The organism is Paenibacillus sp. J31R109 (assembly GCF_059692055.1).
Genome location: NZ_JCAUAR010000003.1, coordinates 57,672 through 288,357, shown reverse-complemented (window position 1 = coordinate 288,357; position 230,686 = coordinate 57,672). Strand labels below are relative to the sequence as shown.

Below are 230,686 nucleotides of genomic sequence, written 5' to 3'. Positions count from 1 at the left end.
AGCAGATGGCAGCAAATTTGGATGATTACGCTTCCCAGCATCCTGCCCACTGTCATCATCATGTTCCTGCTTAACATAAGCGGGTTCCTCTCGGTTGGGTTTGATCAGATCTACAATTTAATGACGCCTACGACTTCTGATGTAGCGGAGATTCTGGATACGTATGTCCTAAGACGTTTGCTAAGTATGGATTTTTCTCTAGGAACGGCAGCTGGCATATTTAAATCAGTCATTGGATTGATACTGGTTCTATCGGCGAATCGGATTGTGAAATCGGTCGACAAAGAACAAGGATTATGGTGAAGGAGGGATTCCTATGAGACAGAGCAAAAGTGAATGGTTGTTTGAAATCGTGAATATTGGGCTTCTTATCTTGTTGGGATTCATGACCCTCTATCCTTTCTTATATGTCATGACCATTTCGCTCAGCACACCTGCCGATGCGGCCAAGCAAGGATTGCACTTGCTTCCGTTAGCACCTTCCTTTGAAGCGTATCGCAAAGTGTTTCAGCACCCTGAGCTATTCGGCGCTTATTGGAATACGATCGTCCGGACAGGACTCGGTGTAGCGGTTGTCCTGCTTTTTTCCTCAACCGTTGCTTACCCGTTATCGAGAAAATCGTTCCCGCATCGGAAATTTATTACGTTCCTCTTCGTGTTCAGCATGCTATTCAGTGGAGGCTTAATACCTACCTACCTCTTAGTCAAGGATTTGCACATGGTAGATACAATATGGGCCTTAGTGCTGCCTGGGGCAGTGAATGCCTTCCGAATTATCATTTTGCGCAATTTTTTCGACGGTGTCCCGACAGAAGTTATCGAGTCAGCTAAAATGGACGGTGCCAACGAACGAGTGGTTTTCCTCCGCATTATGTTACCACTGTCCCTCCCCGTACTTGCTGTCATCTCCTTGTGGGCGGCAGTAGGCCATTGGAATGCTTGGTTTGATGCGTTGATCTATATTAACGATCCTGCTAAGCAAGTGCTCCAGCTGTTTTTACGAAGGACAGTATTGGAGAACGCTAGCTTGACACCTGGAGATGGCATGCTGGATCTGACGGAGTATACCCCAGAAACGCTGAAGGCTGCGACAATTATGCTGGTGTCCTTGCCGATTCTGTTCGTCTATCCTTTCGTTCAACGTTTCTTTGTCAAAGGGATCCATCTGGGATCTGTTAAAGGGTGAGGAAGTTTATGCAGTCGAAGGACTTCATAATAGAACCAAGAAGCAGTTAAAAGACAATTAGGGAGGCAAAGAACAAGCATGAATCGGAAATCAATAGACCTTCGCAAGCTGAGCATGATCGGGATGACTGCCATATTGGCGACTTCGACCCTGCTCGCAGCATGCTCCAAACAGGAGAAGGAAACAGCAAGTAACACCACTCCAACAACCGCAACAAAAGCACCTATGGAAATTAAGTGGATGCCGCTCCCAAGCAATACGCTGGAGAATTCTTATGCGCAGCAGTATATCGAGAAAAAGTTTAATGTCATCATTAAGCCATACCTGCTTCCCAATGCGGGTTATGTAGACAAACAACGTATTATGTTGTCGAGTAAAGACATTCCTGACGTCTTCTATGTTGCAGAAACGCAAGACTTAAGCAAGTATGCTTCGCAAGGGCTGCTGGCTGAAGTGCCTAAGGAATTAATTCAGAAGTATGCCCCAGATACGACTAAAATGTTGAATGATTTCGCACCGCAGAGCTGGTATTACTCCAATTACAAAGCCAAAAATTATGGACTCCCGACGGTGTATTATACCGGCAAATATAACGCAAAGCAGGTATGGCGTGAAGATCTCTTGAAGAAGGCGGGGGTTACTAAAATCCCAGAAACGTTGGAAGAGATCGAAGCGGCCTTTGCTAAATTGAAACAAATCGGCGTTTATGGGATGACGACAACCGGAAATAGTTACTACAATCAATTCCATATGATATTCGGTGCGTTCGGCATTCTCCCGCCGCAGTGGATGGTTAAGGATGGGAAAGTTGTGAACTCGGCTATTCTGCCAGAGGCGAAGCAGGCGCTCACGCTACTTGCGGATTGGTTCAAGAAAGGCTATATTGACCCCGAATTTGTTACAGGCAAAGACCTCGATGTCAAATTTATTAACGGCAAGGTAGCTTCGTATGACAGTGCTAGCGCTACGTCCATCGATAAAACCAACCCGAACAGTTATATAAGCAAAGTCTTGAAAATCGATCCAAATGCAAGTGTTGTGTTGGGACCCCTTCCCAAAGGTCCAGGAGGGCAGCATGGTTGGGCATGGGGAACAGCGGGCCATATTTGGGCATTCGGCAAGCAGCTACAGGATCAACCAGAGAAAATGGCAAAGATTTTGGAAATTCTCAACACCATTCAAAACGACCCTGAGACCCATGTCGCTTTAACTTGGGGAGAGAAGGGGAAACATTATGATTTGGCAGACCAAGCGAAAGGGGATGCGGGTGGATTCAAGCGATTGCCGCCATTCGATGATGTAGCCAAGTTGGAAACGGAAGGACTCCGCGATGCGGGCATGACAACCGCATTCGCGGATCAAGGAAATCCTGCTTTATACGAGAAATATCTCGATCCGAAGTTAACGGAGTTGAGAAAACTGTATGACAGTCCGGTAAGTGACATTTTCGGCAAACCTGACGTGCTGCCATCCTCTGGCAAATATTGGGGAGATCTAACTAAGCTGAAGGTCGATACGTATACGGCCATCGTGTTTGGAAATAAACCAGTATCGGCCTTTGATGACTTTGTGAAGCAGTGGAACAGCATGGGCGGAACCGAATTGGAGAATGAAGCGAATGAGTTGTATCAATCAATGAAGAAATAATACTCACATCAGGTGCAGACAAACAGGCGGAATAAGAGTTGGTACTAGGCCTTATTCTGCCTATTCTTTAGTTAGCGGATTCATTTCGAAATGACAACTACTAATAAAGGAGTTTGGTGACTGATGCGTATGGGGTATGGGAAGAAATTAAATATGCGTTCTCTCGTATTGTTGACCGTTATGTCGATGCTGCTTGTTATAATTGCACCCATTGGATTAGGTAATGTAGAGGCAACGAGTTCAACGAATAGGCCAGTTGTGATACACAACACGTGGAATGTAACTCCCGGGCAAGTAGTCGGTATATACGGTGGACATTTCCTGGCGGGTAACGGAACGGTACATGTGAAAGCGCTACCGTTAAGCGGAGCAACGGTCGTAGCTTCCTCGCTTGCTACTGTAGAACTATCAATTGTTAATGTTCAGGATGAATTGATTCAGGCTGTATTTCCTGAAAGCGCTTCTCCTGATGCGTATGCCGTGTGGGTGGAGACAGAGGCAGGTATCAGTGATCCTTTCTGGTTCAACCGGGCAGAGCTCTTCTGGATGTCTGATACGATAGCGTATACAGGACAGTCTGTTCGTTTATTTGGACGCAATTTGCTGAATCCATCCACGGATGATGAAGAGGACGAGGACGAACAAGCGGATAACCGTGGTCATGGGAACGGAAATGGACACGGACACGGGAATGGTAATGGCCATGGCAACGGTAATGGTAATGGTAATGGGCATGGTCATGGAAGTTCGAGTAGTGTAGCAGTCGTTCTTGTTAACGTGTCTACAGGAGAACGTATATCAGCGGCAGTTCAAGCTGTAGATACATATACCATGGATTTCATCGTTCCTAAGGCTGCGCAAGGCGAGACTTATCAGATCGAAGCATGGAACGGGGCGGGGGCTAAGGAAGATACCAGAGTGCTGTTGGATAATGAGCAACGCTTAACTGTAATTGACAAGAACGCGCATGCTGCTGCATTAGAGTCTGACCTTGGGTTGTCAGTTTCTTGGCTTACAGAAATTCCCCATAATCAGCGCTTTAACGTGCGTGCTTTTGGAGCTGCGGGTAATGGTGTAACCGATGATACATATGGGATCCAGGCAGCTGTCGATGCTGCGGATGCCGCCGGTGGAGGCATTGTCTATTTCCCGAAGGGAACCTATTCGTTCTCCTCTGTTTGGATTCACGATCGTACGATTCTGAAGGGAGCAGGGAAAGAAAAGACCAAGCTTGTGTACAATGGAGGCATTGTACCGGATTATCCGCGATCGATCCTCCCACGTGAGTCTTTCACGGTAAGAAACTATGGGGAAGCCAATAAGCTGCTGTTCAGTGACGCTACGTATGTCGGGGTTGCAGACATGTCGATCGAGAGCACTGTCGTTCGTCCTCAAGAGGATGCGAGACGTAGAATTCATGGCTATGTTGTACCGATAGCATTTCTAGGCGTAAACACGAGCGACCAGCAGTATGCTGGGCAATCTGCACCAGCCGACTCACTTGGAAATTTCGTGATGAATGTCCATATCCAAATAGCGGATGGTTCCGGCGCTGCGATGTATAGCAGTGGAACCAGTATTATTGAGAACTCAGAAATGCTGGTAACGCATGGCGGACTAGAGGCTGCGAACAACAAGTTAGTCCGATTTAGAAATAACGAAGTAAGTAATTCCATGCGTCCGGCGACCTACATTTCATCCGGGAACGCGTGGTATGAGAATAATAAGCTCACAGGTGTCGATTACGAAACCGTATGGCCGACGATTGGGTTCCGATTTAACGAAGCAGCTGGTACAATTGAACATCGGTATGCCGACTTCCCAATGACAGCTAGTTATGTAGCAGGCAATCACACACAAGGCGTGTTCGGTTCAGCGACTGGAAATGAAGGTGAAGGGTTTCTATGGCAAGGGCAAAGCCGTCTGATCTACAGTAAAGTATCTTCTGCTGGAGAGCAGTCGCTAACGGATATAACCGCTGCGTTTACTTCTGCCTATATCGGCAAAAGCGTTACCTTAGTAGGAGGAACAGGCCTTGGACAGGTTCGGACCATCACAGCTTACAATGGAAATACACTGGAACTGGATAAGCCATGGGATATTCAGCCGGATGCGACAACCGCTTATACGGTAGACATTGCGCCTGCCCGACATAACATTCTAATTAACAATGTGTTGGATGGGCAAACGAATAAAGGCGGCATCATGTTTTATACGAAGAGTTACGATAATATTATCGATGGGAATACCCTTACTCACACCGGGGGCATTTGGTTAGCAGCTAATCATAGTACAGATCGGAAACGGGCTGACTACTCGTACTTCTCAGTCGTTAAAAACAATACATTGAGCGGGAGCTCAAAGCCTGGGCACGGTCAAGGTAATACGTTGGCCATTGGTCCGGGGACTGACGGGGGTATTAAGGCTAGTCCACTCGCGGCTGTACCCTCAACCGGGATATTCGGGTATGAAATACGGAATAACGATTTAACTTCGATTGGCACGAACTTCCCTTATCAGGGGAATTTCCAGAAAGCCTATGTAACTTCAAGTGGCATTCTAGTATCTAGCCCAGGTGATATATCCTATCCGATGGCCAAAGGTGTCATCGTTGAGGGTAACAAAGTAAGAGAGGCTTACGCGGGAGTTCACCTCGCGAACAGCTCGTTCGATACGGTGCTCGCAGATAATGATTTCGAAGGTAACGGTGTGGATTATGATGATACGGGTAGTATTCATACAGTCTTACTGAATCAAGGTCAGATCGTTCCTTATCTACCATAATAAATGTAAACACCTCATCTCCTGTCTTGGAGATGGGGTGTTTTTTGAGTAATAATTCAGCTATAAAGCAGGTTAAACCAACACCAGAGGGAGGTAGTTAGTCGAATTAATCGACTAATGCAAGGTGAAAGAATGATTTGAATGTTGATTATTGAAGTGGAATTGACCTCTAAGTAAGATGGGAGTAAACCGATGATACCTGGTCTCAAGTAAGCCTGTAACATTGGGAAAAGAGGAGTTAAGCATGAGAGAGAAACGCTTTGTTCTACGGGAGCATCTACACCACCCAGCGTACAACTGGCCGCTTACGCCTATTCAATTTCCTGTGCAATTCGAACCTGGAGAAGCGGTGCTTTCACAATTAAGGGTTTATAACACTTCGGAGGAAGGGAGTAAGGAAGTCACATTCCAACTAACGGACCTTGTTTTCCATGATGGAGGGGGGATTGCGGCTACACTCCACCTTATCTCTGATCTACCCTCTGGTACGACAAAGGAATTTATGCTTGAAGCTGGAGAACAATCCAGCGCATGGAATGGCGAAGGTATAGAAGTAGGACCTGGTTTCCAGATACATACAGACGAAGATGCCATGAAGATTAGTGGCTCAAAGCTTAGCATGGTTGTGTATACCGCGGGGGCGAACAAGGAGAAGGCATTTGGTGAGGTGGAACCACTCTCCCTATTTCAAATCACACCTTCCAAACATACACAAGGGAGTGGATTTGGAATTGAGAACGAGATTGGCATTGGAACTGGTTATTTGACTACAAGCCGCTCTGTGCACATCCAAAATAGGAGAGTTCGGTGTGTGACATCAGGGCCACTTTTATTAGATATAGAAATTCAATGCGATCTGTCCGATGGAGGAGAATACAAGCTGCTTCTTCGCCTATATGACGACTTACCCTATGTTGAAGTGAAAGAGTTTATGCAAGGCCTCTCTGAGCAGGGGATAGCGCATCTAGACATCCAATGGAAACAGATGAACTTCCGAACCAGGTATACGGTCAACCGAAAGGAGGAGCAGGCTGCTGCATACGCCATGCACGATGGCGAGTTGCCTTTTATGCTTTTGCCTTATCGAAATTGGAATTCTTGGTGGCATGAGAAATCCGTTGCCTTCCGGTCAGAACAATTAACCGCTGGTATTTTCGTCCGAGATGCTGAGGAGTGGGATGATGGGGAATATGCCCTGTGGGGTTCATTGCCCAAGTTGGGTATTCGGTTTTATTCGAAAGATGACGATGAATCTAACACCCTAACATGGCGATTCCCGTTCGTCAATGGTACACGCTCAACGACCATCGTATTGATGGCTGAGGAAGAGGGGAGTTCCTCGGTTTCCTCGGATCACATAGAACACATGAGGCTGTGGCTTTCGCTGTTGAATCTCAACAAGGTGAAAGACTGGGTACTTGATTGGGAGGAACCGCAATCCGCATATCCACGTTTTTTTCGACCGCATGATGGGTTCGATGCATCTCCTGCATGTATGCAGATGATGGTCGATTCAGACTCCCGAAATATGAATCATATCGGTCAGATTAATCCAGTGGATGGCAGAGAGTTTTTCCGCTGGGTCCCGTTGCTGGACCTAAGCGCAGAGAACATGTCAGAAGAGCAATGGAGACGAATGAGAGCGGCAAGTGCTTTTATGGCATATGTGCATATGGATGAGCATGTGATACCGATTCGGCGTATGCTTGGCGGACATCCTAATTTTTTGGCCGATGTTGCGGCCGTCCCCGGTATGATGAGCGCCCTGTTTCCAGGACATCCGGACGCCCGTAGGTGGAGGGACTATTTTGAACGAGCTATGGCGCTTAATCTGAAGTACCATACAAGGCCAGACGTTCTGAACATGGAAGCTACAGGAGGACGTTGGACGGAGAATTTAGGCGTATATGTGTGGGCATCCCTCAAACCGATGATCAGAACCGCATTTCTTATGGAGCAAAAAGGTGACAATCCGCTGCTGTATCCTAATCTGGTGAAGCTAGCCGACTGGTTGCTGAACAGTCTTAGCGCCCCGGTAGATGGCAAAAGGACCTTTCCACCGCAAGGGGCTCACTCCGATTATGCCAGCTTGGACGGCATACCGCATGCGTTACGGGATTTGGGAGTGATGCTTGAGCGATACCACCCTCATCTAGCGGAACAGCTTATGCAGGTGACAAGTGATGTTGCCGTTGCACCGGAAACGAGGGAAGAGGATGGGGTTTGGCGACAGCTACTCGAGGATCGCAACTTTGGCACGCAATGTATTGGACCTCGCTTGGAATCGACTAAGTTTACCGGCTATGGCTATGTGCTTCGTGCTGAGGTAGATACCCTGAATGAAATTTCCGTGCATCTCCAGCAATTAGATCAAGGACCTAATTACCGCTGGGGTCGGGCTTCCGAAGGAGGGAACGGTGTTTTGTACTACTATGCGGCTGGCCGACGATATAGTTGGAACGGGCCCGAAGATGTAGGCGACGTGAACCGGGGGGATGTGGAGGCTTGTACGAATTTTGCCGTGATTAAGGATCGGGTATTCCAAGGGATTGGGCAGTGCGAAGTGACCGAACCTTTACATGATCTGGGCGTTGGTCAATATGCGCGGATCATATCGAATCCCGATGAGGGACGCGATTATCGTTCTCGGAGCGTGCTGCTCTCGGGCAGTGACTATCTGGTCATTTATGATGAGGTGTCGGATATGAGGGTTAAAGGGCGATTCTCCTGGTTCGTGAACACAAGGGATACTTTTCCGACGATCGTACAGCTCCAACCTGGTGCTGCGTATATTGAAAGTGTCGTGCATCAGCCAGCAGATGTATCGGGGGGCTATGATGCTCCGGCAGCTTCGTCCAAAGGACGATATTATGATGGGCATGGGAGCTTCCTTACGCTCGTGAGTCATCTGCCTGACACTCAGCTGGAGGTGCAGTCTGAAGCATACGGGGCGAAGGTGACTCTGGAAAATCGGATTGATTATGTGTTCCGACATTCAGCCAAGATTCGTTGGCGGCGTGATAAGCTCGGCTTTGTCGGGAGAGCGGGTATGATCCGGATTCACAAGGATGAACAGACCACGGAATCTGCGATTTTCGATGGACAGAGCATTCGAACAGGAGCCTTTACAGTGACGATGAAGCCGATAGGTGAGGATCAGGGGTTGCCTTCAACGGGGTTCTCCTGTGTTGAGAGAAATGGGATCTTATCTGGAAAATGGCATACCTCCGATGCCTGCCTCGCCATCATAGAGGTACCCCAGAAATTGTCGCGAGAGGGGCGTGCCCTGTACATGGATAGTTTGAAAATAACGCCAGTATCCAGTTCCGATAATCGGATTGAAATCCGATTAGAAGCGGGTATACATCAATGGGAATGGACGGATCGGTTACCGATCCCAGGCAGAACTAGGATCACCAGAGCGGTTGTTGCAGTAGGTACAGTTGATCTACAATGGACTCCTGCGGCTAGCGCCCTTGCCTACCGAGTGAAAGTACGCGAATTAATAGAAGAAACGCCCAATGAAAGGATCGTTGTTACGGATCAAGCTATCGTACGAATCCCCGGCATAATTCCGGGCAAGAAGTACGCCGTTCAAGTGCAGGCCTACAATGAAGATCAGTCGGGTTCTTGGAGTGAGCAATATCCTGTGCATGGTTCAGATCAGCCATCGGAGCCTCCTAGAGGGTTAAGGATAAGCCGATTAGAGCAAGGATACCGTGTGTCATGGGGAGAAGTGATTGGTGCGGCCAAGTATTGCTTATATCGCAGAAGCAGTGAGAATGATGTCTTACATCTGGTTTATGCAGATGCGGATACGGTCTACTGTGATCTGAATGCGGATTCAGTAACAGACTATGAATACAGTGTCTCTGCAGTAAATGGCAATGGAGAAGGTGCTTTGTCATGGAGCAGAGATACGCGATTAGGGGGTATCACAGACTGGGATCCACGACCTGAAGAGAGCTTCAGAAGAGATCCCCGGAACCATGAGTACGGTTATTCTGGCTACGATGCGAGAAAGCAGGATGCTTTATCCCCACTGAGCCCTTATTGTTAATGGAACGAAAAGGCTGTTCCCAGTTTGATCGGGCAGCCTCATAAACATTTGGGCAGTTTTGCTCAAACAAGGAATTATCGAACTATTTTTTATGGGGATTGATGGTGCGACCAATCTAAGTCGTTTATACAAAAGTAGCTAATAGTTGGTTGAATCTATCACGCTCCTCCAAAAAAGGGCAATGGCCGCTGTATTGGAAGGGAACTAATTGTGAATTGTTAATGAGTTTATTTGTTTCCTGAGCTTGGGTAAACGGAACGATTTTATCATGAATGCCATGAGTAATTAATGTGGGTACATGGATTTGCCCAAGATCGTTGTAAACATTCTCGTCTCTTAGCGTGACCATAATGGCGGAAGTCGACCAATTCGCAGCTTGTAAACCCATTAGAAAGAACCATTCGGATTTCGGTTCAGAAAGGTACTGAAAGAAAAAATTCTCCGTTTGGCTTTGCAGCATTTTCGGACGATCATTATTTGTTTCTTCGATAATTTTATCCGTAAACTCTTTTGGAACGCTTGATGGAGAAGCCGCGTCGATCAGAACGAGTTTAGATACGCTGTATCCTTTGTATCGAGCCATATAACGAATCGAGATCGCGCCTCCGGTAGAGTGACCTGCCAGTGTTATGTTTTTTAGCTGTAATGTTTCGATGACCACACGAATATCATCAGCTAATCTGTCGAAACCGTAACCGTCGAAGGGTTTATCCGAATTGCCGTAACCTCTCCAGTCCATTCCGATACAACGATATCCGAGCTTTGGAAGGAAATTGAACTGATACTCGAACTGGTGATGGTTTAGCGGCCATCCATGAATAAAAAGTATCGTTTTATTTCCCTTTGGATTGATATCCTCAATAAATACTTTCACGCCCGGTTCCACAGTAACGAAGTATCCCAAGTGTATCGCCTCAATTTTTATAGAAAATAACTTCCCAACTAAGATATTCGCCATAGGCAAGGTGAATACCTAATATCGGCGTCTAATGAGGAACATCAATTAGGTATTTTCCGATATTCATGATCTGCATTATTCAACATCACCTGTTTTCTCATTTCGGTATATCGGGATTTTTGTATAGCCAGTACCGATGACAGTTATTTATGCCAACCCCGTGAGAAGTCGCAGTAAGTAAACGGTAAAGCCGGCAATTCTTTGTGAGTGCGTTGAAACTTGTATGCAAATGAAACTGAACTAATCCAATGGCGTGTGAGCGCTTGTTTTACATTGCTTTTAGCTAAGAGAGTTTCATCAGTCGTAATTGGAACCTATCAGTCTTCCTTGTTAAACGATGAGAGCACAGCTATTTTGGATTACTCGCATGATCGTTAATCTGTAATATTTATGGTAAAAAATCCTGAAGTCTAAGCTTTCAGGATTTTTTGTTTTAGAAAGTTTAGACGTCTTCTGTGGCTTTTTGCGTTATGGGGTAAAGTTCTTGTTGTCAAATTTCAATGACAAGAACTTTACCCCATTTGCAATTTTTACAAGAACTTGATCTCATTCCCGAATTGCCGCCAGTAACTATGTCTTATAGGCCGCGGGCATACGAACGAGCAGGATAGTTGAATCGCTATGTGGAATAGTGATGATATTGGAGGAGTGCTATTCACTACGTTGAAGCAGTATAGGGGATGAGTTTTATACTTTTGAAAAGGGGAAGGCTTTAAATGGAATATATCCCAGATGAATACTGGTTTCTTTTTGATCATTCACCAGGCGGTGTCTCCATTGCAATGGATCCGCTTTGTACAACCATTATGCATAATAAAAAAGCTGCGCGAATGCTGCGCATACAATCAGGTGGGTTTTTTTCCCATTCTTCGACTGAACCTCCCAAGGCAAAAGTATACCGCAACGGGATTGAGCTTGAAGCTCAAGAAATGCCTATGCAAAGAACGGGATGCTTAAAAGAAGAGGTCGAAAATGAAGTGTTGGAATTTGTCTGGGAAGATGGTTATAAATCCATTTCCGTGTGGAATACCAAGGCTATTTATAATGAAGAAGGAGTAGTGTTAGGCGTGCTAGCGACTTCTGAAGATATTTCGCACTTCGTACTGAAAGAGCGAGAAGTCCGCATGAATAAAGAACATCTTGAGAAGATCGTCAGTGAAAAAATCGAGGAACATACCCGGCTTCGCAATGAAGTTGAACGACTAGACCGATTAAGTATAGTTGCACAAATGGCCGCTAGTATTACTCACGAGGTAAGGAATCCAATTACAACAGTGAGAGGTTTTTTACAGCTCATTATGAAACAAAATAATTTTTTCAACTTTCAAAAATATTATGAACTAATTATCAGTGAGTTAGATCGTGCAAATGAAATTATCGGAAATTTTTTATCCCTGTCAAGGAAGAACAATTACATTGATCGAGAAGAGCGTGATTTAATGACGATCTTTCATGCTGTAATGCCATTATTAGAAGCAGATGCATTGATGATGGGCAAGAAGATCGTGTTTATTGAGAAGCTAGTTCCCCTCCTTTGGGTAAATACGAAAGAAATTCAGCAAGTGATCATTAATCTCGTTAGGAACGGCCTTGAGGCTTCAGGAGTCGGTTCTTGTGTGACTGTTGAATTGTTCGAAGATCAAGATCATGTAGGGTTTATCGTTAAGGATGAGGGCGGAGGTATTCCTGCGAAAATTCTTGAACAACTTGGGACTCCGTTTCTGACAACCAAAGCAAGTGGCACCGGTCTAGGGTTATCGATCTGTTGGGATATCGCGAGAAGGCATGAAGCTGAGCTCAAAGTGGTGACGGATCATGTAGGATCCACCTTTATATTCTCTTTTAACAAAGCAACGAATAGAGGTATCACTCTCGATTAATAGGATAGTACCCCCAAACGAGTACCGATTAAGGTAACCTCTTTCCCAGAGGAAAGCTTATGTCGGTACTCTTTCTATGTAATCTAAGTAATGTACATAGCAATTCTAAGAATTCACCATACAGTTGATAGCGCTTTCGGAATAGAATTAAAGGCATTGACAGGAAGGGGGACATGATGAATAAGAAGGAGTGGTTGTGGAGTTGTTACGTTAAGCATCTGACATTACGCTAATCATATCTATGAATGGAAGGCGGTTGAATTATGAAAATAAAAAAAGCCATGTCGTTTATGCTTTCTTTGATTCTAAGTGTATCGCTTGTTTCACCGATGAGTCTCCTGTTTCCATCGATCACGCATGCAGACAGCTTCACAGTGCTCCATGCGCTGGATTTTAACAACTATACGCATACGCAAAACGCGGCAACGATCCCAGCGACGACAGGCCCTGCGTTCACTACTTCTACGAATATCAATACGACAGCTGGCGAGTATATCGATACGGTTACCGTTCCAGGCAGGCAGGATAAAAGCTTGCTGATCAATACCAAAGGGACGAACGGCCTTTATATTGCCAAATACAGCATTACGATCACCGGCAAAGCTGTATTCGAGACCAGTGTTCGCTTTAATAATACGAAGCAGGATCGCATCATTTTTGAAACGAAAAATGCTTCAACCAATAAATTTGCGGCTTTTTATAAATTTACGAAGAGCGGCAAAATCGAGATTAACAGCAAAGCCACAACGATGACGTACCTGCCAAATACGTGGTACAAGTTGAAAGTTGTGGTGAATAATGCGAGCGGCACAGCTGACTTTTATATCAATGATGAGCTGAAAGTATCGAACGAACGTTTACCTTCCGCAGCGGCTGATAATGGGCCAAACGTTGTGAATCAGATGAAAATCTTCCAGACAGGCACAGCGGGAAATACAGAAGATGTCCAGATGTATCTGGACGATATTAAGGTGACCCAAATCAATTCGCTGGGAACGCCGAGCACCGCAGGGCAATTTGTCCAAGGATGGGAAGCGATCACGTATGCGGGCGCCCCTGTCTTTGAAGAGGATTTTACGGAAATTGAGCATGGTTTACCTTCACTAAAAATAACTGGGGCGAAAGGTTCTTTAGGTACTTATGCGAAAGACTTTCCAGTTGAGCCAGGTGAGAAGTACACGTTTAGTACACTGTGGCGAGGAGAGGACTTTAGTAACTCTTACATCAGAGCTGTATTTACGGCTATGAAAGACGGACAAAAGCTGCAGGTAAACGGATTTGATGTCGAGGAGCAAACGTCAACGATTACAGCAGTTCGGAACGATTTTGCCCCGAGAACGCTTTATAGGTATACGGCACCTGCCGGTGCTGATGCCGTACACATTCAGCTTGTACTCAATGGCATAGGCACAGCATGGTTCAATGCACCGAATTTGGATAAGGATAAAAAGGTGCAAGAGGAATTAGGCAAGTATAGCTCCAGCGATGTTACCCATCCGATTCTGCACCCGGAAAACCTGTATCCGTCCCCTTCGGCGTATAGTAACATTGCGAACGAGAGTGCTGCCACGCTCGGGCAAAAAGTTGATCCGTTCCTGGCCAAAAGCGATGAGGAACTGAAATCGGATGCAAGTTTAGACGCACTTACCCGTACAGGTGTAAACACGAGAGGCAGCTATGAAGCAATGGCGCGTCGATTGGCTGTTCTGTATACGCAGACAGGCGATGAGACGCTGGCAAGGAAAGCAATTATCATGTTGACGGAATCTGCGAAAGCATATCCGGAAGTCCCGCATGACATTGTGGGGAATGCGTTCTTTTTCCCAGCTGACACGGTTCCTTTAGATGCTCTATATGCCTACGACTTGATGTATCATTCTACGCAATGGACGGCTCTTCAAGCGAATGGGGCACTCTACGCAGGGGAGGATCTTCGTGAAGCGGTTGAAGGCTGGTACCGCCAGTCCGTCATGGACTTGTATAATATGCATAATCAAGGAGTAGGGCGTTTTGATAATATCGCTCCCTATGGCATTGTGACTGTGTTTGGTGTCGCTTCCGTCTTGAACGATCCACATATGATTCGTCTGTTTATGCCGTGGTTTGACTCGCTGCTATCCAATACGGAGCTTTATACAGATGGATTCTGGGGTGAAGCGACAGTCTCTTACCATCAGCAAGTGTTTAATCTGTTTATGAAGGCGTTCACGCAATTGCAAGAAAACTTCCGGGATCCTGTAGGTTATGTCGATACGAAGTATCATCTGGCATTTACACCGTCCTTCAATTTGGGATCGCGGTATCCCTTATATTTGAAAGGACTTGCCATTCCGGATAAACTGAGATACCCGAATGGCGCAATTTTAGCGATTAATGACACCCATTCTCCAGGTGCACACCCTGTGTTATTGGCGGAGATTCAGCAGAAATATTTGAACAACATTGAGTCCAATCATTATGGCTTGTTCTCCCTAACGCAAGGAGATGTACAGGATACGACCTTTGCCAGTCTTTCCTTCCCACAAACGACAGATGGCGGGCCTTATTTGACGGGAGGCCATCAGCACGCAGCTTATTTAAATATGACGCTGTATGGCAGCGGCATGGAGGTCCTTCCTGATCCAGGCTATCCTGTTCGAAATGGCTATGCTTATGCCTATCAGGAAATGACAGGCCCGATGCATAATATTCCATGGGCATGGTCCAAAACAGGCAAGTATACGGAACAAAGTTACGAAAGTTCGCGTGGCGCAATGCTGGCTTATGATTCAGGCGATAAAAGCAATAAAGCTATTCAGTTAATTGAAGCTTCCGAGCTTGGTCCAGTTTCAGATCTTGTAGATGTGAAGCGCCGTTTGCTGATGATGGTGAACTTAGAAGGAAATCGTTCATATACGTTGGATTTAAGCCGTCTTAAAGGTGGAGATGCTCATCAAATCTTCTTGCGAGCTTCGGAAGATGAGGATACAGAAATGACGACATCCTTGCAATTGACCCAGCAGCCTGATGTTGATGTGAGCAGCTACATGACCAGAATTAGTCACAGCGAAGGCTTGAGCGATGCTCGAGCTTTGATGAAAGTTCCACAAACTGCGGACGGCAATACGGATTTTCAGTTTACATGGAGAGGGAAGGAAACTGGCACTTCGCTGCGAGCGTTTATGAATGGCGTAAGCGGGGACGAACTTATTTTCTCCCAAATCCCGACAATGCGCAGATCTGAACTGAAAAATGAAAAGAAAGATGCATTCCCAGGCTGGCACTTTCAGCGAAGACAGCTGGTGACACCAGAGGAAACGACCAAATTCGGATCCGTCTATGAGACATGGCGAGCGGAGCAACAGCCTCTCATTCAAAACGTAGTCTGGGAAGAAACGAACGACCCCATGACACAGCTGGCAAAAGTAGAATCCGAGAACTATATCGACCTGATCTATATTAGCGACGATACGCAAGTTCGTGAGCTGCAGGGCGTACAGTTCGCAGGTCGTACCGCAATGATCCGCAAAGATAAAGCGAGCGGTTCGTACATACAGGGTTATGTATATGGCGAAGGCAGCATCGTTGCACCTGGCTTTACGTTGCAAGGTAAAGCTGATCTGCAACTGGAAGTAACAGGGACGACAAGTACCTACGATGGTCCTCTAGGGGACGGCACGATGGCGACGCCTGCGCCAAATAATGCTTTGAATGTCAGTGGTCAAGTGCCACTTGATCATTCACTAGACGGCATGTGGCTGCAAACAGAGCTAGGTGATCACTCCGGCTTCGGGATGAAGATTACGGGAACGCAAGATCATCAAATTCAAGTTAGAGATTATCCACCGTTTCAAATCGTTCCGGGAGGATCTGTTGGCGAATTTTATCCATTCGTTGATGTATTTATCCCAGGTACCGTTCAGGCTCGTATTAGTCAGCCATCTTTTCGTTTGATTGCACCAACGAGCTTGGCGAGCACCAAGCCCGCTGAGGCTGTATTGTCCCATGACAATGGCTATGACACAGGTCTTCAGGAGGGTGACTACCACGTCAATATGAATCTATGGTATGGGAATAACGCGACCATGTATAAGCTTTTTGAGAATCATATGCTGATTGATACCCAGTACCTATCTGACCAGTCCCCAAAGGCTCAATCAACGGTGACGTCGATAACGTATAAGCCAAATGGCACATACCGCTATTATGCGGAGCTTTCTAACGCTTTTGGTATAACCATCACGCCGGAACTGACGGTTCAAGTCACGCATGCTGTTCCTGCGAAGCCTGTATTGGCGCATAATAACTGGGATGGTGACGGTCATTTTGAAGTGAGTATGAACATGTGGTGGGGCAGTAACGGGCAAACGTATCGTTTGTACGAGAATGGTGTTCTTATTGATACGCAAGAGTTACATCGTAAAACGCCAGCTGCGCAATCCACGATGACCATGATCACAGATCGACCAAAGGGAACTTATACGTATCGTGGTGAGCTCGTTAATTATGCGGGAGCGGTATCAAGTGAGACATTGACGGTACAGGTAACAAAGTAAAACTAGTCATGATGAGGAACGATTACTGAGTAAGCTAAGTAATCGTTTTTTTTATTTTTTGTAAAACCTTAATACTTTCCATAGCGATGCTTATTTGGCTCCATACAAGTGGCAACGCTTCCATACTACAATGTAAATAACAACATCACAGATAAAGGAGGAACGCAAATGGCATCATCGACAGAAACATGGAGGCAAACACATACGGTAAATTTGAAACAAACCCAAAGTAAGAGCAAATACATGAAGGCCATCTGGGAAGCCAGATATTTGTTCCTTTTATTACTGCCAATGCTGCTCTATTATGTTGTATTCCATTATGTTCCGATGTACGGCTTGCTGCTGGCATTCAAGGAATTGAATTTTAAAGAAGGGATCATGGGCAGCCCTTGGGTGGGATGGAAGCACTTCGAAACGATGTTCAACTTACCCGATTTCACCAGAGCTTTCAAGAACACCTTAGTCATTGCCTTCGGGAGGCTGGTATTCGAGTTTCCAGTTCCGATTATTTTAGCCATCATCATCAATGAAGTGCGTCACAAGGCGATGAAGAAATTTTATCAAACGGTATACACATTTCCACACTTTCTTTCATGGGTCATCATCTCGGGCATTATGCTTAATTTTCTGGGCAATGACGGGATTTTCAATCAGCTGCTGCAAGGTCTCGGATTTGAGAAGTTAAGTCTACTGCTTGATGCGGATAAATTCAAAGGATTGCTGTACAGCACGAACATCTGGAAAGAGATGGGCTGGGGAACCATTATTTATTTGGCAGCGATTGCCGGTATTAACCCCGAATTGTACGAAGCAGCTTCAATGGACGGAGCGAATCGGTTTCAAAAAATTACCGCCATTACGTTGCCAGCGATGAGAGGCACGATTCTCGTACTGCTCATCTTAGCACTCGGCAATATCATGGGCGGCGCTGGTTTCGATCAGATTTTCAATATGGAAAATCCGGCTGTACGAGATGCTTCGGAAATTTTGGATACATACATTTACCGTGCTGCATTTACGCAAGGAGCGGGATTTGGCTTAACGACGGCAGCTGGCTTGTTTAAATCGGTTATCAATTGTCTCATGCTGCTGGCCGCCCATTACATCGTCAAATCCAGAGGGCATGGAGGACTATTCTGATGAAACAAAAATTCACACCTGTTGATACAGGCATTCACGTTTTCCTGTTGCTCGCTGCCGTACTAATGGTGCTTCCGTTCTACACGGTTGTCCTTCAATCCTTTGCAACGCCTGCAGCGATAGCAAAACAACCGATTTACCTCGTGCCGACTGTGATTGACTTTGCAGCGTACAAAACAATCTTTGAAGGCAAGGAAGTTTGGAGCTCGCTTGGTAATTCATTTTTCGTCACGCTGGTTGGAACTGCCATCAACATGCTGCTTACGACGTGCGGAGCATATGCGCTAACGAAGAAGCATTTGCCTGGACGCGCATTCTTCGTCGGTCTCATCATCTTCCAATTTCTATTTCACGGAGGACTCGTGCCCACTTATTTAACCGTGAAAAACATTCATTTGCTGAACAGCATCTGGTCCATGATTTTGCCAGTGGCCGTCAATACCTTTTATTTAATCATCATGATGAATTACTTCCGAAGTGTGCCTGAAGCGCTGGAAGAATCCGCTAAGATTGACGGAGCTAATGATATTCAAATTTTGTTCCGCATCATCTTGCCGATTTCCATGCCGACGATCGCTGCGATCACTTTATTTTATGCGGTTGACCGTTGGAATGAATGGTGGAACGCGATGTTGTACATTCAAGACGCAGCGAAGTTTCCAATGCAATTGTATTTGCGTGAATTGCTATCGGATTTAAGTAAGTTAATGTCTGCGGATGCAGCTGCAGATTTCATTAACAAAGATGTGTTCACAAATGGTGTCAAAATGGCGCTCGTTGTCGTCACCGCACTTCCGGTGCTGCTCGTGTATCCGTGGCTGCAACGTTACTTTACGGCTGGCGTTACGCTGGGGTCCGTCAAAGAATAATTGATTTTAAGTGCTTGTTCTTAAAATAAAACTAGGTATGATTACATTGTGGGGGGATTTTCAAATGAAACACTTAACAACCTTGAAGAAGCGCACAGTAGTTGCCGTATTACTAACACTAACGATTGCTTCACTAGCCGCTTGCGGATCCAAGCAAGAGCCTGCTTCGACATCACCTAGCAGCGCAGCACCAGGAGCTGCTGCGAGCACGGCACCGGCTAAACCGACCGAAGTCTCCGTGGCCCTCTGGGATATTGGTAAAGCGCTCGCTCAACCAGATACAGATGATTTGCTGCAATATGTTCAAAAAGAGACGAACATGATCTTCAAACCGCTGAACGTGACAGCCAATGACTACAAAGAAAAGTTCCAATTATGGGCCGCTTCTGGTGAGCTGCCTGACATGTTCATGACGGATTCCCGCCTGACGCCGACGGTGGAACAATGGGTGACACAAGGTCTCATTCGTCCGCTTCCGGATCTCAGCAAGTATCCGAACTTAAATAAAATCGCACAAATGCCGGATTCTCAAGCATTGAAAATTAACGGTAAATTCTATTTCCTTCCACGTATCTCCAAGTTGTCTACGGATGAGTGGGCATTGGAACGCGGATTTGTTGTACGCAAAGATTGGCTTGAAAAGCTGAATATGAAAGAGCCGAAAACGTTTGATGAGTATAACGAGATGTTTAAAGCTTTTGCAACGAAAGATTTGGATGGCAACGGGAAGAACGACACCATTGGGTTGACGCATAACTTCCTTGATGTCCTCAATACGACACTAAGACTAGGTTCCTCTGTGCCTAATCTAGGTGGCTGGATGCAGGAAGACGGCAAGTGGATCCCATCTTTTACATCGAAAGGCATGTCTGATTTCCTAACGAAATATAAAAAGCTTTATGCAGATGGAGGTTTGGACAAAGACTTTGCACTGCTGAAGGCAGGAGATGGAACGTCCAAGTTCGCGCAAGGGAACGTTGGAGCTTTGAATATTCAAATTAGTGATGGCTCACTAAAAAAGATCAAGGACGAGTGGGACAAATTTAATCCGAATAAATCATTTGAAGATTCGATTACAATTCTACCTAGTTGGCAGTCGCCAGATGGCAATACGTATCGCCCAGGCGGTTCCATCGCTTACTCTGATCTCTATTTCAATGCTAAGCTAGATGATAAAAAGATGGATGCGATCTTGAAGTTCTTAGATTTTAACTTGTCTGATAAAGGAAAAGATGCTTTCTCGTACGGTGTAGAAGGCAAGGATTATAAAAAGGATGGAGGTAAAATTGTAGCCCTCCGTCAAAAACCAGCTTATCCAAGCAGCGGTTTCTTCTCCTTCGTAGAGGGAATCGGACATAGCATGAACACAGCTCGCGATGCCAAGTACAATGCCATTCCGAAGAAACTGGTCGATATGGCGTATGACAAATACGATTGGCTTCTAAAGAATACGAAAGCGCAGCAAATCAACTACAATGTCGAGTTTATTAGTTCACCTGCCAAGAATCAGCTGCAAGCACTCAACACGAAAATGTACGACAATGTCGTCAAAGCTGTTCTTTCCAAAGAAGATCCTATGATTACTTGGGATAAATTCCTTAAAGAAAATCAAGCGCAAATTGATTCAGCCATCAAGGAAGTCAATGACATTGTAGTGAAACAAGGCATTAAGTAACAGGAATAAACGTAGAAAGTCTGGCAATCAGACTTTCTACGTTTTATTATCATTAGTAGAACTTCACGGAAGGGAGAGCTGTGATGCTGGGATTTTTGAAAAATCGAGCGATAAAGGTACAGCTGCTTGTTGTATTCGCGATCACATTTTTGCTAATGTCCGTCGTTCAGTATGTGAATTACTGGAAGACGACTAACGTTATTTATCAGAAGAACAGCGAATACGCCACGGAGTTGATGAACAACGTAGAAACGACTTTATATGCCAATGTCGAATCGGTGAATCGCATTATGACAGCTCTATCCTTTAATAATACGGTGCAAAATTTTTTCTTGGAGACAGATCCTGTTAAAAACTTCGAATTACATCTGGAATTAACTGGATTTTTGGATAAAATGAAAGAACTGAAGCAAGGGATCGCGGAGTTTATTCTAGTTGGCGATAATGGAAGAGCGTTCAATGTGGGATACGCAGAGCGTCTTGGTGATATTAAAGCGATTATGCAGGATATTTCACGGAATAAAGAGCAGGCGGCCATGTTCAGGATTATTGGTTTACGTTCCGTGTATTTAAACGATAAACGAGGCAATTATGTCGTGGCTAGTTCGCTAGTCCGATCGATTAAACCAGGAAGCTCTTACGGACAGGATGTCGGCTATTTGTTAATGATGATGGATGTGAAAGCGATTAGTCCACAAATTGAAGATTTCTCGCAAAAAACGTCGGGTAACTTTTATGTCCTTGATTCTGCAGGTTCTGTGGTCACAAGCAATGATAAGTCCAGTTTAGGATCAACTTGGAAGAAGGATACTGGAGGAGATACGATTACGAGGGAAAAGCATATTCCTGATATCGGCTTTACCATGGTCAGCGAAACGCCCAAGAAGGAGCTTTATAAAGGGTTGCAGCAGGCAAGAATGACGACGCTTTGGTTATTTTTAGCCATGATACTCATTGTTTATATCTTATATAAAGTCATTGCGAACAATTTTGTGCAGCCAATACGTGCTTTTGGCGATTTTATTAATCAAATCCGAGGTAAAAACGTCCATCTTCTCACCGAACGTGTGCAGCTGGATGGCTATGCGGAAATAGGGAGTATGGCCGGGAAGTTTAACCAGCTGCTCGATGAAATTCGCGATTTGACACAAAAGCTGCTCCTCTCTCACTCGCAGGTGTATGAGCTGGAGCTGTTGAAAAAGCAAGCCGAAATCGGCTTCCTGAACAGCCAAATCAATCCGCATTTTTTGTATAACACGCTCGAATGCATACAGGGCATTGCAGTTGTAAGAGGCGCGCCGGAGATTGGCACGATGACGTCTAATTTAAGCCGCATTTTCCGATATAGCATCAAAGCAGCCGATGAGGTTACGTTGCAGGAAGAAATGCAAATTGTTAAGCATTATGTCTCCATCCAAAAAATTCGTTTTGATGAACGATTTGATGTGCATTATGATTTTACAGATGAAATGCTCGCGTTGCATGTGAAGAAAATGATATTGCAACCGATTGTTGAAAATGCGATTTTCCATGGGATTGAACTGAAAATGGAAAAAGGCCATCTCTGGATTCGTGGTGATCTTGATGAGCATGCAAACCTGCGCATTACGGTACAGGATAATGGGATTGGTATGAGCAGCGAACAACTTCACGATTTGCAACAGCGATTGGATATAGAGCTTTCGAACGAATCTCAGTTATCGATGGATGGAAATCGGTATCGCGTGGGTCTATCCAATGTGAATCAGCGTATTAAACTCGCTTATGGCAGTTCATACGGTATCACAGTTAAAAGCACGGAAGGCGTAGGAACGGAAATCGTGCTGAAGCTGCCTGGCAGAAAGGATGAGGACAGATGATTCGTGCATTGCTAGTCGATGATGAGAAGTGGATTCTAGAGAGCATAAAAGCCAAGGTCGATTGGCAACGTCATGGTTTAACCTTAGTAGGGGAAGCTTATAATGGCATTGTTGGGCTTGAACAGATACGTCTATTAAAACCGGACATCGTGATTACGGATATTCGCATGCCTGGCATGAGCGGAATTGAACTTATGGAATCCGCCAAGCAAGACGGGCTCAGTACCGAATTTATTGTCATTAGTGGATATTCGGAATTCGAATATGCACAAAAAGCGATCAACTTAGGGGCGGAAGGGTATATTCTGAAGTCGATTGAAGCGGAAGAGATGAATCAGATCTTGAGTAAGGTTGTGCAGAAATGCAACTTGGCTAGACTGAATGATATCGCCTATTTATTCACGCTGATTCAAATACAGTCGCCAAAGAGTGATAGGGAAATCGTAAGGCTGCTTGATAAATTGGGTCTGCAATGGGAGGATACCGGCATTGCGGTGCTCGTGTTTCGCGGGATAGATGATCTACCGCTTTCACAAATCGTGCGCCATGTACCATTGAAAATTGGTAAAAACATGCACGCTGTTTTACTTTGTCAAAGCGAGCTTGAGGCCATGGTGCGTTTGGTCAAGCAAACCGAATTTTCCAGCTTAGTTGGGATAGGTCAAGGGCTGTTGGCTGCTAAGCCAGATCAATTGCAGGCAGCTATTCAAACTGCGGCGGAAGCGTCCTGTCAGCTTTTCATGCATGGGAATCGTAACGAGGTTATCATGTATGATCCGGCAGGCAAGCTAACGAAAGATGTTACAACCAGACTTTATTCAGCTATTCGTAGTACTAACAGAGAACCAATCACAAGTCTTTTCGCTGAGCTTGAGTCGATGGCCACAAATGAGCAACTGACGATTCGCGACGCACTTCATATCTATCATGCGATGGTATCGATGACCTATGAGAGTTCAGTGGAAGAAGATTTTATGCATACCTATGAGCAGCTCCTAGAAAGGTTCAAGAGTTTTTCGAACATGCTGCATGAACTTAAATCCTTTATCCCTGAAGCTTCTCGGACAAGAGATTCCATGGCTGACAAAATTTCTAGTGTAACGTTTAAAAAAATTATGAATTTTGTGGAGGAACAGTTTCAAGAAAATGTTTCGATCCAGAGCATTGCCGAGCAATTCGAGCTTCATCCCAACTATGTGAGTCAACTATTTCAACGTGAATTAAAAATGACCTTTACTAATTACTTATTCAATATCCGTATTGAGAACGCTTGTTCGTTATTGAGGGGGACAAATCGATCCATTAATGAAGTCGCGGAGCAGGTCGGATATAATGACTATTTTTATTTTGCTAAAATCTTTAAGAAACGCTTTGGCGTGACTCCGACGCAATATCGCATGTCCAATGATAGGCTGGTTATCGCAGATTAACAATTCGTTATATAGGGGAGGAAACACAATGCAACGTACAGACACAAAGCTATGGTATACGCAGCCTGCTAAAGCTTGGGTTCAAGCTTTGCCTGTAGGCAATGGAAGACTTGGCGGCATGGTGTTTGGAAATTGGGCTGATGAACGCATTCAGCTGAATGAAGATTCCGTATGGTTTGGAGGTCCTAAGTCTGACCGCAACAATCCAGAGGCTGCTGAGCATCTGGAGCAAATTCGCAGCTTGTTGTTCGCCGGTAAGCCGCAAGAGGCCGAGCGATTAGCGAGATTAACGATGACATCGATTCCTCAGCATTTCGGTACCTATCAGACGCTGGGCGATTTATATATCCATATCGAAGGACTCGAAGGGGAAGTGCGGGCGTACAAGCGAGAGCTTGATTTAGAAACAGGCATCGCTTCAGTTGAATATGTGTGTGGGGATACGACATACCGTAGAGAAGTGTTTGCCAGTGTCCCAGATCAAGCGTTGATCATACGGATAACAGCATCAGAGAAGGGGCGAATCTCGCTGAGTGCAGGACTGAACCGGCGCCCATTTGAAGGTAATCTGGAGCGCACTTCAGATGACGAGCTTATCATGAGCGGCAGGCTTGGGGCTGATGGCGTTGCGTATGCTACGGTTGTAAAAGCAGTAGCGGAAGGCAGCAGTGTTCAAACGATCGGCGCCTATGTCACAGTGAAGAACGCAGATGCCATTACGTTGATCGTTACCGCACAGTCGAGCTTTCGTTGTGACAACCCAGATTTGGTAAGCAGAGGGCAGGCTGAAGCTGTGGGAGGGAAACCGTATACCGAGCTCCGAGAAAGCCATGTGAATGATCATCACAAGCTATTTAGCCGGACGCTGCTTGAGCTTGGCGGTTCACAGGAAGCTGAGCTGGTGGGGCTTCCAACGGATGAGCGGCTCACGCGCATGCAGAAGGGCGAGACGGACCTCGGATTGGAAGCGTTATTTTTTCAATATGGGCGTTACTTGCTAATGGCAAGTTCTAGACCTGGCAGCCTGCCTGCGAATTTGCAAGGCATCTGGAATGAGAGCCATACGCCGCCTTGGGAATCGGACTATCATCTCAATATCAACCTGCAGATGAATTACTGGCCAGCAGAGGTGTGCAACCTAGCGGAGTGTCATGAGCCGTTGTTCGACTTTATGGAACGACTGCAAGTGAACGGCCGTCAGACGGCCAAAAAGGTTTACGGCGCAGGTGGCTTTGTTGCCCATCACGCAACGGACCTGTGGGCAGATACTGCGATTCAAGGCACGTACATTCCAGCCGTTATGTGGCCGATGGGCGGTGCGTGGCTCGTTCTGCATGCATGGGAGCACTACTGCTATAGCAAAGATGAAGTGTTCCTTCGCGAAAGGGCGTACCCATTAATGAAGGAAGCTGTGGAATTTTTCTTTGATTTCCTCATTGAAGATCATGATGGACAATTCGTAACTGCACCATCGCTTTCCCCGGAGAACACGTACGAGCTTCCAAACGGGAACAGAGGCAGACTTTGCATTGGTCCTTCCATGGATTCACAAATTCTGCACGAACTGCTTACGGCGTGCTTAGCTGCTGGGGAACGGTTAGGGCTGGCGGATGATTTTCAAAGGAAGGCAACTGCAACGTTAATGAAACTTCCTAAACCACAGATTGGACGAGAAGGTCAATTGCTGGAATGGACTGTCGAGTATGGGGAACCAGAACCTGGACATCGCCATATCTCTCACTTGTTTGCGCTTCATCCCGGTCAGCAGATCACGCCAGACGGCACACCGCTGCTTGCGGCTGCTGCTCGTCGAACGCTCGAAATGCGATTAAGCCATGGCGGCGGCCATACGGGCTGGAGCCGGGCATGGATTATGAACTTTTGGGCGCGTCTGGAGGACGGCGAAGCGGCTTACGAGAATTTGGTTGCGCTGCTTGGTCATGCGGTGCATCCGAATCTGTTCGGTGACCATCCTCCGTTCCAAATCGATGCTAACTTTGGCGGTACTGCGGCTATAGCTGAGATGCTTCTGCAATCGCACGGTGGGGTAATCTGCCTACTACCGGCACTACCGAAGGCATGGCCGAGCGGTTGTGTAAAGGGATTGCGTGCACGCGGCGGATTCGAGGTTGAGATAGTCTGGTCTGATGGCCTTTTGAGAGAGGCGAAAATTCGTTCCTCGATCGGAGGTGTGTGTACGATTCGATACAAAACCGCTTTTGTCGTTACCGAAGCAGGCAGCAGCACGTGTTGGACTGGTGAGAACAAAGAAGCTTCTAGTTCTCTTTTGCTTGTGACAGAAGCTGGTAAGGAGTATGAAGTGAACTTAATTTAAGCCTAGGTCTGCTACGATAAAAGTAGAGATCCAAAGTGGAAATTCGATCTAACAATTTAAAGCGGTAGTTAAATTTACCTTGCTTCGTGTTCATATCCTCAAAAAATTCGACAATACCGGAGAAGATTTGGAGGATTTGATTTCTATTGGGACGATCGGACTAATCAAAGCGATCGAATCTTTCTCACCGAATAAGGGCACGAAGCTGGCGACGTTTACGGCACGATGTATTGAGAATGAGATTCTGATGCACTTGCGCTCCTTGAAGAAAACGCGGAAAGATGTGTCCTTGCATGATTCGATTCAACCAGTTCCACTCAGAACACTACTGAGAACATTGTGAAGGGAAGTAATAATTATTAAATTCGACGATCTATCACGAGTAATATTGAAAGATAAAATCGAAAGCTGCCTAGTGTATAAAGATGATTCTATGGTCTTTGAATACTATAGAAACCGTAAAATGAAGGACAAACAGCATAAGGTATACTCTATCACGAAGAGTATCTTATCCGCATTATATGGGATAGCGATTCAAAAAGGATTTATTAAGAATGAAAATGTGCCAATAGCAGACTTTTTTGAAGATATCGAGGATGCGAAAAAAGAAATTACGATTAAACATCTACTAATGATGTCATCTGGATTGAGATGGCAAGGGAATAAAGTAATGATACCGGCGAAAAATTGGGTGAGATTTACGCTAGATCAACCGCTTGTGTCCGAACCTGGAATGGTAATGACATATAGCTGTGGCAGCTCTCAAGTATTAAGTGCAATCCTGCAACGAGCAACTGGTATGGATACGGTTGCATTTGCGAAAAAGTATTTATTTACCCCATTAGCCATTCATAATTTCAATTGGCATCATGATGCACAAGGTGTGGCAATTGGCGGCTTTGGCCTAACAATAAAGACTGAAGATATGTTGAAAATTGGAATGTTGTATTTAAACAACGGAGAATGGAATTCCAAAGCTCTCATCCCCGTTGATTGGATTCGTGAATCAACAGCAATTCACATGAGAAACCTCGAGGGACCGTCGTATGGTTTTCACTGGTGGATACTAAATGATGATAGCGGTGAATCAGGTAAAACATATTTTGCAAGAGGAATGGGCGGTCAGTACATCATTGTAAATAAGAATAAGCGAATCGTTACTGTTTTTACAAGCAACACAAATAGTGATCGTACAAGTCCAATGGAATATTTTCAAAATTTTATATTAAATTGATTGGTACATAATGTCTACATAACAGGTTACAGTTCAGTAAAGGAGTAGGGGGACCTGCTTCTTTTTTTATATGATTAAAAACCTAAATATCCCCTCATATAGCCCAAAGATTTCCCTATATTCACATTAGATTCAATTAGCTAAAATAGTTAAAGGTGAACACATTATTTATTTGGGGTATAATGTAAAATTTGGAGAGGGGGAGTTATGTGTTTCGAAAAATGCGGAACTCACTTCAATGGAAGCTAATCGTGATGATAACTCTAATCCTATTATTTGTGATTACGGCTATAGGAAGTATTAGTTATTACAAAAGCTTGAAAGCAATTAACTCAGATGTGGTCCGATTTAGTAACCAAATTTTAATTCAGGCCAAATATAATTTGAGTCGCTATATTGATGACAATGAACAATTTTTCCAGACGCTCGGAAGCAGCAGTGAGTATCATGATTGGTTGAGTGTTAGTGCAGGAAGAGATTACTATATTTATCAATATTATAAAAATATGTCTTCCAAAATCATCGAACCATTTGTTGAGTATCACCCAGAAACGCTAGCCATTGTTTTTTATAGTGACCGTGGATACCAGAGTGTGTTCCGCAATCCCAACGAACTGGATTATGTCCTTAATCCAAACTATTCCATGAAGGATATGCCATGGTTTAAGGAAATACCTTTTTCTGGGAAAATGTCTAGATTTGTTTCTTTTAATTCAAGCTATTCCGATCGGATCGGATTACCTACGAAGCTGCCCGTCTTAACCTATGTGCAGAAATACAGTTTTGCCGGTGAAACCGGGTATCTACAAGTCGATATTTCGCTGATGCCTACGCAAGCTATATTAGATGCGATTGAGTTGGGAGCGAATGGGGAGACTTTAATTGTCGATGAAGCTGGCATTATTCTAACTGCACCTCGAGTGGAGCGTGTTGGTACGCATATTAAACAAGACCTTCAAAATCTGCTGAATGATCATACATCTGGTTCCTTTTACCGTGAAGAAACGAAGCAAATGATTGTATATCAGGACATTCCGCGCACCAATTGGAAAGTTATTGCAATGGTCCCTTATAGTGATTTGGCTAGCAGTATATCAAGTATCCGAAATTGGACGGCATTGATGATCATCATCGGTATTGTTGCCGCCAGCATATTAGTATTTCTGGTAGCGGCTTCTATTACAAAACGGTTAAAGGAACTTCGAAGGACCATAGGGATGACGCAGATGGGGAGACTCGATATTCGGATTGAGGTGAAAGGTACGGATGAAGTAGCAGAGGTAGGTGCTGCTTACAATAATTTGCTTGATCGAATAGACACATACATTTACCAACTAGCGGAATCTAAGACTGTACAGCAGCATGCCATCTTATCGGCACTTCAATCTCAAATTAATTCCCACTTTCTTTATAATGCACTTGAATCTATTAATTCAATGGCGAATTTGGCAAGACACCAAGGTATTCAGGACACTACAATTGCACTTTCAAACATGCTGCGTTATACGTCTAACTACCATGAAGTTCTCGTTTTTTTGGAAAATGAGATGGAGCATCTGTCCGATTATATTCATATTATGACGATCCTTTACCGTAATGAGATTCAATTTCACCTCGACATTGACGATAACGTAAGGAAAACAAGCTGCCTGAAAGCGATCGTCCAGCCATTTGTGGAAAACAGTATTAAGCATGGCTACGAGACAACGGCTGAGCCTATGGAGGTCAGAATTGCGGCCCGAATGGAAGGTGAAAAGCATGTGCGAATTGACATATGGGATAACGGACTTGGTTTCACTGAGGACAAGCTGAAAGAGCTGCAAACGTTGCTAACTTACGAACGTCCGGTTCAGGAGTTCATGCAACTGTCCCGTGTTGGCGTGCTTAATGTGCATTATCGGCTCAAAACTTTTTACAAAGAATCTCTTTCTGGTGTTACAATCAACCATTCAGATACGGGAGGAGCACACATTTCAATTATATTCCCTTATAAAATCAAAGAGGTGACTGCTCTATGATCCGTGTATTGTTAGTTGATGATGCTCCACTCATACGTGAAAGTTTAACGCAATCCGTCGAGGAATTTAAAGATACTATCGTTGTCGCAGGCTGTGCGGCGAATGGGCAAAAAGCATTGGAATGGTTGGAAACCCATTATGCCGATTTGTGCATAACGGATATTCGAATGCCTGTTATGGATGGACTAACTTTGATTGAACATATTAATAAACGTTTTCCTTGGATGATGACTTTGGTGGTATCCAGCTATGATGATTTTGAATATGCCAAGCAAAGCATTCAACTGCAAGCACTTGATTACATTCTAAAGCCCGTCAACCGAGAACTGCTAAATAAAGCGTTAGGGAGGGTTGAGGAACGAATGAATCAGGAGCAAAGTCGTGATGCGGATTCATTTCTACTCAAGAAGCTCCCTCAACATCGGGTTTGGATGGAGCGCTGGCTAGAACAGATCCGCACACTGCAAACGGAAACCATGCCCCTGTTAATTGTAGAGACGATGGAACTACTGGAAAGCTGGGTGGATGGCAAATATCATTTGCTAAATGCGCTATCTAACGCTTGGCTTCAAACGCTTATTGAGGAACTCACGGAAGACAAGATTCATTTGGAGCTGGATGAGGGCGAGGATTTGGGCCTAGGGGATAAAAAACTGTCGTTAGCATCCATAAGGAGCTATTTCCGACTATGCGCTGTGCGCAGGCTGGAAGAGGGAGCTTATCACATCGTAGAGGCGATGCGGGGTGTGAGGGATCATCAAAAGGTGCGGAAGGTGGAGCAGATCAAGACATACATCCAGCAGCATTTTGCTGAAAATATAAATCTGCAGGAGCTTGCACAGGTCATTGACGTGAACAAGTCTTATATGTGTACTTTGTTTAAGCACGAAACCGGCATAACGGTACTGAACTATATCATTGCGCAAAGGATGGCGTACGCCAGAAATCAATTGCTGAGTACGGATTTGAAGGTGTACGAAATTGCAAGTAAAACCGGCTATGAAGATGTTGTCTATTTTTCGCAAATATTTAAAAAAATGTACGGTCTTAGCCCGCTCGATTATAAAAAGAGAATGAAGTCTTGATCAGGTTAATCAGCTTCTAATTCACGCGTTGTTACACAAAGTAGCCCTTGATCCTTTCAGTAAAGAGATCACGGGCTTTATTTATTTGTATGCCTTAAAACGAAATATCCTCTAATAAAATATAAATATTCACTGCTACAAGCCTCTGGTTGTTACGTTCTATAATAATGGTAACAGAGAAACAGCCATTCGTAGACGAAGGAGAGTGAGGGATGGATGAACCAAGCAGGCTTATCGCAATCATCCGTAATAAAGACAGTAGATACGATTAAGAAGATTAAAAAGGAGCCCTTAACGCGGTATATAGTTAAGAATTGGCCGTTGTATGTCATGCTCATACCTGTATTCCTATATTTCATTACATTTAAGTATGTGCCTTTGCTGGGGAGTGTCATTGTTTTTCAGAATTACAATATTTTTAATGGTTTTTTTGATAGTGAATGGGTGGGATTACGTTGGTTTCACATCTTGTTCGAACAACCTCATTTCTTTCGGATATTCAGGAATACATTAATTATTTCCTTTTATCAAATTGTGTTTGCATTCCCAGCGCCGATCATTCTGGCTCTTCTATTAAATGAGATTCGAAGATCATCTTTTAAGCGGACTGTGCAGACTGTTGTGTATCTTCCTCATTTTCTATCTTGGGCGTTGGTGTACGGACTAGCCTATATGATGCTTTCTCAACAAACAGGGATGGTTAATCAACTGCTTTCCTATTTCGACGTGGGTCCCTTTAGCTTTCTACAGTCGGCATCATATTTCCGATCAGTCGTTGTAGGAGCGGGGGTGTGGAAGGAAATGGGATGGAGCACGATCATCTTCTTGGCTGCACTTACAGGAATATCCCCTTCCTTGTACGAAGCTTCCAAAATTGATGGAGCCAGCCGCTGGAAGCAACTCTGGCATGTGACCTTGCCTGGCATGCTGCCAACCGTTGTCATCCTACTGCTGCTCAAAATTGGGAATGTACTTGATGTCGGATTTGAACAAATATACATTTTTTTGAACCCCATCTCGTTTTCCGTAGGGGAAGTTTTGGACACGTATTCTTATCGCATCGGTATTCTAAATGGACAATTCAGCATTACAACAGCCATCGGACTATTCAAGTCCATCATCGGGTTTGTGTTGCTTATCAGTGTAAATAAGGTTAGTAACAAACTAACAGGCGAAGGTTTATTTTAACAAATGATGCCAAGTTTGCTAATGTAAAGATCTCAGGAGGTAGTCAATTGCCTATCAAATTATCACGTAGCGAGCGGTTATTCGATATATGCAACATCGTGCTGCTCAGCATAGTCAGTCTTATCACACTCATTCCACTTTTACATGTTGTTGCAGGCTCGTTCAGCTCTGCGCAGGCCATCCTTCACAATCGCGTTACGATCTGGCCAGTAGAACCGACGCTAGAGCATTTCAATCTTGTTATTCAGACGCCGAGCTTTTGGCACGCTGCCTGGATGACAGTTAAAGTAGTTGTTATCGGCACAGCGGTTAATATGTTTCTTACGATACTGGGTTCATATCCCCTATCTAAGAAAACGATACGCGGGCGCAAATGGATCTTGATGTTCATTGTGTTTACGATGGTGTTTCAGGCTCCAATGATACCTACTTATTTGATTGTAAAGTCTTTAGGACTTTTGAATACGTTCTGGGCGCTTGTTCTTCCGGGTGCTATCTCAGCTTTTAATATGATTCTCTGCATGACCTTCTTCCGGTCAATTCCCGATGAGCTGTTTGAAGCAGCAAAGGTTGACGGGATGGGCGAGTTCCGAATTGTTTGGAAAATCGTAGTTCCTTTATCCAAGCCGATCATGGTCACTCTTCTCTTGTTTTATGCTGTTGGACATTGGAATGCCTACATGGGGCCACTATTGTACATTAATGACCGTAATATGCAAACGCTTCAGATGTATCTATATTCTCTGATATCGATGGGGAACAGCAACGATATTGCTGCTGCGGCTTCCTCGGAAGCAAGTATTACCTTGGTTCCGGCAGCTATTGAAATGGCCACCATCGTATTGGCGACAGCCCCCATTGTGCTCATGTACCCATTTTTGCAAAACTACTTTATCAAAGGTGCCACATTAGGTTCAGTCAAAGAATAAGCCATCTATCGTTATGAAAGGCATAAAGCCTACATATATAGCTTCATTGTTAAATAATAAGGAGGTTTATTAAAATGAAATTCATTCAAAAAGGGGTTCCAATCGTATCGGCAGCAGCGATTATTATTGCTTTGACGGGCTGTGCTTCGAATACTTCAGAACCGCAAACAACGCAATCTGCTGAAGCAACCACAACGAAGCCAGCAAAGATTCGGGTTTTCACATCCGATTTCTCCCAGCCCGTTCCTGGTGGCAAGGCCATGGATGATCCTACACTTAAGTATGCAGCGCAAAAAACAAATACAGATTTGGATATTGTATTCCTTCCCCATGGTCAGTACGATCAACAGCTGCAAACCAAGTACGCTTCAGGCGATGTAGCCGATGTAGTTATGGGCTGGGGTGTTGGCGGGGATCTCTATGATAACAATCAATTGATACCGCTCAATGAGTATATTGATAAATATGGTCAAAATCTTAAAAAAACAATCCCACAAGCATCTTGGGACGCTGTTACTCGGAATGGGAAAATATATGCTATTCCTGAGTCGGCCAACGGCAATGTGACGGAAAACCGCGTGTTATTTGTCCGCAAGGACTGGATGGATAAAGTAGGCATCAAAGAGGCGCCGAAAACGCCTGAGGAGCTTCTCACGATGCTTCGTGCCTTCCGGGACAAGGATCCCAACGGCAATGGTAAGAAAGATGAAATTCCTTTTTCAGGAAGAGAAGCATTGTCTTGGGTGGAAAATATATTGGGCATGTATGGCCAAAATCAATATACCGCTAAATTTGAAAACAATGAATTTATACCAGGTTATCTTACTAGTAATATGAAACAAGGTCTGGGTTTTCTCCGCCAGATGATGGACGAGAAGCTCATAGACAGCGAATTCATGACAAACAAAAGAAATATTTGGGAACAGAAAATTCAGCAAGGTCTAGTAGGTGTATGGAATCATGACCCAGCTCTGGCATGGGATTGGCAGGATCGTTTGAACAAGTCACTGCCTGGGCAAGGGGCTAACGTTATCGCGATCCCGACACCGAAAGCGCCTGGCGTTGAGAACGTAGGATTTAAACGAGGTGCGAACAATAAGGTATATTTAGTTACCAAGAATGCTAAGGATCCGGCAGCAGTTGTTAAGTTCTTCGACTGGTTGGTTACGCAAGAGGGGCAGGAGTTTGTTAACTTTGGGATACCGGGAGATACCGTTACCAAAACCGGTGGACAAATCGTATACGACAAGCAAAAGGATACGGACAATAAGACAGCTAGCTGGCGGCCTCTTGTTTTAAACCTTGTTGGATTCAATGAAGAAATTCTTAGAGTCAAGCTTGGTAACGATGAAGCATTGGCTAAGCAAAAAGCGGCTTTCGAGGTTGCACGAAATGAATCTATTCCCGACTTAGCAGAAGGAATGCCGACAATTAAATCAAATCAACCTGAAATTCAGGATTTTGGATCATTTAGCTCACCCCTATTTTTAGAAACGGCAGCAAAAATTATTTTAGGTGAAAAGCCCGTTGATTCGTTCGATGATTATGTGAAAAAATATAGATCACTTGGCGGCACAGAAGTCATCCGTCAAGCAACAGAATGGTATAACACTAAAAAGAAATAATTGCTTTGGTTAGGTAAACAGTAAAGAGAGTGTAAGAGATTTAAAGTCTCTTGCACTCCTGTTTTTGAAATTGTTGAGAAGGGAATAGAAGCCTGTGATTTCCAATATTTCTAAAACATTGTGGTCTCGGATTCTGATTGTTTGTTTAATTGTTTTAAACATAAATGGTGTTTACGCAGTCAGTCCTAATGTTGCATCGGCATCAGATACGCTGATAACAAGCGAGGCAGATGCTTACGTAGATGCAGGGAGTGGCAATATGGCCACACAGACTCAGAACTTTAATTTTAATGAATTGCGATTAAAGGAGGATACTAATAATCAAACAAGCACTCCGTATACGAGAAGGGCATATATTCGTTTTGATTTGAGTAGTGTTCCGGCACCATCTGCTATTACACAGGCTAAACTGAGGGTATACGTAAATGCTGGTTCTGCCGTTGGTGTTAATGTTTACGGTATATCTAATGACACGTGGATTGAAAGCGCTATCAATTGGGTGAATAAGCCTGACACGGGGAACTTACTTAATCAAATGACGCTCGGAAACCTAGAAGGATATTACGAGCTGGACGTAACGGATTATATTAAGGCTGAAAAGAGTGCAGATGGTAAAGCATCCCTTGCGTTTATGGCGACAGCGAACGTTAGCCGTACTATTTATTCTAAGGAGGCATCCAATACAGCTCAAAGGCCTGTACTCGTCGTAACGTCAGACAGTACGGCCCCTGTCTATCAGAATTCCGTTGTGGATGCCACCTATCGGAACGTAACCTTGTCCTTTAATGAGCCATTATTTAATAATCGGACGGGTTCCATTAAAGATGCTGTGTATGTATCATCGGGTGGTAATTCGTATCTTCCATTAGGTAGCGGAGATACCGCAAATCTGAACGGTAACTTGTTGGAAGTCAGTTTACTAGAACCACTAAATGGATTTGCAAATAAAATGAAGGTGCAGGCAAATTCCTTGCATGATGCTGCAGGTAATGTCATATCCACAGAAATTGTAACTGGTGCTCTTAGAGGACTACCAAACGGAATTGAGCCTGTTCTTATACAAACCTTATTAGGGGGTAGCGGGAAAGTCGTCAACTTGGTATTCGATCGGGAGATCAGTCGTACCGATACTTTGGATCATTTAAAGTCACATATACAGATTTCGACGGATGGAGGTTCGACGTATCACAGCCTTCTAGAAGCGGATCAAGTCAACGTTGCTGGTAACCAGTTGGAGATCTCTTTAATTGAAGCACTTACCGGAAGCAGCAATCGGATAAAAGTAGCAGCCGGAACACTTCAATCCATTGATTCGGGAGCTTTAACGAGCTTAGATACGATTTCCGATGTACTAAAAGGTTTGGAATCTCGTCGATCATTGGCCATTCAAGCTGATGCGAGAGTGGATAGTGGGGCAAGCAATTTAACCACGAACTACGGCTCCGAGAGCTCTATGATTCTTAAAGAAGGGGGAGCCACCTTCAATCGACGTATTTTCATTAAATTCAATGCATTTGATGTCGGGATTATTAATACAGCCAAGTTGCGTTTGTATTTCACGGATGCTGGTACAGCTCCTGAATCATTGAAGATTTATGCGGTCAACAATGACAATTGGTCGGAGAACAGTATCACATATGCCTCTCAGCCTGCGTATTCAGCCATGATTAATTCCACAAATGTAGGAGTCACTAATGGCTGGTATGAGTGGGATGTGACCACCTATTTGCAAGAGCAAAGTCTAACGGATGGCATGGCTTCCTTTATGCTAATGGGGACCTCATCGATCAATCGTTACGTATCAAGCAAAGAAAGCGGTGCTCTTGCCCCACAGCTCATCATCGATTATGACACGGCTGCACCCGTCATTTCGGAGAGCCAAGTGAGTAATGAAAACAAAACAATAACGTTAAACTTCGATGAAAATATTTACAATCATACGGCAACGAATGCGGACCTGAAAGCTAGGATCCTCCTATCGCAAAACAACGAAGCGTACGCCGCATTGAGTGGGCAGGATACGGTTTCTGTAAACGGGAATAAACTAGTCATTTCCTTACAGGACAGATTGAATTCAGCGGGGGCCCAGATTTCAATACTTGGCAGTACTTTACAAGATGGTTTAAATAATGTAGCTACAGAAGTTGTAGAGACAGGAACATTAACCTACGATGTTGATGCACCTTTACTAACAAACACGGTTCAACTCGATCCGACGAATACAATAGTGACGGTGAATGCGAACGAACCCTTATTCAGCAATATGCCTGACAACACAGCGCTCAAAGCAACCGTTCAACTTTCTAGTGACGGGATTGACTTTCACGCAATTGGGGGTGGCGACACGGTTACTGTCACTGGTGGATCCCTGATTGTTACTATGGCGTCCTCTTTGATTGGCAATACGAACAGGGTGAAGGTTTCATCTAGTGCTTTGAAGGATGTATCTGGGAATATCGCAGCGGGTGAATACATTTCATCTCCTATTCATGCTGACGCTTCCAGCCCACAGCTACAATCCTATTATGTGACTAATTTTAATAAAAAAGTGACGATTGTATTTGATGAAGGCATCTTAAACAACATGCCGAGTGAGGCTGCATTGAAAGCTTCCGTGGAGATCTCCAGGAATGGAGGGGGGGATTACGTTTCGTTAGACGAGCAGGATAAAGTTACACTAAGCGGACGTACGCTTACTGTTCAATTGTCCGATGCATTGACAGGAGGTACTAATCGCTTCCGTCTCGCAGCAGGGACGGTGAAAGATCCAGCCAATAATGCAACTGCGGATATCATTCAGACTGGTGATATCGGTGCGTTAGCCATCGTTTACCCTTATGCACCTCCCAATGAAGAATCGCTTTATTATGCCATGATCGATTCGAAAGACATCACATTCAGCAATGCAGCCGCAGCTCTAGGCTCTACAGCAGAAGCAACAACGTCAGGTGCTTTAGCTACGCTTACGATGGCGATTGCTTCGGGAGACAGGAACCCGGATTATATCGACAGATATGTCAGCTCCATTCGAAAAATGCTTACAACCAAATTGAATATGCCTAACCTGATGGGAGGTCTCGATTCAAGATCACAGTCTCAGATGGTGTACGCGGTTGCCATGATGTGGAATGATTCGGAAATTATGAATCAATTCACTACAGATGAGAAATCCAAGCTAATCACATTTTTAAAAGCTGGGTTAATCAGTACGGCGTACACGCTAAGCGATTTTGACCAGTACGATAATACGAGACCTGGGGACAGGATTGGCGTAAACGGAGATACGAATGTATGGAATGGAGGTAATACGAATCACTCTGAACCTAATATGACTATCTTTTATGCGGCCTCCATGGCATTAGGATTGGAGAATGTTAAACCAATCCTACAGTCGTTCGATCTTCAGACATTTATTAATGAGCTGGACAGTCAGGGACTGACTGCAATTAAGGAGTGTTTCGCAGCAACAACTACGTTTGGTTCGTTATCTGCTAAAGCGACAATGATGCAAAACATTTTGAAAAGCAATAAGTGGTCCTTCAAAGGAGTAACTTTGGAAGAATATCTGTCTAATCCTATGAAGCTCTATGAGGCGACTCAAAGCTACATGTGGTCACTTGTAGCCGAAGATGGCGACTATATTGGTTCTGCTGGTATGGCACAGGAATTCAACTCCACGGATGCTGCTGGAAACCGCCAAAGTGCAACTTATGTTGTATTGGGGATTGATCCTTCCTTATTAAATAGAATATTGCTTGATTACTATGGTTTCTGGCATGCTCCTGGTAACGAAGCAATGGCCGAGGAAATTGAAGGTTGGCAAAAGGTGGGGGTTTCCGATTATTACGCTAAAGTAATTAACGGGTACTACACACAGTCGTGGATGGGGACTCATGTTGAATATTTAACAACGTTCAGGTATTTCCTGGATACAATGGTTTCCTTGGGCTTGTTAAATCCATCTATTTTTAACGATACCTTCAATTATGAGTCAGGTGACCTCGTTTCTGATCAATGGCTTCGTTACGGTGGTAACTGGCGTGTAGTGAATGATTCGATCATACCTTTTAATACGAAAGTGCCGTTAACTAGTGCAGCTGGAGCTACAGCCGTTGATCCTCATGAAAAAATATTGAAGCAGACGGATATGGCCGGAACGTCATTGATCTATTCGGAGAAATCGTTCCAAGACGTAAGCTATATGGCATGGGTCAAGGCACAGCAATTTGGTGAATTTGGTTTGTTAGGAAGAGTAGAGGATGCCGATCATTATTATCTGTTGTCTTATGATGGCAGCAAAATTGCCATAAAGAAAAACAATGGCGGTGTCATGACAACGCTTCAGGAAGCAGCTTATTCATTGTCACAGGGAGATTCTTATCGGTTCCGCGGAGTGTTCACTGGCAACCAAATTGATTTTTATATCAATGGTCAAAAGCTATTAAGCACAACAGATGCAAGCCAAGCCATTGTAAAAGGTTCAGTTGGCTTATTCACAAAGCATGCGGAAGTGAAGTTTGATGGAGTTTTGGTACAGAACTCTATACCACCCGTTACGCATATCAATGAATCCAAGGTTGGAAATGGCCAGGTGCAACTCTGGTTTGAAGATGTAGAAGGCGCGATGGTATACCGTGTGAAATACGGGACGCAGCCTGGTATTTATACGAACACGGTAATCACATCCAAGCATTCGCCTGTTATCACGGGGCTTACCAACAATGTCCCTTATTATTTTGTGGTAACGGCAGAAACTTCTGTCGGCGAGAGTGCGAATTCCAACGAGATGATGGTAACGCCAAGAGTTCCCACGGCAACGGTTCCAGTGTTGAACAGTTTAGTGGCTGAAGGAAATAGCGTATTCGTTAATTTCACAATGGATGCAATCAATACTTCTTATGTCATCAGAATCGGTACCGCTACTGGAAAATATACGCGAAATATTGCAGGGGTCCCCGGTTCGGGGTATGCGATTACGCTGCCTGCTTCTCAAATTCCCTACTACATTGTCGTTACTGGAGAGAACGAATTTGGGGAAAGCAGCCCTTCGAATGAACAGCGTGTGGTAGGTAATGGTGATCAATTGTTTAGTGATGACTATAACGATGGGGAATTCTCTTCCGATTGGATATTATCCAACGGGAATTATAGCTTCACTGAAACGGATGGCAACAAGCGGGTTATGGCAGAAGGAAACAATCCGGACCGGATGTGGATGAATCAAGGTTCCGAATGGATGGATTACAAAGTGTCCGCCCAAATTGAATTACCGCCGCAGAATGTAACAGCAACGCTTATGGAAGCTTATCTTCTGGGAAGAACAACCAATGCTAATAATTATTATCTGGTAGGGTATAAGAAAGATTGGACCGCGGGTCAGGAGATGGCTGTAATCAGGAAAAAAGAAAATGGCATCCTTACAGTTATTAAAGAACAGGCTTTTTCGCTTTCTGCTGGTGAGCATTTGTTTGAAGCGGAGTTCGTTGGAGACATCATTCGTTTGCGCATAGACGGCGCACAAGCTGTTGAGGCGCAAGACGCGGGTCTTGCAAAAGGCACGGCAGGGATACTTGCTTCAAATGCTCATGTTCAATTTGATGATTTTAAGATTGAGCTATTGAATGGATTAATGCCTCCTGAAGTTACGTTAGCTGATCCAACGGAAAACGAGATTAAGGTTTTGTTCGATCCGGTTGATGGGGCAGTCGCATACCGAATTAAGTATGGTGAGGAGCCTGGAACGTACACCGGGCAAATTACTGTAACTTCTATTACACCTAATGGCGTCGTGATCCCAGGTTTGTTAACCGGGAAAACCTATTATGTAACGGTAAGTGCAGTTAGCTCTTTGTTTGAGAGCACTAATGCAACTCCTGTATCGATTACAACGCTAGGTACAGAGTCTGAATCCGGTGAGAATCCAGCTTCAGGTAGTGAAGGTGCTGATCGAGGCAGCTTAATAAAAGAAACTGATAATGTAACGATAGAGCAAAATAGGATAGAGGTACAACCGCAGGTACAAGGCACCATTGCAAAAGCTATATTAACCCCAGATACGATTGAAACTGCCTTACGAGCTTCCACGATTGGTGAGGACGGGGTAAAGTCTGTCATCATTCAAATACAGCATGTGGAAGGCGTCAATGCATATGTTCAACAGCTTCCATCACAGCAATTTCAGGCGGAGGGTCTTCGTTTTAAGCTGATAATTCATACAGAGATAGCTGATTTGACGGTTCCGAACAATATGTTTAAACAAGCTGACCTTGCTGGTGTAGACAACATTGCGCTTACTTTAAAAGTCGCTGACAAGAATTTGCTACCTGATATAAATCGCATTAAAATGGGTGACAAAAAGCTTATTGATGTAAATATTGAGCTAGATGGTAAGGTGTTTGATTGGACAAATAAAAGGGGGAATGTCCAAATCTCTATGGATTACTCCCCTACTGCCGAGGAATTGCGGAATCCAGAACATATCGTGGTTTGGTATTTGAACAACCATGGAGATATGGTGAAGGTACCATCCGGCAGATATAACTTGTCTACAGGCAAAGTGTCATTCACAACCAGTCATTCAAGTACGTTTGCTGTAGGTTATGAAATGAAAACTTTTACAGACCTATCTGATTTCAATTGGGCAAAAAAACAGATCGAAATTCTGGCTTCTAAGGGTATTATTAACGGTATATCGGAAACGGATTTTGCTCCAAAATCCCTTATTACACGGGCCGACTTCATGTCGCTGCTCGTTCGGACTCTAGACTTAGATGCTGATGTCACTACAGGTTTCGCAGATGTCCAGATGACGGATTACTATTATGAGGCGATTGGTATTGCGAAATCGCTCGGTATTGCTCAAGGATCAGGAGAGAACATATTTAATCCATCTGCACCGATTACACGCCAAGATATGGTCGTTTTAACGACAAGAGCACTTCAAATCGCGGGTTATGAGTTGGGCGCGGGAAACACAGCGGATATGAACATGTATACGGACGAGTCGGATATCGCGGGTTATGCTGCTTCAAGTGTATCGCTGCTTGTGGGTAATGGCTTGATTGAAGGGGATGAGTCGAAGAAACTCCATCCTCACACCAATACGCTCCGAGCGGAGGCTGCTATACTGCTCTATCGGATTTATAACCAAATTCACTAAGTTGTATCGGGGCTTCTGAGGGATGTTCGGAGGGGGCCCTTTCTCTAGAGAGAAATATAGCTGGCTAATTACTACCTATTATGATTAACATAGAGATTACTAACATCGTGAATAGTTGTATTTAACCACTTGAGGTAAGGTGCCCCCATGAATTCAGAACAAATTCGATATATTCTACAAGTAGCCACAGATCAATCAATACGAAAAGCAGCAAATAAGTTACATATAACTGCCTCAGCCATTAGTCAATCCATTCAATCCTTAGAAAACGAACTAGGAATAACCATATTCCAACGCACTAGCAAAGGAACAATTCCAACACTTGAAGGCGAAATCATACTATCAAAACTTTTGGATATAAAAGCTAAATATATCGAATTATACGAAGAAATTAATCGCGCAAAAAATGGAAATAATTTGAAATTGAGGATATCGTATTCTAATACATTTGGACATATCATTAAACAAGCGTTAGTTTCTTTCAAAAAGGAATTTAAAGATATCCAAATAGAGCTCCTAGAAAAATTGCCTCAGCAGATTTGTGAAGAAATTACAACCAATAGCATCGATCTTGCTTTTATTCCTGAAGAAAAAGAATTAATGAATCGGAATCTTGATATTGAAACGCTATATAAAAGCCATTTTTGCATTTGCGTTGGAAGAGAGTCTCGTTTTCGATTTAAAGAATATTTAACATGGAAGGATTTAAAAAACGAATCCATCATTGTTCTCGACTCTAGCTCTCATAAAGAAATGATCAAAAGAGCAAATTTAGATGGGAATTCAATTTATGTAACGGTGACCGTTACTGAACCAATGGGTGAGTTTATAATGAAATCGAATGCCTTTACAATTATGGACAATTTCACAGTAAAGGGCCATGATCACATTATTAATGGAAATCTAATTCAAATTCCATATAAAAATCCAGATTTTTTATATAGAGATATTTGGGCCGTTCATTGCAATACGAATCTAACCAGCTATACCAAGGCATTCTCAAAACATTTACTTGCTCAATTTGAGAAAGAGTAAGCACTTCGTGGGACAGCCCCTTCATTAATTCACTAACAGAATTCATGGGGCACCATACCTCAAGTGGATAAATAAAACTGTACACAGTGTTAATAATATCTGGGTTGAACCTACTCATTTAAATAATATAATTACAAGATGATGGAGAAGTCTGCTCTATCATCCATTTATTATATAAAAATTTAGTTTCATGCAAAAAGCTTGACCGCTTCTCGAAACGGTACAATCGGCCTGTTAAGCATCTATGCTCATAAATGTGATCTTGACAACATGAGAGAAATGAGGAATACAGCTTGGATGAGAATATCCATGATTACGAGAAAGCTAGCCTGAGTTTGGAGTTTGAAAGTAGACAAAAGTATCTCGACGAACTGAGGCAGCAACTGGAAGTTTTGAAGGATCCTACAAACACAATCAGTTCTGATGAGCTGATCGAACAATCGAGAGAATGGTACCGTATCGGTCATACCATCAAAGGAACCGCCCCGATTCTGGGAATGGTTCGCATGGGAAGAGTAGCTGCCCAATTCGCCGAATGCTGGGAATGGAGCTACGAAACGAATTACTTATCAGGAAACGACATTCAAAGTCAGGTTCAGGATTGCTACGTAGCCAGTCGCTCCCTTTTACATGAGCTTGAAATGGAATTTGAAGTCAACTGCAAGGAACTTCTGTTGGAACAAAAGCAAGCACCGCTCAAGGAGGTCCTCCCCTCTCAACTCTTAGGCAGCAGATTGCTGGTTGTAGATGATGACCGTGTGTTACGGTCTTATTTGGCTCGCAAGCTTAGGCTTGAGGGTTATATCGTAGATGAGGCCTCGAATGTGGAAACTGCAATCAAGCTGCTGAAAGAGAATGACTATCAGTTAATTACGCTTGATCTTATGATGCATCCGAAGAGCGGATATGAAATATTCGAGGTGCTGAAAGAAGATCCAATGATTAAATGGCTTCCCATGCTTGTGTTGTCCGGCCGCAATGATATGAAAGATGTCGTCCGATGCTTTCGAATGGGGGCTGACGATTTCGTCACCAAACCATTTCGCTATGAAGATCTGAGCGCGCGGATTCAACGGATGCTACTGCGTCACATGGAGTTTGCGCTCATGGCGTTTAACGATCCGTTGACCGGAATTCATAATCGACGGTATTTCGACCTGCAGCTTCAAGTGGAAGTAAACCGTGCACAGAGATACAATGAGCCGTTGACGCTGGTCATCATTGACATTGATTTCTTTAAAGCCATTAACGATAAACATGGTCATCCAGCTGGCGATCTCGTGCTGCAGAAATTCAGTCACTTGCTGCAAAGCTGCCTGAGGAACACCGATATACTGGCACGGCTTGGTGGTGAAGAGTTTGGTGTCATTTTGCCGGGGATTACCGATCTCGAAGCGGAACAAATCATGAACCGCATCTTGCAACAAGTTCGCAATGAGCCGATTGCCCAACACGATTTTTTTGACTATTTTATTACTTTTTCGGCAGGCATCTCGTCCTGGAATTCAAGCAAGTCTGTTCAGAACTGGTTTCAAGTCGTGGATTATACAATGTATAAAGCAAAATGCAACGGGCGGAACCGTGTTGTTCGAACGTCCTACGGGATGACGAGGGAAAATCCGGCTGACTTGGAACTTCCATCCGAAAAGTCCATAACAATATTGATTGCTGACGATGACCGTTTGCTCCGTACGATGCTTGCCGATCAATTCAGGAAGAGGCCCTACAAACTGATTGAAGCGCAAGACGGAGAAACTGCTTATCGGATCTTAGTCGAGGATCAGCCAGATATTTGTATCTTGGACTGCATTATGCCGGGGATGAGCGGATTTGAAGTGCTTGATAGATTGAGAACAGAAGGCACACGTGCAGCAAAAACCCAAATCATACTCCTATCCGGAAGAAGCAGCGAAGAGGATGTACATAAGGGGCTGAAACTTGGTGCAGATGCGTATATGTTTAAACCATTCTCCTTAATTGATGTGGAAATGAAAGTGAGCAAGATGTTGTTCGCTGCACGAAGTCATTAATTGCTTTTCTTTGCGACGACTAATAGTCCGATTAATTTGTCTAAGCTATTCCGCTTGCACTAGGCTACCTAGGTTATTAATCTTGACTTGAACGAGGTAGTGAACTTTTAATTCAGGATAATAATCGCTGCGCCACTTTGCAAGATTCTCGAATGGAATTTTGCTGCGGAAATGATTGCCCAGCCCCATCGGATCGGCACCTGTTTGAATCAGCTTGTTCGTGACACGCTCCAAATCTTTCAAGAATAACTTTTCGAGATCGGACTCATGTTCGCTTTTAGGCTTCTCGATTCTCGATTCCGATAGGCTTGTCTGCAAGCTGAGCTTGCCTACCAATTCCGGACCGTTCTCCGTCACCCGGCTACTCCAGTGCATATGGGCGGATAGAATGTTGAGGCTCGCACTTTCCAGCACTTCGACGTCCGCGCCGTAAAAGCGGTTGGTGATCACGTTTACGACCAGCGTCTCTTTATCGCTCAGCCGGCCGATCATTTTCCCTTTCTTTAGTATGGCGGATCCATCGAACTCGAGCACCGTCTCACGGCCCGGTTTAATAATCGGGAGCAAGACGTCCTGTGTATAGGATCGTGTCGAGGAGAAGGACTCCATTAAGCTGGCCTTCGCCGTTTTGGGCGTCCATCCGGCGCGTTTGTTCGCGAACTTGTAGAAAGTCGTGATGTCGCTCGTAATAGCCTTCTTCGTATTGCTCAACAATTCTTCCATGTCGCTGTCTGTTACGGCAAGTAATGTCTTTGGAGGGAATGCCGTAGCTCGGATCGCATTAGTCAATGCGTCTTGCAGTCCTTCAAGGGCGAGCTCTTGGCTGACGACTATTAGCTGTATGCTAAGTAAATCGATGTAATTCTCGATATCAGTACGAATGTTGTCAATGCCTTCGCTGATCGTAGAGGCTTCCCGAGAGACGACTTTGACGTTCAGCTTCTGTTCTGCTGGAATGGGGATCTGCAGCGAAACTTTATACTTCTTCTCCTGCCCTTTGGAAACACCCATTATTACGGGTACGGTACGCTGATTGATATCATGGTAATCCCAGCATCCTGTTGTAATTAGGCAGCATCCGAGCCAGATGGCGAGGAGACATATCCCTGTTCGCACTCGCTTACACACGTGGTTTTCCTCCGATCTTTACCCGATTGCGGTAATAAAAGCTGACCATCGCAAGGATGAATAGTAAGCAGAAACGCAATGGCCCTCCCGAGAGCAATAACCGTTCTAAATCTTCCAAACTGGGAACGTAATACGCGAAGACTATCGCAAACGCTCCCACGAATACTGGATTTGTAATCAGTCTTGGGACGAAGGAAGAATGATGGGCAAGCTGTCTTGTTACCCATAGCAGACCGCTAATATTAATCAACGTGCTGAACATGGTGGCCATGATGTAGAACAGGGACATCCGGTCGAAGAAAAACCAATTTACTCGAACCGTGTCCAACAGCACGATCATGGGAAATCGGAGATTGTCCGCGACTTCTTGGCCGAATGCACTGATCGGAAGATAGACGTTCAACAGATATAAGAAGAGCGAAACGACCCATGCCCCCCATAGCCAGCGCTTTTCGGATTCGGCATAAGGCCCGAAGAAGCCGATCAGGCCGAAGACATTTACGAAAATTGAGAATGCCGGCAGAATACCCGGTTCATTCATGAACTCCAATGTTGGCTTGATCGGAAAAATCATGTCTAGATTCGCGTACTTTATGGTGGAAAAGATGGTTAAGGACAAAAGGGGGAGCCCGAAGCTGCCAATCACGAGTGATAGCCGCAGCAGCGAATCGCGCTCGGCGTAAGAAATACTAAGCGCGGTTGCGATCAACAGCACTAACAACACCCATAATGGAGTCTGAGGCAAATACAGGATGCTGAGAATTTGGGCATGTCCGCGGATCATGATTCCGATGGCAAACATATTGCTGAATATGAAAGGCCAAACCAAGCCTAAGCGAAACCATGATCCGGACTGTTGGAGCTTGGTAAGCAGATTGGTCTTATCGGCGCGAAAGCCTCCGATGAACAGACGCAGCATCAAACCTTGAACCAGCCATCCGATGATGATGACGAACCAATGGCCGCTGGGTTGGGATTGAATGATGCTTTTTGGGAACACGAATATTAACAATCCGAACTGTAGCACAAGAAAGAAGGTCGCGACACTGATTCCTCGGATCATTCTGTTCACTCCTTTTTCCTAATAGGCTCGAATGGAATCATTGGATGCCGCATTAGCATAGCCGAGCTGACGAGCGAGAGTAATATATAGAATCCACATACGATGCCGAGCGGACCGAACAACGAAGCAAAGAAGAGCATGATATAACGCCATAACCGGATGACGAGAGTAAAGTGATACCCAATGACGGTAAAATTGGCGATGGTAGAAGCTGCGATGATGATAATCAACAGACTGCTGACGAGATTCGCTTCGACGACAGCCTGTCCGAGAATAATGCCGCCGACCATGGTCATCGCAGGACCGATGCTCTTTGGAAGCCGAACGAGCGCTTCGAACAACATCTCGATAATGAAAAGCAGAATGAGCGCTTCCGTCAAGGAGGGGTAAGGAACGCCGACTCGGCTCAACGCGATGGAATAGATGAGCTCGATTTTCATAACGTCCGGATTCACCGAAATGAGAGCAACATAAGACGCTGGCGCGCAGATGGCGATGAGTACGCCTAGAATACGGAACGTAACGATCATAAACGCGGTAGTGGGCGTATATTCGCGGTCGGTATCCGCGATGAACAGGTCAGGTAGCTCTACGGGAATGACGATGGCTTCCGGATAGCCATCGACAAGCAGTACAATTCGGCCTTTTTTCAGGAAAAAAGCGACCTCGTGCGGCGACTCCGTCTTGACGAACGATGGGAGGGGACTCCATTTTGGCGTACTGCGTAGCCAGCTGGAGACTTGCTGAAGTGAAGCGAACGGCTTGTTCGCGTGCGCTTGCAGCGCTTTCTCGATATCGGTTACTAACGCCGGATCCGCCACGTTTGTCAATGAAAGCACGAGAATTCTTCTCTTCTCGCGTGAACCGATGTCGACATTCACCTGCTTTAAATCCGGGGAACGAAGCTCGCTCCGGATCAGCCCGATATTGGTCGTCAGGTTTTCGATGAAACCGGTTTGCGATGAGATGAGGATATTCTGATTGTTCGTCGTGCCGACCGGGCGATACAGCTGCTTCACTTCGGACTGCACCCAGGCTGCACCTGTTCCTTCAGGCTGCAGAATCAGGGTCTTGCCTTCAAGAAGGCCTTGGACAAGATCCCCTCGCGGTGCTTCTGCGCCAAGCTCTCCGAGCAGATCCTCCCAATTCGATGCGTGTTCTCGTCCGGCTTCCGACAGGCGTCGAGCTGTTGCTGCAACATCTACCAGACTGGTTAAAGCGATTATTTCTAACGAGATCCCGCGTATCTGAAGGGGCTGAATGTGGAAGTCTAATGCGTGCCCCAGTTGCTCAACGATCTGTTTTCGCTGCGTCTTGCTGTGCTCTACAAGCATTTCCATCACCTGAGCTTTAGTATTGGCAATCGTAACCAGAATTATGTAAAAAACAGGCACAAGAATACGGATGTCGAAGGAGAAGCGACCTTCGTTAATTTCTGTGATTTACGTTGATGTGTACTTAGCTGGTCGGAGGGAAATTGAATATCATAATTAAAGCATAAATTCGGAGTGGTATTGAGTACGTCGTTAAGTCTTTCGTCTTTTGTTATTGGAGACAAAAGACCTTTTTGCGTTTCGTCCTAATGGGAATGGATCCACTGAAGATACTCACGAAAGGAATCATATACATAAGATGTTGAGAGATTTTGAGAGAGGTAGAGTGACCCGAAAAACGTCCTAGAAAACCCACTTCCATTCCCGGTTTGCAGCACTTCGCTGAGGGCTAACACCACAAGATCGATGAATGCTGGCGAATTGGGCACCAGTCGATAGTTCAGGTGAAGCATTTCAAAACTTTATTTGTCACTATAATTTTCAAGTGAACAAAGCCAGCAAACTATGTGTTTGCTGGCTTTGTTCACTTGAAAACCAATTTGTCACCAAACATCGGTTTCTTTATAATAGTTTACTCTATTAGTCAAATTGAGCTCGTACATGTTTTGAAAATGCCTTGGTGTAGCTGGATAGATTCGTATTGCAATGAACGGCCCAAATATCTCTATATAATAAATCTGGATTTTTATATGGAATTAGGATTAAAGTTCCATTAAGAATGTAATCATGGCCCTTTAAAGTAAAATTGTCAAAAATTGTAAAGGCATTCGATTTTATCATAAATTCACCAATTGGTTCAGTAACGGTTACCGTTACATAAATTGGATTCTGATCTAGATTTGCTCTTTTGAACATTTCTTTATGAGAGCTAGAGTCGAGAAGAATGATGGATTCGTTTCTTAAATCCTTCCATGTTAAATATTCTTTAAATCGAAAACGAGACTCTTTTCCAACGCAAATGCACAAATAGCTTGTATATAGCTTTTCAATGTCAAGATTACGATTCATTAATTCTTGTTGTTCACCAATAAAGGCAAGATCGATGCAATTGGTTGTAATTTCTTCGCAAATCTGTTGAGGCAATTTTTCTAGGAGCTCTATTTGGATATCTTTAAATTCCTTTTTGAAAGAAACTAACGCTTGTTTAATGATATGTCCAAATGTATTAGAATACGATATCCTCAATTTCAAATTATTCCCATTTTTTGCGAGATTAATTTCTTCGTATAATTCTAAATATTTTGTTTTCATTTCTATAAGTTTTGACAGTACGATTTCGCCTTCAAGTGTTGGAATTGTTCCCTTGCTAGTTCGTTGGAATATGGTTATACCTAGTTCATTTTCTAATGCTTGAATGGATTGACTAATCGCTGAGGCAGTTATATGTAATTTATCTGCTGCTTTTCGTATTGATTTTTCTGAGGCTACTTGTAGAATATATCGGATTTGTTCTGAATTCATAGGGGCACCTTACCTCAAGTGGTTAAATACAACTATACACGGTGTTAACTATCTCTAGATTGATCATACTCATTTTAATAATATAATGTTCAAATACTGGAGAAATCGTTAAGAGCGTTCCCCTTAACTACTAGACTCTCTTACACAGCTCATTCAGCAGGTTCAAGAATTATCCATATTATATATGGAAAAGTCAAATGTGTATATGGAGTAACTCTATATTCAAGAGCAGAGCCCGCATCACATTGAATTTACCGCATTCTCGAACATAAATGGAGAGCTGACGGATGGAAAGCTAGACGATTAAAGGATTGAAATCGAGATAATGTAAACCAACGCCGCCAATCAACAATCCTCTCTCAAAGCTCCCCCTACATGTTGCTCCCTCAATCAACTAGAATAGTGCCATTCGGCCTGATACTAGCAGTGGTATATGAAGTCCATAAAAGGACCTCGATAGGATCCAAATCACATCCATGGTTCATTAATCAGATAACTCTTTACGATTCGACGTTACATGAGTGCTCCTTGTAGTATATTTCGGATCTGTTTAGAATTTATTCGGTTATCTTACATGAAATGGTTAAATGAAACTATACACAGTGTTAATAAAATCTAGTTTGATCATACTCTTTTCCATAATATAAAATTCATGATATTGGAGAAGTAGAAGTGACTGCAACTAATATCGATTTAAGACTAGATTACAAGACTTGAGAGTTGGAGAGTGACGAAGAATGACCCAGAATAAGCCACCCATAAAAAAAAGGCAGTTGTTCATTCCTGTTTTGAATCGCTTTGCTGGAAACAAATACCACAAGTTCGATGAAAGTTGGCGAAGTGGGCACCAGTCGACAGTTCCGGCGACCATCGAAATGCAAGACCCGGTCATTCTGAAACAACTGGAGATGATCGATCTGACACTGGAAGAAGTGCGTTGTATACAGTCTGTTCAGCCGCTCGTGCGTCTGTACATCGAGGATATTGTGGACGGTTTTTACCAAACGATCACAGGCGTAGAATCACTCCAAGCAATCATTACAAGCAATAGTACGGTCGAACGGCTTAGACAAACGCTAAAGTCGCATCTGATCGAGATGTTCAGCGGGCGAATTGACGAGGAGTATTTGCAAAAGCGGATGCGCGTCGCCGACGTGCATAGCCGGATTGGACTCGAGCCCAAATGGTACATGGGCGCGTTTCAGAATTTGCAGAACACACTGATGCTCCTTGTAAACCGCAATGTCGAAGATCGCGATGAAAGCCTGCGCATCAGCAAAGCGATTACGAAAATTCTCAATTTTGAGCAACAAATTGTGCTGGAGGCGTATGAAAAGGAAAACGTCAGGCAGCGGGAACTGCAGTACGAACAGGTCAAAGAGGAATTAAAGCGGAAAATCACCACTGTCAGCGAAGAGATTGCGGCAGTGTCAGAGCAGACTAACACTTCGGTGCAAAATCTGATTGCAGCGGCGGACGAAGTGAACGATTCTGTCGAGCGCAGTGCTGGGGCGTCCCGTGAGACGCAGTCGCTCGCCACGGAAGGGCAAAACCAGCTGACCGCGCTGGAGGCGAGCATTACGGCAATCTATCAACGCTCGGCGACAGCTGAAGCGCTGGTTGTACAACTCACTTCGTCGGTTACTCAGATCGGTCGAGTCGTCAACATTGTGCAGGAGATTGCCAGCCAGACGAATTTGCTGGCGCTGAATTCGGCGATCGAAGCGGCCCGGGCGGGTGAGCACGGCAAAGGCTTCGCGGTGGTTTCCGACGAAGTGCGCAAGCTGTCGAACCAAACGAAGCAATCTGTCGATCAGATTAAGGCATATATTGGGGAAACGGGTGATTTTGCGGCTAAAGTTGCCGCCGAAATCCATCAGGCGAACAAGATTATCGAGTTGAGCAAATCTGAGGCGGAGGCAACGGAAGCCGCGTTTGAGCGAATTGTACACTCGATGAACAGCAGCCTGCATGATGTGGAGAGTTCGTTAGCCGGAATGCGGCAGCTTGTCGTTTCAATTGAGGAGATCGGCCAGGCGACCGATAAAGTTGTCATCTCCGCTGATCAGCTCCAGCAAGCCGCGCGTTTTGCCTAAAGTAAGCTTCATAATTAGTTCATTTAAAGGCTTGAGGAATCAAGTCTTTTTTGCTTCGTGTTTACAACGTCAAGTGGTTAAATAAAACTATACACAGCGTTAATAATCTCTAGATTGATCATACTCATTTAATCATATATCGTTCATGATACTGGAGAAAAATTAGAGATATAAATATAAATCAATAACTAACATGAGGAGTTGGACATTCTTATGAAGATTACAACTTGGCTTAAGGCAACAAGTGGTGTTTTTATTTTATTGTCGGTTTTGAATGGGGCGAGTATTTATCTGCTTGATAGCAGTGTGGCGCATGAGCGATCCGCTGTGAAACAACAAGCTGTATTCAAACAATTAGGGATCGATTTAGCCAATGCCTCGGACTATTTAACAAACGAAGCAAGAGCTTATGTGCAGTTTGGAGATAAAGTTCATTATGACAACTATTGGAGAGAAGTTAACGAAACCAGAACTAGAGATCGCGTCTTGGTTGAATTGACTAAATTGGACGCACCGAAAGAAGAACTGGATCTCATTGCAAATGCAAAACAAAATTCAGATATCCTTGTCACAACGGAAGAAGCAGCATTGAAAGCTGTGGAGAGCAAGGATTTTACGAAAGCCCGGCAGCTCATGTTTGACAGCAACTAAGACTCAAACAAAAAAGTCATTTTGGAATCACTACAACAGTTTCAGCTAATGATGAATACGAGAGAGGAAAGTGAAGCAACTACTGCAAAAAATAAGGCAAGCTTAATGCTTACGGTAACGATACTCTTTCTCGTTATTACATTTGCACTCCTACTTGCAATGATCATTATGATTTTTGTGAAATTAAAACATCTTCAGCTCGTCAATGAAAAAATAGCCGAACTTGCAAAGAGCGGTGGCGATCTCACGGGAAGACTGCATTATACAAGCAAGGATGAGATTGGAGAAATTTCTAATTCTTTAAATGCGATGATGGAAGCGCTGCAATCGATTATTAGAGATGTTCGAGATACTTCCCGGAGTGTATTAAGCTCGTCAAGCAAGTTGGTTATAAATACAAAAGAAACCGCAAGTGCAACAGAGGAAATTACGAAACGTGGAGCAGTTATTGAGCAAGGTGCAATAACTTCTGTGCAAAATACGCTTGATGCATACCGTGCAATTGAAGAAATGTCCAAGGGTGTGCTGCGGGTTGCTGAATCTGCAGAGGATCTTTCTGAAGCAGCATTTAATACGGAGCAAGACGCTCAACATGGGGTAGGTTACATTCAGCAAGTCAATTCTCAGATGGCTCAAATCGGACACTCTGTTAGTGATACGGTAACTATTGTGGAACAGTTAAAAGAAAGATCAGCTCATATTGAAAATATCGTTTCCACGATATCTGGTATATCAAAGCAAACAAATTTGCTTTCACTGAATGCATCAATTGAATCGGCAAGAGCAGGTGAACATGGCAGAGGGTTTTCTGTTGTCGCAAATGAAATTCGTAAACTAGCCGAGCATTCCTCCGCGTCGGCAAAGCAAATAACGATACTTTTAGTAGGGATTAAAAATGATTCGCTTGAAACAGAACGAGCGATGCAACAAGTGACAGAAGAGGTGCTAAACGGTCAAAAAAGGATAGAAGACACGATAGTATCATTTGAAAGTATTTTGAAATCAAGCCAGCGAGTGGCAGAGCAAGTCCAAGAAATCTCTGCTGTTAGCGAGCAAATGGCGGCTGGCTCAGAAGAAATTGCTGCTTCCGTTGCTGATATGGCATCTGTTGCTGAAGAATCACTTAAAGGAGTGAAAAGTGTTAACGATATGACGGTAAAGCAAAATAGCTTAGTTAAAGAAGTTTCAACCTTTACCGAATTACTCAGCAAAGATTCCCGAAATTTAGAAAACCTTGTTATGAAATTTAAAGTATAGCGGAAAGGAGGGCATCGTCAAATGATATTAAAACGAGATAGAATCTCTGTAGAAGAGGTACAAGGACTAATTGAAAAAGAAAGGGTAAAATTTGATAAGTACATACTATGGGGTGATCCAGTAGAGGGGGAAATGTTTGTTCACCTTCCAACTGGGGGAGTGCACATTGTAAAGGTTGCAGATTGTAATGAACAGTTGGTCTTTTGTATTTACAGCAATGAAGATAGAGAGTTCATATATGAAGAATGCTTTCCCTTATTAAGTACAGGTAATCTCATTGAGCTGCTATCATTCGATTTGACTTTCGAATGTAGGACAAGAGGGGATAACAAATGGCGTGCCTTTCTGGATCATGAACATTTTGAAAGTGAAAAAGGCCAAGATTTAGTTGCCTTTTTGTGGTCACTATTAAGGAAAAGACTCAATGGAGAGGTTGTGGGCGGTAGCTGCTATTAAGTCATTTCCGAACAGAGAGTACCTAGTGCATGATCGGCGGGTTGTGAGGTTTCGGGAGGGGCGGTTGCTTTATTAGATTAGTATTGAAAATACAGCTAATTAATACAGGCTTTACGAGAAATCGTAGGGCTATTTATTTTATCAAAATAAAGAATAGTTGCAGACAAAATTTGTCCCAAAACTTAAATCTTGTCATAATAGCGTCAATTAGATCACATAAGTTCGTTGTTGAGACTGAGATATTAATAATATGATTACTTATGCCCAACATGAATTAGCTAGTGGTTCTTCTCTAACATGTGCTTGTCGGAGGAAGGGGGTCAGTTCAGAACAAAAGCAGGGGAATATGTTCTAAAATTGATAGCGTTTTTCATGAGATGCATTGAAAAACTGGAGGTTAAAATTATGGTAATTAAGAGTAAAATTTCTTTGATATCATCATTTTTGGTCACTCTAATGGTTCTATCTACTTTGTTTTTTGTTGAAAGTAAAGAAGCTAATGCGGCAACTGTAACCAGTAATGCTTCGGATGATGCAACCATGTGGGGAACAAGTTTAATTGGACCTACAGCAACAACGATGGCAGTGAATTTTTCGCAAGACAAAAGATCGTACATGAAATTCAATGTCAGTAACTCGGGAACCATTACAACAGCTGTACTTAATGTGAAGTGTATCGTTGGTGGAGTAGCGAATATAGGCGCATATGCTGGAACAGGAAATGATACTTGGAATCAGACGACACTTGCTTGGAATTTCCAGCCTGCTCTAGGTGCCTTGTTATCATCGAAAAATATGACTTTTGTGGCAGGAATGACGTATTCCTTCGATGTTAAACCACTTGTGAATGGCAATGGAACGTATTCCATCATCTTAAAGGGTATTTCCGGAAATGAAGTTACTTTTTCCACAAAAGAAGGAACAACCACACCGAACATTGTTACGACTACGACTACAACTCCACCCCCAAGTGGACCAGACCTTACGGGTTATACACTATTTAGAGATTACTCGTTTGGAACATCACGTAACGTCAACAGTATCACATCTCTTTCCAATTCATTTAACGCTTATGGTGTAGCAGGAACAACGGTCATTAATAATGAATGGCAGCGTTATCAACCTATTAATAGCACAAATCATAATTTAACATCTACAACTTTGGAGTTAACAGCAACACCAAACTTAGGCGGCGTCTATGATGGAGGAATAAGCAGCGGCCAAATCACGACGAAGGAGACCTTCTATCCTTACGATGGGAAAACCTATATTTTTCAGCTAAGAGCTAAGATACCTAAAAAAGTGGGAGCTTGGCCTGCTTTCTGGCTGTATTCTCCTGGTGGTGCTGGATCTACGACTTCTGAAATAGATATCGTTGAATTCTTTGATACACCTACACAGAATACGTATGACTGGACAGGATTTGATCATGGTGATGGTGTATTTTCTGATTATTACAGTATCATGACGAATCAATGGGTCTGGCATCCTGGAACGGATTTTTCAGATGACTACCATCTATATACGCTCATTTGGAAGGAAGGCAATATTCAGAAGTGGGTAGATGGAACCTTAGTTAAAGGAACGCTATTTAGATGGGATGGCCCAGCACCTCAGGTTCTCATTAACCTAGCCATGGGTGGAAATACGAATAATAATCCAGTTGCCTCTTCGTTCCCAGCAGCTTTCTCCTTAGATTACTTCCGCGTATATGTGAAAAATAATTAAATAGACAGTAAGAAAACCCTCCCTCTGTTCAAACGGATGGAGGGTTTAAATTAACACTTTCCTATGACATGTATATCCAATAGAATGAAATTAAAAAGAGGTTAGCGGAATGCTTCGAAAAAAAACATTGCAATTCAAATTCATTCTTGGTTTTTTTATCGTTACGGCTCCATTGATCTTTTTTCTGTTTTACAATAATTTTTATTCGATGAATGTCGTTCGAAATGAAGTGTCGCAGTCTTACTATGATCTTCTAGAATCCAAAGTTACCTTGCTGGATCAAACATTGGAAGATACGAGCAATTATATTTTACGTCTAGGCACTAGTGATTTTTCCTATACCAATTTGATTCCGCTTACATTGTATCCTATGGATAGCGGCGAATATTTCATGGCCAAACAATGGTTTTTACGAAAATTCAAGGATGATCTTAGTATTTATAAAGGAATCGATACGTTCTTTGTCTATTCAAAGAAAAATAATGATATGATCACGCAACAGAATACCTATGAAGATGTGCAAAAATTCGAAGGCGTGTTACATTCGTTTTTTCAAGACAATAAGCAAATTGATTTTCTCAACTGGCAGATCATGTCTTGGGAACATAAAAACTATTTGGTACGCGTCATCGAAATTAGTCCAAAGGAAATTAATCGAGAGCTTTATGTTGGTGCAGTGGTTGATATCGAAAGTTTTTTGCGACCGCTTCAATTGCCTAACCGTGGACGAACTTGGAAAGAACTTCTACTTATGTCCAATGACGGGGCGCCGCTGCTGCCAACATCCTTATCGATGGAAAATGTCAATGAGATTGTTAAAAAAATGAATCATGCTGACTCCAAATATGTGTCGTTTTCAAATGCTGCGAGTGGGACCAAGTATTTGCTTGTTGGCTTCCCTTTTCAGTACGCGACAATGAGTCTCTCGGTCATCATTCCTGAAAAAGTTTTGCTTCAAAAGCTGCTTTATTTTCAACGTCTGCTCTTTTTGATTCCCTTAGGATTGCTCATTGTACTCGTTTTTTATCTATTATTTGTAAAGCAAGTTGTTTTGCTGCCAATGAATATTCTCATTAAAGGGATGCGCCGAATTACCCGTGGGGACCTGGATGTTAGATTAGAAGATAATTCGACCACAGAATTTTCCTTTTTAATCGAAACATTCAACAAAATGTCCTCCCAAATTCATACGTTGAAAATTAATGTATACGAAGAAATGCTTAAAGCGCAAAAAGCTGAATTCAATCATCTACAGACTCAAATTAACCCGCATTTTTATTTGAATTCCTTAAATATCATTTTCAGCTTATCCTTGCTAGAAAAAAATAACTTAGTTCAAGAAATGACCAAACATTTGGCTAATTATTTTCGCTTTATTACTCGGGCGCATCGGGATACGATTTTACTTTCCGAAGAGCTTGGACATATCGAGCATTATTTAGAAATTCAAAAACTGCGTTTTCCCAATAAATTGTTGTTTGATATATCCATGCCAGAGGCGTATTCGCAGCATAGCGTGCTTCCCTTAATGATTCAACCTTTTGTGGAGAATGCCATTATTCACGGGATGGATAAAGGAAAGGCCATCTTTCATATTGAAATAAAGGTACAGCCATCGGTATGCTCACCAGACCGTTATGAGGTACTCATTATCGATAACGGAAAGGGAATTCCAGCGGATAAGTTGCACATGTTTCAAACGGGTCAATATACGGAGGGATTTGGTTCAGGCCATAACCATCTTGGTATTTGGAATGTTCACCATCGTCTACGAATAAAGTACGGCTCACAAGTGAAAATTTTGTTCGATAATGGTGTTGAGAAGGGAACCATCATCCGCTTAATCATACCTATTCAACTGGTCGCAGCAGATCAAGGAGGCATATTGGATGCATAATTTGCTTATTGTCGATGATGAAGTGTATGCCGTAGAGGCACTTTTGAAAGGGATTCCTTGGTCAGAGCTGGGGTATAGTGGCATTTATTGTGCGTACGATGCCGACGAGGCTATGGAAATTATGCGTACGGTTAACATAGATATTATGCTTAGCGATATTGAGATGCCCGGGAGTAACGGACTTGAATTGGTTGATTGGGTGAAAGAACACTACCCTCTAATCGTGACTGTCTTTTTGACAGGACACGCGGATTTCGCTTATGCACAGCAGGCTGTTCGTTTAGGAAGTTTCGAATATTTACTGAAGCCCATTGATATGGTTCAATTGCAGCAAGTGATGCTTAAAGCGCTAGACAGGCTTAAGGAAGTGAAGAAGGTAGATCAATTTGATGAAACCTACCAAACGTATGTGAAGCTGTGGGAAAAGCAGAAGCCGCTGCTGACGGAGCGGTTTTGGCAAGACATTCTATCTCAACGTGTCATTCCGAATGCGGAGAACCTGAAAGAATTACTGCCATCCTATAATCTCTCATTTGATCCGGATACGCTGATTTTGCCAATTTTACTTAGTGTAGAACTTTGGAATAAAGAGTTTAGCTTGCGTGATGAAGAAATTATGGAGTATGCGCTTCGCAACGCCGCGGCGGAAATGTTCTTTCAATCCATGCCTGGGGATGTTATTCAAGATCGAAACGGCATTCATCTCATTTTGATCCATTTGACAGCGCATACAGACCTGCAATTGAACAAATTACACTCGATTTGTTATAAGTATATTGAAGCATGCGCACAATTATTTTATTGCAGCCTGTCTTGTTACGTGGGGAAGCCTGTTCATATCAAGGAGTTAAGTGAGAATTATCATGCATTACTTGATTTGGAAGCATGCAATATTACGAATATGAAGGTTGTTCAATTTCAACAAGGGCAGCCAGCGAATCCTTCGGATCAGAAAAAATCATCTGTTGTGATTGATTGGGTTGACTGGGCAGTATTATTTGAACTTGGTAAAAAAGAAGAGCTCTTGAACCGAATGGAAGCCGTCTTGACAGGGCTTCAAGATCAGACGATCACTTCCGAAACGATAGACGTTTTGTATCATTCGGTGCTGCAAATGGTTTATCAGGTATCACATAAAAGAAATTGGTCCGTAAAGGAGTTCATTGGTTCCAAAAAGTGGGTTGGGGAAGCATCAGCTACACGTTCAATCGTTCAATTTAAGTTGTGGGCATCACGTATTATCACAGCTGGAGTCGATTATATTCATTGCCAAGAGCTGGATAATTCCTCCTTAATCGAAAAAATCAAACAATATGTGCATGCCAACTTAAAGGATGCGACCAGAGAAAGCATTGCCTCCTATGTTTACTTGAATTCTGCCTATTTATCACGGCTGTTCAAAAAAGAAACAGGGCAAACTTTGATGGATTTTATCCTCTATGCCAAAATGACGAGAGTCAAAACCATGCTGACCGAATCGAATCTTAAGATAAGTGAAATTTGCGAAGCAATGGGTTATGATAACTTATCTCATTTTGCCAAAATGTTCAAGAAACAAGTAGGGATTAGCCCGCAAGAATTTCGCAAACATTACCAAAATATAGGTTGACTCCGTAGAAAAACCCTTGAATGAATGTCTTAATTCATCCAAGGGTTTTTCTATGTTACATGAAGATTACTTATAGATATTGATTGTCATAAAACCGTCAGGGAGGTCATGTTACTTCGTAGGAACCTTGATTTCTCACCTTTATAATAAGGGTAACAGAGATGTTCGACAATGGAGGGAGGTGATTACGATGTTTCAAAAATCGAGAAAAGGATCCTTGTTGAGAAATATCTTTAAAGAACGATACCTACTTCTCATGTTGTTACCGGGGACCATCTACTTAATTTTCAACAATTACATTCCAATGTTCGGAACGGTTGTTGCGTTCAAAAGCATTAATTATGCGTTGGGTTTTTGGAAAAGTCCATGGGTAGGTTTCGACAATTTTAAATTTTTGTTTAATTCAAGTGATGCATGGGTGATCACCCGAAACACTATTCTTTACAATCTTGTATTTATTGCATCAACCTTACTGTTTTCGGTTGCCTTCGCAATTTTATTGAATGAATTAAAAAATCGTTACTTTGCTAATCTGTACCAAAGTGTGATGTTTCTTCCGTATTTTTTATCGGCTGTCATTGTTGGTTACTTGGGTTTCTCATTTCTGAGTGAGGAGTTTGGGTTTCTAAATAGGAATATTTTAGCTCCTTTGGGTATTGACCCGATTTCCTGGTACAGTGAGCCTAAATATTGGCCCTATATTTTACCCATTGTCCATATTTGGAAAAACATTGGTTACTCAACCGTTATCTATCTTGCGGCAATCGCAGGTATTGATAAAGAGTATTATGAAGCTGCAATTACGGATGGCGCTACGAAATGGCAGCTAACGAAGAATATCACACTTCCCGCCATCAAGCCGATGATGATCATTCTAACCCTGCTAGCGATTGGTCACATCTTAAATGCGGATTTCGGATTATTTTATCAATTGCCTTTGGATGCAGGGGCCTTATACTCGACGACAAATGTCATTGACACCTACGTATATCGCGCATTGCTCCGCTTAGGGGATACAGGGATGTCATCAGCTGCAGGATTATACCAAGCTGTAGTCGGTTTTGTACTAGTTTTAAGCGTGAATTATCTGGTTCGTAAAATAGATAAACAAAACGCACTCTTTTAGTAAAGGGGAAAGGAGATGATGAGCTTGGATACATCTGTGGCTACGGAAAAGCGTGTACATGATGAAACTGGCATAAAAAGGAAATATAAAGATCCGCTTGCGATTACTAACAAAACAAACATCATGCTGAACTTCTTTTTCCTGTTCTACAGTTGCTTAAGTCTCATGCCGGTCTTACTCGTTGTATCTGTTTCGTTCTCGGATGAAAAATGGGTAGCGCTGGAAGGTTACAAGTTAATTCCCCACAAATTCAGCTTAGCTGCTTATCAATATCTCTGGTTTGATATACAGAATATAATAACCGCTTATGGGATCTCCATTCTCGTAACCGTTGTAGGTACAATTACTGGTTTATTAATCACGGCACTCTTTGCTTATCCATTATCAAGAAATGACTTTCGTTATCGTGGATTGTTCTCCTTCATCATTTTCTTTACCATGATTTTTGACGGTGGTCTTGTTCCCTGGTATTTGGTGTTTGCCAATATTCTTCATATGAAAGATACGATATTTGCTTTGATTATCCCCGGATTATTGATGAATGCCTTCTTCGTCATCGTCATGCGAACATTTTTCCAAACGACGATCCATCCCTCGATTATTGAATCTGCAAGTATAGATGGGGCAAGTGAAGGTAGGATTTTTGCGCAAATTGTGTTGCCGTTATCTCTTCCTGTTCTTGCGACGATTGGATTGTTCTACTCCCTTGGTTATTGGAATGGTTGGTATAACAGCCTAATCTTTATTAACAATGACAAAATCATCAATCTCCAGTACATGATGTATAAGGTCTTAATCAATCTACAGTTTTTAATATCGAATGCGCAGGTCGCCTCTGGTATCAGTTCATCCGAAATCGCCAAGGTGCCGAATGAAACGGTTCGAATGGCCATGTGTATTATTGGAACGGGCCCGATGATATTCGCGTACCCTTTCTTTCAAAAGTATTTTGTAAAAGGTTTGACCGTTGGTGCTGTAAAAGGCTAATTCCAGTTAAACGCTGGTTAGTATATAGTAGACATATACTTAGGAGGTCAAGTATGAAAAATACGAGAAAAACAGTCCAATTATCCATGGCAACCTTTCTTTCGTTATCCGTAGTCATGACAGGATGCAGTACTAAGAAAGAAGAAGTAATTGCAAGCGCAACACCTGTCGCGAGTGAAAAAGTAGAAACGGTCCAGCCGTCCAAGAAGCCTGAGTTGGCTCCGTACACGATCAAGATGGTCGTTCCAGGTTCAGGTGCACCTAAAGATCTAGCGCTGGTGAACCAAGAAGTAAGTAAATACTTGAAGGATAAGATCAATGCTTCCTTTGAGTTATCCGTGATCGATTGGGGTAGCTGGCAGGATAAAGTCAATTTAAAATTTGCGTCAAGTGAACCCTTTGATTTATTACAAACCATGAACTGGGATAATTTTGGTACGAAAATTCAGCAAGGTAATATTATTGACTTGACGGCACTCATTGAAAAAAATGCACCGGATCTCAAAAGAGTAATTAATCCAGTCTTGTTGGATGGATCGAAGGTGAATGGCAAACAGTACGGTTTACCGATTAATAAAGAGATAGCTAGTCAAGCAGGGGTCATGCTGCGCAAAGATTTGGTGGATAAATACCAAATTGACCTTACTAAAATTAAAAAAGTGGAAGACCTAGAGCCGATTTATCAAATGATTAAAGATAAAGAACCTGGTGTGACTCCCCTATATTTGAATAAAGATACAAGTATCGATTGGGTACTGAACCCGTTGAATTATGAGGATTTAGGCGATAGCAGTCCTGGTTCAGTGGTGAGAGGAGCCAAAGATTACAAAGTTGTTAATTCATTTGAAACCCAAAAAGCAAGGGATCAAATGGATTTAGCCCGCAAGTGGTATTTGGCCGGTTACGTTAATAAAGATGCTGCAACCATTGGGGATACGACAGGGGCTTTAAAGGCTGGAAAGGCATTCTCGTATGTCCAACAGCTTAAGCCTGGTAAAGATGCTGAGGATAGTTTGGCTTCCGGTGTTCAATGGGTACAAGTAGAATTAACCAAGCCGATCGTTAGAACTTCCGATACGACGGGATCCATGACATCGATCTCCAGAACTTCAAAGGATCCAGATCGCGCGATGATGTTCCTGAATTTACTTTATACAGACAAATATTTAGTTAATTTGCTCGCTTTCGGAATCGAAGGAAAACATTTTGTTAAAAAGAGCGACAATATTATTGACTTCCCTGCTGGCTTAGACGGTACAACATCAGGTTATGTTTTGAATGGCGCTTGGATGTTCGGTAACCAATTTAATGATTATCTGTGGGCAAATGAAAACCCGAAAAAGTGGGATAATTTCAAAAAGTTCAATGAATCGGCCGAAACAGCAAGTGTACTTGGATTTATTTTTAACCCAGAACCTGTGAAAAATGAGATTGCCGCCTTTAATAATGCGAAAAAAGAGTTTGAACCTGGTTTATTCTCAGGAACCGTTGATCCCAAAGAATATTTACCAAAATATATCAGTAAATTAAAAGCAATAGGTGTAGATAAAATTATTGCCGAAAAGCAAAAGCAACTGGACGAGTGGGTTAAAACGAAGAAGTAAGATAGAAATCACATGAATAGTTAGAGGTGAGCTCATATGTTTGAGAAGGTATTAAGTTCCGAACAAATCGAACAGTTTAAGGAGCTTGGCTGGGTGAAGGTCAGCGGAGCCTTCCCGCGAGAAACTGCGCTAGCTTGCCAACAGTTCCTATGGGGAAAGCTCCGCGAGAGAGGGGTTCATCAAGAGGATCCTTCAACTTGGGATAAACCCATGATTTATATCCAGGAAGCATATCGCAGTCCTGAGTTTGACCAGTGCAATACGGCACGGATGGCGGATGCGATTGAGGATTTGATTGGATGGGATCGATGGCAAGATCGCGGTGTGTATGGGATCGATGAGGTTCAATCGACGTGGGGCTGGTGGCCGGTCAACTTTGCACTTGGGGCTGACAGAGAGTGGGATGTGCCTACAGATGGTTGGCATTGGGATGGTATTCATTTCCGCCATTATGTCGATAGCCCCGAGCAAGGACTCCTATGTCTATGTATTTTCTCAGAAATAGGTCCTCATGGTGGCGGTACGTTAGTGCTGGAAGGCTCACATAAGCTGGTAGCACGGTTTCTTTCTAGGTATCCAGAGGGGATGGAATCGCAAGCTGCGATTGATAGCTTAAATAGGCAACATCCGTACTTGTCGGAATTAACGGGGCTAACGAAGTCAGCGGATGAAAGTGCGGGCAGCCGAATTGATAAATTTATGAACACGAGGCATACAGATGCTGATGGTATCGAATTGCGGGTTGTTGAGACGACAGCATCCGCAGGAGATATCATTCTATGTCATCCTTTTCTTTACCACACAGCATCTCAGAATCACAGTGGAATGCCACGCTTCATGTGCAATAAGACTACGCCGTTAAAAGAGCGTATGAATCTGACCCGAAGTCAGGAAGTCGATTATTCGCCTTTAGAAATGAGTATTCGGAATTCATTGGGTCTTTGAATCCAAGAGGTACGTGAATAATAGGTAATAGAGGTTTAAGATCGGGACTCCATAGTGTGGGGTTCTGTTTTTTTACGTCTGAACGCAAAAAAACCGCCTGATCTGAAAGTAAGATTCAAGCGGTGCTGGAATAATGGGATCATCACTCTTTATATTTTCCTGGAGTGACGCCTTCGTACTTTTTAAAACTGCGTATCAACGCATTACTGTTTAAATACCCTACTTTGACAGCTGCGTCGGAGATATTGAGTTTTTCGTCCCTTAATAATACTTTCGCTTTTTCCAATCTTACTTTATTGATATAATCCGGCAAGGTTTCTCCGGTTTGTTCTTTGAAAAGCTTGGACATATAGCTTGGAGAAATCCCCAGATGTTCTGAAATCATTGCTACATTTAAGGTAACTTCTACATAGTGGCTGTTTACAAACTCGATGATATTCCTGCTCAATTCGTAGTAACGATTACCGGTTTTTGACTGTATACGTTTACATACGGATGCGAGTGTAGCTGTAATTTCCGTCTGTAGTTCCACTAAGGTTTCACATTCAAATAATTTTTCCACTGGCTCATCAGCAGAAATTTCTTTTACTGTTTTTACAACTGTACTTGCAAGATCAAACATAAAATACCTTGTCATTTCAGCAGTGGGGGTGCTGTCAATAAAGTTAGAGTGAATAATGTCGTCAAGTAATTGCTTTCCTTTTTCAAACTCTCCAGATTTGATGCAATTCACTAACTTTTGCTCTTTTTCAAGCGGATAGACATAATCTCTGACATTATATTTCAGACTTTGGAAGGGGATGATCTTTCCGTTACCGGCAATTAACTTGTATTCTAGGGCTTGGGCGGCTTCCTGATAGGCTTCTTGCATGCCATGGATACCCGAGTGAGCATCACTGATGGAAACTGTAAGGGTCATATTGTAATATTTCCCGAAAAACTTTTGCAGTTCTTCTGTAAGGTTGACCATTTCTTGCACATGATCTTCCGCTTCAAGATCCTGCAGGTTCACTAGGAATACTATTTTCTCATCAATCTCGGTGGTGAAATTCTGATACCTTTGTCCCAACAGCTCCTCAAAAACATTGGTGATGACAAAGCAGGGGAGCTTAGACTTTGCTTCAAAATCATCTCCAATTCCTAAGGAAATAAGCTTTCCTCTATCTTCTATGGATAGGAGCACGACGATAAAATCGCTGGATCTAAACTGCATATCAAGCGCGTAAAAGGCATTGTGATGGACAGATATATTCCCAAACTTCCCTTTTAGAAGCTTTTGCAGAAAATCCGCTCGCACTACACTACTTTGCTGCTTCAGTTTCAGGTTAATATGTTCCTTTTCTTGAAGAGCATCTTGGATGGCCTCATAAATAAACTGATATTCATTACTGGATCTGTCATAGGAATTCTTAATTTTCCCATGTTGGACAATACGGATCAGATTACGAACTGGATTATAATTACGCCATGTAAGTAAAACCGATACGGCTCCTCCAAAAATTAAACATAGAATAATACTTGCAATCATTAATTTTTCTGTAAACTCACTTTTTTCCATCACAATCTCACGCCGAACAATGGAAACATACTTTAGGTTGGATACATCAGATTTCGTATAGGAAATGATGAACGAATCCTTTCCTTGTCCTTTTACTAGCATATTATCGCTACGCGTAAGCTCATCCACCTGCAAGATATCCGATAAATGAAAAGAAGCAGTCGATGCAAGAAGGTTATTATCATTGTCTAAAATAAAGATACTTCCATACTGAGCCGATTGTAAATTTTGAATCATTTCAGTAAATCGTTCTCTTTTTAACTGGATAACGATTGTGGCAAGAGGTTCCCCCGAATTTGATATTGGGATTGAACGCATGTAAGCCAGCGCTCCTGAATTCTCATTTGTGCTTGTCTTATTGTCTTTTGAGATATACCTACCGCTGTATGCATGTTGAAGAGTATCTATCCATTGTTCATACCTTAGCCCATCCTTGACAAGAAAAGAGTACATATAATTACTCCTTGAAGCTGCTGACGAAGATATCACAGCATCCAAGTTTTTAAAGTAGACATAAAAATCATCGATGTAGCCATTCGTTATATTCATCCTTTTGAAATCTTTTACGATCTGAGCAACCTCATACTGTTTGTTATTCCAGTTCGTTTCCTGCGAAGTAGCTAGCATTTGAATATCCGGGTTAAAGGCAATGTCAAAACTTAAGCGCTCCGCATCCTTTAAAATATTGTCCATATTGAGCTGGACTTGCTTCAGCATAGCCAGATTTGCCCTGCTTGTTTCTTGCTCAATCGTTCTTACAGTAACAAAATAAACGATTCCAGTGAAAATGATAGGAATTAACAGAATCAATATATAAGATAAAATTTGGGTGTAAATGATACTATTTCTAGTGTTCAAGACACGCTTTATGTTCATGAAATCCCCCTCATTATCTTGACTAGTGAGTTCAGGTATCCAAATTCCGCAAGTTCCTAAATAGTATACTACTATACAATAGGAATGAAATTCCATAATTTTCCCAAAAAGCTTTACAAGACCATCAACGGCGTACAACTTGGAGCGAGCCAGCGAACCTTCTGGATCCATCAATTTGGCACCGTTTTTTGTTTTTTGATGATGATTTTTCCATATTTAATATTGATTTTGGGGATATTCAATATGCTTTTTGTTGGATGGAGATTGATTTACGTTTGTTAGAAATACTACACTTACCCTAGCAAATGTAATTGTTGTGAAGTTTGCATGTAGGCAGTCAGGTTACAATTACGTGTAGCAAAAATATGAAATTTGAGGGGAGAAAAAATTGTGAAAAGTAAAAAGATTTTTAACAAGATGACTACGGGTTCCCTCTTAATCGCACTTTTGACATCTACGGTGATGTCAGGATGTATAGGAGAGGAAAAAAAAGCTGAGCAAACGAATTCGACTCCGACGGGGACTGCAATAAAATTACCTTTTGAGAAGCCGGTAAAATTCCGTGTCTGGGATCCCCTGATGAGCACTGCGCTTCCGATCATGAAGAACTATGCCGAGTCAGAGCTAAATAAAGAGTTGCAGAAGAGACTGAATGTCACGATTGAGTATATTCATCCTACAGAAGGTTCGGCGAAAGAGCAGTTTAACCTGATGCTTACATCCGGCGACATACCCGATTTTATTGTGGGCACCTTTGGGGATTATCCCGGTGGAAGGGAAAAAGCCTTTGAGGATGGCATACTGGTTGACTTAAAGAATGAAATCCCCAAGTATGCACCAGATCTGGCTAAAATCTATGAAACCTATCCCGATCTGTTAATGGATGTAGAGACAGAGGGAGGAAAACAGTTCGGTGCCCCATTCCTCAAAGGTGATCAAAGTATCTTCACCTTCTTTGGAGGTTTTCTTCGTAGAGATTGGTTGACTGAACTGGGAATGCCTGTGCCAGAAACCATCGATGAATTCTATACGGTAATGAAAACTTTCAAAGAAAAGAAGGGGGCAACGGCACCTTTTACCGGAACTGTCGGAAATATTAAAGGAACCTACTTTACCGGAGCATGGGGGATTAATCAAGATCACTTCATTGAAAATGGTAAGGTCGTATACGGAGCGATTGATCCCAGATTTAAGGAATATACCAAGACGATGGTGAAATGGTATAAGGATGGCATACTTGACCCCGAATTGGCTACGAATAATGGAAAAACGATTGATGCCAAAATTACCGCAAATCAAGCTGGCGCAACTCTTGGAAATACCGGTTCAGGCCTCGGGAAATATTTGCCGCTGATGAAGAGCAAGGATCCCAAATTTGACTTGGTCGCTGTGCCATATCTCGTTCGTAACAAGGGTGACTACAATCCCTTTATGCCCAAGGATGGACCTACCGTTAATAATGGGACATGGAATATTACCAGTGCAGCTAAGAATATTCCAGAAGCACTGGCATTCCTGAATTATGGTTACACGAAGGAAGGCTCTATGCTCTATAACTTCGGTATTGAAGGTGTAAGCTATAAGATGGAGAACGGTTATCCAAAATATACGGATCTAGTGACGAATAATCCTAACGGACAGCCCTTTGCAACGATGGGGCAGATGTATACCCGTGCTCTGAAGGATGGCCCTTTCGTACAAGACAAGAGGTATTTTGAGCAGTATATGGTCTTACCGCAGCAACAAGAGTCGCTGAAAGTCTGGACCAAATATGCGGACCAAGTCACCAAAGCCAACAAGAACTATAGAGGAAACTTGACGCCGGAGGAAGTTTCTCAGATCACTAGCAAGCAAAATGAAATTAACACGTATAAGGATGAAATGTTCCTGAAGTGGCTCATGGGCAAAGAGGATGTAGATGCCACCTGGGACAAATATGTGGAGCAAATCAAAAAATTAGGTATTGAAGATATCAACAAGGTTAGACAGAATGCCTATGATCGTTTTATTAAGAAATTCCCGCAGGCATTAAATCCGCAATCGTTTAATATCAGCGACATCTTTAAATAGTACGAGTGAAAAGGGGGGAAATCCCCCCCATTTCACCATATAGGGAGGTTCCACTCGTGCCAGAGGTAAAGATACAGCCGCAACCTTTGATATACAATAAACCAAGCCTCATTCAGGCCATAAAAAAAGATTATAAGAAAAATAAATGGTTGATCCTGATGGCCTTGCCTGTAGTAGCCTGGTATATCTTGTTCCACTATGTTCCCATGTACGGTGTTATCATCGCATTTAAACAATTCAGCCCCGTAAAAGGAATCTGGGGCAGTACCTGGGTAGGACTAAAACATTTTCATGATTTCTTCAACAGTTTCTCCGCATGGAGAGTCATCCAAAATACGTTAATGATTAATTTCTATCAGCTTATCTTTGGTTTTCCTGCACCCATTATTCTGGCGCTATTGCTGAATGAAGTTAAAGGTAAGTATTTTAAAAAGACGATCCAAACCGTTACTTATCTACCGCACTTTGTTTCCACGGTGGTTATCTGTGGTATGATTATCGACTTCTTTGCAAAAAGCGGTCTGATCAATGATATCATTGCCTTTTTTGGTGGATCTCGCACGATGTTTCTTGTGGAAGCAGGATGGTTCCGTACCATCTATGTAAGCACTGGTATTTGGCAAGGCGTAGGTTGGGGGTCGATTATCTATCTCGCTGCCTTGTCCGCTATTGACACGGAGCTATATGAGGCGGTAACCATCGACGGAGCAGGGAGATGGAGACAGTTTATTCATATCACGCTGCCGGGAATTGCTCCCACAATCGTGATCCTATTAATCATGAATTTTGGCCATATGATGAGTGAAGGATATGAAAAAATCATCTTGCTTTATAATCCGAGTACGTATGAAACAGCAGATATCATTTCATCCTATGTGTACCGGCGCGGATTGGTAGAGGCCAATTATAGCTTCAGTGCAGCAGTGGGGCTATTTAACTCTTTGGTGAACCTGATTTTAATCGTAACAGCAAACTATGTTAGCCGGAAGGTTAATGAAACCAGCCTGTGGTAAGGAGTGGAAGATATGGTTGTCAAAAAGACAGTCGGGGATTACATTTTCGATTCGATGACTGTTATTGTATTAATCGCACTGGCTGTGATCACAGCCTATCCGTTTGTTTATGTTGCTTTTGCATCCTTAAGCAGTGCAGATGAGCTTACAGCCCATAGCGGCTTGCTCCTAAAGCCATTAGAGTTTAGCGTCGATGCTTATAAAGCTGTGTTAAATAATCCCATGATTTATTCCGGGTATATGAATACGTTATTTATTGTCGTGGTGGGAACGACCTACAATATTATCATGACATCTATGGGAGCTTTTGTTCTGTCTAGGAAAAATTTCTTCTGGAGAAAGCCAATTACGATCTTGATTGTCATTACCATGTTTTTCGGTGGCGGACTGATTCCCAGTTTCTTGTTAGTCAAGGATCTCGGTTTAATGAATTCCATATGGGCTTTGATCATTCCTGGAGCAATCGGAACCTGGAATCTGATTATTATGAGAACGGCGTTTCAGGGAATTCCGGACAGCTTGGTAGAATCAGCCTATATCGATGGTGCACATGATTTTACCATATTATTTAGAATCATTATCCCACTGGCATTGCCAACCATCGCCGTTATGGTGCTGTATTATGGGGTAGGTCACTGGAATGCATGGTTTGGCGCCATGATCTACTTAAGAAATAGAGAATTATGGCCGTTGCAGTTGGTGTTGAGAGAAATCCTGATTTCCAACAGTACGGATGATATGATGGCCGGAGCCGTAGCTCAGGACAGAGCAGCAATTGGAGAAACGATAAAATATGCAACCATCATGGTCGCTACACTTCCGATCTTGGCGGCATATCCATTCTTGCAGAAGTATTTTGTTAAGGGCGTAATGGTTGGAGCACTTAAGGGTTAAACCTAACAATAATTTATTACAAAAATTTTTTAATATCTTACATTTTAATGTTTGAGACGAAAAGTATAATTACATACATGAGGCAATCAAGAAAGCGAAAATGAAAGCGGTTTAAAATGGCGATTAACTAACAATTTAGCCATTCTCCCCGTTCCTAATGATTCCAAGGAGGACTGCAGATGGTCAATAAAAAGTTCAGGTTTTTGTTCATTTGGCTCACAGTGCTGCTGATGCTACCGCTGCCGCAATGGAGTAATCCCGTTGCGGCAAGTCAGGTGTCGTCTGAACCAATTACGAATTCAGTGTCAAATTTCTACAATGTTATCATGCAGGCGGGAGCCGACCCTTGGGTTTACAAGCATAAGGACGGATATTACTACAACGTCTTTGTTAACGCAAGCGGCATCATGATCCGTAGATCGAAGACGATCACTGGCATTGATGCGGGCGAGAGGAGCTTAGCCTGGACACCAGTTCAGGGTACGAACTACAGTTCCAATGTGTGGGCGCCAGAAATGCACTATCTCAAAGATACGGATGGTAATTACAAATGGTATATTTACTTCGCAGCTGACAACGGAACCAACGCAAACCATCGCATGTACGTGCTGGAGAACACCAGTGAGAATCCGATGACCGGAAGCTGGGTATTCAAAGGTAAAATTACCGATTCCACCGATCGTTGGGCAATTGATGGCACTGTGATGACTATAAATGAGAAACACTATTTCATCTGGTCCGGGTGGGAGGAAACGGACGGGAGTTTCCAAAATTTATACATAGCTGAGATGAGCGATCCACGGACGATCAGCTCGGGGCGTGTATTAATATCGACGCCTGAGCATGATTGGGAATCGTCCCCGGGCAGGATTAATGAAGGCCCCGAAGTCACGATACGTGGCAACACCATTAACCTGGTCTATTCTGCAAACGGAAGCTGGACGGACAGTTACTGCCTAGGACTGATCAATGCCAAGATTGGCGACGATTTGATGAACCCCAACTCCTGGGTAAAACAGGACAAACCAATTTTCTCCAGTGCCAACGGCGTATTCGGACCAGGTCACCACAGTCTCACCACCTCTCCCGACGGCACTGAGGACTGGATTATCTACCATTCCGCCCGCTGGCCGGGATCAGGGTGGACCCGCAATGTTCGCACTCAGAAATTCACCTGGAATGCAGACGGAACGCCGAACCTGGGCGAGCCCGTCGATCCAAACAAACCGATTGCCACGCCTTCAGGGGAGCCGGTACGTCAGCGCTATGAGGCAGAGTCAGCCCTGTTGATGAAAGATCCCAACGGCGGAACCGGTCCCGCTGTCTGGGGAGAAAGTACCGCTTCCGATGGGAAGAAGATCGCTAATATCAAGAACGCCAATGATTATGCCCAGTTTACAGTCAACGTGCCACAGGCGGGGTTTTATGTGCTGTCCGTGCGTAATGCCAACGGTTCCCCGAATGGGGCAGATGCTTCCCACATCTTGTCGGTCAACGGCGGTTCCGGTGCCAAATTAAATGTCGTGTATTCAGACTGGAATCGCTGGGGGGCATCCACGGCAAAAGTCTATCTTAAACAAGGCGACAATAGCATCCGCTTCGGGACGGGTACCAACATTGCCCAAATTGACAGTATGGATGTCACCCAGCTTGAAGTTGAATCAGAGTTTCTATTCGATTCTCCAGGGTACACGCTGGGGTTAGGTGAAAGTCGTAGTTTGCCTGTATACATGGTAACGGGCACTTCCAATTCGCTTATTGAAAGCGGAGTTTCCTTCAGTTCTTCCAATCAAGTGATTGCTGATATTGTAGGGACTGAAATAAAGGGGCTCAAGGCGGGGAGTGCCACAATCACTGCGACATATAACGGGAAAACGGCTACAACCACAGTTACTGTTGCCGCAGAACCTAAGAATGTGCAGTCTATTGTTATCAACGGACTGGACAGCGTTCTGACCAGCGGTCTGACGAAGCAATTGCAGTTAACAGCACGCTACAACACCTTTGACATTCAGGATGTGACGGCTGGTGCCACGTATTCCAGCAGCAACCCCGGCGTGGCTAAAGTAACAGTCAACGGTCAGGTAAATGATACATATCCGGGGGAAACAGAGATTAAAGCCGTATACGGTGGCAAGGAAGCAAAACTCAATTTGACGGTAACGCCTGATCCTTCTCAAGTTCCTCAGATTCTTACGCAAGTCAAAACTCCCTCAGGTGTCACACCTAAATTTCCCAGCGTTGTGGACGTGATTTACAAGGGGGAGAGTGGCATTGCTGAGGTAAGTTGGAAGCTGGAGGGAATTAGCTTTAACTCGCTTGGCCCTGTTCAGGTGCCTGTCATATTGACACGGAATGGTGAGCAGCTATCTGCAGCCGCTTCCGTGGAGGTTGTCCCAGGCTGGGGCCTTGATGAAATTGTGAATCAAGTTCACAGCAGGATAGACAATTTCTCATACCCTTTAGGTGAAAGCGTGGGCAACTATAGTCAATCTGCATTTAATGCCCTTCTGGCCAAGCTGAGTCATGTGGAGGAAATATCCGCAGACGCGAGTCTGAAGGAAGGACAGTTTAACCAGGAGCGAAGCTCCCTTGCTCAAGCGGAAGCAGATCTGTTGGGTTCGCTCAACAGTACACAGGATGGTGTGTTTTATAACGCTTACCGAGATTTCTCCGGCGATGAGACGGGCAAGTACCCTTTCGGGATTAATGTCGAAGATCTAACCAATGGCGCTACCGCCACTGTACAGGCAGAGAACGGGAATAAATTCCTTCGGCTGACCACCACGGCTACTTCCGGCAAGGCGAACCTGTTCCTGCCATATGCAGGCGAGGTAAAGGCTGACTCGGATCAGCGCATCGTTATCGAATATCGGGCCAGATTAAACACCAACTTTCAGTATGCCAATGGCGCGATGATGAGAAATGACAGCGGTACTAGCAATTATTCGATGGTCACGGCTTTTGATACGGGAAAAATTGTCGTGCAAAATGGAGCGTCTACGAAGGTCAAAGTCAAAGACTATCAAACCAATACATGGTACAAAATCAAGATGGTGGCCAACTGGGGCAACAAGACCTATTCCGTCTATATCGACGATGTTCTGGTGGCTACTGACTACAACTTCCGCCACACAGGGGGCAGCAAGCTAACTGGACAGCGGTTCGGAATCGACGGCTACGCCAACGCCTCCATCGACTTTGACGACTTCAAAGCCATGGTTATCGGAGGGCCGATGGTTGCGCCTAAAGATCTTAAAGGAATTAATGAAACAGCGGTTGGAGCAAATGATGGACGCATCACCGGTGTGAACGCATCCATGGAATGGTCCCACGACAATGGGGGCACCTGGTCCAATGTGGCAGGGGACACCATCCCGAATCTGCAGCCCGGGATTTATTGGGTTCGATACCGGGAGACGAATACCCATACAGCCAGTCCTCATGTGGTGTTGACCCTTAGGGGCTTTACTCAACCACCTGCTAATCCTGACGGAGGAATTGTTTCGGAAACGGGGAAAGCTGGCGATTTCCCTTTAGCGGCTTACGGATCGGCAGCAGCCATTTGGGTTGACGCTGCGGAGGAAGCCTCAGTTAGACGCGTGGTGAAAGACTTGAAGGAGGACATCAAGCGGGTCACCAATCTGGACACCTCTGTGAGCAGTGCAGCTACCCTTCCCGCAGGTCCTGTCGTGATCGTTGGGACACTGGAAGGAAGCGCTCAAATCAAGGCATTAGTTCACGAAGGGAAAATTACTGAAAGTGAAGTAAACGCTATCAAAGATAGATGGGAAGCCTACTTAATCAAGGTGGTAGACGAAAATACCCTAGTCATAGCAGGATCGGATTCTCGCGGATCCATCTTTGGGGTATACGAGCTTTCGGAAAAAATGGGTGTAAACCCCTGGTATTTTTTTGCTGATGCAGCCATCAAAACGAAGAATGCAGTCTATGTAGCTGAGGGTACTTCCGTCAAAGATATGCCCGATGTGCGGTACCGTGGGGTTTTCCTCAATGATGAGGAGAAGCTCAGCCGTTGGGCATCCGAGGTGTTTAAAGACCCTGACACCATGGGGCCGAAAACGTATGCTAAAATCTTCGAGCTCATTTTGCGGCTGAAAGGCAACTACATCTGGGCAGCCATGCACGTCAATTCGATTAACAATGTACCGGGCAATATTGATTTGGTGAAGGAATATGGCATCGTGCTGGGCTCCAGTCACCCCGATATGCTCCTGCGGACGAACTCCCACGAGTGGGAGGAGTGGAAAATGAACTATGCCGGACAGAAGGGTGTTAATCCCGACACGATCCAATATGACTACACCCTAAGCAAGGAGGCTGTGCTCCAGTACTGGCGGGAAAACATTGAACGCCATAAAGACACCGATGCGCAATGGACACTAGGTATGCGGGGCATACATGATGAGGCCTTTAATGTAAAGAATCTCATGGAACCTGCCTATAATTACTTAGGTAATGATCTGGAGGAGCGGAAAGCCGGTCTCATGAATGAGATTATCCGTGATCAGCAGCTCTTGCTTAAGGAAATACTGGGTCAGGACAAATATGCGAAGTCCTTCCAGGCGTTTATTCCGTATAAGGAAGTCCTGCCTATCTATAATCACCCCAGATTTGATCTGCCCGAGAATGTGACAGTCATCTGGACCGACGATAATCACGGAATCATGCGGAGGATGCCTGACGCTGTAGAACGCACACGCGAAGGTGGACACGGGTTATACTATCACGCTTCCTACTGGGCTCCTGTCGACCAAAGCTATTTGTGGCTCAGCTCAATCCCCCTTGCCTTAATGGGGGAGGAGCTCGGCAAGTCTTGGGAGCATCATATCCAGCAGTCCTGGATACTGAATGTGGGCGATATCAAGCCGCAAGAAGCTGAGATGACCTATTTTATCCGTTATGGATGGGACGTAGAGAAGTACAAAAATCAGCCGAATCAGTTTCTGAAAGACTGGATTGGTGAACATTTCGGCAGTCCGTATAGCAACGAGGTTGCTGATATTCTCACAACTTTCTACCATCATGCCAACGTTCGCAAGCTTGAGCATATGAAGGATGGCTTATTCAACCAGACGCATTACGGAGATGAGAACTCGAAGCGGATGGCCGTGTATCAGGATTTATTCAACCGCACTGCGGCGATTTATCAAGCGCTGCCTGCTACGCAGAAGCTGGCCTTCTATGAACTGGTGCAATCCAAAATTAACTGGGCGTATTATGTCAATAAAGCCTACTATTATGCGGATAAAAGTAATTTGGCCTTCGATCAGGGCAGGATGGCTTCCGCCGACGCTATGCTCAAACTTTCTCAGGAAGCTGATCTGGCAAAGAAAGCGGAAATTGCGCGTTACAGCACAATGGCAGATGGCAAGTGGAAGGGCTTCATTGATCCCGAGAATGCGTCGCCCCCTGTCATTAACCAGCTTCCCCCTGGCACGCCAGCGTTGGTGCTGGGCGAACCATCTTTAGGTGTGGTTGTGCAGGGTGAGGCAGCGCCTCAGGGGAACACGAAGCTTATATTTTCTCCTTATAATCAGGATGGTAAATTCATCGACGTTTTCAATAAGGGAGCTGGCAGTATCAATTGGACTGCCGCTGCCGATCAGCCTTGGGTAAAGCTCTCTTCCTCAGCCGGAACCGTCAACGACGAGACACGTCTCTGGGTTACGATTGATGGGATGGAAGCACACAAAGGTGCAACCGCAACGATTTCGATTACTGATACTGCGACCAACACCACCAAGACCATTCAGGTGGCGATTGAGAATCCGACAATAGCCCTGTCCGCAATCACTGGATACGCAGAGGCTGACGGCTATGTATCTATTGAAACCGAGCATTACAGCCGCTTGAATACGAATGGAGATAAGACCTGGCAAATCATCCATGACGCGGGCCGTGCTTTTGGGGGTGATGTCGTGCGTGCTTATGCGCCTGACCTGAACGCCGTGGATGAATCTGCGATCAGCTCAACTGCCCCCAGCCTGGAGTATGACATCAACCTGACCTCGACGGGCCAGTTCCCGTTGGAGATATATAGGATCCCCACGCTGAACGCGAAGGGAAAGGTGCGTTTTGCCGTATCTGTGGATGGCGGAACCCCGATTGTAGTGGAATCCGCTGCGTCTGATGAGGGGCAAGGAACCATTTGGGTGAGCAATCTCTTCCACATGATTGAGAAGCATGTGGTGAATCTGCCCGCACTGTCAGCTGGAAAACATACCATCAAGCTGTGGATGGTGGATAGCTTTATCATGATTGACAAGATGGTGCTGTACACCGGTCCAGAGGGTGTCATTCCCACCGAGCTTGGTCCAGACGAGAGTTACCATCATGAATTCAATACAGCGTTTAACTCGGGCACCGATTCTCTGCCCCGGATCTCAACAGCAGCCGAACTGAAAAACATCCCGGCTGGCTGGGGAGCGGGCGATTTTGTTGAAGTGGATGGAAAGCTAAGCCTTGAGGCCGAGTACGCCATGGAACATGATCTTGCATCTGAAAGCCAGATTACAGCTGATATGAAAGCGTACACCGTTTCAAAACGGGATAAGGCTTCCCAGTTAGCAGGGAAAATTCCCAATGCCTGGCGCCTTACACAATCAGACACTGGCATGGCAATGCGTCTTCCCGATCGAGGCGGACAGTGGTCAGAGAATGCCGAATTCCCCGTGTATAGTCCGGAATTGACGTACAAAATCAATTTTAGCAACACGGGGACTTATAACGTCTGGGTGCGCTGGCGGTATGTAGACAACGCTTCCGACTCCATTCGTGGCAGTCTTGATGGTAGTCTCGGGAACTTCTCGACCGATGTTTTTTTCTCCAATAATATGGATGAGAAATGGCACTGGAAAAACGTGGGCAAGGTTAACGTCGCCACAACCGCTGAGCATTCCTTCAGCCTGTGGATGCGCGAGGACGGTCTGTATGTAGACCGCATCTACCTTACGAAGAGTAGTGAGACTCCAACAGACGCCCTATGGAAACCATCTCTCCGAACAGAGAGCACTGAAGGACAGAGACTCCAAGAAGTTGTTAACGCGAAGCGCGCTGAAATGTCCGGGATCTCTTACCCATTAGGTGATGCTCTCGGTCGTTACCGTCAGATTGCCTATGACTCTTTAATGAGTGCTCTTAACGCAGCGGATGCCTTGGCAAAGAGCGGTTCGGCTACAAGGTTGCAAGTTGATGAAGCCTTGAATACCATTACTGCCGCTGAAACAACTCTGGACAACGCTCACGTTTTTACACAGAATGGCATGACCTATTATGCTTACAGAGATTTTTCCGGTGATGAGGCAGGCAAATTTCCTTATGGCTTTAATGTCGAAGGGTTGACCAATGGCGCTACGGCTACTGTACAAGAAGAGGACGGGAATCAATTCCTGCGTCTGACGACAACTGCGACTGCCGGCAAGGCCGATCTGTTCCTGCCGTATACAGGCGAAGTAAAGGCAGCTGCGGATCAGCGTATCGTCATCGAATACCGCTCCAGATTTAACGGTAACTTTCAATATGCCAATGGCGCCATGGTGAGAAACGACAGCGGCACTAACAATTATGCCATGGTGACTGCCTTTGAGAATGCAAGTGGCGTGCATCAGATTAAAGTGCATAAGGGCACATCCAATGCAGATAAGGTTAGTGTTAAATCGTTTAATTACAATCAATGGCACACCTTTAAAATGGTGGCCAACTGGGACGCCCGGACTTATACCGTCTATATGGACAATGATTCTGTACCGGTAGCCACTGACTTTAAGTTCCGCAACACAGGCGGCAGCAAGTTGACTGGCCAGCGGTTTGGATTGGATAACATGCCTAACGGCTCAATCGACTTCGACGACTTTAAGGTTAGTATTATTAATCCTTCCAAGCCGGTTACACCAAATGCCCCCGAAGGACTCGGGAAAATTAATGAAACAGCGGCAGGCGCCAATGATGGTCGGATCATCGGCGTAGATAGCTCCATGGAATGGTCCTCGGACTATGGAAACACTTGGTCAAGTGTTGAGGGGGATACTATCCTGAATTTGCCGCCCGGGACTTATTGGGTTCGATACCGTGAGACCAATACCCATAAAGCCAGTGCCCAAATGGAGCTGAACATTCTGCCCTTTAGTCTGTCAGGCAAAGTGACTGGCGTGAGCTTGGATAAAAGCAATGCCCATCTGTTTACCAACTATGGAAACCTTGCTGTTCAGCTTACTGCATGGATAGAGCCTGTTGGCGCCATCAATAAGGCTGTAACGTGGAATACTTCAAATTCTGTCGTAGCTTCTGTATACGACGGTCTTGTAACAGCTCATTCCACAGGCGTAGCCATAATTACGGTAACGACAGTAGATGGTGGTTACTCCGATACGAGCACAGTGACAGTTAGTGTGTACAGTGGCCCTGACCATCCTGGAAATCCACCAGTCTATGTGACAGGTGTAAGTTTGGACAAAACCAATGCTCAGCTGTATACCAACTATGGAAGCTCCACCGTCCAGCTCACCGCAAATGTACAACCTGCTGATGCGGCTAACAAGACTGTAACATGGAGCACGTCAAACCCGAATGTAGCTACGGTTGACGAAAACGGTCTCGTGCGTGTTCACACCCCCGGGATTGCTGTGATTACGGTGACCACGGCAGACGGCACTTACACAGCGACTTGCCTTGTGACTACGACGATATTTGAAGAAGAAGCCAGCCCTTACGACGGACATGTCGGTGCCACCGTCCCAACTGCACCTGCCACTGTAATCAAGCACGAGGACGGAAGTACGAGCACTATACTCACCGACCAAACGACCGGAACGTTGACCGAGACTACGACTTGGCCAAACGGAGACCATAAAGTCGTAACCAAAGAAAGCAATGGCACAGTTACGGAAGTCTTCACTGGGCAGAATGGAAGTAAGCGCGAGGTCGTGACGAGGTCCGACGGAAGCAGCCGCTCTGTCGTCACCGATATGAATAGAGTCAAGGTTGAGACCATCACGTCTTCCCATGGGGAAGTAACAGCCGACGTTCATCTGCCCGAAGGAGTTACGCAATCGCGGATTACGATTCCTGTCAAGCATGCCTCTGCCACCACAGTTGCCTTTATGGTGAGGAAAGACGGATCTAGGCAAATCATTGGGACCTCTGTTCTAACAGAAGATGGATTGAGTTTCATAGCTTCGGGAGATATGACGGTAAAACTCATAGACAATAAAATCACTTTTAGGGATGTTCCTGACAACTATTGGGCTGCCGAGGCAATTGCCTTTAGTACCAGTCGTGAACTATTCCTTGGAACAGAGCAAAGGGTTTTTGCCCCCGATGCGTCCATGAGCCGTGCAATGCTATTCACCGTATTAGCCCGGTTGGACGGCGCACAAGCTGAAGGCGGCGCAAATTGGTACAGCAACGCGCAAGATTGGGCTGTGGCTGCTGGAATCAGCGACGGCAGCGCTCCGGAGGCTGCGATAACCCGGGAGCAGTTAATCACTCTTTTACATCGGTACGCCGGTCAATCTGCTGCGAACGGCAACAGCAAAAGCTTTGTCGACAGCAACGATATTTCCGCTTGGGCAAGTGAAGCCATGAGGTGGGCTGTGGCGACGGGTATCCTGAATGGCAAGCCAGGGAACCTTCTGGAACCTGCCAGTGTTGTCTCTCGAGCTGAAGTATCAGCAGTACTTGCGCGCTTTATCGCTTGGAGAAGTAACTGACAAGCGTTACTAAAACTCCTCCAAGCCTACTTGATCGCGGGGGATGCCAGAAAGGTCAAAGAGGCGAATGAGTTTATATATCCTTGTTAGGTTCTCGTTTAACAGCAGAGACCTTTTCATTTCGTGATGAGCTGCCGAGGTAATTCAACAAATTAGAACACATATCTTGGTCCTATGTAACGATAAAACCTACCTGATCAACGCTCCCGTCCTTGAAAGACGGGAGCGTTGATTATTTTTCTGCCAGTTATCATTGTTGAGTTTTGCAGATCTTCGATGATGCCAATTCATGCGGTAAGCTAGCGGAGACATTTCTAGTGCAACTTAGTGACAATTCGTCCTACCTCTATTTCCCGGGTAATCGAGACAAGCGGGAAGCTTACTTGGAGGAGAGTGTTAAAATGAAATCGCCATAGAGTTGATAGAAAGTATGTTGGGTAAGTTCAGGTCGGAAAAGAAATGGACTCTCCAAGCGATTGAACAATTGTCTGAAAATGAGGACTGAGAATGTCTAAATAGCAAGCGTTTACAAAGACTAAATAGTCAAAACAATGGTGGGGAATTTGCAAAAGGTATAGGCATTAATAGATTCCCCACATATCTCATACTCGATGAAAATGGCATTGTTCTGCAAACTCAAGATATCGAAGTGGCAAAGAAATTTTTATAAGAGAAGGCCGCCGGTATGTATCTGAACCATGTAGACGACGCTTCATGCACACATCTGTCTAGGCTCCTGCATAGGATAATCTAACAACATGAACATGAGGAGGAATTGCCATGTCTCCTAACTTGCCTCAACCACAGCAACCCTTGTATCAAGCCGATCCAGCTTTCTCGCAATCCGTTAAATCTGTGCACGAAAAGCTTTATAATGTCTGCCATCATCATATTTCCCGGCCAGTTCGTATCAAGATGATGAATGGGCAAGTACATGAAGGGGTTATTGTAAATATAGATGAGGGTCATCTCTATTTGCAGGTTGGGCAGTCCGACAACCGAGCCTTCTTTAATCCATGGGGGCCGAGTCCATGGGCTTATCAGCAAAATGTGATTTTACCGCTGGTACTCTATAACTTGCTAGTAATTTCCCTACTGTAAGCTCCGATTTAATCTAACCTTACGAGAAATCGTAAGGTTTTTTCATTTGGTCAAATGGTAATAAACGAACTATAAGAAGTCATAGTGCCTATATACGCATTGGAAAAGCTATACCTTATAGTAATAAGGAGATCAGCAAATGAGTCAAGGCGTTTCCGGAGCCATAGCCGCAATAAACAAGGCGCATACTTGATGCTCTAATTAAACAGTAAGGAGGCAAGGACATGCAATCGAATACATTATCCTCAGAAGCAAGCAGAAAAACCTTACAGAAAGCAGAGAAGTCTCAATTAGGCCGTAGTTACTTGGCAAATTTTCGATCTTATTGGGATCTGTATCTACTTATGATTCCTGGCATTATTTATTTTATTGTGTTTAAGTATGTGCCAATGGCTGGCATCGTGATTGCTTTCCAAGATTTTAGTATTTTTGCTGGGTTTACTGGCAGCGAGTGGGTCGGGCTGGAGCACTTCCGTAACATGTTTTCAGATCCACAGTTCTACTCGATTTTTCGAAATACGTTATTGATTAGCTTGTATAAAATTGTTTGGGGGTTCCCAGGTCCGATTGTTTTAGCCCTGCTGCTGAATGAGATTAAACACATGTTTTTTAAACGAACTGTGCAGACCTTAGCTTATTTGCCCCATTTTCTGTCTTGGGTCATTTTGGGTGGTATCCTGATTACCCTCTTATCACCGACTAGCGGAACAATTAACAAGCTGCTTGTATTTATGGGGCTGGAGCCCATTTTTTTCCTTGCTAATCCTGCGTGGTTCCGTACTGTATTGGTCGCGAGCGATATTTGGAAAGATGTGGGCTGGGGGGCGATCATTTATTTGGCAGCTTTAGCCTCAATCGATCCACAGTTGTATGAGGCTGCTGTTGTGGATGGCGCAAACAAATGGAAGCAACTCTGGCATATTACTTTGCCTTCGCTGACGAGCACGATTATTATTTTGTTCTTGCTGCGATTGGGTCATGTATTAGATGTTGGATTCGAACAAATCTTTATTCTTTACAATTCCCTTGTTTACCAAGTGGCTGATGTATTTGAGACTTATGTGTATCGCACGGGTATTGCACAAGCCGAATTCAGCTATACCACGGCCATTGGACTATTTAAATCGGTAGTCAGTCTCATATTTGTACTCGTTGCCAATAAGTTGGTTAAGAAGTTCGGTCAAGACGGCTTGTACTAATCGTGGAAGGGAGGTGTTACTAGGATGTTAGGCTCCAGAGGGGAAAAATGGTTTTCAACCGCGAACTATTCGCTATTAGCTTTGTTCTCATTGCTTGCTTTAGCGCCTTTCGTTCATATTGTCGCCCAATCGTTTAGCAGTCAACAAGCCGTTATTTCAGGAATCGTTGGCTTCTGGCCGATAGGCTGGAATATCGATGCGTATAAGAATGTATTTAAAGACACGGCTTTTATTCAAGCTTTTCGTGTAAGCGTCGCTCGAACACTGATTGGCACCATACTTAGTGTCGCATTGACAAGCTTGCTCGCCTATCCTTTATCGAGGCCATACATTTTAGGACGGCAGTGGATTCAATTCATGATTGTGTTTACCATGCTGTTCTCTGGAGGACTCATTCCTACTTATTTGGTTGTAAAAGGAGTAGGCCTCATCAATTCTTTTTGGGCTTTGATTATTCCCGGTGCGATTAGCGCTTTTAATGTCATTATTATGCGCAGCTTCTTTCAAAGCGTGCCGATGGAGTTGGAAGAATCCGCAAGAATGGATGGATGCAGCAACACGGGGATCTTTTTTAGAATCGTGATTCCACTCTCTATGCCAGTCATTGCGACCATTGCGCTTTTCCACGGTGTGGCTCATTGGAATGCTTTCTTCGATGCCGTGCTTTATCTAAATGGACGTGATTTGCATCCCTTACAGATGTATTTGAGAGACCTGATTCTTTCTAATGAAACGAATCTGGAGACGCGAGCGATGGAGAAGAATGCTGCGGCAATCGAGTCCTTGAAAGCAGCTGCCTTAATTGTGAGTACGTTACCCATTGTACTGGTATATCCTTTCTTGCAGCGTTATTTTGTTAAAGGCATCCTTATCGGTTCAGTAAAAGGATAATTCCTATAGATGAAAAGGCTTACACGTTTTATACTATTAGAGGAGGCTACAATATGAACAACAAATTATTGAAAAGTGTATCATTAACAGTTGCATCGCTTTTGCTAGTTGGATTGGCATCTGGCTGTGCGCAAGGGGATAAGACAACTACAACAACGACTAGCAGCACGCCTGACGTGAAGAAGCCGCCTGTGGATCTCAATTTTGTTATCAATAACAATGGTCGTAAGTATTTAGAAGGAACCGATGCGAATAACAACGATTATATCAAATATATCCGTGAGAAAAGCGGGTTTAACCTGAAGCTTAACGAGCTGGCTGCAGATGGCTATCAAGATAAGTTGAACGTGCTACTAGCATCTGGGGAGCAATACGACCTCATTCATTCACGTGATGTCAGTTGGGTTTCCAACTTAGCGAAACAAAAGGCGATACTGCCATTGAATGATTTAATCGATAAGTTCGCCCCGGATATTAAGAAAAGCATACCTGCGGATATATGGGATCGCGTAACGTTCGATGGGAAAATCTACGCACTGCCAACGGTTTCTACGAAGCTTGGCGACGAAATTATGTATGTGCGCAAGGACTGGCTGGATAAGCTTGGCTTAAAACCACCAAAAACGTTAGATGAATACACGAAAGTCATGAAAGCATTTACCGAGCAGGATCCAGACGGAAACGGTAAAGCGGATACAATCGGCATGTTGATAGGCGAGAAGCTAGTTCGTTCTGGTACGTATTTCGGAGCTTTTGGCGTACCGATTGCGACCAACGAGGCGATTAAAGTTAACAACTGGGTTGAACGCAATGGCCAACTGGTAAATGCGCTGGTGCTTCCAGAAACAAAGCAAGCCCTAAAATATATGGCAGATCTTTATCAACAAAAGATACTTGATCAAGAATGGGCTTTGAATAAGCCAAAAAATATTGGAGAAAAAATTGTGTCAGGCAAGGTCGGCATTTTCTCGGCTACTTGGTTTGATACGAAAGAACCTACGATCATTCTTGGCAGTAAAAAGAACGATCCAAAGGCTGAATGGATTTCCCTGCCTTATCCAGTTGGTCCTGAAGGAAAATCCGGCGTTGGCTCCAAGAACCCAGTTGCTGCTTACATGGTAATTCCGGCTAAGAGCACAAATGCGGAAAGTACGATCAAATTATTGAATTTTATTATGAAGAAAGAAAATTGGGAAGCGATTAAACTTGGCTTGCCTGAGCATAACATTTGGAACCGTAAGGATGGCAAACTGACGATTGATATTGCAGCCCACGAGAAACATATTTACCGCAACGTCCTAGTGGATTTGGGAAGTACATGGGATGCGGAGCTGGAAGGGGAACGTCTGGACGCAACGGGGCTTGAATTTAAGATGAACGAGAATATCAATATCATTAATAAGAATGTCATTCCAAATAAGTACACAGGATCTCCGACGCCTGCTCTTGCCAAATATGGTGTCAAATTGAACCAAATGACGGAGGAGACATTAACGAAAATTATTATGGGAGCACTGCCATTAGATGACTTTGATAAGTTTACAGCGCAATTTTTGAAAGATGGCGGCGAAGAGCTTACCAAAGAAGTGAACGAGTGGTACAAAACGAATAAAAAGAAATAAAGCTCAGGAAGAGCGCGCAGCCAGAACATGCGCCCTCTTCCCTGTTTTCTTTTTTACAGGAAGAGGAGTGCTTGGGGATGACATGGATGTACAGGAGATTTAAACAGTCGGTGCAAGTTCGGTTAACGGTTTACTTTTTAATTATTTTGCTGCCCTTAGTGACAGTCAGCCTACTCTCCAATGTGCAATCGAAGCGAAATATGGAAGCGCAGTTTGCTGAGCGAACGATCAACGGGATGGAATCATCCTTGGAATACATCGATCTCATCATGCAAGGATTTTATGATATGTCCACAACGCTGGCTACAGATCCGTACTTAATTCGAACGTTTGAGGACGGGGCTGCAGTACCTACAGCTACAGATATTCTGCAGTTTCAGAAGGCTTCTTCGCAAATTTCCAGCATGACATCAGTGAATAAAGCGATTAATCAGGCGGCTGTGCTACATCAACCTTCTGGATTTCTCATTAGCAATGGCGCGTATCGAAAGCTGGATAACATTGGGCAAATTCCTTTACTTCGCAGGACGGTAGAGTCCAACGGAAATATTGTTATCGTCCGACCTGGCGAGGAAAAGAAAGATATTCAGACCATTTTTGGAAACGATGTAGATCAAAATAACATCCACTTGCTGCGTCTAATGAATTTCAGCGATCCGCAAAGTAAACAAAATATTGTGCTCATGACCGTAAGCAGCGATTACTTAAAAAAGCTTATTGAACACTTGCTGCCCAAAGGTAATGCTCAGGTACATCTTTATGATAGTCAGAAGAGGTATATTGTAGGAACAGGTTCCAGCAGCCCTCTGAACGCCTCCGATTTTGATGAGGAGAACTCCCATATTTGGACAAAACGGCAGCAGATGAACGGAGAGCGGCAGCTTTTTGTCAAAACGACATCAGCCGTCTCTCGCTGGTCTTTAGTGATGATTCAGCCGGAAGCAGAAATTTTCGCTTGGACCCGGCAGGTACAGCGGAATACACTGCTAACTATTTTTATTAGCGCCATTGTAGCTGTATGGATTTCTTGGTTCGTCTATAGCGGTATTTCTTCACCTCTGACTAAACTCATCTTGGGAATGAAGCAGTTTCGTCAAGGACAGCTTGATACGGCTATTCAACACAAGCGCAAGGATGAATTTGGATTTTTGATGGACTCGTTTAATTTGCTGACAGCTGAACAGCGACATTTAATTCAAGGCATTTATGAGCAACAACTTCGTGCGAGTCAAGCGGAGCTGCGTCTCATGCAAGCTCAGATTAATCCACATTTTTTATATAATACATTGGATTCTATCTATTCGTCAGCGGTTATAAGCGGGGTAGATGATATAGGAGAAATGGTTTACAATCTCTCTAAATTTATGCGAATTAGTCTGGGAAAAGGGAAAAAGGATAGATTCACCATTGAAGAAACTTTCGAACATATGCTCTATTATGTGAAGGTTCAGCAAATCCGATTTCAGGATAATCTTCGGGTGCATGTTGTTATGAATCCTGAGTGTTCACAACTAAAGCTGGTCAAACTGCTGTTGCAGCCTCTCGTAGAGAATGCGATTATTCATGGAGTCGAGTGCAAATCAGGGAATTCGGATATTCATGTGAAGTGTGATTTGATGCCAGAGGGGGACGTTCTGCTGGAAGTGAGCGATAACGGAGTGGGCATTACGCCAGAGAGGCTGCAGTATATCCAAGAACAGTTACAACAGGTAACCGTCCAAAATATGCCGCTAATCATTAATGAAGAGCTCAGTTTCGCTGATCTCTTTGGTTTGCGTAATGTAAAGGCTCGCTTAAAGCTAACTTACGGGGAGGAGGCGGACATGTGGATAGAAAGCATTTGGAGCGAAGGAACGAAGGTTTTTATTCGAATACCGAAACGATTAATGGTTTAGGGGGGCATGGAACATGAATCTACTCTTGGTTGAAGATGAAGTAGGCATACGTACGCGAATTGCAGAATTTATCCCATGGGATCAGCATGGCATCACAATTGTTGGCATGGCGCAAAATGGAATTGAAGCCCTTCAGATCGTGAAAATCAAGAAGGTTGATATTATGCTGATCGACATTCAGATGCCGGAAATGGACGGATTGACGCTTGCAGCGGAAATAAATAAGAACCATCCTCAGGTGTGTATGATTATCTTGAGCGGTTACGAGCAGTTCGAATATGCACAAAAAGCAGTTCAGCTTGGCGTCATGAAATATCTCCTAAAGCCGGCACGCAACGAGGAAATTCTGGAGGCCGTGCTGCAAGCCAAGCAAAAAATACAAAGTGAGCAACAGGAGCGTTTTAACAGTATTTCGTTGAGGGAAAAGTGGAGCTACCACCTCTCGGCACTTCAGAGCGTCTTTTGGAACAACTGGGTAACAGGACAATATGCGGAGTGGGAGATTCTTCACAAGGGCGGAGAACTACAGCTCCAGTTGCCTGAAGACAGACTCTATCAGGTTGGTACTCTGGCCATTGATCCGTTAAGTGATGAAGATTCCCGCTTTAGCAGAAGTGATGAGTCGCTGCTTCAGTTCTCCATACAAAGTATAACGAAAGAGGTACTGGAGAACGATGCCTGTTATGTATTCCAAGATTCAACGGGGAACACAACGGTTATTTTTAGTCAGACGGAATTGGAAAATGAGGAAGTATTCTGCCATCGAGTGAACTACTCCTTAACCAGACTACTGTCGATTGTGAAGGAATGTCTAAAGGTTACGGCAAGCGCTGGGATTGGTCAAACGGCGCGCCGATTAACGGATGTTACACGGTCGTATTCACAGGCTAACGCAGCCTTACAAGAAAGAGTGATCTATGGTCACTATGTAGCGATTCACTCTAGAGACGAAAAAGAATCTGCGGATGTTAGAGAGCTTCCGGCAGCTGCAATTAAGAAGCTGACAGTAGCGCTGGATATGTGCAGCAAAGAGCTTGTGCTCGAAGCTGTAGAGGAACTGCTAGAGGAAATGATCCAACCAGAGCAGTCGATCGAGGAAATCCAACTCCAAGTCCTGCTTCTAAGCAGTATGTTGGTGCAGTGGATGCATGGAAAGGGTCTTCTCTCCAAGGAAGTGTTGGGTGCTGATCTTCATTATTTTTTGAACAATCAAGAATTGAAATCTCGTCGTCAAATTAAAGAATGGCTGGTTCGTTCCTTGTATGCCGTATTGGCTTACCTTGACAATCAACGCACGAAAGGAGTCAATAAGCTCACTTCAGCTGTGGTAGCGATAATTGAGGCGAATTTACATGAAAATTTGAGCTTACATACGATTGCCGAAAAGCTGTTCGTCAACTCCTCGTATCTCAGCAGGCTGTTTAAAATGCAAACAGGGCAACCTTTTAGCCAATATGTCATTACGAAGAAAATGGAAAAAGCCAAGGAATTGCTGCTGCAGGGGGATAAAGTTCAAGATGTGGCGAGTCAGGTCGGTTACATCAATGTCAGCTATTTCTCACGGACATTTGCTAAGATCTGGGGAGTTCTGCCTAGTGAATTGAGAGGATGAGGGTCATTAGCATATCTAAAAAGTCATCCTAGGATTATAAGAAGTAATCGTACGTGTCTATGTTAATTAAAAGGGGGCTCTTATACTTAGAATAGCGCTAGTTGGGAAGCGCTTACATATTATATTCATGGAGAGAGGTGTGAAATGAAGAAAACAAAGAACGGTAAGCTCATTTTAAAGGAGGAACTGCCTACATGATGAATAGTAGCAGTAGAGTGTTTTTGTTCTTGGCAATGCTCCTAATTGGGATGTGTATGTCCGCTTATAAGCCCATACATGCTGCGGTGCCAGCCGATTATACAACGATGAGGACCAAGTATTATAATTTTTTGACCGGAGGCAGCTCGTACGCCACAACCGATCCCTATATTATGAGTAAGGTCGGGTTAATTAATGATAATGCGGAGACGTTGTGGAATTCAATGAACAAGTCTGCGAATAGGACGTTTCTATGGAGCGATCTTGCTCCGAGCGCTTCTTCGTCGGAATTTATCCAAATTACCTACAGTCGACTAAAAGCTATGACACTGGCTTTAAAAACAAGAGGGGCAGATTTGGAAAACAACACAACGCTTCAAAACGATATCATTCTTGCGCTTGATTGGTTGAATGCGAATTGGTACAACAAAAACACAGTGGATTTTGACAATTGGTTTACTTGGGAGTTGGGAGCACCTATGAATTTAAATGATATTACCCTGCTCCTCTATGATGACTTGACCAGCACGCAGAGAACCAATTACATGGATGCAGTCGAACACTTTACACCTAGTATCACGTGGGCCGACGGTACCAACCGAGCTTGGCAGGCACAGGTGTTGATGGTACGGGGGATGATTGTTGGCAGTGATGCGAAAATTACGGCAGCTAAGAACGGCATCAGTGCCTTGCTTACTTATCAGACCAGTATGAATGTCGATGGCTTCTTTGAGGACGGTTCGTACGTTGGGCATAGCTACTTCTCTTATGCAGGGGGATATGGGGCGTGGTATTACGCGACTGTTCTGTCTTTAGTATATTGGCTGGATAATTCTCCCTGGGAAGTAACGGATGCCAATAAAGCCAATCTGGTCAAATGGGCATCCGAAGCCTTCCAGCCTTTAATTTACAAAGGAGCGATCTTCGATTTCTCCAGAGGACGGGATGTGGCACGCTACACAGACAGTGACCATGCTTCCGGCCATGGAGCAATAGCAAGTATACTGCTTGCAACGGATATGGCCTCACCAAGTGAAGCAATTAACTTGAAACGGCAAGTAAAGGATTGGATTCAAAGTGACACCTACCGGAACTACTTCAATAGCGTTTCAATTTTCCATCTGTTAAAAGCTCAGGTGCTGATGAATGACACCAGTATTACCCCTAGTGGTGGACAGTCGGTGTTTAAGTTGTTTCCCATCATGGATAAAGCCGTTTATCAACGTCCAGACTATGCTTTTGGTATTAGCATGTTCTCCACTCGTACAAAAAATTATGAAAGTATCAACGGAGAGAACACGAAGGGATGGCACCAATCCGATGGCATGACCCATTTGTACGTGGATGGGGAGCTTGATACTTTTAGCGGAAATTATTGGGCTACTGTGAATCCCTATCGTTTGCCAGGAACCACAGTGCTAACGGGTACATCGAATAGCAGCGCGAAGGGGACGGCCAATTGGGCGGGGGGCAGCAGCCTGAACAATGTGTACGGCGCTGTAGGTATGGAACAGAAGACGCCAGGAAAGACGCTGACTAGCAAAAAATCATGGTTTATGCTAGATAATGAGATCGTCGCATTGGGTGCAGACATTACGAGTACGGATAATGTAAATATTGAGACCGTGATTGAAAACCGTAAACTAAATGCCGCCGGCAATAACGCCTTCACTGTAAACGGAACGGCTAAATCCACCGCGCTCAATTGGTCGGAGACGATGTCCAATGTAAATTGGATGCATTTGACGGGCAATACATCGGGAGCGTCGATCGGTTACTATTTTCCTACTCCGACTACGATACAGGGGCTGCGCACAGCCCGCACAGGGACATGGGCGGCAATTAATCAATCGGTTCCTTATAACATTAGCACCTCGTTTACAGATTCTTACCTAACGCTGTGGAGTAGTCATGGCACTAATCCGGTTGGAAGCCAATATGCCTATGTGCTATTACCTAATGCCACTTCAGCCCAGGTTGCCAACTACGCAGGGAATCCAGATATCTCCGTGTTGGCTAATAGCGGAAGTGTGCAAGCTGTCAAAGACAATACCCTGAATCTGATTGCCGCCAATTTCTGGACGGATACAACGGTTACAAGCGGTGGCATAACTAGTAATAAGAAAGCATCTGTTATGATCAAACAGAATGGGCAAGAGTTGGAATTGGCCGTATCCGATCCCACGCAGGCCAACACGGGCAATATCCAGCTTGAGTTGAACCAAGCCGCGGCTGTGTTGCTGTCATCGGATCCTCAGGTGACTGTTACGCAACTTAGCCCTACGATCAAGCTGAACGTCAACGTTTCAGGAGCAAAGGGGAAGACGTTCAAGGCGAAATTGTCGATCCAAAGTGCTCTGTTCTCAGACAATTTTGAGGATGGAAATGCAGACGGATGGAGTACAACAGGAGGAACTTGGTCGGTTGTCACGGATGGGTCCAAGATGTATAGCCAAACGAACACAACGTTGAGCAGCGGGATATTTGCTACAGCTGGCAGTACGTCATGGACTGACTATTCGGTCGAAGCCAAAATCAAACCGATTTCTTTTCCAATTTCCACTGCTGTAGTAGGACTCGTCGCCAGATACACGGATGTTAATAACCGATATAATTTTAGCTATTCCAATGGCGTTCTGGATATTAGCAAGCGAGTAAATGGGGTTGCTACAGCCCTTGCGTCCAAGGCATATTCGCTGACCCCAGGCACCACTTACACGTTTAAGGCTCAGTTGAATGGTAGTACATTGGAGTTATATGTGAACGGGGTAAAAGAACTAACAGCTGCTGACGGATCCTTTACCTCCGGTAAGATGGGCTTGACGTCATATAAATCTTCCGTTCAGTTCGATGATATTGTCGTTTTGGATCAGTAGTGAATTCAATCTGTATGAGAAGCCAGCAACCTTTGCTGGCTTCTTGCTTACCAGAAACCGGAACGTATGTTCTTGTCAGCGGAGGTGCGTTGGACTCGAAGTCGGGGATCGAGATCAAGGATATTTTTACGAGGCTAAATGAATTGTTTAGTATTGATAAACCGAAGCTCCTTGGTAAATAAGGGGTCCGGTTTATTTTATTTTCTATTCATCTTGGAAATATTTCTAACAAATGTAATAGAATTGGTGTGGTATAGTGAAAAGTAAGTTTGCGAAATTTCCTTCCCTTAAGAGTAAGTGGGATAGAATGAGTTGATCATGGGCAAGCAGTTAAACTAACTAGGAAGATAGGAGAATTATAGGAATGTTTACAGTACTTGTAGCAGAAGATGAAATTTGGATTCGCAGCGCCATTACGGAAATGATCGAGCGCTTAGATCCGGATTTTACTGTTGTGGCAGAGGCGGGTAATGGTGAGGAAGCTTGGAATTACATACAGGAGAGCTGGCCGAATATCTTGATTACGGATATCATGATGCCCAAGAAGGACGGATTATGGCTTATCCAACAGATCTCGCAATACAACATTCCGATCGTTCCTATCATAGTGAGCGGCTATGACAACTTTACATACGCGAAGCAAGCGATGCGTTCGGGAGTGTCTGAATACTTGCTCAAACCAATTAATGAGGAAGAATTATCCGGAGCATTGAAAAGATCCATTCAAAAACTCCAAGGATTTACGGAGATGCGCAATGCTTGCTTACGGATACAATCATTTATTGAACAACTTTCTGAGTTGGATAAGCAAGAGCTCATGCTGGAACAGCAGACGCTTACGAACTATATTTTGAAGCTGAAAGTCACTCATCCAAGCATCCGTTCCAGCTATTTTCGTATCTTAATTAACAAAATGAGCGAACTTATTGCAGGTGTGTACCCCGAATTTGAACGTATTTCGATCATTGGCACGGAAGAGTCGGAGTTGAAGCATCATGTTCAGACTTTAACGGAAACTTGGGTGAAACACTATAAGGATCACTCGAAATCCGACATCAAAATCGTAATCAAAAAAGCATGTGAGTATATTCAAAGTCACTATGCCGAGGATTTAGAACCTGCAAAGATAGCAGAAATGTCGTTTATGAGCGAATCGTATTTCAGTACCTTGTTCAAAAAGCAAACGGGTTCCACTTTCATTCTTTACTTAAATCGAGTTCGAATTGATAAAGCCAAACAACTGCTGCTGGATCCTGAGATGAAAATTTATAGAGTCGCGGATCAGATCGGTTTTGTGACATTACCTTATTTTAACCGCGTGTTTAAACAAATGGTTGGCATGTCGCCAAATGAATATAGAAAGAGCATGGGCTTGTGATATGAGGGTAAAAAGCTCATCCATTAATGTGAAAATGACCCTCGCTTTTTTGAGTGTTAGTCTGATTTCCATTCTGTTGCTCGGTTACTTCTCAAATGTCTACTACAGTAAGGCTGTTGAAAAAGATTTTTTCAATATTTCTAAAGAAGCGGTTACCCGGTTGAATCATCATATGGAATATTATTTCAAGCAGATTCGTCTATCGTCCTCCTCGCTTCTGCAAAGCCAGATTGTCCAGCAATGGCTCTCCGATGAAGCGCCTGTCGATATTGATGATCTTGGAAAAGATTTGAAAAGATATATTGCCCTCAATTACTCGGAAATTGCAGGTATGGGTCTGCTGTCCAAAGATGGACGACTTGCTTCGATTACAGACTATTATGGCTCACAGAAAATAGAGCAGCAACAACGGTGGTCCGAGCTTCCATTAGTTCCTGAGATGAAGGTTATGCAAACGCATAAATTATCGAATAATCAATCAGACGGGGAACCTATTCTGACGTTGCTAGTCCCGATATACAGCACAAGGACACTGGAGTTAAGCGGGATGCTCATTATTGATCTGAAGCTAACCGAATTAGATGCAACATTTAGTCGTTCCAACCTAGGCAAAACAGGAATATTCTTCATCTTATCCAAAGACGATGTTGTCATTTACCACCCTGAAAGTAAGTGGCTTGGACTGCCTCGCTCTGAGACAGATCTAGCACCGCTTAATCTGAAGAAATCAGAGGAAACTTCGGTGCAGTTGTGGCAGGGCAAGAAAATGCTACATGCAGTAATTGAATCTCAAAGTACAGGATGGTCAGTCGTTACGCTTGTTCCCTTTGACGAAATGAACAGCGGACTTGTTGCAGCCCGAAATTCTACGTACATTGTCATCTTTATTATTTTTATAGGAATTATACTGGTGGTCCCTTTATTATCTTTTCGATTCGTTCAGCCGATACGTAAGCTAAAACGATTAATGGGTCAAGTGGCTAAAGGCAATTTAGACGTTAGAGCGGATATGATACCTGGAAATGACGAGTTTCAGCAATTGAACCTTAGTTTTAATGTCATGATTCAACAGTTGAACGACTTGATGGTGACTGTTGCGGATTTAAAGGTTCAGGAGGTACAGAGTCAACTTCGACAGAAAGTGGCTGTCATTCATGCACTGCAAAATCAAATAAACCCCCATTTGCTATATAATTCATTAGAAATTATTCGTAGTCTAGCTTATTTAGAAAATGTTCCCATGATCGAAACGATGTCCCGCAATTTGGCCGACTTATACCGCTATACGGCGAAATGGACGGAAATGACGGTATCTCTTAAGGAAGAACTTCATCATTTGAAAAAATATCTTGAGATTATTCATATTCGATTTCCAAAGTATTTTCAAAGTGAAATTATAGTTTCAGAAAAGTACCTATCATCTGAAATTGTCAAACTTACGCTACAGCCCATTGTAGAAAATGCAGTTAAATACGCAATAGAGCCATTAGGCGGAAGAGGGAGTATTCTGGTTAGCGCCTATACGGAAAAAAACGATCTCATTGTTGAAATTACAGACAACGGGCCTGGATTCGAGAAGCTTGAGATATTGGAACTAAATAAGCGGTTAATATACATGACCTCTCACATCGATGAAGGAATTGTAAAGCAGGATTCGTTAGGATTAACGAATGTTCATGCTAGGCTTGTCATGAAATATGGAGAGGAGTACGGCATTAGGCTGGCATCGTATCCAGGTAGGGGATCTGTTATATCTGTGAGAATACCTTATCGTATTTCTTCCTCCCATGAATTTGAGTCAATAGAATAGGAGAAGAAAACAAGGTTTTGTGTAACGAACAGCCTGTTTGATTCCGATATAATGAACCTAAATCATAACGTAATAACCATATTGGGAGGGAAATAGACAATGAGAAAATGGCTACTAGGAACGTCATCACTTGTGATTTTGGCTTCTAGTTTAGTAGGTTGCAGCAGTAATGAACCCAAGACGCAATCGGTTGCAGGTACAAGTACACCTACTCCTGCAGCGACAGCGAAAGATGACAAAGCAGAAAAACTGACGATTACGATGATGACCAACAGTTGGGAAGGCGGAGGGTGGCCGGAAAAGAATCCGATTGTTGACGAAATCAACAAAAAGCTAAACATTGATCTGAAGATTCAGTGGGTGCCCGGTGACAATTACAAAGAGAAACTAAATGTCATGGCAGCTTCGAACGAATTCCCGGACGTCTTTATGGTATATACAGCTGAATTTGCGAAATGGATCGACAAGGGCTTGTTTATGGATCTAAAGCCTGAAATCGATAAATATCCGAACTTAAAGAAATATATTCCTGAGAACCAGTTTCAATTTATGAGCCCGAAAGGCAAGTATTATGGACTACCTTATTATTCTACGGACATTCGGGATTCTCTCGTCATTCGTAAAGACTGGCTTGATAAGCTTGGATTGAAAGTACCAACAACGACAGACGAGCTGTACGAAGTTGCCAAAGCATTCGCAACAAAAGATCCAGACGGAAACGGACAGAATGATACGATCGGAATGTCTTTCGCTGTCACAGCTGCAACAGGAGCTTTTACGGATAATGACCATATTCGATATGCGTTTGGCTTGGGTAATGCATGGAAAGAGCTAAACGGTAAGATTGTTCCTGTGCAAGAGCAAGTTGAAGAAACGAAAGCGTTCGCCTCTTACTACCGCAAAGCGTATGCAGAGGGCGTTCTTGACAAAGATTTTGCGATTAACAAAATTGGCGATCCACTTGAGAAGTTTACGGCAGGTAAGCTTGGCATCAGCTGGATCAACCCGAACCAATATTATGATAAAGTTGAACCCGCTCTAATGAAAGTACAACCGAAAGCCGAAGTGCTTCAAATCGATCCTCCTAAGGGGCCAACGGGTCAACGTGGAACGAAAACCTTCACGCCGGGCACCACCAAATTTGTCATCAATGCCAAAATTGATAAAAAGAAGCAAGACCGCATTATGGCATTTATGGACTATCTGCTATCCGATGAAGGCGACAATTTGACTCGCCATGGTATTGAGGGTGTTCACTACAAGAAGACAGCGGACGGGAAATTCGAGAAGCTTGATGCATTTGACAAAGATCGTCCATACTTGTTTCCGTCGTGGTTCCTACGTAGATATGACCCGATGATCCTTATTCGGAAGTGGGACAATCAAGATTTGGTTGCTAAAATCAAGGATTTATACACGAACAATGCCAAGTACCCTATTTATAACCCAGGTGCCGCCTTTAACCCGGAAACAAGTGCCAAGCTATCAACTCCGCTCAACGCCAAATATGTGGATACCTTGGTAAAAGTGATCTCTGGTAAGGAACCTGTAGATGCTATCGATAAAGCTGTACAAGCTTGGAAAACAGGCGGTGGAGATAAAATCGTCGAAGAAATGAATGCGGAATACGTGAAATCTAAATAAAAATTACGAGCCCTCCTTATTGGAGGGTTCTCTATTAGGAGGTGAAGAATGATCATGTCTAAACGACTTATATGGAGACAATGGACTAGAGGAATTCCGCTGTATGTGATGATTTTACCTGGACTCTTGTTTTTTCTGCTGTTCAAATATTTGCCAATGGCAGGCATTGTCATCGCCTTTCAGCAATACGACCCGTTTCTAGGTTATCAGGACAGCCCTTGGGTTGGGCTGATGCATTTCAAGAATTTATTTGCCGAACAGGACTTTTTACTGCTGTTAAAAAATACGATGATTCTCAGTGCATTCAATTTGTTTCTGTTTTTCCCTATACCAATTCTTCTTGCTGTTTTATTAAATGAAGTCAGAGTTTCCTGGTTTCGTAAAACGATGCAGACCCTTGTCTATATGCCTCATTTCTTATCCTGGGTTGTCATTGTCGGCATCACAGTGTTGCTGTTTGCCACACAAAGCGGCGGCATTAATCAAGTGCTCGCGAACTGGAATTTACCTAGACTCGAACTATTGACTGACATGAATTATTTCCGTTATATCTATTTGTTTCAAAATATTTGGAAAGAAGCTGGCTGGAGCGCGATCATTTTCCTTGCGGCGCTTGCTTCGGTAGATCCGAGCTTGTATGAAGCAGCAGTTGTAGATGGAGCGGGACGTTGGCGTCAGATTTGGCATATTACGCTGCCAGCGTTGCGCACGACGATTATTATCTTATTTATCTTAAGACTTGGAAGTGTGATGGAGATTGGCTTTGAGCATATCTATCTCATGCAGAACAGCTTAAATCGCGAAGTTTCTGATGTGTTCGACACTTACGTGTACCGGAACGGGGTTATGCAGGGAGAATTCAGTTATACAACGGCTGTTGGGCTGTTCAAATCCGTTGTTGGACTTGTTCTCATCATTATTGCTAACTTCGCGTCTAAAAAGATTGGAGAGGAGGGGGTGTACTAATGATGCGTAAATTTGATGCACGGGGCAAAAATGCGGTGTTCACCACTCTCGTATACGGCTTGCTAGGTGTTACATTAATCCTAATACTGCTGCCTCTTCTGTATGTGTTGATCAGTTCTTTCTCAAGCAAACACGAAATTGTAACCAGAGGTTTTTTTCTTATTCCTCACGAATGGGTGATTGATGCCTACGGTTATTTGCTCAGCAACGAGAATTTTAAAACGGCATTTTCTAATTCCGTTGTCATCACGGTGGTTGGTACCCTAATTAATATTGTGTTTACCAGCTTGATGGCTTATGGGCTATCCAAAACGTGGTTGAAGGGACGCAGAACACTGAATTTTATTGTATTGTTCACGATGCTATTTAGCGGGGGAATGATCCCCACGTATCTGGTCGTACGAGAACTTCACTTGCTCGACAGTTATTGGTCTTTATTTCTGGTAGGCGCCATCGCGCCTTTCAACTTAATTGTGATGCGCAGTTTCTTTCAGAACATTCCGCCTGAGCTTGAGGAAGCGGCTAAGATGGATGGTTGCAGTGAACTGCGACTATTCTGGAAGATTGTCATACCGCTGTCCATGCCTGCCATAGCTACGTTCACATTGTTTTATGCGGTGCACAATTGGAACACTTATTTCTTAGCCATCTTGTATATCAATGATTCTACGAAATGGCCGTTGCAAGTGTTTCTGAGACAGATGCTGATCGTATCGGAATCGAGCATGGAGAACCAAGCAGGAAGTTTTGAATTCGGACCGGCTGTTAAAATGGCTGCAGTCATCTTGACGGCACTTCCGCTGTTGATTGTTTACCCCTTTATGCAAAAATACTTCAACAAGGGAATGCTTCTAGGTTCAGTAAAAGGCTAATCCATAGGAGGTTGTAGTTATTATGCGAATATTGCTGCTAGATCTTGATTCGTTAAATCCTGAACATTTGGGCTGTTACGGCTATCACCGTAACACCTCTCCAAATATAGACGCAATAGCTAATCAAGGAACCCGATTCACGAATTACTATACATCAGACGCTCCCTGTTTCCCTTCCAGAACGGCGCTAATGACGGGACGATTCGGTATTCATAACGGTGTCGTTGGTCACGGGGGAACTGCGGCAGATGTCCGTTATGAAGGGGCAGAGCGTGGATTTCGCGATCAGCTGTCCAAAGACAGCTTACCTGCATTTTTGCGTACTGTCGGATTGAAAACGATTCTAATTAGTCCCTTTGCCGAAAGGCATGCTTCCTGGTCGTTCTATGCAGGGTTCAACGAAATGCACAACACCGGAAGAAGAGGGATGGAGTCCGCAGAAGAGGTGACTCCATCCGTCTTAAAGTGGATTGAACAGAATGGTGAAGAAGACAATTGGTTCCTGTATGTGAATTATTGGGACCCGCATACGCCATATCGAGCACCGGAAAGCTTTGGAAATCCATTTAAGGATGAACCATTGCCGGATTGGTGTACAGAAGATAATCTTCAGCGCAACAAGGAGAAAGTTGGACCCCACAGCGTTCATGAAATTAATATGTTTGATAATCATACGTACCCGCAATACCCGCGTTACCCAGGCGAAATTACCGATATGGACAGTATGCGAATGATGATCGATGGCTATGATTGCGGAATTCGCCATATGGACGATCATATCGGCCTGTTGTTTCAATCTCTGGCTTCCAAAGGCGTTCTGGAGGACCTAGTCATCATCATTACCTCTGACCATGGAGAAAATATGGGCCAACTAGGCATATACGGAGAACACGGAACAGCCGATCAGGGTACTTGCCGTATCCCAATGATCATTCGCTGGCCTGGTACCCCGGAAGGTCTTGTTGACGAAGGCTTGCATTATCACTTGGACTTATTGCCGACATTGGCCGATCTATTTCAAAAAACTCCTGCGCCAAGCTGGGACGGACAAAGCTATGCTGCCGTTATGAAGGATGAATCATCGTCGTCCAGTGGACGGGAGTATCTGGTTGTGTCCCAATGTGCGCACGTCTGTCAAAGAAGCGTCCGGTTCGGAGATTGGCTGTATATTCGCACTTATCATGACGGCTATCACTTATTTGACGATGAGATGCTATTTCACTTGGGTGAGGATCCCTTGGAGCTGAACAATGTCGCTTCACAGTATAGGCATATTTGCAAGGATGCTGTGTATTACTTAACTCAATGGCACGATGACATGATGAAGTCAATGCCGTTCGATACAGATCCATTGTGGACGGTCATGAAAGAAGGCGGCCCCTTCCACGCGAAAGGGTATTTAAAGGATTATACAGAGAGGTTGGAACTAACCGGCAGGGGGCATGCAGTTTCTGAACTCAAACGTCGCCATCCTCGTGAATTTACGTAAAATAATAATTTTTTTGGGAGGCACCTACAATGTCCGGACAAGAAAAAGCACAATTGCCTACAGTATTAGTGATAAGCATTGATGGATTATCTTACAATAGCTGGAATCGGGAAAACGTACCCATGCCCAACTTGAAAAAGCTTGCGGAGAGAGGCGTAAAAGCTAAAATGAGAAGCATTACGCCTACGGCTACCTGGGCGATTCATACCAGCGTTGCATGCGGAACGGATCCCCGTAAACATGGGGTGTTGGGAAATTGGGTCATTGACAGAGAAACCAACGCGGTCGGAGAACATTTTGGAGAACGTATGTATCCGAAAGAAGAATCGGTTCATAGTGAAACGATTTATGATGCTGTTAAAAGGATTGGCGGTACGACTGCAGCGATTTGTTGGCCAAAGACGTATGGCGCTAAAAATCTTGATTTCGTTATCCCTGAATGCTATGAACAAGAGTTAATGGAGTCCGGCAGCACGCCGGAATTGTGGAAGGAATTGGTGGAGCTTGGACTTCCCATGTCATGTTATGGACCTTGGAGCAAAGATCATGCACGTGGACAGATGCAGGATTGGCTGACGACGGAGGTGGCTAAGCATATTATCCGTAAGCATTCTCCGAATCTGATGCTTGTTCATTATCTGCTTCCAGACAGCTACCAGCATGACTACGGAACGAATTCTCCTGAACTTGATTGGTCTTTGACTTACACGGATGAGCGAATCGGTGAGCTCCTCAAGGAATTGGAGGAAGCAGGTCGATCAGAAGATACTTACGTGGTCGTTATGTCTGATCATGGTTTCTCTGATGCACTTTGGACATTTTATCCTAACGTATTGTTTAAGCAGCATGGTTTATTCGATGAAGAGCACCCAGAAAAGAGCAAGGTTATGGCGGTCTCTAATGGTGGAAGCGGATACGCCTATTTGTTGGAACAGGATCCGACAAAGCGTGAAGTACTTCGCTCAAAAGTGCGTTCACTCATAGCGGAGTCCAAAGGAGTCGTGAGATTGCTCGAGTCCGATGACGACTTTGCCTTATGGGGGCTGCCTGTCGGTGATGAGCATGCCCGATTTAAACCTGATTTTGTGTTTGAAATGGAACTCGATTGTTTTGTTAACTTTGGGCATAAAGGTCATGATGTCACGGTGGAACGGGCGAAATTTACCGGGATGCACGGCTATTTTGCCGATCGGGATGCGATGAAAGCAATGTTCGTAGCTGCCGGACCGGAGCTGGGGCAAGGACTTTCGCTGTCAGAAATTAACATTATCGATGCGGCGCCTACAATTGCGAGCTGGTTCGGTACGACATTACCCAATGCCGACGGGCAAATACTCCAACTAGAGCGAGAGGAAGCGAGTAGTCATGCAAGAACAAGAGCTTGATCATCAGGCCGTTTCTGGCGCATGGGAAACGCTGCTTCAAGCAGAAGCCGTTTTTTTCGATCTGGATGGGTGCATCTATTTTAGCGATAGATTAGCAGGAGGATCCAAAGAACTGCTTCATTTTCTAGAAGAGAAGAAGAAACAAATAAGGTTTGTTACGAATAACTCAACTGATTCGGGCGTACAAGTAGCGGCTCGCTTATCTAGAATGGGGCTGGAGGTCCAACCGGAACATGTAATGACTGCAACGGAGCTTGTAGGCCTTCATCTGTTAAAGAAATATGGAAAACAGACACTGAAAGTGATTGGCAGTCAGTCGCTGCATGCAGCTTTAGAGCAATATGGGCATGATGTGCTTCCGTTAGACAGTACAATTCAGGCACAGATGGTTGTCGTTGGTAGGGACACCGAGTTCGATTACAACAAACTTCAATTTCTTGTAGAAGAAGCAGATCGTGGTACGCCGTTGCTAGCGACTAATCCCGATCTGACCCATCCAGGGAACAGGGGGCAGAAAGTGTTGGAAACGGGAGCTTTATATGCGCCGGTGGAGGCTATTACGCGTAAGAAGGTCGATTACTTCGGTAAACCGGCGCCATACATGTTCCAACTCACGATGGAAAAGTGCGGGATACAAAGTTCTAAAGCTTGTGTGATGGTTGGCGACAATCTCTATACGGATATCGCCGGAGGTTGCTCTGCGGGGATGAAAACGATTTGGCTGTACGGACCAAGCGGTTCACCGACGATTCCGGCAGATGCTGTGAATCCCGATTATGCCCTCCAAGATTTACAGACATTGGCAGATTTCAATACTAAGTAATCGGAGGCCAAAGGGATGAGGAAACAGGATGTTCCCTTTCAAATTGAAGCTATCGTTGAAGAAGTTTCCCTAAGTTTAGAGTGGGGAATCAAAGAGGGCATATTCCCGGGGGGAATTTGCAGCTTGGAAGTCGAGAACCATCCTCCCATAGTTATTACTAGAGGTACTTTGGAAGCCGGTCGTAAAGATAGTCCTGTTAGAGAGGATACCCTCTACGATCTGGCTTCACTTACGAAGGTAGTTGTAGCGCTGCCGCTTATTTTACTCAGTGTACAGACGGGTCGCTTATCTTTAACCGACCCGATCCTGACCTATCTTCCTGAGCTCGCAAAAGGGCAGGATATCGAAGGTAAACAGCAGATTACAGTGTACCATCTTCTAACACACACTTCGGGATTGCCAGGATGGAGACCTTTTTACCTACAAGGTAAAGGCAGGGAGTCTTATCTTCACTTGATTGCAGAAGAAGCATTAGTCGGTAAACCGGGAAACCAGGTTATTTATAGTGATTTGGGATTTATATTGCTCGGTTTCATTATTGAAAGCGTCTGGAATGAGCCTCTCGATCAACTTGCCAGAAGAATGCTTTTCCAAGCCAATGGAATGGCTACAGCCTCTTACAAACCGCTGGAACAGCTATCTACTCTAGCTGCGAACATAGAGAACATAGCCCCAACGGAAGACGGGAATATTTTTGAACAGGCGATGATTACTGAGGATAACGCTTATCAGCATTTAAATCGTCGATTTGATGAATTTCCATGGCGGCAAGGTGTCATTTGCGGAACCGTTCATGACGGAAATGCGCATTACGGCTTGGATGGGGTTAGTGGCCATGCTGGATTATTCGCGAGCATTTCGGATCTGCAGAATTATATGAAAATGTGGACGGGGAGAGCGGAAAACGGATGTATCGATTCCGTGCTTTGTAATTTTGCATCCCGTTCTCATACAAGTACATTTTCTTCGATTCAGAGAGGGCTCGGTTGGGAAGTGTCCCCGACAGGAGGCACCATGAGTGCGGTGATATCTGGATGTACCGGAGGCGATCTGGTTTCACCCGAAGCCTATGGCCATACAGGATTTACGGGTACCTCGATATGGCGAGATCCGCTTCGTCAGGCTACACTAATTACTTTAACCAACCGGGTGAATCCAATCGTTAGCCTACAAATCAAACAATGGCGCAGAATGCATCATAATCGGATTTTTTCAAAATTGAAGGGGTGATAAGCATGCTTGATAAACTTGATGAGCTTACAACCGAAATGAGTCACGCAAGTGCTCTAGAGCTAGATGAGTTGGATAGCTTACAACTTGTGAATTTGATGAATGACGAAGACAAAAAAGTAGCTTTAGCCGTAGAGCAGGCATTGGGAAACATAGCACAAGCTATTGACGTCATACATGCTTCCTTGGAAATGGGAGGTCGGCTCTTCTACTTTGGTGCGGGTACAAGCGGTCGATTGGGCGTGTTAGATTCTGCGGAGTGCCCGCCTACCTATGGGACAGCATATGAGATGGTTCAAGGTGTGATCGCAGGGGGCTATAATGCATTGGTACAGGCAGCTGAGGGAGAGGAAGACCGCCCGGAACTGGGCAAAGAGGACGTAATTAAATATGGGGTCAAAGCTGGCGACGTTGTGGTAGGCATAGCTGCAAGTGGAAGAACTCCCTATGTCATCGGAGTCCTGGAAGAGGCGAGAGCACAGCATGCAAAGACGATTTCGGTCTCATGTAATCCAAGCTCCCTTATAGATCATGGCGTACATGTAGCTATAAATGTTGTAGTTGGACCCGAAGTGGTTACAGGATCTACTAGACTGAAAGCTGCAACAGCACAGAAAATGATTCTTAATATGCTCTCAACAGCAACGATGATTAAGCTTGGGAAAGTCTATGGCAATCAAATGGTGAATTTGAAAGCGTCCAATTATAAACTTAAAGAACGCGCAAAACGAATCATCATGAATTTGACAGGCATTACCTATATAGAGTCTGAGGAACTTATCACTCGTGCGGGAGGAGACGTTCGAAACGCTATCGTGATGCAAAAGACGGGTTTGGACTTGGAGAAAACAGTTCACCTCATTGAACTTGCCGGAGGAAAAATTCGAACGGTAATCGAACAGTATCACGCACAGTGAAATACTCACTTTTAGCTGACCGTTTATGGAGGCAACGAATATGAACATTATTCAAAGTGTTGAAGTCATGCGGCAGTCGACTCCGCTCAAAAAACCGTTTAAAACAGCACTGCGTACTGTCTATAAAACGGAGTCTATTATTGTTCGAATTCAGACGAACGACGGCAGAGTCGGTTGGGGGGAGGCTCCGGCGACCATCGTCATAACAGGTGACAGCTTGGATAGCATACATTCGGCGATCGTACATACGTTCACCCCCCTATTAATCGGGAAGAGCCTACTAGCTTACGAACGCATACTGCAAGAGATTAATCAATCGATGATCGGAAGTAGCAGTGCTAAAGCGGCAGTGGATATGGCTGTATACGATCTCGTTGCGCAAAACTGTGGTCTGCCGTTGTACCAGTTCCTTGGAGGATATAAGGATCAGATTGAAACAGACTTTACCGTCAGCGTCAATTCGCCAAAAGAAATGGGAGAAGACGCGATTCGTTACGTACAAGAAGGCTTCAATGTACTGAAAATTAAAGTTGGCAAAGATAACCTCCAAGAGGACATTGAACGAATAATGGAAATCCGCAGATGCGTAGGTAACAGCGTGAGAATTCGTATAGATGCGAATCAAGGATGGGGAGTGAAGGATGCCATTCGCACGATACGCCGTATGGAGGATTTAGGACTTGATATTGAGCTGGTCGAGCAGCCAGTGAAAGCGTTTGATATCGAAGGGTTGAAAATAGTTACAGATCATGTAGAAACTCCTATCATGGCGGATGAGAGTGTGTTTTCTCCAATTCAAGCCTTTGAAGTGCTGAAAAATCGCGCTGCCGATCTGATTAATATCAAACTGATGAAATCTGGCGGTATATTCAAAGCGCAAATTATTAATCAAATTGCGGAAGAATTCGGTGTTGCGTGCATGGTGGGCAGCATGATCGAGTCCCGGGTGGCCGTGACAGCAGCAGCTCATTTCGCTGCTAGTAAGAAGAATATTACCCGTTATGATTTCGATGCTCCGCTAATGATGCTTCAAGATATTGTAGTAGGCGGTGTACAGTATGACGGAAGGGTCATGACTTTCCCTAAAGCTGCGGGACTTGGTATTGTTGACGTGGTCCACAGCCAAAGTGTAGTGGGATCATGAGCACGCTGAAAAGAATGACGGTCGTTGTCTCTGTCGCAACGGTATGGACGAAGCCAGAATCTCCTCGGCCTATTGATGAGCCTGCATTAACATATCCAGCTGAATTAAGAGAATGGCTAGGCTGCATGACGCTTACTGATAAGCTGGATTTGTGTCTAGCGAACCGGGTTCAAACACAAATTCTTTATGGTACCTCTGTGCTTGTCGTGGAAGAACGTGAAGGTTGGAGCAAGGTGCAAATCCCTCAGCAGGGAACACGCAAGGATACTTTGGGATATCCCGGCTGGGTACCAAGCTGCCAGCTAGTTGTAGAGGCGGAATCCCCTCTTGAATTGAAGAGAGCAGAAGTGATTTCTGATAAAGCATGGTTGTATAAAAGTCCGTCCAAACAGTTGTTCGAGCTGAGTTATCTGACCTCGCTTCCTATGCTGGAGGAGAATGAAGAATGGGTGAAAGTGCAGACTCCAGAAGGGATCGGATATTTAAAAGCGGATGACATTCGCTTGATGGATGGTCCCTTAGCTTCCAAAGCAGGAGAAGCACACGTGGGACAGGGGATCGTAGCGCAGGGGAAGAGGTTCCTCGATCTCCCTTATCTATGGGGAGGCGTGTCCTCTTATGGTTATGACTGCTCCGGTTTTGCTTATGCCATGCACAGATATTTTGGGATTCTAATTCCAAGGGATGCCTCGGACCAAGCCAAGCAAGGAACTCTCGTTGACAAGGAACAGATGGAACCGGGGGATTTGCTGTTTTTCGCTCATGAAGAAGGAACGGGAGCAATTCACCATGTAGGGATTTACATGGGAGACGATCAGATGATACATTCCCCAGAAACTATGAAATGTATTGAAATTGTTCACTTGAGCACATGTAAGCTGAGCAAAGAGCATTGCGTATCTAGAAGGTATTGGAAGTAAGGAAGATTATCCTATTCAATACACCATACATGTAAAAGCGACAGCCGGGAACTGTTCGTGTTTAGATGTATACAGTTATTCCTTTTGAAATCGAGAGGAGAACTGCAAAAATACATCTTTTTAAGGAGAAAAGACCGATTATCGTAGAATTGCTGCGAAAATACATCCTTTTCTCGGGATATCTCTTGATTTCGATGAATTTAATAGAAAAAACTGCGTAATCGCAGCAATTTTATCTTTTTTGCTCAAAACCCTATTAAAAGATGTATTTTCGCAGTTTTTTAAAAGTTCCGTGAACTAGCTGGCAAGGTCGAGAGCTGAGAGAGTCACTTAAACTCGTCGGAAGTGCAGAGGTAGTAGCATAAGCCGCGATTATGGTGTGGAGTTGCAGAAGTTGATGTAGGTAGCGAATGTGTAAATTTACGAGGAGTCATTCAAAATCTATTGTTTCAATAATAAAGGATATAATTTTGTCCATGCAGATTGCATGATTCATCTATGGAAAAAGGCATTCCATCTTAGTATGATGAGGGTAACTAGGAGTTGAGGAGTGAACATGGATGCGCAAATTAACACAAAAGGAACTGCAACACTACGAAGAGCAAGGATACGTTGCTGAAGGCCATTGACAGAAGGCCAGAGAATCAGCCGTTTTTTATCTTCGGTTCTTTCGTCGGCCCGCATCCCCCTTATGAACCTCCAGCAAGGTATCTTGATCAAATTCCCTATGAGGAAACGGATGATTTTATTGAGTAAACAGCGGCTGTACGAACTACGCAGAGCGTATAAAGCCATGATTATGTGTTTGGACGAGCAAATTGGCCGAATTCTTACGAAGTTGGAGCAGGAGGGACTGCTGGACGAGACTGTCCTACTCTTCACATCGGACCATGGCGAAATGATGGGGGATCATGGGCGCCGCTGATTAGTCAGTAATCATTTGGCTGGTTTCTGCTACCCTTCTTCAGTTCGCTGTTGCCCCTTCAACCATTCCCACATTTCTTTGAATCTATATACCGTCTCACCAATATCATGATGTAACCCTTCCAAACGAGTAAAGATGGCAGGTGAGCCAGTGGCTTGCAAAGCCTCTGCCATTTCCTGTCCGCGAGCGAAAGGCAACACCTCATCTTGATCACCGTGAAAAGCCCAGATAGGCAGTTGCCGCAAGCGTGGTGCCAGATTTGGGATGCCGAAAGCGCAGAGAGGCACAATGGCTGCGAGTCTGTCCCCATAATCATAGGCAAGCTCATAGACCCCACGGCCGCCCATACTGATCCCTGTCGCATATACGCGAGAGGGATCAATTTGTAGTGCGGGGATAAGTTCATCCAGCAGCTCACCAAGGAGGTCTGGCTGCCAGCCGCTGCGCGAGCCTGGACACTGTGGACAGACTACAATACAAGGAAAAGGCAGGCCCGTTTCCGTGAGCGTTTGCGGCAATACAGATTGCTCAACGAGTTGCAAATTCTCGCCCTTGGAACCAGCACCGTGCAGATATAATAGCAGCGGCAGCTTGGTTCCGGTGGTCGTTGCACACGTTGGCTTGAAGAGCAGATACGGTAACCTTCGCTCACGAAATGAAGTCGAAGACCACACGTTGGATTCGAATTTGACGGTTTTACACATGCAATCATCTCCCTTATAACACGGCAAAAGTCTGAACAGTCTCCTCGACAAGGCTGCAGCCAAGCCCAGGCCCCTCTGGAACCTGCAGAAGACCGTCTTTAAAAGCAATGGCAGGTTCGATCAAGGTTTCACGAAGCGGATTGAGGAATCGGTTATACTCCATAACCAATCCGTTACGTAGTGTGCTCATCATATGAAGGGACGCAGACATCATGATACCAGCGCCCACGCCGTGAAGCGCAGTTTGTACGCCATGCGGTTCAATGACCGATTGAATGCGCTGCAAACCGGTGATACCTCCGCATCGTGTAATATTCGGATTAATAATATCCACAGCGCCCTTCTCTGCCAGCAAGCGGAAGCTCTGGACGGAGAAATCATTTTCGCCTGTACTCACGGGGATATGGATGGCTTTACGAATTTGGGCAAGCTCATCGACATGATCAGGCGGTAAGGGTTCTTCAAACCAGAAAATGTTGTACTGCTCGACTTCCCGCGCAAATTCAATCGTCTGTTGTACAGTAAATGCACAATTAAAGTCAATCAGAATTCGAATGTCTGAACCTAAAGCTTCGCGAATGGCGCCAATGTAGGCAGCGTCCTTCTCGATGGTGCGCCCTGCTTTTACTTTAACAGCTGTAAAGCCTAGATCTGTAAACTCACGAGCGTTGTCGATGGTGTCTTGTGTATTGTCACTAAAACGAATTGGACTCGCATAGCACGCAATGTGGTTTCTAAGTTTGCCGCCAGCCATTTCATGCAAAGGTTGACCCCGCCGCTTGCCCTCAAGATCCCAGAGGGCTATATCAATACCGCTAATTGCATCCATCATGAATCCTCTGGTATGCCCAAGAGACTCTGCGGATTTAATGAGCATCTCCCAAATGGGGCCAATGTCTCGTGGATCACGTCCAATCAGCAAAGGACGAAATAAATGGTTCACGATGGTCGCTGTCACGCCGGAAAGCGGAAGGCCCCAGCACTCCCCGATACCAATGGTACCGTCGCTGGCAGTTATATAGACGAGGGTCGAAAATTGCCCAAGCCGAGGAACACTTTGAAAATGAGCAGCAGGCCGAAGCAGGGAGGCGGGCACGTTCTCAAGTCCCCCGAAAAGCTGCTCCCATGTGGCTGCAAGAGGCACTGCTTGTATATCGACGATATGAAGTTGCATGTTGATGCCCTCCTGGGTTTATTTGCGCAGTAGACCTAAGCCAGGTTCTTCGGTGATGCGATGCTGCGGCTGCGGGTACGTGTCGCGGTCGCCTTTGGGACGGCGTAGGAAATATTTTTCCCACGTGTGATCAGGCGCTTGATCGAACAGCGGATCGTAGAGTGTATCGTCACCAAGTGTATGCGCAGAGAAGCCTGTTGAGAAGGAGGTGAACATCGTTCTGCGCGTATAGGGCAGTTCATTAAAGGAGCCATGGTTCATATCATGTGTAAAAATAAGGGCAGAACCTTTCTTCATTGGAACTTGAATTTGGAACGCTTTTTGCTCCTCATCGCTTGGCAGCGGAAAGTTGGATTTGTGGCTGCCTGGAATAACCGTTAGCGCAGCACCATCAAGCGGAATATCGCAGAGTGCGTAGCATACGGTAACGAGATTACAATGAATTTGATAGTTATGAAATAAGTAAGCGTCAACTGGTGTGTAAGGCGTATGATTCGAATGGAAGCCAATGCCACCTCCCTGTGCTTTAAAATCCAACCAAGTGGACTTCAGCTTAGGGTACTTGACGAAGTTAGCAATTTTGGCCAGTACCTTAGGGCTCATGGCTGCTGCTAAGAAGGCTGGATCTTCAAAGATAATATTGTTGCGGCGATAATTCTTCGCATTCGGTGTCTCATCCCCGGAAGGAATGCCATTCACAGTCATCCCAATTTCCTTTTCAATCTCATCCACTTTGCGGGTTAACGCTTCCAGTACCTGAGGATCAATCGCATCTTCTACGACCAAATAGCCATTCAAATCAAATGCATAGAGTTCTCTAAGTTCAATATCTTTCTCTAAATGCTCATTCACAGCAGGCATGTAGTTCTTCATTGTAACGTTCATGGACCATCGCTCCCTTGTGGTGTTTTGTTTGAAATTCCACTTTACTAATGCGCATTAATAGCTTACGATTCAACTATATCGCTATCCGAAATGAATGAACATGTCAAAATTTTAGGGGTGTGGCATTTTTTTTGGCATGGGAGAAAGGGACGTCTACATGAGGAAAAAACAGCCAACACAGGCCGATGTGGCGAAATTAGCCGGTGTCTCGCAGAGCACGGTTTCGATCATTTTGAATCCGCAAGGAAAAGATCATCTCCTCATCAGCGAAGAAACGCGTGAGAAAGTGCAAGCGGCTATCCAAGAGCTTGGATATGTCATTAACCCAGCGGCTCGAACACTGGCCGGGGGACAGAACCGGTTGATGGGCGTTTTTATTAACGGCTCCGCGTTTCCACTTGATCAGCATGGATTTTATCATCCTTATTTAGTTGGTATTGAGGAAGCTTGTATTCGGCACGATTACGATATGCTGCTGTTCACACGCTCAGATGGCGGGGAAGGTGTCAGACGTATTTACCGCAACGGGTTGAATCATTTACGGATCGCCGATGGCTCCATTCTGTTAGGTCTCGAAAATAAAGAAGAGCTGGCTAGACTAATGAAAGAAGAATATCCTTTTGTATTTATTGGGAAAAGGGAAGTGCAAGAAGGCGACATTTCATACGTAGCCGCTGATTACTTCACGGGCACTCAGACGATTCTTAGTAGAATGATGGCTCATGGGCATCGTCAAACGGGATTCTTTTATCGGTTGTATAACGATGCAACCAAGGATCGCGAGCGGGGGTACCATGCAGCGCTGGCTGAAAATTCTCATTTGACTGTTGCCCATAGGAAGAGGCAATTGACTGTGCAGGAAATAACACCAGCATTTTGCAGGGACGTTCTTGATGCAGGGGTAACTGCAATTCTCATGGAGGAACCGGCTATGGCGCATGCTTTTGCGGAGGGGGCACGTCAAATTGGAAGAACGTGCCCAGACGATTTCAGTATTGCCGCTTTGAGTGACAACGATCTGGCGTATCTACCGCCACAAGTGGCACAAGAGCTGGTGATGATCAACATACCGAAGCTTGCCATGGGGGCTGCTGCGGTTCACATGTTGAATCAACTCATTGTAGATCGGAATAAAGCGCATGATGCCATACATATGACAATTCCTGTCACCATTTCAGGGGGATCTACAATTGGGACCGTGCGAGCCGAGGAGGAGCTACAAGGATGAAGACTACCTTTGACCTCATCATCGTTGATGATGAACCGATTATTCGTAAAGGTCTGCTGAAGCTTGTTGATGCAAGCAATCGTTCGATCGAATCCATCCGACTAGCGGATAGTGGTCAGGAAGCGCTTAGGATGATTGCTGAGCAAATGCCCGATTTTCTGCTTACGGATATTCGTATGGCCGATATGGACGGCTTGGAACTTTGCAGGACAATTCAAGAGCGTGAGTATCCGATCCAAGTTGCCGTTATTTCTGGCTTTGGTGAGTTTCAGTACGCGCAGAAATGTCTATCTTACGGAGTAAAAGAATATTTGCTGAAGCCAATTAACCAAACAGAGCTTGAAAGAGTACTAGACAAACTCATTGAGAGCAGACGCGGAGATTCGGCTAAACCTGTATTCTCCATTCGGACATGTGAGTCATTAACGGAGCGTATTGCCGAAGGTATCTGGTTTCTGGAAGAAGAGAATTTAGAGCTTGCGCTAAAAGAATGGCATCATTACCTCCAGCACCTTCAACTGAGTTCGGATCAAGTCCAGCAATTGCTGCAGGATTGTCTGCAAATGATTCATAAGTTCCTTGCAGCCAAGGATGTGTATGTATTTAACACTGTTGAAGCATTAACTTTGTTAGCGAACAAGGAAGAGGAAGCATCCTTCCTTCAATTTAATACCCTGATTCAAAAAATGTTCAGCGATCTGCATTATAAGCGCAAAGGAAAATTAATTGACCCCATTACGGCTGCCAAATCGTATATTGATGCGCATTTGACGGAGGAGGTCTCGTTAGAAGAGGTAGCCAAGCATCTGGGGCTGAATGCCTCCTATTTTAGCCAATTATTTAAGCAAGTTACGCAAGAGACATTCGTGCACTATCGCATGAAGAAGCGCATGGAGAAGGCGATAAGCTTACTAGAAATTCCACATTATCGCATGAGCGATATTGCTGAAGAGGTGGGCTATATCGATTATTCGCACTTTGCCAAATCGTTTAAAAAGCTTTACCAATTATCTCCCTCGGAGTATAGAGCTAAGTTGGGGATTGACTAATGTATACGCTGCGTAGGATGTCGCTGTCGTTTCGACTCCTTATTTACTTTGTCATTGTAATTATCGTGTCTCTCTCGGTCATCGGTTTCTTTTCCTATTCGACGGCTTCACGTATCCTAGATGCCCAGCAGGAGAAACAGCTGAGTCAAATGATTACAAGCACCGCACATCAGACTGAGCTCTATCTGCAATCCTACGAGCGGGCGAGCAATGTTCTGATCACGCAAGACGAAGTCAAACGATTTGTCGACATTCAACCGACGAATAGTTATGAGTACGTCTACTACGCGGATCTGGTCAAAACGAAAGCGATCCAGACCACTTTTTTACATTATCCTCATATGAACTCGATCTACATTATCGGAGCGAATGGACGTTATGTGTTGGATAACAACTACGTGACAGGCGAATTTGCGATTGCGGATCCTAGTAAATTGTACGAAACACTCATGTCTTCCATCCAAGATCCGACTAGGCTGACTATCTTGCATACATCGATTAAGCCAGATAAGTCAGGGTCAGTCGTCACGTTAGTTCGCCCTTTTCGGGGATATGCCACTTACGATTTCAATGGTTTGATTGCGATGGAAGTGAATGTGAATGAACTATCTACGCTTTGGGAAAAAGTCGATATTGGTGATGACGGTTACTTTTTCATCGTGGATGAAGAGGGTAATCTCATCTACCATCCTGATAAGGGCATAATGGGAAAGCCATTAGCTCAGACTGTGGCGAAAGCCATTTTACCAAATGGTGAAGGCTCGATACGGTTAGGTGATCCGAAGGATGAACGCTTGTATGTATGGCGAAGTTCGGCTTACTCAGGCTGGAAATTAGTCGTATCATTGCCGGTAAAAGAATTACGTAAACCAATCATGGCAATCCGCTCTGTCATTATTCCTGTGGGTGCGCTTACATTGTTGGTAGGGTTATGGATGGCTTATCGATTCTCACAATCGATTCATCGTCCCGTGCAAATTCTTAAGCAGGGCATGCGACAGACGGAGCGCGGGGTTTGGCAACAAATTCCGATCGGGGACCGATTGGATGAATTGGGTCTCTTGACGCGAAGCTATAACCTAATGGTCACCCGCTTATCTGAAATGATTGATAAAGTGTACCATGCCGAGCTTGAGCAGCAGAAAGCAGAATTGGCATACCGTACACAACAGCTGGAACGTCAAAGAGCAGAGTTTCAAGCGCTTCAACTGCAGATCAATCCGCATTTTCTCTACAACACGCTAGAAACAATTAACTGCTACGCTATCATCCAGGATTCAGGGGAAATCCGTGAAATTGTAGACAGCATGGCATACATGCTGCGCTATGCCTCTCAGACGAATCTGAAAGAAATTACTGTGGTGAATGAACTCAATCATATTCGCAATTATATGATGATTCTTAAGCACCGCATGGATCGCGAATTTGAGATTGATGTGGCCATTCCTCCTAGTTTACTGCTGGAAAAGATGGTCTGCTTTACCCTTCAACCGCTGATTGAAAACGTCTTCGAGCATGCTTTTCGTAAAAAAATAGCGCCGCATCACTTTATTCGCATCGACGCGATGCTTCATGAGAATGAGTTCATCGTTACAGTGGAGGATAATGGCCTAGGCTTATCATCTGAGAAGCTCGAAGAACTAAGAGAACGATTGCGTGCGAATAAATTAGCTTTCGATCAGGGGCCAGAGTCGTTTGGCGATGGCGGTACGGGCATATTGAATGTACATCGTCGTATTCAAATGGTTTTTGGCGAATCTTACGGACTTGTCATCACAAGTACGGAAGGGATAGGGACGATGATTACCATGCGGCTGCCAAGGGAAAATCGAGATAAATATTTTATATAGCCTAAGGTGCGCGCCACCTAAAAAAAAACCATGAAGTCCAAAAAGACTTCATGGTTTCTTTGTGTACCCCACGGTAGTATGGAGGTAGATCAACTAGAAGAAGGAGGGGGATCATGGCTCTTACAGGAACACAGTCCCAAACGACAACAAAAGTGAATACGAAGCAAATACCCATCTGGAGCTATATCTGGAAAATGAGAACCTTATATTGGATGTCGGTTCCAGGCATCTTGTATTTTTTAGTTTTCAAGTATATTCCATTAGGAGGGTCCGTCATTGCCTTCCAGGATTACAACATTTTTAAAGGCTTCTGGGGCAGCGAATGGGTAGGATGGGATAATTATGTCAAAATGGTTCAGTATGACGAATTTCTCCGCATTCTGAAGAATACTTTGTTGATCGCGGGGTTCGATCTGCTTTTTGCCTTTCCGGCGCCCATTCTTATTGCCCTTCTGCTCAATGAAGTTCGCAGTATGATGTATAAACGTGTTCTCCAAACGGTTGTGTACATGCCGCATTTCTTATCATGGGTCATCATTAGCGGAATTGCCCTTGCGCTCTTAAGTCAAGAACATGGACTTATTAACCATGGATTGGCTGCTTTAGGACTTGATCGCGTGTTTTTTCTCGGAGAAGAGCAGTATGTAAAGGGCGTCATTGTAGGCGCTGGGTTATGGCGTGATACAGGGTGGGGCACGATCATCTATCTTGCCGCAATTACAGGCATTAATCCTGATTTGTACGAAGCTGCAGAGATGGATGGTGCGAATCGGTGGCGGCAAACGACGGCCATTACACTTCCTGCCCTGCTGCCCACAATCACGATCTTATTTTTAATGCAGATTGGTCATTTTTTGGATTTCGGTTTTGAGCGAGTCTTCGTATTTCTTAATTCCTTGAACCAAGCGGGCGGGGATACATTGGATACCTATATCTATCGGGTAGGTTTATTGCAGCAGCAATACAGCTATACGACCGCAATTGGTTTGTTCAAGTCACTTGTAGGCCTTATCTTGCTTGTGCTCGGTAACACACTGAGTAAAAAAGCGACAGGCCAAGGGTTATTTTAGTTTGTTCAGGAGGACAAAGCATGAGAACAACAAGTATGTCTCGTAAAATTTTTCTGGCCTGCAATGGCCTTCTGATGGCTGCGATTGCTTTACTTGCATTTCTGCCGTTGTTAAACGTATGGGCACAATCATTGAGCAGCGCAAAAGCGATTGAAGGCGGTCATGTTTTCTTTTGGCCTGTAGAGTTTACCATGATCAGTTATGATTATGTCATCCATAACCATACCATTTGGCGTGCCTTTGCCATCACCATTTGTTTGGCTGTTTTTGGCACAGCATTTAACTTGCTTGCAACGTCATCTTTAGCTTATCCTTTGTCTAGAAAGGAATATCGAGGGGCAACAGTCATCCTGTTACTCGTGCTGCTTACGATGATTTTTCAAGCTCCCCTTATTCCCAATTACTTATGGCTGAAGCAACTAGGCTTGCTAAATACACTATGGGTTTTGGTGCTGCCAGGTGCGATCTCGGCGTTTAACTTTTTTGTGACGCGCTCTTTTTTTCAAGAGATTCCTTCAGAATTAATTGACAGTGCACGGATCGACGGTTGTGGTGAACAGCGTATTCTTTGGAATATTGTTCTTCCCTTATCAAAGCCAGTGTTGGCTACAATGGGCTTATTTTATGCCGTAGGGCATTGGAATTCCTATATGTCAGCGATTTTCTATATCAATAACCGTGCCCTGTACCCGTTGCAGGTCAAAGTGCAGGAAATTATTGCAAATGCCAATATTATGACAGATGCCAGTCTGCTGATCGATATGAATAATATTACCCCTGACGGGATTAAGATGGCGGTCGTCGTAGTGTCTTCTTTACCCATCATTGTGGTGTATCCTTTTCTACAAAAATATTTTGTTAAAGGGCTAATGATTGGCTCCATTAAATCATAAGTACCTAAAAATTTGACAACTATGGTAAAGAAAAACAATGTACCCTTTTCAAAAATGCATCTATAGTTTGGATGGAAGCGCTTCATAGAATGCATAGCAACATGTAAACAAGTGATGAGGGGGATATTGGGTATGAGTAAACGAAAAGCAAGTATACTCGCTGTAGCTGCTACGATGGCATTTGGATCCTTATTAGCCGCATGTTCATCGAACTCGGCACAACCAGAGGGAGAAAAGAAAGCAACGGAGACGAAATCTGCAGAAGTGAAAGGTCCAACGGCTTTTTCCATGGTGATGGAGGGACGTGGTAAATATCTGGAAACGATAACGGATATTAATAACGACAAATTCGTTAAGAAATTAGCGGAATTGACGAACACAGCACCGAAGATCGAACTCATTTTGCAAAAAGATTATGAACAAAAATTAATTCTTAAATTCAGCTCAGGTGACATTCCTGATGTCGTTATGAGCAGCGGTGGGGGCTCTTCCATTTATGGTAAAGAACTTGCAGGTGCCGTGCAATCGAATGTATTCATGCCGCTAGACGATTTACTCAAAGAATATGGTCAAAATCTGCTGAAGAAGATTCCGGCAGCTGCTTGGGACCGCGTTAAGTACAAAGGCCAAATCGTTGCGATTCCTGAATTTGTCTCCATTCCCAATACCTTATCCACCTATATTCGCAAAGATTACCTGGATAAAGCAGGCTTGCAGCCGCCAAAAACGGTCGATGAATATCTCAACATGTTTAGAGCATTTAAGAAAAATGGTGTGGAGCAACCATTCCTTGCCCTGGACAAATTCAACCTATCAGACCAATTCTTTGGTGCTTACGATGTGCTACCTAACCAATTTGAGTTGCAAGGGGATCAGGTTGTACCTAAATTCTTCAAGGTTGATGCGATGATGAAAGCTCTCCAAACCTACAAAACGTTGCTGGATGAAGGTTTAATGAGCAAAGAGTTTCCAACGAATAACGGAAATAACCTAGCGCAGAATGTCTATAGTGCAAAAACAGGCATGTATATGCTTGGTGCCAAAGATAAGCTGAACATTGAGAAAAAGCTAAAAGCTGCGATTCCAGATGGCAGCATCATTCAAACATTGGCTCCAACTGGGCCTGATGGAAAAGGCGGATCGGCTTTAGGTCAGTCCATTAATCGTACCTATCTCATCAATAAAAAAGTGTCCAAAGAAAAGGCGATTGGCATTATTAAATTCTTTGATTGGATGCTGACCGATGAGGCAGATAAATACTTCACTTATGGCATTGAAGGGGATACTTACAAAACAGAAAACGGCAAAGTCAACTATAAAATCGCAGAGACGCCTGATGAAATTAACGTAGAGGAATTCCGTCAGAAAGATCTCTGGTTTGTCAAAGATAATACGTTTACCAAATCGTTGATGCTTAATCCGCTGGGAGCACCGGTTATTGATTTCATGAAAAATACGCTGACCAAAGAAGGTCGGGATTCCATCGTATTTGATCCACAATTAGATTCCCTGGTGAAAAATCCAGATCTAAACGGCGCATTCCCTCCGCTTCTCGTGGGGCATATGGTCAAAATGATTTACGGTCAAGAACCGATTGCGGATTGGCCGAAAGTCATTGAGGAGTATAAGAAAAAAGGCGGCGATGTCGTGATAAAAGAGGCGACAGACAGGTACAACAAAAAAGAAGGCGTGTACTTACCGCGTCAATAAAGCAAGGAAGGGCGTGCTGACAAGCACGTCCTTTTGTTCGTGTAGGCGGGGCGTCTGGTTAACTAAAGTGGATTGAGGAGAACAGTTTAGCGTGGTGAACCTAAAACTTTTTCCATTTATTTCCGTCTATATGTAAGAGGTATATAACAACTAAAGGAAGTGAAGAAATGAAACTGCCTTATAGAGTTGGATATTTACTAACCGTATTCTGGCTTTTCTTTGTTGCTTATGGATTTATCAATTTTGATTCGGATAATGAAAGTAGCAAGGTTGAAATTGTTTTGCTTTCTACTTTCTTAGGATTAATCTTATTTCCAATTTATTTTGTTAGCGTTTATATGTATTACCGTTTATTCAAGAGAAAATCATGATTCAAGAACACTCCAATTACCATCCCGGGGTTTTATATTTGTTTAAATACTGAAGAGCTTTTGCAACTGCATAAGCGACTTCACTTCTCCCAAAATCTTTTTTTGCAAGATACATCATATCAAAATCATACAATCCCGCGGAATAGACAAAGTCCAAACTCTCTTTCGCCCAAGGTGAAGCATTCATAGATTTATAGGTATGATCTAACGAAATCCTTCCCTGTAACGCTCTCTTCAAAATGACGGCCAATTGTTCTCCTGTCATATTTCCGTCTGGATCAAATTTATCTTCAGTTACTCCCTGAATTAATCCAATTTGATAGAGGTGAAAAATGTACTTAAACCCCCAATGTCCATCAATATCTTTGAATGTACTCTTTTTATTTGATTCCGTATCATGAAAAAGAGGATGAAGAATCTTAGCTACCTCTGCCCTTGTAATCGTTCCATAGGGCTTAAAAGAACCATCTGGGTAACCGTCAATAATCCCGTCCATATAAAGCTTATAGACCTCATCACGACCGAACACATCCGGTTTCATATCAACAAAGTGCTCTGGAACCGTCACCGAAACTTCTGGGCTTGCACCAGATAAATGCTTTAATCTATACGTGTAAATGCCGGGTAGAAGATTCTTTTCACTATACGTGTTGGAGTATTTGCCTACTAGTACCCATTCATTTTTATTATTTTTCTTCTCGAGTAATACATCATAACTTGTAAATTTTAAACTAACACCGTTAACCGCCTTGTCATAGTAAAATGAAGTGATCTCAGGGGAGTTATTATTAGTTGTCTTCATATTTGAAGTGTTTATCGAAGAATTAGTTGAAGCACTATTATTTGAAGTGCTACTACTCTTACTATTTACAGTAACAAGAATTGTACTGTCCATTCCTTTGTATGTAGCTGTAGCATAAGTCCCGCCCTCTTTTAAACCAACTATGAGATTTCCGTCTAAAATTGTGGCCACTGCTGGCGTATAAATTTTCCAGGACACGTTAGGTGTTATGTCAGATGTGGAACCATCCGTATAAAATGCAGTAACTATTACTTTTGTAGAATTCCCCTGAACGATGTTGACATGATTAGCATTAATTCGTTCCAGAATAGGCGTATAAGCTTCTGCTCGAGGGGAAAATACCGGCAGTGTAGCCAAAATCGTAGAAAAAGCAATTAATGCAGATAGTACTAAATTCCTTATCTTCATGATTAAACTCCAATCTAAACTATAAGTGATGGTCATATTATAGCTGATTCAACTTAGGAAGAATAGAATAGAAGTTTGTTGCTAGCTGAGGGTCTCTTTTTGCTATTAAACTGAATGGCAGGATATTTTAATGGTTATTTGTAATATTTATACAAAACTTTATCAAAAATTAACCAGTTTTTATAGTAATTTGATATAAATTGTAGATGAACACGATATAATTTAACCATCATAGGAAAAGAGGTCGAATTATGTCGTCACTATTACAAAAACAGAGTTTAACGTCAGAACAGCTTCAATTACTTGCTTCCGAGATGAGCAAGAAGCAAAAAACAGGTGGTATCGCATGGCTACTTTGGTTCTTCACTGGCGGAATTGGGGGACATCGTTTCTACTTGGGTAGAACGGGAACAGGAGTTGCAATGTTACTCACATTAGGTGGGTTAGGTATTTGGGCCCTGGTGGACTTGTTCTTGCTTTCAGGTATGATTAGAGATACAAATGAAAAAGTTGAAAATGAAATTATTTCAGAAATTCGTTTGATTCACCAAGCACGGGAAAACTCAGAAGTTGCTGCGGCTCAGCTATCACGTGCATAACGTATGGACAATTTACATTTATTACGTACGTTAACACTAGAAGAGCTAGCTATCTTAGAAGCGGAACTGCTAAAAAAGCGGAAATCCAAGGAAGTTGTATGGGCATTATGGTCGGTGCTGCACTATTTTGGAGCGCATCGTTATTATACAGAAAATTATCTGTATGCAAGCTTTATGTTCGCAGCCACAGTCTTCCCGGGTATTGGCATTATTCTATTGGCAATCTACACAGATTTAGAATCATTTAGTCAATTTCTCTTATGGTTTAGCATAATCATATTATCTGGATCTTTGCTGTGGAGTTGGGTCGATGCTTTTTTTCTAAACAGAAGAATCGAAGAGATGAATCACCAACAAGAAAAAAATGTGATTCATCGCATCAAATCAACGAAGATAAGTGAATAAAAGAGAGGCAGTCTGAAACCATACGGTTTCGAACTGCCTCTCTTTTTTGTACGCAGGTACCCATATTGAATGGAATCAACATCGCCTATCGAAGTATTTAAATATGGTTTAACTAACGCAGAGTTGAATATCTATAGATTTCTATTGGATTTTAATGTAAAATCAATTAAATGAAACTTAGTTTCATTTAATGAAACTTCGAGGGGTGGTAACATGATGTCTTTTAATTTTCTAGGGATAGATCACATTCAATTGGCTGCGCCTGAAGGCTGCGAATCTACTGCGAAAACGTTCTTTACTGACTTACTTGGCTGGAGAGAAATTCCTAAGCCTGAAAACTTGAGAAAGCGTGGTGGAGTTTGGTTTCAATGCGGCATTCATCAGGTACACATTGGTGTTCAAAAGGATTTTGTTCCTGCTACAAAAGCTCATCCCGCATTTCATGTTCAGAATATCGATTCATTGCGAAAATACTTGCTCGAAAAAAATGCTCAAGTAATAGACGATGATGCAAGAACAGATGAAGGGGTAAAACGTTTCTATTTACATGATCCATTCGGAAACCGTCTTGAGTTTCTTGAGCTGATACCAATAGGAGTTGTACAGGTTGACCACTAGGGTAACACCCATGTGATAGTTGATAGATTTGTCTCGCGACAACTCTTGTTTTGTTTATAATAGAAAGGGGAAGACATACAAGAAAAGGTGGCACATATGAAAAAGTACAATTTTATTCGTCCGATTATGCTGATTGTGGTTGCACTCCTAACGAAAAGCTTGGTTACCAATCTTTGCATGCTGCTGGGAATGGAAGCCGAGTCAGCCAAATCTGTAGGTTTTGGTGCGATGGTAATCGCAGCGCTCGTGGTTTTTTCCAGAAATCGCAGAAGTCCGAAATAGGAGATGCCCCCGCTCGTTCGGTATTTCGCCAAGTGGGTTCGGGATATCGTTGAGGGACGAGAATCGTTAGTTCAGAATAAAGTGACAGCAGCCGGCAGCGATAAGCGGCTGCTGTTTTTATTAGGGAGAGAACAGTTATAACGAAAGTCTTCCCATAATAAGGAATTACATTTGATATAATCATCTAAACAGCTGATAAATGGCTGTCGTTTTCTCAATAGCATCGACAAAGAAGAAAATGGAGGAAATAAATGAATTTTGAGCTTAAAAAGCTGATTTACGTATTAGAACAACGGTTCAAGACGAATATCCTCACTACCAATTGGCAAACTATGCCGTTACAGGGCGGAACTGTGGGAAATGTTTATCTGGTAACAGGGATCGCCGAAACCGTAGATGGTGACAAATTGCCTTACCGTTTAGTGCTGAAAATCCAGAAAAAATGGGATCGTTACGGCGATCCAGGATCATGGCGTCGGGAATATGATCTCTATTCGTCTGATTTGGGAGAGACTTTCTCTCAAGCCCTCCGTTGGCCGACATGTTATCACGCTGAGTTTAATATCGAAGTTAATGAATACCAGCTGTGGCTGGAATATATCGATGGTGTAACTGGTTTAGACTTGACCAGTGACATGTATGAGAATGCGGCGCTGGCGTTAGGGCGCTTTCAAGGTAAACTATATGCAGAGCAACCCGCTGTGCTGCAGAGACTAACCAACCTGAGCCATGCGGATCTCATGAAGAATAGATATATGCGTTACCGTTCATGGCCGGTCGTCTACGATTATATACGAACGAAGGACTGCGAATTGCCTGGACACGTGCGGCAGATGCTCATCGACATTGATGAGCAATCAGATGAGATTTTCGCTCGTATTGAAAAATTACCCCTCGTGCTATGTCATCGAGACTTCTGGATAACCAATCTTATCTATGCAGACGGGAGTTTTGCACTTATCGATTGGGACTCTGCCGGATGGGGCTACCTGGGCGAGGATCTCGCGAGCCTGATCGCGGATGAACCGGATATTGATCGCATGGTCGAACACTTCCAACAATGTATCCCTGCGTATTACAAAGGTTTTTCGGAGTATGCGGATGTATCCCAGATCGCTGATCATTGTGTTTACGAGTTCATCCTTCTTGTATTCGGGTACCGGCTTGTGGAGGGCTATCTCCGCACAGAGCCTGGTGACGAGAAGACGAAGCAGGTTCGTACTCTCCAAAAAATCTATGAAATGAAGAACATCAACCCGTATGACTACGTAAATTCTGGCGATATTGGCTAGGAGTGAAGCCTTCATGCTTTTTAAAAATCCGATTGAAATAGGAGGGCTGGTAACCGACTTGAACAGCAATGTCATTAATTTTCATGTCCGTATCAGCCAATAGATGCCGTGATTTCTCCAGACGTAAATTAGTCAGGTAATCGATGAAATTGACACCCGTTTGCAATTTAAATACCTTACTTAATGTGTAAGGATTGATGCCCACTGTGTCCGCACACCATTCCAGGGATAAATCATCATTGGCATACAGCTCCTGTAGCAAGTTGATGATTTTATCTACAGCGTACCCCGTTTTTTCCTCTTGGGAAGAGCGTAACGCTGCGATTTCCTTCCAATAGGGCCGAATGACTTTGGTTAACGCCCATTTCTGCATCGCTTTAGGTTCTCTATGTTGAGCCCATTGTTCATAAAGGCCGTCCGTTTCTTGTGAGCCGTAGCCCCATTTCAGCAACGCATGAAACAAGCTGCCAAGAAATTGCATCATGCCTTGGCGGACATACATTTCCTTGCCCTCTGCTTCCAAGGCTGCTTCTAGACTGCTGAACAAGCGGTGGGTTTCGATCTCATCACCCATTCGGATGGATTGTAGTAATTCCCGTTCCAATTCGAACGGATAAGCGAATCCCGTATGAGGCTTGGGAAGAAGCTCCTCCATGTCGAGTATTTGATTTTCCGCGTCCAAATCTCGGAAAGTCAGCGCCTGGCGGGCTTCTTCAAAGGCTTCTGGAACGCCTTGAGCGGAGGCTGTCGACTTTCCAATGACTTGGGTTACATTTAGTTTTAGTAGTTCAATCATTTTGGTCTTCATTTCCTCAGCGAGCCGGTACAGCTCAACCCTTAGTTGCTGAGACTCCCATTCGGCCGGAAATAAAACGATAATCCCCATGGTCATATTTTGGAAGTTGATAACACTGCCTTCTAATCCTAATTCCTGCTCAAAGAGCTCCGATACGATATTGGATGCTGAAAACGAAACGAGATGCTCATCCCCTTCAAGGAAACGGCCATTCTGAGTCAGGTCATGAAGACGGATGAGCATAACGCTATAGTGTTTTCCTTCCGGCTGCCAGCCAAAACTTATCATCCGTTCGCGAAGCTGCTTTTCAGACAAGGAATTCAAGTGTCCTTGAAGCAACTGAAGGAGGAAACCTTCACGCAGATAAGGAAGCTGTTCGTTGATTCGCTGCTTTAGTGAAAGCGACTCGGAGGTCATGTGCCACCAACGGTTTTCAATAATATGCACTTCGTCGCCTTGATCAACTGTTGCTGTATCTCGAGCACTTCCGAAAATGCGAACGAGCCGCTTAATCGGTTCGTAAAGCTGGCGGGAAGCGAGCCAGGAGAGAATACTCGCCAGAATTAAAGTAATGAGGCTAATTCCAATGATCAACCTAGATAGGAAGGCGACGGGTTTCGTTAACTGGGTAAGGGATGTAGCTGTGACATAAATCCAAGGCGAATTCGTTCGGTTGAACTTTTCGTAGGAAAGAGAGTATTTCTCTCCCATGGATTGAAATATGAAAGCATCGGTTTTTTTGTGATCTCTTAAAGATTCCATTAACAAGGATTTTTGTGTAGGATCCGTTGCACCCGATTTACCGCTCTTAATGGATAGTACCCAATCTCCAGCTTCATGATATAGATAAGAATCGACTTGGTTTTGACTGCCGACACCCCTCATTTGTTGGGCAAGTCGATTCTGATCCAAATAAAGAATCAGAGAGCCTTCGGGCTTCCCGGAAGCATGCGGTAGCTTATGTACAAGAGCAATGCCCGTCCGGTTTCCAGCCAATGGCGGCAAATCATTTGTCCAGAAAAGATTCTGTTTAGACTGCATTAATGAAGCAAAGGAGACTTGGTTTGGTTGGCCATCAAGAGATGAAATGCCTTCCTCGCTTGAGATAAGTGTCTTGTTGTCAGATAAGTACAGATAGACTCGTTCAATTAACGGGTTCGATCCTCTAACAGTTGCTAAGGTACGATACAACTGCCAAACTTGGTCATATTGGTGTTTAAAGTCAAGCTGCTTGAGTTCATTATCAAAGGCAGGGTCGAAAGCCCATTGCGCCGTAAGAGTTTCCATCTGAGTGAAGTAATTATCCAACACTTTGGTTGCTTGGCTCACCTGCAACTGATTGGATAGGTTCACTTCCTTTTCAATTCGAGATACGCCAAAATAGTAGATGCCGATACCGATCAAGATGGTAGGCAGACAGCTAATCATTAGGACGATCAGCAGACTTTTTCGATACAGTGAGCTGTGAGCTCTCGTCTCTTTTTTCATGCGGTATAGCATAGGGTACACCTCACTCTGTAAGCGTATTCAATTACTTCAATAATTCTAGCACCGTTCACCAGTAATAGCTAGCTAACTATGACACTGGCAAAAAAATATGGATGTGCAAAAAAGTGCTGTTTCGAAATTCTCCTTTCAAGCCTTAAAAAATCCCTGACAGCAACTGCTGCCAGGGATTTTTGTCTCAATACCATAATTCTAAGTACGGTAGTCCTGAAGAGGCTTCACGTGTATTGATTATGGCATGTCTGGTATCGTCACCGTTATCACTCGAGTAACGTTGTTCGCGAATTAAAGCAAACGATAGTAAGCTGTCCGGATGTTTTCTAACATACTCGGTAACATCGACTCGCATGATTTGACTGACCCCATCCGCTGATAGATGCCCGACAGGAAAAGCACCAACACCTACCCCGATCATTGCGGAAGTCGCAGGGTTTAGATTCGGAGCGTTGTTCCACGTCAAGGTAGATTCACTCCAGCCATCGTTGCTAATTCCATAGGTGTGGAAGTTCATATCTGTACTGTCGATGGGATTGTATCCGGTCACTCTTAGTACAGCTCTCTTCACAGTAGCCAAATTAATCCCAGACGTATTGAATTTGATGTAACTAACTCGATTATTGTTGGTGGACGCAGAATCGCGTTTAACTCTCATGGATGTTTCTGAACCAAAATTAGTGTTTGCACTTGCGCCACCTTGTACTTGGGCATCAGCGACAGCTGCAAGTTTGGACTCATTTAATAGTGTTCCTTTAGGCACCGTGATCAACCAGACGCTTTGTTTCGGGTGGGTTAAGGTTAGTGATTTGGAGGCTGACATTTTAATGACCTGAGTGACTTCACCCCAATGATCCTCACTGATTTCTTCTACTGTAACGACAGAATCAGTTGAGATTCCAACAGCGCTCATGTTAAATGTGGTCGTGTAATCTGTCGTCGTATTAGGATTGATGGCCAAAATATAATAATTATTGGTAGCGGGGTCGTAAGAGGTATAAGCGGCATAATCACTATGAGCAGAATTAGACAAAGTTTTATAGCGGTCTTTTTCGCCTTTGAAACCTTTGGCAGCGAATCGGACGACTTCTCCTGAACGGGTGACGCCTCCAATATCATAGGACCCAGAGTTCCACACGTAATTGAAGCCCGTACCCTGATAACCGTGGGCATCTGAGTAGGTATTGCTAAATTTAAAGGCTAACATTCCTTTCACGTCACGAAGCATGGATTTTCCATAAATTAATGCCATATCCGTAACGGTTCCCATATCACTTAAATTGTAACTAGCATTGAGATCGAAAGTACCTGTGCTGTAGCGGTTGAACTCGGTATAATAAATTGGCAAAGCGGTGGCTGTTGGGGAGAACTGGATCATTTTGTTCTTAATCATATCAAGCTCATTGTAATAATCAGATCCAGTCATGTTGTATTTATGCGTACCAAAAATGTTGAAAATATCATAATTAACCGTATTGCCACGGTAATCCTTCCGAATGTTCATCATTGCTTTTTGACCCCAACCATACTGGTCATCACGGTTATCGGCATCCGGATCTGCGATCATATGATAGTCACCTGAGCTGCTTTGAGCATGGGTTAATACTGGCGCGCTAATTTGAGCGGTCAGCGACTTTCCATAAAGGGCGTTAACATCCGCAATCGCGCAGCGAATTGCATCCGAAGAGAAACGAAGCATTTCTATGTAAGTGTCCTGGGTCAAATCGATATTACTGCCATGATCGGGCTCATTGAATATCTCATACATCTTAACGTCATAATTTTTGGCCATATGGTAAGCCATTGCATAATCGAACTGCCACAGCTCCCAGCGGTCGCTCCAAGTGCCTGAACCGTTCCATAGTGTAGGATTCATTACTGCCAAAACATCCACGTTGAGGTTTTTTAATTCGCTCAGCATATAGTTCAGCTTAGACTGATTCGTTCCGCTAGTCGTATAATTTTGAAAGCGATCCTGAAAGACTGGCCAATTGATGTATGTTGTACTTTCAGGATTTGCTCGCAGTAGCGACTTCCGGGAATCAAAGGATGCTAGGTCAGTCACACCATCACCATAGGGTGCCATGTCATCCGTTGGTTCATAGTTACCCATGGACGTCCATATTCGGTAAGCATTTACGCCGGAATAATTTACCCAGGACGAAGTATTGCTGTTTGGCAAATAGTGTCCCTGATTATAACCGATATGCAGTGGGGTTTTACCCGCAATTTCGTTGTAAACCGTGACATCAGCTGAGGCTGCTGACGCAGTAGTCGGTCGAATCAGGATAGTTGGCAGCAATAAGCTGAGGATAAATAAGGCTGGCACTACTTTTTTCATTTTTAACATTCGACTTCACTCCTCAAATTAAATAATTCCAATTATTGAAGCGCTTACAATAAAAGCCTCGCTCACTCGACTCCTTTCCAATATACATGCTTACTATTGTTTGAGAATTTAACTATAAATAGCAGACTCAGCAACTTCAATCACACATTTTTGCCGGATGATACATTTTTGCAATCTGCTAGCCATGCCAAAAAACTTCTTGCCGGCAAAAAAGTGCCACAATGTGGGGGAGTCCCAATAAAATCTCACAAAATAAACGGCAAAAAAGTGAGGTTGCAGGAAATCATCGCCACGATTACGATAAATCCAAGAAACCAACGGCTAACCAAGCCGACATAGAGGAGAGTATTGAGAATGAGCCAACAGTCCGGAATTACCAATCAGAGTTTGCCGGCTCCGGTTTCCGCTAAGCTGACGAGTAAGCGCGTAAAACGTTCTGCTTTCTGGCATAATTTACGGCGTGACAAATATTTGTATCTGCTTGCGTCGCCAGCAATTTTATACTTTATTGTGTATAAATACGTTCCTATGTTTTGGCTGATCATTGCTTTCCAGAAATATTCTCCGATGCTCGGGATCTTCAAGAGTAAATGGGTTGGTTTTGAACATTTCGTTAGGTTCTTCTCAACTCCAGACTTCTGGACTTTGTTCCGCAATACGATGGCGATTTCGTTCTTAAAGTTATTTTTCTTTTTTCCAATTCCAATCATTCTTTCTCTCCTATTAAATGAGCTTCGCAGCACAAGGTATAAAAGAATCATTCAATCGGTCATTTATTTACCTCATTTCCTCGCTTGGGTCATTATCTCAGGAATTACGTTTCTGATGCTTTCTCATTCAGAGGGGGTTGTTAATAAGATATTCACTGCATTCGGGTGGGAAAAATTCGACTTTCTGACGAATGCCGACATTTTCTGGGGATTAATTGTAGGTCAGACGATCTGGAAGGAATGTGGTTGGGGGACAATCATCTTTCTGGCAGCGATTGCAGGAGTTGATCCTCAACTTTATGAAGCAGCTAAGATGGATGGAGCAAACCGTTTTCGCCAAATGTGGCACGTCACACTACCTGCAATTAAATCCGTTATCGTTATCCTGCTTATTCTTAGGCTGGGCGATATCATGGATGTAGGTTTCGAGCATATCTACCTGATGCTGAACGGTGCAGTCAGTTCTGTGGGCGACGTGTTCGACACTTATGTTTTTAGAGCGGGTGTTCAGCATGGACAGTTCAGCTATAGCACGGCGATTGGATTGTTTAAATCACTCGTAGGATTAATCCTAGTCATTATTGCGAACAAAATTGCCAAAAAAGTTGGCGAGGAAGGCGTTTACTAACGTCCATCTATTGGGAAGGAGCACATACCATGAAACGAAGTTTAAGTGATAAAATCTTCGATTACATCAATGTTATTGGATTGGGAGCCATCGGTTTGATTTGCGTGTTCCCGATCTACTACGTGTTCGTCGTGTCATTCACAGAGCCTGCTGAATATTATCGAGGCGGTCTCATCCTGTTTCCTTCAGAATGGTCGCTAAAATCCTATCAATTTCTACTCTCGACTAAGGCATTTCCAAGGGCTATCCAAGTCAGCGTCTTTCTAGCAACCGTAGGAACTTTCCTCTCTTTGATGGTCACATCCGCTTTCTCCTATGCGCTTTCGAGAAAAAGACTGATGGGTAGAAGACTATTAATGTTAATGATTCTAATGACCATGTTGTTTAGCCCAGGACTTATTCCTCATTACTTGGTTGTCAAGGAGACGGGTCTTCTTAATAGTATATGGTCACTTATCATTCCTGGTATCACAAGCGCCTGGTATGTGCTGTTAATGAAAGGCTTCTTCGACAGCATTCCAGTCTCCTTGGAAGAAGCGGCTGTCATTGACGGTGCCTCAGACATCGGGGTTTGGTGGCGAATCATTCTCCCCCTTTCTTTACCTGCGTTAGCTGCATTTGGCTTGTTCTACGCCGTGCATTATTGGAATACGTACTTCAACGCAGTTATGTATATCAATGATTTCAAAAAAGTACCGCTGCAGGTTCTCCTGCGAAACTTACTGGTCGACCCGTCAACTGCTGGCGGTGGTGAAATGGGACAGTCGGCGAATTCGGAAATGAGGCTTCCGACAGAGACGCTCAAGATGGCGGCTGTTGTTATCGCCACAGTTCCTATCATGATGGTGTACCCATTCCTTCAAAAGCATTTTGCTAAAGGAGCCATGGTTGGTTCCGTGAAGGAATGATAGCATACATATAAAGTCATTAGTCAAGAAAGATGCAACTATTATGAGGAGGTCTTCTAGATGAAAAGCAAAAAAGCTTTACTATCCGTGTTGGCACCGACATTATTTCTGTCGACTGTGTTGATGGCCTGCGGAGGAACATCAACGGAAAGCACCAAAGCAAGTGTAGAGGATACAAAGCCAGTTGATATCAGTATATTTACGACCTTCTTCGGTACCGAACCTCCAAGTGAAGATAATGTAATTAAAAAAGAAATTGAAAAACGAACCAATACAAAGCTGAATATTTCTTGGACAGGTACTGAAGCTGAGCAAAAAGCCAATGTCATGCTCGCATCCGGAGACGTCCCTGACCTTATGTTTATCAGCAATATCACGACTCCACAGTTTACATCCATGGTTAGTCAAGGGGCTTTTTGGGATGTAACACCTTTTTTGAAAGATTACCCTAATTTAATGAAGTTCCCTGAAGATACTTGGATCTATACCCGTATTAACGGTAAAAATTTCGGTATTCCTCGTGTACGTCCGACTGAAGGCGGAAGCTTCCCCTATGTGCGCAAAGACTGGCTGGATAAGCTGGGTCTCAAAGTACCTCAAAATATGGATGAAGTATATACGGTGTTGAAAGCGTTCGTAGAAAAGGATCCAGACGGTAATGGCAAAGCGGATACCGTTGGTATGGTCGGCCTTGCAAGCGAAACGAGTATGAACACATTAGCATGGGTTGAAAACGTGTACAATAAGGCGTTCGGTGAATATGCCATGGTGGACGGCAAGCTCGTTAATAAAAACATACTGCCAGGAACGCGTGAAGCTCTTGTCTGGCTGAACAAAGCCTACAATGAAAAGCTGATTCCTCAAGACTTTGCGGTGCTGAAATCGGCTCAGGCTTCTTCCATGATGAAATCAAACAAAGGTGGCATGTACTACGGTCCGCCAGAAGCTGCGTGGCCAGATGTGGAGGATCTTAGAAAATTAGGTATTAAAGAAGCAGATACATTACCGTTAATTTCTTTGAACGGGGTAACTTTCAGAGACGCAGGATTCTTCGGTGTGTACGCGATTCCTAAAACCGTGCCTGAAGCGAAGCTTAAGAAAATTCTGAAATTCATGGATTACGGCGCTTCGGATGAGGGTTCTACACTAGCGAATTTTGGCATCAAGGACACTCATTTTAAAGAGGAGAACGGAATCAAAATCGCGACTCCGCAAGCAACCAAAGATGTGGTATCCTCACAAACTTTTGGTCAGATCTTCCAAAGCTACGACAAGTACTTCCGTGCTTACCGTGTAGGTATGGATGCGCAAACCTTCGAACGCAATAAGAAAATTATTGACGAGCGTGCTAAGGTGAGCGTACCGGATTTAGGTAAAGGATTGTTCTCGGAAACCGATGAGAAGCTGGGAGCCGATTATATCAAGAAGTTCATCGCTCTAAAAGTGAAAATTATTATGGGTAAAGAGCCGATTACCGCTTGGGATACGTATATCACTCAGCTTAAGAACGATGCCAACTTTAAAAAGATTGAAAATGAGATCAATGAATCTTATAAAGTCCGTATAGGTAAGAAATAATTTTTAACGATCGTTAATGACTGGAGACGTCCCGCTTTTGGAGCTTAACCGCTGCGGAGCGGGACTTCTTTTTACACAAAATTAGGTTCTTGGAGGGATTACCGTGGCGTTGTCTGAAATAACAACTTTCAGTGATATAGAGAATAAACTTTCTAATTTTATTGCAAGGCAGGAACATGAAGATGAAGTTTCAAGTACCGGAGTGAATCGTGATAGCTATTTAGACTTGGTTCAAGGGAATGTTGATTTCTTTAAAGTCCATCAGGATGAGCGGGGAGCCATCATTGATCCCGTCATCGGTGGCGAGAGACAGTATTCAACGCCTTGTTTTGCCGCGACCGCAGCTTCTTTGGTGAAATTTCGGGGGAGAGAAGATCTGCTGGAGCCTTCCTGCCGAGCCTTGACCTACAGTTTGGAATGCTTAATAGAAGGTAATGCAAAGTGCAATAATCACGGCAATTTCTATATGACACAGGTTGTGCATGCCTATATATGGCTTCAAGATATTGTAAAACCGACGTTGGTGGAACAGTGGAAGGAGATGTTCGGACGTATCAAGTCGGAAGTCGCTTATAAGCAGGCCTTTCACAACTGGTCCGTAGTCGCGCAGGCTGGTGAAGTGATGCGTTTGGAGCAGCGTCTTGGCGGTAATCTGGAAGAGATCGATGACAATATCGACATTCAGCTTCCCCTGGTGACGGATTTAGGTATGTATGTGGATCCGAATGGTCCTCTGTCCTATGACTTATTCTCTCGTTTATTTTTCCAGATGATGCTCAATCACGGTTATAACGGGCGACACAAAGATTTTCTGGAAGACGCTTCTTTAAAAGGGGCTGTTACATCTTTGTTCATGCAAAGTCCAACGGGCGAAATTCTGCTTGGTGGCCGCAGTGCGCAGCATCAATGGAATGAAGCGGAGCAATGCTACATATTCGAAACCTATGCGAAACAGTATGCGGCACAAGGCAACCATGCTATGGCAGGGGCGTTCAAGCGAGCGGCCAAGCTTTCGTTGGCTTCCATTACACGTTGGCAAAGGCCAAGCGGAGAGCTCAATATCGTGCGCAACTGGTTTGACCCTAGCGAGCGGGTCGGTTACGAAGGATATTCGTTCCACTCGCAGTACAACCTGTTATGCGCCTTCATGCTGGCGGCTTGCTATTGGCATGCAGATGATTCCATTCAAGAGAAAGCATGCCCTGCTGAAACTGGCGGATTCGCCCTTTGGCTAGAGCCACATTTTCGCAAGCTCGTATTAAACGGTGGCGGTTACTATGCGGTCATTCAGACCAAGGGTGAAAAAGATTACAATCCTACAGGTATTATTCGTATTCAGAAGCGTGGAATGACCTTGCCGGTAGGGCCAGCAGACATGGTTCCCATTGCGAAAAACCCGGAAGGCGGAGCTATTTCTTATGCGATTAGCACGCATTATCGTGACAAATGGCAGCGTACAGCTGACATGACGCGTGGTGAGCTGGATGAAGTGAAAGTCGACATTTTGGAAGAGAGTCCTCACCGAGTGGTAGCACAATTAACGTATATCGGAGGAATTTCTGTTAATATATGGAAAAGAAAACTGATCCTTGATTCCAGCGGGGTAACCGTGGAGGACGAAAGCTCAATGAATTTCCATGAGGAAATTCCGATTATGCTGTTTGATGGTCGTGACGAATCCCAAGTCACACTTTCTAGCCGAGAGTCTCACGTACAGTTGCGAGACGAAATACAGCAAGTAACGATTCTTGAGTCAGAAGATTCAGGATTGGCCTTGACCGAGCGAAGCGGCTTGTCGCGCAATGGGAAACTTGGTTCTTTGCAGTATGCAACGAAAGGGAAAAAGACGTCTTACCGAGTGACTTTAAGCAAAGCATAAACTAACTATATAGGACGAGGAGAGAGAAAGAATATGACGCAAACAAGTACAGAAACAAAGACATGGATCGACGAAGCTTGGGAACGCACTGTACAGAAGGTAGAAAGAACGAGCCGTCGAATCGGGGGAACCTTCCCACATATCACATTGAATGGGCAGTATGATACGATGGCGCCACAGTGGTGGACTAGCGGCTTCTGGCCAGGTCTTCTGTGGCTAATGTACCGCGAAACCGGAGATGAGAAATTGAAGGAGTATGCGGCTTCATGTGAGGAACAGTTAGATTCCGTTTTGCACGGTTTTAACCAATTAAGCCATGATATTGGGTTTATGTGGAGTCTATCAGCAGTAGCTCAGTATAAGCTGACAGGAAATGAGGAGTCTAAAAGACGCGGGATGATTGCTGCAAGCCACTTAGCTGGACGCTTTAATCTCAAAGGGAATTTCATCCGCGCTTGGCAGGACAGCAAAACAGAAAGTCGTGCGGGTTGGGCAATCATTGACTGCACGATGAATTTGCCCATCCTGTACTGGGCATCGGAAACGCTGAACGATCCTCGCTTCAAATATATCGCTATGGCACATGCGGATACGGTAGTTAGGGAATTTGTGCGTGAAGACGGCTCCGTTCGTCACATCGTCTGTTTTGATCCAAACACGGGTGAACGCGTGAATGTGCTTGGCGGACAGGGGTATTCGCCAGAATCTGCCTGGTCGCGTGGCAATGCCTGGGCGCTTCATGGACTTGCTCTTTCCTACCGCTACACGAAGGAGCAAGTATACTTGGACGCTGTAAAACGGGTAGCTCACTTTTTCATATCCGCGTTGCCTGAGACACATGTGCCATTCTGGGACTTTCGCGCACCTAAGGAAGAGCAGGACTGTGTCGATACTTCGGCTGCAGCTTGTGCGGCCAGCGGGCTTTTGGAAATCGCGAACTGGGTTCCTGAACTTGAAGCTTCCCTTTACCGGGATGCGGCTGAACGTATTATGAAATCTCTCTATGAAAATTATGGGGCGTGGGATAGCCAAGAAGAAGGTCTGGTCACCCATGGCACCATCTATAGAAATTCTGAACGATATCCGGATCATGTTTCGATCATCTACGGTGATTACTTCTTCGTGGAGGCTTTGACGAAGTTGAAAGGCAGGAGTGAAGTCCTATGGTAGAAAAAATGAAGGAAGAGCAGAATGTGGTCAGATACGCGGACTGGATGAATGAAGCCTGGGAGCAAGTCCTGAAAAAAGTCGGCAAGACGAGTAAGCAGATCGGTGTAAGCTTCCCGCATGCTTCCAAGGATGGGGTCTACGATTCCATGCCTGTAGCATGGTGGACAGGAGGATTCTGGCCTGGTTTATTGTGGCTCATTTATCGGGAAACAGGAGATGAGTCCCTCAAACGTATTGCGACAGAAACGGAAGATCGGATGGACGAGACACTGCGTGAATTTTACAAGATTGATCATGACGCAGGATTTATATGGAGCCTTACTTCCGTAGCGCAGTTCAAGTTGCTCAACAGTGAGGAATCGAAACGCAGAGGACTCATAGCCGCAAGTCATCTTGCGGCGAGATTCAATATGCGCGGAAGTTTCATTCGCGCTTGGAACGACAAGCCGGAGTCCACTCGAACCGGTTGGTCTATTATTGATACAATGATGAATCTGCCGCTTCTGTTCTGGGCATCTGAGACATTGAAGGATCCACGATTTGCTCAAATTGCGATGGCGCATGCGGATATGGTGCTTGAACATTTTATTCGTCCGGACGGTTCGGTTCGTCATATTGTTCATTTTGATCCGGAAACGGGTGAGGTTGTGTTGGTCAAAGGGGGGCAGGGCTATTCACCAGATTCCGCTTGGTCACGCGGAGCTGCTTGGGCACTTCACGGTATGATTCTAACCTACCGGTATACAAAAGAACCTCGTTATTTGCTAGGTGCCAAACGGGTGGCCCATTTCTATTTGGCCAATCTTCCCGAGGATCATGTGCCACACTGGGATTTCAGGGCCCCGGTAGCGACACATCCGGGTCTTGACACGTCTGCTGCCGCTTGTGCGGCAAGCGGTTTGCTTGAAATAGCTAATGCTGTTGAGCCTCTAGAGGCTGATTTGTATCGGAATGCTGCGGTTCGCACGGTAAAGTCGCTGTATGAGAATTATGGATCGTGGGGAGATGACGAAGAACAAGGATTAATTCGGATGGGAACCGTTAATTTCAATTCTGGCAGATATGTGAATCTCCCTCTTATCTATGGGGATTACTTCTTTGTGGAAGCACTTGCGAAATTGAGAGGTCAAGAGCAGTTGTTCTGGTAACTATTATCGTTCAAGATAAGGCGGTTGCTTATGAGTGATACTCCTGCTTCAAATGCACTTGTTCGGGGAGCAGTCTATATTCCAGCTCGTGCCTACAATGCTTATCAGATGTGGAGAGATTACGACCCCAGCATTATTGAAAGGGATCTTAGCTTTGCTGTTAGATTAAACGTCAATGCGCTGCGGATTTGGCTATCTTATGAGTATTGGCTTGAGAACCCGGAGGCGCTGCAAGTCGCTTTTAGGCACTTGCTGCAAGCTTCTTCTAGCACCGGTATCCGACTAATGCCTTGCTTATTTGAAGGCTGCGGCATCGCACCGACCTTGGACGCGTTGACTAACACGGACCCTTTAACAGCGGTTTGCGTTCATTCACCGGAAAGAGACATTTTTGAAAATCCAACCCGTTACAAGGAAACTGCCAACTTCGTGGCGTGGTTCATGTCACAATTCGCAAACGATCCACGACTGTTGGCTATCGAAATAATGAATGAACCTTCTGATCTAGATAGGCTGCGATTTTCCAGAGAGATGATGAAGACTGCGCTGCAAGGCAAAGGAAGTATTCCTTTGACGATAGGCTGCGCCAATTTGGAAGATCATTTGTATTTTATGGATCTCGAAGTCGATATTTTGCAAAACCATTTGAACTTTCCCTCTTCCCGCGAAGAGATTGTGCTCAGGCTGAACAAGATGAAGCTGGCCGAGGAGATTCTTGGCAAGCCGTGCTGGTTAACGGAGTGGCAGAGAATCCGCACGGGTCCAAGAGGTCCAGGTGGTGCTATGCCTGTTGAAGGGGAGTGGCAGCCGGCCTATGCTGAGTATGCGGCGTTGCTAGATGAATTTGGGATGTCAGGCTTTTGTTGGTCACTGATGCTGAAACCAGCGTATCTGCCGGGTCAGCGTAAGAAGGGCGTGCTGAATGGCTTTTTTCACGAAGACGGAGCTCTTTGGAGCTTGGAAGATGCCCGTACTGTCTCAGGAAATCCGAATTTGCAGGGAGAAGAACGACGGGAATGGCCGAAGTTTATCAAATGAAACTTAAAAAAGAGCTTATAGATCTCATCACGACCGAACACATCCGGTTTCATAGCAACAAAGTGCTCCGAACCGAATCCGTTCGGAGTAAAAAAATGGTAATTGGATATATTGAATATAAATCCAATTCTCAATCGTTTGATCATGGTTAGTTTGATCAGAAGGAAGGTAGTGTACGCCATGTGGATGGAAACCATAAAAGATTTCTTGCAGATCGCAGGAAGGATTGTGACGATTTACCCCCTTATGTTGATTGTTGGACTATTTATGGGGAAACGCTCCCTAGGTGAATTGCCTGTATTTGATTTTCTGGTCATCCTCTCCTTGGGCTCCGTCGTTGGCGCTGATATCGCCGAACCGAACATTAGCCATCTCCATATTGGAATAGCCATTGTATTAATCGGTCTGCTGCAACGCATTGTCTCTATATTAGCTATTAAATCAAGGAAATTCGGAAAACTAATCTCGTTCGAACCAACAATTGTGATTCATCAAGGAAACTTGTTGGTCAATAACCTCAAGAATGTACGTTATTCAATCGATAATATCCTTCAAATGTTGCGAGAGAAGGATGTTTTTCATCTCCCGGATGTCGATCTTGCCATACTAGAGGCAAACGGTAAATTGACCGTGTACAAGAAGGGGCCGAAATCTGCACCGACCCTCGAAGATTTGGGGATAGCCAAGCGGCAAATCGATTTATCCTATCCCTTAATCGTAGAAGGGACCTTATACAATGAAACGCTATCTTATATTAAGAAGGACGCGTTCTGGCTGGAGTCGCAATTGCAAGCGAAAGGGGTTTGCCAAGACGATATCTTCTATGCTTCCGTTGATGACAATGGCATCCTTTACATTTCCGATAAAACTTTTATAAATCCTCCGCCTATTCGACACTAGAGCGAAGTTTAGAGCTCTAGGGAACTTAGAACGGTCATTGTCAACAATTTATGGGCTGTCTCCAAGAGAGACAGCCCTATTTGGCCTTAGCTAACATTGCATGATTATGAAGACTTAGCATGAAGGATAGCGGTCTCGATATAGGTTCTCAAAGTCTTGATGAACGTGCGCATGGCGTATCCAACATATCTGTCACTGCGGTAGATCAGATAAATGTCTTGAGAAGGCGTAGGATTCCTCAGTTGCACGACTTTAATGTCTGTATTATGAAGATTATCCAGTAGCAATCTCGGGAGAACACAGTTACCAACGCCGCTCTGTACCATCTGGAGGAGGGAAGATAACGTTGTCGTCACCATATGGGGCTGTAGTGTAAACCCATTCTCCATGCAAAAACGGTCGATCAGTTTGCGGCACTGATGGTCTGGTGGGAACAGGACCATTTTCAAAGAATGCAGCTTGTTTAAGGGGATGAAGCTCTCTGTGGCAAGGGGATCATGGATACTTACCGCTAAAGAAAACTCTTCGTGAAATAAGGGGATCGACGTGAGACGTTCATCAATTACAGGTCCAATAGTTACCCCAACATCAATGCTACGGTCTAAAACTTGTTCTGTTACTTTCATGGTTTCCAGAAGGGATAACGAGATGGTGGGATAGGTCTCATGGAAGTTCAGTAGCAAGGCATTAAACATGAGATCCGCGTCACCGGGCAAGACACCAATGGATAGTGATCCACCTTGCATCTGCTTCAGATCGGCAATGGCTTCACTCGCTTGCTGCAGATGCTTAAACACGGCAGCACCATGTTCATGAAGAATAGCTCCGGCTTCTGTAAGGACAATTGTTTTTCCCACACGATCGAACAATAGAACGCCTATCTCTTCTTCCAATCTCCTTATCTGCTGGCTGATATTAGGTGCGCTGACTCCCATTTTTTCGGCTGCTCTCGTGAAGTGAAGCTCATCACAAATCGCCATAAAATATTGTAGTTGTTTTAATTCCATAGCTCATACCCACTTTCAATGCCATCGTTGCATACAGATGTAATGATAATTGTCACGCCATCTTCTTTTGCTGTCAATAATAATCGTTAACTTATACTTAACGTTCTGGTAAGGCCCACTGCATTGATGGTACGTTTCATGAGACCTATACTAGGAATATATCAAGCGCTTTTCATTACAAATGGAGGAAATTCATTGTGTTAACTAATAACCTTAATGAGGAGGATTCTTTCATGGAGAATTTCGTAGGCTCAGTCCCATCCCGAACTGGTGAAGTGTTTGATGCTTTTAGGAAGGCTTTTGAAACAGGAGATACCGTTGATTTTCTTAAAAAGGTTACCGAAGAGTTTCATTTCTTCGTTCCGCTCCCTCTTGAGGGGTGGAATCACGAACAACAAGGCAAAGAGAGGTTCGAGGAATTGATCAAGTTCGAACGCTCCGTATTGCAAGTACAACTAACCCCGCTCATCTTGCTTGAGAATGAGGACAATGGCATGGTGGTATTTCGCGCGGAGGGTTCGTTGAGTGGTCGACCTTATCAGAATGAGCTTTCTGTTCTCTTCGCGTATGAGGCAGAGCGGGTCCGCTTGTTCCGCGAATATGTAGGTATGCCGTTAAAAAACTACGAGACCGTGTAAATAACTGATTGTAGTCTTAGCAAGATAGTTAGGAAATGAATATATACGGATCATTCGCAATTACGTTACGATATTTCCGTGCTCAAGAACCTTGTTAGGTTTTCCTGACGAAGGTTCTTCTTTATATCACGGAATAAGGTAAGGATCGTGGTCGAACATGTTGGACGTGAAGGCTTATGAAGAGTGAGGGGGATTTGCATGGGAATTTCACCGAGTTGTAGACCGGTCATCGTCGGTACCGATTGGTGGACGGACAGTGACGATGTAGTCGCGATGCGCGTGCTCGTTTGGGCGGAGCAACAAGGCATGGTGGAGATCGCTGCGATCGGGATGAGCGCATGCATGGCGTATTCGGCGGCGTCGCTGGATGCTTTTTTGACGGCGGAGGGCAGGCCGGGGGTGCGGATCGGCATCGATATTGAGGCTACAGATTTCGGCAAAGTGCCGAAGTACCAGAAAAATATGGCGGAACGCTTAAACGGAACCAAGCGGAACGAGGACTGTGAAGATGCGGTAAGGATGTACCGTCGTACGCTCGCTGAGATGCCGAACAAGCTTGACCTCATCGAGATTGGCTACCAGCAAGTGCTGGCCGCTCTACTGCAGAGCCCCGGGGACGACTTGTCACCGCTGACGGGCTTGGAGTTGGTGACACTGAAGGTGAACAAGTTGTGGGTGATGGCTGGGCACTGGGAGAATGACGGGAGCGGTGTGGAAAATAATTTCGCCCGTAACCGACGCTCCATCGTCGCTGGGCATCATGTCTGTGCATACTGGCCGACACCGATCACGTTCCTAGGCTGGGAGGTGTCGGACAAGATTTTGACGGGCGGTACGCTGCCGGAGGACGACAACGTTGCACTGGCGCTGCGCGACCACGGCTTCCCGAACGGCCGCAGCTCGTGGGACCCGATGCTCATGCTGCTCGCCTGCCTCGGAGACGAGGAAGAGGCAGGCTATCGGACCGTCGTGGGCACTGCCCACGTCGATGCGGATTCCGGCAGGAACTCGTTCGACGTGCATGCAGATGGGAAGCATGCTTACGTAGTGAAGGTTCATCCGAACGAGGTGTATCGAGAGGCGATTGACCAGATATTGGAGAGTTGCGTGCGATCGGATTAGTAAATGGTTAGGTAATGAATATATACGGATAATTCTCAAACACGTTACGATACTTTCGTGTTCAAGAAAAAGAAAGGATCGTGGTGGAGCATGTTGGATGTGAAGGCTTATGGAGCTGTCGGGGATCGATCTAAACTGGATAGCGCAGCATTTCAGGCAGCCATAGATGAATGTCATTGGAATGGCGGAGGGACGGTGAACGTTCCGGTTGGCGACTATACGATTGGAAGTATAGAGATGAAGAGCGGGGTACTGCTTCATTTGGATATAGGGGCTACGCTCTGGGCATCACCCCATCGTGCCGATTACCGAGAAGATTGGTCAGGCGTGGACAAGAGCAAGATCTTAATCAAAGCGACGAATGCTGAGTCGTTCGGTATTACGGGCAAAGGCACGATTCGAGGGTTCGGCACAGAGAAGTTCGGTTCCTGGTGGGGGGTACCACAGCATCCTGAATTACGGGTATGCACCATGCTCTTAGATGATTGCCGCTCGGTCACGTTGGAAGATATCTGTATTCGGGACAGCGCGTTTTGGACTGTTCATTTGAAACATTGCGATACCGTTCATATTAACCGAATTTCCATTCACAATTATCGTTATCACTTGAATACAGATGGCATCGTACCAGATGGCTGTCGAAATGTATTTATTAAGGATTGTCATCTATCAACTGGGGACGATTGCATTCCGATTAAGAGCACGGAAAATCGAGCTTGCGGGCCCATTTTCGTGACGAATTGCATCTTGGAGTCTCCGAATACAGCCATTAAGTTTGGAACGGAGATTTATGGGACGATTAGCGATGTCTATATTAGTCACTGCACCATTAAATCAGCGATTGGGATCGGTATCTTCGTTAAAGACGGAGGAACTGTGGAGAGAGTGCAAATGAGTGGGATCACAATTGAATCGGCAGATCTGTACGATATCAAGCCGGTGGTTCCCGTGTTCATGGATATTGAGAAACGGCATGCCGATTCCAAGTTGGGGAGTGTGCGAGATATTGCTTTCCGCGATCTCTTTATAAGCACGCGAAGCTCCATTGTTGTGCAAGGGGCACCGGATAGTCGAATTGACAACCTATCATTTCAACAAATCACGATGCGCATTACAGGTTATACGCCTTTCGGCAATCGCTACAAACCTGTCACGGGCAGGCGGACGCTTAAAGAGCAACGAGATACGGAATTCATGATTAAGCCTGCTTATATGACGATTGCGTATGGAACGAATTTACGACTTGATCATATTCAAGTTTTCGATTGCGCAGAGGCGGCTGAACACAAGCGTCATGACATATGCCTCGCGTATTCGACGTGTGTTACCTACAATTACGTATCAGTGGAAGCTGGAGGTTACGAGCAATGGATCGGATAAAGGACGAGGTGTTAAAAGCAGAACGAATAACAAAACAAGATGGTCATTATTTTTTCGGTTATTATGATACGCCGGCTTGGAGCGGGAATGATCGGTATCATCTCTGCCATAGAGTCGCGTTTTGCAATCGTCTCTCGCGTGCGGAAGACCGGGCCGAGCTTGGTTATCTCGATTTAAGCAACAACAGCTTTACCGTCATCGCAGAGACAACAGCATGGAACTTTCAGCAGGGGAGCATGCTGCAATGGCATCCTGCGTATCCGGAGGATACGGTTATTTATAATGTACGGAAAGGCAGCACCTATGAAGGCGTCGTGCTGAATTTGACAACGGGCAAGTCCTTTTCATTGGAGAGGCCGGTAGCCAATGTCGATCCGACTGGACGCTATGCGGTTAGCATCAATTTTCCCCGCATGTACGATTTTCGTCCGGGATATGGCTATGCCGGTGAAGCCGATCCCAATGCGAACGTCCTTCATCCGCAGGATGATGGCATCCATCTAATCGACTTGCAGTCAGGAAAGAGTCGGCTGACGATTTCATTGCAGGAGATATGGGAATTTACGAAATCATATTTTCAAGGTGAGGATAGAAAGATATTGATCAACCATATCACCTTTAACACGGATGGCTTTCGCCTGATCGCACTAGTACGCTGTTTTCCAGATAAAGATAAGATATGGAAAACGGCTGTCGTGACGATGAATAGGGACGGTTCCGATGTATTCCTGCTTGCCGACTATGGGTATGCATCGCATTATCATTGGCGAGATCGCGAGCATTTGGTGATTCACGCTGGTGAAGGGCAGACCCATCCTGAGGGCGAGCAGCTCTATGTGTGGAAAGACAAGAAGCATGAGATACAGACGATTGATACGTCTTTTTTTCTAAAAGATGGACATTGCAGCTACTCTCCAGATCGACGATACATGCTTTATGACAGTTACCCAGATAGCGATTCTTATCGGCATTTGTATATCTACAACCTACAAACCCAAAAGGGAATCAAGCTCGGCTCGTATTACTCCATGCCTGAACTAGACGGCGATATTCGCTGCGATCTACATCCCCGCTGGAATCGAGAGGGCACATGGATCTCATTCGATTCGACGCATGAAGGACAACGGCACGTGTATCGGATGAATTTGTCTTCAATCCTAACGAATGATAACTAGGCTAACTAATGATAATCGAAGGATAAACCGTGCAGAAACAGTGTTGTCCGGCATGTGGTTCAGCAAAGAGGATATACGGATAATCTTAAATCCGGCTAAAGTGAGTTTGTAAGGTTTAATTACTCGACAAGGTGGTGCTATAGGTAGTGCAATTAGAGCTAGGTAAATATCGATGGTTATATCTCATGATGATTCCTGGTATTTTATATTTTATTATTTTTCGATACTTGCCAATGTTCGGTAACATGATCGCTTTTCAAGATTATCAACCGTTTCTCGGATTTTCGGGTAGTCCTTGGGTTGGATTCAAGCATTTCCACAGGTTGTTTACGGAAGACACGTTTCTAGTGTTACTCCGAAATACGTTGATGTTGTTCGTGTATGGATTTGTATTCGCTTTTCCAATCCCGATCATTCTCGCACTTATGTTAAATGAAGTCCGCAAGCAGTTGTTCAAGCGATTTATTCAAACGGTTATTTATTTGCCACATTTTCTTTCTTGGGTCGTTGTGGTTTCACTATCCTACCTCATGCTGACGACCGAAGGCGGAATTATTAACAATCTATTGGTATCGCTAGGCAGCAATAAAGTTAACTTTATGCTCGACGCTGGATGGTTCCGCCCATTATATACAATTCAGTCTATCTGGCATGATGCGGGGTGGGGGACGATTATTTATCTAGCTGCCATAGCCGGTGTGGACACGAGTCTTTATGAGGCAGCAGAGATCGACGGAGCGAGCAGACTACGCCAAATTTGGCATATTACATTGCCAGGCATACGCAATGTTGTTGTCATTCTGCTCATCCTTAAAGTAGGGGATATCATGGATCTTAGCTTCGATCATGTGTTTCTGATGTCGAACGCGATGAATCGAGGTGTGGCGGATGTGTTCGATACTTACGTCTATAATGTCGGAATTCTAGGCGGTCAATTCAGTTACAGCACAGCAGTCGGTCTATTTAAATCGATAGCGGGCTTGATTATGGTATTTTTCGCAAACCGCTTAGCCAAACAGTTCGGAGAAGAGGGTATATGGTAATGGAACAAACGAAACCGACAACAGCAGGAAGCGTATCTGTGCCACTCATCTCATCCCATAAGCGCTCGAGAAGCACGCTATTCGATGGGATCAACTATGTGTTGTTACTTCTTTATGCTCTGGTTTGTTTTATTCCGATTTTGCATGTCTTCGCGACTTCCATAGCGGCTTCTTCTCAGCTGGCAGCACATCCGTTTCTTCTTATCCCGACACAATTTAGCTTAGATGGATTCCGGTTTATTTTCTCCTCCAACACGTTACCGCGAAGTCTCCTGAACACGATTTTCATTACCGTGATAGGGACCGCGCTTAATGTCATTGTGACATCGCTAATCGCTTATCCCCTATCGAGAAAATATTTAAAGGTCCGTAATCCCGTTATGTTGATGATCTTATTCACCATGCTGTTCAGTGGCGGGCTGATTCCTAATTTCTTATTGGTAAAATCGATGGGGCTTCTAAACTCCTACTGGTCGTTATGGCTTACCGGGCTAGTTAGTCCTTTCATTTTAATCATATTGAAAAGCTTCTTTCAGGCACTTCCAGATGAATTGGAGGAATCGGCGAAAATCGATGGCGCAAGCGACCCCGTAATCCTGTTTCGCATCATTCTGCCTTTGTCCCTACCGGCTATCGCCACAATTTCTCTTTTCTATGCTGTGGGTCATTGGAACACGTTCCTATCGGCGATTCTGTATATGAATGATCAGGCCAAATGGCCTATTCAGGTGCTGCTCCGGCAGATCGTAACGGTTAGTACCGCCGGGGTCGGAGATGATGAGTTCGGGTACATTCCTCCTTCAAACATCGTTCGTGCTGCCGTTATTGTTGTGGCGACACTTCCAATCTTACTTTTATATCCGTTTTTGCAGAAATATTTTACGAAGGGTGTACTTCTCGGTTCGGTTAAAGGATGATGTTGGCATGACCCTTGGGAGTGCAGTTCGTCATCATTTAATATATAATTTTAATAGAAAGAGGGTATTGGTATAAATGAAAACGGTTACTAATCAAAAGAAGAGAGCTATGCTAGTTCTAGTACTAAGCACTGCGTTATTAGCGGCATGCAGCGATGGAACTAAAAGTGGGGATACGTCAAAAGCAACCCCATCATCATCCGCGACTACGGCAACGGGAACGTCCAGCGCCAAACCAGCTGTTGCGGTGGATATCTCCATGATGGCCATGTACACCTCGCCTAATGCACCAGCTGCCGACAGTGATGTCATGAAGAAGCTGATGGAGGTTACCAACTCGAAGTTGAACATCAACTGGGTGCCGAACGCGGCATACAATGACAAGCTGACAGCCTCCCTCGCGGCAGCAGATTTGCCAACGATTGTTGTTGCTGATCTCAATCTACCAGCTGTTACAAATGCGGTCGATGCCGGTGTTTTCTGGGATTTAACGCCCTATATAAAAGATTACCCTAATTTGAAGCGCCTTGATGCGGGTGTCCTGAACAATGCTTCCTACAAAGGAAAAAATTATGGGATCTACCGTTCACGAGATAAAGCGAGAAATACAATATTTATTCGCAAAGACTGGCTGGACAATATGGGGCTTAAAGCACCGTCTACGCCGCAGGAATTAATAAATACAGCAATTGCTTTCGGAAATGGCGATCCAGACAAGAACGGGAAGAAAGATACGACCGGATGGGTGATGGATAATGGCGGTTCGGATTTCAAAGCGATAATGACGTGGTTAGGCGGACCGAACGAATGGGCGGAAGACAGCGGTAAGTTAGTTCCGGCTGTGCTGACACCACAGTACACTGAAGCCCTGAATGCCATGAAGAAGTTATATGACGAGCATGGCGTCAACCAGGATTTCCTCCTCGTCGATTCCAACAAGAAGAACGAAATTTTCTATGGCGGCAAAGCGGGTATTTATTATCAGGTTTCTGATTCCACTCGGGAGAAGTCAGTACAGAAAAATGATCCGAAGGCACAAGTGATGATGATTAATCAATTTACAGGTCCGGCAGGCATCAAAACTCGAGGTGAAGCTGGCTTTAACTTGATGATGATGATTCCAAAGAAAGTCGTAAAGACAGAGGAACAGCTGCGCCAAGTATTAGGTTTTATTGATAAATTGGGCAGTAAAGAAGCGCAGCTTCTGTTGAGCTATGGCATCGAAGGGGTGCACTATACGTTGGACGGCGACAAAGTCGTGTGGAAGGATCAAGATGGTTTCACGAAGTCGACAGGCGCGGGTCCAGGCATCTATAACATGAGTATATTGACTGATCTGCTGCCGCAATTAAAATCGGACGATCCGCAAGTCGCTAGATCGACAGAAGTCCGTAGGGAAAATGAGAAGTTTGCTGTGTTCAATCCTGCGGCACCTTATAAATCGGCCACTTATACCACACTCGGCAAGACGTTGGATCAAACCGTCAACGACGCGCAAAGCAAATTTATTCTAGGCGAGCTTGATGTGGCAGGCTGGAAAAAAGCGATTGAGCAATGGAAGAGCAGCGGGGGCACGAAGTATATAGAAGAAATAAACGCCGCTTATCAGGCGGTTAAGAAGTAGCATGTCATCAACTAGCTAACAATGCCTGGGCTTTCTTTCTATCGTTTACTGGAGATAGCCCCAGTCGTCATAACGGAGGAGTAGCCATGAAGTCTTCTATTGGGTCGGGAACAAAGCGCATGAACATTGGGGTGTCTCGATACTTTACTAAGCTGCTGGCGATCAGTATATTGCTGGGTGCCATTCCCGTTATTACGCTGGGGTTACTTTCCTATGTCATTTCCTCCAATTCGATTAAAGAGAAAGTGATCCGTGGCAACGATTTGATATTGGCTCAGATTCATCTGCGAACGGAAAGGGAAATAAGTCTGGTCGATAAAATGATGAACCAATTGATGTACTCCACGCTAGTCGCACAGACGCTAAACAAAGCCGTTACCCAACATGACTTTCAGGCCGTGGGGCAAATTCAGCAAGAAATTGCTTTTATGCAGTCCTATGAGCTTGGGATCTCGGATGTTGTGCTTGTTAATCTTCAGAAAAATTGGCTGATTAGCAGTGGCGGCCGTTTTAACAGTTTTTCCTACTATTCGGATCCAGCACTTTTTTCTCGCTACACGGATGCCAGCCAGCAATTTAATCGGTATTACCTAACCGACAAAACGGTCACGGTCGTTGAAAGGCTGCCACTGCATTCCGCGAATCCAATTGCCTTGCTACTCGTCGACATTTCGCTTGATGACCTTAATGCCATCCTTGCCAAAAACAAAGAGTTCGGTGAAATGTTCATTATGGACGAAGATCGAAAATTTGTAGCTGGAACGAGCTCGGATTCACATTTGCAAGATGCACTCGGTTCTGCTGTGGCGCAAATTGCCAATCTTGAAAATGATAAGGCTGTTACCGCCGAATTGAACGGCAAGCCGTCCGTTATTATTCCCTACCGTTCAAGCTATAACAATTGGTTGTATTTATCGGTTATTTCGTTAGATGATATTTCGATAGATTCAAGGAAAATTGGCCGATACACGATTTATATTTGCACAGGCATATTAATTCTTACCATTCTGGTTTCGCTTTACAGCTCACGTGTTATTTATTCGCCTATCAAAAGATGGTATGGCGTGCTCCGGGATTTAGTGTCGGGCTCTGATAAAGGAAACGAAATTGACATCATCAGCGGAAAGTTGAAGTCACTTCTTCACTTGCGGCAGCAAATGAGCGAACAGTTGAAGCAGTTTTTCGTCACCAAGCTCCTGCTAGGCGAATGGCGTCGTAATGAAATCGAAGAGATGATGAAGAGTTACAATTACCCAACTAATCTAAAGCAATATATGGTGTTTGTATCGGAAATTGATTCTCTGGAAGGAACTAGTTATACAGAGAAAGATCGCTATCTATTAATGTTTGCAATCAGCAATATTGCCGGTGAGATTGTTCCTGCCCATGAGCGCTTTGAATCGGTCGTAATTAACCATTCGCAAGTGTTGATCATTGGCAGTGAGGGCGCCGACTCTCAGGAGGCTCGACTTCTGGCTTTTGAACGGGCGATGGCCATTCAGCAAAAGGTAAGAGAGTTTTTACGCTTGCCGTTAAGCATCGGTGTAAGCAGGGTACATACAGATTTAAAAGAAATACCGAAGGCTTATTTAGAAGGGTTGGAAGCTCTAAAATACCGAATTCGCTATGAGCAAGAATCGCTTCTTTTCTTCGATGAGGTTCAGCCTGACCGCGAGCTACCCCCCATTTTTCCATTGCAGATGGAGAATGACCTGATCGACTCGATTAAACTAGGCAATGAGGATGAGATCCGGCAGAAGCTTAGCGGTTTTCTTCAGGAAATTTACAAGAATGCAGCTAACCATCGAGATTACCAAATCTTTGTGGCGAGACTTCTGACTGATCTCCTTCGTCTTCACCAGGAAATTGGCGGCGTCATGCCATACGACGGTACAGTGTCGTTATTTCAAAGATTGTTTGAAATGAAGACGATTCCGGAAATTGAAGGTTGGTTTATGCACATGCTGATCACGCCATTAGTCAAGTTGATCAGCGAGCAAAAAGACAGGGCGCATCATCGCATCTCCAAAGAAGTCTGTACGATGATTAACAACGAAGCTGAAACCAATCTTACCTTGGAACTGTGCGCTGAACGGCTAAACTATCACCCTGTCTATGTCAGCCGAGTGTTTCGACAGGAGATGGGCATTAATTTCGGCGAGTATCTGGCGAATGTTCGACTTGGAATCGCGAAACGATGGTTACGAGAAACAGATATGACGATTAGTGACATCGCCCGGAAGCTTCATTTTAGCAATTCCGGTAATTTTATTCGATCATTTAAAAGTTCGGAGAACATCACACCAGGCAAGTATCGAGATCAAACGAAACAGTAAAGTACCGCCAGAGGAGGTGGTTGCTGAATGTAAATCACATATTTGAAAAGGAGGAGTAGTGTTGGATAAATTGTTCGTTGTAGGGGACAGCATATCCATCGATTACGGGGTATACCTGGAGCCAATGGTGGAAGGGAGCATGGTTTACGATCGTAAGAAGGATCGGGATTTCATCAACGAAAACCAAGATCTCCCCGAGGCGATGAGAGGTTCAAACGGTGGGGACAGCGGGATGGTGCTGCAATATTTATCTTATCTCGTAGCTAATCGCTTATTCGATTACACCCTATTGTTGCTGAATTGTGGTCTGCACGATATGAAACGAAAGGCGTCAACGGGCGAGCTGCAAGTCCCACTGGAGCAGTATGAAACCAATTTAAAGGCTATTCTAGAACTTATGCAGCCACTCCCTGTACGAATGGTATGGGTGAGGACCACGCCTGTTCATGATGCTATTCATGAGGAACGGATGAAGAAATTCAACCGTTTCAATCGCGACGTCAATCTCTACAATGAAGTTGCTGATCGCTTGATGGAGTCGGCTGGCGTCCAATCCATCGATTTGTACAGTTATACACAAAGGCTAGGCGATGGCAAGACGTTGTTCCGCGATCATGTGCATTACACTTCAGAGATATGCATGCGGCAGGCAGCTTACATTGCGGGCTGCTTGCACAACCAGAGAAACATACGATAACGAAGCTCATAACGCGCAAAACGTACGAATCTGTTAGGATCCATCACAAAGGAGGAACTACTGAATGAGTATCGTGTTGAGGAGTCGATTATGCAAGCTCATCATGTTTTGTTTGGTACTAGGTTGTATCCCGTTAGGAATGGCGAAGCCTGCTGCAGCTTTCGGGAATGGAAATCTATTAAACGGTGGGTTCGAGAGTGCAACAGGATCGGGTGTTCTAATCTTTGACAACTGGAAAATCGATTCGACAGGGTCGAAGGCGACAAACGGTACTCCGACGGGTTCAACCTATGCCCGTTCAGGCAACAATGCCTTGAAGGTATCGGCAGGATCCGGCAGTCAAAAGACACCGGCACAGCAATTCGTGTCTGTCATTCCCGGTCAAACGTACAACATTTCTTTTTACTTGAATGTCATTGCTTGCACCAACGCCGCATCCTCGACGGGAATGGTTGTTCGATTTTATGACAAGGCAGGGCCAGATAACTTCAATACAACCGGCTCCACGACAGTTGGTTCGGATGTCATCGTGGGTTCGGTTATAGGAACAACTACATCTGGATACACATTGTATCAAAATAACTTCACTGTGCCCGCCAACGCCAAATATATGCGGATCTACGTGTTCTCCAGCAGTGCAGTCAGCGGCAGTATGACCGCTTATGTCGATGATATCAGCCTCGTGCAAACCGGCGGCACGGCACCGAGCTCCGTGACAGGTGTCAGTTTGAATAAGACGTCGACGTCTATCGAGAAGGCGGGGACCGAGACGCTTACCGCCACGGTTGCTCCTTCCGGAGCACCGCAGGCAGTTGTCTGGAGCAGCAGCAATTCCTCCGTCGCTACTGTTGAGGCTAACACAGGGCTAGTCACGGCGGTGAATACCGGAACGGCGACCATCACAGCCACGTCTACAACAACTACGCCGCCGAGCACAACCCCTGCGGTGTACACGGCTTCAGCTCAAGTGACAGTGACGGCAGGAATGCCTACGCCGGTTTACGGGTTGACGCTGACACCTTCTTTTAACTCCATCAGTGCTTATATTGCAGGTGGGCGGGACGATTTGACTCGTCATCTGTACTACAAGAAGACAGCGGACACGGTGTGGAAGCATGCACTGGATCCCATTTATATTCCAGGCAAGGAGATTTTCTCAGGCAGTATTGTCAGGTTGGATGAGAATACGTCCTACGATGTCAAGTCGGATGTGTACTACGGAAGTACACTCATCAAATCGGAGACGGGGACCGTCCAAACCTGGACCTCGAACCCCGTGATTGCGCAGACGATTTCGTTATCTAGCTTGTACTCGAGCGGCGGGTTAGTCATTAACGGGTTGACTGGAACGAACAACGGGTGGATCAAAATTGTTAATGATACAGGTCTCACTATTGATGCCGGTACATTAACTCAGCATGCGGTAACGATTACGAATACGGTATATACGATTCTGGATGGCTTCATTGTCAAGGGCGGCAGCAAGAATGGCATCTACCTGAACAGTACGAATCACGACGTTCGGATTACTAATGCGGATATTTCCGGCTGGGGACGCACGGCAGTGGATACCGTGCATACAGCTGCACAGTTGGCTTATATCAATAAGAGTGATGTAGGCTATGGCACACCGATTGATACACAGGGAGATATGCTGGAAGGTGATGCTGGCTTCCGGATCGAGGACGCGAAAAACATCGTTGTAGAACGAAGCTACGTACATGAGCCGAGAGGTTACGCGAACCCGTGGGGAGGTATCACCTCGGATGGGCAAGTGTTTAGCAATTCTCACCCTCAAGGGCCAGAAGCGATGTACCTCCGAAGTGCAGGCGGCATGGTGGTCAGATATAACGATTTTAGTGGAACGGATGAGTATCACCGATTCAATGACGTGATCAGCGGCTATTACAATAATCAAGAGAGCGGCGGCTTTTATAAGGATGCAGATATCTACGGCAACTTCTTCGGATACGCCAATGATGATAGTGTCGAGTTTGACGGTGGACAGTCCAATATTCGGGTGTTCGACAATCGCTTCGAGATGAGCTATTCCGGTACCAGCTTCGCCCCGAATATGGTCGGGCCGAGCTATGCGTTCAATAATGTGTTTCATAATTTGAACGATTATCGAAGAACAGGTACGGGTTCGGTAGTTAAATTAGGCGGCAACAGCAGCACCGTGTATAAGGGAGAGACCTGGTTCTTCAACAATACGATTTATGCCGTTCCCAAAGCCATTACTGGCAGCAGTACGCCGAAGAACTGGTACGGCGGCACACGGAATAATCTCATTGTAGTGATGAGGGATCTCATTAAGGGATCGTCTAAATTTTACAACATTGAGGATAATAATCCGTCCGTGAACCCCGGTACGAATTTTGACTATGATGCGCTCGGACGCAGCACGGATGGGGATGGATCTGGGGATATTTATGCCAATCCAGGAGCCGAGGCACACGGATTGTTCAAGATTGGCAAGATGACGAATCCGGATGCAGGTGTTTTTACACCAACGACTTCGGGCATCAATACGGCAAGGGAAGTTAACGTTGTGGATCAGGGAACCATCGTGAACAACTTTGCGGATACGTACTCTGGTGCGTCTCCCGATATCGGTGCTTTTGAGCAAGGGGCGAGCAGCTTGTTCCCGAAACGGCCGATCCCGTTCCAATCAGATAAGTATTTAGTCAGTATTCCCGAAACGAGTAATTCAGCTACGTTCACGATTTCTACCGGAACACTCAGTGGATCCGGCAGTTATACGATTCGACGGAATGCGGAAGAAGATTGGTATTCCATTACCCCATCAACGGGAACTTTCGGAAGTAACTCTTCCGTAACGTTTACGGTTAACGTTGACCGCACGAAAGCTTCCTTTAACCGTGCTGTCGAATACTCGACTTTGTTTGTAAGGTTGACCAATGGATATTCAGTGCCAATTACGATCAAAGCTGAGAATACCGCTGTTTCGGTGCCTGTAGGGCAAACGTTACAGCTAAATTCCACGAAGCCATTCCCGAACACATCGAATTTGAATGCCGATTGGATATCGAGCAGTTCGGCGGCTACGATTACGTCTTCGACGGTTACCGATGTATCGTCCATTAATGTCGCTGGTGTGTATGCGGGTACCTCAACTATGACGGCGAATAGCTCGGTTAATGGCGTCAACCAAACGGAGTACAAGGTGCGTGTGCCGGCGATGCTAGGTGACCTGCAGGTAAATGGGCAGGCAGTTGCGGGGTTCAATTCGGGTACGTATAGCTACAATGTCGTACTTCCGACAGGCTCCGGTGTACCGACGGTGACGGCAACATCGCTGGATGCCAGCTCGGCGGCGCCTTCTACATTGGCATATAACTTACCGGCGAGTTTGCCTGGCACTGCGGTCGTAACGGTGACGTCTGCCGATGGAACGACGAGCAATGCGTATACGATTCAGTTTACCGTATCGTCTGGTTCTGGTTCCGTATCCCCTGTGGGGTACTGGAAGCTTGACGAAACATCGGGAACCGTCGCATCGGATTCCTCAGGCAATCTTTTGAATGGGACCTTGATTAATGGCCCCGTTTGGACAGCAGGCAAGATTGGAAACAGCTTGGATTTCGATGGTGCGAATGATGAAGTCGATCTGGGAACTCCCACTGAACTGCAATTTACGGGCGCCATGTCTCTGGCCGCTTGGGTCTATATCGACAGCTTCGCAAATGATGGCAGAATTATCTCGAAGGAGAATGGCTCGAATTCCAGGTCATGGAGCCTGTATTTGAATGCTGCAGGTAAAGGTGTCTTCCAGATCGCAACCGGTGCAACTTCTTCAATAAATGTAGTGACGGCAGGAACGCTGCCGGTTGGGCAATGGGTTCATCTGGCGGGGGTATTTGAGCCGGGAACTGCGTTAAAGCTCTACGTCAACGGAGCGTTAAGCAGCTCCAATCTGAGTTCAATTCCGTCTACCCAATATAACAACAATCAACATGTGTTTATAGGCAGGCGGCCGGATTTTTCCAATGCGTTTAACGGTAAGATAGACGAAGTATATGCTTTTGGCAGTGCACTGACTGGCTCGGATATTGGAGTGCTTGCGGGTAACTAGAAGATTGTACGGTCGTCGTCGATGCCCTATAGCGGCATCTACGACGATTCATGCTGCCGAACAAATAAACAAGGAGTGAAAAGTGCTATGAAAGGCGATGTCTATTACTCAACGATAACCAAAAAGCAAGACGAGCTAACAGGTGTCGAGGTCATACAGCTCACCGACAATTCCGGCGATACGTATCATCCCTATTTCACCAAAACATTGATTGATTCTGACAATAATTACATTCTTCTGGCATCTAACCGCTCCGGTTCGATGCAATTATACACATTGAGATTCAAAGACGGACAGATGGTGCAAATCACCGATCAGGAGGGGGTAATTCCTTTCAGTTCCGTACTCGATGCTTGGCATCATATTGTTTATTATTTTGCAGATCGCACGCTACTGCGTGTTCGCCTTGATAATCTAGAAACCGAGGAGCTCATGGAAATTCCACGTGGCTTTCATCCCAGCGATCTATCTGTCGATAATGCTGGGAAATATCTCGCTTTTTCGTATGTGGAGCATATGGAGCTATGTACGGATAGTGGTGGTACTTATTCAACACACAGGGAAAAACACTTCCGCAGACCAAGGAGCGTCGTCATCCGCTTTGATATTGAAAAAAAAGCTCCCTATGTGGTATGGGGAGAAGGGCAGTATATCTCGCATGTGAACATAAGCCCGGTCGATTCGAATTTGATTTTATTTTGTCATGAAGGTCCCTGGCTTCAGGTTCATAGAATGTGGACGGCACGCATCGATCATGACAAGGTGTATCCACTAGTAGATCAGAAGGTAGGATTGGAACGGATCGGACATGAATTTTTTACCGCCAGCGGAAGGGTTGGCGCTCAGTATTCATCTAGGGAGCGGGTAGGCGACGAATTTTTGGTGCATGGCGATATTTTCATCAACACAGACGGTTCGAACGAGAGAAGATATTATTACCCTTATACTCGGCCTTCCCATGTACAGATGAACTATCAGGAAACGATGGGTGTCGGTGATCGTGCGCACATTCGCGAAGTGATGAAGGATAACGGGAACTATATGTCCTTGTTAAAATACGAAGGGGGCTCGATCGAAGTCGGCCTTCTTTGTGCCCATGGCACTTCCTGGGGCAGCCAAATGTCACATCCGCATCCTATTTTTACCCGAAATGACGAGCATATCCTGTTCTCCTCCGACAGAGGCGGCAAATCCAATGTCTACATGGCTAGAGCAGATTGGGATAAAACGTTGAAGAGTGAAAAGCGAATAACAAGGTAAAAGCAAAAGTGACCGATGTCATGGATATCGATTACAAGAGAATGTTCAACTCTGCTGCTTTGCTTCGGATGTAATCGGCCGCTTGACGGTGTTCCTCTTGGTTAGGCAAGTGCTCCAGCATGAGCGGGACATCTCGGTTAACTGATGCAGCTCTGTCAGATAGACCGGATAGTTTAGCGAACCACGCCGCTTATGGCGCGTCATACTTATCAGGAATGAAAATGACAGATAAATCGACGTGAAAAAGCAACCGATTTCAATATCGGTTGCTTTTTCTACTAATACTTAATGTTTTCTGATCTTTGCAAATTTATGCGTTCTGTTAATGATCTTGTCTAAATTTCCTCGAACAAACAAACTATCCAAGAGTTCCGACTTACGCAAAGGCAATATTGGCGATAAGTATGGAACTCCATGTGAGTTAAGCATTGCAGCATAGATGGTTATTATAGTACACGCAATAATTAACCCCGTAAAATCAAACCAATACGCAATAAATATCAAAGGGTAACGAATTTGTTCAAACGTTGATAACCGGTTATATACTTGCAAACCCGCGATAGCAGATAATGATATTGCGGCAACAATTAACGAAGTGAATAAGTGAGCGGATACAGCTACTTGTCCTACAAAGTTTGCGGATACAAAGGAAATGAATATTATAAAGGGGCGATGGAGGCGGTGTACAATATCAACAATCATTCTAAATATTAAAAGCAAGCTTAACGTTTGCACAAGAGGTGACAACGCGGTTTCTTTCATTGTAAACACTTTGGGTGCTTTCTTCATAATTTCAGGATGATGATAAAAAATGCAAATAAGGACAGCTGGAATTAAGATACCAGCAAGACAACAAATGAAGCGAAAAAGAGGCGAAGAGAACTTTCCGAAGCCTGCAAAGTAATCATTCGATCCATAGAAACATTCCCAAAATAGAGATGGTACAACTGTACCGAACGGATTATTATCTACGATGATTCCTACCCGTCCTTCCATGAGGGAAGATACGAATGAATCAAATCTCTCTGTTGACCTTAGTGTGGGGAAAAAATCTCCACCCCAAGCTGACTTCAAATGATCAGTCACAGCTTTCTTATTGGGAACATATTTAAGATTAATCGTTTCAATTTGCTTAACAACACCATCATATATTTCCATATCAACAAGACCATCTACATAGCAAACGGCGACCTTTGTTGGAGCAATTGTGCCTACTGTCAGAGTTGTTACTATAAATCGCGGTGTATCCAGATACTGATGAAGAACGGTCAGATTTGTTTCGAGTTTTTCTGTAAATGCGACTTTAGCGCCATCTGGCGCATTGTCTTGTTCCGGTTTTTCAAGTGTGCGTTCAGGTTTACTCATAATAAATTGTCTCACCAACCAATTTCAGTGTATTAAGGTTATATTTCCCTAAAATTCCATTCATACACCTAGATCCTGATTAATTTTCCGAAAATTATTTTCTAAATAGACCTTGTTAAAAGTACCAGCAGCTCCCTTTTTGTTGCACGCTAGTGAATGTTACCCATCTCATCGATCTGCATGCTTCAATTTCCTATATTGGCTGGGCGTAAGCCCAATCTTTTTTTTGAATACGCGGTAGAAATGCGTCATATGGTTAAACCCTGTTTGAAAGGCGATTTCTTCCATACTTTCATGAGTCTCGAGAAGCAAGCGGAGCGCTTCCTTTACACGCAGCTCAGTCACATATTCCACAAAAGATCGACCTGTAAGCAGTTTGAACATCGTTGAAAAATAATTAACTGCCATAGTCGCTTCTGCAGCTGCTTCGCTAAGCTTTATGTCCTGACAATAGTTAGATTCAATAAACGCAAGCGCTTTGTCAAAATGGCTGCGGTTAGCTTGTACATGACGTTTTTCATCACGGTGTGCCATGAAAGCAGCGTACTCACGACCTGCTACCACGAGTAGTTTTTGAATAAGGGATTTAATAATTAACGCAAAGCCTTCCTGACGCCCTGAGAACTCTGTGTACATTTCGCTAATGAGTGCTTCAACCGTTTGTTGTCCTTGATAAGTCAAGTTGAGCTTAGGCAGCAAACTGTCATTCAATTGCACGAAAGGATGTATGAAAGCGAATTTTACAAAGTTATCCAGATTGCTAAGATCTAGTAAAGAACTGTCGAGTAGATGAGGCATGAAATCGATATGCACGAGTTCTATGTCTTTATCCTCGAACAACTCAAAGTTGTGCTCATAATGAGGTGGAATAGAAAAAAGGTCACCTTTTACGAGTGTAGCCTTTTGGTGCTCTACGACATGTACACAGCTACCTTGCTGGACGTAACAGATTTGGAAGTAATCGTGGGCGTGCAATCCGACTTGCTGCAGTAGTATTTTATTCTTCACAGTAAGATTAAATGGGAAATCGTTGCTCATGTTTTGTTCCACTGTGTAATAGCGCATTGGGCTTGGCTCGCTTTCTATGGAGTTGACTTCATCATCATTCAAAAACGGAAGAAAGTCTACTTTTTTCTGAAAAATGAGGATCGGGATACTTTGCTGTATGGCGTATAGTGAGGGGGATAAGAAGAGCAACACAACTTAGGAGGGGTCATAGAACGATGTCCAGATTTTCGTATGGCACAGTGTTAAAAATACAGAGGGAATTTACCTTGGAGGATATCCGCAATTCGCTCGCGAGTATGAAAGAAATTGGTATGAACACCGTGGTGATGTGGCCAGCGATTTACTGGTGGGAGGATCGCACACTGCCGCATTATCCGTTTCATACAGGGCGCAAGATTCTGGAAATAGCCGAAGATTTGGATATGAAAATTATTATGGAATTGGAAGGACAGGTGACCTTCCTCGAATATATGCCTGATTTTGTGATGCGCCCTGAGTATTTCGCAGTGGATCCTGATGGTCATTTCACAAACAAAGGAACAGGCTATGGGGTTATGAATTACAGCCATCCCGAAGTGCGGATGCTGATCCATAAGACATTTTCAGAAGCAGCAGCCAATTATAAGGATTACTCCTCGTTGTATGGCTATGATATTTATAACGAAACACGCTTTGAATCTTATGACAGCTTCACGCTGCAGGCTTTTCGGGAATGGCTGAAGGAGAAATATGGCACGATCGGAAAGCTGAATGATATCTGGGAAAAAACGTACTATGACTGGTCACAGATTCAATTCTCTAATTGGATGTGGGCGAGTGTCATGCCAGTCGTTGATTATAATCAATTTAAGAAAGCGTATATGGGCATGATTCTAAAAGACTGGGCTGCTGTGGTCAAAGCAGTTGATCCTCATCACCCAACCATCGCAGATAATGTATATGCCTCCGTATCCAAGGATGAACACTACGCACTGCCGCAGGATGATTGGAATGTGGCAGAAAGCGTGGATGAATTCGGGATTTCGCTGTATCCAAAAAACGATGCTGTTGGATTATCACCATCGCAGCGGTGGCAAACGTTATCGGGCGTACATTCAGCCTCGCGTGAGGGGAGGTTTTGGATTTCGGAGCTGCAAAGCCATAATGTGGCGATGTTCAATCCATTCTCGGTCGTACGTCCGCACAATTTGCGGTGGTGGTGCTGGGAGGCGATTTCCCATGGAGCCAAAGGGATTATTTATTGGAAATGGGATCCCTTCACCAAGGGAGTACAGACAATGGGACGGGGTCTTGTAGACACGCGAGGGAACTATACGGTTCGGGCTATTGAAGCGGGATCCATCGCTGCTATTATTCAAAGTCATGAAAGAGAATTTACAACCTATGATCGTGAGCTCCCTAAGGTTGCTATTTTATACGATACGCTTAATCATGATTTCACGAAAGCTTACTCGCGGAACCATGGTCAGAAGCTGTCGGACTCGATTTATGTAGATTCATTAACGGGCATGTACGATGTGCTTTGGGAGGAAGGCATCTCAGCCGATTATCTCATTCCTGAAGAGATTATTGATGGGTCAGTGAACGCATATAAGGCACTGTTTATTTCTAGTCAGGTGAATGTCAGCCATGAACTAGCAGCGGCAATCCAAGCGTATGCGGAGCAAGGCGGTGTTGTCGTGTGTGATGGACGTTTCGGAGCAGTAGATAATACGGGTATGGTGCATCGAGTATTGCCTTTTGGCCAGATGAATGACGTACTGGGGTATACATTTGAAGATATTGACCCAGAGGGATTGGACATCAGTTATGGGGAAACCAACATGCATATCAATGGCTACTACGAAAGACAAATTCTACAGGTTTATGATGATTCTGTCACAGTATTGGGCACATTTACAAATGGGGATCCAGCTATACTTCGTACGCCACGCGGTAAAGGTCAGATTGTGACGATAGCCACATTCCTATGGTATGGGTACTTTATGGAGAAGCAGGAAAGTGTTCGTGCATTTGTGAATGAGCTTGCTAATAAGCATGGACTAAGGCTTCATCGTTCGAAAACAGCTGAACTGAAGGTATCATCGTTACGTGGTGAGGACGGACTGTTGCTATTCGTCATGAATTATGGCGCAGAAGCCGTCTCTTCTGAAGTAAGTTTGTCCGAAATTAGTGCGGAGCATTGTGAAATCAAGGATTTATATACGAGTACGACTTGCCGATTAGCTGTTATGAATGGTGAAGCGACGCTTCCTGTCACTGTATCTGGCCATGATGTGCGTGTATTTAAGGTAAACTTTGAGCAGGTATGAGAGGAGCTTCGATAGGGCAATGCATACAGACAGCCGCAAGGGGTTGCATCAAAAGGTGCTGAAGTTGATCTCTTCCAGGGTATGGAGGACGTATTTTGGTGGTAAAGAGCTGGAGAGTTGGCAAGGAAATGGTAACCCACAAGATAGTGAGTTGCCGGAAGATTGGATTGCCTCTACAGTCAGAGCACGCAACCCAGGTCGTGAGTCCATCGAGGATGAAGGTCTTAGTTATGTGCAGGTGGACAACGAAGATCGTATGCTGTTGAGAGACATCATTGCGACTGACCCCGCATCGTTTCTTGGAGAAGAGCATGTGGCGAATTTCGGTAATCAGACGGGTGTGCTTGTTAAAATGATTGATTCGCTCAGCCGCTTAACGATTCAAGTTCATCCTGATAAACAATTTGCCAAAGATATTCTCCATTCTGATTTTGGTAAAACGGAATCATGGTACATCCTAGGTGGTCGTACGATTGATGGGGAGCCGCCGCATGTGTTCTTTGGCTTTAAACCAGGTGTGACCAGAGAACATTGGGAGAAGCTGTTCCATGAACAGAACATTCCCGGTATGCTGGAAGCGCTGCATAAAATTGAGGTCAAACCTGGTGATGTGTTCTTCATTGAAGGCGGTGTTCCTCACGCGATTGGCGCAGGCTGCTTTCTGATCGAGGTGCAGGAGCCGACAGATTACACGCTTCGTACGGAGCGGACAACACCAGAGGGACGTGTGATCCCCGATTTACTTATTCATCAAGGTGCGGGGTTTGACGCCTTATTCGAATGTTTCCATTATGACAGTTACTCGGAAGAAGAGACGCTTAGGCAATGGCGCCGAGAGCCACAATCTATATATCAGAGTACAGGTGCAGAGGAATCGATTCTAATCGGTGAAGAGGCCACAAGGCTTTTTGGGATGAATCGACTGCGGGTACGCACGGCCTACTCACCTAAGGCGCGAGATACATTTGTCATCGCGATCGTTGTTGCTGGTGAAGGGTTCATATCGATAGAAGCAGATGATCACGATGTAAAAGAGAAACAAAGGATATCCATTACACGTGGAGATTATTTATTCCTTCCAGCATCTGTTGGGAAAGTAACCTGGTCTGCCTTAGCAGATTCTGAGTTAGAAGTGGTGCTCTGCACGCCGCCACTGTCCATATAAAAGGGAAGAAGCTGGCACTGATCATGATCAGGTGTCAGCTTCTTTCATTGTCACGAAATTCCGTAGGCGAACAGCCGACACTCCGTTTGAACAAGCGATTGAAATGGCGGTAATTAGGAAAGCCAACATCTTGGGCGATTTCAAATGTTTTCCGGTCGGAGGTAAGAAGGAGCAACTTGGCTCGTTCCATCCGCTGATTCGTAACAAAAGGCGTTAGCGGCTCGCCTGCTATTTTTTTGAAAACTTGCCCAAAGTAATTCGCGCTGTAATTAATACTCACAGCTAATTCATCTAGGAGGTAGTTGCGTTCGGGATGTTCTTTAATGGTTTGAACAATGGCAGCAACCGTTCGATCAATGGACGGCCCTGGTTCTATTTTATTCGTGAAGGCGTTTGAATAGGACAAGCATGTTTCATACAAAGAGCGAAATGTTTGACAATCCTTCAGGGTTTCCATCAGTCTGTGGTCAGACTCTCCATCACGATAGAGATGAGGTTCATTCACTCGAAGGAATGTTTTAAGATCTGACATAACTTGAACAAACAAATCTCGAACCTGTGAAGGAGACCACTTCTGCGCTGCAGCTTCTCGATAGAACAGCCAAGCGGGTGAATCGCTTTTCCAAGATGTTGATGTTGAACCACGAAGTAAACCTTGGAGTAACTTGTCCTTCCAGAGAACACGAGTTTCGGTAGACAGTTGTGTATAGTTGAACCGAGAATCGATGGAGACAAAGGGAACCTTGGCTACATGCTGTTCCTCATAAAAGAACAAATCGCGCTCCCGATACGTTCGTTTGATCCAGGGGAATAGCGTTCTGAGCTCAACCAGTTGTGATGCATGAAAATGAAGGACATAGCTGCCCGTTTTAAGAAATCGATTCAATATATCGGCTATTTGAATGCTGGCATCCCCTTCCAAGCTTTGCTCGCCTTGCAATAGAAGGAGAAATCGTCCCTTATCGAAAGCAATGATACGATTTGGTCCCCATACACTTGCCCATTCTCTCAACACATTCACAGTGGCGAATTGCCACAGCTTGAGCTCTTCTGACATGTGTAAGGAGAATCGAAGTGAACTGCGATCGAATTCAATCCAGAAGAGAGAATAGGGGCATGATTGTACCTGGAACCCGGCTTGTTCAAGATGATCAAGCCACTCTTCCTCATGGCCAAGCATCATGTCGAGGAATTGGTTCCTTTCAATATCTAACTCATGTATACGTAATCTTTTTTCCATTTCTGCCTTAGCCGCTCGCGCTTCTGTTTCGTTCAAAATGGCAGGAAGCACATTCTCCATGGTACGTGTCAGCAAATCTCCATCGAGTAGGCACCGCTCCTTGAGCAAGTAGGAGGAGGCGCCTAGTTCAATCGCTTGCTGTGCGTAATGAAAATCCTCGTGACATGTCAAAATAATGGCATAGGGTGGATTGATAAGAGTGCGGTTCACATCTCGAAGCATCTCTAATCCATCTTTCACAGGCATTGTAATATCCGTAACAATAAGGGCCGGATGTTTTTCTTTGATAAGCAGATAACCTTCTTCCCCATTTTCAGCTTCTCCGACGATTTCGAATAGATCGGATCGCTTCTGAAGCATTTGCCGGAAAACCTGACGAGCAGGAGGTTCATCTTCAATTAACACGACACTGATTTTGGACATCGTGGGGGCACCTCCTTCAAGTTTTGAATGGGAATTGGAAGCGGAATCGTGTACCTTGGCCGGGCGAACTCTCAATTTCGTAAGAGGAAGGATGGCCGTAAACGAGCCCTATTCGTTCCCACACATTGCGAAGCCCAATGTTCTCGACACCTTGTTCCTTTTTGCTTAGCAAAAGTCGTAACTGACTGACACTTCCTTCATCCATGCCTTTGCCATTATCGGCAACTTCAAGGATGACCGCTTCCTGATCGTAGGTTTTATAAACACGAATATGTAAGATCCCTGGTATATGCTTCACTGGCAGAACACCATGAAATAGGGCATTTTCGATTAAGGGTTGAAGCAGTAATTTGGGAGTTGGCATGTCCGTCAATCCCTCTTCAATTTCAATTTGCAGGGTCAGGGGCCTCTCATAACGCAGTTCAAGCATATGCATGTAATCACGTACGTACTCGATTTCCTTGAATAAGGGGACGAACTGTTCGAAATTCTCCATCGAATACCGCAACAACGAGATTAAGCTGCCCATCAGCGATTTAATTTTCCCATTCTCGCCAAGATGAGCGAACATAAGAATTGTATTTAAGCTATTGTACAAAAAGTGAGGATTGATTTGCGATTGCAGGGCTTTTATTTCTGTCCTCCGTTTTAAGTCCGCTGTTTCTTTTAATTCAGCAACAAGTGTTTGCAACCTGGAAGACATTGTGTTGAGTACAAGACTCAGCTCACCGATTTCATTGGAGGTGCGTATCGTCGTAACGGCGCTAAAATCTCCTTGTTTAATACGTTCGATATGTCGGCGTACTGCGTAAAGTGGACGGTATAAATAATAGGCAAAGCCGAGCACAAAGATGAAGCCTGTCACGCCAAGTAGAATGACTAAATAACGGACATACTGCCTGATTCGATCTGTATCCTCCGTCAAGGCATTCTGCGGAATTTCCGAAATGAGCAGGGTAGCATCATAATCATTGGACTGCTGGACGGAGTAAAGAGATTGTTGGAACTGAAATTGTGCGGGCTTATCCCTAGCTCTCCATTCGGATAATACCAAGGCGGTTTGCGAAGCAATCTCCTCCTTAGAACCCAACCGTGTTGAAGCAAGAACAGCGCCATGTCTGGTAGCAATTGTGAAGAAGCCTTTATTATCTTTCTCAACATGTTCAATGACACCATGAAACAAGTCTTTCTTAATGGAGATGAGCAAACTGCCCTTTGGATCAAGCCAAGTATCGAAAGGAATACGTCGCTGGTAATAGACATGCTCTTCATCGGCATCAAGATATATCCAGGATTGGTTCCTGTTTAAGAACGTTTTAGCGGTATCGTGAAAGAGAAGCTTGCTTGCGTATTCCACATTACGCGATGTCGTGATGAGTTGATCGTTCCATAGACTGTAGAGCGCCAGATCCGTGTTACTGCGAAGCAGTGAAGCTGCAATATCCAGGGTAGCGCTAGCGTCATTCACACGGATTACATCGTTGGATATACTGCCTGTCGAGGTTAATGCGGCAAGCACGGACGGCGTGGATCCGTATTGATTGCCCAACGTTTGAATCTGCGACATCGTTGTTTCAATCCGCTCCATGATCTGTCTAACCACTTGATCATTGATGCGGTTAACTTGCTTTCGAATGGCGGCATCGGCTTCCTTCTGCGTGCTTCCAGCGAGAATAAGTAAGGGAATCAACAGCACGGCAATCATGAACAAGAGGGCACGAACGAAAAAACTTCTTTTGACAAAGGATAGAAAACGCAAGTTGTTGCACCTCTTTAAAGTTTACGTTAGTTATAACTAGCTTCGTAAGCATCTGTTATTCTCATTATAACCTACTCCTAAGCAGAAATAGGTGTTGTTTTGACAGGATTCACAGATCGGGTACACAGTTCGAGGGTTACGCCATGTTAGATGCGTTATTAATCCACCTATAATAATGAAGCAAGGTAAATGAATAGACGAAAGGGGATCCATACATGATTTTGAAAAAAAGAATAAGCATTTTGGCAGCGACGATGCTGCTTGGCAGTATAGCTGCTGGTTGTTCATCGTCAAGCCCTACACCAAGCACGACGCCAGGTGGTGCAGCTGTTTCAAGCACACCGGTATCAGCTGCACCAACAACACTGAAGGTACTTGCTATTATTTTTGGACAGCTGCCCAATTCGGAGAATAACCAGGCGAAGGCTGACATCGAAAAGAGAGGCAACGTCAAGCTGGATATTGATTTTGTCCCTTCGGATGCTTATTCCGATAAGCTCAGCGTCGCTCTCACCTCAGGAGCGAAGTACGACCTGGTGCTGTTTACAGATCCATTTGACAAGTATCAGAGTTTTGTCAAAAGCGGTGCGTTTCAAGATTTGACCTCTTATATCAAAGGGAAAAAGAATTTAGAATTCATTCCTGAGCAAACGTGGAAAAATATGGAGAGCAGCGGCAAGCGTTTTGGAATTCCCAGACCGCGTGGCTTATACGGCGGTGGCGAAGCGAACGTCATCATGCGGAAGGATTGGCTGGATAAGTACAACTTGCCTGTTCCCAAAACGCTGGATGAGTTGACGAACGCGTTAAAAGTGTTTAAAGAAAAAGATCCAGCTGGCAACGGGAAAACGATACCGTTGGTCCTTAATAATCAGCCAGATGCGTATACACAAATTCCACCATTTGGTATGGTGAACCCGATTGCTTTCGCCTTTGGTGTTCCAAACAGTTTTAAAGTGGATGGAAGTAAGGCTATTGCTAGCTTTCAAGCGCCTACGTACAAAGGCTACCTGGATTGGCTGCGCACCGCTTATGCGGATAAGCTTATTGATAAGGATTCACCTGTTCAGAAAGCGACTCCAGCGCAAGATAAATTTTTTGCAGGCGTTGCAGGCGCCTATGTGGGTCAAGTCCAACACATTGATCCAGCGGGTATTAACGTGAACAAACTGGTGAAGACAGATCCTGCAGCCAAAATTGTCGCGATTCCTTCCATTACAGGACCAAATGGGAATAAGGGTGCAGCGGTTGTCTCGGGCTACTATGGCATCTGGGTCGTGCCGCAAGGCGTAGCCAAAGAAAAGGTTCAAAAAGTGGTCGATTTCTTGGATTTCACCGCTTCCGAGGAGAATGATGTGTTCTTCCAAACAGGTTTAGTCGGTGTTCACTCCAATGGTCTCAAGAATGGGATAACAGAACGTACACCTGAACAAGCGAAAGCTTTCGCTAGTGACCGCATTGATTTATTCGTCATGGAAAACCGCTATGATCCTTATTACTATGCAAAAACGATTATCGATCCTGAGGTGCTTAAATCAAGCAGAGAGACGCTGGAAGCAATTTCCAAAATCGGGGTTGCGAATCCGTTCCTTCCCTACATATCCACTACTGCAGGTAAAAATCCGGATCATAGCAAGCCGCTTGCCGCTGCAGCAACGAAGTATGTACTAGGAGAAGGCGACTACAGCCTTGTTCAAAAAGAAATTGATGCCTGGTCTGCAGGGACTGGCGGAGCTATTCTGAAAGAATACATGGATCAATATACGAAAGATCATCCATAAAACTTGGATTTTAACTAGACAGATAAGGTGGAATTCGGATGGGGAATGCGATGAAACGATCCTTGCCGTTATATGCGTTCGCGCTGCCAGGCATGCTGTATTTTCTTGTTTTTAAATATTTTCCGGTATGGGGGCTGTTGCTCGCTTTTCAGGAATACAGCCCTTTCCGGGGTTTTTTCAATAGTGAATGGGTAGGACTTGCAAATTTTAAAGAGCTTTTTGCGAAAGCGGATTTTCTAATTCTCCTGCGAAATACATTGCTGCTAAGCTTGTATAATCTCGTGTTTTATTTTCCGTTTGTGATCGTGCTAGCGCTGCTTTTGAATGATTTGCGTTTTAAGCTTTATAAAAAGTTGGTACAATCGATCCTCTATTTACCCCATTTTGTATCCTGGGTCATCATTGCAGGAATTACCTTGATCTTCTTCAGTCCTTCCGGTGTCATCAATCATGCCTTGAACGAATGGGGCGGTAACGATATTCCTTTTCTGCTCTCTGAACACTGGTTTCGGCCGATGATGGTACTGCAGCATATATGGCGCGATATGGGTTGGGGCACCATTATTTTGCTTGCAGCACTAGCTGGCATTAATCCTGAATTGTATGATGCGGCCGATGTTGATGGCGCTGGTAAACTACGCAGTATGTGGAATGTCACCCTGCCAGGCATTCGCAGTACGATCGTAGTGCTTGTGCTTCTTCAATTGGGCACGGCGTTAGATTCCAATTTTCATCAAATTTTCCTGGCAGATAACCCGCTGGTTCATAACGTTGCGAATGTATTTGATTTATACGTCTATCAAGTTGGTTTAGTGCAAGGCAATTTCTCCATGGCGACAACGGTTGGACTCTTTAAATCTGTTGTTAGTCTTATTCTCGTCGTAGGCGCCAATTATGTGGCAAAGCTGCTCGGCGAGGATGGCATTTTCTAGAAGGAGGCGGAACATGAAATCACTCAGACTATACGACGTAGCACTTTCCGCTTTGCTTTTTGTTTTTTGCGCATTCGTCATCGTTCCCTTTTTGTATATGATTGCCGTTTCGTTTAGTTTTTCTACCGATTCGGAGAGCGGTGCTTTTTTCTTACTTCCACCAAGATGGACGCTTGATGCCTACAAATATTTATTCTCTACACCGGTCTTCATGAAGGCGGTTGGTAATACAGTCCTCATTACGGTTGTTGGAACGGTACTTGGTGTAGCTGTCTCCATTTTGTTAGCGTACGCCCTATCCAAAAAAGAGCTTAAGGGACGCAAAGTCATGATGTCACTTATTTTCTTAACCTTAATTTTTCAAGTCGGCATCATTCCCAACTATTTAGTGGTGAAATCATTGGGATTGTTGGAATCTTATTGGGCGGTCATGCTTCCGGTCCTTACAAATGCTTTTACAATTCTAATTATGAAAACCTTCTTTCAGGCACTTCCGCCAAGCTTGGATGAAGCAGCACGCATTGATGGCGCAGGAGAGACGCGTATTCTTTGGTCTGTGGTCATTCCACTCTCTACGCCTATTATTGCGACCTTTACGATCTTCTTCATGGTGGACAGATGGAATGAATTTTTCCAAGCTATTATTTACTTGAAATCGGAGAAATGGCCGCTGCAAGCGCTGCTCAGACAAATGGTCGTCGTAGGCGCTTCACAGACAGGGTCAGACGCTTCTACAGAAGCAATGTCGCAGAATCTAGGACTCAATGTGAAAATGGCAGCCATCCTGCTGGCGATGTTTCCACTCGTGGCCTCTTATCCTTTTTTCCAAAAGTTCTTCGAGAAAGGTGCTACGCTTGGCTCTGTGAAGGAATAAGAATAGTATCGAATCTAATAGGAAGACTACTGTTCGTTACAACGTACAGGAGTCTTCTTTTCTTTAATATTTTCTTTGTAGCCGATTGTCTCATGAAAAAATACGATCTTCCTATATTCAAAACAGCAGCAGTGAACTTACAATGTGAAGTAATTGAAAGATGAAGCCTCTCTGTGTCATACTTGTAACGTTTGGTTAACTTCAATGAAATTCAGATCCGGAGGCACGCTGTTTATGTTCACTTTTATTCGTAAATCTCTTCGCTGGAAACTAATTGCCGCTACCTCCACATTAATGCTGCTGGTCATTACCTTAATCGGATTAATTAGTTATTATGAGAGTTCAAAGACCATACGTCACGAGATTGAACAATTCAGTAATCAGATTATTGAACAGGCCAATCTAAATTTAAATCGGTATTTGGCTGACTATGAATATGGCTTTGTCTTGGCAGGTACGAGCTTTGAATATCAAAAATGGCTGCTCGCGGAAGCGGGAAATGTGTTCGAGAATCATCAGCGGTACCGAGAAATTGAGCAAAAATATATTCTCCCTTTTGTGAATCAGCATCCGGAGATTATTTCAATGACTTTTTATAATTTGAATGGCAACGAGATCCATTACCGTAGTGCGCAGAACGTGCTTAAGCTGGATTACTCCATGACCAAGGAAACGTGGTTTAACCGCGTTCAGCTGTCCAACCAGATTGATATCTTTGTCTCCAAAAGTGACGCCTATTTCAATGGCAATCGCGATATTGATGGGCTTCCTATTATTACGATGGTTAAGCGTTTTCAATTCTATAATGGAGGAGGCTATGTCAAAATGGATATCTCACTCGAGCCCATTAAAAAAATCCTCCAGAAGATTATGCTTAGTCAGAAAAGTGTAGCGCTGATTAGCGATAGCAAGGGGCAAATTATCGGTTCCCCGCAAGAAGCAGATATCTTGACGATGCTGAATCCTTATATCGTGAAACGACTGCAGTCTTCGCCAAGCGGCAGCTTTTTGACGGAGAACTCGAAAGAGATGCTCGTATTTCAGACTATTCCGTATACGGGGTGGAAGTCTATTATTCGAGTTCCTTATCCCGAAATTGCTAGCGGGATCTATCGCATGCGGAATGTGACGGTGTTCATTGCTATCGTAAGCGTGGCTATCTCCATCTTGCTCATCCTATTTATATCCGCCTCTTTTACGAGAGGACTGCAAAGTCTTCGTCGCACGATTCTGTTAACGCAAGTGGGCAACTTGCAAACGCAAGTCGTGATTAACGGCGTTGATGAGGTGGCTGACCTGGGCAGGGTGTACAATAAGATGCTGAGTGACTTGAATATCTCGGTTGAACAGTTAGCCGAATCCAAAGCGCTGCAAAAAGAGGCGGTTCAATCCGCACTGCAGTCGCAAATCCATTCGCACTTTCTGTATAATGCGCTGGAATCCATTAATTCGATGGCAAATTTAATTAATCACGAGCCCATCGAACGGACAGCTATTTCTTTATCCAAAATGCTTAGATACACATCTAGCTACTTGCAGTCGGTTGTCACACTAAAGGAAGAAATGGGACATGTGACAGATTATTTCTATATCATCGGCATTTTGCACAGGGAAGATATTACGTATTCCATGGAGATCGACGATAGCATCTTGGATGCTGTCTGTCTTAAAGCGATCCTTCAGCCGCTTGTAGAAAATTGCGTAAAACATGGTTTTGAAGCAACAGGTGAGCCTTTGACGATTCGTATGATAGCTAAGCAAATAGATGACGTTATCTATATTCACATTTCGGACAATGGAAAGGGATTCACAAGAGAAAAACTTGCCGAACTCGAGCAACTTCTAGCGATGGAGGATACGGAGGCGATGTATCGCAAGCTGTCATCTGTTGGTCTTCTTAACGTACATTACAGGCTCAAAATGTATTACCGTCCTCAGTCGGCAGGTCTTCGTATTTTTAATATGCCGGAAGGGGGAGCAGGTATTGAAATTTTCTTCCCTGCACACCCTCAACTTAAGAAGATGGAGGAAACGCAATGATTCGAGTATTGATTGTGGATGACGCACATGTGATTCGCAGTAGTTTAATTAAATCGGTAGAGGAATTAGATGAAACTATCGTTGTGGCTGGCGAAGAAGTGAACGGGCAGAAAGCTTTGGAATGGCTGGACAATCATTATGCGGACCTGGTTATTACTGACGTCAGAATGCCTGTGATGAACGGTCTCGAATTGATTCGTGAGATGAAAAACAAATATCCATGGATGGTCAGCATCATTGTTTCTAGCTATAGCGATTTTGAGTATGCCAAGAAAAGTATTCAACTGGATGCCATAGACTACATTCTCAAACCTGTTGAAAAGGAAGCACTTAAACAAGCATTGGATAAGTGTACACAGCGATTGGAAGATCAACGGCATCAAGCTGCCATGTCACTTTTTATTAAAAAACTCCCTCACCATCGCGAAATGCTGGATAAGTGGGTGGAGCATATCCGCTCGCAGCAGTTTGAAACGATGCCGATTCTAATTGTAGATACGTTGGAACTGTTGGAGCAGTGGATTGAGGGAAAGCCTTATTTACTTAACACGTTGACGATGATCTGGCTGCATACGGTCATTGAAGAATTGCATACTGAAAAGGTGCAGTTTCATCTCCATGAAGGAAGAGATCTTGGGCTCGGTGAGAAAACAATTCCTTATACCAAAATGAGAAGTTATTTCCGACTTTGTGCTGTGCGCCGCTTGGAAGAAGGGGCGAATCAGATGTTAGCTGCCATTAAGGGCGTACGGGATCAGAAGGGGAAGAAAGTAATTGACCATGTCATTGATTATATTCAAAAGCATAGTACGGATAAAATCAATCTTCAGGAATTAGCTGATCTTGTAGGCATAAGCCGAAGTTACTTGATTATGCAATTCAAGCAGGAGACCAATACGACAATTTGGAATTACATCGTTGCCGAGCGCATGAAGAAGGCTAGAGATCTGCTGTTGCATACGAATTTGAGGAACTATGAAATTTCCGATCAGGTTGGCTATGATGATCCAATCTACTTTGCAAAGCTTTTCAAAAAGCATTTTGGACGCACGCCGGCTGAGTACAAGAAGAGGATGGAATAAGATAAGAGGCCCCAGGCGCTAACCAGTGCTTCGGGGTCTATTTCTTTTATCAGCGAATAGAAAAAAACTTTGGCGAAGTAGACTATCCTCCTAGAACTTAATTACTTTCTCTCATGGTGTGATTCTTCAGGGGCGATTAGAATAAACACATAGACAAGATGCGACAGCATGGAAGGAGAGAGGATGAATATGGCGGAAAGTTTTTCTGCTGTAAGTAAAGAATCGATAACTGGCACACAACACCAAGCATTAAAGACGAGGCAGCGAAGTGAATCCTTGCGATATATCGCACGAAATAAAGCGCTATATATCCTGCTTATTCCAGGTATCCTATACCTGATCGTGTTTAAGTACATTCCCGTGATGGGTTCATTTATTGCCTTTAAGGATTACAATATTTTTACTGGTTTGCTTTCTAGCAAATGGGTGGGGTTGAAATGGTTCGAGCAGTTGTTTACGTATCCACAGTTCACACGACTTTTAAAGAACACCTTAATACTAAGCTTTTATAAACTAATCTTTTCATTTCCAGCTCCGATTGTTATCGCTTGTTTGTTAAATGAGCTGCGCTCGATGGTAGCGAAACGTATCATTCAAACGATTCTATACTTACCCCACTTTTTGTCGTGGACGATTATTTTCGGGCTCGTGTATGTGCTCTTTTCGACACAAACGGGCATCGTGAATCAAGTGTTGGTTGAGTTAGGCCAAGATCCCATTCAGCTGTTGAGTACACCTGAATACTTCCGGACACTCGTCGTGAGTGCTGGAATGTGGAAAGAGATGGGATGGAGCGCCATTATTTTCTTGGCAGCGCTGGCTGGCATAGATCCCGCCCTTTACGAGGCAGCAAAAATTGATGGAGCAGGTCGTTGGAAGCAGTTTCAGTACATTACCTTCCCGGGACTCTTGCCTGCGATTATGATCTTGTTGCTGCTAAAGGTCGGACACATTCTAGATATCGGTTTTGAGCAAATCTATGTCTTTCTGACACCGATTACCTATTCCGTTGGGGATGTGTTGGATACATATGCTTATCGGGCTGGTATTATCAATGGACAATACAGTCTGACGACAGCGATAGGGCTCTTTAAATCAGTTATTGGATTGTTGATGCTTGTGATTGCGAATGGGATGAGTAAAGCGACAACAGGAGAAAGCTTGTATTAAGGGAAAGGAGGTATTCGGGATATGAAAATAAAGGAGACACTGGGCTCTAGATTGTTTGATATAGGAAATCTTGCGTTTCTGATCGCCATTTGTCTGATGGTCTTGCTGCCATTTATGCATGTTGCATCTGGTTCACTTAGTTCGACTTATGCACTCATTCATTCCAAGGTCAAGCTGCTTCCCGTAGAGATGAACTGGGATAACTATAAAGTGGTTATAGAGAATAGCGCATTCTGGCGGTCCTTTCGGGTTAGTTTGTTGATTACGGTAGTTGGAACTCTTTTAAATATGTTGATGACGGTCATTATGGCTTATCCGCTCTCGCGTCAAGGACTTCATGGGAAAAAGTGGATTATGCTCTTCATCGTGTTCACCATGATCTTTCATGCACCAATGATTCCTACGTTTCTAGTAGTCAAATCTCTAGGAATGGTTAACACGCTCTGGGCGTTAATTATCCCCTCTGCCTTAAGTGCATTTAATATGATTCTATGCCTGACTTTCTTTCGGAACTTGCCCGAAGAACTTTTCGAGGCTGCAAAGGTAGATGGCATGAGTGAATATGGCGTGTTATTCCGAATTGCGCTGCCTTTGTCATTGCCCATCCTTGTAACATTAATCCTCTATTACGCGGTAGGCCATTGGAACAATTATTCCAGTGCCATGATGTATATTACCAATGTCAAGCTGCAGACGCTCCAGTTGTATCTCTATTCGATGATTAATCAAGGAAACACGAATGAGATGTCTTCCTCGGTTGCAGATCTTAGCGTCGATACATCGCCGGAGAGTATCAAGATGGCCACGATTATGGTAGCGACAGTTCCCATTATGCTCATTTATCCTTTTATTCAAAAGCACTTTATTAAAGGCTCCCTTATCGGTTCTGTTAAAGGATAAAACAATTGTTATGAAAGCGTTGACGCGCTTGCATATATAGCAAGTTCATTATACTCATGGAGGTTGTTAAAAATGAGATTAAAAAAAGCGGGGTTAGCTAGTTTAACAGGCTTAATCGCGGTGACAGCTGCTTGTTCCAGTGGGAATGGGACAGCTCCAGCTGCAACCAGCGGGACTCCTGTCAAGCAAGAACCCGTCAAAATTAGAATGTTTAACTCCGATATGTCCCAGCCGCTGCCGGATCAGAACTTCAAAGATACAAAATTTGTTAAGTACATCGGTGAGAAAACGAATATTGATCTGGATCTTGAGCTGCTGTCTCATGGGCAGTATGCGGAGAAATTGAGATTGAAATTTGCTTCGGGTGATATGCCGGATGTCTACCAAACATTCGGATTCTCCCGCAATGCAGAGCCTGTAACAAATGGTCAAGCGGTTGAATTGAATGAGTTAATTGATAAATATGGACCTAATTTGAAAAAGAAAATCCCCCAAGCCTCCTGGGATGCTGTCACATTAGGTGGCAAGATTATGGCCATTCCAGATGTTACACAGTCCAAATCCAATTATGTCATGTATGTTCGCAAGGACTGGATGGATAAAGTCGGAGTGGGTATTCCCAAAACTTCTGATGAGCTGCTAGATATGCTGCGCGCGTTCCGGGATAAGGATCCGAACGGCAACGGCAAGAAGGATGATATTCCGTTCTCCATGCGCGAGAAAATTTCTTGGTGGAATAATATCCCCGGCATGTGGGGAATTGGGACGAATTCGTTCCATAAAGTTGGCAATGAAATCATTCCGGCTGTCATCCATCCAAGCATGAAGGAAGCCCTTGGGTTCTTGAAAAAAATGTACGATGAAAAGCTATTGGATTCAGAGTTCCTAACGAATACAAGTCCTGTGTGGCAGAAGAAGCTGACTTCCGATCAGGTGGGTCTGTTCGTTCACCAACCAGGCTCAGCGGGCAACTGGAATGATAAAGTAGCCGCAGGTTTACCAGATAAGAAACCGTTACTGATTACCATTCCTACACCGAAAGCAACCGGATATGACGGACCAGTTGGTGCTGTACATAATGCTGTAGACCGTGTGTTTATTGTTATGAAAAATTCGAAGCACCCGGAAGCCGTGGTGAAGTTATTTGATTGGCTTGTTTCGGATGAAGGGCAACTCTTTAATGCGTTCGGTTTTGAAGGAGAGACGTTTAAGCGTGAAGGCGATAAAATTATTTACGACACAGAGAAGGATAAAGCGGACAAATCTGCGATTCGACGCAACATCTTCTTGTTGACACCTTCCGATGCGGTAGAAAAAGTCCTGAAGCGTACACCTGAGCAGCAGCTTTACTATGATCGTACAATGGAAGCTATCGCCCTATCAGAGAAAGAAGGCGTTCCGAACTTGACCGCTTCGATGCCGACACCTCAAGCTTATCTGGATTTCCCAGACTTGAAGTATGAAGGAGCTCTATTCCAGGAAGCGGCTGCGAAAATTATTTTAGGTAAAGCACCGCTTGATTCTTTCGACGAATTTGTCAAAACATACCGGAAGCAGGGTGGCGATCAGTTAATTAAAGAAGTCACCGACTGGGTTAATAAAAACAGTAAGAAATAAAGAGGGGGAGGCAACTCCCTCTTTTCTTTGAACGGAGGTTGAGATGGGGAAGGAGTGGATGAAATGAAAAGGCTTACAAACGTGAGGTATAGCAAATCGCATTTACCTGAAAGAACGATGGATCTCATTCTTCCAGAAAAGAATGAAACAGGCACATGCTTGCTGTTTATTCACGGCGGGGGCTGGACGGGGGGGAACCGGACACAATGGCATAACGTAGCGGAATATTACGCCGCACAAGGGTACGCTTGTGCGAACGTCAGCTACCGACTTGCACCAACACATCAGTTCCCATCGCAGATCGAAGATGTTCGCCTTGCAATGTCTTATCTGAAGGAGAACGCTGAGCAGTATGCATTTCATGCAGAAAGAATCATTACTTTCGGGTCGTCAGCGGGTGGTCACTTAGCTATTATGCTGGCGCTGCTGCAGCCGAATGATGAGCTTGGCGTTACGGCTGAGCTTACTTATCTGGATACAAGACCCAGTGCGGTTGTTGCTTACTGTCCCGTAACGGATTTACGTATTGATAGGCAGTTTGTGCTGGATTTTATGGGCGGAAGCCGAGAAGAGCAGCCGGAGCAGTACCGATTGGCCTCACCGATCGAGAGAGATCTTCGGGTGTCGATACCTTTTCTTCTTGTCCAAGGAGATGAAGATCAAACGACGACATTGGCACATTCACGAGCTTTTTGTGACCGTGTGGTTCGGGATGGCGGTCACGCGGAATTGATTGTGCTCCCGCAGGTTGGCCATGGCTTCGGATACGGAACGGAGACAACAGCACAGCAGGCTGCTTTGAAGGCTGTGACAGTTTTTCTTTTAAATGAAGGGAGGACAGTTTGATGAACAAACCAAGGATTTTTAACAAGCAACCGATAAAATGGGTTCTCATTCTTGCTTTACTGCTGCAAATGCTAAGTCCCGGTGTACTTCTATCAGGAAACAAGGCAGCTGCCGCACCGGCTGATAATTTGGCTCGGTCAGCAACGGTTTCCAGCACGAAACCCTATAATGCTACTCCAATTTGGGGAACTACCACAGCCATTGATGGCGCACTGAATACAGCATGGAGACATATTTCAACAGAGACTACACCCTGGCTTCAGCTCAATCTTGGCAGTGTGAAAAGCTTCAACCGTATTAAATTAATTGCGCCGATAATCGGGGGGATCGATTACGGGAACCGAGCAACCGCGTTTACCCTGCACTACTCGTCGGATGGGACGAACTGGGTAGACCTTGGGGTCACTTCAGGCAAGCAAATTGGCAGTGCAGACTATACGACTTTTGATTTTCCAACGGTTCAAGCTCAGTATATCAAGCTGTCCATTACGGATAGAACGAATGTTGTAGCTATTGCAGAATTTGAAGTGAGTAACTTCGTTCCTGTTACGAGTGTTACGTTAAGTAATACGTCGTTTACAATGAATAAGCGCTCCACCGAGCAATTAACAGCTGTCGTGAATCCAACAGGTGCTGACGGCGATGTAAGCTGGACCAGCAGTGATGCAGGCGTAGCTACCGTGAGCAACAGTGGTCTTGTTACAGCGGTGGGAATGGGAACAGCGCAAATCCGTGCAACCAGCGTTTCTAATCCAGCTTTCTTCGCAATCTCCAATGTGACGGTGATCGTGTCCAATAAGAAAGAATTTACAGAGTTTGCGATTGACAATGTAACACCGAAAGTTTTTGGCTATATTGATCAGTCAACGCGTGATATAACCATTCAGCTTCCGCAAGGCAGTAACTTGAATGCGCTTACGGCTCAGTATCAGACAACGGGCGAGGCTGTATATGCGAACAATACACGCCAGACAAGCGGTGTGACGGTAAATGATTTTACCCAGCCTGTAACTTACCGGGTCTATGCGGAAGATCTTTCGTGGCAGGAATATCAAGTCAATGTCAGTTACCGGACACCTTCGCAGAAAGAGTTAACTTCTTTTTCATTTGGTGAGTTGAGCCCCTCAATTCATGCTCTTGTAGAAGGAAACAGTGTGAATATGGTTGTCCCGGCCGATACCTCACTCACGGCTTTGGTTCCAACCTTCTCCTACGTCGGGAAGAGGATTCAAGTTAGTGGGGGGACACCAGTTAGCGGCGTGACGGCGCAGGATTTTAGCAACACAGTGACTTATACGGTGTATGCCGATGACGATTCGTATCGCAATTATGAAGTTCGCGTGTATAAGGAGCTTGGCAGCAACCCTGTCAATATGGCGCTTGGAGCCCCTGTTCAGGTGACGAGCATCGGTTTTTATAAAAATACGGCTGAAATGCTTGTAGACGGAGATGTTAGTACAGCCTGGAGAAGGCTTAGTACAGATGCGTTTCCTTATTATGCACAGATTGATCTGCAGGAAGTGAAATCGGTTAATAAAATTGTGCTCAAAGAACAGCTGCGTGCTGGTGCCTATCGAACGGTTGGTTTCGCTTTATATGGCTCATCTGACGGGGAAGCTTGGCAGAAGCTTTATGAAGGTACATCCGTCGGGGCTGTTCTGGAAGCTAATTTCAATACAGTTAAAGCCAAGTACATTCGACTTGTTATTACGGAAGAGGACAATTTGGACATTGCGTTCTTCTCTGAAATCGAGGTGTACAACGTGTTGGCCGGAGCAACATCGATACTAACGCCACCCAATGAAAACTTACTCATAGGGGGGAAGCGAACGTTGCAAGCTGAGGTTCTCCCAGCAGCGGCTGACCAACGTATCCTGTGGAGCACCTCCAATCCGGACGTTGCAATCGTTGACCTACATGGGAATGTTACGGGCATCGGTGCGGGCACTGCTGTGATTAAAGCGTTGAGCGTGTCCAATCGGGCGATTCAAAGCTTGACAACGGTCACCGTTCAACCGCAAGTCAGCACAGCGAAAGCAATCACTTCTTTTGCCTTGAAGAATGGCCCTCAGCTCCTCTCCGGCGACATAAACGGTAACCACATTACCGTTAAGGGTCCTATCGGTATGGATCTCACTAACGTTATCGCTTATTGGGCTGCGGATGGCAGCTTCGTTACTGTGAACGGTATCGATCAAAAGAGTGGCCTCACGACGAATAGCTTTGCGAATGAGGTTAAGTATCTCGTGCATGCCGCAGATGGATCGGTAGTTGAGTACACCGTCGTGGTTACTTTACAGGCGGATACGATGGACCTTACATCCTTTAGTTTCCAAGCATTAACCCCGGCAGCAAATGGTACGATTCGTTCCAATCTCATCTCTCGGACGATTGCCGCAGCAGGCGGTGGGATGTATACCATGAAGGACAATTATGACAACAGTATTGATGTCATTGTACCTAAAGGTACGGATTTGACTAACTTGGTTGCTTCGTTCGCAACAACGGGAACGCAGGTGGAAGTTGGCGGAAATGTTCAAACCAGCGGCACGACGCCAATGGATTACCGCAATCCAGTGTTGTTTACAGTGAAAGCGGAGAATGGATCGACCAAAAGTTACAAAGTGACGGTTTATGAAGATCCATCAGAAGCTACTGTGAAGGTGAGCAATCAAGTCATTGGCAAGTCGATGAAATACGTAGGCTTCAGCGGGATGAATATGTTGGAGGGTGACAATACTCCCGCCTGGTACAACTATTCGCACATGAACGCGGTGCGGTATTGGGTAGCTCCGACGCGTTTCATTGGTGAAAATAACGTCAGCAAACCACTGGTAAGCAGCTTATCCGATTTTAACTCGCAAAAAGCACTGTTAAGACAATCGATGAATCGGGAACTGAGCAATGAGAATTATCTAAAATGGACATCCATTACAAACAATATGCATGATTTGTGGGACGCAGATAAGGAATATCACATGGATTATTCCTATGAGCAGTTCAAGAAATTAGGCGTGGATGTTATGACAGAGATGCATATTTCGGATTATAGCTATGGGGACGAATCGGATAAATGGCAGAGATCTTGGAAGAATTGGCAAATGATCTACGCCATCGTATTCTATTTGGCTGGCAAGTACGATGCAGCACAATATGAGGGACCGAATGAGCCGGAATCGTTCATCAAAGGCGACACACCGTTGCAGCGTGCCGTGGAAGTTGAGAAGTTCTCTTTCTTATTGAAAATCTATTCGGATGCTGTGCGAAGCGCAATTGAGGATGTGAACAGAATCCAAGGGAAATCGCTCAAGCCTGTGCTGGCAGCGCCTACGCTGGCTTCCAGCGCGACTAGCGATATTGCCAAAAGTGTAGTAAGAAACAACCGCACGGATTATACGGGAGCAACGGTCAACTATGACATTGTGGATTGGTTTGTTCAGCACCGTTATAACAGTAAACCTGGTATTTTTACAAAGGATTTTGATGATATTAACGGGTTGATGGAACAATATGCGCCAACGCACAAGACGTTTCCGATCATATACACCGAGTTTAACTATGCGGGTGTTGCGAACTGGAAGACCAAAACAGAAACGAGTGATACGCCGTTTGTATTCCGCTCACAAGCGAGCATTTGGCAGGCTGCGATGCAAAAAGGCGCATTGGGGATGTACCAGTTTAAATTTAGTGAATTATATAACGGGATGAACCGCAACAGCGTGCATTATATGTATGATCGCTTCTTGGATCCGACCCAAAATGTGCTGTATGGAAAGTCTGTTCAGGCCAGCTCCAATTCAGGCAGCGCAGCCAAAGTGACGGACGGAGACCTGACGGATTCCTCCGCTTGGGTGAGCGGTGCGGGTGCTAGCCACTCTCTGGAAATTGATTTGCAGGAAACGAAGACGCTGCGGCACCTGATCGTGGATCTTGGGGATGCCCAGTACAGCTCTTCGGGAAATAAATACACGGGGACATTCGGTAATTTTAAAATTCAGGCGGCAAATGAAACCGGAGACGGTTGGAAGGACTTAGCCAGCGTAGGCAGTCAGACGGACAACTTCAAGTCTGTCATCCTAATGGAACCCGTGTCTACAAACAAAATTAGATTGACTTCAACGGCTAATGGACCCATTAAAATTCGTGAGTTGTACGCCTCGGAATCATATCCTATTTTTAATATTGGCGGACCAACGAAAAATGCCGAGGTCACGCGCTTGTTCGCGGAAGGCTTTAGTAACGAGCGTCCGCTATACGCTACGACGGCTTCAGCACCGTATGACGAGCTCTATCAAGCATCAACCGCTTATGATGCACAAACGAAGAAGTATGCGATCTGGATACCGGAAACGAGTGAGAAATCCGATTACAACACAACCATTGATGTAACGGATTTGGATGTGTTAGCCGGAGATCTGGTTACCATTCGCGAGGTCAGCGATACCCGATTTGGGGAAGTTGTTTACAGGGCGCCTCTGGGGGCAAGTAAAAAGATATCGAAATTACAACCTAAGCAAAGCGTATGGATGGTCACGGTACAGCAAGGCGCAGCTCAAGATGCACCTATGCAAGTGGTAGCCTCCGAGGATGCGCAAGTGGCATGGGGGCAAGACAGCACGTTGGCCAATGGTGGGCAGGCTGAAATGACTGTACGGCAGAGTACTAGCAATTTGGATGACAATTCTGCTGCTTATGTAAAGTTTCCGCTTAATGAAGAAACAGCTTCTTCGAAGTCGATTTTCTTGAATCTGTTTGGTCAATTGGCAGCTTCTTCTGTAAGTGACCGTCAAACTTTACAGGTGTATGGACTACGCGACAACAGTTGGTCAGAAACGACGATTACTGGTGCGACGGCACCAAACTTGAACCGCCATGCTGCCTTTGCGACAGAACTTGGCGAGCAAGCGGAGCCTGTTGGTGTCATCACCTTTGACAAAACAGGCGGGTATAGCACACTCGATGTGACTGATTTCCTCCACCGACAAGAAGGAAACGCTGTAACGTTCTTGATCATGAAGGAGAAACGCCAATATCTAGAAGTGAATGATGGAGATGTTGTACGTATTGGTGCGAGAGAAGGAGAAACCGGAAAGCTTCCAACACTGGAACTATGGGGAGCTGGGCAGCGAGAATCCGAAGAGTCACCTTCAATTGGAATACCACCGCAAATACATTCGGACCCAGAAGACGTCATAACTCCTACTATGGTGGAAGGTACACGGACGGCTAGAGCTGAACTTTCGGATGACAAGGTAACGAAGGCCTTTGCCTCCACACAGCCCAATCCACAAGGAATGAAGTCGATTTCTTTCAGCATCAATAAGGTGAAGGATGCGCAAGCATACGAAACTGTCTTGTCCAGCCGTTGGGTAGCATCAGGCGAGGAGAAAGAGCAACTTGTTCTGAAGACGGAGTTGGCCACTGTGATACTCCCGGCGAATATGCTCCCATCAGCAGAAGTCGCGCCAAGTGATGTTGTGTCTATCGTAATCGGGCAGGTTGATCGATCTACACTGAAGGGGCCACTCGGATCTGGAACAGCTGAAAGACCGATAGTTGAGCTAAGCCTGAAGGTCAATGGTAAACCGCTTGAACGGGGTTATTTGTCCGAAGCGGTTACGGTGACAATTCCGTATCACCCAACTGCCCGAGAAGCTGCAAAATCCGAACAGCTCGTCATCTGGATGGTGGATGAACAAGGACAATTAAGTCCGGTTACTAGTGGTAAATATGATGCAACGAATGGTGAAATTAAGTTTACAACTACGCAACCGGGGAAATATGCTGTTGGCTTTGTGGAGAAGACATTCCAAGATCTGAGCAAGCACGAATGGGCATCACATGCAATTGAGGTCCTTGCTTCCAAGGGGATTATTGGAGGCACTTCCGAACTTACGTATACGCCTGCAGAGGAGGTAACGCGTGCGGATTTCCTCCAGCTTTTAGTAAGAACGCTGGGGCTGAGGGCTGAAGGTGGTAAGGTCTTAGCGGATGTAAAGTCTGTGGATTATTATTATGACGCCGTGCGAATTGCCACAGTGTTGGGCATTACAGAGGGCGACGAAAGTGGCCGTTTTCATCCGGAAGCGGCGATCACTCGGCAGGATATGATGGTCCTGACGCAGCGAGCTCTAGAGGCGGCAGGCAAGCTTGTTCACACGGATATTGACCTCGAACTTGAGGCCTTCCCCGACCGCGAACTCGTTGCTGATTACGCGAAGGCTAAGATCGCTCTTTTGATAAGAGAGAAGCTCATTCAAGGGGATGCAGACGGCATCCATCCGCTGGGTTACACGACTCGAGCTGAAGCAGCCGTGTTGCTTTACCGCATATATAACCAATATTAATCAAGCAGTCTTTGTTGTCCTGAGTCAAGCAGGATAACAAAGACTGTTATTTTCTCGAGCGAAGGAGTTTGTTACGATGTCACTGTCCCAAAGAAAAATAAAAGTAAGCGCCAAGATGAAGCCCCATTTGGATTGGATTCCCTATGACACGCATGTTTTGGCTTCCCCTGAGCAAGCACGCACGGATGTAACCGGGCCTCCTTTGAATAGATATGGGGGCAGAGTAGATCGACAATGCGAGGCAACGGGTTATTTTCGTACGGCCAAGCTTGGCGGCCGCTGGTGGCTCATTGACCCGGAAGGATGCCTGTTTATTCATAAGGCCGTTACGAGTGTGAATACGACGACCTCACAACGGGCAGCAAAAGCCTTAGCGACGAAATTTGCTCATGAGCAGACTTGGATGAACCACACCATTGCGCTTCTCAAGGAAAATGGCTTTAATGGCACAGGATCGTGGTCTAGAACAGACCTTATTCGAAACGCCGATATTCCCGTTGTCTACACAGAGATTTGGAATTTCATGAGCAGTTACGGCAAGGAACGAGGAGGTACTTATTCAGCACCAGGGCATACCGGCTATCCCAATGATTGCATCTTTGTATTCGATCCCGAGTTTGAAGCATTCTGCGAGAAGCATGCGCAGCAATTGACCAAGTATGCAGATGATCCATTCCTCTTGGGACATTTTTCGGATAATGAGCTCCCATTTCACCCGGATTTACTGGAAAAATATTTACAGTTAGACGCCGTGGATCCGGGCAATCAGGCAGCAAAGCAATGGATTAGAGATAAGAAAGGCTATGATGCTGATATTCGGGAGATTTCCCGCGATGATCGAGCGCAATTCGTCGGGTATGTGGCGGAGACCTATTATCGCATCGTCGCTGGGGCAATTAAGAAGGCAGATCCCAATCATTTATATCTTGGATCGAGATTGCATTCCCCGTATAATCAGGAGAGAAATCCCTATTTGTGGAAGGCTGCCGGGCACTATGCGGATGTGATCTCCTTCAATTATTATGGCTACTGGACGCCAAATCTGGAGACGATGCTGCAGTGGGAGGCTTGGTCAGGTAAGCCCGTCATGATCACAGAATGGTATACCAAAGGGGAGAGCCCAGCTTTCGCCAATCAAACAGGAGCGGGTTGGATTGTGAAAACGCAAGAAGACCGTGGCTCCTTCTATCACAATTTCACACTTGCACTGATGAAAAGCAAATCTTGTGTCGGCTGGCACTGGTTCAAATATATCGATAACGATCCCTTGGATAATCGTTCAGATCCTTCTAATCAAGATGCGAATAAGGGCATTGTGACGATTGAGTTTACGCCTTATGAGCCACTTTTGGAGGCCATGAAGGTATTGAATCACTCTGTTTATGAACACATAGATGAGTTGGATAGCGAATAATTAGCGAGATAAATTGAGGGAGGACATAGGGGAATGATCGTTCATAACTTGGAATTTTATAATGTCGCGGAACTGGAGACGAGTGCAGGCATGGCGGGGTGGCGGCTGCGCAGGCTGCCGGCCTCTGTTCGTCAATCGCTCGGTTGGCCAAGTAACGAGAATGGACGTCTTGCCGCGCAAACTTCCACCGGATGTGAGATTCGCTTCGTAACTACGGCAAGTAACGTCAAGATTTACCTTACAGCACTTGACGCGGATGGCGATGTGGTGGTGTATCGAGGAGATTTTTTTCATTCCATTCATCGACTTCAAGAAGGTAGATTAACGGGGATTACGCTAAAGCAGCCAGAGAAATTTGCTGAAGTGCAGCCAGAGATGTTAGAAGGAAGGCGTTTCTCCCCACATGTGTGGCGCGTTGCAATGAGCCGCGGTTTCTCTGCTGTCTTTCACGAGCTGGATGCGATGGGCCATTCCGTAAGACCACCAGAAGCAGGGGAATCACCGAAGTTAAAATGGCTGGCGTACGGCTCATCTATTACGCATGGAGTAAGTGCGACCACGCATCATCTATCGTACATAGAGCAAGCAGCAAGAAGACTAGGTGTGGATGTGATGTGTAATGGCTTATCAGGCGCTTGCCAGTGTGAGCCCGAAATAGCTGATTATTTGGCAAGTCAAGATGATTGGGATATCGCTACTCTTGAGCTTGGGGTCAATATGAGGCAGCGATTTACAGCGGAGCAATTCGAAGAGAGAGTTCGATATCTGTTGAACACGGTGACCAAGCATCATCCTGATAAACCGATTGTGATCATCTCGATCTATCCAAACAGCTCTAATTTTTTGCGTGATAAAGATAACATTAGCGGGATTAGGAACCATCAGTTTAACGAAATCTTGCTTCGTCTGCATGGGGAGTTAGCGCATTCTAATCTGCACTTTATCCATGGTCATGATATTTTGACGGATGTTGCAGCAGGGTTAACGACGGATCTTTTGCACCCTTCTGATTATGGTCACATGATTATGGGTGAGAACTTGGCGGCACGATTAATAGATATTCTAAAAGTTTAATCAGTCGATAAGCCCGCTCTCGGCCGTTCTAATGAACAGTGCCTTGAAGCGGGCTTTTTCTTTTCATAGACTTTCGCGATATTTACCAGGCAGCACACCAGTTATCTTCTTGAAAACGGTCGTAAAGTAAGTTGCATTTTCAAACCCAACCATCTCTGCGATAACAAATATTTTTAGATCGGGCGATTTGAGTAGTTCGATTGCTTTTTCAATGCGCACTTTTGTTAAAAATTCAATAATGGTTTCTCCGGTTTCTTGCTTAAAGATCTGACACATATAGGTGGGGCTCAGGAACACTTCCTCGGCTAATAATTGAATCGTGACATTATTCATATAATGTTTCTCAATATATTGTTTGATTCGCCCAATAACCCGTTGGCTTTTGCTATTATGTTTGTTTTGCATATAACGGGCGATGTCCCCGATCAAGTTGATCATCATACTTCGGAGACTTCCGATGTCTTTGGTGGTTTGAATCATCTGAACGATGTCCATGGTAGATTTGCCAAGAATGGCCTCGAAAGATTCATCCGCTTCATGCAGCGGTCTTGCCAATTGGAAAATCAGCTCAGCTCCACGGAAATACACTTGTTCAACTTGTGCACTTCCCGGGAGAATGACGTCATCGAACAGCTTGTTCAGCAAATCGGAGACGCCTTTGGCATCTCCCAATTTTACTTGTTGGATGAGTAGTTTTTCAATTTCGTACAAGTGCATGTGCCGCTCAGACTCCGCTTTATTATGCGCAATGTCATGAATGGTGACAACGGATTCTTTCCCGGTAAAGAACGTGTGCTGAAGTGCTTCTTTGGCTTCTTGGTAAGAATTGCTCAGCTGTAGAACAGAGCTTACCGCCGAGCCGATGCCGATAGAAGAGGATACTTTCACGTATTGACGCACACAACGGATAATTTCTTCGGCGAGATCCATATGTTTGTTTCCGAGTTGGGAGCGTTCGTTAAAGATCACGATAAGCTCATTGTCCATCGTATTCGTAAAAGCAAAACCAGAGGAGGTATTTGTCAGAATTTCCGCTACAACATTGTGAATGGCAAAAAATAACAATTGTTTATTTTCTTCACTATAGTGCTGAATGGCGTGCTCAAAATCATCAATTTTAAGCACACCGATCGCAGAGAATTCCCCTTGCTGGATCGGAATTTGGTAATAGGCAATCTTGTCGTAGATATCGTTCTCATTCGTATAGTAGCGGGATAATAGCTGAATGAGCAACTTTTCGCGCAAAACAGGAAGGCTATCTTGCAGCTGCTTATGCAGCTTGGAATGGATGGCCTCGCTGTCGCGTTCGCGGTTAATTTTACTAGCAACCTGTCCAAATACTTCGGTAATTTCATGGAGCTTAACCGGCTTCAGCACGTAGGCTTCAGCATGCATGCTGAGGGCTGTCTTGGCATAGTTGAAGTCTTGAATGCCGCTAATAATGACGATTTTTGTTGTGCTTCCGGCATCGCGCAGCTTTTGTGACAGCTCAAGGCCATCCATAATCGGCATTCGAATGTCCGTGCAGAGGATATCTGGCTTCAGTTCCATGCATAATTCATAGGCCTCGCGCCCTTCTTCCGCAAGACCTACGACTTCGATGCCAAATTCAGACCAATCGATAATGGAGTTCAGACCGTCCCGAATTAACTCCTCATCATCCGCAATGACCATCGTAATCATCTGAATTCCTCCTTAAGATAAATGTTCGCCCTGATCCAGCAGGGGATCGTTGGCTAAGCCATCCGCTGTTTTCCTAGCCGGCATACGAATAATCGCGGTTAATCCTTGATCTTCGTTGGCTTCATACTGTAAGCCATACTGCTCACCAAACCATTGTTGAATGCGCGTATTCACATTTCGTATCCCAAATGAAGCTGTTTGATCGCCAGTTGATGCCAGCAATTCCTGAATTTTATTAACCTCGGCCTGCTGACCGCTGCCATTGTCAATTACACGCAATTCCAAGATATCTAAGTCGAGGGATACTTGAATAATTAGATGTCCACGCCCTTTACTTGCATTGAATCCATGAATGATAGCGTTCTCAATCAATGGCTGAAGGATTAGCTTGACGGTAACCAGTTGCAGCAGGTGCGAAGGGGCTTCGATGGCGAACGTTAGTTTGTGACTTAATCGGATCTGTTGAATCGTCAGATAAGCCTGAACTTGGTTTACCTCGTCCTGAAGCTGAATAATAGAACGCCCTTTATTGAGTGATAATCGAAAAAAATCAGAGAGTGATGTCACCATTAAGCTAATCTCAGGTACCTTCTTTTTAAGCGCCATCCAATTGATCGAATCCAATGTATTGTATAGAAAATGAGGATTTATTTGAGCCTGTAAGGCTTCGAGCTCGGCTTTTTTCTTTTTGACTTCGGTGACATAGAGTTGATCGACCAGTTCTTTCATTTGCCGGATCATCTTATTAAACCGCTGGAATAAAAATAAAAATTCATCATTTCGCTTATATTCAATGGAAACATTGAACAATTCCGAATCCGTCGTATTGATCGCGCGTACAAATTTTCGAATAGGGTTGGTAATATTGTTAGAGAAGAAAAGGGCAAGAATGAAGGCCATCACCATGCTGAAAAGAATGACAACAATCATGACATTTCTAAAAGAAAGCAGCTTCCCGTTTAAATCACGGAGTGGTGAAACGGTTACAAGTTTCCAGTCTAATTGTGGAATGAGCCTGCTTGCGACAAGTGTTTGCTCACCTTGAATGGACAGAAAATGGGATTGAAAATCAGGTTGATGCTCTGACTTACTAGGCGTAAACAGGTCAGGGACGATAAATGGCTGATTCACTTGATCCATGCGAGGACCAATCATCACTTCGCCTGCGGCATTCAGAATATAGACTTCACTATGCTCGGAAGGCTTCAAACTATCCATCATTTTGCCAAAATCGGCAATATTGACATCCGCTGTTATAAGTCCCGCGTAGGGGACTGCGAAATTATCTAATTCGTAAAGCTGCTTAGCCGTACGAATCAAGTACTGAGATGGACTGCCGGATTCACTAGGCGCCTGATATAAGCCAAGTACCTTAAATCTGCTTTTGTAAGACATCGATTGGTACCAATCTAGGTTCTGAACAGATTCTACACTGTACACATGCGGAATGGAAGGAAAGAGATTATAGACAGGTCGATTCATTAAGAATAGATTCAAGGTGAATTTTGTTTTACCTTGGTTCGAAAAGCTATAACTATCGAGCAATGTACTTAGCTGCGTCATCTCATTCACAATGCTGATTTCATCGCTGGAAAGATCACGAGACAGGATGCCTTGCAAGGTGTTGCTTGTGTAAATTTTGGTCGTGATATCATCAATTTGTTCCAAGGTCTCCTGGACATTCAGCTCCATCATTTGCATACTACGGTTAATCGAGTCGACCATATTCTGAGAGATTGTTGAACTGGATTGGTGATATAAAGAAATGGCAATGATGGATGACGGAACGAACACGAGTGATAAAAAATAGACAAGCAGTCTGCTTTTAATACTGATATGATGAAGAGAAAGCTGCTTAAAAGGGCGCGTCCACATTACGCAATCACCTGTCTTCCTAGCTTTTGATATCCCCATTGTAAGGGAAGGAGATTGGAAATGAAACAAAAAAAATGGCTGCTTGTGACAGGTGTTCTTCTTGTCATAGGTCTCATCTCAGTTGGGATTCAGCAGATTTGGCATATGAATGCGCCTATGAACCAAGATGTGAAGCCTGTAAATTCTCCCTCAAAGGAGCAGCTTACGTTTGCTTTTACGTCGTACGGTTCGGATCTGGAAATGCGGAAGATAATTGATCAGTACAACCATTCGAATCCCGATCAAACCTTTGTACAAATGTTGACCATTCCCCGTGAGAACTACACGCGAACCTTAAATATGTTAATGGCTTCAGGGGAAGGACCAGATGTTTTTGCTGTCCAATCGGACTGGATCACCACTTACATGTATAAAAACTGGTTCAAAGACTTGACGAGAGATATTCCCCCGTCTATGACGCAGAATTATTCGAAATGGGCACTCTCCTACGGTAGTTTTAATGGCAAACAATACGCGATTCCTTACGGTTTAAGTACAGTTCGACTTGCGTACAATAAAGAGCTGTTTCGACTAGCAGGTCTTGATGAGAACCGACCGCCAAAGACGCTGGATGAGCTGAAGGAGATGGCTGCTCGGATTACTCAAAAGCAGATTGGTAATCAGAAATATGGATTTGTTTGGCCGCTTGGGGAAGACTGGTACGGGTTTATGCAGAGTATGGAGATTCCCATGACGTACAGCGGGATTACTTTATTTGATTTTCAAACGGGCAAGTTTGACACCACAGGGTATGCGCCATGGATGGAAACGATGTTAACGATGAAAAAGAATGGCAGTCTTTTCCCTGGAGATCTCACCATGAAGTACGATGCAGCCTTAACCCAGTTTGCCAAAGGGAATGTAGGTATGATGCTGGTTTCAAGCAGTGATGTCTACCAACTCGAAAATGAACTTAAGATTAACGTAGATTGGGATATTGCTATGCCGCCGGCTTTAGATGCGCAGAGAGCAGGTGCTGGTGCGTTAATGTTAGTTCCTGAGCCGGTTATTGGTATTAATAGCGCAACGAAACATAGTCTCGCTGCCCTTCATTTCTGGGAATATATTCACTCAGATCGAGTAATCGGTGAACTTTATCAAAAGGATGTTGTCATTCCCGTTTCGTCCCGTATTCGGCAAGACTACTCGAATACGAAATCTTCTTCTAAATTCAGCAGCTTTCAACCTGCGGATGTGGAGTCATTCTATCCAAAACAGCCCATTCTCTTGGATAGTTCGATCACCGCCAGCATCGTCAATCAGGATCATTTTGGTTGGAACAATCGGCTCAAGGCCTATCGGGACGTGGCTTCAGGAACAGCCTCCGTCAAAGATATGCTGCAAGCGGAAACACAACGATTAAATACGATGCTTCAAAGCGCTGTGCAGGTAGGATCTATTTCCTTACATGACTATATAAATCCCTCTTTTGACAAGCATCACCCACTCACCAAATAAAAAAAGAAGAATGTCATTAATCGACATTCTTCTTTTTTTTATGTTTCACCTGAATATTTTAACATAAATCCTAAGATGCTTTATTTTCAAAACTTTGTAAAAAGTTAAAATAAGACTATACAAAGAGAGATTGGAGTGAAGATTCAACATGACTAGACTTTCAGAACACATGAGAAATATCGTGCGCTTCCGAGTTTTATTCTTGATGATGCTGCCGGCGCTAGCCATTGTCATTTTCAACAACTATATCCCGATGTTTGGGGTAATTCTTGCTTTTAAAAATTATAATTTCTCGGATGGTATTTTACACAGTCCATGGGTAGGGTTGGAAAATTTTAAATACCTCGTACAAACCGATGTGGCGTGGACAGCTACACGTAATACGATTGGCTTCAATGCTGTATTTATTGTGTTAAACACACTTGGGGCGGTTGCGGTATCCATTGGATTGAACGAAATTCGTGGAATGAAGTTGAAGAGGGCATTCCAGAGCACAATCCTTTTTCCTTATTTTATCTCATATGTAGCTGTAAGTTACATCTTGTATGCCATACTTGGTCAAGCGGGATTCTTTAACTCAACGGTTTTGAAATTCTTTGGGATGGACGCCATCTCGTGGTATGCGGAAGCAGATAAATGGTTCTATATACTGCCAGTCGTCAACACTTGGAAGCACATCGGTTACTTTGCGGTCGTCTACTTGGCAGCGATCGTATCCATTGATACCGAGTATTATGAAGCTGCTTTAATTGATGGTGCTAGCAAGTTTAGACAAATGCTCCATATTACGCTGCCGATGCTTGCACCCGTTGTAATCGTCATGGTGCTGCTCCAAATTAGCCGAATATTCAATGCGGATTTCGGATTGTTCTATCAGGCGCCACTCAATTCAGGATCACTGCTTCCTGCTACGGAAGTTATTGATACGTTCGTCTACCGAAATTTCCTGTTAAACGGTAATGTCGGTATGTCAGCTGCAGCCGGTTTCTATCAAGCGTCAGTAGGCTTTGTACTGGTGTTGTTGACGAATCTCGTTGTCAGACGAGTCAGCAAAGAAAATGCATTATTCTAGGGGGATTTGCAATGGAAGAAGTCGTTAAATCGCGTGCGGTCATCAAAAGAAAATTCAAAACGTATCACGCCAATGCCATGTCACCCGTTAGTTATTACGTGTTGGTGACAGTGTTGGGACTTACGAGTTTACTATGTGTGTTGCCTTTACTGTTAGTCATTTCGGTTTCGTTTTCTGCGGAAAGCAACATTTTGAGAGAAGGCTATCGATTTATTCCTGAAGTTTTTTCCGTGGATGCCTATAAGTTCCTCATTGATGATTTGGATAAAATAACAACAGGCTATGGCATTTCTATTCTAGTGACAGTGGTGGGCACGTTCCTAAGTTTATTAGTCACATCTTTGTTTGCTTATCCGGTGTCACGGCCCGATTTTCCTTATCGAAATCAGTTTTCTTTCATTGTCTTTTTTACCATGCTATTCGGTGGTGGACTCGTCCCTTGGTATTTGCTGTATTCACAAGCTGGTTTGAAAAATACGCTGCTGGCGCTTATCATTCCACATCTTGTTGTTCCTTTTAATGTGATTATTATGCGTATTTTTTTCACGAATACGATACCTCATGCGCTTATAGAATCAGCCAAAATCGATGGTGCTGGCGAACTAAGGATTTATAGTAAAATTATATTGCCGTTATCGTTGCCTGTACTTGCGACAATCGGGTTGTTTCAAATGTTATCGTATTGGAACGACTGGTATACCTCATTAATTTTTATTAACAATCCGAAATTGGTAAGTTTACAATATTTGTTGTATAAGGTCATTAGCGATCTTAACTATATCAACTCTGGTGCTGCCAGTATTCAGGCTGTGAATGCCATTCAAAAAACACTTCCTTCTGAAACGGCAAAAATGGCAATGGCCGTCATAGGTATTGGGCCTATTATTCTGGTGTATCCGTTCTTGCAAAAATATTTGGTTAAAGGACTTACGGTAGGCTCCGTTAAAGGGTAGTAATTTTTTGATTGGCTATATCCAGACTATCTGGCTAAGCATATACTTGTAGATAATTTAGGAGGGTTTGTACATGAGTAACATGAAAAAATTGAATACGATTGCCCTAGCCGTTACGATACCGGCAGTACTGCTATCCGCTTGTTCAAAAGAGGGAACTGAAACAGCAACAAAAGCACCTGCATCTTCATCCGCAGCCACAACTGCTGCACCAGCCAAAAAATTGGATCCACGGGAAATATCGATTTATTTCGCAGGACCTACAGCGCAGAAAGATGTGCAGTTGGTTGAAGAAGAAATTAACAAGATTACCAAAGAGAAAATTAATGCTACCGTTAAAATTAATCACTTAGGTTGGGGAGATTATGCCCAAAAGACAAACCTAATGATTGCTTCTGGTGAACCATTCGATCTCATGTTTACTTCGGGTAACGATCTAAGTATTAATGTGGCCAAAGGTGCCTACATTGCGTTGAATGATCCCGCAAATAATCTGTTAGAGAAGTACGGACAAGATATTATCAAATCGATTAATCCAAAGTATTTAACAGGTACAACGATCAAAGGTTTGAATTATGCACTTCCTACGCAAAAAGAAATGGCATCCATGCAAGGTCTATTCTTGCGCAAAGATCTGGTAGAAAAGTATAAATTAGATCTAAAAACGATTAAAAAACTGGAAGACTTGGAACCATTCCTACAGCAAGTAAAAGCAGGCGAGTCTGCGGATGTAATTCCGATCCAAGCAACTTCCAACTTCTTGAACTTGCTGCCATATGAAACTATTGGCGGATTTGCAACGCCGGGTGTTATTTCCAAAACGGGCACGTCCCCTAAGGTCGTCAACCTTTTTGAAACGGAAGAAATGAAGAACCTATTTAAATTAATGTACAATTGGAACCAAAAAGGTTACTTCCAAAAAGACCCAGGAACGAACACGAATCTGAAAGCACAAACAGACGAAGGATTGGTCGCATCCAGATGGTCGCAGCTTAAACCAGGTGGAGATCTAGAAGCTAGTAACGCGAGTAAAAAGCCGTTAGTTCAAGTTGAGTTTACGCAACCTTATGTTGCTTCTGCTGATCTTAATAACTCGATGCTTGCTGTTTCCAGAACGTCGAAGGATCCAGAAAGAGCGGTTATGTTCTTGAATCTGATGCATAGTGATGCTCGTATCGTCAATCTGATGGACTTTGGGATTGAAGGTAAACACTATGTGAAAGTGGCTGGTAAGGAAAATGTCATCAAAGTTCCAGATGGCTTCGCAACTTCCAAGGATACAGGGTACTTCCCAGGAAACACTTGGCAAGTAGGGAACCAGTTCTTGACTTACCTGTTCCAAAATGAGGATCCTCAGAAATGGGAGAAATTCAAAACATTTAACGCAGCGGGTGTATCATCCCCAATTCTTGGCTTCACTTATAATAGCGATAGCACGAAAAACGAAGAGGCAGCTCTAGCGAGTGTTTATAAATCCTATATTGATGGCCTTAGCGGCGGTGTGCTTGAACCGGAGAAATACTTGGCTGAGTTCAACGATAAGCTGAAAAAGGCTGGTATGGATAAAGTTATTGCTGAGAAACAAAAGCAAGTGGATGAGTTTATGAAAACTAAAAAGTAAGAAATAACGAAAGCAGCGTCATCAGATTGTTGAGAATCACCCGATTAGGGGAAACTCACGATTTGGTGGCGCTGTATTAACTTCACAAAACAGAAGGTGGAAAGTAGATGAGCACCCATTTATGGTTTAAGCAGCCAGCAAGCGATTGGAATGAGGCCCTGCCTGTAGGGAATGGACGGTTGGGAGGGATGGTGTTTGGCAAAATTCGAAATGAAAGAATTCAGCTGAATGAAGACTCCATCTGGTATGGGGGACCTCGCGATCGGAATAATCGGGATGCCTTGTCGCAACTCGAGGAAATGAGGAAACTGCTCAAAGAAGGAAGAGCTGGTGAAGCACATCGGCTTGCTGAGTTGGCTTTTTCAGGAACACCGAATAGTCAGCGTCACTATATACCTGCGGGGGATTTGCTACTGTTTATAGAGGAAGACGAGAATGGTATTTCCAATTATCGCAGAGAGCTTGACCTTGAACGTGCGGTTGCGACTACGACTTATGAACGGGATGGATACTCGTATCGTCGGGAAACCTTTGCGAGCTACCCTGACGGTGTACTGGTTACACGTCTTGAGACATCTAATCCTGCGGGGATTTCGCTTTATGCCAGATTAGATCGCAAAGAAGGTAAATATGCAGATGTAACAGGAAAAATTGGCCATGACACGATTGTCATGCGTAATCAGTGTTACGGCTTATCGGACAAGGACTATGTCATTATGGTAAGGGCAGTCGCGGATGGTGGTGTCGTCCAGACCCTGGGTGAACATATTACGATTCAAGCTGCTCGTGCAGTGACATTTGTGCTGACAGCAGCTACAACTTTTAGATATGCGGATCCTGAGGAAGCGTGTACAGATCTGATTGCGCAAGCTGCTGTCAAGCCATACGAGATGTTGCTAGCAGACCACATTGCTGATTATAAAACCTTATATAATCGGTTGACTATACAGCTTGAAGGGGGAGAGCCGAATGATCGGGAGACGCTATCCACCCCAGAGCGACTCAACCTGGTTAAGCAGGGAAAAGAGGATCTAGGGTTAATTGCGCTATATGTTCAATTCGGCCGTTATCTGCTTATTGCCTGCAGCCGTCCCGGTTCCTTACCTGCGAATCTGCAAGGGATATGGAATGATGACATGCTGCCGGCATGGGACAGTAAATATACAATTAATATTAATACACAAATGAATTACTGGTTGGCGGAGACTTGCAACTTGTCGGAATGTCATGAGCCATTATTTGATCTGATCGAACGAATGAAGGAGCATGGCAGGCAAACAGCTGCGATTATGTATGGATGCCGTGGCTTTGTTGCGCATCACAATACCGATATCTGGGCGGATACGGCTCCGCAAGACATGCATCTTCCCGCTACCTATTGGCCCTTTGGCGGAGCATGGTTAAGTTTGCATCTCTGGGAGCATTACCAATTTACGCGAGATAAGATTTTTTTGAAGAGAGCTTATGACACAATAAAAGAAGCGGCCTTGTTCTTCCTTGATTTCTTGATTCAGGGTGAGAACGGCTGGCTGATTAGCTCGCCTTCAGTTTCACCTGAGAATAAGTATATGTTGCCTAACGGGGAAACAGGTATTTTATGTTCTTCACCATCGATGGATAATCAAATCTTGACCGAGTTATTCTCCGCTTGTATGGACGCCTCCGAGCACTTGGAGGTGGATGAAGAGTTTCGTAGTCAATTAGCACATGCACGAAGTAAGCTTCCACCAACACGGATTGGTAAATATGGAGGGATACAAGAGTGGTCCGAGGATTATGAGGAAGTCCATCCTGGACACCGGCATATTTCCCATTTGTTCGCGCTGCATCCTGGAACTGGCATTAGCGTTAGCCGTACACCAGAATTAGCGGAGGCAGCAAGAACGACCTTACAGAGACGTCTCGCTCATGGCGGAGGTCAAACGGGATGGAGCCGTGCGTGGATCATTAACTTTTATGCCCGGTTAAAAGAGGGTAATCAGGCGGCTTTTCATATGGGAGAGCTTTTGACGCATTCAACGTTGCCCAATTTGCTGGACAATCATCCGCCCTTTCAGATCGATGGCAATTTTGGCGGTGCAGCAGGGATTGGGGAAATGCTCCTGCAAAGCCATCATGGCACCATAGAGCTGCTGCCAGCTCTTCCGTCCAGCTGGAAGAAAGGCTGCGTTACTGGTTTGAAAGCGCGAGGCGGTTATGAAATTGATATGCAATGGGAGCATGGACAGTTGCAAACCGCTACGATTCGTGCCAGTCATGGTGGACGTTGCCAAGTTCATGCTCACTTGCCTATCTGTGCAAAGGATGAACACAATCAGATCGTACACATTATTGAGCATGATCAAGGGACAATTCAATTTAATATGGAGCCGGGACAGGTAATTCGGCTTGTAGTGGAGGAGTAGATTAGGTGATTATTGAGCAATTCCGTAATATGCTGCAAGAACAGAACATGATCAAACGGGAACAGTTCCAGCTCTTCCCATCGGCAAGTGACAGGACATATTGGGAAGCGGTGACCGAGGAAGTTAGAAAGCAATTGATCGAACAGGGTGAGACTTATTTACATTATGAGTGGCCGATTATCTCGGCATCGATGATGTTGACGTTTGCGCGAACGGGATCATTGGATCTCTGCGATGAGACGTATTTGAAGCGAAGAACAGCGCTGGGAACGCTGGTTGTAGCAGAGTGCATGGAGGGAGAAGGACGATTCCTAGATGACATTGTCAATGGGATATGGGCCATCTGCGAAGAGACCAGTTGGATCGGCATCATGCATAGTGAGGAAGCTGTACTGCCTCTCGGGAAGGGCCATTCGTTGGATCTACGAGCAGCAGAGACAGGTTCGTTGCTGGCATGGGTGTCCTATTTGCTTCGTGATGAATTGAACAAGATGACACCTCATATCGTGCAGCGTATTCAAGAGGAAGTAAAAAGGCGCATATTGGATGCGTATATGGAGCGCGATGATTACTTTTGGATGGGTTTTGCGAAAAAGCCAGTAAACAATTGGAATCCGTGGATTAATTCCTGTTTCTTAGCAGCGTTGCTTCTTGTAGAGGAAGATCCTATACGCAGATGGAAAGGGCTCACTAAATTTCTCGCAAGTCTAGATACTTTTCTGGAAAGTTATCATTCGGATGGTGGCTGTGATGAAGGGACTACGTATTGGGACCGGGCTGGAGGAGCGCTGCTCGATTGTCTCGAGCTGCTTAAGCATGCCACAGGCGATACTGTGGATCTGTTCAAGGAGCCATTAATCCAAAATATTGGCCGATATATTTATCGTGCGCACATTCATGACAGGTATTTTATTAATTTTGCTGACGGTTCTGCCAAGATCACTAACTTTCAGTCGGTGCAAGCTTACAAGTACGGGGTATTCATAGAAGATCCTCTTCTATGTAATCAAGCGGTTCATCAATACCGTTTGAGCTCGAATAAATTTGTTCAGCACCCCTGGTTTCCTATGCTCCGCAGTCTCTCGGAAATCAAGTATTATCCGGTATTGAATCGGAGTAAGGCCTGTGCGCCTTACCTTCGAGATGTGTGGTTAGACGGCATTCAAGTGATGGCCGCTAGGGAAAAGAGCGGTTCCTCAGCAGGTTTATACATCGCTGCCAAGGGCGGTCATAATGACGAAAGCCACAATCATAACGATATTGGACAGTTTATTCTGTATGCGGATGGACAGCCCGTCATCGTCGATGCAGGCGTTAACTCGTATAATAAGCAAACGTTCAGCGATCAAAGGTATGAATTATGGACAATGCGTTCAACGTATCATAATGTCCCAACGGTGAACGGATATGAGCAGCTTCCAGGCCGTGATCATAAAGGGGAACGGGTAGCTTACATGGCGGGCGAGGAAGAGGCTCGGCTTACACTCGACATAGCTGCTGCATATCCGCCTGAGGCTGGTATACGGGAGTGGATCCGAGAGATTGCTCTGGATCGATCCTCTTCTGCGAGCGTCATCCTGCGTGATGCCTATAATCTGAGTAGGAGCAGGAATGCTTTGCAATGGCAATTCATGACCTGTTGCGACGTACAACAAGTGTGTTCGGGTGAGCTTCTGTTTCAGATTGGAGAGGGAAGCGCTGTTCGAATGGTATATTCAGAACGATTCACGATGAAGAAAGAGCGAATCGAAACGAACGATAAATGGATGACAAAAGTGTGGGGCGAGTGTATATACAGGGTAACCCTTAGCTGTCAAACGGATGCTAATCAAGGCTCATGCGAATTTACATTTGAACAAGTGGGAAGGTAGCAGTGATTTTATTCTAATGTCATTCTCCGAGGTGGAGTATAACTGCTCAAAATAATCACGAATGACAAAAATGGAAATTTGTCATTCGTGATTTGTCAGTTGCCACAGGGGAAGAGGTCGCTTTGAACGGATCGACGTCTCAGGAGCACACTCGCGCGATAGCGCCGCTGAGCCGCCAAAAAATGCCGTCTCAGCAGCGAGCCACGTCGAAATCAGCGCAGCATCTCTCCTGAGCCGTCGAAAATCGACGTCTCAGCACCTCGCGAGCGCGCAAGCGTCTCTGAGCCGCCAAAAAATGCCGTCTCAGCATCGAGCCACACCGAAATTAGCGCAGCCTCGAACCTGAGCCGTCGAAAATCGACGTCTCAGCACCTCGCGAGCGCGCAAGCGCCTCTGAGCCGCCAAAAAATGCCGTCTCAGCAGCGAGCCACGTCGAAATCGGCGCAGTCTCGAACCTGAGCCGTCGAAAATCGACGTCTCAGCACCTCGCGAGCGCGCAAGCCCCTCTGAGCCGCCTCAAAATGCCTTCTCATAAAAATAACCGTCAGACTGAAAGTTGATCTGACAGTTATTTTCATAAGGCATCTTAATATATTGATAGGAATCGAAATATCCTTCATTTCCAAAAAAACACAATCAGGTAGAATATGAGTGAAAGAATAACTACGATTGGAATTCTGAATTCCAAGGGAACAGCTTTTTACAATGGAGGTGCATAATTTAACAATAGGTTATGCAGCATGAGGGTTGCAGTGTTTTCTAAGTTGGAATGACAGCGGTTTCAATAGTTTACGAGGAGGAAGCAAGGAATGAAAAGAATGAAGAAAATTGTTTCGTGCATCACGGCACTCACACTTCTATTGTCAGTCGCAAGCATCGGTTTTCCCACGTTGAGCAATAAAGCTAATGCAGCTGAAACGGTTAAAATGTTACATACCTTTGAAACGACAGACCCCAATTTCGGTTCGTTTGCCGTCGGAGCCGAGATAGCGCCAGTTCCTACCATGTTCCAAGTAGAAACTTCGTTCTCCAAAAAGATTGTCAGCGAGTCCAATGGAAATCGGGCGCTGGAAGTTACCGTGCCAGCAGATCAACAGGGGAAAACGCGGTTTTACTATGCAGCGGGCTCAGGCGCCCAAACAACCGGAAACCGTTTTAGCTTCGAAGGATCGTTAACTTTCAGTAATCAAGCTAAAGAGTTTGATTTGAAGGTTATCCCAGGGGACTGGGGGCAAAATCTTCCCATAGCTAAATTTTTACCTAGTGGAGATTTGCAAGTGAGATCAGGTACACTCGCCCAAGGGACTTATGTTAAACGTGGCACCTGGGAGGCGAATAAAACGTATGTCATTAAGTTGGATCTCTACAACGATATCAATAAATATGATCTGTTTATCACAGATAAAACGACAGGTCAAACAACAATGCTGGCAAGTGGCGAGCCGTTAATGGGTGCTTATGGTACGCCAAGTCACGATTTCTTATCAACGGGTGTTGTTTATTACAATATCGAGGCTGTCGGTACAACTGCCGCAACGAGCACGACTGTCCGATATGATAATGTCAAACTGTCATACTCTTCTGATGTGCGGGATGCCTACACGCCAGCAGCGGATGCTACTCTTTTAAGAACAACGACTTTTGAAACAAACGATACAGATGCATCAATTGCAGGTACGGCTACAGGTTCTGTCATTAAAACGAATATTCTAGACGCTAAATCACCTTCCGTAATGAAAATTGTTGAGGAAAGTGGCAACAGATGGGTGGATGTAACAACAACACAGGATGAGCCAGGGGATATTGGATTTCCCATCTTCCAATCTTGGCAAAATGATTCCATCTACAAGAGCTACACACTGGAAGCGGATTTCATGCTGAAGGATGCAAATGCCGATTACTATCTGAGATTAGTAGATGGAGCTTGGAGTGGTGTAAAAAGCAATACGGTGCTTCTCTCCAAAACAGGGAAAATTTTCTCTCGTTCATCGGGGACTGGAAATGGCGCATTTGCTGCTAGGACGACATGGGAAGTGAATAAAGCCTTCACGCTCAAATTGGTCGTACATGCAGATACGTTAAGCTATGATCTATATCATGTGAAAGATGGCGTTACAACAAAGTTAGTTAACAATGAACCCATACAGAATGCCAGTGCATTTACTACGAATGGTATCGCCGCATTTATGCTCCATGTTGATGCAGGCACGCATAGTAAATCTACGATTCTAGTAGACAATATCAAGATATTAACGTCCAATCTTCCGGGAACAGCTCCAATAACCAATGCATCCCCTGGAACATTACTTGACGCTGCACCTGTTATCGGAACTCCAATCGAGTATTATGTGAGTCCGACTGGGAATGATGCCAATAATGGCAAATCGTCTAGCACTCCGTTCCAGACGATTCAAAAGGCTGCCAATCTTACGGCTCCTGGAGATACGGTGTATATCATGGATGGTACGTACAATTACAGTGGCGGAAACCGAATGGTAACCATAACGAAATCAGGAGCACTGAATACAGCAACGAATCAGCCAGCGTATATTACATACAAAGCGGCTCCTGGCGCACATCCTGTTCTTTCCAGCGATAATGCTTGGGATGTTATTCTCATACAGGCTAGTTATATTATCATTGAAGGGCTTGAGATTAAAGGGAACAACGCCAACCTTACACTTGCTGATGGTGAAGCAGCTTATAATTATTGGTTAGAACAAACCACGGCTGGCTTGCCAGTTAATTATGGAGATCCTAGATTTACGAAAGCAAATACCAACGGGATTAATATTAACAGTGGAACGAATTTAACCAATGGTTTGCCAGCTTTTCATCATATTACAATCCGAAATAACATCGTTCACGATCTGCCTGCCGGGGGGATTGGTTCTGCTAATGTTGACTATATTACCATCGAGGATAATCTAGTCTACAATAACGCTTGGTATACGATGTATGCCTGCAGCGGAATCAGTGTTCTTGGTGGCGTCGATGTCGACACAGAGACGGGTTATAAGAGTATTATTCGTAATAATATCGTTCATCACAATCAAACGAATGTGAAATGGAATCAAGTCAAGACGTATTCTGACGGAAACGGAATTATTATCGACTACAATAAGAATACCGGTAAAACGTTCCCAGCCTATAAAGGGAAGACGTTGGTGCAAAATAATATCTCCTACAACAACGGGGGATCAGGTATCCATTCCTTTAACTCGGCTAACGTAGATATTATTAATAATACGTTGTACAAAAATAATCAAAATCCTTACCTTTCATATGCCCAGTTGTTTGCGAGTTCTTCAGAAAAGGTAAATATCTTTAACAACATTGTGTATTCCAGAGATTTGCGACAAGGGGAACTAAATTACGCTATTAATAATGCGAATGGCAGTGAGTTCGTCATCTATGCCAACAACATCTATTATGGTGGTGGTACACCCAAAGAAGTCGGTGTGAATGATGTTATCACTGATCCTAAATTTGTATCACTGGATTCAACAAATGTGAACTTCCTCAAACTTCAGTCTAATTCACCAGCTGTTGATAGAGGGACAAGAACACTAGCTCCTTCCATTGATATTGCTCATGCGGCTCGTCCACAGGGAGCGAAGTACGACATTGGCGCCTATGAAACCAGCTATACAGGTGCTAATCCGATTGTGAATGATGTCATCGATATTGAAGCAATAAGACAAACCATGGTGTTCACACCAGAAAGCGGTGTTGCACGCTACGGCACGCCTACGATTGATGGTACGAAGGACGCGATCTGGAACACGGCTCCTGTTCTTAATGTCAACAAATATATCGACAATGCCACGGCTCCTGTAACTTCGGGTGCGACCTCCAAGGTACGTGTATTATGGGATGAAGATAACTTATATGTGCTTTCTGAAGTTACAGATCCAGTGTTACGTAAAACCAATGCAAATCCTTGGGAACAAGATTCTATAGAGGTATTTCTGGATGAGAATAACGCCAAAACAACTTCTCATCAACCGGATGATAGACAGTACAGAATTAATTATGACAATGGCAAGACCGTAGGAAGCCAAGGAAATGCTTCAGAGTTTACTAGCAGTACTTCACTAACAGCAAGTGGATATCTCGTAGAAGTGAAGATTCCATTTAAGACGATTAAAGGCTCTATAGGAAAAGTCATTGGCTTCGACTCTCAGGTCAATGATGATAACGGTGTAGGAGCTCGAACAAGTACAGCGATTTGGAGTGATACCAAAGGAGTTGGTTATTCCAACACATTCAGATGGGGCAATGTGACACTTGCTGCACAGTCTGTTGTGGCAGACACCACGCCACCGACAGTACCAGGGAATGTTCAGGTTACGGGAAAAACACATCAATCCGCTAATCTGAGCTGGACGGCTTCAACGGATGAAACGAGCAGTGTAACTTACGAGGTCTATCGTGGGACGGAGCAAATCGCTTCCGGTTTGACAGCAACCTCGTACGTAGTAAGCGATCTGCAGCCAAGTACCGCTTATAGCTTTAGTGTTCGCGCGCGCGACGCAGCGGGCAATCTCTCTGGGGCTAGTGCTCTTGCTGCGGTTACGACAGATGCACCGCCTCTTCTTGTTACCTCCATCTCAGTCTATGGGGACGATATTAGCACAAATGGCGGAACTTCGCAGTTCCATGCGTTTGTTATTCCTTCAACCGCTACAAGTACTACGGTGCAGTGGAATGTATACGAAGCGGATGGCGTGACACCAACCAATAAAGCAGTCATTAGTTCCACCGGCTTGTTGACGGCAGTGAAGAACGGTTTTGTAAGCGTTGTTGCTTCCTCCACGGATGGTTCTAACGTCAAAGGCCGTACATTAGTTGCATTGAATGGTCAAATCGTGGGCAATCAACAAGTGTTATCTACAACAATAACTGGAGTTGGATCTGTAAAAAGTGGAGCAGCTTTCTCAACTAATACCGGATTAGCTTTCCCATCAAATACGGTTTCCACTGCTGTTTATGGTGTGGACGTCACGGTTAGTTATGATCCAGTGGATGTTGAGTTTGTCGATGCTGTTTCATTGAAAACTGGCTTGTCTTTGGTTACTGTCAACACAAATGTACCAGGGCAAGTACGTATCTTTGGGGTAAGTACGCTACCAAACGGAGCGATTACAGCGACGAGTGACGTCTTCAAACTAAACTGGACGGCTAAGCAACCCGCACAGAGCACAACAACTGTAATTGCAGTGACCGCTGCAATTACATCAGACGTCCAAGGTGAACTTAGCCCAATGAGCGCAGCGCAGTTGTCCTCGCAAAATGTCCTTGTTGTCGTTGTTAACAAGTCGGATCTTCAAGACTTGATTACCAATGCTCAAGCAATCTTGGCACAAGCGGTTGAGGGCACTCAGACCGGTCAATATCCAGTAGGAACAAAATCCACGCTGCAAGGAGAAATAACGGAAGCTCTTACTGTAAAAAACAATCAAGCAGCTACGCAGTTGGAAGTGAATCAAGCAGCTAATACATTAAATTTAGCTATTAATGAGTTTAAAAACCAACGGAAAATCTTCAGCATAGGCTACTTAGTCCTCATGGCTCAACATTATGGTAAAACTCCGTCTAGCAGTGATTGGAACACGGTGAAAAAGTATGATGTGATTCCTGACAATATCATTGATATCTTTGACTTAATTGAAGTAGCCAACCAAATTTAAGTAGTGCAAGTAGGGGGAAGGGGAAACCTTCCTCCTAAACTCTATCACAAGGTGGATAATGAGGATGAAAAATTACATGAAATGGACTACCTGTCTGATGTTCCTGGTTTTCCTCACGATGAGTTTACTGTTAACTAAAAGCTATGCTGCAACAGCACAACCTTCGTTTAAGGTCTCATTTTCAAATGATCGCGTAGAGGTAGGGCAGACGGTTACCATGACAATAAAGGGCGAGCAGGTTACTAACCTTTATGGCATGGAAATTGTGTTCACCTATGATGCACAGCGATTGCAATTCGTTCATAAATTAGGCATGCAAGGAGAACCTGATATTATACCTAATCGCTCCCTTTTTCCGGTTAATGCAAGTCTAGAAATTGCCCCAAAGGTGGAAGGGAATAAAATTCTTTACGCGATTACAAAAACAGGGCAATCGCCGCCTGGTCAGGGTGATCTGAATCTCATCACATTAAATTTTACAGCGCTGCAACAAGGAGATGCGAGTATAAGGCTTCTTTCTGTAAAATCGGGAGCTTCTGGGGGATCACCTTCCATTTGGACAGAGGGCACATCTTCAACACTCGGTATCACTAGTAAGTCAGCAGGGGGAAGTCCAGGGCAAGTGATGCCCCCAAGTACCGGGACAAGTGGGACAAGTGAATCCAATAAGAATACGAATGCCGTTCAACTGAAACCGATTCTTAACCAGGAGGTAGCGAAAGCAACACTTACAGCAGAACAGCTAAAAGGGCTTGAAGACCAACCAGGCTCCCCTCCCACAACCCTTAAAACAGTGGCCATCGATGCTGCTAATGGTGCGAAAGGATATGCCTTGTCCATCCCTTCTACCTTCTTTCAGAATGAAAGCAAGACGAAACAGCTAGAAATTCAAACTCCGCTTGGAACAGTAACAATACCGAAGAACATGCTGGAAAATAGTGATCTTTCATCATCGAGCGATATCGTTCTATCCGTTCGTCTCGCAGATACGTCAACTTTCGGCAGCGAACTAAAGAAAAGCATTGGCGATCATCCTGTCATCGATGTCAATATCGAAGTTGATGGTCAAAAGCTGGCTTGGCATAACGAGAAGGCTCCAGTTATCATCAGTGTAGCTTACCAGCCATCGGCAGAAGAGTTGCTGAACCCCGAACATGTGAATGTCTGGTACATCGACGACAAAGGCAACGTGCAAAGAGTGCCATCTGGTAGATACGATGCCGCAACAGGGCGTGTAACATTTCAGACGACTCATTTTAGCAAGTACGCGATCGTGTATGAGATTAAAAGCTTTGCTGATCTTACAGACATCGAATGGGCGCGTAAAGCGATTGAAGTACTGGCCTCCAAAGGGATTATTAACGGCGTAACGGATACAGCGTATGGACCAGGTAACCCTATCACACGCGCCGATTTTATTTCACTTCTGATTCGCACCCTTGACCTGAAGGCAGATTACGCAGAAGCGGCTTCTTTTGATGATGTTAAAACCAGTGATTATTTCTTTCATACGGTAGCTTTAGCTCGGCATTTGGGAATATCGAATGGCGCAGACGGCAATCAGTTTATGCCCAATGATCCAATCTCCAGACAGGACTTGATGGTGATGACGGTTAGAGCCTTACAACTGAGCTATAAGTTCGTACTTACAAATTCGGTAGCGGCTCTTAGCGCATTTACAGATAATGGGGATGTTGCGAATTATGCCAAAGAAAGTGTAGCCGCATTGGTTAAACAAGGAATGATATCCGGGGATGGAACGCATTTGCGGCCAACTGACAGCATGACACGTGCAGAGACTGCTAAATTGCTTTATGAGTTGTATGTTAAATATAGCAATCTTAATATATCAATAGGAATCTAAATATTCTTTATTTCCCCAAAAAATCATTCAGGTAGAATAGACATGTAAGCATGTATGGCTTAAATGTCCTGCTTACAACTCATTTCATAGGAGGTGCTTAGACGAAACAAGTTCATGACAGTACCAGGTAGTCGCTTGTCCTTATACGTAATTTGAGGAGGTTGAAATGGTGATGATGATCTTGAGAAAGTATGACCTCACTTTGTTCAGATGGCTTCTAGTTGCGATCGGTATGTGTGCTTTATGGATGTGTATCCCAAGTGGGACGCATGCGGCAGCACCTGTTACTTATTATGTAAGTACAGCTGGCAACGATGGGAATACAGGGCTAGGCCCTGAACCTGCCAATGCGCTTCGGTACATTCAGACAGCTGCTAACAAGACGAATCCGGGCGACACGGTTTATGTCATGAATGGTACGTATTGGGATAACGGCAATCCGATCTTAACCATTACTCGCTCAGGGACAGCTAATGCTTATATCACATATAAGGCCTATCCGGGTCATACTCCGATTTTGCGTGTTAGCCAAGGTGCATGGCACCATATTTTAGTCAAGGGAGCTTCGTATATTACTATTGAAGGTTTCGAGATTTACGGGTGGAGCCAAAATTTATCCAATACGGAAGCGCAATCCTATGAGAATACGAATACGCTTGGCAACATCGGTAAATTCAATACGAATGGTATTAGTGTCGTCAAGAATACGGATGTAAGTCCGACTGTATATGCGACGCATATCAATGTCCGTAACAACAACGTGCATCATGCACCAGGTCAAGGCATTGGGGCTGAAGAAGCCGACTATATTAACTTTTCGAACAATACCGTTTATAACAATTGTTGGTTTACAGCTTGGGCGCAGAGCGGTATTAACATCTTTCATTCAAGAAATACGGACAGCGGTACGGGTTACAAAAATTTTGTGTCTGGCAATCTAGTCTACGGCAATCAGACGAATTATAAATGGCAAAATCATAATGTGTATTCTGATGGCAATGGCATTATTATCGATGATAATAAAAATTCGCAAATTGGAGGCACGCCGTATACAGGCAAGACGATTGTTGACAACAACATCTCCTATTTAAATGGGGGGGCGGGCATTAATATTTTCAGCTCGCAGAATGTGTATGTGAATAATAATACGACGTATGCCAATTCGCAGAGCACCAATCTAAATTATGGAGAGATCATCGGCAATTATTCAAGTAGTGTCTATGTCATCAACAATATATTGTATGCGAATGGCGAGACGGTGAGTAAAGCGAATGATGCTAGCGGCGTACCTATTCCAACCGTCTATTTTAACAGTAATATTTTCTACAACGGCGCGATTCTCAAAACAGGTACAGGAAATTTAACAACTGACCCACTATTCAGTAATTTGTCGCTTCGTAACTTTCATTTAAAGAGCACGTCGCCGGCTATTAATAGTGGCGATAATACGTATACGGCCACGTTAGACTTCGATGGCATTAGTCGTCCTGTAGCTGGAACCGTAGATCGTGGTGCTTATGAATATCATTAAGAAGCGGACTTATCAATAGATAGATGAATGGATAAGAAAGAGGGAGAAACACATGCTGACTACCTGGATACTGGAAGATCATCAGCTCAAATTAATGTTGGATACGCTTGAGAAGCGAATCATAGTTACCGATAAACGTGTAGATAAAAGCTGGGGACAGCTGCCGTTTGAACGGGACTGGCAGATCCGCCAGGTATCGCAGAGCGGTAATTCGTTAAAAGTAGACTTGCATGGCGCATTCGCCATGTCGGTTACGATTGTTTTAACTGCTCAATCGGAGATTACGTTCACCCTATCCGCTGATGCGCAAGCAGCGTTTGAGAAAATCAGCTTTCCACCTGCTTTTAAGGCACCGGACCCCAATCACTACGTGCTCCAGACCGACAGTCAGGGCTTGCTGCTTCCTGTTACAGATAACGTGTATCCACTGGAGGAGCAGCCACTCTTCTTTTGCGGGGGCGGAGCGGCAATGGCGTGGATTGGGGTTACGGATTCAGCTTTTGAAACCGGCTATATGGCGATCGTAGAAACGCCTTTTGATGCAGCTATCGCGCTTAAGCGTGAGCAAGGGCTCATTACTTTTGCACCGACTTGGCTCAGTTCCATGGGAGCGTTCGGATATGAACGTAAAATCTCCTATATTTTCTTCGATAAGGGTGGGTATGTCGCCCAATGCAAACGATACCGAGCCTATGCTTGGCCGAAAAATAAGGTGATTTCGTTAAAGGAAAATCAGGAAAGGTTTCCAGCCATTGCGAAAATCCTTGGAGCTGTACATATTTATGCTTGGGATAAAGCACGTGAGGTCATCTTCGCTCAAAAGCTAAAAGAAGCTGGTATTGAAAAAGCGATGTTTCTGTGGGACGCCAATCACTTGCCCTATCCAGAACAGGATTATGACAGTCGATTGAAAGAACTGGGTTATGCGACAGGTGCTTATGAGCTTTTCACCGATATTCACCCTGAAGGTCATGCTGGCAATGCGGAAATCGAGTGGATTCCTCTGAAACGGAATGTATATCCGGGGTTATTTGAACAGATCACGTCTAGGAAACCAGATGGCTCTACGTATTCAAATCAATACGGCACCTATGTGTGTCCGGTAGCTGTACGCCCAGAAATGGTGAAACGGGTGGAGAAAGAGCTGCAGATCTATCCGCATGAAACGTATTTTGTGGACGTTTATCAAGCAAACGGACTCTATGAATGTCATCATGAGGATCATCCGTTAACCCGTCAGCAGTATGCGGAAGCTATCGTTCGGAATTATGAAAATTTGGAAAATAATTACAATACATTTCTAGGTGCTGAATTTGGAGCAGACTTCGCAGGTTCTCATGCTGTCTATGCGCATGGCATGATGACACTACAGCGTACGTGGTTCAACTCAGATATTCATAAGAAAGGATCCATTTATTATACCGGGGATTGGAAAAACAATGAGCGGCCCTCCGCCATGCTGGGAACAAGAACCGCGACAGAAACTTATTTGACTTATTCCATCAACGAATACACAAGAGTTCCATTATATGAGCTGGTGTATCACGATGCAATTGTGACTTCCTGGCGTTGGGAAGACGCGAATCATCATAGTCCTGAAATCTGGTGGAAAAAGGATTTATTCAACATCCTGTATGGCTCTGCACCGTTATGGTCGATCGATCAAGATCGGTGGGAAAGTTTTGAAGCTACCTTTGTGGAGAGCTATCAACGGGTCTGCCCATGGCTGCAGCAGATTTGCTATGACGAGTTAGTCTCTCATCGTTTTGTGAGTGAGAATCGACAAGTGCAGGAAACGCTCTTTTCTTCCGGCAAGCGGGCAATCGTCAACTTTGGTGACAAGCCGTATCGGTTTGAAGAAGAGATCATTGAACCTCGTGGATTCGTAGTGAAGAACGGGAGGAATATCGTATGATAAGTTGCCAAACCGTTATATTTCCAGAGGCTTATCAAGTAGATTGGAAGCAATCGCCTCTCCCTGAGATAAATGAGAACCAGCTGCTGGTTAAAACGGAGTATAGTCTCATAAGTCCAGGGACTGAGCTAGCTCTTTACACGGGCACACATACGGGTTTATTGAATCCTGGTAACACTTGGGCAAAATATCCATTTACGCCTGGTTATGCCGTCGTAGGATTCGTGGAAGCTGTTGGTGCGAACATAACAGACTTTCAGATCGGGCAACGCGTCTTTGCTATGGGGGCGCATGCAAGTCATAACGTTATTACTTATACACCGGAATCTCGCTCCGTTTTTGTCCTTCCTGATGATCTGTCGGGAAAAAGAGCTGTGTTTGCCCGGCTGGCAGGTATCTCAGCTACTGCTCTGCAGCAAGCCAAAGTGAGCATTGGCGATAAAGCAGTGGTTATCGGTATGGGACTAATTGGTGCGTTCGCTGCGCAATTGTTCGCCCTGCACGGGGCCGAAGTACTGGCTGTCGATACCGTTCCTGGCCGCTTGCAGGCAGCACGCGCTTGCAAGATTGCCAATATCTACCAGTCTGATCCGCATACTGCTCTGCACAGTCAGTTAACAGGTCTGCTTGGCTGCGGAAAAGGCAGTGAGGATCGAGCCGATATTGTCATTGAAGCAACCGGCATTCCCGAGATGGCTAACGAGGCTATGGAAATGGTACGCCGGTTAGGCAAGGTGGTTCTGCTCGGTTCTCCCCGCGGTCCGGTTCAAGTGAAGACTTACGAACACATACATGCCAAAGGCATTACTTTAACAGGCGCCCACGAAGGTTTGCAAACCGTTGACGGTGAAGAGGGACGCAGCCGCATGCTGCGATATGCCCTTCATTTGATTCATACCGGTCAACTGACGGTAGATCCTTTGCTCACGCATGTGCTCCCTGCCAAGGATGCGCAGCAAGCTTATGAGCTTTTAATTACAGCCAAAGACACGACGATGGGCGTGCTATTAGACTGGAGGCAGGAGGCAACGTCTAGTGAGTAGCCCAACTTACGGCTTCGCCTTGCTTGGTACCGGCATGATCAGCCGTATACACGCTAATGCCATTAAACAGCTGAATCAGGGGGAATTAATCGCTGTCTGTGACCGCAATCCTCAAAAGGTGCAGCAATTTGCTGCGGAGTTCGGCTGCGAAGGTTATACCGATTTATGCGCTATGTTAGCTCGGAAAGACATTCATATCGTAGCGGTCTGCACCCCTAGCGGTCTGCATAGCGCTCAAGTCATCGCCTGTGCGCAGGCATGCAAGCATGTCATTACGGAAAAACCGATGGCCATTGCTTGGCATGATGCACAGGCGATGATCGCCGCTTGTCGGCGTGCGGACGTTAAGCTTGCTGTCATTTCACAGAACCGGCTGAGTCCAGATGTCATTGTGTTGAAGCAGATGATATCAGAAGGTCGCCTGGGGAAATTGTTGGCAGGCAACGCCTCCATTAATTGGTATCGTACCCAAGATTACTACGATAGCGGGTCCTGGCGCGGAACAAAGGCGTTGGACGGCGGTGGAGCCCTGCTCAATCAGGGCATTCATACGGTTGATTTGCTTCAATATTTGATGGGCAGCGTGACATCCGTGCACGCCCATACGAGAACTATTGGACACGAGCACATCGATGTGGAGGATATTGCCACAGCTGTGCTGACGTATGCCGACGGCGGCCTCGGTACTTTATTTGCTACAACTTGCGCCTATCCCGGACTTCAGACGCGCATCGAAATTTTTGGGCAGAATGGCAGCGCAATCCTGGAAAATAACGAACTTGTTTATGTTGCGACTCGCGATGGAGAGAGGGATTGGTCCCATCTTGCCGAACAAAGAGTAGTCAATTTGAGCAAAACAACGCCCAATCCGGAGGATGCTGTAGGCACGGCACATTGTTTGCAACTGCAGGATCTGATCGACGCGATTGAACAAGATCGGGAGCCGATTGTCAACGGAGAAGAGGGAGCAAAGCCGCTTCAGATCATTTTATCCGCCTATGCGTCAGCGGCGACAGGGCTACCCGTTTACTTGTGAAAGATTTAATGCATAAGACGCCTTTATTTGCTATTTTTCCTGAATTGATTAGGTGACATGCCATATTCTTTTTTGAAAGTCCTCATAAAATGAGTGTTATTTTCAAAGCCAATAGATTCACTAATGTTTTGAACTTTTATATCAGAAGAGGCAAGTAGTTCAATGGCTTTATTTAATTTTATGGTTTTGATAATAGCTAGAAAAGTTTGGCCAGAGGTAGCTTTAATGAGTTTGCTTAAGTAGGATTCGGTGAAATGAAATGTGCTTGATAATTCGCCTAAGGTTACTGTTTTATAATGTTCCTGCATATAGGCTAAGATCGATAGCAGCTTATCATTCTTGGGTAAACTTTTGGGTAATTCAACTTGACTCTCATAATCTCTAAGCAAATAACTAAAAAATAACATGAGCAGGTTATATAAAATAGTAGCGGTATACTTTTTGTTGTCATGTTGTTCCATATATAACTTGGAGAGAATTTCTTTTAAGTTAGGATCTCGATTTGTTCGGAAAATGATGTAATTATTGTAGGCCTCCGTATACAGGATTTTCATAAAGAATGTGGAGAGAACGGTTTCATGTTTGAGCATTTCTAGGAAGGTTTCTTTAAAAGTACTTCTCTTTATTAATACATTTAAGACAATGCTATCATCAAAGACCTCAATGGTATGTTCCACCTTGGGTGGGATGATACATAAATCACATTCATTTAGCTGAATAACTTCACCATTAATCTCCTGAACGCAATGACCTGCATATACGTAAATTAACTCGAAAAACGCATGCCGATGTTTGAAAATGGGTGTAAATCGTTTATGTTTCATAATGATAATGTCAGTACGATTGTTCGGAGAAAAATAGTCATCTTCGGTTAGTTCCTTTATGGAATCCTGAAGCATGTCGCGATCCTTACTCGCATCATAATTCTTACGATACAATAACTCGTCTTCCGAATACGCCCTAAGCATTGTATCCAATTCAACTAGGTTCATCATACGCAGCCTCCAGGCAGGTCATGTACCTATACCATATAAAAAAGTGCATAAAATGTAAACTTTATAAGGTGAAGGATGTTAATGATTTCATGCATGGATTTCATTATCATGTAAATTAACTACAATGCATAGGGAGCAAATGGCATATGACGAGTTACCATATATCTGGAATTACCGTGATGAATGAAGTTGAACCTATGGGTTTGGATGAGAAGAATCCGGTATTTGCCTGGACATTTATTTCAGATGTGAAGAACATGAAGCAAACTGCTGTAAGGATTACCGTGGGAGAAGAACCTGCAGGTCTTGATATGTGGGACAGTGGTTGGATTCTTACGGATTGTTCAATAGGAACTGATTATGCAGGAAGAGATTTGCAGCCATGTACGAAATATGATGTGACTGTCATAACGATGAACCAAGCATCAGAAATAGCCTTAGCTTCGACAAAATTTGAAACTGGTTTGATGAAGCCCAAATTAGAAGCCTGGAACGGGGCGAAGTGGATCGGTGCGCCGGAATATTACGTCTGCAGCGATTCTATGGGTATTTTCTCTTTGAAAAGTACGATAACTATTGCGTCAGGTGGAACTAGGGCAGGGCTTGTCTTTGGTGCTAATGATGCCAGACTGTTAAACAGGGAAAGAAATGAATCCTTCTTAGAAGGTGAAAACTATATTTCTTATGAAATCAACATAAGCAATCAGCCAGCAACGTTGGATATTTATCGGGTAGGCTATCACCAAGATGATAACAAACATGTTCCTTTTGCTTCAGTACCGATAGTTAACTTTGAGGGTGAAGAGAAAGTTCAGTTGATTACGAAAGCCAATCAATACGATCCTCATGAAATCAAGATCGATGTTGTGGGTAATGGGGCTTACGCTTATGTAGATGGCGTACTCGTTGATGCTGTATTCAATCCTAGCGCGATCGGAACGAGGTTTATTCCAAGACAGTTAAATCCACTCGGGAATAATGACATCACAACCTTTCCGCGACTACATGAAATTGGTTATATGGTTGCGGCGGGAACAAGCGCGCACTTTGATGGTATTCGCTTGAACTTTTTGCGACATCCGTCTAATCAGTTCTATGAGATGGATACCGAATGCGGCATTGATTTAGAGAGTGATGGAACGGATGTACGAGTTACCAAAAGTCCGGATTGCCATGCACTCCCCATGCTGCGCAGGGATTTCTCAGTCAAAAGATCGCTTAAGAAAGCGAGACTTTATGCGACGGCTAGAGGGATTTATGATTGCAGAATCAATGGTAGGGAGATTAGCGATCAATATTTTGCCCCAGGTGCCAGCCAATTTGACAAACATCTGATGTATCAGACTTATGATATTACAGACTTTTTGACTGAAGGGGGGAATGGCATTGGCTTTACATTATCTTCGGGCTGGTGGAACGGTTCTCAGACTTTCGTCCTGCAGAACTATAACTATTGGGGGGATAAAGAAAGCCTATTGGCACAATTGGTACTGAGTTATGAAGATGGAACATCGGATATTTACGTAACCAATGAAGACGAATGGCAGTATTACGGGGAGGGTCCTTACCGCTTCGCGGGCTTTTTCCAAGGGGAACATTTCGATGCCAATTTGGCTTTTATTTATGAGGATTTTTCAAAAGCGGGATTTATTATAGACGGCTTGAAAACACCGGCGATCATAGAAGCGGTTCCCATCGGCGAATTCGATTCCAGGCCTGAATTATTCTTGCCTTGGCCAGCAGTTAACGAAAGCGAGCCAGAACTCATTGGTCATTATCAAGCACCGATCAGAAAAGTAGAAACATTTATAGCTAAAAGCATGACGGAGCCTGCTCCTGGTTTATATATCTATGATTTGGAGCAAGAGATAGCAGGAGTTCCCGTACTTACATTCAGAGGCAAAAAAGGTACTGAAGTTCGAATTCGTTATGGGGAAATGCGCTATCCAAATCTTGATGCGTATGGGGAACTTTATGGGAGAATGCTCCAAGTAAACCTAAGGGATGCTTCAAGCACCGATATTTATATACTTCGGGGCGATGAGGATGGAGAAACGTATATACCCAGATTTACCTTTCATGGCTACCGATATGTCGAAATCACTGGCCTAGATTATGCACCTGAATTAGAAGATGTGCAGAGCTACCTGCTTTCCAGTCTTTCCACGATGCGTGGTAAGGTGGAAGTAGATCATGAATTGGTAAACAGGCTAGTATCCAATGTGAGATACAGCCAGTTGGGGAACTTCATCAGTGTGCCTACAGACTGCCCGCAGCGAAATGAACGAATGGGCTGGATTGGTGACGCACATGTATTCTTCCGTACTTCATCTTACCAAGGGGATGTTCGAACTTTTTATCTGCGCTATCTCCAAGCCATCCGAGATGTGCAATTACCAGACGGAAATATTCCGAATATTGCTCCTGTAGGAGGCGGATTCGGTGGAATCACATATGGCAGTGGCGTTCACTTGATCGTGTGGGATATGTACCAACAATATGGCGATAAACGAGTTATCGCAGATAACTATGAGACTATGAAACGCTTTACCACATATTTGAAAAATCAAGGGATGCCGGGCGACGCCTTTATGGGACCTATCGATGACTGGCTGGCTCCACAGAAGACGGATAGTCACCTGGTATGGAATGCTTTCTATGGTAGAGATATGTATCTGATGTCTGTTTATGCTGAGTTATTAGGAGAAAAGGACGACGCGTCTTACTATCGATTGAAGGCAGATGAGGCGAAGATTTACTGGAACCAGACTTTTGTAGATGGGGCAACAGGACAAACCTTGCATTTGGATGGTACCCTGAATGACACGCAGGGCGGATATGCCATTGGGTTGAATTACGATATGTTTGATGAGACCGTTAGGCAGAAGGCTTTTGATAATCTAGCAAGAAAAACGAAGGAAATGGGATGCACCGTATCCACTGGTTTTTTTGGAACGGGTCCATTAAATCCAATGTTGAGTGAGGGCGGTTATTCAGAACTAGCCTATGCCATGATTACCCAAACCTCATATCCAAGCTGGCTTTATCCAGTAACGCAAGGAGCAACGACAGTTTGGGAACGTTGGGATAGCTATACCGCCCAAAAGGGTTTTGGTAATCGAAATGCGATGAATAGCTTTAACCATTACTCCTTAGGAGCTGTGGTGGGCTGGCTCTATGCGTATGTGCTTGGCATTCAGCGGGATGAGAGGCATCCAGGCTATAGTCATTTCACGCTGAGGCCTGATTTGACGGGCTTTAAGCAAGCACATGGAGGATTTGACACCACATATGGCCGAATTGAAAGTAGTTATAACTTGGAAGAAGACAAAGCCACATATCGTTGTACGGTACCTGCTAATACGACAGCAACAGTGGTTCTCCCTGGGATCACAGAGAAAATAGGAAGCGGGAGCTATACATTTTACCTATAACATCCCAGATCATACCAAGGTCAAGCTGATTACTCAGTTTGGCCTTTTCGGATTGAGCTGAAAAACGGTCATAAACATTTATCATTGAAATTATGAACTAAATCGTATACAACTAGGGAAAGAAGTTATTATTGGTCTGGAGCTGTGAGTTGATGATTAAAAGGAAAGCGTTAACAATTAATGCGAAGCTCGTTTGCATTATTTTATTTTTCCTATGCGTTCCCTTACTCGCCTTTGGAACCGTATGGTATTCCAGCTCAACCGAGAGCATTGAGAAGAATGCTATCGGCTATAGTGATCAACTGGTACGGCAAATCAATGGGCAACTTGATTCTTATTTTGGTGATTTGCAGCGTGTGACCTATCCGTTATTGCTGCATCCCCAAATCCAAACGTTCATGAAGTCGGATCCGAACGATCAATACGAACGATTTGCAATTAATAAAAAAATATCGGATGAATTGTTTCCCTCGATTCTATTTGGGCGCCCGGATATATATGGATTATCCATCGTAACCAAGAGTGGTGCAGTGGCCTCGAGCTATAATCCCATTGCTGCCCAGGCTAGCTATGATCAGTATAAGGATGCGCTGACGGGAGAGCAGAATTACAAGATTGCTGGGTTGTCCGTGATAGACTCTACGACTGTGCTGACGATTACCCGAAGATTTGTGGATACATTGTCGTATCAGTCAGCGGGGCTGATGGTTGTACATTTAAGATTGAACGAAATTATTAAAATATGCGATAAAATTAAACTCGGAAAAAGTGGTTTTGTATGGATTATGGACCAAGACGGTAAGGTCGTTTATCATCCCGATAAGGAAAAGTGGGGAAAGGCTGTCAACCTGAACAACATTCCGTTAACGCAGGATGAACCAAATGGGTACTCTGTCGTCATGATTAACGGCACCAAAAAGCTGATTCTTGCCGACCGTTCTTCGTTGACAGGGTGGACCCTTGTTTCTGAGGTGCCGCTGAATGAACTGAATGGCGATCTTGTTCGCTGGCGTAATGTAACGGTTTGGGTAGGGTTGTTGCTTGTTAGCTTGGCTTTATTTTTGGTGGGAGGTTTCTCTGTGACTCTTACGCAATCGCTGTCGAATTTGCGGCGGTTGATGCGCCGAGCGGAAGAAGGGGACTTACATGTCCGTGCGCCAGAGAAACGCAACGATGAAATAGGGGGCTTAAACCGAAGTTTTAACCGAATGGTTGAGGAAATCCAAAGATTGATTGCTGAGATTCAGTATTCTAGGCAAAAAGAGATTGAGATGGAACTCCGGCAAAGAGAATCGGCACTTCTCGTCATGCAATCGCAGATCAATCCCCATTTTCTATACAACACGTTAGAAATTATAAATTCGTATGCCATTATTGAGGGTGTTAAACCCATTAGTCGAATGGCCACTTCCTTAGCCGATATTTTCCGCTATAGTATCGGTCATCCGCAGCAATCGGTGACGTTGAAGGAGGAGCTTCGTTATATTAGCACCTACCTTGAAATTCAGCAGGAAAGATTTAAATCACTTCGCGTAGAACTAAAGCTGCATGATGAGGATATCCACAGCGTATTAGCGCTTCGCCTCATGATTCAACCCCTTGTGGAGAATGCCTTTAAGCATGGTTATGAACGTCATCGAATCAAGCCTACGTACATTGGCATTACAGGAGAACATTCAGAGGATGGCTACTTGCTTCGGATTGTAGATGAGGGAAGAGGGATGGACAATAATCTGAAAAATGAGTATAATCAAGCGTTTACTAGCATTGAGATTAATTCTCATAAAGATTCTTACGTACTTACAGATGGCACCTCTGAGTCGATCGGACTTTGGAATGTGCATCAAAGAATTCGCCTCTCTTTTGGATCGCCTTGCGGTCTTTACATTGCCAAATCGGATGAGACGGGAACCATCATAGAACTGATGCTTAAATACACGACTGATGACAAATAAGGAGGTCCGAACATGTATAAGGTGCTCATTGTAGACGATGAGATTATGATTAAACGCAGTTTAACGAAGCTAATCGCCGAAAGCCCCTATGGCTTTGAAGTCATTGGTGAAGCGGAAGATGGCATGGAAGCGTTAGCACTATGTGAGAAGCTGCGTCCTGATCTGCTGATTACCGATATCTCGATGCCCGTTATGGATGGGCTGGAGCTGATTCGAGAGGTACGCAGCAGGAAATGGGATATGGATACCATTATCATTTCTGGATATGATGACTTTGCTTATGCGCAGCAGGCGCTACGGCAAGATGTTGCCGATTACTTGCTCAAGCCACTTAAAGAGGAGCAACTGTACGAACTGCTTGCACGCATTGACGGCAAATTCAAGGAAAAATATAAATTAGCCACAGGCAGAAGCCAATGGGTAAAGCAATCCAAAGCGCGAAGTGAAGCCGTATCAGAGCAACTATGGGGGTTAAACGAAGAAGAGGCACTGCGGCTTATGGGCGATATGGTTCACAAGCTTAGGGAAGAAGGTGCTTCCAATGAGGTCGCTCGAAGTTGTACGGAGGATCTGCTGACCATGGTCGAGGCGGAACTTCAGCATCGCTCAGGGGGCGGAATGTCCGAGTTGAACAAGCCCTTTCTGACAGGGGGCAGTGACATGCCGCTGGAGGGATGGCTCGCTCAAGCAAGAAGCTGCCTGCAAGCTTTGGCGGATCAGATTAGAGCCTCTAGAAATTGGGGGCAGCGTCAATCGATTGCGAAGGCGATCGAATTTATAGTTCAGAATTATGCCAATGAGGATATCTCCTTGCAGAAAGCTGCGGAGAAGTCAGGGATGTCACTGTCTTATTTCAGCCGTTGTTTTAAAGATGAACTAGGGCTAAGCTTCACCGATTACGTTATAAAGCTGCGTATGGAGAAAGTGAAGGAGTTGCTGAAGGCGCCAGGCATAAAAACCTCAGAGGCAGCTCAGGCAGTTGGTTACGAGGATTATCCGCATTTTGCGAAAACATTCAAGAAATATGTTGGCTTGTCACCTAATGAATATAAAAAAAGAGAGATTAGCTCCTAGCTAATGGGTTAACTAACCGAACCCTAAGGGACCGTTCTTAACTGAATGGTCCTTTTCATTTGAAAACGCAATCATTTAGAATATAAAAACACAACTTTCGCAAGAGATCACATGGTCTAATCACCTTGTAACCGTATACAATAAAGTTGCAACTAAGGCCAAATAAAAAGCCTACAGATAGGCTAACACAGGATCACGGAGAGGAGAAATGCAGCAATGAATGTCAGTAAAGAGAGAATTGCGGCGGACGCAGCTGGGCTAACGGCACGGCCGTCAGTAAAACCCAAGCTGTATGTCGTTAAATATTGGCAGATCTATACGATGGTACTTCCTGGATTGATTTTCTTTATTTTATTCAAATACGTACCTTTGGCAGGCATCGTCATTGCCTTTCAGGATTATAGCGTGTTCACTGGGATTTTGGACAGCAAATTCGTCGGAATGAAACATTTTATTAACTTGTTTACGTATCCGGAGTTTCTGAGGGTGATGAAGAATACCTTCTTAATCAGTATCTATCAGCTTGTCATCGGATTTCCGGCTCCGATCATTCTGGCGCTTCTCATGAATGAAGTAAGAAAGATGTTTTTCAAAAAAATTATACAAACCGTGCTGTACTTGCCGCACTTCTTATCATGGGTCATTGTCGGTGGGCTTGTCATTAACTTCCTATCACCGAGCTCAGGGATGCTGAACGATGTGCTTCACATGATGGGCAGGGAACCGATCTTCTTCATGCAAGAGCCTAACTATTTTCGCACAATTGTCGTGACCTCGGGGATATGGAAAGAAGTAGGCTGGGGCACAATTATTTATCTGGCCGCACTAGCAGGCATTAACCCAGAGTTATATGAATCTGCCGAGGTGGATGGCGCGAGTAAGTGGGTGCAAGTGTTCAGTATTACCCTACCGTCACTATTGCCTACGATCATGGTGCTGCTCTTGCTTAGAATTGGTAACATTCTCGATCTCGGCTTTGAGCAGGTGTACATGCTGATGAATCCACTCGTCACTTCTACAGGCGAGATCATTGATACTTATATTTATCGTATCGGCTTACTTGGTGGCCAATATAGCTATACAACGGCAATCGGGCTGTTCAAATCCGTCATAGGTCTCATTTTAGTCGTAGGAGCGAATCAGCTTAGTAAAAAAACAACCGGCAATTCGATTTATTAAAGCAAGGAGGCTCTTCAATGACAAAAAAACCAACTTTCTCGCGAGAAGTATTCGCTTTCCTTAACTATACGATACTCATCCTAACAAGCTGTGCCATGCTTCTGCCATTTCTACATATCGTGGCTGGATCCTTAAGCTCAGGAACTGCGCTTTCTCAAGGAAAGGTCTCTATATTGCCTGTAGATTTTACATGGATTAACTATATTGGGGTTCTTAAAAATATGGCGATTTGGAAATCCTTCGGCGTTACGACGTTACTGACGGTAGGGGGCACCGCCTTCAATTTGTTCTTAACTTCGTTAATGGCGTACGGCTTAGCCAAAAATGAGCTGAAAGGTCGCTCCTTCATCTTACTTCTTGTTGTTTTTACAATGATTTTTCAAGTACCTATTATACCGGGATATCTGCTGGTAAAATCATTAGGCATGCTCAATTCGCTATGGGCACTCATTATCCCGGGGGCGATCAGTGCGTTTAATCTGATCATCATGGTTTCGTTTTTTCGCCAAATTCCCGAGAGTTTGGTGGATGCTGCCAAAATCGATGGAGCCGGCGAATATCGGACTTGGTGGAGTGTTGTGTTACCTTTATCCATGTCTTCCCTAAGCACGGTTGGGTTATTTTACGCAGTCGGGCACTGGAATGGTTACTTTAATGCCATCATGTACATCCGGGACCCCGGGCTTTACCCCTTGCAAGTGAAATTAAGGCAGTTATTAGTTGAGGGCGATACGCAAGGCGTCACCCAAAGCGTTAGCTTAACCTTGCAATCAGCGGAGGGCATCAAAATGGCTACCATTATTGTAGCCACACTACCTATCTTGTTTGTCTACCCTTTCGTCCAGAAGCATTTTATAAAAGGTGCAATGCTTGGTTCGGTGAAAGGTTAATCATAGAAACAACGACAAAAATACAACTAAAAGGAGAAGGTCAAATGAACAAAAAATGGACAACAGCAGCACTAGCCGTAACGGTTGCAGGTACTCTTGTGGGCTGCTCTTCTAACGACAGTGCAACATCGACACAAAGTACGACGAAGAGTACAAGTGCACCAACAAAGAGTGCGAGTGTACCAGCGAAGTTTAAAGTAGGCATTGGTACCGAAGGCTTGCAGTACATCCAGGGATCTCCGAACATCAACGAGGATGAATATACGAAGAAGCTTCGTGAAATTTCCAAAACAGATGTCACATTCGATCTTATTCCACACGCTGAATTTGATCAGAAGTTAACGTTGCTTTTTGCGAGCGGAGATTTGCCAGATCTCTTGCAAACCCACGGGATTAATAGACCGGAAGTAGCACCCGCTGTAGATACAGGAGTCATTATTCCGCTTAACGACCTGATCGACAAATATGGTCCAAACCTGAAAAAAAATATTTCCAAAGAAGCTTGGGATTTCGCAAGTGTTAGTAAAGATGGGAAAATCTACGGGATCCCTTCTGTCAACGCGACGCCAAACGGCCTTGTCATGATGGTTCGCAAGGATTGGTTGGATAAAGTGGGATTAAAGGCACCAAAAACGATCGACGAATACTTGGATATGCTGCGGGCATTCCGTGATAAGGATCCTAACGGTAATGGTAAAAAGGATGAAATTCCTTTCACTGGGCGTGAAAAGCTAGCGTTTACGGAAGCGTTCTTTGGAGCCTATGACGCGATTCCTGCCGATTGGAAGCTAGAGAATGGTCAATTAATTCCTAATCTCATTCGTCCACAGATGAAGCAGGCACTTGCATCTTATCGGAAGCTGTATGAAGAAAAGCTTTTAGATAATGAGGTGTTTGTACAAAAAGGGGCCGTTTGGGATGCTAAAATCAAAGCACAAGGTATTGGAGGTTTATGGATACATGCTCCGCGTCTTGCTGACAAGTGGTCAAGTGAGATCAAGGCAGGATCGACTAGCGCTCAACTTGAGATCATTCCAGCCCCTGTCGGTCCAGACGGCAAAGGCGGTCATAGTATTGGATCGACCGTAGGAAATAACGTTTGGGTTATTCCTAAAACGACGAAGAATCCAGAAAATATTATCAAGTTTTTGGATTGGTTCTATAGTGACGAAGCCCAGAAGTTCCTTACTTATGGACTTGAAGGCAAAGACTATACAATGGATGGCGGCAAAATGAAGTACAACTATCCAGCGAAGCAGGAAGACATTTACCGTGAAGAAATGCATCTGAGTTGGTTGCGCCTGGTAGGTCCTCTTCACTTGTCGGATACAGAGTTTATGAAAAATCGTCCTGCTGGGGATTTAGTGCTTAAAGCCATAGATGTTGCTTCCAAAGAAGGTCGTAAAAATGATTCTCTAGGCATGCCTTCATTACCAACTCTGCAAACGCGTCCTGAACTTGGAAGAGATGGCTTGTGGTTAGAAACAGCAGCCAAAATCATTACAGGTAAGGATCCTATCGATTCCTTCGATAAATTCGTTGAGGATTGGAAGAAACGCGGGGGAGACCAGGCGATCAAAGAAGCAACAGATTGGTACAATAAAACGCATAAATAATGAGGAAATAAGTGTTCCGTATAAGCCGTTGTTTATTCAACGGCTTATATGAAATAAAGGAATTAAAAGAACTAGAAAAGAGATGGAACTGATTGGAGGACATATTGTTCATACAAAATAAATGTGGGAAAGGAAGGTCATAGGATGATTGGATATAGTAGGCATGGAAAAACGGGGGGCAGAAATTATATTGCAATAATCTTAATGGTTTCAATGATGCTTAGTGTAATTGGTATCGGGGTAACAGGACTAAGCCAACCTGCGTACGCGGCCACAACAACAGCAAGTGTTGAGGTAAATGCGAATGTTACGGGGAACAAAGTCTCGCAGCAGTTGATCGGTGGATTCACGGAAGATCTTCATAATGCAGTTGACGGGGGGCTTTACGCAGAAAAGGTTTTCAACCGTTCATTTGAATTTAATTCCGGTGACGGTGGCACCTATAATCATCCTTTAGCAGGCTGGACACAGCTTTACCGTGATGGCGGAGCAGGAACCATTACCGTGGAAAACGCCAGTCCTCTGAACTTTGTGAATACGCATTATGCGCATTTTAATATTACTGCCGCAGGTAATGGCGTCGGTTTATCTAATGCCGGGTGGTATGGAACTAGTGTAACTTCTGGAGCTACCTATAATTATTCACTTTATGCCAAAAGAGGATCCAATTTTAACTCATCCATAACGATAGGATACGCTAATCAATCAGGTGCAGATTATGGTACAGCTACCATAAATGCAATAACGACGGATTGGGTTAAATATACAGGCAGCATTACGGTTAATGCCACGGATCCAAATGCCAAATTGGTCGTATTGGCGAAAGGAACGGGCGATGTCTATCTGGATTTTATTTCGGTATTTCCTAGTGTAACCTATAAAAATCGTCCAAATGGCGTTAGATTAGACATGGGAACTGCTCTTGAGGACATGCATCTTGGTTTTATGCGCTTTCCAGGTGGGTGCATCATCCATAGTGCTGATTACCAATATAATTGGAAGGATCAAGTAGGTCCTATTGAAGGGCGTAAGGAGTATAACAACTCACAATGGAATATGTATGAGACGACAGACCATATATCCAATGGTATGGGCATGTATGAGTGGCTGCAGTTAAGTGAAGATATGGGAATAGTTGCGGTACCCGTCCTTCCTGTTGGCGTCACACACCTTGCCGGTGCTCTAGACCCTAATAGTCCGGAAATGGCGCAACTTACACAAGATACACTGGACTTCGTAGAGTTTGCCAATGGGAGTGCTACTTCCACATGGGGGGCCAAACGTGCCGCTATGGGACATCCAGCACCATTTAACATTCAGTACTTGGGCCTTGGAAATGAGGAGCATGACAGCACCAATGCAAGAGCAGATATTACCAAAATATATAATGCTGTTCACGCTGCATATCCTGCACTCAAATTGATTGTAACTGCAAGTGACTCCCACTCCCTCTATAACTTTAGCACGAATTTAGGTGCGTGGGGCGTGGATGACCACTATTATTTTAATCAAGGTAGTCTTGGATGGATCGAGTTTATTAATAGTTATGATCGTTCCAAACCACAGGTCATGATAGGGGAATATGGCTCCAATATCAGGGATGGAAAAATCATCGATGCGCTTGATGCAGCTAAGAATAAAGCCGTATTCGAGAAAAATGGGGATATTTTAAACATGTCCGCCTTTACACTTTTAAGAAAAGTGTTAGATTTTGATAATGCGAATGTGTTTAAAACGAATTATTACCATGAAGAGAAGATGTGGGCAGAAAATTTGGCTGACTATAATGTGAATTTCAGACAAACAGGAGATGCCAATCTTGTGGTGGTAGCGGGCAAAGATACCGAAACCGGTGACGTCATTCTAAAGCTTATTAATAATAGCGCCAATATTATCAACAGTACAGTTGCTATTAATGGCATGACAACAATTTCCCCTACAGCAAATGTGACTTTCTTAAAACCAAAAACTGCAGGAAATAAGGATGCCAGAGATAGTCGATACCTTAATGGGCTTGACTATGGGCTCAGTACAGATTTAAATGAAGTTGATACAGGAACAACCACGACGAGCGTAAGTGGAAATCTCCTCAATTATTCATCTCCAGCCTATTCCATGGCCATTATTAGAGTTCATGGTACAATTTCTTCGGATGGTGATCTGATCTATGAAACAGAAAACTTTAACGGTGGAGCTGAGATCACGGCGGGACGTTCATTAACGCTAATCTCCGAGCTTGCTGGTCCAAGTAATGACCACTGGAGTAGTGCTGATTTACAAGCAGTAAATGAATATATTCAATATAATAACGTGAACGTCGCCACTGCGGGAACCTATAATATTAAGATTGGCGTTAAAAAGGGTCCTAATCGAGCTATTACCAAATTAACGATTGATAGCATCCCCAAAGGTTCACTTATTGATGCTTATGGCTCTACAACGTCCTATCAAGAGGTTGACATGGGTACAATGACGTTAAGTGCTGGCATGCATAGCTTTAGGTTTACTGTAACGGATAAGAATGCAGCTTCTACAAATTATGCGACAGCTGTCGACTATTTTAAACTTGATAAAGTTACTACTTCCTATATCGATGATGACTTTAACAGCACGACCACAGGTAATCCGCCTTCGGGATGGGTCTTAGACACAACGGTAGGTACGGTCTCTGTACAGAATGTGCCAGATGCTTCGGATAAGAGTGTAGAGATAAGTAAATCGGACACTACACTAGGAAAAAGGACGTCTATGTATAAGACGTTTGGTCCAGCAAGTGGTACGGTTTCCGTAGAAGCAAGAGTCAGAAGAGATGCAACCACAAATTGGTGGAGCTTGCCTTATATCTATAGTAGTAATGGAACTGCGGCAGAAACGCTAGCATTTGATAATGGCAATATCAAGGTCAACATCAATGGAACATGGCAAACGGTACAAACCTTTACAGCAGGTACGTGGTATGCGCTAAAATTAGTCATAAATACAGATACAGATAAATTTGATTTGTATATCAATGGTGTTCAGAAGCTTAGTCAGGTTGCACTTAGAAGCGCTGTTACCGATATTAGCAAAATAGAATTCTATGCAGCAGATGCGAACACTGGTAGTACAAATGTGGATAATGTAAAAATATATAAGTAGTCGTTAACCTTGAACCCTAGGCACAAGCCTAGGGTTTTTTGCGTACGGAAACAAGGTCCCACGGCCTTTTTTTAATAGCAAATGTCGGATTACATAAGATTCTATAGGTTCACCTTATTATTTAAGTACATACATGTCAGTTTACATAACAAAAAGATTACATTCACAGAGATTGCTCGAAGGGGGGGTTCCATTGATCTCATTTCGTCAAGTCGAGAAGCATTACGGCGATTTTCATGTTCTCAAAGGAATTAATCTTCAGATTCAGCAGGGCGAAGTTGTTGTCATTGTAGGTCCATCCGGTTCAGGCAAGAGTACACTGCTAAGATGCATTAATCGTCTAGAGACCATCACAAGTGGAGAACTTGTCGTGAATGAATACAAGGTCAGCGACAAGAAGATGGATATGAACAAGCTGCGTCGGGATATCGGCATGGTATTCCAGCATTTCAATTTATATCCGCATAAGAAAGTGATCGATAACATTACGCTGGCGCCGCTGAAGGTACGCGGTATGGATAAGAAAGAAGCCGAAGAGGTCGCGATGTACTATCTGGATAAGGTAGGTATTCAGGACAAGGCGCACAGCTTTCCTTCGCAGTTGTCTGGTGGGCAGCAGCAGCGTGTCGCCATTGCTAGGGGGCTTGCGATGAAACCGAAGATCATGTTGTTCGATGAGCCGACTTCAGCTTTGGATCCAGAAATGGTTGGTGAAGTTTTGGATGTGATGAAAACGCTAGCCGATGAAGGAATGACAATGGTTGTGGTCACACACGAGATGGGCTTTGCCCGAGAAGTAGCCGATCGCGTTGTATTTATGGATAAAGGTCAGATTGTCGAAGAATCACCTCCAGATGAATTTTTCGTTAACCCGCGTGAAGAAAGAGCAAAACTATTTTTGAATCGCGTACTTAACCATTAAATAAGGAGATGAACGAAACCATGATGTCAAAAAAGTGGAATTTCATGTTGATGTTGGTAACCCTATTCGCATTGACAGGGTGTGCCTCTACAACAAGTATATCAGGGGGCGAATCGAGCACTCCAGCAGCAAGTACAGTTCCAAGCACTACGAAGCCAGCAGGTGGGACAACGGTTTTGGATGAAATCAAAAGTAGAGGGAAAGTTGTCGTGGGTGTGAAATATGATACGAAGCTGTTCGGATTGAAAAATCCAACAGGAGGCGAAGTTGAAGGTTTCGACATTGATATCGCCAAGGCACTAGCCAAAGAAATTCTCGGTGATGAGAAGAAAATTGAGTTCAAAGAAGTAACGTCTAAGACACGGATTCCGATGCTCGATAACAAAGAAATTGACATGATTGTTGCCACGATGACGATTACCGAAGAGCGTATGAAGCAAGTTGAATTTTCTCAGGTGTATTTTAAGGCGGGACAGTCCTTGCTCGTCAAAAAGGGCAGCCCTATAAAGAGTGTTGCGGATGTTAAAAAAGGAACGAAGGTACTGGCTGTAAAAGGCGCCACATCCGTTGCCAATATAAAAGCGAAATCGCCAGATGCCACCATACTCGAGTTTGATAATTATCAAGATGCATTTAGCGCGCTGAAAGCAGGTCAAGGCGATACGTTGACCACGGATAACGCCATCCTCTATGGCATGATGGAGCAGGATAAGAACTTCGAAGTCGTCGGTGAACCTTTTACTGATGAACCTTATGGTATCGCGATGAAAAAAGGTGAAACAACGCTTCAAGCCGCAGTGAATGACGGACTGAAGAAGCTGGAGTCAAGCGGTCAATACGCGAAAATATACGAAAAATGGATTGGCAAAGCACCATCTAAATAACAGGAATAAGAGGATAGATGGGTGGCTGCCGCTGCCCATTTTCTGTCTATGAGGGGGGAGCGCATGTTGGATTTCTCAATTTTTACGAACTATTTTGACCTCTATATGAAGGGCTTCTTGAACACGATCATTGCCAGCGTTATTGCATTAATTGGCAGCTTTGTGCTAGGCACGATCATTGCCATTTTTCGTATCGGATCGGTGAAAATACTGCAATGGTTAGGTACGGCCTATGTGGAGTTCATTCGAAATATTCCGCTCTTGCTTGTTGTTTTTGTATTCTTCTATGGGCTGCCTTCTATGGGCATTACCCTAAGCGGGTTCGTATGTGGAACTTTAGGTCTTACGGTATATACGGCATCTTTTATCGCGGAAGCAATCCGTGCTGGTATTATGTCGGTGCCTAAAGGCCAGTCTGAGGCTGCACAATCCTCGGGACTAACGTATCTTCAAACGATGTGGCATATTGTCCTTCCGCAAGCAATCAAAATTGTGATCCCTCCGCTCAGCAACCAATTCATAAACCTCGTTAAGAACTCGTCCGTACTAGGCGTATTCGCAGGCTTCGATCTCATGTATTTCGGCGATCAGGTTGCAAGTGAGACCTTTGCTACGTTCGATACCTATATCTTTGTTGCTGTGCTGTATCTGGTACTGACACTGCCTTTAAGTTACATGGCATTGCTTCTGGAACGTAAATTAGCACGTACGGACTGACTTTAAGAGGGGATGAACGAATGGATATTATGCATGCTTTTTCAGTAGATAATATAAGATTTGTATTTGAAGGCTTCTACATGACGCTTAAAGTCGCTGCTATTTCTATTGTTTTGAGCTTTATCGTGGGTGTTGTCGTCGGCACAATTCGGTATACAAAGCTGATGGTTGTGTCCCCAATTCTAGCCATCGTAGTCGAGCTCATTCGCAATTTACCCTTATTGTTAATCATATTTTTCGCGCGATTCGCCTTACCGGACATTGGCATCAAGTTTGGAGCTATGAATGCAACTATTTTTGCTTTAACGATATTTGAAGGGGCTATGATCGCAGAAATTGTAAGAAGCGGCCTAAATTCCATCGATAAAGGACAGATTGAAGCGGCACGTTCTTCAGGACTAGGTTCTGTGCAAACACTCTGGCATATCGTCCTTCCACAGGGGCTGCGCCGTATGGTGCCACCACTGGTGAGTCAATTTATTTCCCTGTTGAAAGATACTTCTCTAGCAATTGTTATTTCCTTGCCTGAATTGATGCATCATGCGAAAATAGTAATTGGGCAGAACTATAATTACACCATGCCCATTTTATTAGTAGTGGCGCTTCTGTATTTTACTGTGAATTATGCGCTATCGTTAGCAGCACGCAGGATGGAATCAAGAATGATATAAGAGAATATCGAGGGGGTGAGCGCCTGGGACGATTGAAAAACGAAGGGCTACAGATGATTCTCATCGCGATTGTAACAGCAATTGCCGGGGAGTTTAAAATAACACCTTTCAGTGGTGAAGTGTTTCGCATCGGACTTGGCAGCAGCGCCTTTCTTCTCTGCTTGTTATTAATGAGGCATTTACCTTATGTGTATACAGGTATCATTACGGGCATCACTGTTCTGCTATTTCGAATGGTAGAGGATGGTATTACTTCGCATGGCGCCTTATCTTTCATCACGAGTGCACAAATGCATTTGTCAGCCACGTTTTATTATATAGCCTATGCGATTGCCATGAGCGTGATTAAGCACAAGTGGGATCGCTTCCACCCCTTTATATTAGGATTGTTTTTATCTGTTATTGACCTCATGTCAAATGAGCTGGAATTACTGGCGCGCAGCTTCATTTTCCATTCACCTTACCTGTTTTCCCAGCAATTCGTGTTTATTACCGTGACCGCTGTCGTACGAAGTTACTTTGTGGTCGGCATTTACAGCAGTGTAACCATTAATCAAATGCGAGTCTTGCATATTGAGCAACAAAAGCGTATTGAGCAAATGCTAAATACGAATAGCGGTTTGTATGGCGAGGTATTTTACTTACGCAAGTCCATGGAAACCATAGAGCAAATAACGGCGAAGAGCCATAATTTATATGAAAAAGTCAATGGGACGGGGTTAAAGAGCTATGCTCGGACCATTTTAGGAATTACCCAGCAAATACATGAAGTAAAGAAGGACTCTCAACGCATTCTCGCTGGTTTGTTGAAGCTGTTTGATCGGGATTTTGCTGCCGAAATGAGACTGGCTGAAGTTGTGGAATTCGCCATCAAGTCCAACCTTGGATACAGTACGATGATTGGCAAAAAGATTCAATTTACAAGTGACATTCAAACGGACTACCACTCGGATCAATATATCCCCCTATTAACCGTACTCAATAATCTCGTATCGAATGCTGTGGAAGCCATTGAAGATCAAGGATCAATCCGTGTAGGGGCATATGAGCAGGGTTTTAAGACCATCTTGACCGTATCCGACACAGGTGTTGGCATTTCGGAGCAGGATAAGGAGATGATATTTGCTCCAGGATTCACAACGAAATTCAATCAGGAAGGCTTTGCTGCGACAGGGATTGGCCTCTCACACGTTCGAGATATTGTACATTCGCTAGGTGGGGATATTCTTCTGCGCTCTAACGAGCCGGGCTCTCAGACCTCATTCGTAATTACCTTATTGACCAATACGTTGAAAAAAGGAGCATAGAGATGATGCTGTCATTCGGAATCGTAGATGATGATGCAGTAAGCAGACTGATGCTGCAAAGGATCATTGAAAATGGTGGTCTAGGCGAAGTCGTAGGGACAGCAGATAGCGGTAGCGAAGGAGAAAAGATTCTTCTGGAAACGACGCCGGATGTCGTAGTGATAGATTTACTTATGCCGGATCAAGATGGAATTGAGACCATTATTCGCTTGAAGGAGCAAGGTTATCAAGGGAAGTACGTGATGATTTCGCAAATTGAAAATAAAGAAATGATCGGTAAGGCTTATCAAGCTGGTGTTGAATTCTATATTCAAAAGCCGATCAATAAGATTGAAGTCGAAGCAGTGCTATCCAAGGTTCATGAGCAGTGGAAGATTAGCCGATCCCTACAGGAAATTCAGGAGTCTTTAACCAAACTAAGTCTATTGCACACCGGTTCGGAAAGTACGCGTAAAAAACGAGGTGTCCGTGAAATCCTACAGCCGATTCTCATGGATATTGGGATAGTAGGCGATAGTGGAAGTCGCGACGTGATGGACATTATGGAGCATCTTGTTCGTCATCATAAAGGGGAGGGAATCCCACCGCTGAAGGAGCTCTATGAAACGGTGGCCCGCTGCCACAAGGTTAATGAAGCGGATGTTGAGAAAGAGGGCAAAGCTGTGGAACAGCGAATTCGTCGAACGATCATGACTGCATTAACCCATATAGCGAGCATCGGCTTGACGGATTACGGCAACCCCAAGTTTGAGCACTATGCACCTCTTTATTTTGAATTCCAGGATGTGCGTTTGAAAATGAAAGAAATCGATGAGAATTGCAAGCCGGAGAAGGGGAAGGTTAATGTTAAAAAATTTCTCCAAGTTCTCTACCTGGAAGTCACCGATAAAATGCGCAGTGAGCAGTAGGCGTGTTTAAAAAGGACCGGGAGCACCTAATAATAGGTTTCCCAGTCCTAGACTTTCAGCTTGTCTACTCTAGAGATTAATATACACCCAGTTCGAATAAGGAGTAGCCGTATTGCGTGGTACGCTCTGTCCCTGTTACTTTAACGTAGCGCGCTTCAGTTTGGTTAATAATTAGGTTATTGGTGCCTTCGTGACCACTTGTTGTAGTGTAAACTGTCGTCCAAGTTTTACCGTCTATAGAAACTTCTACACGGTAAGATTTAGCCGCAGCGTTTTCCCAATTCAGGACAATACGGTTGATCTTAGAGGATTCACCAAGATCGACGCTAATCCATTGTGGATCACTGAAAGGTGACTCCCAACGTGTGCTTTTGTCGCCATCAACTGCGTAATCGCTACTCTTAAGCGGCTCGTTAGAAGTTGTTGTTGGTTTGTTCAGGGCCAAATTGTAGGACGATCCTAGAGTAATCGTTTGTACAACAGAGTTATTTGTGTAGCCAGTTGCTCCAACCGTTAGTTGATACGCTTTAGGGTCGATGAATAAGGAGGCATTTAAAGTGATTTTACCTGCTTCCAAACGATATTGTGAAGGGCTCACTGCTACGCCATTCAATTCAACTGAGTTGATTGCATATCTCCATGCTGTGTCATCAGCGAAAGTATATGTTACTGGATTTCCAATTGTGGCAGTCGTGTTAGCTATCAATACAGGACCTTCGATCAAATCTGCTGTACCCGCATATACTTCGAATTCCCACAACGAGAAGCCGTAAGGTGTGCCACGTTTAATTCCATGCATTTTCACATATCTTGCTTTAACAGGGGAGAAAGATATGTCGTCAATTTCACCATTTCCATTGTCAGTAGCATAAACAGTGTTCCAGTTATTTCCATCTGTAGATACATCAATTGTGTAAGCTTTACCGTAGGCATTCTCCCAATTCAAAGCCACACGATTAATCATAGTTGGCGTTCCAAGATCAACGCTCATCCATTGGTTATCGTTAAAATCGGATTCCCAGCGGCGATCAAATCTGCCGTCCACGGCGTCCTCGCTAGAACGGTGATAATTAGGCGACGATACAGTTGGCTTACCTAACGCGACATTGCTACCAGGCGTTGCTGGTGGGTATGTCGGAGGAGTGGTTGGTGGATTCGTAGGCAATCCTGTGTCGTTCTTAGGCAGGATCGTTTGATAAACTAACGATTCATTAAATCCCTCTGCCTGAACAGATATCCAATAGGGTTGTGATTCTGTAAAACAAGAACTGTTTAAGATCATTTTGCCAGACGTCATTGTGTATTG

At 44.4% G+C, this 230,686-nt stretch carries 149 protein-coding genes and 1 pseudogene (2 of these 150 only partly in view); 129 read left to right on the top strand and 21 right to left on the bottom strand.

Annotated elements, in window-relative coordinates; all coding sequences use genetic code 11:
* From AC58QT_RS11235 to AC58QT_RS11215, 5 genes are all read left to right on the top strand, one after another.
* On the top strand, positions 1 to 303 hold the 3' end of the coding sequence (locus AC58QT_RS11235) for an ABC transporter permease (RefSeq protein ID WP_497409053.1). The gene continues 696 nt to the left of window position 1, outside the view; 303 of the gene's 999 nt are visible here — the last part of the coding sequence; its start codon lies off the left edge, out of view; the stop codon is at positions 301 to 303.
* Between the two features lie 13 nt (positions 304 to 316).
* Entirely contained in the window at positions 317 to 1,186 is an 870-nt protein-coding gene (locus tag AC58QT_RS11230; RefSeq protein ID WP_497409052.1) for a carbohydrate ABC transporter permease, read from the top strand.
* A 78-nt stretch (positions 1,187 to 1,264) separates the two neighbouring features.
* A complete protein-coding gene (locus AC58QT_RS11225) occupies positions 1,265 to 2,833 on the top strand; it encodes a type 2 periplasmic-binding domain-containing protein (protein WP_497409051.1) in 1,569 nt (522 codons plus the stop codon).
* A gap of 123 nt (positions 2,834 to 2,956) precedes the next feature.
* Positions 2,957 to 5,617: a glycosyl hydrolase family 28-related protein gene (locus AC58QT_RS11220; RefSeq protein WP_497409050.1), complete on the top strand. Its 2,661-nt coding sequence runs from the start codon at positions 2,957 to 2,959 to the stop codon at positions 5,615 to 5,617.
* Between the two features lie 244 nt (positions 5,618 to 5,861).
* Positions 5,862 to 9,677 (top strand): fibronectin type III domain-containing protein, encoded by a 3,816-nt coding sequence (locus tag AC58QT_RS11215; protein WP_497409049.1) that lies wholly within the window; start codon positions 5,862 to 5,864, stop codon positions 9,675 to 9,677.
* 124 nt (positions 9,678 to 9,801) lie between these two features.
* On the opposite strand, the gene AC58QT_RS11210 is transcribed toward AC58QT_RS11215, so the two are convergent.
* A complete protein-coding gene (locus AC58QT_RS11210; protein WP_497409316.1) occupies positions 9,802 to 10,581 on the bottom strand; it encodes an alpha/beta fold hydrolase in 780 nt (259 codons plus the stop codon).
* Positions 10,582 to 11,351: 770 nt separating this feature from the next.
* Between AC58QT_RS11210 and AC58QT_RS11205 the strand changes: the two genes are divergently transcribed.
* From AC58QT_RS11205 to AC58QT_RS11120, 18 genes and pseudogenes are all read left to right on the top strand, one after another.
* Positions 11,352 to 12,515, top strand: coding sequence for an ATP-binding protein (locus AC58QT_RS11205; RefSeq protein ID WP_497409048.1), 1,164 nt, complete (start codon positions 11,352 to 11,354; stop codon positions 12,513 to 12,515).
* 263 nt (positions 12,516 to 12,778) lie between these two features.
* The gene (locus tag AC58QT_RS11200; RefSeq protein WP_497409047.1) at positions 12,779 to 17,050 is read left to right on the top strand and encodes an early set domain-containing protein; all 4,272 of its coding nucleotides are present in this window, start codon (positions 12,779 to 12,781) and stop codon (positions 17,048 to 17,050) included.
* A gap of 168 nt (positions 17,051 to 17,218) precedes the next feature.
* Entirely contained in the window at positions 17,219 to 18,190 is a 972-nt protein-coding gene (locus AC58QT_RS11195) for an ABC transporter permease (protein ID WP_497409046.1), read from the top strand.
* Positions 18,190 to 19,059 (top strand): carbohydrate ABC transporter permease, encoded by an 870-nt coding sequence (locus AC58QT_RS11190; RefSeq protein WP_497409045.1) that lies wholly within the window; start codon positions 18,190 to 18,192, stop codon positions 19,057 to 19,059. The genes AC58QT_RS11195 and AC58QT_RS11190 overlap by 1 nt, the downstream gene beginning before the upstream one ends.
* Positions 19,060 to 19,123: 64 nt before the next feature.
* Positions 19,124 to 20,734 carry a type 2 periplasmic-binding domain-containing protein gene (locus tag AC58QT_RS11185; protein ID WP_497409044.1) on the top strand — a complete coding sequence of 537 codons (1,611 nt, stop codon included), beginning with the start codon at positions 19,124 to 19,126 and terminating at the stop codon, positions 20,732 to 20,734.
* 83 nt (positions 20,735 to 20,817) lie between these two features.
* Positions 20,818 to 22,593 carry a cache domain-containing sensor histidine kinase gene (locus AC58QT_RS11180; RefSeq protein ID WP_497409043.1) on the top strand — a complete coding sequence of 592 codons (1,776 nt, stop codon included), beginning with the start codon at positions 20,818 to 20,820 and terminating at the stop codon, positions 22,591 to 22,593.
* Entirely contained in the window at positions 22,590 to 24,023 is a 1,434-nt protein-coding gene (locus AC58QT_RS11175) for a response regulator (protein ID WP_497409042.1), read from the top strand. The genes AC58QT_RS11180 and AC58QT_RS11175 overlap by 4 nt, the downstream gene beginning before the upstream one ends.
* A gap of 28 nt (positions 24,024 to 24,051) precedes the next feature.
* On the top strand, positions 24,052 to 26,358 hold the full coding sequence (locus AC58QT_RS11170) for a glycoside hydrolase family 95 protein (RefSeq protein ID WP_497409041.1): 2,307 nt from the start codon (positions 24,052 to 24,054) through the stop codon (positions 26,356 to 26,358).
* 82 nt (positions 26,359 to 26,440) lie between these two features.
* Positions 26,441 to 26,662 (top strand): annotated as a pseudogene (locus tag AC58QT_RS11165) (sigma factor); the annotation flags it as partial.
* An 84-nt stretch (positions 26,663 to 26,746) separates the two neighbouring features.
* Positions 26,747 to 27,592, top strand: coding sequence for a serine hydrolase domain-containing protein (locus tag AC58QT_RS11160; protein WP_497409040.1), 846 nt, complete (start codon positions 26,747 to 26,749; stop codon positions 27,590 to 27,592).
* 209 nt (positions 27,593 to 27,801) lie between these two features.
* On the top strand, positions 27,802 to 29,610 hold the full coding sequence (locus tag AC58QT_RS11155) for a sensor histidine kinase (RefSeq protein ID WP_497409039.1): 1,809 nt from the start codon (positions 27,802 to 27,804) through the stop codon (positions 29,608 to 29,610).
* Positions 29,607 to 30,695 carry a response regulator transcription factor gene (locus AC58QT_RS11150; protein ID WP_497409038.1) on the top strand — a complete coding sequence of 363 codons (1,089 nt, stop codon included), beginning with the start codon at positions 29,607 to 29,609 and terminating at the stop codon, positions 30,693 to 30,695. Before AC58QT_RS11155 ends, AC58QT_RS11150 begins: the two co-directional genes overlap by 4 nt.
* A gap of 216 nt (positions 30,696 to 30,911) precedes the next feature.
* Complete coding sequence (locus AC58QT_RS11145; RefSeq protein ID WP_497409037.1) at positions 30,912 to 31,883, top strand: ABC transporter permease; 972 nt, start codon at positions 30,912 to 30,914, stop codon at positions 31,881 to 31,883.
* A gap of 47 nt (positions 31,884 to 31,930) precedes the next feature.
* Entirely contained in the window at positions 31,931 to 32,812 is an 882-nt protein-coding gene (locus tag AC58QT_RS11140) for a carbohydrate ABC transporter permease (RefSeq protein ID WP_497409036.1), read from the top strand.
* Between the two features lie 74 nt (positions 32,813 to 32,886).
* A complete protein-coding gene (locus AC58QT_RS11135) occupies positions 32,887 to 34,437 on the top strand; it encodes an extracellular solute-binding protein (protein WP_497409035.1) in 1,551 nt (516 codons plus the stop codon).
* Between the two features lie 94 nt (positions 34,438 to 34,531).
* Positions 34,532 to 41,596: a CBM96 family carbohydrate-binding protein gene (locus AC58QT_RS11130; protein WP_497409034.1), complete on the top strand. Its 7,065-nt coding sequence runs from the start codon at positions 34,532 to 34,534 to the stop codon at positions 41,594 to 41,596.
* A gap of 147 nt (positions 41,597 to 41,743) precedes the next feature.
* Positions 41,744 to 42,631, top strand: a complete 888-nt coding sequence (locus AC58QT_RS11125) for a LysR family transcriptional regulator (RefSeq protein WP_497409033.1) — start codon at positions 41,744 to 41,746, stop codon at positions 42,629 to 42,631.
* Positions 42,632 to 42,924: 293 nt separating this feature from the next.
* On the top strand, positions 42,925 to 44,661 hold the full coding sequence (locus AC58QT_RS11120) for a response regulator (protein WP_497409032.1): 1,737 nt from the start codon (positions 42,925 to 42,927) through the stop codon (positions 44,659 to 44,661).
* Positions 44,662 to 44,706: 45 nt separating this feature from the next.
* Here AC58QT_RS11120 and AC58QT_RS11115 read toward each other — a convergent pair whose 3' ends face one another.
* From AC58QT_RS11115 to AC58QT_RS11100, 4 genes are all read right to left on the bottom strand, one after another.
* Complete coding sequence (locus tag AC58QT_RS11115; protein ID WP_497409031.1) at positions 44,707 to 45,789, bottom strand: Ger(x)C family spore germination protein; 1,083 nt, start codon at positions 45,787 to 45,789, stop codon at positions 44,707 to 44,709.
* Entirely contained in the window at positions 45,782 to 46,852 is a 1,071-nt protein-coding gene (locus tag AC58QT_RS11110) for a GerAB/ArcD/ProY family transporter (RefSeq protein ID WP_497409030.1), read from the bottom strand. The genes AC58QT_RS11115 and AC58QT_RS11110 overlap by 8 nt, the downstream gene beginning before the upstream one ends.
* 5 nt (positions 46,853 to 46,857) lie before the next feature.
* Entirely contained in the window at positions 46,858 to 48,186 is a 1,329-nt protein-coding gene (locus tag AC58QT_RS11105; protein WP_497409029.1) for a spore germination protein, read from the bottom strand.
* A 579-nt stretch (positions 48,187 to 48,765) separates the two neighbouring features.
* Complete coding sequence (locus tag AC58QT_RS11100) at positions 48,766 to 49,647, bottom strand: LysR family transcriptional regulator (RefSeq protein WP_497409028.1); 882 nt, start codon at positions 49,645 to 49,647, stop codon at positions 48,766 to 48,768.
* Between the two features lie 737 nt (positions 49,648 to 50,384).
* Between AC58QT_RS11100 and AC58QT_RS11095 the strand changes: the two genes are divergently transcribed.
* From AC58QT_RS11095 to AC58QT_RS11045, 11 genes are all read left to right on the top strand, one after another.
* Complete coding sequence (locus tag AC58QT_RS11095; protein ID WP_497409027.1) at positions 50,385 to 51,743, top strand: protoglobin domain-containing protein; 1,359 nt, start codon at positions 50,385 to 50,387, stop codon at positions 51,741 to 51,743.
* A 213-nt stretch (positions 51,744 to 51,956) separates the two neighbouring features.
* Positions 51,957 to 52,394 carry a hypothetical protein gene (locus AC58QT_RS11090; RefSeq protein ID WP_497409026.1) on the top strand — a complete coding sequence of 146 codons (438 nt, stop codon included), beginning with the start codon at positions 51,957 to 51,959 and terminating at the stop codon, positions 52,392 to 52,394.
* A gap of 48 nt (positions 52,395 to 52,442) precedes the next feature.
* Positions 52,443 to 53,651, top strand: a complete 1,209-nt coding sequence (locus AC58QT_RS11085) for a methyl-accepting chemotaxis protein (RefSeq protein ID WP_497409025.1) — start codon at positions 52,443 to 52,445, stop codon at positions 53,649 to 53,651.
* Positions 53,652 to 53,672: 21 nt separating this feature from the next.
* Positions 53,673 to 54,107, top strand: a complete 435-nt coding sequence (locus AC58QT_RS11080) for a hypothetical protein (RefSeq protein ID WP_497409024.1) — start codon at positions 53,673 to 53,675, stop codon at positions 54,105 to 54,107.
* Positions 54,108 to 54,512: 405 nt separating this feature from the next.
* The gene (locus AC58QT_RS11075) at positions 54,513 to 55,835 is read left to right on the top strand and encodes a CBM96 family carbohydrate-binding protein (protein ID WP_497409023.1); all 1,323 of its coding nucleotides are present in this window, start codon (positions 54,513 to 54,515) and stop codon (positions 55,833 to 55,835) included.
* A gap of 109 nt (positions 55,836 to 55,944) precedes the next feature.
* Complete coding sequence (locus tag AC58QT_RS11070; protein ID WP_497409022.1) at positions 55,945 to 57,732, top strand: sensor histidine kinase; 1,788 nt, start codon at positions 55,945 to 55,947, stop codon at positions 57,730 to 57,732.
* Entirely contained in the window at positions 57,725 to 59,341 is a 1,617-nt protein-coding gene (locus tag AC58QT_RS11065; RefSeq protein ID WP_497409021.1) for a response regulator transcription factor, read from the top strand. The genes AC58QT_RS11070 and AC58QT_RS11065 overlap by 8 nt, the downstream gene beginning before the upstream one ends.
* 190 nt (positions 59,342 to 59,531) lie before the next feature.
* The gene (locus AC58QT_RS11060; protein WP_497409020.1) at positions 59,532 to 60,467 is read left to right on the top strand and encodes an ABC transporter permease; all 936 of its coding nucleotides are present in this window, start codon (positions 59,532 to 59,534) and stop codon (positions 60,465 to 60,467) included.
* Between the two features lie 24 nt (positions 60,468 to 60,491).
* Positions 60,492 to 61,454 carry a carbohydrate ABC transporter permease gene (locus AC58QT_RS11055; RefSeq protein WP_497409019.1) on the top strand — a complete coding sequence of 321 codons (963 nt, stop codon included), beginning with the start codon at positions 60,492 to 60,494 and terminating at the stop codon, positions 61,452 to 61,454.
* A 53-nt stretch (positions 61,455 to 61,507) separates the two neighbouring features.
* On the top strand, positions 61,508 to 63,058 hold the full coding sequence (locus AC58QT_RS11050; RefSeq protein ID WP_497409018.1) for an ABC transporter substrate-binding protein: 1,551 nt from the start codon (positions 61,508 to 61,510) through the stop codon (positions 63,056 to 63,058).
* Between the two features lie 36 nt (positions 63,059 to 63,094).
* Positions 63,095 to 64,003: a phytanoyl-CoA dioxygenase family protein gene (locus AC58QT_RS11045; protein ID WP_497409017.1), complete on the top strand. Its 909-nt coding sequence runs from the start codon at positions 63,095 to 63,097 to the stop codon at positions 64,001 to 64,003.
* A gap of 142 nt (positions 64,004 to 64,145) precedes the next feature.
* On the opposite strand, the gene AC58QT_RS11040 is transcribed toward AC58QT_RS11045, so the two are convergent.
* A complete protein-coding gene (locus tag AC58QT_RS11040) occupies positions 64,146 to 66,608 on the bottom strand; it encodes a helix-turn-helix domain-containing protein (protein WP_497409016.1) in 2,463 nt (820 codons plus the stop codon).
* Positions 66,609 to 66,827: 219 nt separating this feature from the next.
* Between AC58QT_RS11040 and AC58QT_RS11035 the strand changes: the two genes are divergently transcribed.
* From AC58QT_RS11035 to AC58QT_RS10915, 25 genes are all read left to right on the top strand, one after another.
* A complete protein-coding gene (locus AC58QT_RS11035) occupies positions 66,828 to 68,507 on the top strand; it encodes a type 2 periplasmic-binding domain-containing protein (RefSeq protein ID WP_497409015.1) in 1,680 nt (559 codons plus the stop codon).
* 56 nt (positions 68,508 to 68,563) lie between these two features.
* A complete protein-coding gene (locus AC58QT_RS11030; protein WP_397340387.1) occupies positions 68,564 to 69,520 on the top strand; it encodes an ABC transporter permease in 957 nt (318 codons plus the stop codon).
* Between the two features lie 12 nt (positions 69,521 to 69,532).
* Positions 69,533 to 70,414, top strand: coding sequence for a carbohydrate ABC transporter permease (locus tag AC58QT_RS11025; protein WP_497409014.1), 882 nt, complete (start codon positions 69,533 to 69,535; stop codon positions 70,412 to 70,414).
* Between the two features lie 179 nt (positions 70,415 to 70,593).
* Entirely contained in the window at positions 70,594 to 80,145 is a 9,552-nt protein-coding gene (locus AC58QT_RS11020) for a glycosyl hydrolase 115 family protein (RefSeq protein WP_497409013.1), read from the top strand.
* Between the two features lie 780 nt (positions 80,146 to 80,925).
* Positions 80,926 to 81,246 carry a hypothetical protein gene (locus tag AC58QT_RS11015; protein ID WP_497409012.1) on the top strand — a complete coding sequence of 107 codons (321 nt, stop codon included), beginning with the start codon at positions 80,926 to 80,928 and terminating at the stop codon, positions 81,244 to 81,246.
* 224 nt (positions 81,247 to 81,470) lie between these two features.
* Positions 81,471 to 82,445: an ABC transporter permease gene (locus tag AC58QT_RS11010; protein ID WP_497409011.1), complete on the top strand. Its 975-nt coding sequence runs from the start codon at positions 81,471 to 81,473 to the stop codon at positions 82,443 to 82,445.
* A 24-nt stretch (positions 82,446 to 82,469) separates the two neighbouring features.
* On the top strand, positions 82,470 to 83,336 hold the full coding sequence (locus tag AC58QT_RS11005) for a carbohydrate ABC transporter permease (protein WP_497409010.1): 867 nt from the start codon (positions 82,470 to 82,472) through the stop codon (positions 83,334 to 83,336).
* A gap of 53 nt (positions 83,337 to 83,389) precedes the next feature.
* Positions 83,390 to 84,958, top strand: coding sequence for an extracellular solute-binding protein (locus AC58QT_RS11000; RefSeq protein ID WP_497409009.1), 1,569 nt, complete (start codon positions 83,390 to 83,392; stop codon positions 84,956 to 84,958).
* Positions 84,959 to 85,035: 77 nt separating this feature from the next.
* Positions 85,036 to 86,853 carry a sensor histidine kinase gene (locus AC58QT_RS10995; RefSeq protein WP_497409008.1) on the top strand — a complete coding sequence of 606 codons (1,818 nt, stop codon included), beginning with the start codon at positions 85,036 to 85,038 and terminating at the stop codon, positions 86,851 to 86,853.
* Positions 86,854 to 86,866: 13 nt separating this feature from the next.
* A complete protein-coding gene (locus AC58QT_RS10990; protein ID WP_497409007.1) occupies positions 86,867 to 88,465 on the top strand; it encodes a response regulator in 1,599 nt (532 codons plus the stop codon).
* Between the two features lie 194 nt (positions 88,466 to 88,659).
* Positions 88,660 to 91,539, top strand: a complete 2,880-nt coding sequence (locus AC58QT_RS10985) for a polysaccharide lyase 8 family protein (protein ID WP_497409006.1) — start codon at positions 88,660 to 88,662, stop codon at positions 91,537 to 91,539.
* Between the two features lie 14 nt (positions 91,540 to 91,553).
* Positions 91,554 to 91,721: a hypothetical protein gene (locus tag AC58QT_RS10980; RefSeq protein WP_497409005.1), complete on the top strand. Its 168-nt coding sequence runs from the start codon at positions 91,554 to 91,556 to the stop codon at positions 91,719 to 91,721.
* A 182-nt stretch (positions 91,722 to 91,903) separates the two neighbouring features.
* Positions 91,904 to 92,917, top strand: coding sequence for a response regulator transcription factor (locus tag AC58QT_RS10975; RefSeq protein WP_497409004.1), 1,014 nt, complete (start codon positions 91,904 to 91,906; stop codon positions 92,915 to 92,917).
* Position 92,918: 1 nt separating this feature from the next.
* Positions 92,919 to 94,727 carry a cache domain-containing sensor histidine kinase gene (locus AC58QT_RS10970; RefSeq protein ID WP_497409003.1) on the top strand — a complete coding sequence of 603 codons (1,809 nt, stop codon included), beginning with the start codon at positions 92,919 to 92,921 and terminating at the stop codon, positions 94,725 to 94,727.
* Positions 94,728 to 94,826: 99 nt separating this feature from the next.
* Positions 94,827 to 96,371, top strand: coding sequence for an extracellular solute-binding protein (locus AC58QT_RS10965; protein WP_497409002.1), 1,545 nt, complete (start codon positions 94,827 to 94,829; stop codon positions 96,369 to 96,371).
* A 54-nt stretch (positions 96,372 to 96,425) separates the two neighbouring features.
* Positions 96,426 to 97,337, top strand: a complete 912-nt coding sequence (locus tag AC58QT_RS10960; RefSeq protein WP_497409001.1) for an ABC transporter permease — start codon at positions 96,426 to 96,428, stop codon at positions 97,335 to 97,337.
* A 2-nt stretch (positions 97,338 to 97,339) separates the two neighbouring features.
* Positions 97,340 to 98,209 (top strand): carbohydrate ABC transporter permease, encoded by an 870-nt coding sequence (locus AC58QT_RS10955; RefSeq protein ID WP_497409315.1) that lies wholly within the window; start codon positions 97,340 to 97,342, stop codon positions 98,207 to 98,209.
* Positions 98,210 to 98,231: 22 nt separating this feature from the next.
* Positions 98,232 to 99,698: a sulfatase family protein gene (locus AC58QT_RS10950; protein WP_497409000.1), complete on the top strand. Its 1,467-nt coding sequence runs from the start codon at positions 98,232 to 98,234 to the stop codon at positions 99,696 to 99,698.
* A 29-nt stretch (positions 99,699 to 99,727) separates the two neighbouring features.
* Positions 99,728 to 101,083 carry an alkaline phosphatase family protein gene (locus AC58QT_RS10945; RefSeq protein ID WP_497408999.1) on the top strand — a complete coding sequence of 452 codons (1,356 nt, stop codon included), beginning with the start codon at positions 99,728 to 99,730 and terminating at the stop codon, positions 101,081 to 101,083.
* Complete coding sequence (locus tag AC58QT_RS10940) at positions 101,064 to 101,906, top strand: HAD-IIA family hydrolase (RefSeq protein WP_497408998.1); 843 nt, start codon at positions 101,064 to 101,066, stop codon at positions 101,904 to 101,906. The genes AC58QT_RS10945 and AC58QT_RS10940 overlap by 20 nt, the downstream gene beginning before the upstream one ends.
* Before the next feature lie 15 nt (positions 101,907 to 101,921).
* Positions 101,922 to 103,136: a serine hydrolase domain-containing protein gene (locus tag AC58QT_RS10935; protein ID WP_497408997.1), complete on the top strand. Its 1,215-nt coding sequence runs from the start codon at positions 101,922 to 101,924 to the stop codon at positions 103,134 to 103,136.
* A gap of 5 nt (positions 103,137 to 103,141) precedes the next feature.
* The gene (gene murQ / locus AC58QT_RS10930; RefSeq protein ID WP_497408996.1) at positions 103,142 to 104,053 is read left to right on the top strand and encodes an N-acetylmuramic acid 6-phosphate etherase; all 912 of its coding nucleotides are present in this window, start codon (positions 103,142 to 103,144) and stop codon (positions 104,051 to 104,053) included.
* Between the two features lie 40 nt (positions 104,054 to 104,093).
* Positions 104,094 to 105,197 (top strand): dipeptide epimerase, encoded by a 1,104-nt coding sequence (locus AC58QT_RS10925; protein ID WP_497408995.1) that lies wholly within the window; start codon positions 104,094 to 104,096, stop codon positions 105,195 to 105,197.
* On the top strand, positions 105,194 to 106,117 hold the full coding sequence (locus AC58QT_RS10920) for a C40 family peptidase (protein WP_497408994.1): 924 nt from the start codon (positions 105,194 to 105,196) through the stop codon (positions 106,115 to 106,117). Before AC58QT_RS10925 ends, AC58QT_RS10920 begins: the two co-directional genes overlap by 4 nt.
* A 739-nt stretch (positions 106,118 to 106,856) precedes the next feature.
* Positions 106,857 to 107,042: a sulfatase-like hydrolase/transferase gene (locus tag AC58QT_RS10915; RefSeq protein ID WP_497408993.1), complete on the top strand. Its 186-nt coding sequence runs from the start codon at positions 106,857 to 106,859 to the stop codon at positions 107,040 to 107,042.
* A 29-nt stretch (positions 107,043 to 107,071) separates the two neighbouring features.
* Here the strand turns inward: AC58QT_RS10915 and AC58QT_RS10910 are convergent, their stop codons facing one another.
* Genes AC58QT_RS10910 through AC58QT_RS10900 form a run of 3 tightly spaced genes read right to left on the bottom strand, consistent with a single transcriptional unit; the run spans position 107,072 to position 109,805 of the window.
* On the bottom strand, positions 107,072 to 107,746 hold the full coding sequence (locus AC58QT_RS10910) for a carboxylesterase family protein (RefSeq protein WP_497408992.1): 675 nt from the start codon (positions 107,744 to 107,746) through the stop codon (positions 107,072 to 107,074).
* 13 nt (positions 107,747 to 107,759) lie between these two features.
* Positions 107,760 to 108,920 carry a mandelate racemase/muconate lactonizing enzyme family protein gene (locus tag AC58QT_RS10905; protein ID WP_497408991.1) on the bottom strand — a complete coding sequence of 387 codons (1,161 nt, stop codon included), beginning with the start codon at positions 108,918 to 108,920 and terminating at the stop codon, positions 107,760 to 107,762.
* A gap of 18 nt (positions 108,921 to 108,938) precedes the next feature.
* A complete protein-coding gene (locus AC58QT_RS10900; RefSeq protein ID WP_497408990.1) occupies positions 108,939 to 109,805 on the bottom strand; it encodes a phytanoyl-CoA dioxygenase family protein in 867 nt (288 codons plus the stop codon).
* Between the two features lie 157 nt (positions 109,806 to 109,962).
* Between AC58QT_RS10900 and AC58QT_RS10895 the strand changes: the two genes are divergently transcribed.
* The 6 genes from AC58QT_RS10895 (at position 109,963) to AC58QT_RS10870 (ending at position 117,605) form a co-directional block, all read left to right on the top strand.
* On the top strand, positions 109,963 to 111,033 hold the full coding sequence (locus AC58QT_RS10895; protein WP_497408989.1) for a LacI family DNA-binding transcriptional regulator: 1,071 nt from the start codon (positions 109,963 to 109,965) through the stop codon (positions 111,031 to 111,033).
* Entirely contained in the window at positions 111,030 to 112,082 is a 1,053-nt protein-coding gene (locus AC58QT_RS10890; protein ID WP_497408988.1) for a response regulator, read from the top strand. Before AC58QT_RS10895 ends, AC58QT_RS10890 begins: the two co-directional genes overlap by 4 nt.
* Positions 112,082 to 113,932, top strand: a complete 1,851-nt coding sequence (locus tag AC58QT_RS10885) for a histidine kinase (protein ID WP_497408987.1) — start codon at positions 112,082 to 112,084, stop codon at positions 113,930 to 113,932. The genes AC58QT_RS10890 and AC58QT_RS10885 overlap by 1 nt, the downstream gene beginning before the upstream one ends.
* A 113-nt stretch (positions 113,933 to 114,045) precedes the next feature.
* Entirely contained in the window at positions 114,046 to 115,002 is a 957-nt protein-coding gene (locus tag AC58QT_RS10880) for an ABC transporter permease (RefSeq protein ID WP_310225976.1), read from the top strand.
* A gap of 20 nt (positions 115,003 to 115,022) precedes the next feature.
* A complete protein-coding gene (locus AC58QT_RS10875; RefSeq protein ID WP_497408986.1) occupies positions 115,023 to 115,895 on the top strand; it encodes a carbohydrate ABC transporter permease in 873 nt (290 codons plus the stop codon).
* Between the two features lie 132 nt (positions 115,896 to 116,027).
* The gene (locus tag AC58QT_RS10870) at positions 116,028 to 117,605 is read left to right on the top strand and encodes a type 2 periplasmic-binding domain-containing protein (protein ID WP_497408985.1); all 1,578 of its coding nucleotides are present in this window, start codon (positions 116,028 to 116,030) and stop codon (positions 117,603 to 117,605) included.
* 387 nt (positions 117,606 to 117,992) lie between these two features.
* Here the strand turns inward: AC58QT_RS10870 and AC58QT_RS10865 are convergent, their stop codons facing one another.
* Complete coding sequence (locus AC58QT_RS10865; protein ID WP_497408984.1) at positions 117,993 to 119,186, bottom strand: S-layer homology domain-containing protein; 1,194 nt, start codon at positions 119,184 to 119,186, stop codon at positions 117,993 to 117,995.
* A 251-nt stretch (positions 119,187 to 119,437) separates the two neighbouring features.
* Between AC58QT_RS10865 and AC58QT_RS10860 the strand changes: the two genes are divergently transcribed.
* The 6 genes from AC58QT_RS10860 (at position 119,438) to AC58QT_RS10835 (ending at position 122,382) form a co-directional block, all read left to right on the top strand.
* Positions 119,438 to 119,785 (top strand): TM2 domain-containing protein, encoded by a 348-nt coding sequence (locus tag AC58QT_RS10860; RefSeq protein ID WP_497408983.1) that lies wholly within the window; start codon positions 119,438 to 119,440, stop codon positions 119,783 to 119,785.
* Between the two features lie 3 nt (positions 119,786 to 119,788).
* Positions 119,789 to 120,190 carry an NINE protein gene (locus AC58QT_RS10855; protein WP_497408982.1) on the top strand — a complete coding sequence of 134 codons (402 nt, stop codon included), beginning with the start codon at positions 119,789 to 119,791 and terminating at the stop codon, positions 120,188 to 120,190.
* Positions 120,191 to 120,406: 216 nt separating this feature from the next.
* Positions 120,407 to 120,808: a VOC family protein gene (locus tag AC58QT_RS10850; protein ID WP_497409314.1), complete on the top strand. Its 402-nt coding sequence runs from the start codon at positions 120,407 to 120,409 to the stop codon at positions 120,806 to 120,808.
* A gap of 96 nt (positions 120,809 to 120,904) precedes the next feature.
* Positions 120,905 to 121,090 (top strand): hypothetical protein, encoded by a 186-nt coding sequence (locus AC58QT_RS10845; RefSeq protein ID WP_310225960.1) that lies wholly within the window; start codon positions 120,905 to 120,907, stop codon positions 121,088 to 121,090.
* A gap of 3 nt (positions 121,091 to 121,093) precedes the next feature.
* On the top strand, positions 121,094 to 121,231 hold the full coding sequence (locus tag AC58QT_RS10840) for a hypothetical protein (RefSeq protein ID WP_497408981.1): 138 nt from the start codon (positions 121,094 to 121,096) through the stop codon (positions 121,229 to 121,231).
* A gap of 110 nt (positions 121,232 to 121,341) precedes the next feature.
* Positions 121,342 to 122,382 carry an aminoglycoside phosphotransferase family protein gene (locus AC58QT_RS10835; protein ID WP_497408980.1) on the top strand — a complete coding sequence of 347 codons (1,041 nt, stop codon included), beginning with the start codon at positions 121,342 to 121,344 and terminating at the stop codon, positions 122,380 to 122,382.
* Here the strand turns inward: AC58QT_RS10835 and AC58QT_RS10830 are convergent.
* Both AC58QT_RS10830 and AC58QT_RS10825 read right to left on the bottom strand, forming a co-directional pair.
* The gene (locus tag AC58QT_RS10830) at positions 122,342 to 124,678 is read right to left on the bottom strand and encodes a helix-turn-helix domain-containing protein (protein WP_497408979.1); all 2,337 of its coding nucleotides are present in this window, start codon (positions 124,676 to 124,678) and stop codon (positions 122,342 to 122,344) included. The genes AC58QT_RS10835 and AC58QT_RS10830 overlap by 41 nt on opposite strands.
* 184 nt (positions 124,679 to 124,862) lie before the next feature.
* Positions 124,863 to 127,028 carry a CBM96 family carbohydrate-binding protein gene (locus tag AC58QT_RS10825; RefSeq protein ID WP_497408978.1) on the bottom strand — a complete coding sequence of 722 codons (2,166 nt, stop codon included), beginning with the start codon at positions 127,026 to 127,028 and terminating at the stop codon, positions 124,863 to 124,865.
* A 354-nt stretch (positions 127,029 to 127,382) separates the two neighbouring features.
* On the opposite strand from AC58QT_RS10825, the gene AC58QT_RS10820 reads away from it, so the two are divergent.
* From AC58QT_RS10820 to AC58QT_RS10785, 8 genes are all read left to right on the top strand, one after another.
* Positions 127,383 to 128,366, top strand: coding sequence for an ABC transporter permease (locus tag AC58QT_RS10820; protein ID WP_497285872.1), 984 nt, complete (start codon positions 127,383 to 127,385; stop codon positions 128,364 to 128,366).
* Positions 128,367 to 128,395: 29 nt separating this feature from the next.
* On the top strand, positions 128,396 to 129,274 hold the full coding sequence (locus tag AC58QT_RS10815) for a carbohydrate ABC transporter permease (protein WP_497408977.1): 879 nt from the start codon (positions 128,396 to 128,398) through the stop codon (positions 129,272 to 129,274).
* 60 nt (positions 129,275 to 129,334) lie between these two features.
* A complete protein-coding gene (locus tag AC58QT_RS10810) occupies positions 129,335 to 130,852 on the top strand; it encodes a type 2 periplasmic-binding domain-containing protein (protein ID WP_497408976.1) in 1,518 nt (505 codons plus the stop codon).
* A 103-nt stretch (positions 130,853 to 130,955) separates the two neighbouring features.
* A complete protein-coding gene (locus tag AC58QT_RS10805) occupies positions 130,956 to 132,731 on the top strand; it encodes a hypothetical protein (protein WP_497408975.1) in 1,776 nt (591 codons plus the stop codon).
* A 33-nt stretch (positions 132,732 to 132,764) separates the two neighbouring features.
* Positions 132,765 to 133,901, top strand: a complete 1,137-nt coding sequence (locus AC58QT_RS10800; protein WP_497408974.1) for a glycoside hydrolase family 88 protein — start codon at positions 132,765 to 132,767, stop codon at positions 133,899 to 133,901.
* A complete protein-coding gene (locus AC58QT_RS10795; RefSeq protein WP_497408973.1) occupies positions 133,895 to 135,049 on the top strand; it encodes a glycoside hydrolase family 88 protein in 1,155 nt (384 codons plus the stop codon). Before AC58QT_RS10800 ends, AC58QT_RS10795 begins: the two co-directional genes overlap by 7 nt.
* A 30-nt stretch (positions 135,050 to 135,079) precedes the next feature.
* The gene (locus AC58QT_RS10790) at positions 135,080 to 136,087 is read left to right on the top strand and encodes a glycoside hydrolase 5 family protein (RefSeq protein ID WP_497408972.1); all 1,008 of its coding nucleotides are present in this window, start codon (positions 135,080 to 135,082) and stop codon (positions 136,085 to 136,087) included.
* 186 nt (positions 136,088 to 136,273) lie between these two features.
* Complete coding sequence (locus AC58QT_RS10785; protein ID WP_497409313.1) at positions 136,274 to 136,987, top strand: DUF421 domain-containing protein; 714 nt, start codon at positions 136,274 to 136,276, stop codon at positions 136,985 to 136,987.
* Positions 136,988 to 137,091: 104 nt separating this feature from the next.
* On the opposite strand, the gene AC58QT_RS10780 is transcribed toward AC58QT_RS10785, so the two are convergent.
* On the bottom strand, positions 137,092 to 137,994 hold the full coding sequence (locus AC58QT_RS10780) for a LysR family transcriptional regulator (protein WP_497408971.1): 903 nt from the start codon (positions 137,992 to 137,994) through the stop codon (positions 137,092 to 137,094).
* Between the two features lie 233 nt (positions 137,995 to 138,227).
* Here AC58QT_RS10780 and AC58QT_RS10775 point away from each other — a divergent pair, with 233 nt between their 5' ends.
* The 11 genes from AC58QT_RS10775 (at position 138,228) to AC58QT_RS10725 (ending at position 154,282) form a co-directional block, all read left to right on the top strand.
* On the top strand, positions 138,228 to 138,632 hold the full coding sequence (locus tag AC58QT_RS10775) for a nuclear transport factor 2 family protein (protein WP_497408970.1): 405 nt from the start codon (positions 138,228 to 138,230) through the stop codon (positions 138,630 to 138,632).
* A 198-nt stretch (positions 138,633 to 138,830) separates the two neighbouring features.
* Complete coding sequence (locus tag AC58QT_RS10770) at positions 138,831 to 139,754, top strand: nucleoside hydrolase (protein ID WP_497408969.1); 924 nt, start codon at positions 138,831 to 138,833, stop codon at positions 139,752 to 139,754.
* A 90-nt stretch (positions 139,755 to 139,844) separates the two neighbouring features.
* On the top strand, positions 139,845 to 141,134 hold the full coding sequence (locus AC58QT_RS10765) for a glycoside hydrolase family 28 protein (RefSeq protein WP_497408968.1): 1,290 nt from the start codon (positions 139,845 to 139,847) through the stop codon (positions 141,132 to 141,134).
* The gene (locus tag AC58QT_RS10760; RefSeq protein WP_497408967.1) at positions 141,122 to 142,309 is read left to right on the top strand and encodes a TolB-like translocation protein; all 1,188 of its coding nucleotides are present in this window, start codon (positions 141,122 to 141,124) and stop codon (positions 142,307 to 142,309) included. The genes AC58QT_RS10765 and AC58QT_RS10760 overlap by 13 nt, the downstream gene beginning before the upstream one ends.
* Before the next feature lie 146 nt (positions 142,310 to 142,455).
* The gene (locus AC58QT_RS10755) at positions 142,456 to 143,352 is read left to right on the top strand and encodes an ABC transporter permease (RefSeq protein WP_497408966.1); all 897 of its coding nucleotides are present in this window, start codon (positions 142,456 to 142,458) and stop codon (positions 143,350 to 143,352) included.
* The gene (locus AC58QT_RS10750) at positions 143,352 to 144,269 is read left to right on the top strand and encodes a carbohydrate ABC transporter permease (protein ID WP_497408965.1); all 918 of its coding nucleotides are present in this window, start codon (positions 143,352 to 143,354) and stop codon (positions 144,267 to 144,269) included. The genes AC58QT_RS10755 and AC58QT_RS10750 overlap by 1 nt, the downstream gene beginning before the upstream one ends.
* A gap of 76 nt (positions 144,270 to 144,345) precedes the next feature.
* Positions 144,346 to 145,893, top strand: coding sequence for an extracellular solute-binding protein (locus tag AC58QT_RS10745; RefSeq protein WP_497408964.1), 1,548 nt, complete (start codon positions 144,346 to 144,348; stop codon positions 145,891 to 145,893).
* Positions 145,894 to 145,979: 86 nt separating this feature from the next.
* Entirely contained in the window at positions 145,980 to 148,229 is a 2,250-nt protein-coding gene (locus AC58QT_RS10740; protein WP_497408963.1) for a helix-turn-helix domain-containing protein, read from the top strand.
* Between the two features lie 61 nt (positions 148,230 to 148,290).
* Complete coding sequence (locus AC58QT_RS10735; RefSeq protein WP_497408962.1) at positions 148,291 to 148,926, top strand: SGNH/GDSL hydrolase family protein; 636 nt, start codon at positions 148,291 to 148,293, stop codon at positions 148,924 to 148,926.
* A gap of 64 nt (positions 148,927 to 148,990) precedes the next feature.
* The gene (locus AC58QT_RS10730; protein WP_497408961.1) at positions 148,991 to 153,022 is read left to right on the top strand and encodes a LamG-like jellyroll fold domain-containing protein; all 4,032 of its coding nucleotides are present in this window, start codon (positions 148,991 to 148,993) and stop codon (positions 153,020 to 153,022) included.
* An 87-nt stretch (positions 153,023 to 153,109) separates the two neighbouring features.
* Entirely contained in the window at positions 153,110 to 154,282 is a 1,173-nt protein-coding gene (locus tag AC58QT_RS10725; protein WP_497408960.1) for an oligogalacturonate lyase family protein, read from the top strand.
* A gap of 285 nt (positions 154,283 to 154,567) precedes the next feature.
* Here AC58QT_RS10725 and AC58QT_RS10720 read toward each other — a convergent pair whose 3' ends face one another.
* Together AC58QT_RS10720 and AC58QT_RS10715 are read right to left on the bottom strand one after the other, a co-directional pair.
* Positions 154,568 to 155,647: a spore germination protein gene (locus AC58QT_RS10720; protein ID WP_497408959.1), complete on the bottom strand. Its 1,080-nt coding sequence runs from the start codon at positions 155,645 to 155,647 to the stop codon at positions 154,568 to 154,570.
* 168 nt (positions 155,648 to 155,815) lie between these two features.
* Entirely contained in the window at positions 155,816 to 156,685 is an 870-nt protein-coding gene (locus tag AC58QT_RS10715) for an AraC family transcriptional regulator (RefSeq protein ID WP_497408958.1), read from the bottom strand.
* Between the two features lie 185 nt (positions 156,686 to 156,870).
* On the opposite strand from AC58QT_RS10715, the gene AC58QT_RS10710 reads away from it, so the two are divergent.
* Both AC58QT_RS10710 and AC58QT_RS10705 read left to right on the top strand, forming a co-directional pair.
* Positions 156,871 to 158,967 (top strand): beta-galactosidase, encoded by a 2,097-nt coding sequence (locus tag AC58QT_RS10710; protein WP_497408957.1) that lies wholly within the window; start codon positions 156,871 to 156,873, stop codon positions 158,965 to 158,967.
* A gap of 19 nt (positions 158,968 to 158,986) precedes the next feature.
* Positions 158,987 to 160,132: a type I phosphomannose isomerase catalytic subunit gene (locus tag AC58QT_RS10705; RefSeq protein WP_497408956.1), complete on the top strand. Its 1,146-nt coding sequence runs from the start codon at positions 158,987 to 158,989 to the stop codon at positions 160,130 to 160,132.
* Positions 160,133 to 160,166: 34 nt separating this feature from the next.
* Here the strand turns inward: AC58QT_RS10705 and AC58QT_RS10700 are convergent, their stop codons facing one another.
* Together AC58QT_RS10700 and AC58QT_RS10695 are read right to left on the bottom strand one after the other, a co-directional pair.
* A complete protein-coding gene (locus AC58QT_RS10700; RefSeq protein ID WP_497408955.1) occupies positions 160,167 to 161,795 on the bottom strand; it encodes a response regulator transcription factor in 1,629 nt (542 codons plus the stop codon).
* A 16-nt stretch (positions 161,796 to 161,811) separates the two neighbouring features.
* Positions 161,812 to 163,554, bottom strand: coding sequence for a sensor histidine kinase (locus AC58QT_RS10695; RefSeq protein ID WP_497408954.1), 1,743 nt, complete (start codon positions 163,552 to 163,554; stop codon positions 161,812 to 161,814).
* Between the two features lie 215 nt (positions 163,555 to 163,769).
* Between AC58QT_RS10695 and AC58QT_RS10690 the strand changes: the two genes are divergently transcribed.
* The 12 genes from AC58QT_RS10690 to AC58QT_RS10635 all read left to right on the top strand — a co-directional run bounded on the left by AC58QT_RS10690 (position 163,770) and on the right by AC58QT_RS10635 (position 183,631).
* A complete protein-coding gene (locus AC58QT_RS10690) occupies positions 163,770 to 165,335 on the top strand; it encodes an extracellular solute-binding protein (RefSeq protein ID WP_497408953.1) in 1,566 nt (521 codons plus the stop codon).
* A gap of 38 nt (positions 165,336 to 165,373) precedes the next feature.
* Positions 165,374 to 166,267, top strand: a complete 894-nt coding sequence (locus tag AC58QT_RS10685; RefSeq protein ID WP_497408952.1) for an ABC transporter permease — start codon at positions 165,374 to 165,376, stop codon at positions 166,265 to 166,267.
* A gap of 13 nt (positions 166,268 to 166,280) precedes the next feature.
* Positions 166,281 to 167,141, top strand: a complete 861-nt coding sequence (locus AC58QT_RS10680; protein ID WP_497408951.1) for a carbohydrate ABC transporter permease — start codon at positions 166,281 to 166,283, stop codon at positions 167,139 to 167,141.
* A 234-nt stretch (positions 167,142 to 167,375) separates the two neighbouring features.
* Positions 167,376 to 169,181 (top strand): sensor histidine kinase, encoded by a 1,806-nt coding sequence (locus AC58QT_RS10675; protein ID WP_497408950.1) that lies wholly within the window; start codon positions 167,376 to 167,378, stop codon positions 169,179 to 169,181.
* Positions 169,178 to 170,263: a response regulator transcription factor gene (locus tag AC58QT_RS10670; protein ID WP_497408949.1), complete on the top strand. Its 1,086-nt coding sequence runs from the start codon at positions 169,178 to 169,180 to the stop codon at positions 170,261 to 170,263. The genes AC58QT_RS10675 and AC58QT_RS10670 overlap by 4 nt, the downstream gene beginning before the upstream one ends.
* Before the next feature lie 189 nt (positions 170,264 to 170,452).
* A complete protein-coding gene (locus AC58QT_RS10665; protein ID WP_497408948.1) occupies positions 170,453 to 171,433 on the top strand; it encodes an ABC transporter permease in 981 nt (326 codons plus the stop codon).
* A gap of 21 nt (positions 171,434 to 171,454) precedes the next feature.
* Positions 171,455 to 172,333, top strand: coding sequence for a carbohydrate ABC transporter permease (locus tag AC58QT_RS10660; protein ID WP_497408947.1), 879 nt, complete (start codon positions 171,455 to 171,457; stop codon positions 172,331 to 172,333).
* A gap of 72 nt (positions 172,334 to 172,405) precedes the next feature.
* Positions 172,406 to 173,950: an extracellular solute-binding protein gene (locus AC58QT_RS10655; protein WP_497408946.1), complete on the top strand. Its 1,545-nt coding sequence runs from the start codon at positions 172,406 to 172,408 to the stop codon at positions 173,948 to 173,950.
* 63 nt (positions 173,951 to 174,013) lie between these two features.
* Positions 174,014 to 174,796, top strand: a complete 783-nt coding sequence (locus AC58QT_RS10650; RefSeq protein ID WP_497408945.1) for an alpha/beta hydrolase — start codon at positions 174,014 to 174,016, stop codon at positions 174,794 to 174,796.
* Positions 174,796 to 181,143, top strand: coding sequence for a discoidin domain-containing protein (locus AC58QT_RS10645; protein WP_497408944.1), 6,348 nt, complete (start codon positions 174,796 to 174,798; stop codon positions 181,141 to 181,143). The genes AC58QT_RS10650 and AC58QT_RS10645 overlap by 1 nt, the downstream gene beginning before the upstream one ends.
* A gap of 76 nt (positions 181,144 to 181,219) precedes the next feature.
* On the top strand, positions 181,220 to 182,557 hold the full coding sequence (locus AC58QT_RS10640; protein ID WP_497408943.1) for a hypothetical protein: 1,338 nt from the start codon (positions 181,220 to 181,222) through the stop codon (positions 182,555 to 182,557).
* A 33-nt stretch (positions 182,558 to 182,590) separates the two neighbouring features.
* Positions 182,591 to 183,631 carry an SGNH/GDSL hydrolase family protein gene (locus AC58QT_RS10635; RefSeq protein WP_497408942.1) on the top strand — a complete coding sequence of 347 codons (1,041 nt, stop codon included), beginning with the start codon at positions 182,591 to 182,593 and terminating at the stop codon, positions 183,629 to 183,631.
* Between the two features lie 63 nt (positions 183,632 to 183,694).
* Here AC58QT_RS10635 and AC58QT_RS10630 read toward each other — a convergent pair whose 3' ends face one another.
* Complete coding sequence (locus AC58QT_RS10630) at positions 183,695 to 185,314, bottom strand: response regulator (protein ID WP_497408941.1); 1,620 nt, start codon at positions 185,312 to 185,314, stop codon at positions 183,695 to 183,697.
* Between the two features lie 12 nt (positions 185,315 to 185,326).
* Positions 185,327 to 187,189: a sensor histidine kinase gene (locus AC58QT_RS10625; RefSeq protein ID WP_497408940.1), complete on the bottom strand. Its 1,863-nt coding sequence runs from the start codon at positions 187,187 to 187,189 to the stop codon at positions 185,327 to 185,329.
* Positions 187,190 to 187,249: 60 nt separating this feature from the next.
* Here AC58QT_RS10625 and AC58QT_RS10620 point away from each other — a divergent pair, with 60 nt between their 5' ends.
* The 12 genes from AC58QT_RS10620 to AC58QT_RS10565 all read left to right on the top strand — a co-directional run bounded on the left by AC58QT_RS10620 (position 187,250) and on the right by AC58QT_RS10565 (position 209,690).
* A complete protein-coding gene (locus AC58QT_RS10620; RefSeq protein WP_497408939.1) occupies positions 187,250 to 188,686 on the top strand; it encodes an ABC transporter substrate-binding protein in 1,437 nt (478 codons plus the stop codon).
* A 148-nt stretch (positions 188,687 to 188,834) separates the two neighbouring features.
* The gene (locus AC58QT_RS10615) at positions 188,835 to 189,758 is read left to right on the top strand and encodes an ABC transporter permease (protein ID WP_497285932.1); all 924 of its coding nucleotides are present in this window, start codon (positions 188,835 to 188,837) and stop codon (positions 189,756 to 189,758) included.
* Positions 189,759 to 189,769: 11 nt separating this feature from the next.
* On the top strand, positions 189,770 to 190,711 hold the full coding sequence (locus AC58QT_RS10610) for a carbohydrate ABC transporter permease (RefSeq protein ID WP_497408938.1): 942 nt from the start codon (positions 189,770 to 189,772) through the stop codon (positions 190,709 to 190,711).
* Between the two features lie 73 nt (positions 190,712 to 190,784).
* Positions 190,785 to 192,332, top strand: a complete 1,548-nt coding sequence (locus AC58QT_RS10605; RefSeq protein ID WP_497408937.1) for an ABC transporter substrate-binding protein — start codon at positions 190,785 to 190,787, stop codon at positions 192,330 to 192,332.
* A gap of 107 nt (positions 192,333 to 192,439) precedes the next feature.
* Positions 192,440 to 194,737, top strand: coding sequence for a glycoside hydrolase family 95 protein (locus tag AC58QT_RS10600; protein ID WP_497408936.1), 2,298 nt, complete (start codon positions 192,440 to 192,442; stop codon positions 194,735 to 194,737).
* A gap of 5 nt (positions 194,738 to 194,742) precedes the next feature.
* The gene (locus tag AC58QT_RS10595) at positions 194,743 to 196,608 is read left to right on the top strand and encodes a heparinase II/III domain-containing protein (protein ID WP_497408935.1); all 1,866 of its coding nucleotides are present in this window, start codon (positions 194,743 to 194,745) and stop codon (positions 196,606 to 196,608) included.
* Positions 196,609 to 197,417: 809 nt separating this feature from the next.
* The gene (locus tag AC58QT_RS10590) at positions 197,418 to 202,301 is read left to right on the top strand and encodes a sugar-binding protein (RefSeq protein ID WP_497408934.1); all 4,884 of its coding nucleotides are present in this window, start codon (positions 197,418 to 197,420) and stop codon (positions 202,299 to 202,301) included.
* Positions 202,302 to 202,365: 64 nt separating this feature from the next.
* Positions 202,366 to 204,165, top strand: coding sequence for an S-layer homology domain-containing protein (locus AC58QT_RS10585; RefSeq protein WP_497408933.1), 1,800 nt, complete (start codon positions 202,366 to 202,368; stop codon positions 204,163 to 204,165).
* Between the two features lie 172 nt (positions 204,166 to 204,337).
* Positions 204,338 to 205,696 carry a right-handed parallel beta-helix repeat-containing protein gene (locus AC58QT_RS10580; protein WP_497408932.1) on the top strand — a complete coding sequence of 453 codons (1,359 nt, stop codon included), beginning with the start codon at positions 204,338 to 204,340 and terminating at the stop codon, positions 205,694 to 205,696.
* 52 nt (positions 205,697 to 205,748) lie between these two features.
* Positions 205,749 to 207,611: a glycoside hydrolase gene (locus AC58QT_RS10575; protein ID WP_497408931.1), complete on the top strand. Its 1,863-nt coding sequence runs from the start codon at positions 205,749 to 205,751 to the stop codon at positions 207,609 to 207,611.
* Positions 207,608 to 208,654, top strand: a complete 1,047-nt coding sequence (locus tag AC58QT_RS10570; RefSeq protein ID WP_497408930.1) for a zinc-dependent alcohol dehydrogenase — start codon at positions 207,608 to 207,610, stop codon at positions 208,652 to 208,654. The genes AC58QT_RS10575 and AC58QT_RS10570 overlap by 4 nt, the downstream gene beginning before the upstream one ends.
* Complete coding sequence (locus AC58QT_RS10565; RefSeq protein WP_497408929.1) at positions 208,647 to 209,690, top strand: Gfo/Idh/MocA family protein; 1,044 nt, start codon at positions 208,647 to 208,649, stop codon at positions 209,688 to 209,690. The genes AC58QT_RS10570 and AC58QT_RS10565 overlap by 8 nt, the downstream gene beginning before the upstream one ends.
* A gap of 23 nt (positions 209,691 to 209,713) precedes the next feature.
* On the opposite strand, the gene AC58QT_RS10560 is transcribed toward AC58QT_RS10565, so the two are convergent.
* Positions 209,714 to 210,685 carry an AraC family transcriptional regulator gene (locus AC58QT_RS10560; RefSeq protein WP_497408928.1) on the bottom strand — a complete coding sequence of 324 codons (972 nt, stop codon included), beginning with the start codon at positions 210,683 to 210,685 and terminating at the stop codon, positions 209,714 to 209,716.
* A gap of 146 nt (positions 210,686 to 210,831) precedes the next feature.
* Between AC58QT_RS10560 and AC58QT_RS10555 the strand changes: the two genes are divergently transcribed.
* The 13 genes from AC58QT_RS10555 (at position 210,832) to AC58QT_RS10495 (ending at position 229,380) form a co-directional block, all read left to right on the top strand.
* Positions 210,832 to 214,119 (top strand): family 78 glycoside hydrolase catalytic domain, encoded by a 3,288-nt coding sequence (locus AC58QT_RS10555; RefSeq protein WP_497408927.1) that lies wholly within the window; start codon positions 210,832 to 210,834, stop codon positions 214,117 to 214,119.
* A 152-nt stretch (positions 214,120 to 214,271) separates the two neighbouring features.
* A complete protein-coding gene (locus AC58QT_RS10550) occupies positions 214,272 to 216,074 on the top strand; it encodes a sensor histidine kinase (protein ID WP_497408926.1) in 1,803 nt (600 codons plus the stop codon).
* 12 nt (positions 216,075 to 216,086) lie between these two features.
* A complete protein-coding gene (locus AC58QT_RS10545) occupies positions 216,087 to 217,148 on the top strand; it encodes a response regulator transcription factor (protein WP_497408925.1) in 1,062 nt (353 codons plus the stop codon).
* Positions 217,149 to 217,364: 216 nt separating this feature from the next.
* Positions 217,365 to 218,327, top strand: a complete 963-nt coding sequence (locus AC58QT_RS10540) for an ABC transporter permease (RefSeq protein WP_497408924.1) — start codon at positions 217,365 to 217,367, stop codon at positions 218,325 to 218,327.
* Positions 218,328 to 218,344: 17 nt separating this feature from the next.
* Positions 218,345 to 219,217, top strand: coding sequence for a carbohydrate ABC transporter permease (locus tag AC58QT_RS10535; RefSeq protein ID WP_497408923.1), 873 nt, complete (start codon positions 218,345 to 218,347; stop codon positions 219,215 to 219,217).
* A 44-nt stretch (positions 219,218 to 219,261) separates the two neighbouring features.
* On the top strand, positions 219,262 to 220,833 hold the full coding sequence (locus AC58QT_RS10530) for an extracellular solute-binding protein (protein WP_497408922.1): 1,572 nt from the start codon (positions 219,262 to 219,264) through the stop codon (positions 220,831 to 220,833).
* Between the two features lie 144 nt (positions 220,834 to 220,977).
* Positions 220,978 to 223,971, top strand: a complete 2,994-nt coding sequence (locus AC58QT_RS10525) for an alpha-L-arabinofuranosidase family protein (RefSeq protein ID WP_497408921.1) — start codon at positions 220,978 to 220,980, stop codon at positions 223,969 to 223,971.
* Positions 223,972 to 224,164: 193 nt separating this feature from the next.
* On the top strand, positions 224,165 to 224,893 hold the full coding sequence (locus tag AC58QT_RS10520) for an amino acid ABC transporter ATP-binding protein (protein ID WP_497285970.1): 729 nt from the start codon (positions 224,165 to 224,167) through the stop codon (positions 224,891 to 224,893).
* A 23-nt stretch (positions 224,894 to 224,916) separates the two neighbouring features.
* Positions 224,917 to 225,777, top strand: coding sequence for a glutamate ABC transporter substrate-binding protein (locus tag AC58QT_RS10515; RefSeq protein WP_497409312.1), 861 nt, complete (start codon positions 224,917 to 224,919; stop codon positions 225,775 to 225,777).
* A gap of 63 nt (positions 225,778 to 225,840) precedes the next feature.
* Positions 225,841 to 226,494, top strand: coding sequence for an amino acid ABC transporter permease (locus AC58QT_RS10510; RefSeq protein WP_497408920.1), 654 nt, complete (start codon positions 225,841 to 225,843; stop codon positions 226,492 to 226,494).
* Positions 226,495 to 226,514: 20 nt separating this feature from the next.
* Entirely contained in the window at positions 226,515 to 227,165 is a 651-nt protein-coding gene (locus AC58QT_RS10505) for an amino acid ABC transporter permease (RefSeq protein ID WP_497408919.1), read from the top strand.
* Positions 227,166 to 227,218: 53 nt separating this feature from the next.
* Positions 227,219 to 228,472 carry a sensor histidine kinase gene (locus AC58QT_RS10500; protein WP_497408918.1) on the top strand — a complete coding sequence of 418 codons (1,254 nt, stop codon included), beginning with the start codon at positions 227,219 to 227,221 and terminating at the stop codon, positions 228,470 to 228,472.
* A 2-nt stretch (positions 228,473 to 228,474) separates the two neighbouring features.
* Positions 228,475 to 229,380, top strand: a complete 906-nt coding sequence (locus tag AC58QT_RS10495) for a response regulator (RefSeq protein WP_497408917.1) — start codon at positions 228,475 to 228,477, stop codon at positions 229,378 to 229,380.
* A 76-nt stretch (positions 229,381 to 229,456) separates the two neighbouring features.
* Here the strand turns inward: AC58QT_RS10495 and AC58QT_RS10490 are convergent, their stop codons facing one another.
* Positions 229,457 to 230,686, bottom strand: the 3' portion of a protein-coding gene (locus AC58QT_RS10490; protein ID WP_497408916.1) for a galactose-binding domain-containing protein. It continues 972 nt past the right edge of the window; the window shows 1,230 of its 2,202 coding nt (coding positions 973-2,202); its start codon lies beyond the right edge, outside the window; it ends in the stop codon at positions 229,457 to 229,459.

Coding starts and splice junctions, on each gene's coding strand:
- AC58QT_RS11230 (WP_497409052.1), top strand. CDS start 317: ATGAGACAGAGCAAAAGTGAATGGTTGTTTGAAATCGTGAATATTGGG.
- AC58QT_RS11225 (WP_497409051.1), top strand. CDS start 1,265: ATGAATCGGAAATCAATAGACCTTCGCAAGCTGAGCATGATCGGGATG.
- AC58QT_RS11220 (WP_497409050.1), top strand. CDS start 2,957: ATGCGTATGGGGTATGGGAAGAAATTAAATATGCGTTCTCTCGTATTG.
- AC58QT_RS11215 (WP_497409049.1), top strand. CDS start 5,862: ATGAGAGAGAAACGCTTTGTTCTACGGGAGCATCTACACCACCCAGCG.
- AC58QT_RS11205 (WP_497409048.1), top strand. CDS start 11,352: ATGGAATATATCCCAGATGAATACTGGTTTCTTTTTGATCATTCACCA.
- AC58QT_RS11200 (WP_497409047.1), top strand. CDS start 12,779: ATGAAAATAAAAAAAGCCATGTCGTTTATGCTTTCTTTGATTCTAAGT.
- AC58QT_RS11195 (WP_497409046.1), top strand. CDS start 17,219: ATGGCATCATCGACAGAAACATGGAGGCAAACACATACGGTAAATTTG.
- AC58QT_RS11190 (WP_497409045.1), top strand. CDS start 18,190: ATGAAACAAAAATTCACACCTGTTGATACAGGCATTCACGTTTTCCTG.
- AC58QT_RS11185 (WP_497409044.1), top strand. CDS start 19,124: ATGAAACACTTAACAACCTTGAAGAAGCGCACAGTAGTTGCCGTATTA.
- AC58QT_RS11180 (WP_497409043.1), top strand. CDS start 20,818: ATGCTGGGATTTTTGAAAAATCGAGCGATAAAGGTACAGCTGCTTGTT.
- AC58QT_RS11175 (WP_497409042.1), top strand. CDS start 22,590: ATGATTCGTGCATTGCTAGTCGATGATGAGAAGTGGATTCTAGAGAGC.
- AC58QT_RS11170 (WP_497409041.1), top strand. CDS start 24,052: ATGCAACGTACAGACACAAAGCTATGGTATACGCAGCCTGCTAAAGCT.
- AC58QT_RS11150 (WP_497409038.1), top strand. CDS start 29,607: ATGATCCGTGTATTGTTAGTTGATGATGCTCCACTCATACGTGAAAGT.
- AC58QT_RS11145 (WP_497409037.1), top strand. CDS start 30,912: ATGAACCAAGCAGGCTTATCGCAATCATCCGTAATAAAGACAGTAGAT.
- AC58QT_RS11135 (WP_497409035.1), top strand. CDS start 32,887: ATGAAATTCATTCAAAAAGGGGTTCCAATCGTATCGGCAGCAGCGATT.
- AC58QT_RS11125 (WP_497409033.1), top strand. CDS start 41,744: ATGAATTCAGAACAAATTCGATATATTCTACAAGTAGCCACAGATCAA.
- AC58QT_RS11110 (WP_497409030.1), bottom strand. CDS start 46,852: ATGATCCGAGGAATCAGTGTCGCGACCTTCTTTCTTGTGCTACAGTTC.
- AC58QT_RS11105 (WP_497409029.1), bottom strand. CDS start 48,186: ATGCTTGTAGAGCACAGCAAGACGCAGCGAAAACAGATCGTTGAGCAA.
- AC58QT_RS11100 (WP_497409028.1), bottom strand. CDS start 49,647: ATGAATTCAGAACAAATCCGATATATTCTACAAGTAGCCTCAGAAAAA.
- AC58QT_RS11095 (WP_497409027.1), top strand. CDS start 50,385: ATGACCCAGAATAAGCCACCCATAAAAAAAAGGCAGTTGTTCATTCCT.
- AC58QT_RS11090 (WP_497409026.1), top strand. CDS start 51,957: ATGAAGATTACAACTTGGCTTAAGGCAACAAGTGGTGTTTTTATTTTA.
- AC58QT_RS11085 (WP_497409025.1), top strand. CDS start 52,443: ATGATGAATACGAGAGAGGAAAGTGAAGCAACTACTGCAAAAAATAAG.
- AC58QT_RS11080 (WP_497409024.1), top strand. CDS start 53,673: ATGATATTAAAACGAGATAGAATCTCTGTAGAAGAGGTACAAGGACTA.
- AC58QT_RS11075 (WP_497409023.1), top strand. CDS start 54,513: ATGGTAATTAAGAGTAAAATTTCTTTGATATCATCATTTTTGGTCACT.
- AC58QT_RS11070 (WP_497409022.1), top strand. CDS start 55,945: ATGCTTCGAAAAAAAACATTGCAATTCAAATTCATTCTTGGTTTTTTT.
- AC58QT_RS11065 (WP_497409021.1), top strand. CDS start 57,725: ATGCATAATTTGCTTATTGTCGATGATGAAGTGTATGCCGTAGAGGCA.
- AC58QT_RS11060 (WP_497409020.1), top strand. CDS start 59,532: ATGTTTCAAAAATCGAGAAAAGGATCCTTGTTGAGAAATATCTTTAAA.
- AC58QT_RS11050 (WP_497409018.1), top strand. CDS start 61,508: ATGAAAAATACGAGAAAAACAGTCCAATTATCCATGGCAACCTTTCTT.
- AC58QT_RS11045 (WP_497409017.1), top strand. CDS start 63,095: ATGTTTGAGAAGGTATTAAGTTCCGAACAAATCGAACAGTTTAAGGAG.
- AC58QT_RS11040 (WP_497409016.1), bottom strand. CDS start 66,608: ATGGATCCAGAAGGTTCGCTGGCTCGCTCCAAGTTGTACGCCGTTGAT.
- AC58QT_RS11025 (WP_497409014.1), top strand. CDS start 69,533: ATGGTTGTCAAAAAGACAGTCGGGGATTACATTTTCGATTCGATGACT.
- AC58QT_RS11020 (WP_497409013.1), top strand. CDS start 70,594: ATGGTCAATAAAAAGTTCAGGTTTTTGTTCATTTGGCTCACAGTGCTG.
- AC58QT_RS11015 (WP_497409012.1), top strand. CDS start 80,926: ATGTCTCCTAACTTGCCTCAACCACAGCAACCCTTGTATCAAGCCGAT.
- AC58QT_RS11010 (WP_497409011.1), top strand. CDS start 81,471: ATGCAATCGAATACATTATCCTCAGAAGCAAGCAGAAAAACCTTACAG.
- AC58QT_RS11005 (WP_497409010.1), top strand. CDS start 82,470: ATGTTAGGCTCCAGAGGGGAAAAATGGTTTTCAACCGCGAACTATTCG.
- AC58QT_RS11000 (WP_497409009.1), top strand. CDS start 83,390: ATGAACAACAAATTATTGAAAAGTGTATCATTAACAGTTGCATCGCTT.
- AC58QT_RS10995 (WP_497409008.1), top strand. CDS start 85,036: ATGACATGGATGTACAGGAGATTTAAACAGTCGGTGCAAGTTCGGTTA.
- AC58QT_RS10990 (WP_497409007.1), top strand. CDS start 86,867: ATGAATCTACTCTTGGTTGAAGATGAAGTAGGCATACGTACGCGAATT.
- AC58QT_RS10985 (WP_497409006.1), top strand. CDS start 88,660: ATGATGAATAGTAGCAGTAGAGTGTTTTTGTTCTTGGCAATGCTCCTA.
- AC58QT_RS10980 (WP_497409005.1), top strand. CDS start 91,554: ATGAGAAGCCAGCAACCTTTGCTGGCTTCTTGCTTACCAGAAACCGGA.
- AC58QT_RS10975 (WP_497409004.1), top strand. CDS start 91,904: ATGTTTACAGTACTTGTAGCAGAAGATGAAATTTGGATTCGCAGCGCC.
- AC58QT_RS10970 (WP_497409003.1), top strand. CDS start 92,919: ATGAGGGTAAAAAGCTCATCCATTAATGTGAAAATGACCCTCGCTTTT.
- AC58QT_RS10965 (WP_497409002.1), top strand. CDS start 94,827: ATGAGAAAATGGCTACTAGGAACGTCATCACTTGTGATTTTGGCTTCT.
- AC58QT_RS10960 (WP_497409001.1), top strand. CDS start 96,426: ATGTCTAAACGACTTATATGGAGACAATGGACTAGAGGAATTCCGCTG.
- AC58QT_RS10955 (WP_497409315.1), top strand. CDS start 97,340: ATGCGTAAATTTGATGCACGGGGCAAAAATGCGGTGTTCACCACTCTC.
- AC58QT_RS10950 (WP_497409000.1), top strand. CDS start 98,232: ATGCGAATATTGCTGCTAGATCTTGATTCGTTAAATCCTGAACATTTG.
- AC58QT_RS10945 (WP_497408999.1), top strand. CDS start 99,728: ATGTCCGGACAAGAAAAAGCACAATTGCCTACAGTATTAGTGATAAGC.
- AC58QT_RS10940 (WP_497408998.1), top strand. CDS start 101,064: ATGCAAGAACAAGAGCTTGATCATCAGGCCGTTTCTGGCGCATGGGAA.
- AC58QT_RS10935 (WP_497408997.1), top strand. CDS start 101,922: ATGAGGAAACAGGATGTTCCCTTTCAAATTGAAGCTATCGTTGAAGAA.
- murQ (WP_497408996.1), top strand. CDS start 103,142: ATGCTTGATAAACTTGATGAGCTTACAACCGAAATGAGTCACGCAAGT.
- AC58QT_RS10925 (WP_497408995.1), top strand. CDS start 104,094: ATGAACATTATTCAAAGTGTTGAAGTCATGCGGCAGTCGACTCCGCTC.
- AC58QT_RS10920 (WP_497408994.1), top strand. CDS start 105,194: ATGAGCACGCTGAAAAGAATGACGGTCGTTGTCTCTGTCGCAACGGTA.
- AC58QT_RS10915 (WP_497408993.1), top strand. CDS start 106,857: ATGATTTTATTGAGTAAACAGCGGCTGTACGAACTACGCAGAGCGTAT.
- AC58QT_RS10910 (WP_497408992.1), bottom strand. CDS start 107,746: ATGTGTAAAACCGTCAAATTCGAATCCAACGTGTGGTCTTCGACTTCA.
- AC58QT_RS10905 (WP_497408991.1), bottom strand. CDS start 108,920: ATGCAACTTCATATCGTCGATATACAAGCAGTGCCTCTTGCAGCCACA.
- AC58QT_RS10900 (WP_497408990.1), bottom strand. CDS start 109,805: ATGAACGTTACAATGAAGAACTACATGCCTGCTGTGAATGAGCATTTA.
- AC58QT_RS10895 (WP_497408989.1), top strand. CDS start 109,963: ATGAGGAAAAAACAGCCAACACAGGCCGATGTGGCGAAATTAGCCGGT.
- AC58QT_RS10890 (WP_497408988.1), top strand. CDS start 111,030: ATGAAGACTACCTTTGACCTCATCATCGTTGATGATGAACCGATTATT.
- AC58QT_RS10885 (WP_497408987.1), top strand. CDS start 112,082: ATGTATACGCTGCGTAGGATGTCGCTGTCGTTTCGACTCCTTATTTAC.
- AC58QT_RS10880 (WP_310225976.1), top strand. CDS start 114,046: ATGGCTCTTACAGGAACACAGTCCCAAACGACAACAAAAGTGAATACG.
- AC58QT_RS10875 (WP_497408986.1), top strand. CDS start 115,023: ATGAGAACAACAAGTATGTCTCGTAAAATTTTTCTGGCCTGCAATGGC.
- AC58QT_RS10870 (WP_497408985.1), top strand. CDS start 116,028: ATGAGTAAACGAAAAGCAAGTATACTCGCTGTAGCTGCTACGATGGCA.
- AC58QT_RS10865 (WP_497408984.1), bottom strand. CDS start 119,186: ATGAAGATAAGGAATTTAGTACTATCTGCATTAATTGCTTTTTCTACG.
- AC58QT_RS10860 (WP_497408983.1), top strand. CDS start 119,438: ATGTCGTCACTATTACAAAAACAGAGTTTAACGTCAGAACAGCTTCAA.
- AC58QT_RS10855 (WP_497408982.1), top strand. CDS start 119,789: ATGGACAATTTACATTTATTACGTACGTTAACACTAGAAGAGCTAGCT.
- AC58QT_RS10850 (WP_497409314.1), top strand. CDS start 120,407: ATGTCTTTTAATTTTCTAGGGATAGATCACATTCAATTGGCTGCGCCT.
- AC58QT_RS10845 (WP_310225960.1), top strand. CDS start 120,905: ATGAAAAAGTACAATTTTATTCGTCCGATTATGCTGATTGTGGTTGCA.
- AC58QT_RS10840 (WP_497408981.1), top strand. CDS start 121,094: ATGCCCCCGCTCGTTCGGTATTTCGCCAAGTGGGTTCGGGATATCGTT.
- AC58QT_RS10835 (WP_497408980.1), top strand. CDS start 121,342: ATGAATTTTGAGCTTAAAAAGCTGATTTACGTATTAGAACAACGGTTC.
- AC58QT_RS10830 (WP_497408979.1), bottom strand. CDS start 124,678: ATGCTATACCGCATGAAAAAAGAGACGAGAGCTCACAGCTCACTGTAT.
- AC58QT_RS10825 (WP_497408978.1), bottom strand. CDS start 127,028: ATGTTAAAAATGAAAAAAGTAGTGCCAGCCTTATTTATCCTCAGCTTA.
- AC58QT_RS10820 (WP_497285872.1), top strand. CDS start 127,383: ATGAGCCAACAGTCCGGAATTACCAATCAGAGTTTGCCGGCTCCGGTT.
- AC58QT_RS10815 (WP_497408977.1), top strand. CDS start 128,396: ATGAAACGAAGTTTAAGTGATAAAATCTTCGATTACATCAATGTTATT.
- AC58QT_RS10810 (WP_497408976.1), top strand. CDS start 129,335: ATGAAAAGCAAAAAAGCTTTACTATCCGTGTTGGCACCGACATTATTT.
- AC58QT_RS10800 (WP_497408974.1), top strand. CDS start 132,765: ATGACGCAAACAAGTACAGAAACAAAGACATGGATCGACGAAGCTTGG.
- AC58QT_RS10795 (WP_497408973.1), top strand. CDS start 133,895: ATGGTAGAAAAAATGAAGGAAGAGCAGAATGTGGTCAGATACGCGGAC.
- AC58QT_RS10790 (WP_497408972.1), top strand. CDS start 135,080: ATGAGTGATACTCCTGCTTCAAATGCACTTGTTCGGGGAGCAGTCTAT.
- AC58QT_RS10785 (WP_497409313.1), top strand. CDS start 136,274: ATGGAAACCATAAAAGATTTCTTGCAGATCGCAGGAAGGATTGTGACG.
- AC58QT_RS10780 (WP_497408971.1), bottom strand. CDS start 137,994: ATGGAATTAAAACAACTACAATATTTTATGGCGATTTGTGATGAGCTT.
- AC58QT_RS10775 (WP_497408970.1), top strand. CDS start 138,228: ATGGAGAATTTCGTAGGCTCAGTCCCATCCCGAACTGGTGAAGTGTTT.
- AC58QT_RS10770 (WP_497408969.1), top strand. CDS start 138,831: ATGGGAATTTCACCGAGTTGTAGACCGGTCATCGTCGGTACCGATTGG.
- AC58QT_RS10765 (WP_497408968.1), top strand. CDS start 139,845: ATGTTGGATGTGAAGGCTTATGGAGCTGTCGGGGATCGATCTAAACTG.
- AC58QT_RS10760 (WP_497408967.1), top strand. CDS start 141,122: ATGGATCGGATAAAGGACGAGGTGTTAAAAGCAGAACGAATAACAAAA.
- AC58QT_RS10750 (WP_497408965.1), top strand. CDS start 143,352: ATGGAACAAACGAAACCGACAACAGCAGGAAGCGTATCTGTGCCACTC.
- AC58QT_RS10745 (WP_497408964.1), top strand. CDS start 144,346: ATGAAAACGGTTACTAATCAAAAGAAGAGAGCTATGCTAGTTCTAGTA.
- AC58QT_RS10740 (WP_497408963.1), top strand. CDS start 145,980: ATGAAGTCTTCTATTGGGTCGGGAACAAAGCGCATGAACATTGGGGTG.
- AC58QT_RS10730 (WP_497408961.1), top strand. CDS start 148,991: ATGAGTATCGTGTTGAGGAGTCGATTATGCAAGCTCATCATGTTTTGT.
- AC58QT_RS10725 (WP_497408960.1), top strand. CDS start 153,110: ATGAAAGGCGATGTCTATTACTCAACGATAACCAAAAAGCAAGACGAG.
- AC58QT_RS10720 (WP_497408959.1), bottom strand. CDS start 155,647: ATGAGTAAACCTGAACGCACACTTGAAAAACCGGAACAAGACAATGCG.
- AC58QT_RS10715 (WP_497408958.1), bottom strand. CDS start 156,685: ATGAGCAACGATTTCCCATTTAATCTTACTGTGAAGAATAAAATACTA.
- AC58QT_RS10710 (WP_497408957.1), top strand. CDS start 156,871: ATGTCCAGATTTTCGTATGGCACAGTGTTAAAAATACAGAGGGAATTT.
- AC58QT_RS10705 (WP_497408956.1), top strand. CDS start 158,987: ATGCATACAGACAGCCGCAAGGGGTTGCATCAAAAGGTGCTGAAGTTG.
- AC58QT_RS10700 (WP_497408955.1), bottom strand. CDS start 161,795: ATGTCCAAAATCAGTGTCGTGTTAATTGAAGATGAACCTCCTGCTCGT.
- AC58QT_RS10690 (WP_497408953.1), top strand. CDS start 163,770: ATGATTTTGAAAAAAAGAATAAGCATTTTGGCAGCGACGATGCTGCTT.
- AC58QT_RS10685 (WP_497408952.1), top strand. CDS start 165,374: ATGGGGAATGCGATGAAACGATCCTTGCCGTTATATGCGTTCGCGCTG.
- AC58QT_RS10680 (WP_497408951.1), top strand. CDS start 166,281: ATGAAATCACTCAGACTATACGACGTAGCACTTTCCGCTTTGCTTTTT.
- AC58QT_RS10675 (WP_497408950.1), top strand. CDS start 167,376: ATGTTCACTTTTATTCGTAAATCTCTTCGCTGGAAACTAATTGCCGCT.
- AC58QT_RS10670 (WP_497408949.1), top strand. CDS start 169,178: ATGATTCGAGTATTGATTGTGGATGACGCACATGTGATTCGCAGTAGT.
- AC58QT_RS10665 (WP_497408948.1), top strand. CDS start 170,453: ATGGCGGAAAGTTTTTCTGCTGTAAGTAAAGAATCGATAACTGGCACA.
- AC58QT_RS10660 (WP_497408947.1), top strand. CDS start 171,455: ATGAAAATAAAGGAGACACTGGGCTCTAGATTGTTTGATATAGGAAAT.
- AC58QT_RS10655 (WP_497408946.1), top strand. CDS start 172,406: ATGAGATTAAAAAAAGCGGGGTTAGCTAGTTTAACAGGCTTAATCGCG.
- AC58QT_RS10650 (WP_497408945.1), top strand. CDS start 174,014: ATGAAAAGGCTTACAAACGTGAGGTATAGCAAATCGCATTTACCTGAA.
- AC58QT_RS10645 (WP_497408944.1), top strand. CDS start 174,796: ATGAACAAACCAAGGATTTTTAACAAGCAACCGATAAAATGGGTTCTC.
- AC58QT_RS10640 (WP_497408943.1), top strand. CDS start 181,220: ATGTCACTGTCCCAAAGAAAAATAAAAGTAAGCGCCAAGATGAAGCCC.
- AC58QT_RS10635 (WP_497408942.1), top strand. CDS start 182,591: ATGATCGTTCATAACTTGGAATTTTATAATGTCGCGGAACTGGAGACG.
- AC58QT_RS10630 (WP_497408941.1), bottom strand. CDS start 185,314: ATGATTACGATGGTCATTGCGGATGATGAGGAGTTAATTCGGGACGGT.
- AC58QT_RS10625 (WP_497408940.1), bottom strand. CDS start 187,189: ATGTGGACGCGCCCTTTTAAGCAGCTTTCTCTTCATCATATCAGTATT.
- AC58QT_RS10620 (WP_497408939.1), top strand. CDS start 187,250: ATGAAACAAAAAAAATGGCTGCTTGTGACAGGTGTTCTTCTTGTCATA.
- AC58QT_RS10615 (WP_497285932.1), top strand. CDS start 188,835: ATGACTAGACTTTCAGAACACATGAGAAATATCGTGCGCTTCCGAGTT.
- AC58QT_RS10610 (WP_497408938.1), top strand. CDS start 189,770: ATGGAAGAAGTCGTTAAATCGCGTGCGGTCATCAAAAGAAAATTCAAA.
- AC58QT_RS10605 (WP_497408937.1), top strand. CDS start 190,785: ATGAGTAACATGAAAAAATTGAATACGATTGCCCTAGCCGTTACGATA.
- AC58QT_RS10600 (WP_497408936.1), top strand. CDS start 192,440: ATGAGCACCCATTTATGGTTTAAGCAGCCAGCAAGCGATTGGAATGAG.
- AC58QT_RS10590 (WP_497408934.1), top strand. CDS start 197,418: ATGAAAAGAATGAAGAAAATTGTTTCGTGCATCACGGCACTCACACTT.
- AC58QT_RS10585 (WP_497408933.1), top strand. CDS start 202,366: ATGAAAAATTACATGAAATGGACTACCTGTCTGATGTTCCTGGTTTTC.
- AC58QT_RS10580 (WP_497408932.1), top strand. CDS start 204,338: ATGATGATCTTGAGAAAGTATGACCTCACTTTGTTCAGATGGCTTCTA.
- AC58QT_RS10575 (WP_497408931.1), top strand. CDS start 205,749: ATGCTGACTACCTGGATACTGGAAGATCATCAGCTCAAATTAATGTTG.
- AC58QT_RS10570 (WP_497408930.1), top strand. CDS start 207,608: ATGATAAGTTGCCAAACCGTTATATTTCCAGAGGCTTATCAAGTAGAT.
- AC58QT_RS10560 (WP_497408928.1), bottom strand. CDS start 210,685: ATGATGAACCTAGTTGAATTGGATACAATGCTTAGGGCGTATTCGGAA.
- AC58QT_RS10555 (WP_497408927.1), top strand. CDS start 210,832: ATGACGAGTTACCATATATCTGGAATTACCGTGATGAATGAAGTTGAA.
- AC58QT_RS10550 (WP_497408926.1), top strand. CDS start 214,272: ATGATTAAAAGGAAAGCGTTAACAATTAATGCGAAGCTCGTTTGCATT.
- AC58QT_RS10545 (WP_497408925.1), top strand. CDS start 216,087: ATGTATAAGGTGCTCATTGTAGACGATGAGATTATGATTAAACGCAGT.
- AC58QT_RS10540 (WP_497408924.1), top strand. CDS start 217,365: ATGAATGTCAGTAAAGAGAGAATTGCGGCGGACGCAGCTGGGCTAACG.
- AC58QT_RS10535 (WP_497408923.1), top strand. CDS start 218,345: ATGACAAAAAAACCAACTTTCTCGCGAGAAGTATTCGCTTTCCTTAAC.
- AC58QT_RS10530 (WP_497408922.1), top strand. CDS start 219,262: ATGAACAAAAAATGGACAACAGCAGCACTAGCCGTAACGGTTGCAGGT.
- AC58QT_RS10525 (WP_497408921.1), top strand. CDS start 220,978: ATGATTGGATATAGTAGGCATGGAAAAACGGGGGGCAGAAATTATATT.
- AC58QT_RS10515 (WP_497409312.1), top strand. CDS start 224,917: ATGTCAAAAAAGTGGAATTTCATGTTGATGTTGGTAACCCTATTCGCA.
- AC58QT_RS10510 (WP_497408920.1), top strand. CDS start 225,841: ATGTTGGATTTCTCAATTTTTACGAACTATTTTGACCTCTATATGAAG.
- AC58QT_RS10505 (WP_497408919.1), top strand. CDS start 226,515: ATGGATATTATGCATGCTTTTTCAGTAGATAATATAAGATTTGTATTT.
- AC58QT_RS10500 (WP_497408918.1), top strand. CDS start 227,219: ATGATTCTCATCGCGATTGTAACAGCAATTGCCGGGGAGTTTAAAATA.
- AC58QT_RS10495 (WP_497408917.1), top strand. CDS start 228,475: ATGATGCTGTCATTCGGAATCGTAGATGATGATGCAGTAAGCAGACTG.